The 230686-nt window shown below is 50.5% G+C and carries 207 protein-coding genes, 3 tRNA genes, 1 pseudogene and 2 CRISPR repeat arrays; of the genes and pseudogenes, 124 read left to right on the top strand and 87 right to left on the bottom strand.

The window, feature by feature from the left end; all coding sequences use genetic code 11:
- Positions 1–85: 85 nt before the first annotated feature.
- The 3 genes from D9597_RS09035 to D9597_RS09025 all read left to right on the top strand — a co-directional run bounded on the left by D9597_RS09035 (position 86) and on the right by D9597_RS09025 (position 3857).
- Positions 86–2140: a beta-galactosidase gene (locus tag D9597_RS09035; protein ID WP_130222157.1), complete on the top strand. Its 2055-nt coding sequence runs from the start codon at positions 86–88 to the stop codon at positions 2138–2140.
- A gap of 104 nt (positions 2141–2244) precedes the next feature.
- Entirely contained in the window at positions 2245–2628 is a 384-nt protein-coding gene (gene bssR / locus D9597_RS09030) for a biofilm formation regulator BssR (protein WP_130222156.1), read from the top strand.
- A gap of 110 nt (positions 2629–2738) precedes the next feature.
- Entirely contained in the window at positions 2739–3857 is a 1119-nt protein-coding gene (locus D9597_RS09025) for a PQQ-dependent sugar dehydrogenase (RefSeq protein WP_130222155.1), read from the top strand.
- Here the strand turns inward: D9597_RS09025 and gstB are convergent.
- Positions 3854–4480 (bottom strand): glutathione S-transferase GstB, encoded by a 627-nt coding sequence (gstB, locus tag D9597_RS09020; protein WP_130222154.1) that lies wholly within the window; start codon positions 4478–4480, stop codon positions 3854–3856. The genes D9597_RS09025 and gstB overlap by 4 nt on opposite strands.
- A 246-nt stretch (positions 4481–4726) precedes the next feature.
- On the opposite strand from gstB, the gene dacC reads away from it, so the two are divergent.
- Complete coding sequence (dacC, locus tag D9597_RS09015; RefSeq protein ID WP_130222153.1) at positions 4727–5929, top strand: serine-type D-Ala-D-Ala carboxypeptidase; 1203 nt, start codon at positions 4727–4729, stop codon at positions 5927–5929.
- 47 nt (positions 5930–5976) lie between these two features.
- On the opposite strand, the gene deoR is transcribed toward dacC, so the two are convergent.
- Together deoR and ybjG are read right to left on the bottom strand one after the other, a co-directional pair.
- Positions 5977–6735 carry a DNA-binding transcriptional repressor DeoR gene (deoR, locus tag D9597_RS09010; RefSeq protein WP_130222152.1) on the bottom strand — a complete coding sequence of 253 codons (759 nt, stop codon included), beginning with the start codon at positions 6733–6735 and terminating at the stop codon, positions 5977–5979.
- Between the two features lie 57 nt (positions 6736–6792).
- Complete coding sequence (gene ybjG / locus D9597_RS09005) at positions 6793–7389, bottom strand: undecaprenyl-diphosphate phosphatase (protein ID WP_130215049.1); 597 nt, start codon at positions 7387–7389, stop codon at positions 6793–6795.
- A gap of 273 nt (positions 7390–7662) precedes the next feature.
- On the opposite strand from ybjG, the gene mdfA reads away from it, so the two are divergent.
- Entirely contained in the window at positions 7663–8895 is a 1233-nt protein-coding gene (mdfA, locus tag D9597_RS09000; protein WP_130205191.1) for a multidrug efflux MFS transporter MdfA, read from the top strand.
- Positions 8896–8935: 40 nt separating this feature from the next.
- Here mdfA and ybjH read toward each other — a convergent pair whose 3' ends face one another.
- The 3 genes from ybjH to D9597_RS08985 all read right to left on the bottom strand — a co-directional run bounded on the left by ybjH (position 8936) and on the right by D9597_RS08985 (position 11328).
- Positions 8936–9220 carry a protein YbjH gene (gene ybjH, locus D9597_RS08995; RefSeq protein WP_074399644.1) on the bottom strand — a complete coding sequence of 95 codons (285 nt, stop codon included), beginning with the start codon at positions 9218–9220 and terminating at the stop codon, positions 8936–8938.
- An 84-nt stretch (positions 9221–9304) separates the two neighbouring features.
- Complete coding sequence (gene ybjI / locus D9597_RS08990; RefSeq protein WP_130222151.1) at positions 9305–10120, bottom strand: 5-amino-6-(5-phospho-D-ribitylamino)uracil phosphatase; 816 nt, start codon at positions 10118–10120, stop codon at positions 9305–9307.
- Positions 10120–11328, bottom strand: a complete 1209-nt coding sequence (locus tag D9597_RS08985; protein ID WP_130222150.1) for an MFS transporter — start codon at positions 11326–11328, stop codon at positions 10120–10122. Before D9597_RS08985 ends, ybjI begins: the two co-directional genes overlap by 1 nt.
- 83 nt (positions 11329–11411) lie before the next feature.
- Between D9597_RS08985 and rcdA the strand changes: the two genes are divergently transcribed.
- Entirely contained in the window at positions 11412–11987 is a 576-nt protein-coding gene (gene rcdA, locus D9597_RS08980) for a DNA-binding transcriptional regulator RcdA (RefSeq protein WP_130222149.1), read from the top strand.
- A gap of 135 nt (positions 11988–12122) precedes the next feature.
- Here rcdA and D9597_RS08975 read toward each other — a convergent pair whose 3' ends face one another.
- Entirely contained in the window at positions 12123–13808 is a 1686-nt protein-coding gene (locus D9597_RS08975) for an aspartate:alanine antiporter (RefSeq protein WP_130205201.1), read from the bottom strand.
- 267 nt (positions 13809–14075) lie between these two features.
- Here D9597_RS08975 and D9597_RS08970 point away from each other — a divergent pair, with 267 nt between their 5' ends.
- Positions 14076–14453 carry an inner membrane protein YbjM gene (locus D9597_RS08970; RefSeq protein WP_130205203.1) on the top strand — a complete coding sequence of 126 codons (378 nt, stop codon included), beginning with the start codon at positions 14076–14078 and terminating at the stop codon, positions 14451–14453.
- A gap of 31 nt (positions 14454–14484) precedes the next feature.
- Here the strand turns inward: D9597_RS08970 and D9597_RS08965 are convergent, their stop codons facing one another.
- Positions 14485–14742, bottom strand: coding sequence for a GrxA family glutaredoxin (locus D9597_RS08965; RefSeq protein WP_130205205.1), 258 nt, complete (start codon positions 14740–14742; stop codon positions 14485–14487).
- Positions 14743–14901: 159 nt separating this feature from the next.
- On the opposite strand from D9597_RS08965, the gene D9597_RS08960 reads away from it, so the two are divergent.
- The 10 genes from D9597_RS08960 to rlmC all read left to right on the top strand — a co-directional run bounded on the left by D9597_RS08960 (position 14902) and on the right by rlmC (position 23625).
- On the top strand, positions 14902–15189 hold the full coding sequence (locus tag D9597_RS08960; protein ID WP_130222148.1) for a YbjC family protein: 288 nt from the start codon (positions 14902–14904) through the stop codon (positions 15187–15189).
- The gene (nfsA, locus tag D9597_RS08955; protein ID WP_130222147.1) at positions 15173–15895 is read left to right on the top strand and encodes a nitroreductase NfsA; all 723 of its coding nucleotides are present in this window, start codon (positions 15173–15175) and stop codon (positions 15893–15895) included. Before D9597_RS08960 ends, nfsA begins: the two co-directional genes overlap by 17 nt.
- 60 nt (positions 15896–15955) lie before the next feature.
- Positions 15956–16858: a 30S ribosomal protein S6--L-glutamate ligase gene (gene rimK, locus D9597_RS08950; protein WP_130205211.1), complete on the top strand. Its 903-nt coding sequence runs from the start codon at positions 15956–15958 to the stop codon at positions 16856–16858.
- An 87-nt stretch (positions 16859–16945) separates the two neighbouring features.
- Entirely contained in the window at positions 16946–17422 is a 477-nt protein-coding gene (locus D9597_RS08945; RefSeq protein WP_000203025.1) for a YbjN domain-containing protein, read from the top strand.
- Between the two features lie 350 nt (positions 17423–17772).
- Positions 17773–18885, top strand: coding sequence for a spermidine/putrescine ABC transporter substrate-binding protein PotF (gene potF, locus D9597_RS08940; RefSeq protein WP_130205213.1), 1113 nt, complete (start codon positions 17773–17775; stop codon positions 18883–18885).
- A 94-nt stretch (positions 18886–18979) separates the two neighbouring features.
- Positions 18980–20113: a putrescine ABC transporter ATP-binding subunit PotG gene (potG, locus tag D9597_RS08935; RefSeq protein WP_130222146.1), complete on the top strand. Its 1134-nt coding sequence runs from the start codon at positions 18980–18982 to the stop codon at positions 20111–20113.
- A gap of 9 nt (positions 20114–20122) precedes the next feature.
- Complete coding sequence (gene potH, locus D9597_RS08930; RefSeq protein WP_130214732.1) at positions 20123–21067, top strand: putrescine ABC transporter permease PotH; 945 nt, start codon at positions 20123–20125, stop codon at positions 21065–21067.
- Positions 21064–21909, top strand: coding sequence for a putrescine ABC transporter permease PotI (gene potI / locus D9597_RS08925; protein WP_130222145.1), 846 nt, complete (start codon positions 21064–21066; stop codon positions 21907–21909). Before potH ends, potI begins: the two co-directional genes overlap by 4 nt.
- Before the next feature lie 59 nt (positions 21910–21968).
- Positions 21969–22457: a YbjO family protein gene (locus D9597_RS08920; RefSeq protein WP_130222144.1), complete on the top strand. Its 489-nt coding sequence runs from the start codon at positions 21969–21971 to the stop codon at positions 22455–22457.
- A 40-nt stretch (positions 22458–22497) separates the two neighbouring features.
- On the top strand, positions 22498–23625 hold the full coding sequence (gene rlmC / locus D9597_RS08915) for a 23S rRNA (uracil(747)-C(5))-methyltransferase RlmC (RefSeq protein WP_130222143.1): 1128 nt from the start codon (positions 22498–22500) through the stop codon (positions 23623–23625).
- Between the two features lie 174 nt (positions 23626–23799).
- On the opposite strand, the gene artJ is transcribed toward rlmC, so the two are convergent.
- The 6 genes from artJ to D9597_RS08885 form a co-directional block, all read right to left on the bottom strand.
- Positions 23800–24531 carry an arginine ABC transporter substrate-binding protein ArtJ gene (gene artJ / locus D9597_RS08910; RefSeq protein WP_130222142.1) on the bottom strand — a complete coding sequence of 244 codons (732 nt, stop codon included), beginning with the start codon at positions 24529–24531 and terminating at the stop codon, positions 23800–23802.
- A gap of 245 nt (positions 24532–24776) precedes the next feature.
- The gene (artM, locus tag D9597_RS08905) at positions 24777–25445 is read right to left on the bottom strand and encodes an arginine ABC transporter permease ArtM (RefSeq protein WP_000464489.1); all 669 of its coding nucleotides are present in this window, start codon (positions 25443–25445) and stop codon (positions 24777–24779) included.
- Positions 25445–26161, bottom strand: coding sequence for an arginine ABC transporter permease ArtQ (gene artQ, locus D9597_RS08900; protein ID WP_130205229.1), 717 nt, complete (start codon positions 26159–26161; stop codon positions 25445–25447). The genes artM and artQ overlap by 1 nt, the downstream gene beginning before the upstream one ends.
- Positions 26162–26167: 6 nt before the next feature.
- Complete coding sequence (gene artI, locus D9597_RS08895; RefSeq protein ID WP_130222141.1) at positions 26168–26899, bottom strand: arginine ABC transporter substrate-binding protein ArtI; 732 nt, start codon at positions 26897–26899, stop codon at positions 26168–26170.
- 17 nt (positions 26900–26916) lie between these two features.
- The gene (gene artP / locus D9597_RS08890; protein ID WP_130222140.1) at positions 26917–27645 is read right to left on the bottom strand and encodes an arginine ABC transporter ATP-binding protein ArtP; all 729 of its coding nucleotides are present in this window, start codon (positions 27643–27645) and stop codon (positions 26917–26919) included.
- Positions 27646–27862: 217 nt separating this feature from the next.
- A complete protein-coding gene (locus D9597_RS08885; RefSeq protein WP_130205231.1) occupies positions 27863–28378 on the bottom strand; it encodes a lipoprotein in 516 nt (171 codons plus the stop codon).
- A gap of 125 nt (positions 28379–28503) precedes the next feature.
- Here D9597_RS08885 and D9597_RS08880 point away from each other — a divergent pair, with 125 nt between their 5' ends.
- Positions 28504–28827: a heavy metal-binding domain-containing protein gene (locus tag D9597_RS08880; protein ID WP_001160732.1), complete on the top strand. Its 324-nt coding sequence runs from the start codon at positions 28504–28506 to the stop codon at positions 28825–28827.
- Entirely contained in the window at positions 28824–29654 is an 831-nt protein-coding gene (locus tag D9597_RS08875) for an N-acetylmuramoyl-L-alanine amidase (protein ID WP_130222139.1), read from the top strand. The genes D9597_RS08880 and D9597_RS08875 overlap by 4 nt, the downstream gene beginning before the upstream one ends.
- Here the strand turns inward: D9597_RS08875 and D9597_RS08870 are convergent.
- The 8 genes from D9597_RS08870 to aqpZ all read right to left on the bottom strand — a co-directional run bounded on the left by D9597_RS08870 (position 29651) and on the right by aqpZ (position 39961).
- The gene (locus D9597_RS08870) at positions 29651–30664 is read right to left on the bottom strand and encodes an NAD(P)-dependent oxidoreductase (protein ID WP_130205719.1); all 1014 of its coding nucleotides are present in this window, start codon (positions 30662–30664) and stop codon (positions 29651–29653) included. The two genes, D9597_RS08875 and D9597_RS08870, sit on opposite strands and share 4 nt — an antisense overlap.
- A gap of 99 nt (positions 30665–30763) precedes the next feature.
- The gene (locus D9597_RS08865) at positions 30764–32194 is read right to left on the bottom strand and encodes an SDR family oxidoreductase (protein ID WP_130222138.1); all 1431 of its coding nucleotides are present in this window, start codon (positions 32192–32194) and stop codon (positions 30764–30766) included.
- Between the two features lie 10 nt (positions 32195–32204).
- A complete protein-coding gene (ltaE, locus tag D9597_RS08860) occupies positions 32205–33206 on the bottom strand; it encodes a low-specificity L-threonine aldolase (protein WP_130222137.1) in 1002 nt (333 codons plus the stop codon).
- A gap of 36 nt (positions 33207–33242) precedes the next feature.
- Positions 33243–34961: a ubiquinone-dependent pyruvate dehydrogenase gene (gene poxB, locus D9597_RS08855; RefSeq protein WP_130205239.1), complete on the bottom strand. Its 1719-nt coding sequence runs from the start codon at positions 34959–34961 to the stop codon at positions 33243–33245.
- A gap of 132 nt (positions 34962–35093) precedes the next feature.
- Positions 35094–36062: an NADH oxidoreductase gene (hcr, locus tag D9597_RS08850; protein WP_130222136.1), complete on the bottom strand. Its 969-nt coding sequence runs from the start codon at positions 36060–36062 to the stop codon at positions 35094–35096.
- Between the two features lie 11 nt (positions 36063–36073).
- Complete coding sequence (gene hcp / locus D9597_RS08845) at positions 36074–37726, bottom strand: hydroxylamine reductase (RefSeq protein WP_000458817.1); 1653 nt, start codon at positions 37724–37726, stop codon at positions 36074–36076.
- A 143-nt stretch (positions 37727–37869) separates the two neighbouring features.
- Positions 37870–38769, bottom strand: a complete 900-nt coding sequence (lysO, locus tag D9597_RS08840) for an L-lysine exporter LysO (protein ID WP_130205245.1) — start codon at positions 38767–38769, stop codon at positions 37870–37872.
- Between the two features lie 496 nt (positions 38770–39265).
- A complete protein-coding gene (gene aqpZ, locus D9597_RS08835; RefSeq protein ID WP_130215654.1) occupies positions 39266–39961 on the bottom strand; it encodes an aquaporin Z in 696 nt (231 codons plus the stop codon).
- Positions 39962–40384: 423 nt separating this feature from the next.
- Between aqpZ and D9597_RS08830 the strand changes: the two genes are divergently transcribed.
- Positions 40385–42043, top strand: coding sequence for an ATP-dependent endonuclease (locus tag D9597_RS08830; RefSeq protein ID WP_130215656.1), 1659 nt, complete (start codon positions 40385–40387; stop codon positions 42041–42043).
- Here D9597_RS08830 and D9597_RS08825 read toward each other — a convergent pair.
- Positions 42040–42996, bottom strand: coding sequence for a VirK/YbjX family protein (locus D9597_RS08825; protein ID WP_130222259.1), 957 nt, complete (start codon positions 42994–42996; stop codon positions 42040–42042). The two genes, D9597_RS08830 and D9597_RS08825, sit on opposite strands and share 4 nt — an antisense overlap.
- A 151-nt stretch (positions 42997–43147) precedes the next feature.
- Here D9597_RS08825 and macA point away from each other — a divergent pair, with 151 nt between their 5' ends.
- Together macA and macB are read left to right on the top strand one after the other, a co-directional pair.
- Positions 43148–44263: a macrolide transporter subunit MacA gene (gene macA / locus D9597_RS08820; protein ID WP_130215658.1), complete on the top strand. Its 1116-nt coding sequence runs from the start codon at positions 43148–43150 to the stop codon at positions 44261–44263.
- Entirely contained in the window at positions 44260–46206 is a 1947-nt protein-coding gene (gene macB, locus D9597_RS08815; RefSeq protein ID WP_130222135.1) for a macrolide ABC transporter ATP-binding protein/permease MacB, read from the top strand. Before macA ends, macB begins: the two co-directional genes overlap by 4 nt.
- 72 nt (positions 46207–46278) lie before the next feature.
- Here macB and cspD read toward each other — a convergent pair whose 3' ends face one another.
- Complete coding sequence (gene cspD, locus D9597_RS08810; RefSeq protein ID WP_064530179.1) at positions 46279–46503, bottom strand: cold shock-like protein CspD; 225 nt, start codon at positions 46501–46503, stop codon at positions 46279–46281.
- 149 nt (positions 46504–46652) lie between these two features.
- Between cspD and D9597_RS23305 the strand changes: the two genes are divergently transcribed.
- From D9597_RS23305 to D9597_RS08750, 13 genes are all read left to right on the top strand, one after another.
- Positions 46653–46727: a hypothetical protein gene (locus D9597_RS23305; protein ID WP_214251107.1), complete on the top strand. Its 75-nt coding sequence runs from the start codon at positions 46653–46655 to the stop codon at positions 46725–46727.
- A gap of 98 nt (positions 46728–46825) precedes the next feature.
- Positions 46826–47146 (top strand): ATP-dependent Clp protease adapter ClpS, encoded by a 321-nt coding sequence (clpS, locus tag D9597_RS08805; RefSeq protein ID WP_000520781.1) that lies wholly within the window; start codon positions 46826–46828, stop codon positions 47144–47146.
- A 30-nt stretch (positions 47147–47176) separates the two neighbouring features.
- On the top strand, positions 47177–49453 hold the full coding sequence (clpA, locus tag D9597_RS08800) for an ATP-dependent Clp protease ATP-binding subunit ClpA (protein ID WP_130222134.1): 2277 nt from the start codon (positions 47177–47179) through the stop codon (positions 49451–49453).
- Positions 49454–49667: 214 nt separating this feature from the next.
- Positions 49668–49995: a CRISPR direct-repeat array (repeat unit 28 nt; unit sequence GTTCACTGCCGTACAGGCAGCTTAGAAA).
- Between the two features lie 171 nt (positions 49996–50166).
- Positions 50167–51147, top strand: a complete 981-nt coding sequence (gene cas1f, locus D9597_RS08795) for a type I-F CRISPR-associated endonuclease Cas1f (protein WP_130222133.1) — start codon at positions 50167–50169, stop codon at positions 51145–51147.
- Complete coding sequence (cas3f, locus tag D9597_RS08790; RefSeq protein ID WP_130222132.1) at positions 51147–54380, top strand: type I-F CRISPR-associated helicase Cas3f; 3234 nt, start codon at positions 51147–51149, stop codon at positions 54378–54380. Before cas1f ends, cas3f begins: the two co-directional genes overlap by 1 nt.
- Before the next feature lie 20 nt (positions 54381–54400).
- Entirely contained in the window at positions 54401–55705 is a 1305-nt protein-coding gene (gene csy1 / locus D9597_RS08785) for a type I-F CRISPR-associated protein Csy1 (protein ID WP_130222131.1), read from the top strand.
- Positions 55702–56625, top strand: coding sequence for a type I-F CRISPR-associated protein Csy2 (gene csy2, locus D9597_RS08780; protein ID WP_130222130.1), 924 nt, complete (start codon positions 55702–55704; stop codon positions 56623–56625). Before csy1 ends, csy2 begins: the two co-directional genes overlap by 4 nt.
- A gap of 10 nt (positions 56626–56635) precedes the next feature.
- Positions 56636–57637 carry a type I-F CRISPR-associated protein Csy3 gene (gene csy3 / locus D9597_RS08775; RefSeq protein WP_130222129.1) on the top strand — a complete coding sequence of 334 codons (1002 nt, stop codon included), beginning with the start codon at positions 56636–56638 and terminating at the stop codon, positions 57635–57637.
- 10 nt (positions 57638–57647) lie between these two features.
- Entirely contained in the window at positions 57648–58202 is a 555-nt protein-coding gene (gene cas6f, locus D9597_RS08770) for a type I-F CRISPR-associated endoribonuclease Cas6/Csy4 (RefSeq protein WP_130205267.1), read from the top strand.
- A 380-nt stretch (positions 58203–58582) separates the two neighbouring features.
- Positions 58583–59131, top strand: coding sequence for a fimbrial protein YehD (yehD, locus tag D9597_RS08765; protein WP_130222128.1), 549 nt, complete (start codon positions 58583–58585; stop codon positions 59129–59131).
- Positions 59132–59186: 55 nt separating this feature from the next.
- The gene (locus tag D9597_RS08760) at positions 59187–59867 is read left to right on the top strand and encodes a fimbrial assembly chaperone (RefSeq protein WP_130222127.1); all 681 of its coding nucleotides are present in this window, start codon (positions 59187–59189) and stop codon (positions 59865–59867) included.
- A 14-nt stretch (positions 59868–59881) separates the two neighbouring features.
- On the top strand, positions 59882–62368 hold the full coding sequence (locus D9597_RS08755; protein ID WP_130222126.1) for a fimbrial biogenesis outer membrane usher protein: 2487 nt from the start codon (positions 59882–59884) through the stop codon (positions 62366–62368).
- Between the two features lie 11 nt (positions 62369–62379).
- Positions 62380–63399 (top strand): fimbrial protein, encoded by a 1020-nt coding sequence (locus D9597_RS08750; RefSeq protein ID WP_130222125.1) that lies wholly within the window; start codon positions 62380–62382, stop codon positions 63397–63399.
- 121 nt (positions 63400–63520) lie between these two features.
- Here D9597_RS08750 and D9597_RS08745 read toward each other — a convergent pair.
- The 6 genes from D9597_RS08745 to trxB form a co-directional block, all read right to left on the bottom strand.
- Positions 63521–63608: transfer RNA gene (locus tag D9597_RS08745), tRNA-Ser, on the bottom strand.
- 342 nt (positions 63609–63950) lie between these two features.
- Positions 63951–64642: a CRISPR direct-repeat array (repeat unit 28 nt; unit sequence GTTCACTGCCGTACAGGCAGCTTAGAAA).
- Between the two features lie 111 nt (positions 64643–64753).
- On the bottom strand, positions 64754–64972 hold the full coding sequence (infA, locus tag D9597_RS08740; protein WP_001040187.1) for a translation initiation factor IF-1: 219 nt from the start codon (positions 64970–64972) through the stop codon (positions 64754–64756).
- A 284-nt stretch (positions 64973–65256) separates the two neighbouring features.
- Positions 65257–65961, bottom strand: coding sequence for a leucyl/phenylalanyl-tRNA--protein transferase (gene aat / locus D9597_RS08735; protein WP_130205277.1), 705 nt, complete (start codon positions 65959–65961; stop codon positions 65257–65259).
- A gap of 44 nt (positions 65962–66005) precedes the next feature.
- Positions 66006–67727: a cysteine/glutathione ABC transporter ATP-binding protein/permease CydC gene (gene cydC, locus D9597_RS08730; protein WP_130222124.1), complete on the bottom strand. Its 1722-nt coding sequence runs from the start codon at positions 67725–67727 to the stop codon at positions 66006–66008.
- Complete coding sequence (cydD, locus tag D9597_RS08725; protein ID WP_130222123.1) at positions 67728–69494, bottom strand: cysteine/glutathione ABC transporter permease/ATP-binding protein CydD; 1767 nt, start codon at positions 69492–69494, stop codon at positions 67728–67730.
- A 122-nt stretch (positions 69495–69616) separates the two neighbouring features.
- The gene (gene trxB, locus D9597_RS08720; protein ID WP_130205283.1) at positions 69617–70582 is read right to left on the bottom strand and encodes a thioredoxin-disulfide reductase; all 966 of its coding nucleotides are present in this window, start codon (positions 70580–70582) and stop codon (positions 69617–69619) included.
- Positions 70583–71126: 544 nt separating this feature from the next.
- Between trxB and lrp the strand changes: the two genes are divergently transcribed.
- The 8 genes from lrp (at position 71127) to dmsC (ending at position 83465) form a co-directional block, all read left to right on the top strand.
- On the top strand, positions 71127–71621 hold the full coding sequence (gene lrp, locus D9597_RS08715; RefSeq protein ID WP_000228473.1) for a leucine-responsive transcriptional regulator Lrp: 495 nt from the start codon (positions 71127–71129) through the stop codon (positions 71619–71621).
- A 134-nt stretch (positions 71622–71755) separates the two neighbouring features.
- Positions 71756–75781 (top strand): DNA translocase FtsK, encoded by a 4026-nt coding sequence (gene ftsK / locus D9597_RS08710; RefSeq protein WP_130222122.1) that lies wholly within the window; start codon positions 71756–71758, stop codon positions 75779–75781.
- A gap of 158 nt (positions 75782–75939) precedes the next feature.
- Positions 75940–76551 (top strand): outer membrane lipoprotein chaperone LolA, encoded by a 612-nt coding sequence (gene lolA, locus D9597_RS08705; protein ID WP_001295343.1) that lies wholly within the window; start codon positions 75940–75942, stop codon positions 76549–76551.
- Positions 76552–76561: 10 nt separating this feature from the next.
- The gene (gene rarA, locus D9597_RS08700) at positions 76562–77905 is read left to right on the top strand and encodes a replication-associated recombination protein RarA (protein ID WP_130205287.1); all 1344 of its coding nucleotides are present in this window, start codon (positions 76562–76564) and stop codon (positions 77903–77905) included.
- Between the two features lie 90 nt (positions 77906–77995).
- On the top strand, positions 77996–79288 hold the full coding sequence (gene serS, locus D9597_RS08695; protein WP_000886683.1) for a serine--tRNA ligase: 1293 nt from the start codon (positions 77996–77998) through the stop codon (positions 79286–79288).
- A 239-nt stretch (positions 79289–79527) separates the two neighbouring features.
- Positions 79528–81972 (top strand): dimethylsulfoxide reductase subunit A, encoded by a 2445-nt coding sequence (dmsA, locus tag D9597_RS08690; protein ID WP_130222121.1) that lies wholly within the window; start codon positions 79528–79530, stop codon positions 81970–81972.
- A 10-nt stretch (positions 81973–81982) separates the two neighbouring features.
- On the top strand, positions 81983–82600 hold the full coding sequence (gene dmsB / locus D9597_RS08685; RefSeq protein ID WP_000213094.1) for a dimethylsulfoxide reductase iron-sulfur subunit DmsB: 618 nt from the start codon (positions 81983–81985) through the stop codon (positions 82598–82600).
- Between the two features lies 1 nt (position 82601).
- On the top strand, positions 82602–83465 hold the full coding sequence (gene dmsC / locus D9597_RS08680) for a dimethyl sulfoxide reductase anchor subunit DmsC (RefSeq protein WP_130205291.1): 864 nt from the start codon (positions 82602–82604) through the stop codon (positions 83463–83465).
- Between the two features lie 35 nt (positions 83466–83500).
- Here the strand turns inward: dmsC and ycaC are convergent, their stop codons facing one another.
- Entirely contained in the window at positions 83501–84127 is a 627-nt protein-coding gene (gene ycaC, locus D9597_RS08675; RefSeq protein WP_012133028.1) for an isochorismate family cysteine hydrolase YcaC, read from the bottom strand.
- Positions 84128–84441: 314 nt separating this feature from the next.
- Here ycaC and D9597_RS08670 point away from each other — a divergent pair, with 314 nt between their 5' ends.
- Both D9597_RS08670 and D9597_RS08665 read left to right on the top strand, forming a co-directional pair.
- On the top strand, positions 84442–85590 hold the full coding sequence (locus D9597_RS08670; RefSeq protein WP_130215689.1) for an MFS transporter: 1149 nt from the start codon (positions 84442–84444) through the stop codon (positions 85588–85590).
- Positions 85591–85799: 209 nt separating this feature from the next.
- Positions 85800–87230 (top strand): amino acid permease, encoded by a 1431-nt coding sequence (locus D9597_RS08665; RefSeq protein ID WP_130215691.1) that lies wholly within the window; start codon positions 85800–85802, stop codon positions 87228–87230.
- A gap of 78 nt (positions 87231–87308) precedes the next feature.
- On the opposite strand, the gene pflA is transcribed toward D9597_RS08665, so the two are convergent.
- The 4 genes from pflA to ycaO form a co-directional block, all read right to left on the bottom strand.
- Positions 87309–88049 carry a pyruvate formate lyase 1-activating protein gene (gene pflA / locus D9597_RS08660; RefSeq protein ID WP_000111043.1) on the bottom strand — a complete coding sequence of 247 codons (741 nt, stop codon included), beginning with the start codon at positions 88047–88049 and terminating at the stop codon, positions 87309–87311.
- 191 nt (positions 88050–88240) lie between these two features.
- Positions 88241–90523 (bottom strand): formate C-acetyltransferase, encoded by a 2283-nt coding sequence (gene pflB, locus D9597_RS08655; protein WP_001292820.1) that lies wholly within the window; start codon positions 90521–90523, stop codon positions 88241–88243.
- A 54-nt stretch (positions 90524–90577) separates the two neighbouring features.
- Positions 90578–91435: a formate transporter FocA gene (gene focA, locus D9597_RS08650; protein ID WP_000642546.1), complete on the bottom strand. Its 858-nt coding sequence runs from the start codon at positions 91433–91435 to the stop codon at positions 90578–90580.
- A 405-nt stretch (positions 91436–91840) separates the two neighbouring features.
- Positions 91841–93601, bottom strand: coding sequence for a 30S ribosomal protein S12 methylthiotransferase accessory factor YcaO (ycaO, locus tag D9597_RS08645; protein WP_130222120.1), 1761 nt, complete (start codon positions 93599–93601; stop codon positions 91841–91843).
- A 129-nt stretch (positions 93602–93730) separates the two neighbouring features.
- On the opposite strand from ycaO, the gene D9597_RS08640 reads away from it, so the two are divergent.
- From D9597_RS08640 to D9597_RS08570, 14 genes are all read left to right on the top strand, one after another.
- Positions 93731–94423, top strand: coding sequence for a DUF421 domain-containing protein (locus D9597_RS08640; RefSeq protein ID WP_130205321.1), 693 nt, complete (start codon positions 93731–93733; stop codon positions 94421–94423).
- Between the two features lie 198 nt (positions 94424–94621).
- Positions 94622–95710: a 3-phosphoserine/phosphohydroxythreonine transaminase gene (gene serC / locus D9597_RS08635; RefSeq protein ID WP_000057132.1), complete on the top strand. Its 1089-nt coding sequence runs from the start codon at positions 94622–94624 to the stop codon at positions 95708–95710.
- Between the two features lie 70 nt (positions 95711–95780).
- A complete protein-coding gene (aroA, locus tag D9597_RS08630) occupies positions 95781–97064 on the top strand; it encodes a 3-phosphoshikimate 1-carboxyvinyltransferase (RefSeq protein ID WP_130222119.1) in 1284 nt (427 codons plus the stop codon).
- A gap of 164 nt (positions 97065–97228) precedes the next feature.
- Positions 97229–97993 carry a metallopeptidase YcaL gene (gene ycaL / locus D9597_RS08620; RefSeq protein WP_130205325.1) on the top strand — a complete coding sequence of 255 codons (765 nt, stop codon included), beginning with the start codon at positions 97229–97231 and terminating at the stop codon, positions 97991–97993.
- Positions 97994–98165: 172 nt separating this feature from the next.
- Entirely contained in the window at positions 98166–98849 is a 684-nt protein-coding gene (cmk, locus tag D9597_RS08615; protein WP_000125014.1) for a (d)CMP kinase, read from the top strand.
- Positions 98850–98959: 110 nt separating this feature from the next.
- On the top strand, positions 98960–100633 hold the full coding sequence (rpsA, locus tag D9597_RS08610; RefSeq protein WP_000140327.1) for a 30S ribosomal protein S1: 1674 nt from the start codon (positions 98960–98962) through the stop codon (positions 100631–100633).
- A gap of 159 nt (positions 100634–100792) precedes the next feature.
- Positions 100793–101077, top strand: coding sequence for an integration host factor subunit beta (ihfB, locus tag D9597_RS08605; RefSeq protein WP_000167336.1), 285 nt, complete (start codon positions 100793–100795; stop codon positions 101075–101077).
- Positions 101078–101282: 205 nt separating this feature from the next.
- On the top strand, positions 101283–103547 hold the full coding sequence (locus tag D9597_RS08600; protein ID WP_130222118.1) for a ComEC family protein: 2265 nt from the start codon (positions 101283–101285) through the stop codon (positions 103545–103547).
- Between the two features lie 36 nt (positions 103548–103583).
- On the top strand, positions 103584–105332 hold the full coding sequence (gene msbA / locus D9597_RS08595; protein ID WP_130205329.1) for a lipid A ABC transporter ATP-binding protein/permease MsbA: 1749 nt from the start codon (positions 103584–103586) through the stop codon (positions 105330–105332).
- Positions 105329–106315, top strand: a complete 987-nt coding sequence (gene lpxK, locus D9597_RS08590) for a tetraacyldisaccharide 4'-kinase (RefSeq protein WP_130222117.1) — start codon at positions 105329–105331, stop codon at positions 106313–106315. The genes msbA and lpxK overlap by 4 nt, the downstream gene beginning before the upstream one ends.
- Before the next feature lie 36 nt (positions 106316–106351).
- Positions 106352–107584, top strand: a complete 1233-nt coding sequence (gene ycaQ, locus D9597_RS08585; RefSeq protein ID WP_130222116.1) for a crosslink repair DNA glycosylase YcaQ — start codon at positions 106352–106354, stop codon at positions 107582–107584.
- Between the two features lie 51 nt (positions 107585–107635).
- Positions 107636–107818, top strand: coding sequence for a protein YcaR (gene ycaR / locus D9597_RS08580; RefSeq protein WP_000350058.1), 183 nt, complete (start codon positions 107636–107638; stop codon positions 107816–107818).
- Positions 107815–108561 (top strand): 3-deoxy-manno-octulosonate cytidylyltransferase, encoded by a 747-nt coding sequence (kdsB, locus tag D9597_RS08575; protein WP_064528339.1) that lies wholly within the window; start codon positions 107815–107817, stop codon positions 108559–108561. The genes ycaR and kdsB overlap by 4 nt, the downstream gene beginning before the upstream one ends.
- A gap of 154 nt (positions 108562–108715) precedes the next feature.
- Complete coding sequence (locus D9597_RS08570; protein ID WP_130205335.1) at positions 108716–109609, top strand: YcbJ family phosphotransferase; 894 nt, start codon at positions 108716–108718, stop codon at positions 109607–109609.
- On the opposite strand, the gene elyC is transcribed toward D9597_RS08570, so the two are convergent.
- Positions 109586–110365 carry an envelope biogenesis factor ElyC gene (elyC, locus tag D9597_RS08565; RefSeq protein ID WP_130222115.1) on the bottom strand — a complete coding sequence of 260 codons (780 nt, stop codon included), beginning with the start codon at positions 110363–110365 and terminating at the stop codon, positions 109586–109588. The genes D9597_RS08570 and elyC overlap by 24 nt on opposite strands.
- 135 nt (positions 110366–110500) lie before the next feature.
- Between elyC and cmoM the strand changes: the two genes are divergently transcribed.
- The 7 genes from cmoM to gloC all read left to right on the top strand — a co-directional run bounded on the left by cmoM (position 110501) and on the right by gloC (position 121258).
- Positions 110501–111286 (top strand): tRNA uridine 5-oxyacetic acid(34) methyltransferase CmoM, encoded by a 786-nt coding sequence (cmoM, locus tag D9597_RS08560; RefSeq protein ID WP_130222114.1) that lies wholly within the window; start codon positions 110501–110503, stop codon positions 111284–111286.
- Positions 111283–112605: a chromosome partition protein MukF gene (gene mukF, locus D9597_RS08555; RefSeq protein WP_130222113.1), complete on the top strand. Its 1323-nt coding sequence runs from the start codon at positions 111283–111285 to the stop codon at positions 112603–112605. The genes cmoM and mukF overlap by 4 nt, the downstream gene beginning before the upstream one ends.
- Complete coding sequence (mukE, locus tag D9597_RS08550) at positions 112586–113290, top strand: chromosome partition protein MukE (RefSeq protein ID WP_010344468.1); 705 nt, start codon at positions 112586–112588, stop codon at positions 113288–113290. Before mukF ends, mukE begins: the two co-directional genes overlap by 20 nt.
- Entirely contained in the window at positions 113290–117750 is a 4461-nt protein-coding gene (mukB, locus tag D9597_RS08545) for a chromosome partition protein MukB (protein ID WP_130222112.1), read from the top strand. The genes mukE and mukB overlap by 1 nt, the downstream gene beginning before the upstream one ends.
- A 257-nt stretch (positions 117751–118007) precedes the next feature.
- Positions 118008–119855 carry a L,D-transpeptidase gene (gene ldtD, locus D9597_RS08540; protein WP_130222111.1) on the top strand — a complete coding sequence of 616 codons (1848 nt, stop codon included), beginning with the start codon at positions 118008–118010 and terminating at the stop codon, positions 119853–119855.
- Between the two features lie 180 nt (positions 119856–120035).
- Positions 120036–120584, top strand: a complete 549-nt coding sequence (locus D9597_RS08535) for a YcbK family protein (protein ID WP_130205347.1) — start codon at positions 120036–120038, stop codon at positions 120582–120584.
- A 26-nt stretch (positions 120585–120610) separates the two neighbouring features.
- A complete protein-coding gene (gene gloC / locus D9597_RS08530) occupies positions 120611–121258 on the top strand; it encodes a hydroxyacylglutathione hydrolase GloC (RefSeq protein WP_130222110.1) in 648 nt (215 codons plus the stop codon).
- A gap of 221 nt (positions 121259–121479) precedes the next feature.
- Here gloC and aspC read toward each other — a convergent pair whose 3' ends face one another.
- The 4 genes from aspC to pncB all read right to left on the bottom strand — a co-directional run bounded on the left by aspC (position 121480) and on the right by pncB (position 127299).
- Entirely contained in the window at positions 121480–122670 is a 1191-nt protein-coding gene (gene aspC, locus D9597_RS08525) for an aspartate transaminase (RefSeq protein WP_130205351.1), read from the bottom strand.
- Positions 122671–122853: 183 nt separating this feature from the next.
- Entirely contained in the window at positions 122854–123924 is a 1071-nt protein-coding gene (gene ompF, locus D9597_RS08520; protein ID WP_130205353.1) for a porin OmpF, read from the bottom strand.
- 603 nt (positions 123925–124527) lie between these two features.
- Entirely contained in the window at positions 124528–125928 is a 1401-nt protein-coding gene (asnS, locus tag D9597_RS08515; protein WP_130215767.1) for an asparagine--tRNA ligase, read from the bottom strand.
- 168 nt (positions 125929–126096) lie between these two features.
- Positions 126097–127299, bottom strand: coding sequence for a nicotinate phosphoribosyltransferase (gene pncB / locus D9597_RS08510; protein ID WP_130205357.1), 1203 nt, complete (start codon positions 127297–127299; stop codon positions 126097–126099).
- Positions 127300–127564: 265 nt separating this feature from the next.
- Between pncB and pepN the strand changes: the two genes are divergently transcribed.
- Positions 127565–130177 (top strand): aminopeptidase N, encoded by a 2613-nt coding sequence (gene pepN / locus D9597_RS08505; protein WP_130222109.1) that lies wholly within the window; start codon positions 127565–127567, stop codon positions 130175–130177.
- A gap of 305 nt (positions 130178–130482) precedes the next feature.
- On the opposite strand, the gene ssuB is transcribed toward pepN, so the two are convergent.
- Genes ssuB through ssuE form a run of 5 tightly spaced genes read right to left on the bottom strand, consistent with a single transcriptional unit; the run spans position 130483 to position 134719 of the window.
- Positions 130483–131250, bottom strand: coding sequence for an aliphatic sulfonates ABC transporter ATP-binding protein (ssuB, locus tag D9597_RS08500; protein WP_130222108.1), 768 nt, complete (start codon positions 131248–131250; stop codon positions 130483–130485).
- Positions 131247–132038: an aliphatic sulfonate ABC transporter permease SsuC gene (gene ssuC / locus D9597_RS08495; protein ID WP_000235189.1), complete on the bottom strand. Its 792-nt coding sequence runs from the start codon at positions 132036–132038 to the stop codon at positions 131247–131249. Before ssuC ends, ssuB begins: the two co-directional genes overlap by 4 nt.
- Before the next feature lie 11 nt (positions 132039–132049).
- On the bottom strand, positions 132050–133195 hold the full coding sequence (ssuD, locus tag D9597_RS08490; RefSeq protein ID WP_130222107.1) for an FMNH2-dependent alkanesulfonate monooxygenase: 1146 nt from the start codon (positions 133193–133195) through the stop codon (positions 132050–132052).
- Complete coding sequence (ssuA, locus tag D9597_RS08485) at positions 133192–134151, bottom strand: aliphatic sulfonate ABC transporter substrate-binding protein SsuA (RefSeq protein WP_130222106.1); 960 nt, start codon at positions 134149–134151, stop codon at positions 133192–133194. The genes ssuD and ssuA overlap by 4 nt, the downstream gene beginning before the upstream one ends.
- Positions 134144–134719 (bottom strand): NADPH-dependent FMN reductase, encoded by a 576-nt coding sequence (gene ssuE / locus D9597_RS08480; protein WP_130222105.1) that lies wholly within the window; start codon positions 134717–134719, stop codon positions 134144–134146. Before ssuE ends, ssuA begins: the two co-directional genes overlap by 8 nt.
- A gap of 236 nt (positions 134720–134955) precedes the next feature.
- Between ssuE and pyrD the strand changes: the two genes are divergently transcribed.
- A complete protein-coding gene (gene pyrD, locus D9597_RS08470; protein WP_130205367.1) occupies positions 134956–135966 on the top strand; it encodes a quinone-dependent dihydroorotate dehydrogenase in 1011 nt (336 codons plus the stop codon).
- A 172-nt stretch (positions 135967–136138) separates the two neighbouring features.
- Positions 136139–136681, top strand: a complete 543-nt coding sequence (gene zapC / locus D9597_RS08465) for a cell division protein ZapC (protein WP_064528385.1) — start codon at positions 136139–136141, stop codon at positions 136679–136681.
- Here zapC and ycbX read toward each other — a convergent pair.
- Complete coding sequence (gene ycbX / locus D9597_RS08460) at positions 136678–137787, bottom strand: 6-N-hydroxylaminopurine resistance protein YcbX (protein WP_130215781.1); 1110 nt, start codon at positions 137785–137787, stop codon at positions 136678–136680. The two genes, zapC and ycbX, sit on opposite strands and share 4 nt — an antisense overlap.
- Positions 137788–138029: 242 nt before the next feature.
- Here ycbX and rlmKL point away from each other — a divergent pair, with 242 nt between their 5' ends.
- From rlmKL to rmf, 6 genes are all read left to right on the top strand, one after another.
- Complete coding sequence (gene rlmKL, locus D9597_RS08455) at positions 138030–140138, top strand: bifunctional 23S rRNA (guanine(2069)-N(7))-methyltransferase RlmK/23S rRNA (guanine(2445)-N(2))-methyltransferase RlmL (protein ID WP_130222103.1); 2109 nt, start codon at positions 138030–138032, stop codon at positions 140136–140138.
- Positions 140139–140149: 11 nt separating this feature from the next.
- The gene (locus D9597_RS08450; protein ID WP_130222102.1) at positions 140150–142057 is read left to right on the top strand and encodes an ABC transporter ATP-binding protein; all 1908 of its coding nucleotides are present in this window, start codon (positions 140150–140152) and stop codon (positions 142055–142057) included.
- 204 nt (positions 142058–142261) lie between these two features.
- A complete protein-coding gene (pqiA, locus tag D9597_RS08445) occupies positions 142262–143515 on the top strand; it encodes a membrane integrity-associated transporter subunit PqiA (RefSeq protein ID WP_130222101.1) in 1254 nt (417 codons plus the stop codon).
- A gap of 4 nt (positions 143516–143519) precedes the next feature.
- Positions 143520–145160 (top strand): intermembrane transport protein PqiB, encoded by a 1641-nt coding sequence (gene pqiB / locus D9597_RS08440; protein WP_130222100.1) that lies wholly within the window; start codon positions 143520–143522, stop codon positions 145158–145160.
- Positions 145157–145720: a membrane integrity-associated transporter subunit PqiC gene (pqiC, locus tag D9597_RS08435; RefSeq protein ID WP_130222099.1), complete on the top strand. Its 564-nt coding sequence runs from the start codon at positions 145157–145159 to the stop codon at positions 145718–145720. The genes pqiB and pqiC overlap by 4 nt, the downstream gene beginning before the upstream one ends.
- 255 nt (positions 145721–145975) lie before the next feature.
- On the top strand, positions 145976–146143 hold the full coding sequence (gene rmf / locus D9597_RS08430; protein WP_000828648.1) for a ribosome modulation factor: 168 nt from the start codon (positions 145976–145978) through the stop codon (positions 146141–146143).
- Between the two features lie 69 nt (positions 146144–146212).
- On the opposite strand, the gene fabA is transcribed toward rmf, so the two are convergent.
- On the bottom strand, positions 146213–146731 hold the full coding sequence (gene fabA, locus D9597_RS08425) for a bifunctional 3-hydroxydecanoyl-ACP dehydratase/trans-2-decenoyl-ACP isomerase (RefSeq protein WP_000227926.1): 519 nt from the start codon (positions 146729–146731) through the stop codon (positions 146213–146215).
- Positions 146732–146799: 68 nt separating this feature from the next.
- Positions 146800–148560 (bottom strand): Lon protease family protein, encoded by a 1761-nt coding sequence (locus tag D9597_RS08420; RefSeq protein WP_130215789.1) that lies wholly within the window; start codon positions 148558–148560, stop codon positions 146800–146802.
- 185 nt (positions 148561–148745) lie between these two features.
- Here D9597_RS08420 and matP point away from each other — a divergent pair, with 185 nt between their 5' ends.
- Positions 148746–149198: a macrodomain Ter protein MatP gene (gene matP, locus D9597_RS08415; RefSeq protein ID WP_130222098.1), complete on the top strand. Its 453-nt coding sequence runs from the start codon at positions 148746–148748 to the stop codon at positions 149196–149198.
- A gap of 74 nt (positions 149199–149272) precedes the next feature.
- Here matP and ompA read toward each other — a convergent pair whose 3' ends face one another.
- Positions 149273–150325: a porin OmpA gene (gene ompA / locus D9597_RS08410; protein WP_064528817.1), complete on the bottom strand. Its 1053-nt coding sequence runs from the start codon at positions 150323–150325 to the stop codon at positions 149273–149275.
- Between the two features lie 356 nt (positions 150326–150681).
- Entirely contained in the window at positions 150682–151191 is a 510-nt protein-coding gene (gene sulA / locus D9597_RS08405) for an SOS-induced cell division inhibitor SulA (RefSeq protein ID WP_064528402.1), read from the bottom strand.
- Between the two features lie 217 nt (positions 151192–151408).
- Here sulA and sxy point away from each other — a divergent pair, with 217 nt between their 5' ends.
- Positions 151409–152038 carry a CRP-S regulon transcriptional coactivator Sxy gene (gene sxy, locus D9597_RS08400; protein WP_130222097.1) on the top strand — a complete coding sequence of 210 codons (630 nt, stop codon included), beginning with the start codon at positions 151409–151411 and terminating at the stop codon, positions 152036–152038.
- Here sxy and yccS read toward each other — a convergent pair.
- Both yccS and D9597_RS08390 read right to left on the bottom strand, forming a co-directional pair.
- Positions 152001–154163, bottom strand: a complete 2163-nt coding sequence (yccS, locus tag D9597_RS08395) for a YccS family putative transporter (RefSeq protein ID WP_130222096.1) — start codon at positions 154161–154163, stop codon at positions 152001–152003. The genes sxy and yccS overlap by 38 nt on opposite strands.
- A gap of 9 nt (positions 154164–154172) precedes the next feature.
- Positions 154173–154619, bottom strand: coding sequence for a YccF domain-containing protein (locus tag D9597_RS08390; RefSeq protein WP_032161476.1), 447 nt, complete (start codon positions 154617–154619; stop codon positions 154173–154175).
- A 122-nt stretch (positions 154620–154741) separates the two neighbouring features.
- Here D9597_RS08390 and helD point away from each other — a divergent pair, with 122 nt between their 5' ends.
- On the top strand, positions 154742–156796 hold the full coding sequence (gene helD / locus D9597_RS08385) for a DNA helicase IV (RefSeq protein ID WP_130222258.1): 2055 nt from the start codon (positions 154742–154744) through the stop codon (positions 156794–156796).
- A gap of 31 nt (positions 156797–156827) precedes the next feature.
- Here helD and mgsA read toward each other — a convergent pair whose 3' ends face one another.
- On the bottom strand, positions 156828–157286 hold the full coding sequence (mgsA, locus tag D9597_RS08380; protein WP_064528411.1) for a methylglyoxal synthase: 459 nt from the start codon (positions 157284–157286) through the stop codon (positions 156828–156830).
- 95 nt (positions 157287–157381) lie between these two features.
- On the bottom strand, positions 157382–158044 hold the full coding sequence (locus D9597_RS08375) for a DUF2057 family protein (RefSeq protein WP_130205387.1): 663 nt from the start codon (positions 158042–158044) through the stop codon (positions 157382–157384).
- 172 nt (positions 158045–158216) lie between these two features.
- Here D9597_RS08375 and D9597_RS08370 point away from each other — a divergent pair, with 172 nt between their 5' ends.
- Complete coding sequence (locus D9597_RS08370) at positions 158217–158630, top strand: CoA-binding protein (protein ID WP_064528416.1); 414 nt, start codon at positions 158217–158219, stop codon at positions 158628–158630.
- Between the two features lie 45 nt (positions 158631–158675).
- Here D9597_RS08370 and hspQ read toward each other — a convergent pair whose 3' ends face one another.
- Positions 158676–158993 carry a heat shock protein HspQ gene (gene hspQ / locus D9597_RS08365; RefSeq protein ID WP_001295356.1) on the bottom strand — a complete coding sequence of 106 codons (318 nt, stop codon included), beginning with the start codon at positions 158991–158993 and terminating at the stop codon, positions 158676–158678.
- Positions 158994–159050: 57 nt separating this feature from the next.
- Positions 159051–160241 (bottom strand): 23S rRNA (cytosine(1962)-C(5))-methyltransferase RlmI, encoded by a 1191-nt coding sequence (rlmI, locus tag D9597_RS08360; RefSeq protein WP_064528417.1) that lies wholly within the window; start codon positions 160239–160241, stop codon positions 159051–159053.
- A 94-nt stretch (positions 160242–160335) separates the two neighbouring features.
- Here rlmI and yccX point away from each other — a divergent pair, with 94 nt between their 5' ends.
- Positions 160336–160614, top strand: a complete 279-nt coding sequence (gene yccX, locus D9597_RS08355; protein WP_000048252.1) for an acylphosphatase — start codon at positions 160336–160338, stop codon at positions 160612–160614.
- Here yccX and tusE read toward each other — a convergent pair.
- The 3 genes from tusE to D9597_RS08340 all read right to left on the bottom strand — a co-directional run bounded on the left by tusE (position 160611) and on the right by D9597_RS08340 (position 161977).
- The gene (gene tusE / locus D9597_RS08350; protein WP_000904443.1) at positions 160611–160940 is read right to left on the bottom strand and encodes a sulfurtransferase TusE; all 330 of its coding nucleotides are present in this window, start codon (positions 160938–160940) and stop codon (positions 160611–160613) included. The genes yccX and tusE overlap by 4 nt on opposite strands.
- Positions 160941–161031: 91 nt before the next feature.
- Positions 161032–161691 carry an FtsH protease modulator YccA gene (gene yccA / locus D9597_RS08345; RefSeq protein ID WP_000375136.1) on the bottom strand — a complete coding sequence of 220 codons (660 nt, stop codon included), beginning with the start codon at positions 161689–161691 and terminating at the stop codon, positions 161032–161034.
- 198 nt (positions 161692–161889) lie between these two features.
- Positions 161890–161977 (bottom strand) — tRNA-Ser (locus D9597_RS08340).
- A gap of 404 nt (positions 161978–162381) precedes the next feature.
- Between D9597_RS08340 and hyaA the strand changes: the two genes are divergently transcribed.
- From hyaA to D9597_RS08285, 10 genes are all read left to right on the top strand, one after another.
- Positions 162382–163500: a hydrogenase 1 small subunit gene (hyaA, locus tag D9597_RS08330; protein ID WP_010344442.1), complete on the top strand. Its 1119-nt coding sequence runs from the start codon at positions 162382–162384 to the stop codon at positions 163498–163500.
- Positions 163497–165290, top strand: coding sequence for a Ni/Fe-hydrogenase large subunit (gene hyaB / locus D9597_RS08325; protein ID WP_130222095.1), 1794 nt, complete (start codon positions 163497–163499; stop codon positions 165288–165290). The genes hyaA and hyaB overlap by 4 nt, the downstream gene beginning before the upstream one ends.
- Positions 165291–165308: 18 nt before the next feature.
- Positions 165309–166019, top strand: a complete 711-nt coding sequence (gene hyaC, locus D9597_RS08320; protein WP_001186409.1) for a Ni/Fe-hydrogenase b-type cytochrome subunit — start codon at positions 165309–165311, stop codon at positions 166017–166019.
- Complete coding sequence (gene hyaD, locus D9597_RS08315) at positions 166016–166603, top strand: hydrogenase 1 maturation protease (protein ID WP_130222094.1); 588 nt, start codon at positions 166016–166018, stop codon at positions 166601–166603. Before hyaC ends, hyaD begins: the two co-directional genes overlap by 4 nt.
- Positions 166600–166998 (top strand): hydrogenase-1 operon protein HyaE, encoded by a 399-nt coding sequence (hyaE, locus tag D9597_RS08310; protein ID WP_130222093.1) that lies wholly within the window; start codon positions 166600–166602, stop codon positions 166996–166998. Before hyaD ends, hyaE begins: the two co-directional genes overlap by 4 nt.
- Positions 166995–167852 (top strand): hydrogenase expression/formation protein, encoded by an 858-nt coding sequence (locus D9597_RS08305; RefSeq protein WP_130222092.1) that lies wholly within the window; start codon positions 166995–166997, stop codon positions 167850–167852. Before hyaE ends, D9597_RS08305 begins: the two co-directional genes overlap by 4 nt.
- A gap of 134 nt (positions 167853–167986) precedes the next feature.
- The gene (gene appC / locus D9597_RS08300; protein WP_130222091.1) at positions 167987–169531 is read left to right on the top strand and encodes a cytochrome bd-II oxidase subunit 1; all 1545 of its coding nucleotides are present in this window, start codon (positions 167987–167989) and stop codon (positions 169529–169531) included.
- Between the two features lie 11 nt (positions 169532–169542).
- On the top strand, positions 169543–170679 hold the full coding sequence (gene appB, locus D9597_RS08295) for a cytochrome d ubiquinol oxidase subunit II (RefSeq protein WP_130222090.1): 1137 nt from the start codon (positions 169543–169545) through the stop codon (positions 170677–170679).
- Positions 170680–170691: 12 nt separating this feature from the next.
- Entirely contained in the window at positions 170692–170784 is a 93-nt protein-coding gene (gene cbdX / locus D9597_RS08290; RefSeq protein WP_032161491.1) for a cytochrome bd-II oxidase subunit CbdX, read from the top strand.
- 80 nt (positions 170785–170864) lie between these two features.
- Positions 170865–172175, top strand: a complete 1311-nt coding sequence (locus D9597_RS08285; protein ID WP_130222089.1) for an AppA family phytase/histidine-type acid phosphatase — start codon at positions 170865–170867, stop codon at positions 172173–172175.
- Here D9597_RS08285 and cspH read toward each other — a convergent pair.
- A complete protein-coding gene (gene cspH / locus D9597_RS08280) occupies positions 172163–172375 on the bottom strand; it encodes a cold shock-like protein CspH (RefSeq protein ID WP_130205408.1) in 213 nt (70 codons plus the stop codon). The genes D9597_RS08285 and cspH overlap by 13 nt on opposite strands.
- A 286-nt stretch (positions 172376–172661) precedes the next feature.
- Between cspH and cspG the strand changes: the two genes are divergently transcribed.
- From cspG to D9597_RS08260, 4 genes and pseudogenes are all read left to right on the top strand, one after another.
- Positions 172662–172874: a cold shock protein CspG gene (gene cspG / locus D9597_RS08275; protein WP_000066493.1), complete on the top strand. Its 213-nt coding sequence runs from the start codon at positions 172662–172664 to the stop codon at positions 172872–172874.
- Positions 172875–172884: 10 nt separating this feature from the next.
- Positions 172885–173073, top strand: a complete 189-nt coding sequence (locus D9597_RS08270) for a cold-shock protein (RefSeq protein ID WP_130205730.1) — start codon at positions 172885–172887, stop codon at positions 173071–173073.
- A pseudogene (locus D9597_RS08265) lies at positions 173042–173277 on the top strand (cold-shock protein). Before D9597_RS08270 ends, D9597_RS08265 begins: the two are co-directional and overlap by 32 nt.
- Positions 173267–173440 carry an addiction module toxin, GnsA/GnsB family gene (locus D9597_RS08260; protein WP_130205410.1) on the top strand — a complete coding sequence of 58 codons (174 nt, stop codon included), beginning with the start codon at positions 173267–173269 and terminating at the stop codon, positions 173438–173440. Before D9597_RS08265 ends, D9597_RS08260 begins: the two are co-directional and overlap by 11 nt.
- Before the next feature lie 48 nt (positions 173441–173488).
- On the opposite strand, the gene D9597_RS08255 is transcribed toward D9597_RS08260, so the two are convergent.
- The 3 genes from D9597_RS08255 to torR form a co-directional block, all read right to left on the bottom strand.
- The gene (locus tag D9597_RS08255) at positions 173489–174562 is read right to left on the bottom strand and encodes a 4Fe-4S binding protein (protein ID WP_130222088.1); all 1074 of its coding nucleotides are present in this window, start codon (positions 174560–174562) and stop codon (positions 173489–173491) included.
- Between the two features lie 71 nt (positions 174563–174633).
- Positions 174634–177393: a TMAO reductase system sensor histidine kinase/response regulator TorS gene (gene torS / locus D9597_RS08250; protein ID WP_130222257.1), complete on the bottom strand. Its 2760-nt coding sequence runs from the start codon at positions 177391–177393 to the stop codon at positions 174634–174636.
- 16 nt (positions 177394–177409) lie between these two features.
- Positions 177410–178102, bottom strand: coding sequence for a two-component system response regulator TorR (gene torR, locus D9597_RS08245; protein WP_130205416.1), 693 nt, complete (start codon positions 178100–178102; stop codon positions 177410–177412).
- Between the two features lie 131 nt (positions 178103–178233).
- Between torR and torC the strand changes: the two genes are divergently transcribed.
- Genes torC through torD form a run of 3 tightly spaced genes read left to right on the top strand, consistent with a single transcriptional unit; the run spans position 178234 to position 182533 of the window.
- The gene (gene torC, locus D9597_RS08240; RefSeq protein ID WP_130222087.1) at positions 178234–179403 is read left to right on the top strand and encodes a pentaheme c-type cytochrome TorC; all 1170 of its coding nucleotides are present in this window, start codon (positions 178234–178236) and stop codon (positions 179401–179403) included.
- Positions 179403–181937 (top strand): trimethylamine-N-oxide reductase TorA, encoded by a 2535-nt coding sequence (torA, locus tag D9597_RS08235; protein WP_130222086.1) that lies wholly within the window; start codon positions 179403–179405, stop codon positions 181935–181937. The genes torC and torA overlap by 1 nt, the downstream gene beginning before the upstream one ends.
- On the top strand, positions 181934–182533 hold the full coding sequence (gene torD / locus D9597_RS08230; RefSeq protein WP_130222085.1) for a molecular chaperone TorD: 600 nt from the start codon (positions 181934–181936) through the stop codon (positions 182531–182533). The genes torA and torD overlap by 4 nt, the downstream gene beginning before the upstream one ends.
- Positions 182534–182775: 242 nt before the next feature.
- Here the strand turns inward: torD and cbpM are convergent, their stop codons facing one another.
- The 5 genes from cbpM to D9597_RS08205 all read right to left on the bottom strand — a co-directional run bounded on the left by cbpM (position 182776) and on the right by D9597_RS08205 (position 186786).
- Entirely contained in the window at positions 182776–183081 is a 306-nt protein-coding gene (gene cbpM / locus D9597_RS08225; protein ID WP_130205424.1) for a chaperone modulator CbpM, read from the bottom strand.
- Positions 183081–184001: a curved DNA-binding protein gene (gene cbpA / locus D9597_RS08220; RefSeq protein WP_130222084.1), complete on the bottom strand. Its 921-nt coding sequence runs from the start codon at positions 183999–184001 to the stop codon at positions 183081–183083. Before cbpA ends, cbpM begins: the two co-directional genes overlap by 1 nt.
- A gap of 213 nt (positions 184002–184214) precedes the next feature.
- Positions 184215–184571 (bottom strand): RidA family protein, encoded by a 357-nt coding sequence (locus D9597_RS08215; RefSeq protein WP_130222083.1) that lies wholly within the window; start codon positions 184569–184571, stop codon positions 184215–184217.
- A complete protein-coding gene (locus D9597_RS08210; protein ID WP_130222082.1) occupies positions 184568–185821 on the bottom strand; it encodes a D-amino acid dehydrogenase in 1254 nt (417 codons plus the stop codon). The genes D9597_RS08215 and D9597_RS08210 overlap by 4 nt, the downstream gene beginning before the upstream one ends.
- 50 nt (positions 185822–185871) lie before the next feature.
- Complete coding sequence (locus D9597_RS08205; RefSeq protein WP_130222081.1) at positions 185872–186786, bottom strand: LysR family transcriptional regulator; 915 nt, start codon at positions 186784–186786, stop codon at positions 185872–185874.
- Positions 186787–187058: 272 nt separating this feature from the next.
- Here D9597_RS08205 and D9597_RS08200 point away from each other — a divergent pair, with 272 nt between their 5' ends.
- Entirely contained in the window at positions 187059–188492 is a 1434-nt protein-coding gene (locus D9597_RS08200; RefSeq protein WP_130222080.1) for a gluconate:proton symporter, read from the top strand.
- Between the two features lie 149 nt (positions 188493–188641).
- A complete protein-coding gene (gene agp, locus D9597_RS08195; RefSeq protein ID WP_130215831.1) occupies positions 188642–189883 on the top strand; it encodes a bifunctional glucose-1-phosphatase/inositol phosphatase in 1242 nt (413 codons plus the stop codon).
- A gap of 37 nt (positions 189884–189920) precedes the next feature.
- Here agp and D9597_RS08190 read toward each other — a convergent pair whose 3' ends face one another.
- Together D9597_RS08190 and wrbA are read right to left on the bottom strand one after the other, a co-directional pair.
- Positions 189921–190148, bottom strand: a complete 228-nt coding sequence (locus D9597_RS08190; RefSeq protein ID WP_001143120.1) for a YccJ family protein — start codon at positions 190146–190148, stop codon at positions 189921–189923.
- Positions 190149–190168: 20 nt separating this feature from the next.
- Complete coding sequence (wrbA, locus tag D9597_RS08185) at positions 190169–190765, bottom strand: NAD(P)H:quinone oxidoreductase (protein ID WP_001151442.1); 597 nt, start codon at positions 190763–190765, stop codon at positions 190169–190171.
- Positions 190766–191141: 376 nt separating this feature from the next.
- Between wrbA and D9597_RS08180 the strand changes: the two genes are divergently transcribed.
- Positions 191142–191315, top strand: a complete 174-nt coding sequence (locus D9597_RS08180; protein WP_001273658.1) for a general stress protein — start codon at positions 191142–191144, stop codon at positions 191313–191315.
- An 83-nt stretch (positions 191316–191398) separates the two neighbouring features.
- Here D9597_RS08180 and rutG read toward each other — a convergent pair whose 3' ends face one another.
- From rutG to rutA, 7 genes are read right to left on the bottom strand one after another with little or no spacing between them, the layout of a single operon-like run.
- On the bottom strand, positions 191399–192727 hold the full coding sequence (rutG, locus tag D9597_RS08175) for a pyrimidine utilization transport protein G (RefSeq protein WP_130222079.1): 1329 nt from the start codon (positions 192725–192727) through the stop codon (positions 191399–191401).
- A 20-nt stretch (positions 192728–192747) separates the two neighbouring features.
- A complete protein-coding gene (rutF, locus tag D9597_RS08170) occupies positions 192748–193242 on the bottom strand; it encodes an NADH-dependent FMN reductase RutF (RefSeq protein WP_130222078.1) in 495 nt (164 codons plus the stop codon).
- 10 nt (positions 193243–193252) lie between these two features.
- Entirely contained in the window at positions 193253–193843 is a 591-nt protein-coding gene (locus tag D9597_RS08165) for a malonic semialdehyde reductase (protein WP_130222077.1), read from the bottom strand.
- Positions 193844–193852: 9 nt separating this feature from the next.
- Positions 193853–194653, bottom strand: coding sequence for a pyrimidine utilization protein D (gene rutD / locus D9597_RS08160; RefSeq protein WP_130222076.1), 801 nt, complete (start codon positions 194651–194653; stop codon positions 193853–193855).
- A gap of 7 nt (positions 194654–194660) precedes the next feature.
- Positions 194661–195047, bottom strand: coding sequence for a 3-aminoacrylate deaminase (rutC, locus tag D9597_RS08155; RefSeq protein ID WP_001126780.1), 387 nt, complete (start codon positions 195045–195047; stop codon positions 194661–194663).
- An 11-nt stretch (positions 195048–195058) separates the two neighbouring features.
- Positions 195059–195751 carry a peroxyureidoacrylate/ureidoacrylate amidohydrolase RutB gene (gene rutB / locus D9597_RS08150; RefSeq protein ID WP_032255822.1) on the bottom strand — a complete coding sequence of 231 codons (693 nt, stop codon included), beginning with the start codon at positions 195749–195751 and terminating at the stop codon, positions 195059–195061.
- Complete coding sequence (gene rutA, locus D9597_RS08145) at positions 195751–196842, bottom strand: pyrimidine utilization protein A (protein ID WP_130222256.1); 1092 nt, start codon at positions 196840–196842, stop codon at positions 195751–195753. The genes rutB and rutA overlap by 1 nt, the downstream gene beginning before the upstream one ends.
- 287 nt (positions 196843–197129) lie before the next feature.
- On the opposite strand from rutA, the gene rutR reads away from it, so the two are divergent.
- The gene (gene rutR, locus D9597_RS08135; RefSeq protein ID WP_000191701.1) at positions 197130–197768 is read left to right on the top strand and encodes an HTH-type transcriptional regulator RutR; all 639 of its coding nucleotides are present in this window, start codon (positions 197130–197132) and stop codon (positions 197766–197768) included.
- A 39-nt stretch (positions 197769–197807) separates the two neighbouring features.
- Here rutR and putA read toward each other — a convergent pair whose 3' ends face one another.
- The gene (putA, locus tag D9597_RS08130) at positions 197808–201770 is read right to left on the bottom strand and encodes a trifunctional transcriptional regulator/proline dehydrogenase/L-glutamate gamma-semialdehyde dehydrogenase (RefSeq protein ID WP_130222074.1); all 3963 of its coding nucleotides are present in this window, start codon (positions 201768–201770) and stop codon (positions 197808–197810) included.
- Between the two features lie 57 nt (positions 201771–201827).
- On the opposite strand from putA, the gene D9597_RS23100 reads away from it, so the two are divergent.
- The 6 genes from D9597_RS23100 (at position 201828) to phoH (ending at position 208637) form a co-directional block, all read left to right on the top strand.
- Positions 201828–202034 carry a hypothetical protein gene (locus D9597_RS23100; RefSeq protein WP_135381141.1) on the top strand — a complete coding sequence of 69 codons (207 nt, stop codon included), beginning with the start codon at positions 201828–201830 and terminating at the stop codon, positions 202032–202034.
- 157 nt (positions 202035–202191) lie between these two features.
- The gene (gene putP / locus D9597_RS08125; protein WP_001018482.1) at positions 202192–203700 is read left to right on the top strand and encodes a sodium/proline symporter PutP; all 1509 of its coding nucleotides are present in this window, start codon (positions 202192–202194) and stop codon (positions 203698–203700) included.
- Positions 203701–203918: 218 nt separating this feature from the next.
- Positions 203919–204749, top strand: a complete 831-nt coding sequence (gene efeU / locus D9597_RS08120; protein ID WP_000497942.1) for an iron uptake transporter permease EfeU — start codon at positions 203919–203921, stop codon at positions 204747–204749.
- Positions 204750–204806: 57 nt separating this feature from the next.
- Complete coding sequence (efeO, locus tag D9597_RS08115; protein WP_000154396.1) at positions 204807–205934, top strand: iron uptake system protein EfeO; 1128 nt, start codon at positions 204807–204809, stop codon at positions 205932–205934.
- Positions 205935–205939: 5 nt separating this feature from the next.
- Positions 205940–207211, top strand: coding sequence for an iron uptake transporter deferrochelatase/peroxidase subunit (gene efeB / locus D9597_RS08110; RefSeq protein ID WP_130222073.1), 1272 nt, complete (start codon positions 205940–205942; stop codon positions 207209–207211).
- A 637-nt stretch (positions 207212–207848) separates the two neighbouring features.
- Entirely contained in the window at positions 207849–208637 is a 789-nt protein-coding gene (gene phoH, locus D9597_RS08105) for a phosphate starvation-inducible protein PhoH (RefSeq protein WP_167850467.1), read from the top strand.
- Between the two features lie 114 nt (positions 208638–208751).
- Here the strand turns inward: phoH and D9597_RS08100 are convergent, their stop codons facing one another.
- The 3 genes from D9597_RS08100 to D9597_RS08090 all read right to left on the bottom strand — a co-directional run bounded on the left by D9597_RS08100 (position 208752) and on the right by D9597_RS08090 (position 211070).
- A complete protein-coding gene (locus D9597_RS08100; protein ID WP_130222072.1) occupies positions 208752–209612 on the bottom strand; it encodes a hypothetical protein in 861 nt (286 codons plus the stop codon).
- Positions 209613–209817: 205 nt separating this feature from the next.
- A complete protein-coding gene (locus D9597_RS08095) occupies positions 209818–210195 on the bottom strand; it encodes a DUF1878 family protein (protein WP_130215847.1) in 378 nt (125 codons plus the stop codon).
- Positions 210196–210982: 787 nt separating this feature from the next.
- Positions 210983–211070: transfer RNA gene (locus D9597_RS08090), tRNA-Ser, on the bottom strand.
- A gap of 233 nt (positions 211071–211303) precedes the next feature.
- On the opposite strand from D9597_RS08090, the gene ghrA reads away from it, so the two are divergent.
- From ghrA to D9597_RS08070, 4 genes are all read left to right on the top strand, one after another.
- Positions 211304–212242, top strand: coding sequence for a glyoxylate/hydroxypyruvate reductase GhrA (gene ghrA, locus D9597_RS08085; RefSeq protein WP_130222071.1), 939 nt, complete (start codon positions 211304–211306; stop codon positions 212240–212242).
- Positions 212243–212296: 54 nt separating this feature from the next.
- Positions 212297–213034, top strand: a complete 738-nt coding sequence (gene ycdX, locus D9597_RS08080; RefSeq protein ID WP_130205456.1) for a zinc-binding phosphatase — start codon at positions 212297–212299, stop codon at positions 213032–213034.
- 22 nt (positions 213035–213056) lie between these two features.
- Positions 213057–213611 (top strand): molecular chaperone YcdY, encoded by a 555-nt coding sequence (gene ycdY / locus D9597_RS08075; RefSeq protein ID WP_130205458.1) that lies wholly within the window; start codon positions 213057–213059, stop codon positions 213609–213611.
- A 101-nt stretch (positions 213612–213712) separates the two neighbouring features.
- Positions 213713–214204, top strand: coding sequence for a DUF1097 domain-containing protein (locus D9597_RS08070; RefSeq protein WP_130205460.1), 492 nt, complete (start codon positions 213713–213715; stop codon positions 214202–214204).
- 61 nt (positions 214205–214265) lie between these two features.
- Here D9597_RS08070 and csgG read toward each other — a convergent pair whose 3' ends face one another.
- The 4 genes from csgG to csgD are packed head-to-tail and all read right to left on the bottom strand — an operon-like array spanning position 214266 to position 216608.
- Entirely contained in the window at positions 214266–215099 is an 834-nt protein-coding gene (csgG, locus tag D9597_RS08065; RefSeq protein WP_130205462.1) for a curli production assembly/transport protein CsgG, read from the bottom strand.
- Between the two features lie 25 nt (positions 215100–215124).
- Positions 215125–215541 carry a curli production assembly/transport protein CsgF gene (gene csgF, locus D9597_RS08060; protein ID WP_064528489.1) on the bottom strand — a complete coding sequence of 139 codons (417 nt, stop codon included), beginning with the start codon at positions 215539–215541 and terminating at the stop codon, positions 215125–215127.
- 22 nt (positions 215542–215563) lie between these two features.
- Positions 215564–215953, bottom strand: coding sequence for a curli production assembly/transport protein CsgE (gene csgE, locus D9597_RS08055; RefSeq protein WP_130205465.1), 390 nt, complete (start codon positions 215951–215953; stop codon positions 215564–215566).
- A 4-nt stretch (positions 215954–215957) separates the two neighbouring features.
- On the bottom strand, positions 215958–216608 hold the full coding sequence (csgD, locus tag D9597_RS08050) for a biofilm master transcriptional regulator CsgD (protein WP_064528493.1): 651 nt from the start codon (positions 216606–216608) through the stop codon (positions 215958–215960).
- A gap of 757 nt (positions 216609–217365) precedes the next feature.
- On the opposite strand from csgD, the gene csgB reads away from it, so the two are divergent.
- From csgB to clsC, 6 genes are all read left to right on the top strand, one after another.
- Positions 217366–217821, top strand: a complete 456-nt coding sequence (csgB, locus tag D9597_RS08045) for a curli minor subunit CsgB (protein WP_130215852.1) — start codon at positions 217366–217368, stop codon at positions 217819–217821.
- 40 nt (positions 217822–217861) lie between these two features.
- Positions 217862–218320 carry a curli major subunit CsgA gene (csgA, locus tag D9597_RS08040; protein ID WP_000771421.1) on the top strand — a complete coding sequence of 153 codons (459 nt, stop codon included), beginning with the start codon at positions 217862–217864 and terminating at the stop codon, positions 218318–218320.
- A 58-nt stretch (positions 218321–218378) separates the two neighbouring features.
- Entirely contained in the window at positions 218379–218711 is a 333-nt protein-coding gene (csgC, locus tag D9597_RS08035) for a curli assembly chaperone CsgC (protein ID WP_000992819.1), read from the top strand.
- Positions 218712–218828: 117 nt separating this feature from the next.
- Positions 218829–219140, top strand: coding sequence for a type 1 fimbrial protein (locus tag D9597_RS08030; RefSeq protein WP_130205471.1), 312 nt, complete (start codon positions 218829–218831; stop codon positions 219138–219140).
- A gap of 94 nt (positions 219141–219234) precedes the next feature.
- Positions 219235–219768, top strand: a complete 534-nt coding sequence (ymdB, locus tag D9597_RS08025; RefSeq protein WP_064528503.1) for an O-acetyl-ADP-ribose deacetylase — start codon at positions 219235–219237, stop codon at positions 219766–219768.
- Entirely contained in the window at positions 219710–221191 is a 1482-nt protein-coding gene (clsC, locus tag D9597_RS08020; protein ID WP_130222070.1) for a cardiolipin synthase ClsC, read from the top strand. The genes ymdB and clsC overlap by 59 nt, the downstream gene beginning before the upstream one ends.
- A 7-nt stretch (positions 221192–221198) precedes the next feature.
- Here the strand turns inward: clsC and mdoC are convergent, their stop codons facing one another.
- The gene (mdoC, locus tag D9597_RS08015) at positions 221199–222356 is read right to left on the bottom strand and encodes a glucans biosynthesis protein MdoC (RefSeq protein ID WP_130222069.1); all 1158 of its coding nucleotides are present in this window, start codon (positions 222354–222356) and stop codon (positions 221199–221201) included.
- A gap of 393 nt (positions 222357–222749) precedes the next feature.
- Between mdoC and mdoG the strand changes: the two genes are divergently transcribed.
- The 3 genes from mdoG (at position 222750) to D9597_RS08000 (ending at position 227221) form a co-directional block, all read left to right on the top strand.
- The gene (gene mdoG / locus D9597_RS08010; protein WP_130222255.1) at positions 222750–224285 is read left to right on the top strand and encodes a glucans biosynthesis protein MdoG; all 1536 of its coding nucleotides are present in this window, start codon (positions 222750–222752) and stop codon (positions 224283–224285) included.
- Entirely contained in the window at positions 224278–226821 is a 2544-nt protein-coding gene (mdoH, locus tag D9597_RS08005; protein ID WP_130222068.1) for a glucans biosynthesis glucosyltransferase MdoH, read from the top strand. The genes mdoG and mdoH overlap by 8 nt, the downstream gene beginning before the upstream one ends.
- 172 nt (positions 226822–226993) lie before the next feature.
- Positions 226994–227221 carry a YceK/YidQ family lipoprotein gene (locus tag D9597_RS08000; RefSeq protein ID WP_130222067.1) on the top strand — a complete coding sequence of 76 codons (228 nt, stop codon included), beginning with the start codon at positions 226994–226996 and terminating at the stop codon, positions 227219–227221.
- Here the strand turns inward: D9597_RS08000 and D9597_RS07995 are convergent, their stop codons facing one another.
- On the bottom strand, positions 227222–227596 hold the full coding sequence (locus tag D9597_RS07995) for a MysB family protein (RefSeq protein WP_130222254.1): 375 nt from the start codon (positions 227594–227596) through the stop codon (positions 227222–227224).
- Positions 227597–227635: 39 nt separating this feature from the next.
- Here D9597_RS07995 and D9597_RS07990 point away from each other — a divergent pair, with 39 nt between their 5' ends.
- The 4 genes from D9597_RS07990 to D9597_RS07980 all read left to right on the top strand — a co-directional run bounded on the left by D9597_RS07990 (position 227636) and on the right by D9597_RS07980 (position 230670).
- Positions 227636–229405, top strand: a complete 1770-nt coding sequence (locus D9597_RS07990; protein WP_165383538.1) for a recombinase family protein — start codon at positions 227636–227638, stop codon at positions 229403–229405.
- Positions 229406–229701: 296 nt separating this feature from the next.
- A complete protein-coding gene (locus D9597_RS23095) occupies positions 229702–229851 on the top strand; it encodes a hypothetical protein (RefSeq protein ID WP_165383537.1) in 150 nt (49 codons plus the stop codon).
- Between the two features lie 91 nt (positions 229852–229942).
- A complete protein-coding gene (locus D9597_RS07985) occupies positions 229943–230308 on the top strand; it encodes an HNH endonuclease signature motif containing protein (RefSeq protein WP_165383536.1) in 366 nt (121 codons plus the stop codon).
- Positions 230309–230376: 68 nt separating this feature from the next.
- On the top strand, positions 230377–230670 hold the full coding sequence (locus D9597_RS07980) for a hypothetical protein (protein WP_130222064.1): 294 nt from the start codon (positions 230377–230379) through the stop codon (positions 230668–230670).
- The last annotated feature ends 16 nt before the right edge of the window (positions 230671–230686 follow it).

Here is a 230686-nt window from a genome sequence, read left to right as displayed (position 1 = left end):
TGCATAACGAAGCAATAAATTACTAGATGACAGTATTGTGAACGAATAACATTTTTTGTCTGTTTAAAACAATTCAGGAGTCAGCATGGACAAGTACCCACCGATCATCCCCAGAGCCCCATGGTTACTTCATGGAGCTGATTACAATCCGGAGCAATGGTTACATGTCCCTGGGATTCTGGAGAAAGATATCGCCATGATGCAACAGGCTGGTTGTAACACCATGTCGGTGGGCATTTTTAGCTGGTCAATACTGGAACCCACAGAGGGTGAGTATCGCTTTGACTGGCTGGATGAGGTGCTGGATAAACTTCATGCTGGTGGGATCTCTGTCTTCCTCGCAACACCAAGCGGAGCCAAACCCGCCTGGCTTGCTGCTCGTTATCCGGAGGTTCTGAGAGTTAGCGCCTCACGCGAGAAAATGCTTCACGGTGGTCGCCATAATCACTGCCTTTCTTCGCCAGTGTATAAAGATAAAGTGACGCAAATTAACCGTAATCTGGCGCAGCGATACGCCAATCATCCGGCGGTTCTGGGATGGCATATCAGTAATGAGTATGGCGGAGAGTGTCATTGTAATGGATGCCAGCAGGCGTTTCGCCGTTGGTTGCAGACGCGTTACGCCACTCTTGAGGCGCTTAATCAGGCATGGTGGACTGGCTTCTGGAGCCATACATACACTGACTGGTCACAAATTGAATCTCCTTCCCCAATAGGTGAAATGTCCAACCACGGTTTGAATCTTGACTGGCGGCGCTTTGTCACATCGCAGGTAAAAGAGTTCTATCAAATGGAAATCGCGCCGTTAAAAGCTGAACGCCCCGATTTACCTGCGACGACCAATTTTATGTGGTATTTCAATGACTACAACTACTGGACATTAGCCGAAGTGGTTGATTTTGTGAGTTGGGATAGCTACCCCATGTGGCACAAACAGGAAGATGAACGCGCCGTAGCCTGTAAAACAGCGATGTATCACGACCTGATGCGTACCTTGAAAAATAAACCGTTTATTCTGATGGAATCCACGCCCAGTCAGACAAGCTGGCAGCCAACCAGCAAATTGAAAAAGCCGGGAATGAATATTCTTTCTTCCTTACAGGCCGTCGCTCACGGCGCAGACGGCGTGCACTATTTTCAGTGGCGTAAGAGTCGTGGTGCCGTGGAGAAGTTTCATGGCGCGGTGGTTGATCACGTCGGCCATCTGGAGACGCGTACCGGGCGCGAAGTCATACAACTGGGGCAACGGCTGGCTCATCTTAAACAATTGGTTGGGACGAAAACGCAGGCAAAAGTTGCCATTATTTTCGACTGGGAGAACCGCTGGGCGGTCAATGATGCTGCCGGGCCGCGCAATTGCGGTATCCACTACGAACAAACGGTAGTGGAGCATTACCGACCTTTCTGGGAGCAGGGCGTGGCGGTCGATATTATCAATGCTGATTGTGATCTTACGGGTTATCAGTTAGTTATCGCCCCAATGCTCTATATGGTTCGCGATGGATTTGCTGCTCGTGCTCGTGCCTATGTCGAAGCTGGTGGCAATTTTGTCACCACTTACTGGTCCGGGATTGTCAATGAAACCGATTTATGTCACCTGGGTGGGTTCCCTGGCCCGTTGCGTGACCTGATGGGCGTATGGGCTGAAGAGATTGATAGTCTTAATGATTATCAGCATAACGACGTTATCTGCGAGCCGAATGCGTATGGACTGCAGGGGCAATGGCAGGCACGGGAATTATGTGCGGTTATTCACGCCGAAGGTGCTCAGGTTCTGGCGCGCTATGGTGAGGATTTTTATGCGGGTACACCTGCGTTAACGGTAAATCACGTCGGACAAGGTCGTGCTTTCTATGTGGCTTCGCGTAATGATGCGTCATTTCATCAAGCGTTTGCCGCGATGTTGATCAACACACTTCATCTCCCAAAAGCACTTGCTACTGAACTTCCTGCTGGCGTTATTGCAACGCGTCGGACAGACGGCGATCAGGAATGGGTTTTTGTACAAAATTACACTGCTCATGTACAAAATGTTGTGCTTCCTGGAGCGTGGCGAGTGGCGGAAACGGGCAAGGCTTGTTCACAACAATTAGAACTGGCACCGTGGGGATGTGAGGTACTGGAAAGAGAAATAATGTAAATTAATATTAATAAGATGTGAAGTATTGATCCTTGACAGCGTTTTGCTCAAAAAATAGCCATACTATTTAATTGCAACAAGGTTGAAAAGAGGAGGATCGAAGTATGTTCGTTGACAGACAGCGAAGCGACCTGCTGAACCGGTTGAAAGACGCACAAGTTGACCTCGCTGCGTACGTGCATCTGAGGAAGGCCAAAGGATACATGTCCGTCAGCGAAAGCAATCATCTACGAGATAACTTTTTTAAACTGCATCGCGAATTGCACGATAAATCGCTGCGGTTGAATCTTCATCTGGATCAGGAAGAGTGGGGTGCTCTTCATCACGCTGAAGAAGCATTAGCGACAGCCGCAGTATGTTTGATGAGCGGGCATCATGATTGCCCAAATTTTATTACCGTCAACGCCGATAAGCTTGAAAATTGTCTGATGAGCTTAACGCTGAGTATCCAGAGCCTTGAAAAGCACACCATGCTTGAGCAGGCCTGAAAACTAAGGGGGAGAAAGCATCTCCCCCTTCATGTTTAAGTTTTTGTAAAAATGAATTTGTCATCTCCTCCACTGACTACGCTTTAAGCCAGAGTCAATCCGGAGGCGTTATGCATCGACAATCTCTTTTCCTTGTGACCCTTTTCTGTGTTTCTTCCGCTCTCTGGGCGGCACCTGCAACGGTAAATGTCGAAGTATTGCAAGACAAACTCGACCATCCCTGGGCGCTGGCCTTTTTACCCGATAATCACGGTATGTTAATCACGCTGCGTGGTGGCGAGTTACGCCACTGGCAAGAAGGAAAAGGATTATCTGCGCCGCTGGCTGGTGTGCCGGAAGTCTGGGCGCACGGGCAGGGAGGCTTGTTGGATGTAGCTTTAGCGCCTGATTTTGCCCAGTCTCGCCGCATCTGGTTAAGTTATTCAGAACAGGGAGATGATGACAAAGCCGGTACTGCCGTAGGTTATGGCCGTTTGAGCGATGATCTGACAAAAATAACGGATTTCCGCACCGTTTTTCGTCAGATGCCTAAGCTTTCTACCGGTAACCATTTTGGTGGACGGTTGGTGTTTGACGGCAAAGGTTATTTGTTTATTGGTCTGGGGGAAAACAATCAGCGCCCGACGGCGCAGGATCTGGATAAATTACAGGGCAAACTGGTACGTCTGACCGACCAGGGCGAGATCCCGGATGATAATCCTTTTGCAAAGGAATCCGGTGCGCGCGCTGAGATCTGGTCTTACGGCATTCGTAATCCGCAAGGGATGGCTATGAATCCGTGGAGCAATGCGCTGTGGCTGAATGAGCATGGTCCGCGCGGTGGTGATGAAATTAATATCCCGGAAAAAGGCAAAAATTACGGCTGGCCGCTGGCATCCTGGGGCATCAATTACTCGGGACTTAAAATACCGGAAGCGAAAGGGGAAATCGTTGCCGGTACCGAACAACCGATTTTCTACTGGAAAGATTCGCCCGCCGTGAGCGGTATGGCCTTCAATAACAGCGACAAATTTCCCCAGTGGCAGCAAAAATTATTTATTGGCGCGTTAAAAGACAAAGATGTCATCGTGATGAGCGTCAAAGGCAATCAGGTAACGGAAGATGGCCGCATATTAACGGACAGAGGGCAGCGAATTCGTGATGTTCGCACTGGGCCCGACGGTTATTTGTACGTATTGACCGACGAGTCCAATGGCGAATTACTGAAAGTAAGTCCACGTAATAATTAGCTAACGGGGATCATCACCACTTTACGCACTGCGGGGCGTTCAGTGAGCTGTTGATACCAGCGCTCCAGATTTGGACGCGGTGTCCAGGTCAGACCGACGTTAAACAAATTGTAGATAAACGGTGCAATAGCGATATCACCCACGCCAAATTTATCACCAGAGAACCATTTCACTTTTGCCAGTTCCGCATCAAGAAGGGCAAACAGAGCGTCGCATTCCTTGCAACTGGCATCAATGGCGGCCTGGTCGCGCTCTTCAGGCGGTGTTCTGACCAATCCCATCAGGATCCCGCGATGGGCATTACTGAGCGTCTGGTTTGCCCAGTCCATCCATTTTTCCGCTTCTGCACGACGTGCTGGCGAGTCGATCCACAAGCGGTTTTGCCCGTACTGTGCTGCCAGGTAGCGGACAATGGCGTTCGATTCCCAGAGAATTAAATCACTTTCGTCGTCGCGCAACAGCGGCACCAGCCCGTTGGGATTCATCGCCAGAAAGTCGGCGTCATGGTTTACTCCAAACTCACGGCCCGCGAGAATTTGCTCATAAGGCAGATCCAGTTCTTCGAGCGTCAGCAACACTTTTTTTACGTTGGTTGAATTATTCCGACCCCACAGCGTAATCATACTCACCCCTTTTTACACAGGCAGCCACAGGCTGAACAGGACTCTGATGGTGGAGTAAAGTTAACTTTTAAGCAACAGTTGGTAAAAAAATGACGCCAGAAGCAGCGAAGCGGCAGGATATTGCATAAACTTTAAAAACTTTACCAACTTACGGTTTCTTTAAGTTTGTGTGTGCGTTATTAATCACCGAACTTATCATACGGCGATATAACGTATTTTTTTTGAATGGATACTCGGGTGGCATTTATGACGCAATACTCCTCTCTCCTTCGTGGTCTTGCAGCGGGTTCTGCATTTTTATTCCTTTTTGCCCCAATGGCATTCGCGGCGGAACAAACCGTTGACGCGCCGAGCGTGGATGCGCGTGCATGGATTTTAATGGATTACGCCAGCGGAAAAGTGCTGGCTGAAGGTAATGCGGATGAGAAACTGGACCCAGCCAGTCTGACCAAAATCATGACCAGCTATGTGGTTGGGCAGGCGCTCAAGGCCGATAAGATTAAACTCACCGATATGGTGACGGTCGGTAAAGATGCCTGGGCGACGGGGAATCCGGCGCTGCGCGGTTCATCGGTGATGTTCCTCAAACCGGGTGATCAGGTTTCGGTGGCCGATTTAAACAAAGGCGTGATTATTCAGTCCGGTAATGACGCCTGTATTGCGCTGGCAGATTACGTCGCGGGCAGTCAGGAGTCATTTATTGGCTTGATGAATGGTTATGCTAAAAAATTGGGCCTGACCAACACCACCTTCCAGACGGTGCACGGCCTCGACGCACCGGGGCAGTTTAGTACCGCACGCGATATGGCCTTGCTGGGCAAAGCGTTAATCCACGATGTACCGGAAGAGTACGCCATTCATAAAGAGAAGGAATTTACCTTCAACAAGATTCGCCAGCCTAACCGTAACCGTCTGCTGTGGAGTAGTAATGTCAATGTCGATGGCATGAAGACCGGTACTACGGCAGGAGCCGGTTACAACCTGGTGGCCTCCGCGACCCAGGGCGACATGCGTTTGATCTCTGTGGTACTGGGAGCGAAAACCGATCGTATCCGTTTTAATGAGTCCGAAAAGTTGCTCACCTGGGGCTTCCGTTTCTTTGAAACCGTGACACCAATTAAGCCTGATGCCACCTTTGTGACCCAGCGAGTCTGGTTTGGCGATAAGAGTGAAGTGAATCTCGGTGCTGGCGAAGGCGGATCGGTGACTATTCCGCGTGGACAACTGAAAAACCTGAAAGCCAGTTATACATTAACCGAACCGCAGCTCACCGCACCGCTGAAAAAAGGCCAGGTCGTCGGAACCATTGATTTCCAGCTTAATGGTAAATCTATTGAACAGCGTCCGCTGATCGTAATGGAGAATGTGGAAGAGGGTGGATTCTTTGGTCGGATGTGGGATTTTGTGATGATGAAATTCCATCAGTGGTTTGGTAGCTGGTTCTCTTAATCTTGAGATGACCGGATGACGCGTTGACGTCATCCGGCGATGCTTAATTAATACATTAACTTAATACGCTGCGTTTGCGCGTACTTCACATACTCATCTTCCGGACTACGATCGCTTACTACGATATCAAAGCGTTTCAGGTCGCCCATGCGCGCCGGACGTACTTTACCAAACTTACTGTGGTCGACAACCAGCACATGCTTTTGCGCCATCGACATAGCCCAGTGTTTTACCGGCAACTCTTCAAGATTAAAACAGGTTGCGCCTTTTTTGATATGTACACCCGCAGCGGAATAAAAAGCGATATCCGGACAAAAATTATTCAGCGTTTGTTGAAAATCGATAGGTTTGAAGATGGCGTTGCTGGCGTGAAATTCTCCACCACTAAGAAACGCCCGGCAATGTGGTTTCTCTTGCAGCGCCAGAAAGGTATTTAGTGAATAACAAACGGCGGTGAAAGGGATTTCATTATCAATCGCTTCAATAATCCAGGGCGTAGTGGTGCCGCAGTCAAAAAAGAGGGTCTGACCGGGTTCTACCAACGTCGCGGCTAGTTTCGCAGCGCGGCGTTTTTCTTCCACCAGACGGGATTTTTGGTCGCTTAGCAGGTAATGGCTGGCGCTGCGTGGTTCGAGAACGATATAGCCGCCGAGTAATACGACGGGGGCGCTATTGTTATTCAGGTCGCGACGAATCGTCATCTCTGAAACCCCAAGTAGGGCGGCGGCGTCCTTCAGATGTAACTTATCGCTGCGTTTTAATTCCTGGAGTAATTGCCCGATGCGCTCTTCGCGACGTGTTTCCATATTCCCTCTGAATAGTTATTGAAGCGAGCCGCCTGATATTACACGTTTTATCCGAAATCAGCCACGTACCCAGCCTTTACGGATCGGTAAGGCGAAACAGAAGCGATACCACGATTGCAGTCGCTGGTAGAGCATCGCCCCCGCAGCTTGCCAGATAATCTGCGCGCTAAGGCAACCAATCATTCCCGCCAACAATCCACCAAGCATATCCAGTGGCCAGTGGACGCCAAGGTAGACCCGCGACCAGGCAATAATTACGGCCAGCACCATGAGAAGCGATCCGGACCACAAACGATGCCAGATTAAAAATGCCAGAGCGAAGGTGAAGATCACTGTGCCGTGATCGCTTGGGAAAGAGTCATCCGCCGCATGGTGCAGGAAGTTATAGCCGATATTCTCGACAAACGGGCGGTCATGCGGAAATAAATGACCCATCCCCCAGGAAACAAACAGACTTACAGCCAGTGCGATCGCTATTTTTATCACTATCTGCCGTTGCGCCGTACGTCCCCACAGCCAAAGTACCCCGGCCAGTAGCGGCACCACAGTAATCAAATCTTTGGCAATAAAAATCGCCAACGAGATCATCCACGGAGAAGAATCTGGCGTGGCATTAATTAGAGAGAATAATGAGTAATTGAGATTTTCCAGCATAACTTCCAGACTCATAAGGTGTTTAATGGGGAGCCGTCAGGCAAGGCGGTGAGAATAAGGTGCATGTTAAACAGGGTAAAGCGGCATCGTCTTATTTCTCATAAGCGGCCCGTATTATGTGAAGTAATGGTAACGCGCGGTAGTTAAATAAAGCTTAAAAAAGAGAGTCTAATCGCCGATTAATGTAAGAATGTGCTTAAGGGGCAAAAATTGCTTTCTCGTTAGCCGCGCTTTTATTAAACTTTGCGCGATTATTATTGGCGAAGAAATTGCATGCAAAATAGATTAGCTAATGGTGCCAGACTTGGACGTCAGGCATTACTTTTCCCTCTCTGTCTGGTGCTCTACGAATTCTCAACCTATATCGGTAACGATATGATTCAGCCCGGTATGTTGGCCGTGGTGGAACAGTACCAGGCGGGCATTGATTGGGTTCCTACCTCGATGACCGCGTACCTTGCGGGTGGGATGTTTTTACAGTGGCTGCTGGGGCCATTGTCGGATCGTATTGGTCGCCGTCCGGTGATGCTGGCGGGCGTAGTGTGGTTTATCATCACTTGTCTGGCGATATTACTGGCGCAAAACATTGAACAATTCACGCTGTTGCGCTTCTTGCAGGGCATAAGCCTCTGTTTCATTGGCGCTGTAGGTTACGCCGCAATTCAGGAATCCTTCGAAGAGGCGGTTTGTATCAAGATCACCGCGCTGATGGCGAACGTGGCGCTGATTGCTCCGCTACTCGGCCCGTTGGTGGGCGCGGCGTGGATCCATGTGCTGCCCTGGGAAGGGATGTTTGTATTATTTGCCGCATTGGCAACGATCTCCTTCTTCGGCCTGCAACGTGCCATGCCAGAAACCGCCACGCGTATAGGCGAGAAACTGTCGCTGAAAGAGCTCGGGCGTGACTACAAGCTGGTGCTGAAGAATGGTCGCTTTGTTGCGGGGGCGCTGGCACTGGGGTTTGTTAGTCTGCCGTTGCTGGCGTGGATTGCCCAGTCGCCGATTATTATCATAACCGGCGAGCAGTTGAGCAGCTATGAATATGGTTTGCTGCAAGTTCCCATTTTCGGCGCATTAATTGCGGGGAACCTACTGCTGGCGCGACTGACCTCGCGTCGCACCGTACGTTCGCTGATCATTATGGGCGGTTGGCCGATTATGATTGGTCTGTTGGTCGCCGCTGCGGCAACGGTCATCTCATCGCATGCGTATTTGTGGATGACCGCAGGGTTAAGTATTTATGCTTTTGGTATTGGTCTGGCGAATGCGGGACTGGTGCGATTAACCCTGTTTGCCAGCGATATGAGTAAAGGTACTGTCTCGGCGGCGATGGGGATGTTGCAAATGCTGATTTTCACTGTCGGTATTGAGATCAGTAAACACGCGTACCTGAACGGCGGCAACGGTCTGTTTAATCTCTTCAACCTTGCCAACGGAATTTTGTGGCTGCTGCTGATGTTTATCTTTTTAAAAGATAAACAGGTAGGAAATTCACACGAAGGGTAAAAAAATGCCTGATTGCACAACGCAATCAGGCATTTTCGAATTAATGGTGATGGTCATCGATCTGATGTTCGATAACCATCCCTTCGCCAACGCTGGCAAGGTGACGAACATACGGATGTGGACGGTAAGCTGGAGCAGGAGTCGGAGCCACATAGACGGTTTGCGGCACAGTAGCGACACTGACTGCTTGTGGAACGCTGACAGAATCAGGGACCACTACCACTTTGTATCCACTCGGCACATCGACGGTAACGCTTTGCGCCATCGTTGCACCGGCAAAGCTCATGAGAAACGCGCCCAGCAAAACATAATTCTTCATAATCATTTCGCCTGAAATAATTCGGTGGGTTAATTTCTGCGAATTATGCAGCCTTCATTCAGGCGTTGTGTTGCCGGGCGTGCTGCCGTTTTATTGATTAAATGGCGCTTCGTGTTTAAGAACTTTATCAATCACGTCCAGTACGCCTTCACGGTTATTGGAACCTGCACGATATTTCGCCGCTGCAACAACCGCGCTGCCGGCATTTTCCATTGCGAAGCTGTACCCTGCCTGACGCAGCATCTCAATATCATTACCGCCATCACCAAAGACCACGACTTCGCTGTCGTCTATTCCCCATAATTTCTGGAGTTGACGCAGGCCATTGGCTTTATGCACGCCGGGGATGATTAAATCGATGCTGCCGTTGCCGGTATGCACTGGCACCATAATATCGCCGATGGCTTCATGTAATGCTTTCTGCACTTGTGGAATCAGTTCATCGGAAAGATTCAGGCCAAACTTGAAGAAGATATCTTCTAAGTTGTCAAAGTTATCGACGTATTCCAGACGGTGATAATACATTTCCGCCACAGTTTTCATGGCATCGTCATATTTTTTGAGGGTATAGGCGCTATTTTTGCCGCAGGCAATAATTTCCACTTCCGGGCGCGTCAGCAAATGCGCCACGACAGTGGCAAAAGCATCTTTCGATAGCTCACCATTAAAAATATCTTTGCCTTCGCTCACTACCCAGCCGCCATTTTCCGCCACAAAAGCAATTTCATCGGCAATTTCGGGGAAGAATGAGATCAACTGATAATATTGATTCCCGCTGGCAACCACAAAGCGAATACCTTGTGCTTTCATCTGCTGATATTGGGCCATAAACCGCTCGCGGTTATAGGTTTTTTGATCGCTTAAGAAAGTACCGTCCATGTCTACCGCAATTAATTTAATGCCCATCAACTATTCTCCATCGCAGTCTGCGTTTTTGTATCGGGTTTGGCGACGGCTTTTGCGACGATAGCCGCGAGAATAACCAGCGCCAGTACAACCAGCATTGCACTACGTAATCCATAATGTTCGCCGAGATAGCCCAGCAGCGGCGGCCCGACGAGGAAAGCCAGATAACCGGTCGTGGCCACTACGCTGACACGGGTTGGCGCATCGGGGCCGGTATCACTGGCGGCTGAAATGGTCAGCGGGAAGCCCAGCGAGGCACCCAGTCCCCAAAGTACAACAGACACTCCGGCGACCCAGGCGCTATCAACAAAAATAATTAGCCCGATACCCAACGCACCCATTAGTGCACTGGCACGTACCACGGCAACGCGGCTGTAGCGATCAATAAACCAGCCGCCGGTAAAACGTCCAACGGTCATCCCCAGGGTAAAACCGGCATAAATCAGCGAGCCGGAAGTAGGGCTAAAACCGTGACCATCAACCATTAATAAGGGTAACCAGTCGTTGGCAGAACCTTCTGCAAAAGCCATTGCCAGCACCACGACACCAATTAATAGCAACTGAATATCGCGATAAAAAGGAACCCCTTTTTCACTATGCTGCGTGCCATCGGCAGCATTTTTTCCCGTACCGTCAGGGATTGCCTGAATAGCGATATAAATAGGCGCGATGCCCACCAGCGCCGCCAGCAAAATGTGAACAGTTGCCGGAACTCCAAAGGCCGTCAGCGCCATCCCTACACCAGCCCCCGCCAGCGTACCGAGACTGTAGAAGCCATGCATCATCGGCAAAACCGTTTTATTCATTTCTCGCTCAACGGCAGCACCTTCAACGTTTATCGCCACTTCTGCGGAACCAAAACTGGCTCCAAAAACGCCAAGACCAACGGCAAAGAGCACAGGAGATGTCAGCCAGAGCGCCAGGCTTAATATCATCATCCCGATCAATGCGCAGGACATCGTGACCAGGATGACATTACGCGTCCCAAAGCGTTTTACTAACCACGCCGAGCAGAGAATACCGCTCATCGAACCGATCGACAGACCAAAGAGCACTCCGCCCATTTCGGCGATAGAGACAGAAAGAATGTCGCGGATAGCGGGCGTTCTGGTTGCCCAGGAAGCCATTAGAAGGCCCGGCAAAAAGAAGAACATAAACAGCGCCCAGGTACGGCGTTTCAATGCATTACGTGAAGAATTTACTGTCATAGATCACGTCAAAAAAAGAAGAGAGAAGACAACCTTAGCAAGGTTGTGTACATTTGTACACAATTGCAGAGAGAGGAAATGACATGCGTCGCGCTAACGATCCACAACGGCGAGAAAAAATCATCCAGGCCACTCTCGAGGCGGTGAAACTTTACGGAATACATGCCGTGACGCACCGTAAAATAGCTACCCTTGCTGGGGTACCGTTAGGGTCGATGACCTACTATTTTTCAGGAATTGATGAGCTATTACTGGAGGCGTTCAGTAGCTTTACGCAGACTATGTCACGGCAATATCAGGCATTTTTCCTCGATGTCAGCGATGCCCTCAGTGCCTGCCAGGCCATCACTGAAATGATCTACAGCTCGCAGGTTGCAACGCCGGACAACATGGAACTGATGTATCAACTCTACGCGCTGGCCAGTCGAAAACCGTTATTAAAAACAGTGATGCAAAACTGGATGCAGCGCAGTCAGCAAACACTCGAACAATGGTTTGAACCTGGAACGGCCCGGGCTCTGGATGCTTTTATTGAAGGGATGACGCTGCATTTTGTCACTGACCGTAAGCCGCTATCGCGCGAGGAGATTTTACGGATGGTGGCACGAGTGGCGGGGCAGGAGATAAATTTCAGGCAACAAAAAACCCATCAACCTTGAACCGAAATGGCGGGGTTGATGGGCTCCACAAAATGGGGACATCAAAGAAAAGCAGTGGCACTAATTAAGACTGATGCCCCAAAGAAAAGTTCGCCGATTGTACAAAAAAATTTCATTTTCAGGGCAACTTCAGTTTTATCCGAGTCCTGGCCATACCATGACAATGATTGTCCCGGCCAGCGTTAGCAGTACGTTAGCTATTGCATAAGTACCCGCATAACCTAAGGCTGGGATGTTACTGCGTGCGGTGTCGCTGATGATCTCCATTGCCGGAGCACAAGTACGCGCGCCCATCATCGCGCCGAACAGGAGTGCGCGGTTCATACGCAGTACATAAGCGCCGAACAGGAAGCAGATAACCACCGGCACCAGACTGACAATCAATCCGGCAATTAACATCTGACCACCGATCGCGCCCAGGCCGTTATTAATGCCGCTACCGGCGCTTAAACCAACGCCTGCCATAAACACCATCAAGCCGAACTCTTTCACCATGCTTAACGCCCCCTGCGGAATGTAACCGAAGGTCGGGTGGTTAGCGCGCATAAAGCCCAACATAATGCCGGCGAATAACAAGCCAGCAGCGTTACCCATGCCGAAGCTAAATGTACTGAACTGGAAGGTGATCATCCCGATCATCAGGCCAATAACAAAGAACGCGCAGAATGCCAGCAGGTCTGTGACCTGGCTGTGAATCGAGATAAAGCCGATGCGGTCAGCAATGGTTTTCACGCGACGGGCATCGCCGCTCACCTGTAAAACATCACCTTTATTAAGCACAACGTTGTCATCAATTGGCATCTCAATCTGGCTGCGGATGACGCGGTTAAGGAAGCAACCGTGATCGGTCAACTTCAGTTGTGCCAGACGTTTACCTACCGCGTTATGGTTTTTGACGACGACCTCTTCAGTGACGATACGCATGTCGAGAAGGTCACGATCAAAAACTTCTTTACCGTTACGGAAGCTGGGATCGAGGCGGGCGTGAGCGTCTGGATATCCCACTAACGCTATCTCATCGCCCATTTGCAGCACGGCGTCGCCATCCGGATTTGCCAGAATCCCGTTACGACGAATACGTTCAATGTAGCAACCAGTTTGACGATAAATACCCAATTCACGCAGATTTTTGCCGTCGGTCCAGGCCACCAGCTCCGGGCCGACACGGTAGGCGCGGATCACCGGCAAATAAACTTTTCGGCTGGCATCGGTGTCCAGGCCACGTTCGCGAGCGATTTGTTGGGCGCTGGTCTGTAAATCCTGGTGTTGCAACTTCGGTAAATAACGAGCACCGACAATTAAACTCACCAGGCCAATTAAATAAGTTAACGCATACCCAAGGCTTAGATTATCCAGTGCTGTGGAGAGCTGTCCGCTTTCCATACCGGAATGGCGTAATGTGTCGCCAGCACCGACCAGAACCGGTGTCGATGTCATGGAGCCAGCCAACATACCGGCCGTCAGACCGATATCCCAGCCAAACAGCTTACCCAACCCTAAGGCGATCGCCAGCGCACTGCTAACCATCACCAGAGCTAACATTAGGTAATTTTTCCCATCGCGGAAAAAAATGGAAAAAAAGTTGGGTCCGGCTTCGACCCCGACGCAGAAAATAAACAACATAAAGCCAAGATTAAGCGCGTCGGTGTTAATGCTGAAATGTTGTTGCCCTAATAGTAACGATACGACTAAAACGCCAATGGAATTACCCAGTTGGATTGAACCAAGTCGTAATTTTCCTAGACATAGTCCAAGCGCAAGGACTACAAATAATAACAGAATGTAATTCCCATTTAACAATTCGGCGACGTTTATATTCACGGAGACTAACTTCTTGTTTACGAGTAAGCTGTTGAAAGAAATGGTAATTTAAGATAATGTTTTTACCTGAAATCAGGGCGCGGATTCATTCAGCGCACATAAGCAATAGTAAAGAAACAATATATTTTACTAGTGTAATCACATTAAGTACCAACGGCTATAAAAATTGCGTTGGCCTATATTAGCATGGAATGCGAAGCGGCTTTATCTTACTGAACGCCATAGTGGCGAAAATGTGTTCGATAGAGGCAGTGTCAGGAGGAGCGAGTGAAACATAAACAACGTTGGGCGGGGGCAATCTGCTGTTTTGTCCTCTTCATTGTAGTGTGCCTGTTCCTGGCGACGCAAATGAAAGGCGCTTTTCGGGCTGCCGGGCATCCTGAAATCGGCTTGCTGTTTTTCATTCTTCCTGGAGCGGTTGCCAGCTTTTTTTCGCAGCGTAGAGAAGTCCTTAAACCGCTGTTTGGCGCAATGCTGGCGGCACCGTGTTCTATGTTAATTATGCGTCTGTTTTTTTCACCAACACGCTCATTCTGGCAAGAGCTGGCATGGTTATTGAGCGCCGTATTCTGGTGTGCGTTGGGGGCGTTGTGTTTCTTGTTTATTAGTAGTTTGTTCAAGTCACAGCACAGAAAAAATCAATAAAGCCCTCAAACAGAGAGGGCTTATCCGGCAATCAGGCTTCAAGATTCTCTTTCACCCAGGCAGCAAAATCGGTATAGCCGCCGATGTGTTGCTGATCGACAAAAATCTGCGGTACGGTTTCTACTGGTTTACCCGCTTTCTGTTGTAAATCTTCTTTGCTAATCCCTTCTGCACGAATATCAACATACTGATATTCAAAGTCATCGCGTTCATTACTCAGTTTGTCTGCCAACTCTTTAGCACGCACGCAGTAAGGGCAACCCGGACGACCAAAAATAACGGTTTGCATTGTTTCTCTCCTCATCTGTTTATGTCCGCCATGATTACGCCAAAATTTATTCGCTGAAAGTAGGTTTAACCTGTTGCATTGATTGCTTAAAGCTATAACTGTTAAGCACAACGCAACGAAAGGTTTTAAAATAGCAATTCACTTTGCAGAGGGAAGCTTATGCGCGCGATCGGTAAATTACCTAAAAGCGTGTTGATACTGGAATTCATCGGCATGATGTTACTGGTGACGGCGCTGCTGTCGTTAAACCATTACCTTTCGCTTCCGGTGCCGTTTTCGACGCCAGAGATACAAATTCTGATGATTTTTCTCGGTGTTTTGCTCATGCTTCCCGCTGCGGTGGTGGTTATTCTTCAGGTGGCAAAACGGCTTGCCCCACAATTGATGAACCGCCCACTGGAATCTTCACGTTCAGAAAGAGAAAAAGATAATGACGCCAACCATTGAACTTATTTGTGGCCATCGCTCCATTCGCCATTTCACTGATGACCCCATTTCTGAGGCGCAGCGTGAGGCGATTATCAACAGCGCCCGAGCGACTTCCAGTTCCAGTTTTTTGCAATGCAGTAGCATTATTCGCATTACCGATAGAACGCTGCGTGAAGAACTGGTAACGCTGACCGGGGGGCAAAAACATGTGGCGCAAGCGGCGGAGTTCTGGGTGTTCTGTGCCGACTTTAACCGTCATTTACAGATCTGTCCGGATGCACAACTTGGCCTGGCGGAACAACTGTTGCTCGGTGTCGTTGATACGGCGATGATGGCGCAAAATGCGTTAACTGCAGCGGAATCGTTGGGGTTGGGCGGAGTATATATTGGTGGACTGCGCAATAATATCGAAGCTGTGACAGAACTGCTGAAGTTACCAAAGCATGTTCTGCCGTTGTTTGGTCTGTGTCTTGGTTGGCCTGCGGATAACCCGGATCTCAAGCCGCGTTTACCCGCCTCTATTGTAGTGCATGAAAACAGCTATCAACCGCTGGATAAAGACGCTCTGGCGCAGTATGACGAGCAACTGGCGGAATATTATCTCACCCGTGGCAGCAATAATCGTCGGGATACCTGGAGCGACCATATTCGTCGGACAATCATTAAAGAAAGCCGTCCTTTTATTCTCGATTATTTGCATAAACAAGGTTGGGCGACGCGCTAAAACCGTAACGCCGATGTATTATACGCGGGCTTTTGACCAGGTCTGACAGAGAGGTGCAGGGTGAAAATTGCCATATTGTCCCGGGATGGAACGCTCTATTCGTGCAAGCGGCTGCGTGAAGCCGCTATACAGCGTGGTCACCTGGTTGAAATTCTCGATCCGCTTTCTTGCTATATGAACATTAATCCTGCGGCGTCTTCTATTCATTATAAAGGCCGCAAGCTACCCCATTTTGACGCGGTGATCCCACGCATTGGCACCGCCATTACCTTTTATGGGACGGCGGCGCTACGCCAGTTCGAAATGCTGGGGAGCTATCCGTTGAATGAATCGGTTGCGATTGCCCGTGCACGTGACAAATTGCGTTCCATGCAACTGTTAGCGCGACAGGGCATTGACCTGCCTGTAACAGGTATGGCGCATTCGCCGGATGATACCAGCGACTTAATCGAGATGGTCGGTGGTGCGCCGCTGGTGGTCAAGTTGGTCGAAGGCACGCAGGGGATTGGAGTGGTGCTTGCGGAGACGCGTCAGGCAGCAGAAAGCGTAATTGACGCTTTTCGCGGTCTTAATGCGCATATTCTGGTGCAGGAATATATAAAAGAAGCAAAAGGCCGTGATATCCGTTGTCTGGTCGTTGGCGATGAAGTGGTCGCGGCAATTGAACGGCAGGCGAAAGAGGGCGATTTTCGCTCCAATTTGCATCGCGGAGGTGCGGCAAGCATTGCCAGTATTACCCCGCAGGAGCGTGAAATTGCCATAAAAGCCGCGCGAACGATGGCTCTGGATGTTGCTGGTGTGGATATTCTGCGTGCAAATCGCGGACCGTTAGTGATGGAGGTGAATGCGTCGCCCGGTCTGGAAGGAATAGAGAAAACCACCGGTATCGACATCGCGGGTAAAATGATCCGTTGGATTGAGCGCCACGCCACGGCAGAATATTGCTTAAAAACCGGTGGTTAGTCGCAATAACGTGACTGATCATGGTTTTGCCTGCGCTTTTTGCGTAAGCTGTGCCAGTCTTTTTATCGGAAGAGGTTGTACAAAATTATGACATCGCTGGTCGTTCCTGGTCTGGATACGTTGCGTCAATGGCTCGATGACCTGGGGATGAGTTTTTTTGAATGTGATAACTGTCAGGCGCTACATCTGCCGCATATGCAGAATTTCGACGGTGTCTTTGATGCCAAAATCGACCTGATTGATAACACGATCCTGTTTTCTGCCATGGCGGAAGTCAGACCTTCAGCCGTGTTGCCGCTGGCGGCGGATTTGTCGGCCATCAATGCCAGTTCACTGACTGTGAAAGCATTTCTTGATATGCAGGATGATAATCTGCCAAAGCTGGTGGTTTGCCAGTCTTTATCCGTTATGCAGGGCGTAACCTATGAACAGTTTGCATGGTTCGTACGCCAGAGTGAAGAGCAGATTTCGATGGTCATCCTTGAAGCCAATGCCCATCAACTGCTGTTGCCGACTGACGATGAAGGGCAAAATAACGTTACCGAAAACTATTTCCTTCATTGATAACTCTTTTTGAGCACGCAGTCGCTGCCGCAGTGACTGCGCATTATAATATTTCCTGCTAAATTTAACCTTCCATTAAAGATTTTTTCACTTGTCTTGTGCCGAATTTGCTTTATCACATAGAGCAAATGCGCATAAAAATTTGTTAAATACTGTTTTTTAATTACAGCTATAGTTTCAAACCCTGGCTAAAGTTATTCTTGCAAGGCTTTTATATAGCGAGCAATGCTGGCCGGGAGAGAGTTCTCTTTTCTTGCGCCGCGCCGATAAAAAATATGCACATTTATTGCATATCTTTCAGTGTGACAACTTTTGTTCGTTTGTTAACGAACTTTCAGAAGGAAAGAGATATGACCGCCTTAAATAAAAAATGGCTATCGGGTCTGGTTGCAGGTGCTCTGATGGCCGTCTCTGTCGGCACGCTCGCGGCTGAACAAAAAACACTCCACATCTATAACTGGTCTGATTATATCGCTCCAGATACAGTGGCAAATTTTGAAAAAGAGACGGGTATAAAAGTCGTCTACGATGTTTTCGATTCCAACGAAGTATTGGAAGGCAAGTTAATGGCGGGGAGCACCGGCTTTGATCTTGTCGTTCCATCAGCCAGTTTTCTTGAACGCCAGCTGACTGCTGGTGTATTCCAACCGTTGGATAAAAGCAAATTGCCAGAATGGAAGAATCTCGATCCAGAACTGCTGAAGCTGGTGGCAAAACACGATCCCGACAATAAATTTGCCATGCCGTATATGTGGGCGACCACAGGAATTGGCTACAACGTCGATAAAGTCAAAGCGGTACTGGGCGAAAACGCGCCCGTCGATAGCTGGGACTTGATCCTCAAACCTGAAAATCTGGAAAAACTGAAAAGCTGCGGAGTCTCGTTCCTCGATGCGCCGGAAGAAGTGTTTGCCACCGTGCTGAATTATCTCGGCAAAGATCCCAACAGCACCAAAGCGGATGATTATACTGGCCCGGCAACCGATCTGCTGTTAAAGCTGCGTCCAAATATTCGTTATTTCCATTCATCTCAATACATTAACGATCTGGCAAACGGCGATATTTGCGTCGCTATTGGCTGGGCGGGCGATGTGTGGCAGGCGTCTAACCGCGCGAAAGAAGCGAAAAACGGTGTGAATGTTTCTTTCTCGATTCCGAAAGAAGGGGCGATGGCATTCTTTGATGTATTCGCCATGCCTGCGGATGCCAAAAATAAAGACGAAGCGTATCAGTTCCTGAATTACCTGCTGCGTCCGGATGTCGTAGCGCATATCTCCGACCATGTGTTCTATGCTAACGCCAATAAAGCAGCCACGCCGCTGGTGAGTGCGGAAGTCCGTGATAACCCAGGAATTTACCCGCCTGCGGACGTTCGCGCCAAAATGTTCACACTACAAGTGCAGGATCCAAAAATAGATCGAGTGCGCACTCGCGCCTGGACCAAAGTGAAGAGCGGAAAATAATCTGCTGTTGTAGATGCCGGACGGGTGCACCACACCCGCCGGCAATTCGCACCATCATGGTGCGCTTGCACACATTCAATGCCGGAGAGCAGCCGTGAATGACGCTATCCCTCGCCCGCAGGCGAAAAGTCGTAAGTCGCTGACACCACTATTAGAAATCCGTAATTTGACCAAATCCTACGATGGTCAACATGCGGTCGATGATGTCAGTCTGACCATTTATAAAGGCGAAATCTTTGCACTGCTGGGCGCATCCGGCTGTGGTAAATCCACGCTGCTACGTATGCTGGCAGGTTTTGAACAACCTTCTGCCGGGCAGATTATGCTTGATGGCGTCGACCTGTCACGGGTTCCTCCTTATCTGCGGCCCATCAATATGATGTTTCAGTCTTACGCGTTGTTTCCCCATATGACCGTGGAACAGAACATCGCCTTTGGCCTGAAGCAGGACAAATTGCCAAAAGCGGAAATTGCCAGCCGGGTCAACGAGATGCTCGGACTGGTACATATGCAGGAGTTCGCCAAACGCAAACTACACCAGCTTTCCGGTGGCCAACGCCAGCGTGTGGCCCTGGCCCGAAGCCTTGCCAAGCGCCCGAAACTATTACTGCTCGATGAGCCGATGGGCGCGCTGGATAAAAAATTGCGTGACCGGATGCAGCTTGAAGTGGTGGATATTCTGGAGCGTGTCGGCGTGACCTGCGTAATGGTTACTCACGATCAGGAAGAGGCGATGACTATGGCGGGGCGTATCGCCATTATGAATCGCGGGAAATTTGTTCAGATTGGCGAGCCGGAAGAGATTTACGAGCATCCGACTACCCGCTACAGCGCCGAGTTTATTGGTTCAGTCAACGTCTTTGAAGGGCTACTAAAAGAGCGTCAGGAAGACGGCCTGTTGCTCGATTCACCGGGGCTGGTCCATCCGCTGAAAGTCGATCCGCTGGCGTCAGTGGTCGATAACGTGCCGGTACATGTGGCGCTGCGACCGGAAAAAATCATGCTTTGCGAGGAGCCGCCCGCCAATGGTTGTAACTTCGCGGTGGGGGAGGTGATACACATTGCCTATCTCGGCGATCTTTCGGTGTATCACGTTCGTCTGAAAAGCGGGCAGATGATTAGCGCCCAGCTACAAAACGCGCATCGTCACCGCAAAGGGCTACCGACCTGGGGTGATGAAGTTCGTTTATGTTGGGAAGTGGACAGTTGTGTGGTGCTGACGGTTTAAGGAGCAAAGATGAGTACACTTGAACCTCCTGTCCAGCCGGGCGGGTTAAAACAGTGGCTTACGCAGTGGCAGATGAAGCACGGGCGCAAACTGGTGATTGCGCTGCCGTATATCTGGTTAATTTTGCTATTCCTGCTGCCATTTCTGATTGTCTTTAAAATAAGCCTGGCGGAGATGGCGCGCGCCATTCCACCTTATACCGAACTGATGGAGTGGGCTGACGGGCAACTGTCCATCACCCTTAATTTCGGTAATTTCCTGCAACTGACCGACGATCCGCTCTATTTCGATGCTTATCTCCAGTCGTTACAGGTGGCGGCGATTTCGACATTTTGCTGTTTACTGATCGGCTACCCGCTGGCGTGGGCGGTGGCGCACAGTAAACCCTCGACCCGCAATATCTTATTGCTGCTGGTGATCCTGCCGTCGTGGACCTCGTTTCTGATCCGCGTTTATGCCTGGATGGGAATATTAAAAAACAATGGTGTGCTGAATAATTTTCTGCTGTGGCTGGGCGTTATCGATCAACCGCTGACCATTCTGCATACCAACCTGGCGGTCTATATTGGCATTGTTTACGCCTATGTGCCGTTTATGGTGCTGCCGATCTACACCGCGTTGATTCGTATTGATTATTCGCTGGTGGAAGCGGCGCTGGATCTCGGTGCACGACCGCTGAAAACGTTCTTTACTGTGATCGTGCCGCTGACTAAAGGTGGGATTATTGCCGGGTCGATGCTGGTGTTTATCCCGGCCGTGGGCGAGTTTGTGATCCCGGAACTGCTCGGCGGTCCGGATAGCATCATGATCGGGCGCGTGCTGTGGCAGGAGTTCTTCAATAACCGTGACTGGCCAGTCGCCTCGGCAGTGGCGATTATCATGTTGTTGCTGCTAATCGTGCCTATTATGTGGTTCCACAAGTATCAGCAAAAAAGTGTGGGAGAACACGGATGAATAATTTACCGGTCGTTCGTTCGCCCTGGCGGATTGCGATTTTGCTGCTGGGCTTCACCTTTCTTTATGCGCCAATGCTGATGCTGGTTATCTATTCATTTAACAGCTCGAAGCTGGTGACGGTGTGGGCGGGCTGGTCAACGCGTTGGTACGGTGAGTTATTGCGCGATGACGCAATGATGAGTGCGGTTGGTTTAAGCCTGACAATTGCGGCCTGTGCGGCGACGGCGGCGGCGATCCTCGGGACGATTGCGGCGGTGGTGCTGGTGCGTTTTGGCAGGTTTCGCGGATCAAATGGTTTTGCCTTTATGATCACCGCGCCGCTGGTAATGCCAGATGTGATCACGGGCTTGTCGCTGTTGTTGTTATTCGTCGCGCTTGCTCATGCCATTGGCTGGCCTGCGGACCGCGGCATGCTTACCATCTGGCTGGCGCATGTCACTTTCTGTACGGCTTATGTGGCAGTCGTTATTTCGTCGCGCCTGCGGGAACTTGATCGCTCGATAGAAGAAGCGGCGATGGATCTCGGTGCGATGCCGCTGAAAGTGTTTTTCGTCATTACGCTACCGATGATCATGCCCGCGATCATTTCTGGCTGGTTACTGGCTTTTACTTTGTCGCTTGATGATCTGGTGATTGCCAGCTTTGTTTCCGGGCCGGGAGCTACCACGTTACCGATGCTGGTCTTCTCCAGCGTGCGGATGGGGGTGAATCCAGAAATTAACGCACTTGCAACGTTAATTCTCGGTGCGGTCGGAATTGTCGGATTTATCGCCTGGTATCTGATGGCTCGCGCAGAAAAGCAGCGGATACGCGATATCCAGCGTGCAAGACGTGGCTGAAGACACTAAAATTTGCCAACCTGGCTACATAATGCCGCGCATGTCGCGGCATTGTTTTCATGGAAGACGAACCGTTGGGATTTTTTAAGAAAACATCTTCATCACATGCTCGCCTGAATGTGCCTGCGCTGGTGCAGGTGGCGGCGCTCGCCATTATTATGATCCGTGGCCTCGACGTGTTGATGATTTTCAATACATTAGGTGTGCGCGGTATTGGCGAGTTCATTCATCGCAGCGTACAAACCTGGAGTTTAACGCTGGTCTTTTTAAGCAGTCTGGCGCTGGTTTTTATTGAGATCTGGTGTGCATTTTCGCTGGTGAAAGGGCGTCGCTGGGCGCGCTGGCTGTATTTGCTGACACAAATCATGGCCGCCAGTTATTTGTGGGCTGCTTCGCTGGGTTATGGTTATCCGGAGTTGTTCAGCATTCCCGGTGAATCAAAACGTGAAATCTTCCATAGCCTGATGCTGCAGAAGTTGCCGGATATGCTCATCCTGATGCTGCTGTTCGTTCCCTCGACCAGTCGGCGGTTCTTCCAGTTGCAATAATGTGTATAATCGTCGCCCCTGATGATGTGAAGGTCAATGTATGCAGTGCGCACTTTACGACGCGGGTCGCTGTCGTTCCTGTCAGTGGATAACGCAGCCGATTCCACAGCAACTCTCCGCTAAAACCGCCGATCTTAAGAATCTGCTGGCCGATTTTCCGGTTGAGGAATGGTGCGCGCCGGTGCCAGGCCCGGAACAAGGGTTTCGTAATAAAGCCAAAATGGTGGTGAGTGGCAGCGTTGAAAAACCACTGCTCGGAATGCTGCATCGTGACGGCACGCCGGAAGATCTTTGCGATTGCCCGCTTTATCCTGCCTCATTTGCGCCCGTTTTTGCGGCGCTAAAACCGTTTATCGCCCGTGCGGGGTTAACGCCTTACAACGTGGCGCGTAAACGTGGCGAACTGAAATACATTCTGCTGACTGAAAGTCAGAGTGATGGCGGCATGATGCTGCGCTTTGTACTGCGTTCTGATACCAAGCTGGCGCAACTGCGTAAGGCGCTGCCGTGGTTACAGGCACAATTGCCGCAGCTGAAAGTCATTACCGTCAATATTCAGCCGGTACATATGGCGATTATGGAAGGGGAGACGGAGATCTACCTGACGGAACAACAGTCGCTGGCAGAGCGTTTTAACGATGTGCCGCTGTGGATCCGCCCGCAAAGTTTCTTCCAGACGAATCCGGCGGTCGCCAGCCAGCTGTATGCCACCGCGCGCGACTGGGTACGGCAGCTGCCGGTCAAACATATGTGGGATCTGTTCTGTGGCGTGGGGGGCTTTGGTTTACACTGCGCGACGCCTGAAATGCAGTTAACCGGGATCGAAATTGCGCCAGAGGCCATTGCCTGTGCGAAGCAGTCAGCCGCTGAACTGGGCTTAACGCGTCTGCAATTTCAGGCGCTGGACTCCACTCAGTTTGCCACCACTCAGGGGGAGGTGCCGGAGCTGGTGCTGGTTAACCCGCCGCGCCGCGGCATTGGTAAACCGCTGTGTGATTATCTCGCAACGATGGCACCGCGTTTTATTATCTATTCCAGCTGTAACGCTCAAACGATGGCGAAAGATATCCGCGAACTGCCTGGTTATCGCATTGAACGGGTACAGCTTTTTGATATGTTCCCGCACACCGCGCACTATGAAGTGCTGACGCTGCTGGTGAAACAATAAAAAAGCCGCGGCTGCGGCTTCAGATTGCTGATCAGGTGCGCTTTGTTCATGCCGGATGCGGCGTGAACGCCTTATCCGGCCTACAAAATCATGCTAAATCAATACATTGCAGAGTTGATGTGGGCCGGATAAGCGCAGCGCATCAGGCAATCTTACTTTTGTCATCAGTCTCAATTACTGTGGGAACCACTGGTCATTGATTTTCTGATACGTGCCGTCAGCTTTAATTGCTGCCAGCGCGTTATTCAGTTTTTCCAGCAGAGCTTTGTTATCCGGACGTACAGCGATACCCAGGCCGGTGCCGAAGTATTGCGGATCGGTCACTTTTTCAGTAGCAACGCCCAGTTGCGGATTGGTTTTCAGCCATTCGTTTACCACTGCGGTGTCACCAAATACGCCATCAATACGGCCATTTTTCAGATCGATAAAGGCATTCTGATAACTGTCATAGGAGACAGTTTTCACTTCTGGGTGCTGATCCTGAATATATTTCTGGTGCGTGGTGCCGTTTTCCATCCCAATACGTTTGCCTTTCAGATCGGCAAACGTTTTGTAGGTATCTTTTTTGGCAATTACGACGGCTGAGTTTTCATAGTAGGGCGTGGTAAACGATACCTGCTTGCTACGCTCCGGCGTGATATCCATACCGGAGATAACGGCGTCATATTTTCTGAATTTCAGCGACGGGATCAGGCTGTCGAACGCGTGATTAGTAAAAGTACATTCTGCCTGCATTTGTTTGCACAAGGCTTTTGCCAGGTCGATATCAAAGCCGACAATCTGGTTATTGGCATCCATCGACTCGAACGGAGGATAGGTCGCTGATACGCCAAAATTGATTTTCTCCGCGGCAGAAGCGCCGAACGCACAGGATGCAAGTAAAGCGGCAAGAACTAACTTTTTCATGATGGAACTCCCGTCTGTCAATCTTATGATTTTTGGCCGTGTCTGCGGCATGGGATAACAATGCCATTAAGTGAATTTATATGCAATAAATATGATTAAATAATTTAATTGGAATAAAAAAGACGGACAACTTAGTGGGTTGTCCGTCTTTATTATAAGGATTTATGCAGTATGTGGGTTCTGTGCAGGTGTCTGATGCGACGCTGGCGCGTCTTATCAGACCTACAAAACCGTACGCAGCTACATTAATTCCGTCGCTCAAACGCCAGCGCTTTACGCTCGATCAGGCGCATCATCAGCGTCAGCAGGCCGTTAACGATCAGGTAAATAATCCCCGCCGCGCCAAATACCATCACATCGTAGGTGCGCCCGTACAACAACTGGCTGTAACCCATCACTTCCATCAGCGTAATGGTGTAAGCCAGAGAGGTACTTTTGAACACCAGCACCACTTCGTTGGAATAAGAAGAGAGCGAGCGTTTAAAGGCATACGGCAGCAGGATCGCCAGCGTGTCTTTTTTGCTCATTCCCAGAGCGCTACAGGATTGCCATTGACCTTCCGGGATCGCGCGAATGGCACCGTAAAACAGTTGCGTGGTATACGCCGCACTGTTCAGCGATAACGCAATCAGCGCACATAACCACGGTTCTGACAGTAAATGCCACAGTGCAGGATATTCCTGCAACGTCGGGAACTGGCCCGGCCCGTAATAAATCAGGAAGATCTGCACCAACAGCGGCGTACCGGTAAACAGCGTGATATAACCCCGCACCAGCCATACCAGCACTGGCGTTTTCAGCGTCAGAATGATGGTAAAAATTAACGCCAGAATCAGCGCTACAATCAGCGAGGCAACGGTTAGCGTCAGGCTGGTGTGCAGCCCTTTCATCAGTTCGGGTAAATACTCAAACATTAGCTGGGCCTCCGCTCAAAACGTGTCGCGCGCAGGTCAATGCGTTTGAGAATGTACTGACTCAATAGAGTAATCACCAGGTAAATCGCCGCCGCCACAATGTACCAGGTAAATGGTTCCTGGGTACGGGTAGCGATGCTTTTGGTTTGTAGCATTAAATCATTCACACTAATCAAACTGACCAGCGCGGTATCTTTCAGCAGCACCAGCCACTGGTTACCGAGGCCAGGCAACGCATGACGCCACATCTGCGGCATCACCAGACGGAAAAAGATAGCCGATTTCGACAGCCCCAGCGCCTGACCCGATTCCCACTGGCCAACTGGCACCGCTTTTAATGCACCGCGCAGCGTTTGCGAGGCATAGGCGGCATACAGCAGCGACAGAGCGATGACACCACAAAGGAACGGGCTCACGTCGAAGTTCTCGATGTCCATCTGCACCGGGATCTGTACGATCCCAAGATTGATGGTGAAGCCATCCGAAAGCGTCAGCAGCAGCTGTGAGGAGCCAAAATAGATAAACAGCACCACCAGAATTTCTGGCAGGCCGCGCAGAACCGTCACTAGCGCTGAACCTGCCCACGCGACAGGACGCCATTTTGCCGACTCCCACACCGCAAAGAACATCGCCAGCGCCAGCCCGACAATCAATGCACAAACGGCAAGGCCGACGGTCATCCCGGCGGCGCTTGCTAAAGGGAAAAATTCATTCATCAGGAATTACTTCTGGAACCATTTGTTGTAGATGGTTTCGTAAGTGCCATCTTTCTTCACTTTTTCCAGCGCAGTGTTGAGTTTCTGCTGCAGCTCAGTGTTGCCCTGACGTACCGCGATGCCGAGGCCAGTACCGAAGTAATCTTTGTCGGTCACTTTGTCGCCCACTGCCGCCAGTTTCGGGTTATCTTTCAGCCATTCGGTGACCACAGCGGTGTCACCGAATACGCCGTCGATACGACCGTTTTGCAGATCCAGTTTCGCATTCTGGTAGCTGTCATACGGCACGGTAGTGATTTCCGGATGCTTATCCATAATGAACTTCTGGTGCGTCGTCCCGTTCTGAACGCCGACTTTTTTGCCTTTCAGCTGATCAACGCTGGTGTATTTACCCTGCTGACCCACAAACAGTGCGGAGTTGTCATAGTACGGGGTGGTAAACAGCACCTGCTTTTCACGCTCCGGAGTGATATCCATGCCCGCCATCACTGCTTCTACGCGACGGAATTTCAGGCTTGGGATCAGGCTGTCAAACGCCTGGTTAGAGAAAGTGCAGGTTGCATCAATCTCTTTACACAGCGCCTGTGCCAGGTCGACGTCAAAACCGACAATCTGGTTATTCGCATCCATCGATTCAAACGGAGGATAAGAGGCTTCGGTAGCAAAACGAATGGTTTCAGCAGCTGTGGCGGAAAGACTAAAACCTGCAATTAGCGCGGCAATCAGAACTTTTTTCATTGTTGTTATCCCGAATCTTAGTGAGAGAGATAGTTTTTAAATGCTTCGGTTTGCGGCTCGGTAAAGCAGCTCGCGTCGCCTTGTTCTACGATGTGACCGTTTTCCATATACACCACACGGCTGGCAGTTTTACGCGCCACTTCAACTTCGTGGGTGACGATCACCTGGGTAATATTCGTTTCCGCCAGCTCACGAATAATGCTGACGATTTGTGCGGTAATTTCCGGATCCAGCGCGGCGGTCGGTTCATCAAACAGCAGTACCTGCGGTTCCATCATCAGCGCGCGGGCGATAGCGACACGTTGTTGCTGACCACCAGACAGGTGCAGCGGGTAACGATCGCTATAAGGTTTGAGACGCAGACGTTCCAGCAGTTTTTCTGCACGGGACAGCGCCTGATCTTTACTCAACCCCAGCACGCGGCAGGGCGCTTCAATCAGGTTTTGCTGTACCGTCAGATGCGGCCATAGGTTGTATTGCTGAAACACCATCCCGACGTTACGACGCAGCTCGCGGATCGCTTTGTCAGATGGTGTTTTAGTGAAATCGAAATGGTTGCCTGCGATGTTGAGCGTACCGGAGCGCGGCATCTCTAGCAGATTGAGTACACGCAGCAGCGAGCTTTTCCCCGCGCCGCTGGGGCCAAGTAACACCAGCGTTTCGCCTTGCGGGCAATCCAGCGTGATATCGAACAGCGCCTGATGCGCGCCGTAGAAGCAATTAATGCCGTTTAATTGAATACTCATTGACACTCGTATACTGGCAGTCGGATAGCTATTGAAGTCGAAGATAGTACCTTTGACAGAATAATTATGCAATATTTCTGCTTTAAAAGTTAAAAGCAAAGCGCATTATTCAATAAACATAGCACAAAATAACGGCGGCGAAGGGCGGCGAGCATAAATGTCGGCATTCTTCACAGAATGCCAGACAATTTATGGGGGTTATCGTTTGATCAAGGTTTTAGCGGTTCTCAACGGACTGGCGCAGAGTGCCGGCAGGTGCGTGTACGCTGCCACCTAAATAGCGCACATCGTCGATCACCCAACACTGTCCTTCCTGAATCATCAACACTTCATCCTGCCAGCTCTGGTCGCCTTGTTTCAGATTCACCCGCAGCGGAATATTGCGCGCATCGCGATTTGGGATGGTCGAGGCGCTGGCAACTTGTGCACTGTCAGGCAAAGTGGTGCGACTGGAGAACGGATCGCTGCTTAATAATTCGCGATGGCTGTTATCGCGGCTGGCATTGCTCAGTAGAGTTGCCAGTTTGTCACTTAAATATGGACGCAGAGCGGTAATGTCGTTACTGCGGTGCGAAATGCGGTAATCATAAAACTGCTGGGCCACGCTGTCAGGTCCGCCCTGAACGCAAGATCCCGTACGGGGGCCATTATCTTTATAGGCAGGCGTGACGGTGGTACAAGCACTGAGTAACAGTGCGCAAGGGATAAGCATAGTCAATTTGCTGTAGCGCATAATGATTTCCTTATAAGCGAACACCTTAAAAGCGTTCTACGATAATAATGATATCCTTTCAATAATAGCGTATCAGTCCGATAATGCTTTGAAGATCGAAGGCTTAGCAAACAAGGAGATCGATCATGCAATTTTCCACAACCCCAACACTTGAAGGCCAGACCATCGTTGAATATTGCGGCGTGGTGACCGGCGAAGCGATTTTAGGCGCTAACATTTTTCGCGATTTCTTTGCCGGTATCCGCGATATCGTTGGCGGACGTTCCGGTGCGTATGAAAAAGAACTGCGTAAAGCGCGGGAGATAGCCTTTGAGGAACTTGGTGAGCAGGCGCGAGCGCTGGGGGCTGACGCCGTGGTCGGCATTGATATCGACTACGAAACGGTCGGGCAAAACGGCAGTATGCTGATGGTTAGCGTCAGCGGAACGGCGGTGAAAACGCGTCGATGAGCAGAGTCTTCTGGCTGGTTGCCGCCGCTTTGTTCCTGGCTGGGTGTGCAGGTGAAAAAGGCATTGTCGAGAAAGAGGGATACCAGCTTGATACCCGACGCCAGGCGCAGGCGGCGTATCCGCGCATTAAAGTGCTGGTGATCCACTACACCGCAGAGGACTTTGATACGTCACTGGCGACACTGACCGATAAGCACGTAAGTTCGCATTATCTGGTTCCTGCCGAGCCACCACTTTACAATGGCAAGCCGCGTATCTGGCAACTGGTACCGGAACAGGAACTGGCCTGGCATGCGGGGATTAGCGCCTGGCGCGGGGCAACGCGCCTTAACGACACCTCTATTGGCATTGAGCTGGAAAATCGTGGCTGGAAAACATCAGCGGGAGTGAAATATTTTGCCCCGTTTGAACCGACACAAATTCAGGCGCTTATTCCACTGGCGAAGGATATTATCGCCCGCTATCACATCAAACCGGAAAATGTGGTGGCTCATGCAGATATTGCGCCGCAGCGCAAAGATGATCCCGGACCATTATTTCCGTGGCAGCAACTGGCACAAGAGGGGATTGGTGCCTGGCCTGATGCGCAGCGGGTGAACTTTTATCTTGCCGGGCGCGCGCCGCACACACCGGTAGATACCGCCTCATTGCTGGAACTGTTGGCCCGTTACGGCTATGACGTGAAACCAGAAATGACGCCTGGCGAACAGCAACGAGTGATTATGGCGTTCCAGATGCATTTCCGCCCGACGTTATATAACGGCGAAGCGGATGCAGAAACTCTGGCAATTGCACAAGCGTTGCTGGAGAAATACGGTCAGGATTAGCGCGGCAGTTTTCCGTGGTCGCGTAACCAGGCGGCAGTTTTCTCGATCCCTTCATCCAGCGTGATGACAGGCTGATAACCTAACTCTTCCTGTGCACGCGTAATATCCAGCGTAAAGTCAAAATTCAACTTAGAGACGCCGTAGTGGGTTAGCGGCGGCTCTTTCGCTGACTTGCGGCCTAAACGCTCCATGCTGCGGGCGATCATATCCAGCATCGGGTAGGGAATTGAACGAATACGGCAATCAATATTCAGTTCGTCGATGAGCTTCTGCACGATGCTGCGCAGTGTACGATGCTCACCATTGGTAATGTTGTATGCCCTGCCGGACGGCAGTTTGTCGCAGTTTTCCTGGCTCGCCAGCCACATGGCATGTACGGCATTTTCGTAGTAGGTCATATCGACCAGCGCACTGCCGCCGTGCGGTAACAGAATGCTGCCGTAGTGGTGCATCATATGCGCCAGGCGGGGGATGAACACTTTATCGTGCGGTCCGAACAGACTCTGTGGGCGCAGAATAGTAAAGCGCGTTTGTGGATTCGCCTGCGAAAGCATATTAATCACTTCTTCGCTGGCAGCTTTGCTGCGGGCAAACTCGTTAGCGAAGCGGTGAGGGCGAAAATCTTCTTTAATATCGCGATGATGGTGATAATCGAAGTACAGGGAGGGGGAAGAGATATGAATAAAGTTACGCACTCCCCAGGCAACAGCCCATTCGCCCAGGCGACGCGTAGCGCGAACGTTGGCCAGGTCGAAAGCCTGCTGCGTTCCCCACGGCGAAGTAAAGCTGGAGCAGTGCCACAGCGTATCAATGCCTGCGAGCATCACTTTAGCCTGCGATGAGACAAGTTCGGTCAGATCCGCCCGGACAAACTCTGCGCCCAGTTTTTCCAGCAATTTGCCCATCGCTTCGTTGCGACCGGTCGCTCTCACGCTGATGCCTTTCTGGCATAAAAATTCAACCGCGTTTCGACCTAAGCCGCTGGTAGCGCCGGTAACCAGTACCTTCATATCATTCCACTGTTGTTGATAAGTCGACGTGCGCATTCTTTCGTGATTTCCCCCTTGATGCAATGGGAAACATGAAAGAATCACGCAGGTTTTTTTCGATTAATCTGTGATTTGTTCTGCAAGTCTGGCGATTCGTTTTGCCATGCCGCGAAAAATAAACAGATGTGCAGGGATCATGAAAAGCCAGTAAAACAAGCCTGGCATGCCGTGCGGATGCCAGAAAGCGCGAACGTCTATGGTGCGGTAGTCGCCTTTATCTTCCAGCGTAAAACAAAGCCGCCCCAGTCCCGGTGCTTTCATACCAAATAACAACGTAAGTTGTTTTTCCGCTTCAACGACAATCACTTTCCAGCTATCTACCGCATCGCCCGTCTGCAAATATTCTCGCTCAGGGCGACCTTTCGCCAGTTTATGACCGATTGCGCGGTCCATCAGCGCACGGGTCTGCCACAAAATATTGCCAAAGAAATAACGTTCTTTACCGCCGATTTGATTGACTACCCGCCATAGCGCCTGAAGGCTGGCGGACGTTTTAACCGTAAAACCGGCTTGTTTAGCGAAGTAACCGTATTCTGGTCGCCAGCGAGCAAAAGCCTGCGCGTCATATCCCCAGTCGCTGGAGTTGACCAGTTTTTCTTCCTCTTTCAATGTGCGACGTACCGCATCATCGAAAGCGATCAGCGGTTGTGGAATGAGTGCACGTAACGCGGTGTCATCTGCCAGCAGATCGTGTTTCAGCCCCTGAATCAACGCTTTGGCGGTGGTGGGCGGTACGGAAGTAATCACATTGAGAAACCACACCGAAATCCAGCGGGTGGGAAAGGGGATGGGGATCAACCAGCGGCGCTTACCACTCACGGTCATAAAATGTTCAAATTGTTGTTGATAACTGAGCACCTCTGGCCCGGCGGCTTCGAAGACCCGATGTTCGCAGGCCGGATGATCTAACAGTGCCACCAGATAGTGCAGCAGGTTTTCCAGCGCAATAGGCGTGGTGCGTGAACGGACCCAGCGTGGCGGTGTTAACACTGGCAGGTTGTAAACCATATCGCGCATCACTTCAAACGCCGCAGAACCTGCACCAACAATAATTCCGGCCCGCAGTTCGGTCACCGGGACACCCGCTTCACGAAGAATGTCCGCCGTAGCCTGACGGGCGCGCAGATGGTCCGACTGCTCATGTGGCGGAGCCTGCAACGAACTGAGAAAGATTAATTGTTTAACTGGCACTTCGCGTAGCGCATCGCGGACGTTGAGAGCCACCTGGCGCTCCTGAGCGATAAAATCGCCGCCTTCGCCCATGCTATGCACCAGAAAATAGACCGTATCGATATCCTGCAACAGGGCCGGAAGATTATCCGGCCAGCTGAGATCGACTTTATGGCAACTGACGTTTGCCAGTTGCAGCTTTGCAAGCCTGTCGACATGACGCGCCGCCGCCAGGATCTGATGCCCTTGCTGGCTGAGTGTGCGCACCAGATGCTGACCAATGTAGCCACTGGCACCGAGAACTAAAATGCGTTGCGGCACGTCTCTCTCCTTAACGCGCCAGGAACGCACGCCAGTGAGCGGCAACTTCCGCCAGTTGTTCACGCGAGACGTCAAGATGGGTCACCAGGCGGACAATCGGCGAGGCGTTAATCAGCACGTTTCTCGCTTTCATGTATTCGCCTAACGCGGCAGCATTTTCTTCCCCGACGCGAACAAACAGCATATTGGTGTCCTGACGCATCACATCCGCGCCTGCTTCACGCAGCTGTTCCGCCATCCAGGCGGCGTTGTCGTGGTCTTCCTGCAAGCGTGCGACGTTATTTTTCAGCGCATACATCCCGGCGGCTGCCAGGATCCCGGACTGGCGCATCCCGCCGCCAGTCATTTTCCGCCAGCGGATGGCACGTTTAATGTAATCACGGTTACCGACCAGTAACGAACCGACTGGCGTACCAAGACCTTTCGACAGACAAATGGTGAACGAATCACAATATTGCGTGATCTCTTTTAGTTCGCAGCCATAAGCCACGATGGCGTTAAAGATGCGCGCACCGTCAACATGCAGCGCCAGATTGCGCTCACGGGTAAATTCCCATGCTTCTTTCAGGTATTCACGCGGCAGCACTTTGCCGTTGTGGGTGTTTTCGAGACTGAGCAATTTGGTGCGGGCGAAGTGAATATCGTCGGGTTTGATTTTCATCGCCACTTTATCCAGCGGTAACGTGCCGTTGGCGTCAGCATCGATGGGTTGCGGTTGAATACTGCCCAGCACTGCTGCGCCACCGGCTTCAAACAGATAGTTATGTGCGGCCTGACCGACAATATACTCTTCGCCGCGTTCGCAGTGACTGAGCAGAGCGACCAGGTTGGCCTGAGTGCCGGTAGGCAGAAAAATGGCGGCTTCTTTACCGGAAAGCTCTGCTGCATAGTCCTGCAGAGCATTAACGGTAGGGTCGTCTCCGTAAACGTCGTCCCCAACCGGGGCGGCCATCATCGCTTCGAGCATGGCGCGGCTCGGTCGGGTAACGGTATCACTGCGTAAATCAATCATGGCATGTCCTTATTATGACGGGAAATGCCACCCTTTTTACCTTAGCCAGTTCGTTTTCGCCAGTTCGATTACTTCATCGCCGCGTCCACTGATGATTGCGCGCAGCATATACAGACTAAAACCTTTTGCCTGTTCGAGTTTGATCTGCGGTGGAATGGCTAATTCTTCTTTGGCAACCACCACATCCACCAGCACCGGACCGTCGATGGAGAAAGCGCGTTGCAGGGCTTCATCGACTTCAGAGGCTTTTTCCACGCGAATACCCGTAATGCCGCACGCTTCGGCAATGCGGGCAAAGTTGGTGTCGTGTAGTTCGGTGCCGTCAGTCAAATAACCACCAGCTTTCATCTCCATCGCCACAAAGCCCAGTACGCTGTTGTTAAAGACGATAATTTTCACCGGCAGCTTCATCTGCACTACCGAGAGGAAATCGCCCATCAACATGCTAAAACCGCCATCGCCGCACATGGCGACCACCTGGCGTTCTGGCTCGCTTGCCTGCGCGCCCAGCGCCTGCGGCATGGCGTTAGCCATCGAACCGTGGTTAAACGAACCTAACAAGCGACGCTTGCCGTTCATTTTCAGATAACGTGCCGCCCATACCGTAGGTGTGCCAACGTCACAGGTAAAGATGGCGTCATCGGCGGCAAAGTGACTAATTTGCTGCGCCAGATATTGCGGGTGAATGGCTTTCTCGCTCGGTTTTGCTAAATCATCCAGCCCTTTGCGGGCGTCGCGGTAATCTTCCAGCGCTTTATCCAGAAACTTGCGATCGGTTTTTTCTTCCACCAGTGGCAGCAATGCGCGCAGGGTTGATTTGATATCGCCGACCAGCGCCATATCTACCTTGCTATGCGCGCCGATGCTGGCTGGGTTGATATCAATCTGAATAATTTTGGCATCGGTCGGGTAGAAGGCGCGGTAGGGGAACTGAGTGCCGAGCAGTACTAAGGTGTCGGCGTTCATCATAGTGTGAAAACCTGACGAGAAGCCGATTAACCCGGTCATTCCGACATCATACGGATTATCGTATTCGACATGTTCTTTACCGCGCAGGGCATGAATAATAGGTGCTTTAATTTTCCCGGCAAACTCAACTAACTCTTTATGCGCCCCCGCGCAGCCGCTACCACACATCAGGGCGATATTGCTGGAGTAACGCAGCAGTTGCGCCAGTTTGCGTAACTCTTCTTCTTCCGGTGTTATGACTGGCTGTGGTGCATGATACCAGTGCGTGGTTGCCCCTTCTGGCGCAGGTTTTAACGCCACGTCGCCCGGTAACACGACAACGGAAACGCCACGGTTTAGCACCGCTTTGCGCATGGCAATCGCCAGCACTTGTGGGATCTGCTCCGGGCTGGAAACCAGCTCGCAATAGTGGCTACATTCGCGGAATAACTCTTGCGGGTGGGTTTCCTGGAAATAGCCGCTGCCAATTTCGCTGGAAGGGATATGGGCGGCAATCGCCAGTACCGGAACGTGATTACGGTGGCAATCGAACAGGCCGTTGATTAAGTGCAGGTTGCCGGGGCCGCACGATCCGGCACAGACCGCCAGTTCTCCTGAAAGTTGTGCTTCAGCGCCAGCGGCAAAGGCAGCCACTTCTTCATGGCGGGTAGGCATCCACTCGATAGTGCCCATGCGATTAAGACTGTCACTAAGACCGTTCAGAGAGTCGCCCGTGACTCCCCAGATGCGTTTTACGCCTGCTGATTCGAGTGTTTTGGCGATATAAGCTGCAACCGTTTGTTTCATGGTTTTCCGTCTCCTGAATGTGATAACGGTAACAAGTTTAGTTCATCTGACGGAGGGGGAAGGGATGGGAGAAAAAGGAGGCACTAACGGTTAAACAGCCCGATGACAGGAATATCATCGGGCATAAGGTGATTACGCGAGAACCAAATCCCCCTGCGGATGGCAGGAGCAGGCCAGTACGTAACCTTCAGCGATTTCGGCGTCGGTCAGCGTCATTGTGCTGCTCACCGTATATTCACCGGAAACCACTTTTGTCTTACAGCAGCCGCAAACACCCGCGCGGCAGGCGGCGACAACCGGAACTTTATTGCTTTCCAGCGCCTCCAGCAGCGTGGCGCCAACCGGAGCGTAAAATTCTTGCGCCGGTTGCAGTTTGGTGAATTTCAGACCGCTGGTTGCCGCTTCCGCCACTGGCGTAAAGAATTTCTCTTTAAAGAAACGCGTCACGCCGAGCGCCTTCACTTCCTGTTCCACCCAATCCATATACGGTGCCGGACCACAAGTCATCACGGTACGTGAGGCTAAATCAGGAACGCTTGCCAGCAGTTCACGAGTCAGGCGTCCGGCAACGAACCCCTCGGTAACGTTATTTTCCGCCACCAGTGTTACCGGATAATGACGCCACTCATCGGCGAAAATAACATCCTGCGGCGTACGCATGTTGTAGATCACCTGCACATCGGCCTGCGGACGGTTCTTCGCCAGCCAGCGACGCATCGACATAATTGGCGTAACGCCGCAGCCTGCCGCCAGTAACAGGAATTTATCTTCTGCTTTATCGTCGCAGGTAAATTCCCCCATCGCGTCCGAAAGCCAGAGATAGTCACCGCGTTTTACATCGCGGGTCAGCCACTGGGAGCCGACACCGTCATCAATCCGCCGCACGGTCAGGGTGATATATTCACTCACGCCTGGCGTGGAGGAAATGGTGTAAGCACGCAGCGTTTCTGCTGAGTTACGCACGCTGACCAGCGCATATTGCCCGGCGCGATATGGGTAGTAATCGTGGCAAATCAGGGAAATCGTCCACACATCCGGCGTTTCTTGCGTAATGTGATGAACCTGCATCCGCCACGGGCATTGATTCGTTGGCATCGTCATCGACAAACTCCTTACGCGCTCAACAGTTGCTTCATGTCTTCTTCAACAGTGGTGATAGAACGCAGGCCGAATTTCTCGTTCAGCACCGCCAGCAGATCTGGTGTCAGGAAACCAGGTGCAGTCGGGCCGGTGACGATATTTTTCACACCCAGAGAAAGCAGCGTCAGCAGAATGACAATCGCTTTCTGTTCAAACCAGGAGAGCACCAGCGACAGCGGCAGATCGTTGACACCGCAGCCCAGTTTTTCTGCCAGAGTGACAGCCAGAATAATCGCTGAGTAAGCATCGTTACATTGACCTGCATCTACCAGACGCGGCAGACCTTCGATATCGCCAAACTCAAGTTTGTTAAAGCGATATTTACCACAGGCGAGGGTCAGGATCAGGCAGTCATCCGGCACGCTGGTGGCGAAATCGGTGAAGTAGTGGCGCTCGCCGCGTGCGCCGTCACAGCCACCAAGCAGGAAGATATGACGCAGTTTTTCACGGCTCACCAGATCAATCAGCGTATCCGCTGCGCCAAGCAGCGTCTGGCGGCCAAAGCCCACGGTGATCAGGTGCGGAATTTCGCTGTACGGGAAGCCCGCCATTTGTTGCGCCTGGGCGATGACCGCAGAAAAATCTTCGCCATCCAGATGACGCACACCCGGCCAGCCAACAATGCTGCGGGTCCAGATACGATCGTCATAAGCGCCTACGGTTGGGTCGATGATGCAGTTCGAGGTCATCACGATGGGGCCAGGGAAACGAGCGAACTCCACTTGCTGATTCTGCCAGCCGCTGCCGTAGTTACCGACTAGATGCTTGAATTTACGCAGCTCCGGGTAGCCGTGGGCAGGCAGCATTTCGCCGTGGGTGTAGACATTAACGCCCGTACCTTCGGTCTGTTCCAGCAGGTTGTAGAGATCTTTGAGATCGTGACCGGAAATCAGGATACATTTGCCCGCCGTCGCTTTGACGTTGACCTGGGTTGGCGTCGGGTGACCGTATTTACCGGTTTCGCCTGCATCCAGAATGCTCATCACTTTGAAGTTCATCTGGCCGATTTCCATTGAACACTCAAGAAGCGCGTTCATATCGGCAGGCCAGGTCCCCAGCCACGCCATGATTTTATGGTACTGGGCATAAATATCGTTGTCGTATTGACCGAGAACGTGGGCGTGTTCCATATAGGCCGCCGCACCTTTCAGGCCATACAGGCACAGCAGACGCAGGCCGAGAATGTTTTCGCCAATCGCCGCTTTATCTTTGTTAGGGGTAAATTCTGCTGCCTGACGTTGCAGTTCGCCGAGATCGTCGCTCACCAGTTGCAGGTCAGCCATCGGGTTATCGACGCGGGCGTTAGCATCTACTGCCAGGCATTGCGCTTTCAGCGCCTCGCGCAGGGCAATCGCTTCACGAGCGTAGCCGACAATACGCGGAGAATCGAAGTTAACGTTGGTCAGGGTTGAGAAAAATGCCCGAGGCGCGAAGCTGTCTACATCGTGGTTGATAATGCCGTATTCACGCGCTTTTACAGCCCAGGCAGAAAGCCCTTGCAGCGCCGCGATGAGTAAATCCTGAAGGTCAGAGGTTTCCGCCGTTTTACCACACATCCCCTGCGCGTATGAGCAGCCGTTTCCTGCCGGAGTACGGATAGTTTGTTCACATTGCACACAAAACATGATCACACCTTTTAAAGTTATATTTAATATACATGTTTAAGGTTAAGACGCTTAACGCGGGGATAAAAGGGATTTTTCATGCAACTTTAAGGGAGATTGATTTAGCGCAATTTTGGCGGCAGGGATCTACCGCCGGAGAGGTATTATGCGGAGAAAAAGGCGATGAGGATCGGCACTAACAGGCTGAGAATAAAACCGTGAACAATTGCTGCCGGGACCATATCCAGCCCACCTGTACGCTGAAGAACGGGCAGGGTGAAATCCATTGATGTGGCACCGCATAAGCCCAGTGCAGTAGAGCGGCTACGGCGAATCAGGCCAGGGATCAACATAATGGCGATCAACTCACGCGCTAAATCATTGAAGAAGGCCGCGCTCCCGATTACCGGACCAAAAGATTCGGTCAACAAAATACCGGAAAGAGAATACCAGCCGAAACCGGAGGCCATTGCCAGTGCGGTATTGATGGGGAGATCAAGAATAAAGGCGTTAATTAAACCGCCAATTAAAGAACTGGCAACCACCACCACGGCGACAATCATTCCCCGGCGATTAAGGACAATCTGCTTTAAGGTCATGCCATTATTGCGCAACTGAATACCGACGAGGAAAAGTAGCAGAATTAAGGTGTATTCGCTGGCTTCGGTCGCGTGCTGTAAAAAACCTAATCCGCTAAGGCCAATAGCAAAACCAATCACCACGACGCCACACAGTTTCAGCGATTCCAGTGCCATCGCAATACGCGACGGCAATTTCTCTTGCTGGTGGCTATTGCGCCACGGCAAACCGCGTTCCAGCCACAGCAAGGCGACAATATTGCACAGTAAAATAATGGTAATACTGACAGCAGAATAATGCAGAATCGCCAACAGGTTACTGGCGAGATTATCGAGAAACGCCAGACTGATACCCATAAAAAAGAGAATGAGATAAACCATCCAGCTTAATAGCTGATTAATGCGTTTTAACGCAGCTTTTTGGCGAAGCGGAATGAGGTAACCCACAATCAGGGGAACCAGAATGATTAACAGCCCAGAAAACATGAAAACCCAGTCCTTGCAAAGAAGAAGTCGAAATGCGCGATGACACACTACTGAAAGCGGAAGGACGAGTAAAGTTGCAATTAAAAGGAAATGTTATTCATAAGGATCGGTAGGGTATTCGTTTTCATTTAAAGATATTCTTTCTCTTTAATTACAAACCGCACCGGTGTTGGTGGCGTCAAAATCGCCGAGGCGTACCCTGAAGGCCGGGGCAGCCCACATGGATGTGGGCTGAGGGCGCGTTTTACAGGGATGTTACCTCGCGCCCGACCCGGTAGCCGTAAGGGATAAGTCGAGGGCACCGCGCAGCGGCGATTTTGTTCGCCAGAGCCCGGGGGTGCAGGGGGCGGCGGCGATTGGCCGCCCCCTGCGCGCTCCTTGCGTCAGTGGCAATATGTGGCTTAGCTCATGAAAGGAGCGCAACAAGATGATAAACCAACATATAACAACATCTTAAAAAAAAAGGCCTGACATTGCGCCAGGCCTTCTGCGTTAATTAATCACGCTTTTCCAGCAGGGTCCGGTAAATCAGACCACCGATAATACCGCCGACAATTGGCACTACCCAGAAGAACCACAGCTGTTCTAACGCCCAGCCGCCCTGGAAGATGGCAACTGCGGTGCTGCGCGCCGGGTTAACGGAAGTGTTAGTCACCGGAATACTGATTAAGTGAATCAAGGTTAACGCCAGACCAATCGCGATCGGCGCAAAGCCTGCCGGCGCGTATTTGTCGGTTGCACCGTGGATCACCAGCAAGAAACCGGCACTCAATACCAGTTCAACCACCAGTGCAGAAAGCATGGAATAGCCGCCCGGTGAATGCTCGCCATAACCGTTAGAAGCAAAGCCGCTGGCCGCTGCGTCAAACCCAGCTTTACCGCTGGCGATTAAATACAGCAGTGCCGCCGCAACAATACCACCGACAACCTGGGCTACCACGTAACCAACGACTTCTTTTGCCGGGAAACGGCCACCAGCCCATAAACCAATAGTGACCGCCGGGTTAAAGTGGCCACCGGAGATATGACCGACAGCGAAGGCCATCGTCAGTACAGTCAAACCAAACGCCAGCGCGACACCGGCAAAGCCAATGCCTAATTCCGGGAACGCTGCCGCCAGCACGGCGCTACCGCAGCCACCAAATACAAGCCAGAAAGTACCAAAACATTCAGCTGCTAATTTTCTGAACATATCCACCTCAATTAAAAATTGACCCTGTGAAAAATATGGTCGTTTTATAGGGTCGTCGTAAAAAATGACGACAGAAATAATGCATCGGTATTTTAAAAACGAAGTCGAGCCATTCGCCAGATAAATAAATCCAGTAATTTTGATTTAGGGCAACAGTAAGTTCCCCCATATAGTCATTTGCCTGATTGACAGTGTAGTGCAAACGGCTGAAATAAGCCTTTGGAGGTAATAAAAATAATTTACAAGGTTAATTATTTGATTTTATTGTTTTTTAATGAGAGACAACATGAAGACGTATAACACAATTATTCGCTCATTTTTCAGACATTTGCCATGCTTAATTGTGATGTCGTCACGTATTGTCTCGGCCTTTCCCGTTATACTGCCAGAGTAAAGGATGAGTAACATATTTCTGGAGGGGATATGATTCTTGAGCGCGTTGAAATTGTGGGCTTTCGCGGTATCAACCGATTGTCATTGATGCTGGAGCAAAACAACGTCCTGATTGGGGAGAACGCGTGGGGTAAATCCAGCTTGCTGGACGCCTTAACCCTGCTGTTATCACCAGAGTCAGATCTCTACCATTTTGAACGTGATGATTTCTGGTTTCCGCCAGGTGATATTAATGGTCGGGAACACCATCTGCATATCATTCTGACCTTTCGCGAATCGCTGCCTGGACGGCATCGTGTACGCCGTTATCGCCCGCTTGAAGCATGCTGGACGCCCTGTACTGATGGTTATCACCGCATTTTTTATCGCCTGGAAGGGGAAAGTGCGGAAGACGGTAGCGTGATGACGTTACGCAGCTTTCTTGATAAAGACGGTCATCCGATTGATGTCGAAGATATTAACGATCAGGCGCGTCATCTGGTGCGTTTAATGCCGGTTCTGCGTTTGCGCGACGCCCGTTTTATGCGCCGCATTCGCAATGGAACTGTACCAAATGTACCCAATGTGGAAGTCACCGCGCGCCAGTTGGATTTTCTCGCCCGCGAGTTATCCTCACACCCGCAAAATCTCTCCGATGGGCAGATTCGCCAGGGGCTTTCGGCAATGGTGCAACTGCTTGAGCATTATTTCTCGGAGCAAGGGGCCGGGCAGGCGAGATATCGCTTAATGCGTCGGCGAGCCAGCAATGAGCAACGGAGCTGGCGTTACCTCGATATCATCAACCGGATGATTGACAGACCAGGGGGGCGTTCGTATCGGGTCATTTTACTCGGCCTGTTTGCCACTTTATTGCAGGCAAAAGGGACATTGCGACTGGATAAAGACGCGCGTCCGTTATTGCTAATTGAAGATCCAGAAACCCGCCTGCATCCGATTATGCTTTCCGTTGCCTGGCATCTGTTGAATCTTTTGCCTTTACAACGTATTGCTACTACCAACTCTGGCGAGCTGCTTTCGTTAACTCCAGTGGAACATGTTTGCCGCCTGGTGCGTGAATCTTCTCGTGTTGCCGCCTGGCGTCTGGGGCCAAGTGGCTTGAGCACCGAAGACAGCCGCCGCATCTCTTTTCACATTCGTTTTAATCGTCCGTCATCGCTGTTTGCTCGCTGCTGGTTGCTGGTGGAAGGGGAAACAGAAACCTGGGTTATCAACGAACTGGCGCGCCAGTGTGGACACCATTTCGATGCCGAAGGGATTAAGGTCATTGAGTTTGCCCAGTCCGGGCTAAAACCACTGGTGAAATTTGCCCGGCGGATGGGGATTGAGTGGCATGTGCTGGTCGATGGCGATGAAGCCGGGAAGAAATATGCCGCAACGGTGCGCAGCCTGCTGAATAACGATCGCGAAGCTGAACGTGAACATTTGACAACGTTACCGGCGCTGGATATGGAACATTTTATGTATCGCCAGGGGTTTTCCGACGTGTTCCATCGCGTGGCGCAGATCCCGGAAAACGTGCCGATGAATTTGCGCAAAATTATTTCAAAAGCGATCCATCGCTCTTCCAAGCCCGACCTTGCCATTGAAGTGGCAATGGAGGCCGGACGTCGTGGTGTGGATTCCGTACCGACGCTGCTGAAAAAAATGTTCTCACGCGTGCTGTGGCTGGCGCGCGGTCGGGCTGATTAACCACAAAACATCCTTGCCATCTGCGGCTGAATAGCGTCAAGCATCTCGTAGCGTCGACGGTATTCAGCCCGCTTTTTGCTGGCGATATCCGCAATCTCTTTTCGCGCTATTCGATCGGGAAGCCGATAATGCCGCTCGGCATCGCATTCGCCACCAACCGATTCCCAGAACGTGTTATAGTCAGCATGGATTTTTCCTTCCTTATCGCGATAACGCAGGCTGCGGTAAATATGTGTTTCATTGCTGACAGCAATAATTTGTTCGACCTGTAAGCGTTGGGCGAAGAGGCAGACCGCCTCCATCACGAGTCGTTTGGGAAATAGCCCGTGGCAGGCTTTCGTCGCATTCTGGATCTGTTGGTGTGGAATTTCCCATTTCGCACCTTGCAGCCCGCCTATAAATAACGTCCTTTTCCCCTGATACTCACACAGTGTAAATGTGATCTCCGCCAGAGGAATACCTTCGCTGTTGCGGAACAGAATTGTGCTGTCACCTTCCTTATCCATTGAGATCATCATGGTCAGTTCAAGCGTGAACTGCTCGCCGTTTTTTCCTTCCAGCTTCGCAAGTTGCAGTCCCGGGGTGTTCAAATATAAGCTGAACTCTTCCGCCGACATGCACGCGCGCAGCAATGCATAATGGTAACGTAACGCCTCCAGCAATTGCTTACGGGTCATATTCACGGCAAGGTAAGGGCGATGCAGGCGAACCGGCAGGCGCGGCTGACGCGTTAACAGCGTTCTGAGATTAGGCCAGTGGGAGAGTTCGTTCATCCACTCAACGCTTAAACGCGGCATAATCAAAGAGCGCAGCAAAAATTTCTGGCGAAACCGACGGCGATGCCAGAATTTACCCGGCCGCCACTGACCCCCTGCCAGATTAAGGAAAAGAGACATGCTGCTAAGAGATTCAGATGGTGTAAATGCTCGTTCAGTGATCTGAGACATATTCATAAAATCAATGATTATACGTAACACCGATTTCACCATCGGGCATCTTAACCAAACATCAATCGTATAATTACTAACGTAAATTTTCGGTTTTTGTTGATGTTTCGTTGAAGTTGGCAGCCCCGTACGCGCATATGGAGCATTCAGAGTATTTATGAAAAAGCGAAAAAACCTTAAGAAGCGTTACGCTATTGCGCTGGTGATAGTCATCGCTGCGCTGATTGCGTTGTGGAGAACACTCAACGCGCCCGTGCCGACTTATCAGACATTGATTGTCCGCCCCGGTGATTTGCAGCAAAGCGTGCTGGCGACTGGAAAGCTGGACGCGCTGCGTAAGGTTGATGTGGGCGCGCAGGTCAGCGGTCAGTTGAAAACGCTGTCGGTGGCGATTGGCGATAAAGTAAAAAAAGACCAGCTTTTAGGGGTTATTGATCCTGAACAGGCTGAAAACCAGATCAAGGAAGTGGAAGCGACACTGATGGAGCTGCGTGCGCAAAGGCAACAGGCAGAAGCAGAACTGAAACTGGCACGGGTGACATACTCACGCCAGCAACGACTGGCGCAAACGCAGGCGGTTTCGCAACAGGATCTTGACACCGCAGCGACGGAGATGGCAGTTAAACAGGCGCAAATAGGGACTATCGACGCGCAAATCAAACGGAATCAGGCGTCACTCGACACGGCGAAAACGAATCTCGATTACACCCGCATCGTTGCCCCGATGGCTGGGGAAGTTACGCAAATCACCACTCTGCAAGGGCAGACGGTGATTGCCGCACAACAAGCGCCAAACATTCTGACGCTGGCAGATATGAGTACCATGCTGGTAAAAGCGCAAGTGTCGGAAGCGGATGTCATTCATCTGAAACCCGGTCAAAAAGCCTGGTTCACCGTGCTTGGCGATCCGCTGACGCGCTACGAGGGGCAGATTAAAGATGTGCTGCCGACGCCAGAAAAGGTCAACGACGCCATTTTCTACTACGCCCGTTTTGAAGTGCCAAACCCCAATGGTTTACTGCGCCTGGATATGACTGCGCAGGTCCACATTCAACTCACTGATGTGAAAAATGTACTCACCATTCCGTTGTCGGCACTGGGGGATTCGGTTGGCGATAACCGTTATAAAATCAAACTGCTGCGTAATGGCGAAATACGCGAGCGCGAAGTGACGATTGGCGCGCGCAACGACACCGATGTTGAGATTGTCAAAGGTCTGGAAGCGGGTGATGAAGTGGTGATTGGTGAGGCCAAACCAGGAGCTGCACAATGACGCCCTTGCTCGAACTAAAGGATATTCGCCGTAGCTATCCTGCTGGAGACGAGCAGGTTGAGGTGCTAAAGGGCATCAGCCTGGATATTTATGCAGGTGAGATGGTGGCAATTGTCGGTGCTTCGGGCTCTGGTAAATCGACCCTGATGAATATTCTCGGCTGTCTGGATAAAGCGACCAGTGGAACCTATCGCGTTGCCGGCCAGGATGTTGCCACGCTGGACGCCGATGCGCTGGCGCAGCTTCGTCGCGAGCATTTCGGCTTTATTTTCCAGCGTTACCATTTGCTTTCGCATTTAACCGCCGAGCAGAACGTTGAAGTACCCGCCGTCTATGCCGGACTTGAGCGTAAACAGCGATTGCTGCGCGCTCAGGAGTTGCTGCAACGACTGGGACTGGAAGAACGGCTAGATTATTACCCCGCCCAGCTTTCCGGTGGCCAGCAGCAGCGTGTCAGTATTGCTCGTGCGTTAATGAACGGTGGGCAGGTGATCCTCGCCGATGAACCTACCGGCGCACTGGACAGCCATTCTGGTGAAGAGGTGATGGCGATATTGCATCAGTTGCGCGATCGCGGGCACACGGTGATTATCGTTACCCACGATCCACAGGTTGCGGCTCAGGCGGAGCGGGTAATCGAAATTCGTGACGGCGAAATTGTGCGTAATCCTCCCGCCATTGAAAAGGTGAATGCTGCTGGCGGGACGGATCCTGTAGTCAAAACGGCGTCTGGCTGGCGGCAGTTTGTCAGTGGTTTTAATGAGGCGCTGACGATGGCGTGGCGGGCGCTGGCAGCGAATAAAATGCGCACCTTACTGACCATGCTGGGGATTATTATTGGTATTGCGTCGGTGGTTTCTATCGTCGTGGTGGGCGACGCCGCCAAACAAATGGTGCTGGCGGATATTCGTTCTATTGGTACGAATACTATTGATGTCTATCCCGGGAAAGATTTTGGCGATGACGATCCGCAATATCAACAGGCGCTAAAGTACGACGACTTAATCGCCATCCAAAAACAACCGTGGGTCGCCTCAGCCACACCCGCCGTCTCGCAAAACCTGCGCCTGCGTTATAACAATGTTGATGTTGCCGCCAGCGCCAACGGTGTGAGCGGCGATTATTTCAATGTCTACGGCATGACCTTCAGCGAAGGGAATACCTTTAATCAGGAGCAACTGAACGGCCGCGCACAGGTGGTGGTTCTCGACAGTAATACCCGCCGCCAGCTTTTCCCGCATAAGGCCGATGTGGTTGGTGAGGTCATTCTGGTTGGTAATATGCCTGCGAGAGTCATCGGCGTGGCGGAAGAAAAACAGTCGATGTTTGGTAGCAGTAAAGTGCTGCGCGTCTGGTTGCCTTACAGCACCATGTCCGGGCGGGTTATGGGCCAGTCGTGGCTGAACTCCATCACTGTAAGAGTAAAAGAAGGCTATGACAGCACCGAAGCGGAACAACAACTCACCCGTTTGTTGTCGCTGCGCCACGGCAAAAAAGACTTCTTTACCTGGAACATGGACGGCGTCTTGAAAACAGTCGAAAAAACCACACGTACTTTACAACTGTTTCTGACTCTGGTGGCGGTGATTTCGCTGGTGGTAGGCGGCATTGGCGTTATGAATATTATGCTGGTGTCAGTAACGGAGCGGACGCGGGAAATTGGTATTCGCATGGCTGTTGGCGCGCGTGCCAGCGATGTTCTGCAACAATTTCTGATTGAAGCCGTGCTGGTTTGCCTGGTGGGCGGCGCGATGGGGATAATGCTGTCGCTGTTAATTGCCTTCACCCTACAGATTTTTTTACCCGGCTGGGAGATAGGCTTTTCTCCACTGGCGTTGCTGCTGGCGTTTTTATGCTCAACCGTTACGGGCATTTTATTTGGCTGGCTACCTGCACGAAATGCGGCACGGCTGGATCCAGTGGATGCTTTGGCGAGAGAGTGATTTTTGAGATAAAAATGCCAGCCGATCGGGCTGGCATTTTGCCTTTAGGATGTACACAATGAGACAGAAGAGCTATGCGACTGCTACTTCTACTTCGACGGGCACAATAACACTGGCGTGATTGCCTTTTGGCCCTTGGTGGACATCAAACTGAACGGGTTGTCCAGCTTTTAGCGTTCTGTAACCATCCATCTGGATGGTGGAATAATGAGCGAAAATATCTTCGCCACCGCCTTCAGGGCAGATGAAACCGAACCCTTTGGCATTGTTGAACCACTTAACAGTACCCTTTTCCATGCTTCGACATCCTTCGCAAATCTTATACAAGTAAGATGGAATAAACCGGGGTCAGAGAGGGGGCAGTTCAAAACCTCGCCAACTCTTGAAATACAATTTAGAGAAATGGGGCGAGTCGTCAAGCGTTTGACAGGGGCCAGGGGGTAGGTATGCATCAAAAATTTGAAGCAGTTAACGCTATTGACAGTAATGTCACTGATGTCGCTTATACCAACGATAGATGATAATTATCTATCATGTGGAGTAGATTGGTCAGGCAAATATGCTCTTGTCAGCGGCAGAGCGTTCTGCCGGTAACCGTAACCGAAGATGATAACTGACAATGGGTAAAACGAACGACTGGCTGGACTTTGATCAACTGGCGGAAGAAAAAGTTCGCGACGCGCTAAAACCGCCATCTATGTATAAAGTGATATTAGTCAATGATGATTACACTCCAATGGAGTTTGTTATTGACGTGTTACAAAAATTCTTTTCTTATGATGTAGAACGTGCAACGCAATTGATGCTTGCTGTTCACTACCAGGGGAAGGCCATTTGCGGAGTCTTTACCGCTGAGGTTGCAGAAACCAAAGTGGCGATGGTGAACAAGTACGCAAGGGAGAACGAGCATCCATTGCTGTGTACGCTGGAAAAAGCCTGAATGCAGGTATAAAAATTGGGGGAGGTGCCTATGCTCAATCAAGAACTGGAACTCAGTTTAAACATGGCTTTCGCCAGAGCGCGCGAGCACCGTCATGAGTTTATGACCGTCGAGCACTTGTTACTGGCATTGCTCAGTAACCCATCGGCCCGGGAGGCGCTGGAAGCGTGTTCCGTGGACCTGGTTGCGCTCCGTCAGGAACTGGAAGCCTTTATTGAACAAACCACACCTGTTCTGCCCGCCAGTGAAGAGGAGCGCGACACGCAGCCGACCTTGAGTTTTCAGCGTGTATTGCAGCGTGCAGTCTTCCATGTTCAGTCCTCCGGTCGCAGTGAGGTTACCGGTGCGAATGTTCTGGTCGCTATCTTTAGCGAACAGGAGTCGCAGGCGGCGTATCTGTTGCGCAAACATGAAGTCAGCCGTCTTGATGTGGTGAACTTTATTTCTCATGGCACGCGTAAAGACGAGCCATCTCAGTCTTCTGAACCAGGAAACCAGCCGGGCAGTGAAGAACAAGCTGGTGGGGAGGACCGTATGGAGAATTTCACGACTAACCTGAACCAGCTTGCACGCGTGGGCGGAATTGACCCGCTGATTGGTCGTGAGAAGGAACTGGAGCGCGCCATTCAGGTTCTCTGCCGCCGCCGTAAAAACAACCCGCTGCTGGTTGGGGAGTCTGGCGTCGGTAAAACGGCGATTGCTGAAGGTCTTGCCTGGCGAATTGTTCAGGGCGATGTGCCGGAAATCATGGCTGACTGTACGATTTACTCTCTCGATATCGGCTCCCTGTTAGCAGGCACCAAATATCGCGGCGACTTTGAAAAACGTTTTAAAGCGTTGCTCAAGCAGCTGGAACAGGATACTAACAGCATCCTGTTTATCGATGAGATCCATACCATCATTGGCGCGGGCGCAGCGTCTGGCGGGCAGGTAGATGCAGCCAACCTGATCAAACCGTTGCTCTCCAGCGGTAAAATTCGCGTGATTGGATCGACGACCTATCAGGAGTTCAGCAACATTTTCGAGAAAGACCGTGCTCTGGCGCGTCGCTTCCAGAAAATCGATATTACTGAACCGTCGATCGAAGAAACTGTGCAAATCATCAATGGCCTGAAACCGAAGTACGAAGCGCACCACGATGTGCGTTATACCGCGAAAGCGGTGCGTGCGGCGGTGGAGCTGGCGGTGAAATACATTAACGATCGTCATCTGCCGGACAAAGCGATTGACGTTATCGACGAAGCGGGCGCTCGCGCACGTTTGATGCCGGTAAGCAAGCGCAAGAAAACGGTGAATGTGGCGGATATCGAGTCCGTGGTAGCCCGTATTGCACGTATCCCTGAGAAGAGCGTTTCTCAGAGTGACCGCGATACGCTGAAAAACCTTGGCGATCGCCTGAAAATGCTGGTCTTCGGTCAGGATAAAGCCATTGAAGCGCTTACCGAGGCCATCAAGATGGCGCGTGCGGGTTTAGGTCACGAACATAAACCAGTTGGTTCATTCCTGTTTGCTGGTCCAACCGGGGTCGGGAAAACCGAGGTGACGGTACAGCTTTCGAAAGCACTGGGTATTGAGCTTCTGCGCTTTGATATGTCCGAGTATATGGAACGCCATACCGTCAGCCGTCTGATTGGTGCGCCTCCAGGATACGTTGGTTTTGATCAGGGCGGTCTGCTGACCGATGCGGTCATCAAGCATCCGCATGCGGTGCTGCTGCTGGACGAAATCGAGAAAGCGCATCCGGACGTATTCAACATTCTGTTGCAGGTGATGGACAACGGCACGCTGACCGATAACAACGGGCGCAAGGCCGATTTCCGTAACGTGGTACTGGTGATGACCACCAACGCCGGGGTGCGTGAAACCGAGCGTAAATCCATTGGTCTTATCCAGCAGGATAACAGCACCGATGCGATGGAAGAGATCAAGAAGATCTTTACGCCGGAGTTCCGTAACCGTCTCGACAACATTATCTGGTTCGATCATCTCTCTACAGACGTGATCCACCAGGTGGTTGATAAGTTTATCGTCGAGTTGCAGGTTCAGTTGGATCAGAAAGGTGTTTCTCTGGAAGTGAGCCAGGAAGCGCGTAACTGGCTGGCCGAGAAAGGTTACGACCGGGCAATGGGCGCACGTCCGATGGCGCGTGTCATCCAGGACAACCTGAAAAAACCGCTCGCTAACGAACTGCTGTTTGGCTCGCTGGTAGATGGTGGCCAGGTGACTGTCGCGCTGGATAAAGAGAAAAATGAGCTGACCTACGGGTTCCAGAGTGCACAAAAGCATAAACCGGAAGCCGCGCATTAATCAGATTGTTAGGTAAGTTGATGAAGTCCGTAATCTCGTCAGGGGTTACGGACTTTTTGTTTATGGGGTGGAGGAAGTTCAGACCCTTTTTTTGATGATGATGGTAAGTTGTTGATAATTAGTGCTGCTGGAAGGTAAGGATAAAAAAAGGGTGGCAGCAGGAAAATGAGATGGTTTTGCTTTATTAACAACGGGCTAAACGTGTAGTATTTGAGTTCACTGCCGTACAGGCAGCTTAGAAAAGATGGCGTCCACGCGCACTTTTGCCAGCATTGTTCACTGCCGTACAGGCAGCTTAGAAAGCGCTGGCACTGTAACCCTGCTTCTGGAGTGAGTTCACTGCCGTACAGGCAGCTTAGAAAGCCTGGCTTGCTCTGCTTTACGCTGAATGAGCGTTCACTGCCGTACAGGCAGCTTAGAAATGGCCCATTGAGTTACACCCTCCTGAGATATTGTTCACTGCCGTACAGGCAGCTTAGAAATGTTGAGCAATGTAATCGGGGTCAGATGCATCGTTCACTGCCGTACAGGCAGTTTCACAAATACGATGATGGCAGAAATTTAGCTGCGTTATGGCGTTCTCAACTCCGAACCATTAGCTGCAACACGCAATAACAATTGTGATAATTGCGATAGAAATCAATTTATCACACAGAAATCAATGCTGTACTAATCCTAACTCCTTCAAATAAAAATAATCACAGGATGTGTTTATGTCTTCCAATTACCTTACTCCATCTGACCTCAAAACCATTCTCCACTCTAAACGCGCCAATATTTATTATCTGGAAAAATGCCGGGTGCAGGTGAATGGTGGGCGAGTGGAATATGTTACCAGTGAAGGTAAGGAGTCGTACTACTGGAATATCCCCATTGCGAATACCACGGCATTGATGTTGGGGATGGGAACATCCGTTACTCAGGCGGCGATGCGTGAATTTGCCCATGCCGGGGTGATGGTGGGCTTTTGTGGTACGAATGGCACGCCGCTGTATTCGGCAAATGAAGTTGATGTTGATGTCTCCTGGCTCAGTCCGCAAAGCGAATATCGTCCTACTGAATATCTTCAGCAGTGGGTTTCTTTTTGGTTTGCTGAAGATAAACGACTTGCCGCCGCGAAACGTTTTCAGTTAATCCGCCTGACACATATCGATAAGCACTGGACCAGCGCGAAAATGCAGCGTGAACACGCCTTTCAGCCTGATGCTAATGCACTGCAGACCCTACTAAATCGTACTCGTGAAGAAATAGACGCGGCAGAAAACCATACGCAGCTTATGCTCGTAGAGGCCAAATTGACCAAAGCACTCTACAAAATGGTGAGCCAAACCGTGGGCTATGGCGACTTTACTCGCGCAAAACGGGGCGGTGGGATTGATATGGCCAACCGCTTTCTCGATCAGGGTAATTATCTGGCTTATGGGCTGGCGGCAGTGGCGGCGTGGGTAACCGGGATCCCGCATGGTTTAGCAGTAATGCACGGTAAAACACGTCGCGGCGGCCTCGTTTTTGACCTTGCCGATCTGATTAAAGATGCCCTGGTTATGCCACAAGCATTTATTGCCGCAATGGCGGGAGAAGATGCTCAGGAGTTTCGTCAACGCTGCATCAATATCTTTCAACAAGCAGATGCGCTGGATGTCATGATCACCTCTTTGCAAGATACGGCCCAGGCACTGGCTAAGGCTGATTAATGAATGTTCTGATTATCTCGCGCTGTACAAAAAACGCCCGCGTGGAAAGCTGCCGTATTATTGATCAGTTTGCTGAACGCACCGGTGATGCCGCATGGCAAACGGTGATTACTCTGGAAGGCGTTAATACACTCCGCCGTTTACTGCGCAAAACTGCCAGGCGAAATACCGCAGTGGCATGTCACTGGCTGAAAAAGAACGGGCAAATGGAGTTGATGTGGATTGTGGGTAATATTCGTCGTTTTAATGCACAGGGACGCGTTCCCACGAATCGAACAACCCAAACCAGCCTGGTGAACAAGGAAGAAAATCGCTGGCAATGCGCAGAGAGCATTGCGCTGCTGGCGGCTATCGCCGGGTTGTTTCATGATTTTGGTAAAGCAGGGCGCAGCTTTCAGCAAAGCCTGACCCATAAGAGCGCACGAAGTTATCAACCTTACCGACATGAATGGATCTCATTGCGGCTTTTCCAGGCGTTTGTTGGTGAACAGCCGGACGATGTGTGGCTGGAGAAACTCGGGGAATTAACGGCAGATGATGAAGTTGCGATTCTTGAACGTCTGCAAAAAGACACGCCTCATTTTTCAAATAGTCCATTCAGTTCGCTGCAACCGCTAGCCAGGACGGTAGGTTGGCTGATCCTTTCCCATCATCGAATGCCGGAGAATCTTTCTCCACAGCCGGAACAATCATGCAAAGGTTGTGAAAGTTGGCTGGAGAAGCAACTGAATGCTGACTGGAATGCCGTTAACCACCGCAAGAATGACTGGACGCAACAGGATTTTGAGCACGTCTGGCAGTTTCCATCAGGAACGCCGCTTCAAAGCGCGAGCTGGCGGGAAAAAGCGCGTCAGATTTCTCGCCGGGCAAGCAACGCGCTCGGTTTAAAGACATACGGGCAGATGGAACAGTTGTTCCCCTTACATATGGCGCGTTTTTGCCTGATGCTTGCCGATCACTACTATTCATCTAATGACGCGCAGCAAAAATGGCAGGACCCGGAATATATCGTCTGGGCAAATAGCGATCGCCAAAGCGGCACGCTCAAACAACGGGTAGACGAGCACCTTGTGGGCGTCGCGCATCATGCGTATCTGCTTGGGCGGCAACTGATGCACACACGGGCATCGCTTCCGGCAATTGCCCGACATAAAGGTTTTAGCCAGCGGGTCACAGATGTGAAATATCGCTGGCAAGATAAAGCCTGGGATGTGGCGCGAGCGCTACGTGAACGAAGTCGGGAAGAGGGATTTTTCGGCGTCAATATGGCCTCGACGGGGTGTGGTAAAACCTTTGCGAACGCCCGCATTATGTATGCACTTGCCGACGAGCGAGAAGGGTGCCGATTTACCGTTGCGCTGGGATTGCGCACGCTGACTTTGCAAACCGGCGATGCTCTGCGCAGTCGGCTTGGACTGGGTGAGGATGAGCTGGCGGTACTGATTGGTTCGGCGGCAGTTAAGCAACTGTGGCAGCAGGAAAAAATAGACAATGATTACGGAAGTGCTTCGCAAGAGCCGCCAACAGAGGAGCAACAGTTCGTTAAGTACGAAGGCAGCCTGCATACCGGGGCGCTGGAAAAATGGTTGAAGGATGACAGCAAACTTAAGGAGTTAGTTAGCGCACCGATTCTGGTCGCGACGATTGATCATCTTATTTCCGCGACCGAGGGTGTGCGTGGCGGGAAACAGCTTCCGTCGATGTTGCGCCTGTTAACCAGCGATTTAGTGCTCGACGAACCTGATGACTTTGATATTGCCGATCTTCATGCGGTATGTCGTTTGATGAACTGGGCCGGGATGCTGGGAACACGGGTATTACTTTCCTCGGCGACGCTACCTCCAGGGCTGATTCAGGCGTTGTTCGCGGCTTATCTCGCCGGGCGTAAAATGTGGCAGACGTCTTGTGGTACCAACGGCAGGCCCGTCAATATCTGCTGTGCCTGGTTTGATGAAAAAGATGCTGATGCAACGCAAATTTGCGACGGGCCTGGGTTTCGTGATGCACATGCAAAATTTGTTGCGCGGCGAGCGGTAATGCTGGCTGAAAAAGAGCGACTGCATTTCGGGCGTGTTGCTTCAATTTCATCTGCATCAAGCGCGATACAAGACGTTACCGAAAGTGTGGCCCAGACGGTGCATACGCAAATGCTGAAGTTGCATCAGGCGCATCGCCAGCTACACGAAAGCGGTAAAACCGTTTCGCTGGGCCTGGTGCGCTTCGCGAATATCAATCCACTGGTTGCGGTGACCAAAGCCCTGATTGCCATTCCTTCACCAGAAGATGTCTGCATTCATTACTGTGTTTACCACTCCCGACATCCGCTGGCGGTGCGTTCAGATATTGAGAAGCGACTGGATCGCGCGTTTACTCGTCATAACGAACTCGATTTCTGGAACAACGAAGATATCGCAGATGCCTTACATAACCGTCCGGAATCGCACCATCTGTTTGTGGTGTTGGGGATATCGGTTATAGAAGTGGGGCGTGACTGGGATGCGGACTGGGGAATTATTGAACCAAGCTCCATGCGTTCGATTATTCAATTTGCCGGACGTATTCAGCGCCACCGTAGAAATGTGCCGACCAGTGAGAATCTGGTTATTTTGCGTAGCAATATCAAATCATTGCAGAAAAAAGCCCCCGCATTTTGTAAACCAGGTTTCGAAACAAAAGAACACTTGCTGAATAGTCACGATATTTGCGAGCTGATTCCGATCGCGGACTACCGGACGATTAACGCCTTGCCGCGGATCCTGTCTGCCAATAATGACAACAAACTGGCGGAGCTTGAACATAGTCGTTTATCCGCCGAATTGATGAGCAGTAAAAGCAAACATGTGGTGGCGGCGCAATGGTGGCGTGCACCGCTAAGCTGGAACGGCTGGATGCAGCGCCAGACGCCATTTCGTTATTCCCCTTTGCCGGAGGCGGTGTTTTTTCTGCATATGGATGATGAAGAAAGCGAAGCGCGTTTCTATTCCCGTACGGGCGACAACGAGCGTAAAGCGCAAGGAAATTTCAGGCGAGAAGAGGTGAGATGCGCCAGCGGCGTCGCTTGCTGGGGCGTGATGGATTACCAACACGTTTTGTTGAATTTAGCTGATAAGCAAAGTTGTGAGATAGCAAACGTTGGGGAAAAGTTTGCGGAAGTGAGAGTGCCGGCCAGTGAAGAAGATGCGGTCAATGACTGGCGTTATCACCCCTGGTTAGGTGTGTTTCGCAACCTGTGAAAAAATAAGGAGGGAATCTTTTGAACAATAATTTAGTGGATTTTATAACTGACTACATCGCTTCGCGAAGGCAACCCAAAATCGAAGCCTTTGAAAAAGAAGTAGCAAAGCGGTTGGAACAGGGCGAGGACGCCAGCGTTATCGCTCTGGAGCGACAGGAACTTGAAGCACGCTACTTGCCACGTAACTGGTTAACGGATGCGGCGAAACGTGCCGGGCAAATCAAATTAGTCACTCATGGCGCTAAATTCAGTCATGGTGATTCTAAAGCCAGTAGCTTTTATCTGGAAACCTCCGCTAACGAAAGCTATTTAAACACGGCATCGTTGGCAAATATCGCTACTGACGCGATTGGTAACGCCGCCGCACTTGACGTCGCAAAGTTGCTACAAACCGATGTGAACGGAGATTCACTGCTTGCCAGCCTGAAGCGTGGTGATTATCAGGCATTAAGTACGTTTGCAGAGGATAAAGCGCAACTGGAGCAGTGGGTAGCTGGGTTTAGCCAGGCATGGACAACTGGACGGCCTGCCAGCCATAAACTGGCAAAACAAATCTATTTCCCTGTCGATGATGGCTATCATCTGCTCTGCCCGCTGTTTTCCAGTTCGCTGGCGCAGGTGATGTATGAAAAGCTAACCGCCGTGCGCTTTAGTGAGGAATCGAAAGCCATTCGCGATGCCCGCAAAGCAGGAAAATGGCACTCCCAGCCAGATATCTGGTTTCCTAATCTTGCCGAAATGCATTTTGGCGGCACAAAACCACAGAATATTTCTTTGCTCAATAGTGTGCGGGGTGGCCGAGTCTGGCTGTTGCCATCAATGCCGCCAACCTGGGCGACGCTGGATCGCGCGCCACAAAACATGCGCAGTATTTTTTCCCTACGCGGCGATTTCAATCGGGCGGCTTCAGGCATCATCGCCCGAATGACTTACCTGCTGAAGGTTGACATAAATAATGTTCATATCCGAACTGCGCGGGCGAAATATATTGATGAGTTGATTGATCTGCTGTTCATGCAGGTGTCTTCATTTCAGCAAGAAAAATGGCAGGGATGGTCCGCGCAATCACCAGACTTACCTCGCCACCAACAACTTTGGCTGGACCCGTGGCGAAGCCTCTCAGATGAGACTTTCAAACAGGAGCGTGAGAAAAACGACTGGCAAGAGACGGTAGCCGATGATTTCGCGCGCTGGCTGAACTATCGCCTGAAAAAAGCCCGTTTCGATGTCGGTGCTGTCGAGCAAAGGGAGTGGCGCAGTCAGTCCCTGTTTACTCAACGGATGCGTGAAATGGAAGCCGTTTTGCAGGAGGCGCTGAAATGAGTTATCTGCTCTTGTTACCCCATGTACGCATCGAAAACGCTAACGCCGTCTCCGGGTTGACCTGGGGATTCCCGTCGATGACCCATTTTCTCGGTTATGTTCATGCGCTTTCTCGAAAAGTCGTGGATGAATTTGGCGTAAGTTTTGACGGTTGTGCGGTAGTAAGCCATGAACAGCATATTCAGGCGTACAGCTCCGGGCGCGATTTTCAATTCGCTCTCACCCGTAACCCATTAACCAGAGAAGGTAAAACCGCCTCGTTCAATGAAGAGGGCCGTATGCACCTGACGGTTTCTCTGCTGGTTGAATGTAATGGCGAAATTACCAATGGTGAATATGGCAGAAAAGCCCTTTGCGACCATCTGAAAATGCTCTGCCAGAGCCACAAACTGGCGGGCGGCAGCATTGTTGACATGCGCGAACCACAGCTTTTTCATGCGCCTGAAGATGAAAAGCAACTGCGTAAAATCATCTGGCGTTTAATGCCTGGCTATGCGCTTTACGATCGCAGTGAATGGCTGGCTGAACATCACCAACAACATCCCGATATATCGTTGCTTGATGCCTGGCTTGATTTTGTTGCCGTTAAATATCAGGCCGAATCTCCGGCAGAAGACAACAGCGCACAATGGGTATACCAGCCGAAGCCAATGCCTGGTTTCCTGGTACCGTTAATGTGTGGCTACCAACGCATTTCTCCTGTTTACGCACCCGGTGAAGTTGAAAATGCGCGCGATACCTCAACGCCATTTGCCTTTGCCGAAGCGGTATATGGCATCGGCGAATGGCGCGGATTACATCGCATTACTGACTTGCAACCGCTGATGTGGCGTTACCGTACAACGGACACTGGCTACTATTGCTCGGCAATACCAGTCGTTGACGACCCTACGATTAATGAAGATGACGATACAGAATAAGGACATAATTATGGCAAAGGCCCCTGTAGCAGTAAAAACGGTGTCAGTACTGGCATTTGAGCGCAAACTGGCAACCTCTGACGCGGTGATGTACGCAGGTAACTGGCAAGGAAATGAATGGCAACCTATTGAGATTCAGGAGAAAGCCGTTCGCGGAACCATCTCCAATCGCCTGAAAGATGCAATTTCCAGTAATGAGTTAAAGCTGAATGCAGAAATCCAAAAAGCCAACTTGCAGCGGGTAGACGTGGCAGCGCTTCCGGTTGATGCGGATACGTTAAAAGTGATGTTTACACTGCGCGTGCTGGGTAATTTATCCACACCGTCAGTATGTAATGATATGGCCTATCAGGAGGCGCTTTCCGACGTTATTGAAGGTTATATCAGCGAACATGGCTTTAAAGAGCTGGCTCTTCGCTATGCCCTGAATCTGGCAAATGGTCGTTTTCTGTGGCGTAACCGTATCGGTGCCGAGCAAATTCAGGTGAAAGTCACCGCTAACGACAAATCATGGACTTTTAACAGCCATGACTTCTCTTTACGTCAATTTGAACAGGGCCAGAGTAGCGTCACGAAACTGGCGGCAACGATTGAACAAGGATTAAGCGGAAAAGAGTGGGTAATGCTTACCGTTGAAGCGCAGGTTCGTCTTGGTGCCGGGCAAGAAGTTTTCCCGTCGCAGGAGCTGGTACTCGACAGCAACAGTAGCAAAAGTCGCGTGTTATACCAGGTGGCTGGCATTGCCGGTATCCACTCTCAGAAGATTGGCAATGCTTTACGCACCATTGATACCTGGCATCCGAAGGTTGATGAGTTGGGGGCTATCGCCGTGGAGCCTTATGGTTCAGTAACCAGCCGCGGTGTTGCTTGCCGCCAACCGAAAGAAAAACTCGATTTTTACACCTTGCTAGACAACTGGGTGACGAAAGGAGTCAAACCAGACGTTGATCAGCAGCACTACGTGATGGCTGTGCTGATTCGTGGCGGTGTCTTTGGTGAGAAATCGGAATAAGGAGCTGCCAATGGATCACTACCTTGAGATCCGCGTTCTGCCAGATCCTGAATTTTCGAGCGAAATGTTGATGGCGGCGTTATTTGCCAAACTGCATCGGGCATTAGGTGCAAGAGGGCAAGGCGATATCGGCGTGAGTTTCCCGGACGTAAATGTTATGCCAGGAGCGCGTTTACGCTTGCATGGTAGCGCCCAGACATTACAGGCGCTTGAAGCCTCAGCGTGGCGTAAAGGACTTACGGACTATTGCCAATGTTCACCTGTCACTCCCGTTCCAGAAATAAAGGGCTGGCGAGTAGTAAGCCGTGTGCAGGTTAAAAGTAACCCCCAGCGTCTGTTAAGGCGTTCAGTGAAAAAAGGCTGGCTTACTGAAGAACAGGCGATTGAGCGACTGGCGACGCAAGCTGAACAGCGGACCGACTTACCTTTTCTTAATATGAAGAGTTTGTCGAGTCAGCAACAGTTCAAGTTGTTTATCCGACACGGGGATTTGCGTACAGAACCGGTTAAAGGGGTATTCAGTAGTTATGGATTAAGCGCAACCGCTACTATTCCCTGGTTTTGATTGGTTAGTTGTAATGTATAAAAGACCTGGCCTTACCGTCAGGTCTTTTTGTCTATTGAAAAGCCGATTTCTGGCTGGAAATAGAATAAGGAATTCAATGCCCTACACTTCCATCAGTATATGGATATTTATTTAAAACAAGCAATCCTCAATTAATAATACGTATTAATCTACCTTGTAATGACATCAAATAATGACGAATAGTAAACAATGAAAATATTTTTATTGGTATTTTTTGCTGGTTATGTATTTTTTATAATTTGATTTAAATCACGAAAACAACTTGTTTACATTGCGATAGCAAATGTAATTTGCGAAATTCATTTCCGAGAGGACAAAGACTCTTAATCACCTGGAATAAATTAGTTAAGGAATAGACTATGAAACGTTCAATTATTGCAGTTGCAGTATTATCTTCTCTTTTTATGAGTGCAGGGGCTTTTGCAGAGGAGGGGAGTGAACAGGGTGAGTTAGTTATTACCGGTAATATAGTTGGAACTACATGCCAATTTATCGGAAATAGCCAGGCTACTATTGCTATGAACGATATTGGTGAAGATCAATTTAAAGATCAAAGTGCCGGATTTATTTATGAAGGTTATTCAAATAAAACAACTGTACCGCTGACGGTCAAATGTTCACCAGGCAAGACTCCCAGAATTACGTTTTCCAGAAGTCAGTTTGATGCAAGTCTTAAAGATATCACCATTAATACTGCGGCAAACCCAAATGGTGCTGGTTTTGCTGTCTACTATGAGAGTGCAGATGGGCAATCTCAAAAGATTGAAGGTGATAAAAGTATTGAGTTAGTACTAGATAAATCTAATGAATATACATTAAATTTCAGTGCGAAATACGCGCAATCAGGTGATACGGTGACTTCTGGCCCGGTTAACTCTGCACTGACAATGACTGTCGTGACAGATTGATACCGTGTTTATCGGCGGCTTCGGTCGCCGATTTTCAATAACAAGGATTGTTATCATGAAAAAATTTATAGCCTTCTTGCTGGCCGGCATGGTCACGCCTGCGTGGGGGGGTGTCTATATCTACGGCACTCGTGTTATTTATCCAGAACAGAAAAAAGAGATTACTGTTCAGTTAATGAATGAAGGTAATCGTAGCGCCCTGGTTCAGTCATGGATTGATGATGGCGATACAAGCCAGCCTCCAGAAAAAATTCACGTCCCGTTCGTGTTGACGCCACCGGTAACTCACATAAAAGGTGGCGAGGGACAACAACTCAAGATCAAAAAATTGGCGAATGCCCTACCTAAAGATCGCGAAAGCTTGTTCTTTCTCAATGTCCTGGACATTCCACCTAATAGTGAGAAAAATGAAGGTAAAAACCAGATTAAATTCGCGATGCAAAACCGCATCAAATTTATTTATCGTCCGGAAGGTATAGCTGGTGTCGATAAAGGAAGTTTTTCTCGACTGAATATCAGAACTGTCAGTAATGGTATTAATGTAAAAAATAATTCAGCGAACTGGATAACTATTCCTGAACTGAAAGGCAATACCAAATTAAATAAAGAAACGCTGGTGCTCGCACCCTGGTCAGAACAGACCGTCACCACATCTTCCGTTGTTAGCCAGTACAATGTTACGCTGATTGATGATCATGGAAACTATTTGAGTGAAAAAGTAAAAACCGTCAAATAGATCAGGGATTGATTATGTCTAAACTTAACTCTATTACGCTGGCTATCCTGTCGGTGTTGGCTACTTCGCCTGCATGGGCGGAAGATGAAACATTTGACACCCATTTTATGATTGGCGGATTAAATGGGGAAAAAATTTCTGACTATCATATTGATAGTGATAAGCCGATGCCAGGTATCTATGATATGGATGTTTACCTGAATAATCAGTGGCGCGGACATTATAATGTCGATATTAAAGACGATCCAGATGCAACATGTTTATCCTGGGAGCAGTTAAAGCAAATAGGTATCCTCACTGAAGGAATTAATATCGATAAAAGCGTAGAATGTGTACCACTTCGGGAAGCGGTACAGGGCGGCAGCGTTGACTATGATATTGGGCATTTTAACCTGAAGTTAAGTGTACCCCAAGCCTATGTCGTTGAGTATGAACGCGGATATGTCCCGCCTGAGGCATGGGATCGCGGGATTAACGCATTGTATACTTCTTATTATGCCAGTCAGTATTACAGTAATTATAAGCACGGAGGAGATAATAAAAGTAGCTATTTAAATCTGAATAGTGGTTTGAATCTTCTGGGCTGGCAGTTGCATTCAAATGCCAATTATACGAAAAGTGACGAGAACAGCGGTAAATGGAAGAGTAACACGTTATATCTGGAGCGCGGAATTCCACAAATTCTTGGCACATTGCGCGCTGGTGAAATGTATACCGGTTCTGATGTTTTTGACTCCGTGCGTTTTCGCGGCGTACGCCTTTGGCGCGATATGCAGATGTTGCCGAACTCAAAACAGAATTTTACTCCTGTGGTGCGTGGTGTTGCCCAAAGTAACGCACTTGTCACTATTGAACAAAATGGCTTTGTGGTTTACCAGAAAGAGGTTCCGCCAGGTCCATTCGCCATTGATGATTTGCAACTTGCTGGTGGTGGTGCAGATCTGGAAGTAACCGTTAAAGAAGCTGACGGTTCGGTATCGCGTTATCGTGTACCTTATTCATCTGTACCAAATATGTTGCAACCGGGCGTTTCGAAATATGAATTTGCTGCCGGACGTAGTCGTATCGAGGGAGCCAGCGATCAGTCAGATTTTATTCAGGGAAGCTATCAGTATGGCCTTAATAATTTGCTGACTCTCTATGCTGGCACGCAGTTGTCTGATAATTACTCATCGTTTGTTCTCGGCACGGGATGGAATACACCGATTGGTGCTGTATCGGTTGATTTTACCCATTCCCACAGTGAACAAGATAACGGTGATGTGTTTAATGGTCAAAGTTATCAGATTGCCTGGAACAAATATCTCTCTCAAAGTGGAACGCAATTTTCGCTGGCGGCCTGGCGTTATTCTTCTCGGGATTATCGTACTTTTAACGATCACGTCTGGGCAAATAACAGGAAAAGCTATAATCGAGAAGATGACTCAGTTTATGATATCGCCGACTATTATCAGTACGATTTTGGTCGTAAGAACAGCTTTTCTGTAAATATAAACCAGTCATTACCAGAAAATTGGGGATATCTGTCGGTCAGCGGTCAATGGCGGGATTATTGGGAACGCAGCGGGACAGGGAAAGATTATCAACTCAGCTACTCGAACTCCTGGGAACGCCTTAGTTATACCTTGTCTGTTAGCCAAACCTACGATGAAGATAACCGCGAAAATAGACGCATTAACTTATATTTCTCAATTCCCTTCTCGTGGGGCGATGGAATCACTGAAAAACGACGAGATTTATTTGTTTCTAACTCGACCACTTTTGATAAAGACGGCTATCGGTCGAATAATACCAGCCTCAGCGGTGTAGCGGGGAGTCGCGATCAGTTCAGCTACGGGGCTAACTTAAGCCATCAACACCAGGGCAGCGAAACAACAGCAGGTGCAAACCTGACCTGGCGTGCGCCATTGGCGACTATTGGTGGCAGCTATAGCCAGTCGAAAAGATATCAACAAGTTAGCGGTAATATTCAAGGCGGTTTAGTCGCGTGGTCGGACGGGGTGGCACTGGCTCCCAGACTTTCCGATACGTTCGCCATCGTCAAAGCGCCGGGACTGGAGGGAGCGGCGGTGCAGGGATATCGTTACCTGACCACGGATAGCAGAGGCTACGCTATTTATGACAACCTGACGCCGTATCGTGAAAATACGTTGATGTTGGATATTGCCGACAGTAAAAGCGACGTGGCGCTACTGGGTAACCGTAAAAACACCGTTCCTTATCGTGGTGCGGTAGTGATGACGCAGTTTGAGACTGATAAACGCAAGCCCTGGTATTTCATCTCCCAACGCCCTGATGGCTCTCCGTTGCCGTTTGGTTATGAGGTTGAAGATGAAAGCGGCAATAATGTGGGCTTAGTAGGACAGGGAAGCCGGATATTTATTCGCACCAATGATGTTCCCGCGTCGATTCGCGTCTCGGTTAATAAACAGCAGGAACAATTCTGCACTATTACCTTTGATAACGTTATTGATGAGAATAAAGTTTATATTTGTCGTTAAAGGATTTGTTTATGAAGAAATATTGGTTTTTGTTTCTACTGGTTTTGCCATTTTGGGGGCAGGCTAAATGTACTATCAACGGAAATTCTACTGCCATACAGGGCGTAAATTTAGACCTAACAACGGGAAATGGGACGGTTACATTTTCTCCTAATCTGACGGGGGAATTCACATGTGATTCGACTCAAGATAAGGTAAATGTGCTTAAGACATTGGATAATTATGTTGTAGAGATAAAAGAAAATCAAAACAACAATCAATCAATTTATATTAAGTTTAATCTTGATGTCGGAGATGGATTTCCTGTTGATACGGGAGGCAGGAAGACTTATTCAGTTAACGATACTATTAATAATAAAAGCATAGCATTAACAGCTTCATATATAAAATCGCCTGAAGGTAATGCGAATGTTCAAACAGTATATTCAAATTCATTCATCTTGAATGCTCCTGCGGTTGTCTTTCCATTTGAAAATAACTTCTTTGATAAACTTTGCTATAGTAATGCCTTCATTTATTTACTTTGTTGGTGGGGCAACAAGTTACCAACTGATGCTGATTATCAACAGAATTTAAATGTTAATATAACAAAACACAAACCTACAACCTGTAGTTTCTCGCAACCGACTTACGAAATAAGAATGCCAGAAACAACGATAAGTGAGATGCAATCTGCCAATAACACAAAATCAGGTTCTATAGATCTGGTTTTAAATTGCGACAGTGTTTATAACGTCACGACTAATCCAGTGACTTTTAAAGTTGCGCGCGGTGAATGGGATGATAGTGGAACCATTCTGAAAAACACATCGCTTAATGGTGCTAAGGGGGTTGGGTTCCAGATTTATAATGGTAACGCAACGACACCGTTAAAACTGGGCGATACTCTGATGAACAAACTAACTAAAATGGCGGCCATTGAGAATCAGTACACCTTCCCGATTACCGCGAAATATGTCCGCGTGAAGGAGGAAGCACTACAGCCTGGAGAAGTCCAAAGCAAAGCCATATTTGCCGTATCCTACGACTAGTGGGTATAGTAATCAGCCACTGATTTTCACGTACTTTCGAAGAGGAAGTACGTGTTTTTTATTTAAGGCGCATTAATGCGAAAAAAAAGCCCGTACTTTCGTACGAGCTCTTCTTAGAAGATGGCGGTGAGGCGGGGATTCGAACCCCGGATACGTTGCCGTATACACACTTTCCAGGCGTGCTCCTTCAGCCACTCGGACACCTCACCAAATTGTTTTGCTGCTGACCTCATGGGTGGCAACGGGGCGCTACTATAGGGAGTTGGAGTAAAACGGTCAAGAAGAATTTATAGAGATTGATTCGTTTGGTTACGCAATGAACACGCTGTTTGCGTGACGGAGATTATGACCGTATGTGTTCTGTTCAATTGTTTATCAAAAGCTATGCATAAAATATGAGATTGAAGAAGTACCAAATCGACCCTTTTTTTAGGTTGAAATGTAACTCATTGATTTTGTTTATTGCTATTTTGAAGTCTGGAAAAAGGGTTTGAATCTGCGATTTTGTAAGTTTTAACAGTAAATCAATCGGATAGTCTGCTATTATTCCAGTTCACTGCCGTACAGGCAGCTTAGAAACGCAAACGCACGCGGAACAACGCGGCATCCTTGTTCACTGCCGTACAGGCAGCTTAGAAATACCGAAGCAGGGGCCAGAAGGAGGAAAGGGTCGTTCACTGCCGTACAGGCAGCTTAGAAAGGAGCTGGTCGCACGAGCCGTTAGCACTAAATGTTCACTGCCGTACAGGCAGCTTAGAAAGATGTCCGGATCGGGCCATCATTTCAACGTGAGTTCACTGCCGTACAGGCAGCTTAGAAAGTTACGGCGGGTGCTTGTGGGTATTGTTTAGTGTTCACTGCCGTACAGGCAGCTTAGAAAACGACGTTAAACTGGTTACGGATACGCGGGCGAGTTCACTGCCGTACAGGCAGCTTAGAAACACAGTAGTTAAAGAGCCTCGGCGAACAATCCAGTTCACTGCCGTACAGGCAGCTTAGAAAGTCGAAGAACTGGCAACAATACGCGCGGAAGCGTTCACTGCCGTACAGGCAGCTTAGAAACGATAAACAAGCCGGATAGTAACGTAGTGGTAGTTCACTGCCGTGTAGGCAGCTTAGAAATTCCGTTGATTACCAAAACGTTGACGGCTTTATGTTCACTGCCATGCAGGCAGCTTAGAAATTTCTCGCTCGCCATAAGCGCGGGTAGTGGTGGTTCACTGCCGTACAGGCAGTTTTCAAACTTAACACACCATCCTCCAGTATTTATTCCCCTTGACCCCAAACGCAAAAAAGGCCGGTTAAACCGACCTTTTACTCGTTCTTTCTCTTCGCCCATCAGGCGGTAAAACAATCAGCGACTACGGAAGACAATGCGGCCTTTGCTCAGGTCGTACGGGGTCAGTTCAACAGTCACTTTGTCGCCCGTCAGGATGCGGATGTAGTTTTTGCGCATTTTACCGGAGATGTGTGCAGTAACCACGTGACCGTTTTCTAACTCTACGCGGAACATGGTATTAGGCAACGTTTCAAGAACGGTACCTTGCATTTCAATATTGTCTTCTTTGGCCATCTAATCCTCTGGGGTATCACTACCGTAATTTGAACCGGCAAGATAATGCCGAAGTTCTGTAAATAAGTAAAGATTTGTGCGCTAATTCGCAACAAACAGGTTTGGCACATAACTCCGAAAACACACGGCTAAGCCGCACTATAAGCGCAACGTATAAGGGAGCGGTGAGATAAACGGTGGGCGTTACCTGACGCGAAAAATTCCTTATCGGCAGCGGAGTAATGAGCATAACCAACTCTGCGACCGCAATTATAACACTCTGGGGAGAAATGTGCCGAAAACATTCATTCTTGTGGTGAAAACAATCGCCGTGGTACCCAGAAATTATTTGGTAACCGTTCGGGGCGCAGTTGATTGAGATAATTGAGGTAATCCCGGCGAGGGATTTCGCAGGCACCAAGCGAGGCCGTATGGTCATTTAATACCTGGCAGTCGATAAGCTTGCCGCCGTGGCGGATAAATTCGTCACAAAAAACCAGGAGCGCCGTTTTCGAGGCATTCTCCATGCGGCTGAACATCGACTCGCCACAAAACAGTGTTCCCTGCGCCACGCCGTACATGCCGCCGACAATTTCGCCTTCACGCCACACTTCTATGGAATGGGCATGGCCCAACTCGTGAAGACGATGGTAGGCTTCGACGACGTCACGCGTAATCCAGGTCCCTTCTTCGCGATCGCTGGCGCAGCCTTCAATGACCTGACCAAAAGCGTAATTCAGCGTGACGCGATAGGGAGAGCGCTTATGAAAACGTTTCATGCTGCGGCTGATATGCAGTGATTCTGGCCATAAAACCGCACGTGGATCAGGCGACCACCAGAGAATAGGATCGCCAGGAGAAAACCACGGGAAAATACCGCGCTGATAAGCCATGAGTAGCCGAGCAGGGCTAAGATCGCCTCCCAGCGCCAGCAGACCGTTAGGCTCACGTAATGCGCCTTCCGGGGAAGGGAAGGCTATTGAATGGCGAGAAAGCTGAACCAGGCGCATGACTGCAAAACTCCACTACGCAAGTCGGATCGTTCAATAATAGCTTACAAACCCTGCTTAAACTGGTAATAACGCCCCTGTCTGGCAAGCAGTTCTGCATGGGTACCTTGTTCAATAATTTGCCCGTTGTCCATCACTATTATTTGCTGAAAATGTGAAAGTCCACGCAGCCGATGTGTAACCATCAATAGCGTTTTCTCACGCATCATTTCAGCCAGTAATTCGAGGATCTGACTTTCAGTCGTGGCATCTAAGCCTTCGGTTGGTTCATCCAGCAATACTAACGGCGCATCGTGCAATAGCGCACGGGCGATAGCCAGACGACGCAGTTCGCCGCCGGAAAGCTGACGTCCGCCTTCTCCCAACCAACTGTTGAGCCCTGTGTCTTCGAGTAGTTTCTCCAGACCGACGCGACGGAGAATTTCAGCAAGAGTCTCATCAGTAGCGCCAGGTGCGGCGAGTAACAGATTATCACGCAGTGTGGCGCTAAACAGATGCACTCGCTGTGGCACAACGCTGATGGTCTGGCGCAATGTCGATTCATTCAGGTCAGAGATCGGGCTGCCGTTAAGCAAAATCTCACCCTGTTGTGGGTCCCATGCGCGGGTTAGCAGTTGTAACAACGTTGATTTGCCGCATCCGGTTCGCCCGAGAATCGCAATATGTTCTCCGGCGTTTGCCTGAAGAGAAATCCCTTTGAGCGCTTGTTGGGATTGTTCCGGATAAGTGAACGCAACATCCCGTAATGTCAGGGAAACCTGCTCAGGAACGGCAGACTGAGTATCCGGGAAGGTCACTTCTGGTTTTTGGTCCGTTAAGTCAGTGATACGCACGGCAGAAGCAATAACTTGCCCCAGATGCTGAAATGCACCTGTCACCGGGGCCAGGGCTTCGAATGCAGCCAATGCACAGAAGACAAACAGCGCAATTAACGCGCCTGGCTGGCTATTACCGCCAACGCCGCCGGAGGCCATCCATAGCATCAGAATCACCGCCAGCGCGCCAATCAACAGCATAATTGCCTGCGAGAGCGCAGTCAGTTCGGACTGACGACGTTGCGCTTCCAGCCACTGAATTTCGGTGTTCTCTAACTGCGTACGATAACGATCGCTGGCACCAAAAATGGTCAGTTCAGCTTGCCCTTGCAGCCAGGCGGTTAACTGTTGGCGATACTGACCGCGAAGATGGGTAAGGTTTTGCCCGGTGCTTTTCCCCGCACGATAAAACAGCGGTGGCATCAGGAAAAGCGTCAGTAACATAATGCCGCCCAGCGTAAAGGCGAGGGTGAAATCAAGGAAACTTAACCCGATTGTCACCACCATAATCACCACAAAAGCGCCCACCAGCGGCGAGATAACGCGCAGGTAAAGATGATCGAGCGTATCAACATCGGCGACGACGCGGTTGAGCAATTCGCCCTGGCGATAGCGGGCCAGCCCGGCAGGGGAGAGAGGCAACAGCTTGCTGAAGGTGTAAATGCGCAAATGCTGCAACACGCGGAAAGTCGCGTCGTGACTCACCAGACGTTCAAAATAACGCCCGGCAGTGCGGGTGATTGCCGCGCCACGTACACCTGCGGCAGGCAGCATGTAGTTAAAGCTGTACAGTCCTGCAACTCCCGCCACTGCCGAAGCGGAGAGGAACCAACCAGAAAGCGTCAACAAGCCGATACTGGCGAGCAGTGTGACAATTGCCAGCACAATACCAAGGCTTAACATCCACTTATGACGCTTATATAGAGCCAGATAAGGAAGTAACTCGCGCATTTAAATCTCCTCCTGACGGTGGGCCAGCAACGTGGCGAATGGACCGTTAGCCACGCTTAAATCAGCGTAACAACCTTGCTCGATAATTTGGCCATCCTGCATCACCCAAATGACATCCCAGTCGGCGAGATCTTCTAACTGGTGGGTGACCATCAGCGTTGTCTGGCGCTGCGAGGCAGCGTTTAGCGCCTGCATCACACGCTGCTCGCTATGTGCATCGAGGCTGGCTGCAGGTTCATCCAGTAATAACAGTGAGCAGGGATGAAGTAATGCACGCGCTACGGCCACACGTTGTGCCTGACCTACGGAAAGGCGGGCTGCCTGATCGCCCACGGGAGTATCGATGCCTTGCGGCAGGAGCGGCAGAAACTCACTGACCCAGGCGTTATCCAGGGCCATTTGTAACTCTTGCTCGCTGGCATCCGGTCGTGCCAGCAGCACATTGTCTCGTACTGTTGCCGCGGGTAATTGTGGGTTTTGCCCAACCCAGGAGAGATGTTTACGCCATGATTCCGGTGATAAATCCCGCAATTCAATGCCGTTGATCTGCAGCGAGCCTTGATAAGAGAGAAAACCGGAAAGCGCATTTAATAGTGAACTTTTCCCGGATCCGCTTCGTCCCACCAGTACCGCACGTTTGCCTGCAGGTAGTGTAAAGTTCAGCGGGCCAGCCAGTGTTTTACCTTCAGGCGATGTGATAAACAGATCTTTGGCTTCAATGGTCACTGGTTCGGTAGACGTTAACTCAACGTCACCACGCTGTGGATGGGCGAGCGGTGTTTCCATAAATGTTTTCAGGCTGTCAGCCGCGCCAACAGCCTGGGCTTTGGCATGATAAAACGTGCCGAGATCACGTAACGGCTGGAAAAACTCGGGGGCGAGGATCAACGCAAGGAAGCCCGCAGCCAACGTCACGCCCGTGCTGTAGTGACCGAAATCCAGCTCACCAAGATAAGAGAAACCAAAGTACACCGCGACCAGGGCAATCGACAGCGAGGTAAAGAATTCAAGAATACCGGAGGATAAAAACGCCAGGCGTAATACTTCCATGGTCCGTTGGCGAAAATCTTCCGAAGCCGAACGGATACTTTCAATTTCAGCCTCGCCACGACCAAAAATACGCAGGGTTTCCATGCCGCGCAGACGATCGAGAAAATGCCCACTTAAGCGAGCAAGCGCGAGAAAGTTGCGTCGGTTAGCATCGGCAGCACCCATCCCAACTAAAGCCATAAACAACGGAATTAACGGTGCAGTGCCGAGTAAAATAAGTGCCGCGGCCCAGTTAGAAGGAAAAATTGCGACGACAATCAGTAGTGGCACTGAGACTGCCAGCGCCATTTGCGGTAGGTAGCGAGCGTAGTAATCATGCATATCGTCAATTTGCTCGAGCACCAGCGTCGCCCAGCTCCCCGCAGGTTTGCCCTGAATCCAGGCCGGCCCAGCCTGCTGCAAACGGTCAAGAACCTGGCGGCGGATGGCAAAACGAATATGTTGCCCGGCGTGATAGCCCACCCGTTCGCGTAACCAGACCACCCATGCACGCAGCACAAAGGTCATCACCAGCAAGGTAAAGGGAAGCAGCAAGGCTTCTCGGGGGATGTTCTCCATGATCATATGTTGCAGAATTCGCGCCATAAACCAGGCCTGGGCAATTATTAATATGCCGCTCACAAAGCCCAGCAGACGAGAAATATTCAGCCAACGTTGGGAGATGACGCTTTGCTGTTTTAACCAGTGGGTTAACTCTTTTTGACGGGATTTATTCATTGCACGCTTAGCAGGTGAGTTATCAGAATTATTTGCAGAGCAATGTTACAACGGGGAAAAAATAAAGGCGACCCATAGTCGCATGGTGTCGCCTTCTTTACTTTTGTTACTGATTTGTAAAATTATTTTGCGTCAGCTAAACCGTCGAGGTAGCGTTCCGCATCAAGTGCTGCCATGCAGCCTGTACCGGCAGAAGTAATGGCCTGGCGATAAATATGATCCATCACGTCACCTGCGGCAAAGACGCCCGGAATGCTGGTCTGGGTGGCATTACCATGAATACCCGACTGCACTTTGATGTAGCCGTTTTCCAGTTCCAGTTGTCCTTCAAAAATAGCCGTGTTCGGACTGTGACCGATAGCAACAAACAGACCAGCAACGTCGAGAGACTCGATATTATCGCTGTTTTGCGTATCGCGCAGACGAACGCCAGTGACGCCCATCTGATCGCCGATCACTTCTTCCAGCGTACGGTTGGTGTGCAGAATGATGTTGCCGTTCTCCACTTTGTCCATAAGACGCTTAATGAGGATTTTTTCCGCACGGAAACCATCGCGGCGGTGGATCAAATGTACTTCGGAAGCGATGTTAGACAGATACAGCGCCTCTTCAACCGCAGTATTGCCGCCGCCGATAACCGCCACTTTTTGGTTGCGATAGAAAAATCCATCGCAGGTTGCACAGGCAGAAACCCCACGGCCTTTAAAGGCTTCTTCAGAGGGCAGGCCGAGATAGCGTGCAGAAGCCCCGGTGGCAATAATCAGCGCATCGCAGGTATATTCGCCATTATCGCCAGTCAGGCGGAACGGACGATTCTGCAAATCCACTTTATTAATGTGGTCAAAAATAATTTCAGTTTCAAACTTGGTAGCATGTTCATGCATGCGTTCCATGAGTAACGGGCCGGTCAGATCATTTGGATCTCCTGGCCAGTTTTCTACTTCAGTGGTCGTCGTCAGCTGGCCGCCTTTTTCCATGCCGGTAATCAGCACCGGTTGCAGGTTGGCGCGTGCCGCGTAGACAGCAGCGGTATATCCCGCCGGGCCTGAGCCCAGGATAAGCAGTTTACTGTGTTTGGTCGTGCCCATGAGATCCCCATAGTTGTTGGCAGACAATGGGCAGGATTGTAGGGAATTTACAGACGTAAAAAAAGAGTATGACGATTTTGTTAACGATTTGTGCAATCGTCAAAAGCGATAATCGTGTCAAATTCTCCCGTCATTATCACGTCTGCTACTTAATTTTTCCGGTTTATAAGCCGATTAAATGATGATTAAACGTCACTGTTAATGAATAACTGGCATGTTGTACTAAAAAACGATGTTTTGCTTTGACAATCACCTGGTGTTTTGCGAAAACATTCGAGGAAGAAAAAAACAGTATTGTTATGTGCGCATAATCATGCATGTAAATACCATGTTTACCGTGCTAGTGAAATCTACGCATGGCGTGGACAGACGCCATTCGTGATGTCGATAGCTGCCTCAAGGCAACGGTCTTCTCACCGTAGACCCAGGCATTGCGAGCCGTGAATCTTAATGATTTCGGTCTATCGTGACAGGTAGCGACTCTGAACAGTGATGTCTTCAGGGTCAGACAGGAGTAGGGAAGGAATACAGAGAGACAATAATAATGGTAGATAGCAAGAAGCGCCCTGGCAAAGATCTCGACCGTATCGATCGTAACATTCTTAATGAGTTGCAAAAGGATGGGCGTATTTCTAACGTCGAGCTTTCTAAACGTGTGGGACTTTCCCCAACGCCGTGCCTTGAGCGTGTGCGTCGGCTGGAAAGACAAGGGTTTATTCAGGGCTATACGGCGCTGTTGAACCCGCATTATCTGGATGCATCACTTCTGGTATTCGTTGAGATTACTCTGAATCGTGGCGCTCCGGATGTGTTTGAACAATTCAATACTGCTGTGCAAAAACTTGAAGAAATTCAGGAGTGTCATTTAGTATCCGGTGATTTCGACTACCTGTTGAAAACACGCGTGCCGGATATGTCAGCTTATCGTAAGCTGCTAGGGGAAACCCTGCTGCGTCTGCCTGGCGTCAATGACACACGGACATATGTTGTTATGGAAGAAGTCAAGCAGAGTAATCGTCTGGTTATTAAGACGCGCTAACACGGAACAGGTGCAAAATAAGCGTATTTTGATTACACTCCTGTTAATCCATACAGCAACAGTACTGGGGTAACCTGGTGCTGTTGTCCGTTTTAGCATCGGGCAGGAAAAGCCTGTAACCTGGAGAGCCTTTCTTGAGCCAGGAATACACTGAAGACAAAGAAGTCACATTGACAAAGTTAAGCAGCGGGCGCCGACTTCTGGAGGCGTTGCTGATTCTTATTGTCCTGTTTGCCGTCTGGTTGATGGCAGCCTTATTAAGCTTTAACCCTTCGGACCCCAGCTGGTCGCAAACGGCCTGGCATGAGCCTATCCATAATTTAGGCGGGACGCCTGGCGCGTGGCTGGCAGATACGCTGTTCTTCATTTTTGGCGTGATGGCTTACACCATCCCGGTCATTATTGTTGGCGGCTGTTGGTTTGCCTGGCGTCATCAGTCCAGCGATGAGTACGTTGACTATTTCGCCGTTTCACTACGAATTATTGGCGTGCTGGCGCTTATCCTTACGTCCTGTGGCCTTGCGGCAATCAACGCGGACGACATCTGGTATTTTGCCTCCGGTGGTGTAATCGGTAGTTTATTAAGCACTACGCTGCAGCCGCTGTTGCACAGCAGTGGTGGGACCATTGCGCTGCTCTGTGTTTGGGCGGCTGGCCTGACGCTGTTTACCGGCTGGTCCTGGGTGACCATTGCCGAAAAACTGGGGGGCTGGATTTTAAACATCCTCACTTTCGCCAGTAACCGCACTCGTCGCGATGATACCTGGGTTGATGAAGAAGAGTATGAAGACGACGAAGAGTATGAAGACGAGAAAAACGGCAAACAGCATGAATCGCGCCGTGCTCGTATTCTTCGTGGCGCGTTAGCGCGTCGTAAACGTCTGGCGGAAAAATTCATCAATCCGATGGGGCGGCAAACAGACGCTGCATTGTTCTCGGGTAAGCGGATGGATGATGAAGACGACATTACCTACACTGCGCGCGGCGTAGCCGCTGATCCTGATGATGTCCTCTTTTCGGGCAACCGTGCAACGCAGCCAGAATATGACGAATACGATCCATTATTAAACGGTGCACCAATTACCGAACCTGTTGCTGCAGTTGCTGCTGCTACCACGGCGACGCAAAGCTGGGCTGCTCCGGTTGGGCCTGTTACTCAGACGCCGCCTGTTGCGTCGGTTGATGTTCCACCTGCTCAACCTGCTGTTGCCTGGCAGCCTGCGCCAGGGCCGCAAACGGGCGAGCCGGTCATTGCTCCAGCGCCGGAAGGTTATCCGCAACAACCTGTGCAGTCACAGCAGCCATATTATGCGCCAGCTGCGGAACAACCTGTTCAACAACCATATTATGCGCCAGTGCCTGAACAGTCGGTTCAGCAGCCATATTATGCGCCTGCTGCAGAACAACCTGTTCAACAACCATATTATGCACCAGTGCCTGAACAACCAGTGGCTGATAACGGGTGGCAAGCCGAGGGGACACAATCCACTTTTGCGGCGCAGTCTACATACCAGCCTGAGCAAACCTACCAGCAGCCAGCCGTTCAGGAGACGTTGCGTCAACAGCCGCAACCGGTTGAACAGCCGCCTGTTGTAGAACCTGAACCGGTTGTTGAAGAAACAAAACCTGCGCGTCCGCCGCTTTACTACTTTGAAGAAGTTGAAGAGAAGCGTGCGCGCGAACGTGAGCAGCTCGCCGCCTGGTATCAGCCTATTCCTGAACCAGTTAAAGAACCTGAGCCTGTTAGACCTGTTCAGTCAGCTAAATCTGTTCAGTCATCGCCGACTGCTGCCGCAGTCCCTCCGGTAGAAGCCGTGGCTGGTGTTTCGCCGCTGGCATCGGGCGTGAAGAAAGCGACTCTGGCGACGGGGGCCGCAGCAACGGTTGCTGCACCTGTTTTTAGCCTGGCAAATAGCGGTGGACCTCGACCACAAGTGAAAGAGGGGATAGGCCCGCAGTTGCCACGACCAAAGCGTATTCGTGTTCCGACTCGTCGTGAACTGGCATCGTATGGCATTAAACTACCTTCACAACGAGCCGCCGAAGAGAAAGCTCGCGAAGCGCAGCGCAATCAATACGATTCTGGCGATCAGTATAACGATGATGAAATCGATGCGATGCAGCAAGATGAGTTGGCACGTCAGTTTGCCCAGGCACAGCAGCAACGCTATGGTGAACAGTATCAGCATGATGCGCCAGTTAACCCTGAAGATGAAGATGCAGCGGCAGAGGCTGAACTGGCTCGTCAGTTTGCCCAGACTCAGCAGCAACGTTATTCAGGTGAACAACCTGCGGGAGCAAATCCATTCTCGCTGAATGATTTTGAATTTTCACCGATGAAAGCGTTGGTGGATGATGGACCACACGAGCCACTGTTTACGCCCATTGTTGAACCGCAGCAATCGGTAGCGCCGCAGCAGCAGTATCAGCAGCCGCAACAACCGGTGGCGCCGCAGCAGCAATATCAGCAGCCGCAACAACCGGTGGCGCCGCAGCCGCAGTATCAACAGCCGCAGCAGCCAGTAGCGCCGCAGCCGCAGTATCAACAGCCGCAGCAGCCAGTAGCGCCGCAGCCGCAATATCAGCAGCCGCAGCAACCGGTAGCGCCACAGCCGCAGGATACCCTGCTTCATCCGTTGTTAATGCGCAACGGTGATAGCCGTCCGTTGCATAAACCAACGACGCCACTACCCTCGCTGGATTTGCTGACACCACCGCCAAGCGAAGTTGAGCCAGTAGATACCTTTGCGCTTGAGCAAATGGCGCGTCTGGTAGAAGCACGGCTGGCCGATTTCCGCATTAAAGCTGATGTGGTCAATTATTCACCAGGACCTGTAATCACCCGTTTTGAGTTGAACCTGGCGCCGGGCGTAAAAGCAGCACGTATTTCTAACCTGTCACGTGACCTTGCCCGTTCATTGTCGACCGTGGCGGTGCGCGTGGTTGAAGTCATTCCTGGCAAACCTTACGTAGGTCTGGAGTTGCCGAACAAAAAACGACAAACCGTTTATCTGCGCGAAGTGCTGGATAACGCGAAGTTCCGTGATAACCCATCGCCGCTGACGATTGTTTTGGGTAAAGATATCGCAGGCGATCCGGTCGTAGCCGATCTGGCTAAAATGCCTCACCTGCTGGTTGCGGGGACCACTGGTTCCGGTAAGTCGGTGGGAGTAAACGCCATGATCCTGAGCATGCTCTATAAAGCGCAGCCGGAAGATGTTCGTTTCATTATGATCGACCCGAAAATGCTGGAGCTTTCGGTTTATGAAGGCATCCCGCATCTGTTAACGGAAGTCGTTACCGACATGAAAGATGCTGCCAACGCTCTGCGCTGGTGCGTAAATGAAATGGAACGCCGTTATAAGCTGATGTCGGCCCTGGGAGTGCGTAATCTTGCGGGGTATAACGAAAAAATTGCTGAAGCGGACCGAATGATGCGTCCGATTCCAGACCCGTACTGGAAGCCAGGTGACAGTATGGATGCCCAGCATCCAGTGCTGAAAAAAGAGCCGTACATTGTAGTGCTGGTGGATGAATTTGCCGACCTGATGATGACGGTAGGTAAAAAAGTGGAAGAGTTGATTGCGCGTCTGGCGCAAAAAGCCCGTGCTGCAGGTATTCACCTCGTGCTGGCAACGCAGCGCCCTTCGGTGGATGTTATTACGGGGCTGATTAAAGCGAACATTCCAACCCGTATCGCCTTTACTGTATCCAGCAAGATCGACTCACGTACCATTCTTGATCAGGCTGGCGCGGAATCACTGCTTGGTATGGGGGATATGCTTTACTCCGGGCCGAACTCAACCATGCCGGTACGTGTCCATGGTGCTTTTGTTCGCGATCAGGAAGTTCATGCCGTGGTGCAGGACTGGAAAGCGCGTGGTCGTCCGCAGTATGTAGATGGCATCACCTCCGACAGCGAAAGCGAAGGCGGAGCTGGTGGTTTCGACGGTGCTGAAGAACTGGATCCGCTGTTCGATCAGGCGGTGGCGTTTGTCACTGAAAAACGCAAAGCGTCTATTTCTGGTGTTCAGCGTCAGTTCCGCATCGGTTACAACCGTGCAGCACGCATTGTTGAACAGATGGAAGCGCAAGGGATCGTCAGCGAGCAGGGACACAACGGTAATCGTGAAGTGCTGGCCCCGCCACCGTTTGACTAATTAGTGCATCGTAGGCCGGATAAGACGCGATAGTGTCGCATCCGGCACTCTATCAACTGAAAATTCAGTATTTTCTTCTTTCCTCAAGCTGATTATTAGCCTGGAATAGAGAGTAGAGGGAACTCCCGATCGGGAGTGACGTAATTTGAGGAACAATGATGAAAAAAATTGCCATCACCTGTGCATTACTCTCAAGTTTAGTGGCGTCCAGTGTTTGGGCTGATGCCGCAAGCGATCTGAAAAGCCGCCTGGATAAAGTCAGCAGCTTCCATGCCAGCTTCACCCAAAAAGTAACTGACGGCAGCGGTGCTGCGGTACAGGAAGGCCAAGGTGATTTGTGGGTCAAACGCCCTAATTTGTTCAACTGGCATATGACCCAACCTGATGAAAGCATTCTGGTTTCCGACGGTAAAACACTGTGGTTCTATAACCCGTTCGTTGAGCAAGCTACGGCGACCTGGCTGAAAGATGCCACCGGAAATACGCCATTTATGCTGATCGCACGTAACCAGTCCAGCGACTGGCAGCAGTACAACATCAAACAGAACGGCGATGACTTTGTCCTCACGCCGAAAGCCAGCAATGGCAATCTGAAGCAGTTCACTATTAACGTGGGCCGTGATGGCACCATCCATCAATTCAGCGCGGTGGAACAGGACGATCAACGCAGCAGTTATCAGCTGAAATCCCAGCAAAACGGTGCTGTGGATGCAGCGAAATTTACCTTTACCCCGCCGCAAGGCGTAACGGTAGATGATCAACGTAAGTAGAGGCACCTGAGTGAGCAATCTGTCGCTCGATTTTTCGGATAATACTTTTCAACCTCTGGCCGCACGTATGCGGCCAGAAAATTTAGCACAGTATATTGGCCAGCAACATTTGCTGGCTGCGGGGAAGCCGTTGCCGCGCGCTATCGAAGCCGGACATCTGCATTCCATGATCCTCTGGGGGCCGCCAGGTACTGGTAAAACTACCCTTGCCGAAGTGATCGCCCGCTATGCAAATGCTGATGTGGAACGTATTTCTGCTGTCACTTCTGGCGTGAAAGAAATTCGCGAAGCGATAGAGCGCGCGCGGCAAAACCGCAATGCCGGTCGCCGTACCATTTTGTTTGTCGATGAAGTGCATCGCTTTAATAAAAGCCAACAGGATGCGTTTCTGCCGCACATTGAAGATGGCACCATCACGTTTATTGGCGCAACCACTGAAAACCCGTCGTTTGAGCTTAATTCGGCGCTGCTTTCCCGTGCTCGTGTCTATTTGCTCAAATCCCTGACCACCGAGGATATAGAGCAAGTACTGACTCAGGCGATGGAAGACAAAACCCGCGGCTACGGTGGGCAGGATATTGTTCTGCCAGATGAAACACGCCGCGCGATTGCTGAACTGGTGAATGGCGACGCGCGCCGGGCGTTAAATACGCTGGAAATGATGGCGGATATGGCCGAAGTCGATGACAGCGGCAAACGTGTCCTGAAGCCTGAGTTACTCACCGAAATTGCTGGTGAGCGTAGCGCTCGTTTTGATAACAAAGGTGATCGCTTTTACGATCTGATTTCCGCGCTGCATAAATCGGTACGCGGTAGCGCACCCGATGCAGCGCTTTACTGGTATGCGCGGATTATTACTGCGGGCGGTGATCCGTTATATGTCGCACGTCGCTGCCTGGCGATTGCTTCAGAAGATATCGGTAATGCCGATCCGCGGGCAATGCAGGTGGCGATTGCGGCCTGGGATTGCTTTACCCGCGTAGGTCCGGCAGAAGGTGAACGCGCCATTGCCCAGGCGATTGTTTATCTCGCTTGTGCGCCAAAAAGTAACGCTGTCTACACCGCGTTTAAAGCCGCGTTAGCTGATGCCCGTGAACGTCCGGATTATGACGTGCCGGTACACCTGCGTAATGCGCCAACCAAACTGATGAAGGAAATGGGCTACGGGCAGGAATATCGTTACGCCCACGATGAAGCAAACGCTTATGCTGCCGGTGAGGTTTACTTCCCGCCGGAAATAGCACAAACGCGCTATTATTTCCCGACAAACAGAGGCCTTGAAGGCAAGATTGGCGAAAAGCTCGCCTGGCTGGCTGAACAGGATCAAAATAGCCCCATAAAACGCTACCGTTAATGTTATCGTTGCGGTAATGTTGTTACTGTATCCCTGTGGTCGCAGGCTGTGGCCACATCTCCCATTTAATTCGATAAGCACAGGATAAGCATGCTCGATCCCAATCTGCTGCGTAATGAGCCAGACGCAGTCGCTGAAAAACTGGCACGCCGGGGCTTTAAGCTGGATGTAGATAAGCTGGGCGCTCTTGAAGAGCGTCGTAAAGTATTGCAGGTCAAAACGGAAAACCTGCAAGCAGAGCGTAACTCTCGATCGAAATCCATCGGCCAGGCGAAAGCGCGCGGGGAAGATATCGAGCCTTTACGTCTGGAAGTGAACAAACTGGGCGAAGAGCTGGATGCAGCAAAAGCCGAGCTGGATGCTTTACAGGCTGAAATTCGCGATATCGCGCTGACAATCCCTAACCTGCCTGCAGATGAAGTGCCGGTTGGTAAAGATGAAAATGACAACGTTGAAGTCAGCCGCTGGGGTACCCCGCGTGAATTTGACTTCGAAGTTCGTGACCACGTGACGCTGGGTGAAATGCACTCCGGCCTCGACTTTGCGGCAGCGGTTAAGCTGACAGGTTCGCGCTTTGTGGTGATGAAAGGGCAGATCGCTCGCATGCACCGCGCACTGTCGCAGTTTATGCTGGACCTGCACACCGAGCAGCATGGCTATAGCGAAAACTATGTCCCGTACCTGGTTAACCAGGATACGCTGTACGGTACGGGTCAGTTGCCGAAGTTTGCTGGTGATCTGTTCCATACTCGTCCGCTGGAAGAAGAAGCTGATACCAGTAACTACGCGCTGATCCCAACTGCAGAAGTTCCGCTGACCAACCTGGTTCGCGGTGAAATCATCGATGAAGATGATCTGCCGATCAAAATGACCGCTCATACCCCATGCTTCCGTTCTGAAGCCGGTTCTTATGGTCGTGATACCCGTGGTCTGATTCGTATGCACCAGTTCGACAAAGTTGAAATGGTTCAGATCGTGCGTCCGGAAGATTCAATGGCGGCACTTGAAGAGATGACTGGTCATGCGGAGAAAGTCCTGCAACTGCTGGGCCTGCCGTACCGCAAAATCATCCTTTGCACTGGCGACATGGGCTTTGGCGCTTGCAAAACTTACGACCTGGAAGTATGGATCCCGGCACAGAACACCTACCGCGAGATCTCTTCCTGCTCCAACGTCTGGGATTTCCAGGCGCGTCGTATGCAGGCACGTTGCCGCAGTAAGTCTGACAAGAAAACCCGTCTGGTTCATACCCTGAACGGTTCTGGTCTGGCTGTTGGTCGTACGCTGGTTGCGGTAATGGAAAACTATCAGCAGGCTGATGGTCGTATTGAAGTACCAGAAGTTCTGCGCCCGTATATGAACGGACTGGAATATATCGGCTAATATCCAACTATTCTGAATCTAAAAAAGCGCCTGCGGGCGCTTTTTTTATCTCCCTTTGATACCAAACAATAATTACTCGTCACTTAAGCGCAATACTACTTTCGAGTGAAAATCTACCTATCCCGTTGATTTTCAAATTATTCGATGTATACAAACCTATATAGCGTGCCGCTATGAAAATAATTACATAAGACGGTTTGTTACTGGAATCAATCGTAAGCAAGCTTGAGTGAGCCATTATGAAAACGAAAATTCCTGATGCGGTATTGGCTGCTGAGGTGAGTCGCCGTGGTTTGGTAAAAACGACAGCGATCGGCGGCCTGGCGATGGCCAGCAGCGCGTTAACATTACCCTTTAGCCGGATTGCGCACGCTGCTAATAGTGTCGCTCCGGCAAATTCAGACGAAAAGGTGATATGGAGCGCCTGTACTGTTAACTGTGGCAGCCGCTGTCCACTGCGTATGCATGTAGTGGACGGCGAAATTAAATATGTCGAAACGGATAATACCGGGGATGACAATTACGAAGGACTGCACCAGGTGCGCGCGTGCCTGCGTGGGCGTTCTATGCGTCGCCGCGTTTACAATCCCGACCGCCTGAAATATCCGATGAAACGAGTAGGTGCTCGTGGTGAAGGTAAGTTTGAGCGTATTAGTTGGGAAGAAGCCTACGATATCATCGCCACGAATATGCAGCGCCTGATAAAAGAGTACGGTAACGAATCCATCTATCTGAACTATGGTACCGGTACGCTGGGCGGCACCATGACCCGTTCCTGGCCGCCGGGAAATACTCTGGTAGCGCGTTTGATGAACTGCTGCGGCGGTTATCTGAACCATTATGGTGACTACTCCTCGGCGCAAATAGCCGAAGGTTTGAACTATACCTATGGCGGCTGGGCCGATGGCAACAGTCCGTCAGATATCGAAAACAGTAAACTGGTGGTGCTGTTTGGTAACAACCCTGGCGAGACGCGTATGAGCGGCGGCGGGGTGACCTATTACCTGGAGCAGGCGCGGCAAAAATCAAATGCACGTATGATCATTATCGATCCGCGCTATACCGATACGGGCGCCGGACGCGAAGATGAATGGATCCCGATTCGTCCGGGAACAGATGCGGCACTGGTTAACGGTCTGGCGTATGTCATGATCACCGAAAACCTGGTTGATCAAGAATTCCTCGACAAATATTGTGTCGGCTACGACGAAAAAACGTTGCCTGCCAGCGCGCCGAAAAATGGTCACTACAAAGCGTATATTCTGGGTGACGGGCCAGACGGTGTTGCCAAAACACCGGAATGGGCCTCGCAAATTACCGGTATCCCGGCAGATAAAATCATCAAACTTGCTCGTGAAATCGGTAGCACCAAACCGGCATTTATCAGCCAAGGGTGGGGGCCGCAGCGCCATGCCAATGGCGAAATGGCCACGCGTGCCATTTCGATGCTGGCAATCCTCACCGGGAATGTCGGTATTAACGGTGGTAACAGCGGTGCGCGAGAAGGTTCATACAGCTTACCGTTTGTGCGGATGCCTACTCTGGAAAACCCGATTCAGACCAGCATTTCCATGTTTATGTGGACCGATGCCATTGAACGTGGCCCGGAAATGACGGCACTGCGTGATGGTGTGCGCGGGAAAGATAAGCTGGATGTTCCGATCAAGATGATCTGGAACTATGCCGGTAACTGCCTGATTAACCAGCATTCGGAAATCAACCGTACCCATGAAATCCTCCAGGATGATAAGAAGTGTGAGCTGATTGTGGTTATCGACTGCCACATGACCTCATCGGCGAAATATGCTGACATCCTGCTGCCGGACTGCACTGCCTCCGAACAGATGGACTTTGCGCTGGATGCCTCCTGCGGGAATATGTCTTACGTCATTTTCAACGACCAGGTCATTAAACCGCGCTTTGAATGTAAGACTATCTATGAGATGACCAGCGAACTGGCAAAACGTCTTGGCGTCGAGCAACAGTTTACAGAAGGTCGTACCCAGGAAGAGTGGATGCGTCACCTGTATGCCCAGTCGCGCGAAGCGATTCCGGAACTGCCAACCTTTGAAGAGTTCCGCAAACAGGGGATCTTTAAAAAGCGCGATCCGCAAGGGCATCACGTTGCTTACAAAGCCTTCCGTGAAGATCCGCAGGCTAATCCATTGACCACGCCATCGGGAAAAATTGAGATCTATTCACAGGCGTTGGCTGACATTGCTGCCACCTGGGAATTGCCGGAAGGCGATGTGATCGATCCGCTACCGATCTATACACCGGGCTTTGAAAGTTATCAGGATCCGCTCAACAAACAGTATCCGCTGCAGCTTACGGGGTTCCATTACAAATCTCGTGTTCACTCGACTTACGGTAACGTAGACGTGCTGAAAGCAGCTTGCCGTCAGGAAATGTGGATCAACCCACTTGATGCGCAAAAACGTGGTATCAGCAACGGCGATAAGGTGCGGATCTTTAACGATCGTGGTGAAGTCCATATTGAGGCGAAAGTGACGCCACGAATGATGCCGGGCGTGGTCGCATTGGGCGAAGGTGCCTGGTATGACCCGGATGCGAAACGTGTCGATAAGGGCGGTTGTATTAACGTACTGACCACTCAACGTCCGTCTCCTCTTGCCAAGGGGAATCCATCACATACGAACCTTGTTCAGGTTGAAAAGGTGTAAGGAGTAACCGATGACAACTCAGTATGGATTTTTTATTGATTCCAGCCGTTGCACCGGTTGCAAAACCTGCGAGCTGGCCTGTAAAGACTACAAAGATCTGACGCCGGAAGTTAGTTTCCGCCGCATTTATGAATATGCTGGTGGAGACTGGCAGGAAGATAACGGCGTCTGGCATCAAAACGTATTTGCCTACTATTTGTCGATTTCATGCAACCACTGCGAAGATCCGGCTTGTACCAAAGTCTGCCCAAGCGGTGCGATGCATAAACGTGAAGATGGTTTTGTCGTTGTCGATGAAGATGTGTGTATTGGCTGTCGTTACTGCCATATGGCCTGCCCGTATGGCGCACCGCAGTACAACGCAACCAAAGGTCATATGACCAAATGTGATGGTTGCTATGACCGCGTCGCAGAAGGTAAAAAACCGATCTGCGTCGAATCTTGCCCGCTACGGGCGCTGGATTTCGGACCTATCGACGAGCTGCGTAAAAAACACGGCGATCTGGCGGCTGTTGCGCCGTTGCCGCGTGCGCACTTCACCAAACCGAATATTGTGATCAAACCTAACGCCAATAGCCGCCCAACCGGGGATACCACTGGCTATCTGGCAAACCCGAAGGAGGTGTGAGATGGGAAGTGGATGGCATGAATGGCCGCTGATGATCTTCACGGTCTTCGGGCAATGTGTGGCGGGCGGTTTTATCGTTCTGGCTTTGGCACTGCTCAAAGGTGACCTGCGAGCAGAAGCCCAGCAGCGTGTTATCGCCTGCATGTTTGGTTTATGGGTTCTGATGGGCATTGGGTTTATCGCCTCTATGCTCCATCTTGGCTCACCAATGCGCGCCTTTAACTCGCTTAACCGGGTAGGGGCTTCAGCACTGAGTAACGAAATCGCCAGCGGTTCGATCTTTTTTGCCGTAGGTGGCATCGGCTGGTTGTTGGCGATGCTGAAAAAATTGTCACCGGCATTACGCACGCTTTGGCTGGTGGTGACGATGGTTCTCGGCGTGGTCTTTGTCTGGATGATGGTGCGTGTCTATAACAGCATCGATACCGTACCGACCTGGTACAGTATCTGGACGCCGATGGGCTTCTTCCTGACCATGTTTATGGGCGGCCCGTTGCTGGGTTACCTGTTGCTGAGCCTGGCTGGTGTCGATGGATGGGCTATGCGTCTGCTGCCTGCAATTTCCGTGTTGGCACTGGTGGTGAGTGGCGTGATGTCAGTAATGCAGGGCGCAGAACTGGCGACCATTCATAGTTCAGTGCAACAGGCTGCCGCACTGGTGCCTGACTACGGTGCGCTGATGTCCTGGCGGATTGTGCTTTTGGCCGTGGCACTGTGCTTGTGGATTGCACCGCAGGTGAAAGGCTTTCAGCCTGCGGTGCCTCTGCTTTCCGTATCATTCATCCTGCTTCTCGCAGGGGAATTAATCGGCCGCGGGGTATTCTACGGTTTGCATATGACCGTTGGCATGGCTGTTGCCAGTTAAGGTGTAATAACCGGGGTTTCGGCCCCGGTTATCTCTTATTTCTGTTTCGTTAACGTGTCATAACTGGTCATCAAATTACGATAATCAGGAATGTGATTAGAGAACAACGTTGCCAGTCCCTCAATATCGTTACGCCAGTCGCGGTGCAGTTCACAAGCCACGCCGAACCATGTCATCAATTGAGCGCCAGCTTGTGACATACGATCCCACGCTGAATGCCGGGTAATCTCGTTAAAGGTTCCAGAAGCGTCGGTTACCACAAAGACATCAAACCCTTCTTCAATAGCCGAAAGCGCCGGGAATGCTACGCAAACCTCGGTTACCACCCCTGCAATAATCAGTTGTTTTTTACCTGTCGCTTTAACTGCTTTGACAAAATCTTCGTTATCCCAGGCGTTAATATTTCCAGGACGCGCAATATAAGGCGCATCTGGAAACTGTGCTTTCAGCTCGGGGACTAATGGGCCGTTAGGGCCGGTTTCAAAACTGGTGGTGAGAATGGTGGGGAGATTGAAATATTTTGCTAAGTCACCCAGCGCCAGCACGTTATTTTTGAATTTGTCGGGGTCAATATCCCGCACAAGGGAAAGCAAACCAGCCTGGTGATCAACTAACAAAACAGCAGCATCATTTTTATCGAGACGAACATACGGTTTGGTCATTCTCTTCTCCTTTTGAGAGTCAGTGGTACGCCTGAAAGCGTTCAGACGCGATGCGTTGCCCAGAAAGCATAGACGGGAAATTCAGGTTTGCTGTGACCATGAAATTTTTCGACTGAACTAACCATATGAACTTTATGTTAGATCAATAAAAACAATTAGATGAGACTGATTATCTTTTCGTTATTAGTGTTATGAATGAGTAATATAAATCGATAATACAGCCGCTGCGTTATGTACGTATTTTCCCCCATTGACAATGTTTTGGTTGGTGGCATGATGCGCATGAAATTTGAACTTCCTCACGGTTTTAATTCATGTCCACGTATACCCGGCCTGTCATGCTCTTGCTGTCTGGCCTGCTTTTGTTGACTTTGGCGATTGCGGTGCTGAATACGCTCGTGCCTCTATGGCTCGCTCAGGAACACTTGCCCACATGGCAGGTCGGCGTTGTCAGCTCGTCATATTTTACAGGTAACCTCGTTGGTACCCTGCTAACAGGGTATGTCATTAAACGATTTGGGTTTAATCGTAGTTACTATCTGGCGTCGTTTATTTTTGCGGCTGGATGTGCCGGGCTTGGCCTTATGATTGGCTTCTGGAGCTGGCTTGCCTGGCGTTTCGTTGCAGGCGTTGGTTGCGCAATGATTTGGGTCGTGGTTGAAAGCGCGCTGATGTGCAGTGGGACGTCCCGTAACCGTGGGCGGCTGCTTGCTGCGTATATGATGGTTTATTACGTGGGGACGTTTTTAGGCCAGTTACTGGTCAGCAAAGTGTCGACTGAGCTGATGGCCGTGTTACCGTGGGCAACGGGTTTGATACTGGCAGGCATCTTACCGTTGTTGTTTACTCGTATTCTGAATCAGCAAACGGAAAAACATCCGGCTACGCCGATTACATCAATGCTTAAACTCCGTCAGGCACGGCTTGGGGTCAATGGCTGTATTATCTCCGGGATTGTCCTGGGTTCTCTGTATGGTCTGATGCCATTGTATCTTAACCATCAGGGGATCAATAACGCCAGCATCGGTTTCTGGATGGCTGTACTGGTCAGCGCAGGAATCCTTGGGCAGTGGCCTATTGGGCGTCTGGCGGATAAATTTGGTCGTCTACTGGTACTGCGCGTTCAGGTTTTTGTTGTCATTCTTGGTAGTATTGCAATGTTAAGCCAGGCCGCGATGGCGCCTTCATTGTTTATTCTTGGTGCTGCGGGGTTCACGCTGTATCCAGTAGCGATGGCCTGGGCTTGTGAGAAGGTTGAACATCATCAACTGGTGGCGATGAATCAGGCTTTACTGTTGAGTTATACAGTCGGTAGTCTGCTTGGTCCGTCTTTTACCGCCATACTGATGCAGAATTTTTCCGATAAACTGTTATTTATTATGATTGCCAGTGTGTCATTTATCTACTTGTTGATGCTGCTGCGTAACGCCGGTCATACACCCAAACCTGTCGCTCATGTGTAAATGAATTAGTGCAGAGTGTGAACATGCTGTATCGCACTCTGTTTTTTTGTTTCCTCTATACAACTTGCTTTTACCAAATTTCATTTATGGAAAAATAAAGTGTGCAGCAGGTTATAATTTTTCGTTCCGCTATTTTCGTACTTCTTATTAGCCGCGCATAATCCCTCGTTTTACAGATATCTATTAAAAAAATAGCGAAGGATCGGTCTATGGCTGGGAACGTTCAGGAAAAACAGTTGCGCTGGTACAACATTGCACTGATGTCTTTTATTACGGTTTGGGGATTTGGCAATGTTGTTAATAATTATGCCAACCAGGGGTTGGTCGTTGTTTTTTCATGGCTGTTTATATTTGCGCTCTATTTTACACCATATGCATTGATTGTCGGTCAGTTGGGGTCGACTTTTAAAGATGGGAAAGGCGGAGTCAGTACTTGGATTAAACACACAATGGGCCCCGGATTGGCTTATCTTGCCGCGTGGACCTATTGGGTGGTGCATATACCCTATCTGGCACAAAAACCACAGGCCATTCTGATTGCGCTCGGCTGGGCGATGAAAGGTGACGGTTCGTTAATCAAAGAATATTCAGTCGTAGCGTTACAGGGGTTAACGCTGGTGCTGTTTGTCTTCTTTATGTGGATCGCTTCACGTGGTATGAAATCGCTGAAAATCGTCGGTTCTGTGGCAGGGATTGCGATGTTTATCATGTCGCTCCTGTATGTGGCGATGGCAGTAACCGCGCCTGCGATTACTGAAGTGCATATTGCGACCACGAACATTACCTGGGAAACGTTCATTCCCCATATCGATTTTACCTACATTACCACTATTTCAATGCTGGTTTTCGCGGTTGGCGGTGCAGAGAAGATTTCTCCCTACGTTAATCAAACGCGCAACCCAGGAAAAGAATTTCCAAAAGGGATGCTATGCCTGGCGGTGATGGTTGCGGTTTGTGCCATTCTGGGCTCTCTCGCAATGGGGATGATGTTTGACTCGCGTAATATTCCTGATGACTTAATGACTAACGGTCAGTATTACGCTTTTCAGAAGCTGGGCGAGTATTACAACATGGGGAATACCCTAATGGTGATTTACGCCATTGCAAATACCCTGGGACAAGTCGCCGCTCTGGTGTTCTCCATCGATGCTCCTCTGAAAGTGTTATTAGGTGATGCGGATAGTAAATATATTCCTGCCAGATTGTGCCGGACCAATGATTCAGGTACACCGGTTAATGGTTATCTACTGACCCTGGTACTGGTGGCGATTCTGATTATGCTGCCAACACTGGGTATTGGTGACATGAATAATCTCTACAAATGGCTGCTCAATTTGAACTCAGTCGTGATGCCACTGCGTTATTTGTGGGTGTTCGTGGCGTTTATTGCAGTAGTTCGCCTGGCGCAGAAATATAAACCGGAATATGTCTTTATTCGTAATAAGTCTCTGGCGATGACTGTCGGGATTTGGTGTTTTGCCTTTACTGCTTTTGCCTGTTTGACGGGGATCTTCCCGAAAATGGAAGCCTTCACTGCAGAGTGGACCTTCCAGCTAGCGCTGAATATCGCTACACCATTTGTGCTGGTGGGGTTGGGGTTGATATTCCCGCTATTGGCTCGTAAAGCGAATACGGACTAATCATTGTGGTTAGTTCTGCAGAATGAAGCGCGGAATAACAAAGCGGCAACTCAATAAAGTTGCCGCTTTACGGGGAAATTAGAACATTACTTTATGACCATATTGCTCAAGAATACCTTTCACGCGTTCCATGGTCTCTTTTTTCGGTGGTTTAACACCGTCGAGTTTATACTCTTCACCCATCGCCACCCATTTGTGTTTGCCCAGCTCGTGGTAGGGGAGAAGCTCGATTTTCTCAACGTTGCCCATATCACGGGTAAATTCACCGAGACGATGCGCTGAATCGTCATCGTCAGACCAGCCTGGGACAACAACGTAGCGGATCCAGACCTTCACATTTTTGTTCGCCAGATATTTGGCGAACTCCAGCGTACGATGATTGGAAACGCCGACCAGATTCTGGTGGATCTCGTCGTTCATCTGTTTGAGATCGAGCATTACCAGATCGGTCACTTCCAGCAGTTCATCAATCACTGGATCGTAACGACGAACAAAACCGTTGGTGTCCAGGCAGGTATGAATGCCTTCTTTTTTGCAGGCGCGGAACCAGTCACGAACAAATTCAGCTTGCAGGATTGCTTCACCGCCGGATGCGGTAACGCCACCGCCTGAAGCATTCATAAAGTGGCGATAGGTCACCACCTCTTTCATTAAATCTTCAACGGTAACTTCTTTACCACCATGCGTGTCCCAGGTGTCGCGGTTATGACAATACAGGCAGCGCATCAGGCAGCCCTGGAAAAAAGTAATAAAGCGAATACCTGGGCCGTCTACGGTTCCACAGGATTCAAAGGAGTGAATGCGACCAATAACTGACATTGCGGTGTTTCTCCAGATGTGGCCCATCTGAGGCCGTGTTGGTGCGCAGCTCGAAGGCTACGTCGAGTCTGTTTTGGCAGTTACCCTAAAGTATAGATAGCTGACAAAAAAGGCTCTCTTGCTAAAAAAGGCCCCACTTTCGTGGAGCCTTTATTGTACGCTTTTTACTGTAAGATTTCAGTCAAATCTAATTACATAGATTGAGTGAAGGTACGAGTAATAACGTCCTGCTGCTGTTCTTTAGTCAGCGAGTTGAAACGTACTGCGTAGCCAGATACACGGATGGTCAGCTGCGGATATTTTTCCGGGTTTTCCATCGCGTCGAGCAGCATTTCACGGTTCATCACGTTAACGTTCAGGTGCTGACCACCTTCGATGGACGCTTCGTGGTGGAAGTAACCATCCATCAGACCAGCCAAGTTGGTCTTACGAACTTCGTCGTCTTTACCCAGTGCGTTCGGAACGATAGAGAAGGTGTAAGAGATACCATCTTTAGCGTAAGCGAACGGCAGTTTAGCAACGGAAGTCAGAGACGCTACTGCACCTTTCTGGTCACGGCCGTGCATCGGGTTAGCACCCGGTCCGAACGGCGCGCCAGCACGACGACCGTCTGGGGTGTTACCGGTTTTCTTACCATACACAACGTTAGAAGTGATGGTCAGAACAGACTGAGTCGGGATAGCGTCACGGTAGGTGTGCAGTTTCTGAATTTTCTTCATGAAACGTTCTACCAGGTCAACAGCCAGGTCATCTACACGCGGATCGTTGTTACCAAACTGCGGGTATTCGCCTTCGATTTCGAAGTCGATAGCCAGACCGTCTTCGTCACGAATCGGTTTAACTTTCGCATATTTGATTGCAGACAGGGAGTCAGCAGCAACGGACAGACCAGCGATACCACACGCCATGGTGCGGATAACGTCACGGTCGTGCAGCGCCATCAGAGAGGCTTCGTAGCTGTACTTGTCGTGCATGTAGTGGATGATGTTCAGTGCAGTGATGTACTGTTTAGCCAGCCAGTCCATGAAGTGATCCATGCGCTCCATCACTTCATCGTAGTTCAGGAGGTCGCCTTTGATCGGTTCAGACTTCGGACCAACCTGCATTTTCAGTTTTTCGTCAACGCCGCCGTTGATTGCGTACAGCATGGTTTTCGCCAGGTTTGCACGCGCACCGAAGAACTGCATTTGTTTACCAACGATCATCGGGCTTACGCAGCAAGCGATAGCGTAGTCATCGTTGTTGAAGTCCGGACGCATCAGGTCATCGTTCTCATACTGCAGAGAAGAGGTGTCGATGGACACTTTAGCGGCGAATTTCTTGAAGTTCAGCGGCAGTTTTTCAGACCACAGAATGGTCATGTTCGGTTCCGGAGACGGACCCATGGTGTACAGGGTGTTCAGGAAACGGAAGCTGTTTTTGGTAACCAGGGTACGACCGTCGAGGCCCATACCACCGATAGATTCGGTTGCCCAGATCGGGTCGCCAGAGAACAGTTCATCGTACTCAGGAGTACGCAGGAAGCGAACCATACGCAGTTTCATGACCAGGTGGTCAACCATTTCCTGCGCTTCTTGTTCGGTGATCTTGCCAGCTTTCAGGTCACGTTCGATGTACACATCCAGGAAGGTGGATGTACGACCGAAGGACATTGCAGCACCGTTCTGAGACTTAACAGCAGCCAGGTAGCCGAAGTAAGTCCACTGGATAGCTTCCTGAGCGTTGGTAGCCGGACCAGAGATGTCGTAGCCGTATTTCGCAGCCATTTCTTTCATCTGACCCAGAGCGCGGTGCTGTTCAGCGATTTCTTCGCGCAGACGGATAGTCTGTTCCAGGTTTACGCCGTTTTCCAGATCAGCCTGCAGAGAGGTGAACTGTGCCAGTTTGTCTTTCATCAGGTAGTCGATACCGTACAGCGCAACGCGACGGTAGTCACCGATGATACGACCACGGCCATATGCATCTGGCAGACCGGTCAGAACACCAGATTTACGGCAACGCAGGATGTCCGGAGTGTAAACGTCGAACACGCCCTGGTTGTGAGTTTTACGGTATTCAGTGAAGATTTTTTTGATCATCGGATCCAGTTCGCGGTTGTACGCTTTGCAGGAACCTTCGATCATTTTGATACCACCGAACGGGATAAGAGCACGTTTCAGCGGAGCTTCAGTCTGCAGACCAACGATTTTCTCAAGCTGCTTGTTGATGTAGCCAGCGTCGTGAGAGGTGATGGTGGAAGCAACAGCGGTGTCAAAGTCAACTGGCGCGTGAGTGCGGTTTTCCAGTTTAACGCCTTCCATTACTTTGTCCCACAGGGTGGTGGTCGCTTCAGTAGCGCCAGCCAGGAAGGACTCGTCACCCTCGTACGGAGTGTAGTTTTTCTGAATGAAGTCACGGACGTTTACTTCATTCTGCCAGTCACCTTTGGTAAAACCTTCCCAGGCTGTGGCTAACTTTTCATTAAGCTCGGACATGTAACACCTACCTTCTTAAGTGGATTTTTTATTTACTGCGTACTTCGACAACCATTAATGGTGATCGTTTTCACGCAGGTAAATGACCCAGTATGTCAACCCAACCAACAAACCACCGCCGATAATATTACCGATCGTAACCGGAATCAGGTTATCAGTGATGAAGTTCATCACGGTCAGGTGAGAAAAATTTTCCGGTGCAGAACCGACAGCGGTCCAGAATTCCGGAGATGCGAAGTCGCGGATTACAATACCCATCGGGATCATAAACATGTTTGCGATACTGTGCTCAAAACCGCTGGCAACAAACATCGCGACCGGCAGCACCATGATAAACGCTTTGTCCATCAGGCTGCGGCCAGAATAACTCATCCATACTGCCAGACATACCATCAGGTTTGCCAGGATACCAAGACAGACGGCCTCAATAAAAGTATGGTGCACTTTGTGGTCGGCGGTTTGTAGGACGTTTAGTCCCCATTGACCATTTGCGGTCATATATTCGCCAGAAAGCCACATTAAAAGTACAAACAGCAGTGCGCCGACCAGGTTGCCAAAATAGACATTTAGCCAGTTTTTCGCCAACTGGCCCCAGGTGATGCGCCCACTCGCCTTGGCAACAACAATCAACACTGTGGAAGTAAAGAGATCGGCTCCGCAGACAACACAAAGAATCAGCCCCAGAGAGAAGCAAATGCCGCCAACCAGTTTTGCCATGCCGAAGGGCATTGTGCCTGTGCCAGTGGTTGCTGTGATATAGAAGACGAATGCGATTGAGATGAAAACACCGGCGGTAATCGCCAGATAGAAAGTCTTAAGCGGATGTTTCGTTGCTTTATAGACACCTGCCTCTTCGGCCACTTTGGCCATTGCAGCAGGAAGTAAAAGATCAAAAGGGTTGTCAGCTTTCACACTAACTCTCTCTTTATTAAGTCGGCGACGAGATACTAACAAAGCATTATAGATGAGAAATTGATATAGATCATATCTCGCCTGGCTTATAGGCCCGTAACTCGCATGGTTTTTATGCAAATACGGAGTAAATATTTGATTATCCAAATAAAAATAAATTTTAAAAATTAACAAATGAGTTGAATTTTTTCCGCATCCTCCGCTAAAACAGTTAATTAAAAGGGAGCACCAGGCGAATAAAGTAACAATATCGATCGTATTTATTAAATACAAATTACCGATATTTAACCTTATAATTACAATTATTTTATTAATGCAAATATATGTAAAGCGGGGCATTAAAAAAACGCCCCGTAATATAACTCAGACGAATCATTAAGCCTACATTGCGTAGGCTATTTGATTTTATTTTGCCCAGAATGCTGCTTTGGCGCGCTGCAACTTTTCGTAGGCCTTCAACAACGACTGATGTGCAGTAAACGCGTGCAGATCGCTATCTACTGGTTGCAACCCATAAAACGCCGCTTCGCCGCTCATTGCCGCACTGGCGGCTTCTACGGCATCTGCGCCGTACATGCGAACAAACGCATTCAGATATTGCAGCGGCTGGCGATCTTCTTCCTGTGCCAGTAATAACAACGTTTGCAGGCAACGATAATAGTTGGCGCGTTCCGGACTAAATACTGATGAGTTAAACTCCATCGTCCATTCGGTCCAGACCAGAGCCTGTTCCAGATCGCCACCAGCCAGCGCCAGCATGGCTTTTAATTCACCGATACGCAGAGTGTACCAGCCGTTATCCGGTCCGGTCGCCAGACCCAGCAGCTCACGCACGCGGGTAAAGTCATCAAAACCTTCTTCATCCAGTTGCTCGATGAGGTTCAGGTAATCTTCCTTTTCCCACTCGCTACCGGGCAGTGACAGAATTGTTTCCCGTAAATGGCTGCCCATACCGTTATTTGCCAGCCATAAATCTTCAGCCGGATAAATATCGGACATGCCAGGCACGATAATGCGGCAAGCGTAGACACCCAGATGCTCGTAATCGGCAATATAAACTTCTTTATCTTCCTTTTTGAAGATAGCCATCAGCGTGGCGAACTCTTCTTCCGTGGTGCCGGAGAAGCTCCAGTCCACAAACGGATAATCGGCATCCTGCTTGAACAGGTCCCAGGAGATCAAACCGCTGGAGTCGATAAAGTGCGTTTCGAGGTTAGTATGTTCAGCGACTTCTTCATCATCGAAGGTTGGCGGAGTAAACACATCCAGGTCTTTCAAACCGCGGCCTTGCAGCAGTTCGGTCACGGTACGTTCTAGTGCAACGCCAAAATCAGGATGCGCACCGAAAGAGGCAAAGCAGGTGCCGTTAGCTGGATTGAACAGTACCACGCAGATCACCGGATATTGACCGCCAAGCGAACCATCATAAGCCAAGATTGGGAAACCTTCTGCTTCCAGTGTTTCGATGGCTTCAACCACCGCTGGGTAACGCGCCAGCACGTCTGCCGGGATCTCTGGCAGGCTGATGCTTTCAGCAATAATGCGGTTTTTCACGTAGCGTTCGAAAACTTCAGACAATCCCTGAACGCGTGCTTCGTTGCGGGTATTACCTGCGGACATACCGTTGGAGACGTACAGGTTACCAATGATATTCATCGGAATATAAACGGTCTGATTGTCGGACTGACGCGTAAACGGCAGGCCGCAAATACCACGATCTTCGTTACCGGATTGCAGGTCAATCAGCATGCTACCGGTCAGTTCATTTTCCGGATCGTAAAATGCGCGCAGACGGTCATCGAGCAGCCCTTCTGGCACATCGTCATTTTCGGTCAGTGGGAACCATTTTTCGTTGGGATAATGCACGAACGGACCGTTGGCGATGGTTTCGCCCAGCCAGAAGTCCGCAAAAAAGTAGTTGGTAGACAGACGCTCGAAATATTCACCGAGGGCAGAAGCCAGCGCCGCTTTTTTGGTTGCGCCTTTGCCGTTGGTAAAACACAGGGCGCACTCTTTGTCGCGAATGTGCACAGACCAGACGTTAGGCACCGGATTCAGCCAGGAGGCCTCTTCAATCTGAAAACCGAGGTCGGAGAGTTTTTGCTGGAAGCGAGCGATGGAATCTTCCAGTGCGGCATCTTTGCCGGGGATAAATGTTTGCGTCATGAAAATCACTTTAGTCGTACGGAAAGCGCGCAATAATACGGGTTTTATCTCAAAGGCGCTATCACCGCCGCCATGCCGATGAACTGTTGACTATGCTTTTAGCGGATAAACCACGATAAGAGCATAAAAATGAAGGCGTTCGATCTCCACCGTATGGCATTCGATAAAGTGCCTTTTGATTTTCTTGGCGAAGTTGCACTACGTAGTCTCTATACCTTTGTACTGGTCTTTTTGTTCCTCAAAATGACCGGACGACGCGGTGTGCGGCAAATGTCGCTATTTGAAGTATTAATCATTCTGACGCTGGGGTCGGCGGCGGGGGATGTGGCGTTTTATGACGATGTGCCAATGGTCCCGGTGCTTATCGTCTTTATTACTCTGGCGTTGTTATACCGCCTGGTGATGTGGTTGATGGCGCACAGTGAAAAACTGGAAGATTTGCTGGAAGGTAAACCGGTTGTCATTATTGAAGATGGCGAGCTGGCCTGGTCGAAACTCAATAACTCCAACATGACGGAATTTGAGTTCTTTATGGAACTACGGTTGCGTGGCGTGGAACAACTGGGGCAGGTACGTTTGGCTATTCTCGAAACCAACGGGCAAATTAGCGTCTATTTCTTTGAAAATGACAAAGTAAAACCAGGCTTACTTATTTTACCCAGTGACTGTACTCAGCGTTACAAAGTGGTGCCGGAGTCGGCGGACTATGCATGCATCCGTTGCAGTGAAATCATTCATATGAACGCGGGGGAAAAACAATTATGTCCGCGCTGTGCAAATCCAGAATGGACGAAGGCAAGTCGGGCAAAACGGGTGACCTGACAGTAAAAACATCGGCTTTTTGCTAATAATCCGAGAGATTCTTTTGTGTGATGCAAGCCACATTTTTGCCCTCAACGGTTTTACTCATTGCGATGTGTGTCACTGAATGATAAAACCGATAGCCACAGGAATAATGTATTACCTGTGGTCGCAATCGATTGACCGCGGGTTAATAGCAACGCAACGTGGTGAGGGGAAATGGCTCAAATCTTCAATTTTAGTTCTGGTCCGGCAATGCTACCGGCAGAGGTGCTTAAACAGGCTCAACAGGAACTGCGTGACTGGAACGGTCTTGGTACGTCGGTGATGGAAGTGAGTCACCGTGGCAAAGAGTTCATTCAGGTTGCAGAGGAAGCCGAGAAGGATTTTCGTGATCTTCTTAATATCCCCTCCAACTACAAAGTATTGTTCTGCCACGGCGGCGGTCGCGGTCAGTTTGCTGCTGTACCGCTGAATATTCTTGGTGATAAAACCACCGCAGATTATGTTGATGCCGGTTACTGGGCGGCAAGTGCCATTAAAGAAGCGAAAAAATACTGCACGCCTAATGTCTTTGACGCCAAAGTGACTGTTGATGGTCTGCGCGCGGTTAAGCCAATGCGTGAATGGCAGCTCTCTGATAATGCTGCTTATATGCATTACTGCCCGAATGAAACCATTGATGGTATCGCCATCGACGAAACGCCAGACTTCGGCAAAGATGTGGTGGTCGCTGCCGACTTCTCTTCAACCATTCTTTCCCGTCCGATTGATGTCAGCCGTTATGGCGTAATTTACGCTGGCGCACAGAAAAATATCGGCCCGGCTGGCCTGACAATCGTCATCGTTCGTGAAGATTTGCTGGGCAAAGCGAATATCGCTTGTCCGTCGATTCTGGATTATTCCATCCTCAACGATAACGACTCCATGTTTAACACGCCGCCAACGTTTGCCTGGTATCTGTCTGGTCTGGTCTTCAAATGGCTGAAAGCGAACGGCGGTGTGGCTGCAATGGATAAGATCAATCAGCAAAAAGCAGAACTGCTGTATGGTGTGATTGATAACAGCGATTTCTACCGCAATGATGTGGCGAAAGCTAACCGTTCGCGGATGAACGTGCCGTTCCAGTTGGCGGATAGCGCGCTTGATAAATTGTTCCTCGAAGAGTCTTTCGCTGCGGGCTTACATGCGCTGAAAGGTCACCGTGTGGTCGGCGGAATGCGTGCTTCTATTTATAACGCCATGCCGCTGGAAGGCGTTAAAGCACTGACAGACTTCATGGTTGAGTTCGAACGTCGTCACGGCTAATGCCGACATTTTGCGTAATCCCCACAGCCAGACTGTGGGGTTTTTATTTCTGTTGTAGAGAGTTGAGTTCATGGAATCCCTGACGTTGCACCCCATCGCCCGTGTCGATGGCACTATTAATCTGCCCGGTTCCAAGAGCGTTTCTAACCGCGCTTTATTGCTGGCGGCATTAGCACACGGCAAAACAGTATTAACTAATCTGCTGGATAGCGATGACGTGCGCCATATGCTGAATGCATTAACGGCGTTAGGGGTAAGTTACACGCTTTCAGCCGATCGTACGCGTTGCGAAATCATCGGTAACGGCGGTCCATTACACGCAGAAAGCGCGCTGGAGTTGTTTCTTGGAAACGCCGGAACGGCTATGCGTCCGCTGGCGGCGGCACTTTGTCTGGGTAACAATGATATTGTCCTGACTGGTGAGCCGCGTATGAAAGAACGCCCGATTGGTCATCTGGTGGATGCGTTGCGCCAGGGCGGAGCGAAAATCACTTACCTGGAACAAGATAATTATCCGCCGTTGCGTTTACAGGGCGGTTTTACTGGCGGCAACGTTGACGTTGATGGCTCCGTTTCCAGCCAGTTCCTCACCGCACTGTTAATGACTGCGCCTCTTGCGCCGAAAGATACAGTTATTCGTATTAAAGGTGATCTGGTTTCTAAACCTTATATCGATATCACGCTCAACCTGATGAAAACGTTTGGTGTTGAGATTGAAAATCAGCACTATCAACAATTTGTCGTAAAAGGGGGGCAGTCTTATCAGTCTCCGGGTACTTATTTGGTCGAAGGAGATGCATCTTCAGCTTCTTACTTCCTGGCAGCAGCAGCAATCAAAGGCGGCACGGTAAAAGTGACCGGCATTGGACGCAACAGTATGCAGGGCGATATTCGATTTGCTGATGTACTGGAAAAAATGGGGGCGACCATTAGCTGGGGCGATGATTATATTGCCTGCACGTGTGGCGAACTGAACGCCATCGATATGGATATGAACCATATTCCCGATGCGGCGATGACCATTGCCACGACGGCGTTATTTGCAAAAGGCACAACCACGCTGCGCAATATTTATAACTGGCGCGTAAAAGAAACGGATCGCCTGTTCGCGATGGCAACAGAGCTACGTAAAGTCGGTGCAGAAGTTGAAGAGGGGCACGATTTCATTCGCATAACTCCACCGGTAAAACTGAACTTTGCCGAGATCGCGACATACAATGATCACCGGATGGCGATGTGTTTCTCGCTGGTGGCATTGTCAGATACGCCAGTGACGATTCTTGACCCCAAATGTACGGCTAAAACCTTCCCGGATTACTTCGAACAACTGGCGCGGATAAGCCAACCAGCTTGAATAACGGGCGATAAATAGACAAATATTTCTTTCTAAAAACGTCGGCACATTGCCGGCGTTTTTTTTCGGACCTTGTGAGTCATTTTGAACAGTGGTAACGTCGATTATCAATGTAAGTTATTGATACATAATATTTATATATGATTAATCAACGGATGATTCACATGAAGAATACTAAATTACTGCTGGCGATTGCGACTTCTGCAGCACTACTGACAGGGTGTCAAAATACGCACGGTATTGATACCAATATGGCTATCAGCTCCGGTTTAAATGCCTATAAAGCTGCAACGTTAAGCGACGCCGATGCAAAAGCCATTGCCAATCAGGGCTGTACCGAAATGGACAGCGGCAATCAAGTTGCAAGCAAATCCAGCAAGTACGGTAAACGTCTGGCAAAAATCGCCAAAGCATTGGGTAACAACATTAACGGTACGCCGGTTAACTATAAGGTTTATATGACCAGCGACGTTAACGCATGGGCGATGGCAAACGGCTGTGTCCGTGTCTACAGTGGCCTGATGGACATGATGAACGACAACGAAATTGAAGGCGTTCTGGGTCATGAACTGGGACACGTTGCATTGGGTCACTCTCTGGCTGAAATGAAAGCATCTTATGCGATTGTTGCCGCACGCGATGCAATTTCCGCCACCAGCGGTGTTGCTTCCCAGCTTTCTCGCTCGCAACTGGGTGATATCGCAGAAGGCGCTATCAATGCTAAGTACTCCCGCGATAAAGAGTCTGAAGCAGATGATTTCTCCTTTGATCTGCTGAAGAAACGTGGCATTAACACCCAGGGACTGGTCGGTAGCTTTGAAAAACTGGCCAGCCTGGATGGTGGTCGTACTCAATCTATGTTTGACTCTCATCCACCATCAGCAGAGCGTGCACAGCACATCCGCGATCGTATCGCCTCCGGTAAGTAAATCATTGTCATCTTTCGGGCTGGTCTTTCGCCAGCCCGCTATAATTGCGCAATAAATCCCCATCTGAATACAGACAAAACTGGTTTTTGCACACAACGTTAACGATTTGTGGCGCCGACGCGTATAATGCGCGCGGTTATGTTAACGGTACGCCTGTTTTAAGGAGATAAAGATGACGGCAATTGCCCCGGTTATTACCATTGATGGCCCAAGCGGTGCAGGGAAAGGCACCTTGTGTAAGGCTATGGCGGAAGCGTTGCAATGGCATCTGCTGGACTCGGGTGCAATTTATCGCGTACTGGCACTGGCGGCATTACATCACCATGTTGATGTTGCGTCGGAAGATGCGCTGGTGCCGCTGGCATCCCATCTGGATGTACGTTTTGTGTCGACCAATGGCAATCTGGAAGTGATCCTCGAAGGGGAAGATGTCAGCGGCGAAATTCGTACTCAGGAAGTGGCGAATGCTGCTTCACAAGTCGCTGCATTCCCACGCGTTCGTGAAGCATTATTGCGTCGCCAACGCGCATTCCGGGAGTTACCCGGTTTGATCGCCGATGGTCGCGATATGGGGACAGTGGTATTCCCTGATGCGCCAGTAAAAATTTTCCTTGACGCCTCCTCGGAAGAACGTGCGCATCGCCGCATGCTACAGTTGCAGGAGAAGGGCTTTAGTGTTAACTTTGAGCGCCTTTTGGCCGAGATCAAAGAACGCGACGACCGCGATCGTAATCGCGCGGTAGCGCCCTTGGTTCCGGCAGCCGATGCTTTAGTTTTGGATTCCACCACCTTAAGCATTGAGCAAGTGATTGAAAAAGCGTTACACTACGCGCGCCAAAAATTGGCTCTCGCATAAGCGACCGAATTTGCAGTACCCCCGTTGCAATGGAATGACAGCGGGTATGTTAAACAACCCCATCCGGCACGGAGCCAGGTGGACGTTAAATATAAACCTGAAGATTAAACATGACTGAATCTTTTGCTCAACTCTTTGAAGAGTCCTTAAAAGAAATCGAAACCCGCCCGGGTTCTATCGTTCGTGGCGTTGTTGTTGCTATCGACAAAGATGTAGTACTGGTTGACGCTGGTCTGAAATCTGAGTCTGCCATCCCGGCTGAGCAGTTCAAAAACGCCCAGGGCGAACTGGAAATCCAGGTAGGTGACGAAGTTGACGTTGCTCTGGACGCAGTAGAAGACGGCTTCGGTGAAACTCTGCTGTCCCGTGAGAAAGCTAAACGTCACGAAGCCTGGATCACGCTGGAAAAAGCTTACGAAGATGCTGAAACTGTTACCGGTGTTATCAACGGCAAAGTTAAGGGCGGCTTCACTGTTGAGCTGAACGGTATTCGTGCGTTCCTGCCAGGTTCTCTGGTAGACGTTCGTCCGGTGCGTGACACTCTGCACCTGGAAGGCAAAGAGCTTGAATTCAAAGTAATCAAGCTGGATCAGAAGCGCAACAACGTTGTTGTTTCTCGTCGTGCCGTTATCGAATCCGAAAACAGCGCAGAGCGCGATCAGCTGCTGGAAAACCTGCAGGAAGGCATGGAAGTTAAAGGTATCGTTAAGAACCTCACTGACTACGGTGCATTCGTTGATCTGGGCGGCGTTGACGGCCTGCTGCACATCACTGACATGGCCTGGAAACGCGTTAAGCATCCGAGCGAAATCGTCAACGTGGGCGACGAAATCACTGTTAAAGTGCTGAAGTTCGACCGCGAACGTACCCGTGTATCCCTGGGCCTGAAACAGCTGGGCGAAGATCCGTGGGTAGCTATCGCTAAACGTTATCCGGAAGGTACCAAACTGACTGGTCGCGTGACCAACCTGACCGACTACGGCTGCTTCGTTGAAATCGAAGAAGGCGTTGAAGGCCTGGTACACGTTTCCGAAATGGATTGGACCAACAAAAACATCCACCCGTCCAAAGTTGTTAACGTTGGCGATGTAGTGGAAGTTATGGTTCTGGATATCGACGAAGAACGTCGTCGTATCTCCCTGGGTCTGAAACAGTGCAAAGCTAACCCGTGGCAGCAGTTCGCGGAAACCCACAACAAGGGCGACCGTGTTGAAGGTAAAATCAAGTCTATCACTGACTTCGGTATCTTCATCGGCCTGGACGGCGGCATCGACGGCCTGGTTCACCTGTCTGACATCTCCTGGAACGTTGCAGGCGAAGAAGCAGTTCGTGAATACAAAAAAGGCGACGAAATCGCTGCAGTTGTTCTGCAGGTTGACGCAGAACGTGAACGTATCTCCCTGGGCGTTAAACAGCTCGCAGAAGATCCGTTCAACAACTGGGTTGCTCTGAACAAGAAAGGCGCTATCGTAACCGGTAAAGTAACTGCAGTTGACGCTAAAGGCGCAACCGTAGAACTGGCTGACGGCGTTGAAGGTTACCTGCGTGCTTCTGAAGCATCCCGTGACCGCGTTGAAGACGCTACCCTGGTTCTGAGCGTTGGCGACGAAGTTGAAGCTAAATTCACTGGCGTTGATCGTAAAAACCGCGCAATCAGCCTGTCTGTTCGTGCGAAAGACGAAGCTGACGAGAAAGATGCAATCGCAACTGTTAACAAACAGGAAGATGCAAACTTCTCCAACAACGCAATGGCTGAAGCTTTCAAAGCAGCTAAAGGCGAGTAATTCTCTGACTCTTCGGGATTTTTATTCCGAAGTTTGCTGAGTTTACTTGACAGATTGCAGGTTTCGTCCTGTAATCAAGCACTAAGGGCGGCTACGGCCGCCCTTAATCAATGCAGCAACAGCAGCCGTTAAATTTGCCTTTAAGGAACCGGAGGAATCATGACCAAGTCAGAATTGATAGAAAGACTTGCCACCCAGCAATCGCACATTCCCGCCAAGACGGTTGAAGATGCAGTAAAAGAGATGCTGGAGCATATGGCCTCGACTCTTGCGCAGGGCGAGCGTATTGAAATCCGCGGTTTCGGCAGTTTCTCTTTGCACTACCGCGCACCGCGTACCGGACGTAATCCGAAGACTGGCGATAAAGTAGAGCTGGAAGGAAAATACGTTCCTCACTTTAAACCAGGTAAAGAACTGCGCGATCGCGCCAATATTTACGGTTAAGTTTTAGTAAAACTTGAACGCGGAAAAAGCACCTGTCGGGTGCTTTTTTCATTTCTGCAATATGGTTCTGGAAGCTGTCTCGCAGAGTTGTGTACAGTTTTCATCATCCTGCTAAATTCTTCTGAACGTGCCTCGGGCAACGCAAAACTCCCGCCAGACAACCACTCAACAAAGTTGCACACTTTCCAAAAACAGGGAGGAGTGCATGAAAATAACGACAGTTAGCCTGTGCATAATTTGCGGGATTTTTCCGCTGCTGATTTTGCCGCAGTTGCCTGGGACATTAACTCTTGCGAGTCTGACTGTATTCGTCTGCGTACTGGCATTTATTCCTGTTAAAGTCGTCCGTTATTTCACGCTGACATTGCTGTTTTTTCTTTGGGGCGTGTTGGCGGCGAAGCAAATTCTGTGGGCAGGAGAAAACTTAACTGGCGCGACGCAGGATGCAGTCGTCGAGATTACCGCCACTGACGGCATGACCACGCATTACGGGAAAATTACTCATCTACAAGGGCGGCGGTTATTCCCCGCGCCAGGCATCGCGCTATATGGCGAATATTTGCCACAATCGGTATGCGCCGGGCAACGATGGTCGATGAAACTCAAAGTGCGTGCTGTTCATGGTCAACTTAATGATGGCGGCTTTGACAGCCAGCGTTATGCCATTGCCCAGCATCAGCCACTTACCGGACGTTTTCTGCAAGCAAGCGTCATTGAACCAGGTTGTAGCCTGCGTGCGCAATATCTGGCATCCCTGCAAACGACGCTGCAGCCGTATTCATGGCAGACGGTGATGCTCGGCTTAGGAATGGGTGAACGGTTATCGGTATCCAAAGAAATTAAAAATATAATGCGCGATACCGGTACGGCACATTTAATGGCGATATCGGGTTTACACATTGCTTTTGCAGCATTACTGGCTGCGGGGCTAATTCGTGGCGGGCAAATTTTCCTCCCCGGGCGTTGGATTTACTGGCAGATGCCATTAATCGGTGGAGTTTGCTGCGCTGCTTTTTATGCCTGGCTTACCGGTATGCAGCCGCCTGCATTGCGTACCGTGGTGGCGCTTGCGACCTGGGGAGCGCTCAAATTGAGCGGCCGGCAATGGAGTGGTTGGGATGTGTGGATATGCTGCCTGGCAGCAATTCTGCTGATGGATCCTGTCGCTATCCTCTCGCAAAGTTTGTGGCTCTCTGCCGCAGCGGTGGCAGCGCTGATATTTTGGTATCAGTGGTTTCCCTGCCCAGTCTGGCCATTGCCGCCTGTATTGCAATCTATTGTTTCACTTATCCATCTGCAACTTGGTATCACACTCCTGCTAATGCCGGTGCAAATAGTCATATTTCATGGCATTAGTCTGACTTCATTTATGGCAAATTTGTTCGCTATTCCCTTAGTGACATTTATTTCGGTTCCGTTGATCCTCGCCGCGATGGTTGTGCATTTAAGCGGGCCATTAATCCTGGAACAAGGTATATGGTTTCTTGCCGATCGGTCCTTAGCTTTACTTTTTTGGGGGTTAAAGAGTTTGCCTGAAGGGTGGATAAGCATTGCTGAACGTTGGCAATGGCTATCATTTTCGCCCTGGTTATTACTGGTGATATGGCGACTAAACGCATGGCAAACGTTGCCTGCGGTGTGTATGGCTGGAGGAATTATAATGTGTTGGCCACTGTGGCAAAAACCACGGTCTGATGAGTGGCAGGTTTATATGCTTGATGTCGGGCAAGGGCTGGCAATGGTGATCGCTCGAAACGGTAAAGCGGTTCTCTATGATACAGGGCTCGCCTGGCCGGAGGGGGACAGTGGGCAACAACTGATTATTCCCTGGCTCCGCTGGCATGACCTTGAACCGGTAGGCGTTATTCTTAGTCATGAACATCTTGATCATCGGGGTGGGCTGGACTCGATATTACATGCCTGGCCGACGTTATGGGTAAGAAGCCCCTTAAACTGGGTGCATCATCAGCCCTGCGTGCGTGGCGAAGCGTGGCAGTGGCAAGGATTGCAGTTTAGCGTGCACTGGCCTTTGCAAGGGAGTAACGAAAAGGGAAATAACCATTCCTGTGTGATTAAGGTTGATGATGGAACACATAGCATTCTTTTGACTGGCGATATTGAAGCCCCCGCTGAACAAAAAATGCTAAGTCATTACTGGCAACAGGTTCAGGCAACTTTGATTCAGGTACCCCATCACGGTAGTAATACCTCGTCATCAGTGCCATTGATTCAGCGGGTAAATGGAAAAATGGCACTGGCATCGGCATCGCGCTATAACGCATGGCGATTGCCCTCCAGTAAAGTCAAACTTCGCTATCAACTACAAGGATATCAATGGGTTGACACCCCACATCAGGGGCAAATAACGGTCTATTTTTCAGCGCAAGGTTGGCGGGTGAGCAGCCTAAGGGAGCAAATTTTACCTCGTTGGTATCATCAGTGGTTTGGCGTGCCAGTGGATAACGGGTAGAATATGCGGCTATTTCAACAAATGCTGGTTTTTTGAATGCATAACGACAAAGATCTCTCTACGTGGCAGACATTCCGCCGACTGTGGCCAACCATTGCGCCTTTTAAAGCGGGTCTGATCGTGGCGGGCATAGCGTTAATTCTCAACGCAGCCAGCGATACCTTCATGTTATCGCTCCTTAAGCCGCTTCTCGATGATGGCTTTGGTAAAACAGATCGCTCCGTGCTGATGTGGATGCCGCTGGTGGTTATCGGCCTGATGATTTTACGTGGTATCACCAGTTATATCTCCAGCTACTGTATCTCCTGGGTATCAGGAAAAGTGGTCATGACCATGCGTCGACGTCTGTTCGGCCACATGATGGGAATGCCAGTGTCATTTTTTGACAAACAGTCAACCGGGACACTGCTTTCACGTATTACTTACGATTCTGAACAGGTTGCTTCGTCGTCTTCTGGCGCGCTGATTACGGTGGTGCGTGAAGGTGCTTCCATTATCGGTCTGTTCGCCATGATGTTCTATTACAGCTGGCAGCTGTCGATCATTTTGATTGTGTTGGCGCCGATTGTCTCGATTGCGATTCGTATCGTGTCGAAGCGTTTTCGCAGCATCAGTAAAAACATGCAGAACACCATGGGGCAGGTGACCACCAGTGCTGAACAGATGCTGAAAGGCCACAAAGAAGTATTGATTTTTGGCGGCCAGGAAGTAGAAACAAAGCGTTTTGATAAGGTCAGCAACAAGATGCGTTTGCAGGGCATGAAAATGGTTTCTGCTTCTTCCATCTCTGACCCGATCATTCAGCTGATCGCCTCTCTGGCACTGGCATTTGTTCTCTACGCTGCGAGCTTCCCAAGCGTGATGGATAGCCTGACCGCCGGTACGATTACTGTCGTCTTCTCTTCGATGATTGCACTGATGCGTCCGTTGAAATCGCTGACAAACGTTAACGCCCAGTTCCAACGCGGGATGGCAGCATGTCAGACGCTGTTTACCATTCTGGATAGTGAACAGGAGAAAGACGAAGGTAAACGCGAGATTGAGCGTGCTACTGGTGACGTTGAATTCCGCAATGTCACTTTTACCTATCCGGGGCGTGAAGTCCCTGCGCTGCGTAATATCAACCTGAAGATCCCGGCAGGGAAAACAGTGGCTCTGGTAGGGCGTTCTGGGTCGGGTAAATCGACCATCGCCAGCCTGATCACCCGTTTTTATGATATCGATGAAGGCGAGATCCTGATGGATGGTCACGATCTGCGCGAGTATACCCTGGCGTCTTTACGTAACCAGGTTGCTCTGGTGTCGCAGAATGTCCATCTGTTTAATGACACGGTTGCCAACAACATTGCTTACGCTCGTACTGAACAGTACAGCCGTGAGCAAATTGAAGAAGCGGCACGTATGGCCTATGCCATGGACTTTATCAATAAGATGGATAACGGTCTTGATACGGTGATTGGTGAAAACGGCGTGTTGCTTTCTGGTGGGCAGCGCCAGCGTATTGCCATTGCCCGTGCCTTGCTGCGTGATAGCCCAATTCTGATTCTGGATGAAGCCACCTCGGCGCTGGACACCGAATCCGAACGCGCGATTCAGGCGGCGCTGGACGAGTTGCAGAAAAACCGTACCTCACTGGTGATTGCCCACCGCTTGTCTACCATTGAAAAGGCTGACGAAATTGTGGTCGTCGAGGACGGGATCATTGTGGAACGCGGTACGCATAACGATTTGCTTGAGCACCGTGGAGTCTACGCGCAACTTCATAAAATGCAGTTTGGCCAATGATCGAAAAAATCTGGTCTGGTGAATCCCCTTTGTGGCGGTTATTGCTGCCACTCTCCTGGTTGTATGGCCTGGTGAGTGGCGCTATCCGTCTTTGCTATAAACTAAAACTGAAGCGCGCCTGGCGAGCCCCCGTACCGGTTGTCGTGGTTGGTAATCTCACCGCAGGCGGCAACGGAAAAACTCCGGTGGTTGTCTGGCTGGTGGAACAACTACAAAAACGCGGTATTCGTGTTGGCGTAGTGTCCCGGGGCTATGGCGGTAAAGCTGAGTCGTATCCGCTGTTATTGTCGGCAGATACCACCACCGCACAGGCGGGCGATGAACCGGTGCTGATTTATCAGCGTACGGGTGCACCTGTTGCAGTTTCTCCTGTCCGTTCAGATGCGGTAAAAGCCATTCTGGCGCAATATCCCGATGTGCAGATTATCGTGACTGATGACGGTTTACAGCATTATCGTCTGGCGCGTGATGTGGAAATCGTCGTCATCGATGGCGTACGTCGCTTTGGCAATGGCTGGTGGTTGCCGGCGGGGCCAATGCGCGAGCGCGCGGGGCGCTTAAAATCGGTTGATGCGGTAATCGTCAACGGCGGTGTCCCCCGCAGCGGTGAAATCCCCATGCATCTGCTGCCGGGTCAGGCGGTGAATTTACGTACCGGTACGCGTTGTGACGTTGCTCAGCTTGAACATGTGGTGGCGATGGCGGGGATTGGGCATCCGCCGCGCTTTTTTGCCACGCTGAAGATGTGCGGCGTACAACCGGAAAAATGTGTACCGCTGGCCGATCATCAGTCTTTGAATCATGCGGATGTTAGCGCGTTGGTAAGCGCCGGGCAAATGCTGGTAATGACTGAAAAAGATGCGGTGAAATGCCTGGCTTTTGCTGAAGAAAATTGGTGGTATTTGCCCGTTGACGCACAGCTTTCAGGTGATGAACCAGCAAAACTGCTTGCGCAACTAACTTCGCTGGCTTCTGGCAACTAGTTACGCCGCGGCAGCGTTCGATTGATGGAGTCATGAATGTCGCTGCCGCACCTCTCCCTTGCTGATGCGCGTAATCTTCACCTTGCCGCGCAAGGCCTGTTAAACAAGCCCCGTCGTCGCGCGTCGCCGGAAGATATTCTGGCTACCATTTCTCGCATGTCCTTGCTGCAAATTGACACCATTAATATCGTTGCCCGTAGTCCATATCTGGTGCTTTTCAGTCGTCTGGGAAATTATCCTGCGCAGTGGCTGGATGAGTCTCTGGCGTGTGGCGAATTAATGGAATACTGGGCGCATGAAGCCTGCTTTATGCCGCGTAGCGATTTTCGTCTTATTCGCCACCGCATGCTGGCACCTGAAAAAATGGGCTGGAAATACAAAGATGCCTGGATGCAGGAACATGCGGCGGAAATTGCACAGTTAATTCAGCATATTCATGATAAGGGGCCGGTACGTTCAGCCGATTTTGAGCATCCTCGTAAAGGGGCGAGCGGCTGGTGGGAATGGAAGCCGCATAAACGGCATCTGGAAGGGCTCTTTACCGCCGGAAAGGTGATGGTGATTGAACGGCGCAACTTCCAGCGCGTTTATGATTTAACCCACCGAGTCATGCCTGACTGGGATGATGAGCGCGACCTCGTTTCGCAAACAGAAGCAGAAATCATCATGCTGGATAACAGTGCGCGCAGCCTGGGAATATTTCGCGAGCAGTGGCTGGCGGATTACTACCGGCTGAAACGTCCGGCGCTGGCGGCGTGGCGCGAAGCGAGGGCTGAACAGCAGCAAATCATTGCTGTGCATGTTGAAAAATTGGGTAATCTTTGGCTGCATGCTGATTTGCTGCCGCTACTCGAACGTGCGCTCGCCGGAAAGCTCACTGCAACGCACAGCGCGGTACTTTCGCCTTTTGATCCTGTTGTCTGGGATCGTAAACGGGCAGAGCAACTTTTTGATTTTAGCTACCGGCTGGAGTGCTACACGCCAGCGCCCAAACGCCAGTATGGTTATTTCGTTCTACCGTTATTGCATCGTGGGCAATTAGTTGGGCGAATGGATTCTAAGATGCATCGCCAGACTGGCATCTTTGAAGTGCTCTCTCTCTGGTTACAGGATGGGGTAAAACCAACAGTGACCCTTCAAAAAGGGCTGCGCCAGGCGATTACTGATTTTGCTCACTGGCAGCAGGCAACACGAGTAACAATAGGGCGCTGCCCGCACGGTTTCTTTACCGATTGCCGCACCGGCTGGGAAATAGACCCCGACGCATAAATGATTATGATAAGATTTATGCATTCATAACCCGATCCATCTGGAGGAACTATGGATCATCGTCTGCTTGAAATCATTGCCTGCCCGGTTTGCAACGGCAAACTTTGGTATAACCAGGAAAAACAAGAACTTATTTGCAAACTGGACAACTTGGCTTTTCCGCTGCGCGATGGCATTCCAGTGCTGCTGGAAACGGAAGCCCGCGTGCTGACTGCTGATGAGAGTAAATCATGAGTTTTGTGGTCATTATTCCCGCGCGCTACGCTTCCACGCGTCTGCCAGGTAAGCCGCTGGTCGATATTAACGGCAAACCCATGATTGTTCATGTACTCGAACGCGCACGCGAATCAGGTGCCGAGCGCATCATCGTCGCAACCGATCATGAGGATGTCGCCCGCGCTGTTGAAGCTGCTGGCGGTGAAGTATGCATGACGCGTGCTGATCACCAGTCAGGTACAGAACGCCTGGCGGAAGTTGTCGAAAAATGCGCGTTCAGCGACGACACGGTGATTGTGAATGTGCAGGGTGATGAACCGATGATCCCCGCGACAATCATTCGTCAGGTTGCCGATAACCTTGCCCAGCGTCAGGTTGGAATGGCGACCTTGGCTGTGCCTATCCACAGTGCGGAAGAAGCCTTTAATCCGAATGCAGTTAAAGTTGTTCTCGACGCCGAAGGTTATGCGCTCTACTTCTCGCGCGCCACTATTCCGTGGGATCGTGACCGTTTTGCGAAAGGTCTGGAAACCGTAGGAGATAACTTCCTGCGCCATCTCGGCATTTATGGCTATCGTGCAGGTTTTATCCGCCGCTATGTTAACTGGCAGCCAAGCCCGTTAGAACATATCGAAATGTTAGAACAGCTTCGTGTGCTGTGGTATGGAGAAAAAATCCATGTTGCTGTCGCCCAGGAGGTTCCAGGCACCGGTGTAGATACTCCCGAAGATCTTGAGCGTGTTCGCGCTGAAATGGCTTAATTTTTCCCCACGACACTCCATCTCAATTTTGGGAGGAGTGTCGTAGCGTTACGATTCTCTTCATTTTTTCCCTTCAACAATTGATCTCATTCAGGTGACATCTTTTACATTGGCGCTCATTATGAAAGCAGTAGCTTTTATGAGGGTAATCTGAATGGAACAGCTGCGTGCCGAACTAAGCCATTTACTGGGCGAAAGATTGAGTCGTATAGAGTGTGTGAATGAAAAAGCAGACACAACTCTGTGGGCGTTGTATGACAGCCAGGGAAACCCGATGCCGCTCATGGCGCGAAGTTTTTCTACCCCGGGGCAGGCCAGACAGCTGGCATGGAAAACCACCATGCTGGCTCGGAGCGGGACTGTTCGCATGCCAACTATCTATGGCGTGATGACGCATGAAGAACATCCCGGTCCCGATGTCTTGTTGCTGGAGCGGATGCGCGGTGTTTCTGTGGAAGCTCCCGCAAGAACGCCAGAGCGCTGGGAACATCTGAAAGATCAAATTGTTGAAGCGTTGCTGGCCTGGCACCGTCAGGACAGCCGCGGATGTGTTGGCGCGGTTGACAATACTCAGGAAAATTTCTGGCCTTCCTGGTATCGTCAGCACGTTGAAATGCTGTGGGCGACGCTCAATCAGTTCAATAACACAGGTTTAACCATGCAGGATAAGCGGATCCTGTTTCGCACTCGTGAATGTCTGCCGGTGTTGTTTGAAGGTTTTAACGATAATTGTGTGTTGATTCACGGCAATTTCTGTTTGCGTAGCATGCTGAAAGATTCCCGTAGCGATCAGCTCCTGGCGATGGTCGGACCGGGGTTAATGCTCTGGGCGCCGCGTGAGTATGAATTATTCCGGTTGATGGATAACACCCTGGCGGAAGATTTGCTCTGGAGTTACCTTCAACGCGCGCCAGTGGCGGAGTCTTTCATCTGGCGGCGTTGGCTGTATGTGTTATGGGATGAAGTTGCGCAACTGGTCAATACCGGACGGTTTAACCGTAGCAACTTTGATCTGGCGACTAAATCACTCCTGCCGTGGCTCGCCTGACGAACCTTTTAACCACTGCCAGATGCGGCCAAGCGTTTCATAGCCAACGCGGTCGCTATGCATCAACCAGACCGGAGAGGGGATTGCCCGTTCCCACGGATTAAGCGGCGAGTCGATTGCCAACTGGTTCGCCGGGGCTGGCAGCGGATTTAGCCCTTCCTGCTGAAAAAAGAGCATCGCGCGTGGCAAATGAGACGCAGATGTCACCAGCAGGAAAGGGGCGTCGCCAATCGCCTGTTTCACTGCGGCAGCTTCTTCTTCGGTATCTTTTGGTAAATCCAGCGTGATAATTTGCTCGCGTGGGACACCCAGCGATTGCGCCACTCTGGCACCTACTTCCGCTGTACTCACCGTATTGGTTTTTGCTACGCCTCCCGTGAAGATCAGCTTTGATCCCGGATTTTCGCGCCATAAGCGAATACCTTCATTCAGGCGCGGCAGACTGTTATTGATTAAATTAGAGCTCGGTGCCCACTGCGGGTTCCAGGTATAACCGCCGCCCAGCACCACAATATAGTCCACTTTTTGCGCATTATTCCATGTCGGATAGGTGCTTTCGATGGGACGCAGCAGGCGGTCGGCTACCGGTTGCAAACTCAATAACAAGAGCGACAGCCATCCAATGCTAATAAAAATCTTCCCGGTTTTTTGAAAACGGCTAAACCACAGCAGCGCCAGGCCAGCACCAATAATCAACAACATCAGCGGAAGTGGCAGCAGCATGCCGCCAATCACTTTTTTCAGTGTAAAAAGCATCCTTTCTGGTTCCTTTTTTGACCATATAGCAAGGGATCGCCAGCGATATTACACCAGACGGGTTCATTCTCGCCGTGGCTGTGACAAAATAGCGTCTTTATCAGAAAACGTCTTAGCCAACCGGTGGAGAAAGCAATGCAGGATCGCAATTTTGATGATATTGCGGAAAAGTTTTCCCGTAACATTTACGGCACCACCAAAGGGCAGCTTCGACAGGCTATTCTGTGGCAGGATCTCGATCGCGTGCTGGCGGAAATGGGCCCGCAAAAACTGCGTGTACTGGATGCTGGCGGTGGAGAAGGGCAGACCGCAATCAAAATGGCCGAGCGCGGGCATCAGGTCATTTTATGCGATCTTTCTGCGCAGATGATCGACCGCGCAAAACAGGCGGCAGAAGCAAAAGGTGTGAGCGACAACATGCAATTTATACATTGCGCCGCTCAGGATGTTGCTTCACATTTGGAAACGCCCGTTGATCTGATATTGTTCCATGCGGTGCTGGAGTGGTTGGCCGATCCCCGCAGCGTATTGCAGACCCTGTGGTCAGTGTTGCGTCCAGGCGGCGTGTTGTCATTAATGTTCTACAATGCGCACGGTTTGCTGATGCATAACATGGTCGCCGGGAATTTTGATTACGTGCAGGCGGGAATGCCGAAAAAGAAAAAGCGGACGCTTTCGCCAGATTATCCACGCGACCCGGCGCAGGTTTATCTGTGGCTGGAAGAAGCTGGTTGGCAAATTATGGGTAAGACAGGCGTTCGCGTGTTTCATGATTATCTGCGTGAAAAGCACCAACAGCGCGACAGCTATGAAGCATTACTTGAATTAGAAACGCGTTATTGCCGTCAGGAACCGTATATTAACCTGGGGCGTTATATTCATGTCACCGCGCACAAACCGCAGAGCAAGGATAAAGTATGAGTGAATTATCCCAGACAGTCCCCGAACTGGTTGCCTGGGCCAGAAAAAATGACTTCTCCATCTCGCTGCCGGTAGACCGACTCTCTTTTCTGCTGGCGGTTGCCACGCTGAATGGCGAGCGTCTTGATGGTGAGATGAGTGAAGGCGAGCTGGTGGATGCGTTCCGCCATGTGAGTGATGCGTTTGAGCAAACCAGCGAAACCATCGGCGTGCGCGCCAACAACGCGATCAACGATATGGTACGTCAACGTCTGCTGAACCGCTTTACCAGCGAGCAGGCGGAAGGGAATGCTATTTATCGCCTGACGCCGCTCGGCATCGGCATTACTGACTACTACATCCGTCAGCGCGAGTTTTCTACGTTGCGCCTTTCTATGCAGTTGTCGATTGTGGCGGGTGAGTTAAAACGTGCCGCCGATGCCGCCGAAGAGGGCGGTGATGAATTTCACTGGCACCGCAACGTCTATGCGCCGCTGAAATATTCGGTAGCGGAAATTTTCGACAGTATCGACCTGACGCAACGTCTGATGGACGAACAGCAGCAGCAGGTGAAGGACGATATCGCTCAGTTGCTGAATAAAGACTGGCGGGCGGCGATCTCCAGCTGTGAATTGTTGCTTTCGGAAACTTCCGGAACGCTGCGTGAATTGCAGGATACGCTGGAAGCAGCAGGCGACAAGTTGCAGGCCAACCTGTTGCGCATTCAGGATGCGACGATGACCCATGACGACCTGCATTTTGTCGATCGTCTGGTGTTCGATCTGCAAAGTAAGCTCGATCGTATTATCAGCTGGGGCCAGCAATCCATCGACTTGTGGATTGGCTACGATCGCCACGTACACAAATTTATTCGTACCGCTATCGATATGGATAAAAACCGCGTCTTTGCCCAGCGTTTACGTCAGTCGGTACAAACCTATTTTGATGAGCCATGGGCGCTGACTTACGCCAATGCCGATCGTCTGCTGGATATGCGTGACGAAGAGATGGCACTGCGCGATGAAGAAGTGACCGGGGAACTTCCGCCAGATTTAGAGTACGAAGAGTTTAACGAGATCCGCGAACAACTCGCCGCGATTATCGAAGAGCAGCTCGCCGTCTATAAAACCAGACAAGTACCGCTGGATCTTGGTCTGGTGGTACGCGAATATCTGGTGCAGTATCCGCGTGCGCGTCACTTTGACGTCGCGCGTATTGTTATTGATCAGGCGGTACGCCTCGGCGTAGCGCAAGCAGACTTCACCGGACTGCCAGCGAAATGGCAGCCGATTAATGATTACGGAGCCAAGGTACAGGCGCATGTCATCGACAAATATTGAACAAGTGATGCCGGTTAAGCTGGCGCAGGCGCTGGCGAATCCGTTATTTCCGGCGCTGGATAGCGCCTTACGTTCAGGCCGCCATATTGGCCTCGACGAACTGGATAATCATGCTTTCCTGATGGATTTTCAGGAATATCTGGAAGAGTTTTACGCGCGTTATAACGTGGAGTTAATCCGCGCGCCGGAAGGTTTCTTCTATTTACGTCCACGTTCCACCACCATCATCCCACGTTCCGTATTGTCTGAACTGGACATGATGGTCGGTAAAATCCTCTGTTATCTCTATCTCAGCCCGGAACGGCTGGCCAACGAGGGGATCTTTACCCAGCAGGAACTGTATGACGAACTGCTCACTCTGGCCGATGAAGCAAAATTGCTGAAACTGGTGAACAATCGTTCTACCGGTTCAGACGTTGACCGCCAGAAGTTGCAGGAAAAAGTACGCTCTTCGCTCAACCGTCTGCGTCGCTTAGGCATGGTGTGGTTTATGGGCCACGACAGCAGCAAGTTCCGCATTACCGAATCGGTGTTCCGCTTTGGTGCCGATGTGCGTGCGGGCGACGATCCGCGTGAAGCACAACGTCGTCTGATTCGCGATGGTGAAGCAATGTCGCTGGAAAATCACCTGCAACTCAATGACGAAACTGAAGAGAATCAGCCAGATAGCGGAGAGGAAGAATAATGATTGAACGCGGTAAATTTCGCTCACTGACGCTGATTAACTGGAACGGCTTTTTTGCTCGCACCTTTGACCTGGATGAGTTGGTCACGACGCTTTCCGGCGGTAACGGTGCGGGTAAATCCACCACGATGGCGGCGTTTGTTACGGCGCTCATTCCCGACTTGACCCTGCTGCATTTCCGTAACACCACGGAAGCCGGGGCCACCAGCGGTTCGCGCGATAAAGGTCTGCACGGTAAGCTGAAAGCGGGTGTCTGTTATTCGATGCTCGATACCATTAACTCGCGCCACCAGCGCGTGGTGGTCGGTGTGCGTCTGCAACAGGTTGCCGGACGCGATCGTAAAGTGGATATCAAGCCGTTTGCCATTCAGGGACTGCCGATGTCGGTGCAGCCGACACAGCTGGTGACCGAATCCCTGAACGAACGTCAGGCGCGCGTGCTGCCGCTTAACGAGCTGAAAGACAAGCTCGAGGCGATGGAAGGCGTGCAGTTTAAACAGTTCAACTCCATTACCGATTACCACTCGCTGATGTTCGATCTGGGCATCATCGCGCGTCGTCTGCGCTCAGCGTCTGATCGTAGTAAATTCTATCGTCTGATCGAAGCCTCGCTGTATGGCGGGATCTCCAGCGCCATTACCCGTTCTCTGCGCGACTACCTGCTGCCGGAAAACAGCGGTGTGCGTAAAGCGTTCCAGGACATGGAAGCGGCGCTGCGTGAAAACCGCATGACGCTGGAAGCGATTCGCGTCACCCAGTCGGACCGTGACCTGTTTAAGCATCTGATCAGCGAAGCCACCAACTACGTGGCGGCGGACTACATGCGTCACGCCAACGAGCGCCGTGTTCATCTCGATAAGGCGCTGGAGTTTCGTCGCGAGCTACACACTTCGCGTCAGCAACTGGCGGCGGAGCAGTACAAACACGTCGATATGGCGCGTGAACTGGCAGAGCACAACGGTGCCGAGGGCGATCTGGAAGCGGATTATCAGGCGGCCAGCGATCACCTGAACCTGGTGCAAACCGCACTGCGTCAGCAGGAGAAGATCGAACGCTACGAAGCGGATCTCGATGAGCTGCAGATCCGTCTGGAAGAGCAAAATGAAGTGGTGGCAGAAGCCATCGAGCGTCAGGAAGATAACGAAGCGCGCGCGGAAGCCGCCGAACTGGAAGTGGACGAGCTGAAAAGCCAGCTTGCCGACTACCAGCAGGCGCTGGACGTCCAGCAAACGCGCGCGATCCAGTACAACCAGGCGATTGCTGCGCTTAATCGTGCCAAAGAACTGTGCCATCTGCCAGACTTAACCGCCGACAGCGCCGCCGAATGGCTGGAAACCTTCCAGGCGAAAGAGCTGGAAGCGACTGAAAAAATGCTCTCTCTTGAGCAGAAAATGAGCATGACGCAAACCGCGCACAGCCAGTTTGAGCAGGCTTATCAGCTGGTGGTTGCAATCAACGGCCCGCTGGCGCGTAACGAGGCGTGGGATGTCGCCCGCGAACTGCTGCGCGAAGGGGTCGATCAGCGTCACCTGGCAGAGCAGGTTCAGCCACTGCGGATGCGTTTAAGCGAACTGGAACAGCGTCTGCGCGAGCAGCAAGAAGCTGAGCGTCTGCTGGCAGATTTCTGCAAACGGCAGGGCAAGAATTTTGATATCGACGAACTGGAAGCCCTGCATCAGGAACTGGAAGCGCGTATTGCCTCTCTTTCTGACAGCGTTTCCAACGCCCGTGAAGAGCGTATGGCACTGCGTCAGGAACAGGAACAGCTGCAGTCTCGCATTCAGAGTTTGATGCAGCGTGCGCCGGTTTGGCTGGCAGCGCAAAACAGCCTCAATCAGTTGAGCGAGCAGTGCGGTGAAGAGTTCACCTGCAGCCAGGATGTCACCGAATATCTGCAACAACTGCTGGAGCGTGAGCGCGAAGCGATTGTTGAACGTGATGAAGTGGGCGCGCGCAAAAACGCTGTCGATGAAGAGATCGAACGTTTAAGCCAGCCAGGCGGCTCCGAAGACCAGCGTCTGAATGCGCTGGCGGAACGCTTTGGCGGCGTGCTGCTGTCAGAAATTTATGACGACGTTAGCCTGGACGATGCGCCGTACTTCTCGGCGTTGTATGGCCCGTCTCGCCACGCCATTGTGGTGCCGGATCTGTCACAGGTGGCCGAACAGCTGGAAGGCTTAACCGATTGCCCGGAAGATCTCTACTTGATCGAGGGAGATCCGCAGTCGTTCGATGATAGCGTGTTCAACGTCGATGAGCTGGAAAAAGCGGTGGTGGTGAAAACCGCCGAGCGTCAGTGGCGTTATTCACGTTTCCCGGAAGTGCCGCTGTTTGGTCGCGCGGCGCGTGAAAGCCGGATCGAAAGCCTGCACGCCGAGCGCGAATTGCTCTCTGAACGCTTTGCTACGCTCTCCTTTGATGTTCAGAAAACCCAGCGACTGCATCAGGCATTCAGCCGCTTTATTGGCAGCCATCTGGCAGTGGCGTTTGAGTCCGATCCGGAAGCCGAAATTCGCCAACTGAACAGCCGTCGTGTCGAACTGGAGCGGGCGTTGAGTAATCATGAAAATGATAACCAGCAGCAGCGAATTCAGTTTGAGCAGGCGAAAGAGGGCGTTGCGGCACTGAACCGTATCCTGCCGCGTCTCAACCTGTTGGCGGATGACTCACTGGCGGATCGTGTCGATGAAATCCGCGAACGTCTTGATGAAGCTCAGGAAGCTGCGCGTTTTGTTCAGCAGTTTGGCAACCAACTGGCGAAACTGGAGCCGATCGTTTCTGTGTTGCAGAGCGACCCGGAACAGTTCGAACAGTTAAAAGAAGATTACGCGTATTCTCAGCAGATGCAGCGCGATGCCCGTCAACAGGCATTTGCCCTGACTGAAGTGGTGCAGCGTCGTGCGCACTTTAGCTACTCTGACTCGGCAGAAATGCTTAGTGGGAACAGCGATCTCAACGAAAAACTGCGCGAACGTCTGGAGCAGGCGGAAGCGGAACGTACTCGTGCTCGTGAAGCGTTGCGCGGCCACGCTGCGCAGTTGAGTCAGTACAACCAGGTACTGGCTTCGCTGAAAAGTTCTTACGACACCAAAAAAGAGCTGCTCAACGATCTGCAACGTGAACTGCAGGATATCGGCGTGCGCGCCGATAGCGGGGCAGAAGAGCGGGCGCGTATTCGTCGTGACGAATTGCATGCGCAACTGAGCAATAACCGTTCACGCCGCAATCAACTGGAAAAAGCGCTGACCTTCTGCGAGGCGGAGATGGACAACCTGACCCGCAAACTGCGCAAGCTGGAACGTGATTACTTTGAGATGCGCGAGCAGGTAGTGACCGCCAAAGCGGGCTGGTGTGCGGTAATGCGCATGGTGAAAGATAATGGCGTTGAACGCCGCTTACACCGTCGTGAGTTGGCTTATCTCTCTGCCGATGATTTACGTTCCATGTCGGATAAGGCGTTAGGTGCGCTGCGTCTGGCGGTGGCGGATAACGAACATCTGCGCGACGTGCTGCGCATGTCGGAAGATCCAAAACGACCTGAGCGCAAAATCCAGTTCTTCGTGGCGGTTTATCAGCATCTGCGCGAACGTATTCGCCAGGATATTATTCGTACCGATGATCCGGTGGAAGCTATTGAGCAGATGGAAATCGAACTCAGCCGTCTGACCGAAGAGTTAACTTCTCGCGAACAGAAACTGGCGATCAGCTCCCGCAGTGTGGCGAACATCATTCGCAAAACCATTCAGCGCGAACAGAACCGTATCCGCATGCTCAACCAGGGCTTGCAGAGCGTATCGTTCGGTCAGGTGAACAGTGTGCGTCTGAACGTGAACGTGCGTGAAACCCACGCCATGCTGCTTGACGTGCTTTCAGAACAGCATGAGCAACATCAGGATCTGTTCAAGAGCAACCGCCTGACCTTCTCGGAAGCTCTGGCAAAACTGTATCAGCGACTTAACCCACAAATTGATATGGGCCAGCGCACGCCGCAGACCATTGGTGAAGAACTTCTGGATTACCGTAACTACCTGGAGATGGAAGTTGAGGTTAACCGTGGTTCCGATGGCTGGCTGCGCGCGGAGTCTGGCGCACTGTCGACCGGTGAGGCTATCGGTACGGGTATGTCGATTCTGGTGATGGTAGTACAGAGCTGGGAAGATGAATCTCGCCGCCTGCGCGGTAAAGATATCTCTCCTTGCCGTCTGCTATTCCTCGATGAAGCTGCGCGACTGGATGCCCGTTCCATCGCCACGCTGTTTGAATTGTGTGAGCGTTTGCAAATGCAGCTCATCATCGCGGCACCTGAAAATATCAGCCCGGAGAAAGGCACCACCTATAAACTGGTGCGTAAAGTCTTCCAGAATACCGAACACGTTCACGTAGTCGGCCTGCGAGGATTTGCGCCGCAACTCCCTGAAACGCTTCCAGGAACAGATGAAGCGCCTTCTCAGGCAAGTTAAGTTCAAGGCGGCAGCGATGCCGCCTTTTTTTTCGAAAAACTCCGTTTCTGCACTAAAAAAATGCCGCATTATGGCGCGCTTTTCTTTAAACTTCTTTACATTAGGTTGTGTAAAAACGTACCGACGTTTATATACTGAAGGTAAGCTTGATAAGTAACAGGCTTGCTCGTCATACTTTCATGAGTATTGGCGTTGTAAAGGCAGTTAAGATAAAACAGCCTGGCTATTCAGAGTATGATAAAAACAGGGGGCAAGGGATGTTGCTTAACATGATGTGTGGTCGTCGGCTTTCGGCAATCAGTTTGTGCCTGGCCGTAACATTCGCTCCACTGTTCAGTGTGCAGGCTGATGAGCCTGAGGTTATCCCTGGTGACAGCCCGGTGGCTGTAAGTGAACAGGGAGATGTACTGCCGCAGGCGCAAGCCACGGCAATAATGGCGGGGATCCAACCGCTACCTGAAGGTGCGGCAGAAAAGGCCCGCACGCAAATTGAATCACAATTACCTGCAGGTTATAAGCCGGTTTATCTTAACCAGCTTCAACTCTTGTATGCAGCACGCGATATGCAGCCGATGTGGGAAAATCGTGATGCAGTTAAAGCTTTCCAGCAGCAGTTGGCGGAAGTGGCGATTGCCGGTTTTCAACCGCAGTTTAACAAATGGGTGGAGTTACTGACTGACCCTGGCGTTAACGGTATGGCGCGCGATGTGGTGCTATCGGATGCAATGATGGGGTATCTCCATTTCGTCGCAAACATTCCGGTCAAAGGTACCCGCTGGCTGTACAGCAGTAAACCTTATGCGCTCTCAACACCGCCGCTCTCGGTCATTAACCATTGGCAGGTGGCGCTGGATAACGGTCAATTGACCACGTTTGTCTCAGGGTTGGCACCACAGCATCCGCAATATTCAGCAATGCATGAATCTTTGCTGACCTTATTGAGTGATTCCAAACCGTGGCCGCAACTGACCGGTAAAGCAACGCTACGCCCTGGTCAATGGAGTAACGACGTCCCGGCGCTGCGCGAGATTTTGCAGCGTACAGGTATGCTCGAAGGTGGGCCGAAAATAGCACTGCCGGGCGATGAAACATCGACAGGCGCGGTAGTTAGTCCGTCTGCCGCTGCAATCGAAACAGCCGAAACTAAGCCGATGGATAAGCAAACTACAGCTCGCAGTAAACCTGCGCCAGCCGTCCGAGCTGCTTATGATAATGAGCTGGTGGAAGCCGTGAAACGTTTTCAGGCATGGCAAGGCTTAGGAGCAGATGGCTCTATTGGCCCGGCAACGCGAGACTGGTTAAACGTCACGCCTGCACAGCGAGCGGGCGTGCTGGCGCTCAATATCCAGCGATTGCGCTTGCTGCCATCCGAGCTTTCTACTGGCATCATGGTTAACATTCCGGCCTATTCGCTGGTCTATTATCAGAACGGCAATCAAGTGCTGGATTCACGGGTCATTGTCGGTCGTCCCGATCGCAAAACGCCGATGATGAGTAGTGCCTTAAACAATGTGGTGGTAAACCCGCCGTGGAACGTACCACCGACGCTGGCACGCAAAGATATTCTGCCAAAGGTGCGTAACGATCCTGGTTATCTGGAAAGTCATGGCTATACGGTGATGCGCGGCTGGAACAGCAAAGATGCGCTTGACCCGTGGCAGATTGACTGGTCGACGATAACCGCATCGAATTTGCCGTTCCGCTTCCAGCAAGCTCCTGGTCCGCGAAATTCGCTAGGACGGTATAAATTTAATATGCCGAGTTCAGACGCTATCTATTTGCATGACACGCCGAATCACAATCTTTTCAAACGTGAAACGCGCGCGTTGAGTTCTGGCTGTGTGCGGGTGAACAAGGCGTCGGATCTGGCAAACATGCTGCTGCAGGATGCTGGCTGGAATGACAAGCGTATCTCCGATGCTCTGAAGCGGGGTGATACCCGTTACGTTAATATTCGTCAATCGATACCGGTTAATCTTTACTATCTGACCGCCTTTGTTGGTGCAGATGGTCGTACCCAATATCGTACAGATATTTACAATTATGATCTGCCTGCACGATCCAGCTCGCAAATTGTCTCAAAAGCGGAACAATTAATCAGATAAATGAAGTAGTTCGGGAAAATCTGTTGTCGTAATAATTGGCATGTTCGGGGGCTATTCTCTGTAGCCCCCGTCGCTGCTGGGGGTGAGTCATCTTGACGTCAGCTTTATGGGCGGTTAAGGTGCCTCTTGTGCGCCAGAAGTGCATATAAACGATAACATTGACCTGTAGACTTGATTATCATGGACAAATTCGACGCTAATCGCCGCAAATTACTGGCGCTTGGTGGCGTTGCACTTGGTGCCGCCATCCTGCCGACGCCTTCATTTGCGACACTCTCTACCCCACGTCCGCGCATTTTGACACTTAACAATCTCCATACCGGAGAGTCAATTAAGGCGGAGTTTTTCGATGGCAGAGGCTATATTCAGGAAGAATTGGCAAAACTAAACCATTTTTTCCGCGATTTCCGCGCGAACAAAATAAGGTCCATCGACCCAGGATTATTCGACCAGTTATATCGCCTGCAAGGGTTGTTAGGCACTCGCAAGCCAGTACAGCTGATTTCTGGCTACCGTTCTATTGACACCAATAATGAATTACGCGCCCACAGCCGTGGAGTAGCAAAGAAAAGCTATCACACTAAAGGGCAGGCGATGGACTTCCATATTGAAGGTATTGCGTTAAGCAATATACGCAAAGCAGCGTTATCTATGCGCGCAGGTGGTGTAGGATATTACCCACGCAGTAACTTTGTGCATATTGATACCGGGCCAGCGCGGCACTGGTAACAATCGCTTAACGAAACAGGGGCAGTATGAACTATCGTATTATTCCGGTCACCGCATTTTCCCAGAACTGTTCATTGATCTGGTGTGAGCAAACTCGCCTGGCGGCACTGGTCGATCCGGGCGGCGATGTGGAAAAAATCAAACAGGAAGTTGACGCCAGCGGCCTGACGCTAATGCAGATCCTGCTGACGCATGGTCATCTGGACCACGTTGGCGCAGCGGCGGAACTGGCACAACACTACGGCGTGCCAGTGCTTGGCCCGGAAAAAGAAGATGAGTTCTGGCTGCAAGGCTTGCCTGCGCAGAGTCGCATGTTTGGCCTGGAAGAGTGTAAGCCATTAACGCCAGATCGCTGGCTGAATGAAGGCGACACTATCAGCATAGGGAATGTGACTTTACAGGTGTTACATTGCCCAGGGCATACGCCAGGCCATGTGGTTTTCTTTGATAATCAGGCAAAACTGTTGATTTCTGGCGACGTCCTTTTCAAAGGCGGAGTAGGGCGCAGTGACTTCCCACGAGGCGATCACAATCAACTGATTTCTTCAATCAAAGATAAATTGCTGCCATTGGGGGATGACGTGACATTTATTCCAGGTCACGGACCATTATCCACTCTTGGTTATGAGCGCCTGCATAATCCCTTCCTGCAAGACGAAATGCCCGTCTGGTAAAAGCGCATAAAAAAGCCCGCTTTTAATGCGGGCCTGGATTTCTGGCAAAGTGCGCTTTGTTTATGCCGGATGCGGCACGAGCGCCTTATCCGGCCTACAAAATCGTGCAAATTCAAAATATTGCAGGGGACGCGTAGGCCTGATAAGCGTAGCGCATCAGGCAATGTTGCGCTTGTCATCAGTCTCAGCCCGCTTTCAGCGGGCTGCATTGGTTTTAACGCTTACAGCACAGCCACAATCGCTTCGCACAGCGGCGCCATGTTATCTGGCGTCATTCCGGCCACGTTTACGCGACCAGAAGCAACAGCATACACGCCAAACTCTTCACGCAGACGCAGTACCTGTTCTTTTGTCAGGCCACTGAAAGAGAACATACCATTCTGTTTGATGATAAAGCTAAAGTCGCGGTTTGCGCCTTTCTCCTGCAGTGTATTAACAAATAACTGACGCATACGCTGAATGCGCTGGCGCATATCGGTCAGCTCTTGTTCCCAGATCGCACGCAAAGCCTCGTTGCTCAGGATCGTGGCAACAACCGAAGCCCCGTGAGCCGGTGGGTTAGAATAGTTTGCGCGAATTACTGCTTTCATCTGGCTGAATGCACGATCGACAGTTTCACTGTCTGCGGCAACCAGAGTACAAGCGCCAACACGCTCGTTGTACAGGCCAAAGTTCTTAGAGTAGGAACTGGCGACGATCAGCTCTTTATGCAGAGCCGCGAAAGCGCGCAGACCTTCAGCATCCTCTTCCAGACCACGGGCGAAACCCTGGTAAGCAAAGTCAAATAGCGGCAGCCAGCCTTTCTCAACAGAAAGCTGTGCCAGTGTTTGCCATTGCTCCAGTGTAGGATCGATGCCGGTAGGGTTATGGCAGCAGCCGTGGAACAGGACAACGTCACCAGCCTGAGCTTCGTTCAGACTGTTAACTAAAGCGTCGAAGTCCAGAGTGTGATTTTCCGCATCGTAATAAGCGTATTCACGAACTTCCAGACCCGCAGAGTTAAATACGCTCTTATGGTTTGGCCAGCTTGGGTTGCTCACCCACACACGCTTAACGCTGGTATTTTTTGCCAGGAAATCGGCAGCTACACGTAATGCACCGGTACCACCTGGGGTCTGGGCTGTACGTGCGCGTTTGTCATTGATTAAGGCGCTACCTTTACCAAAAAGCAGTTCCTGAGTACAACGACCAAATTCAGGAATACCGTCAATGCCGAGGTAGTTTTTGGTGGTTTCATTTTCGAGCAGATACTGTTCAGCCTTTTTAACGCTGGTCAATACCGGGGTTTTGCCCGTCTCATCTTTATAGACACCAATCCCGAGGTTAATTTTGCCGGGACGTTCATCGGCACGAAACAGATCGGCCAGGCCCAGAATCGGGTCGGCAGGAGCGGCGGTAATGTTCTCAAACATGACGAGGTTCCATTATGGTTACAGAAGGGAAGTCCGCTATCAGGGTAACGGGAGATTTACAAAATTCCAACTATTACTGATGAAAACGCAGGCTGTTTTTTCAAGACGTGAGATTGCTCTGGAAGGCATAAAAAAACAGGACCAAAGTCCTGTTTTTTCGGCATTTAACAAAGAGGTCTGCTATTAGAACTGGTAAACGATACCTACAGCAACGGTATCATCAGAACCTACGCCCAGTTTGTTGTCAGAATCGATCTGGTTGATGATGTAGTCAACATAGGTGGACATGTTTTTGTTGAAGTAGTAGGTTGCGCCCACTTCAACGTAGTTCACCAGATCAACATCACCGATGCCTTCTACGTCTTTCGCTTTAGATTTGGTGTAAGCGATGGACGGACGCAGACCAAAGTCAAACTGGTATTGCGCAACTAACAGAACGTCTTGCGTTTTGTTGGCAAAGCCACCAGTGATCGGGGTAGCGTTACGGGTTTCACCGTAGTTTGCTGCCAGGTAGATGTTATTTGCATCATACTTCAGGCCAGTTGCCCACTGTTCAGCTTTTTTACCCTGGCCGAGAGGCTGAGCTTCTTGCAGGTCGGTGCGGTCAGCTGCACCATAAGCACCAACGATACCAAAGCCTTCGAATTCGTAGCTGATGGAACCGCCAACACCGTCGCCGTTAGAACGTCGTGCAGTATCACGCTCGTTTTTACCCAGGTACTGAACAGCGAAGTTCAGGCCGTCAACCAGACCAAAGAAGTTGGAGTTACGGTAAGTTGCAACGCCGCCAACACGACCAACGAAGAAGTCATCGCTGTATGCAGTATCACCACCGAACTCTGGCAGCATATCGGTGTAGCCCAGTGCGTCATAAACAACACCGTAATTACGACCGTAATCGAAAGAACCTACGTCAGCGTATTTCAGACCAGCGAATGCTAGACGGGTTTTGTTGCCAGTTTGAGCGTCAGCACCTTCAGAGTTGTTACCCTGGAAGTTGTATTCCCACTGACCGTAACCGGTCAGATCGGAATTGATTTGAGTTTCCCCTTTAAAACCAAGACGGGCATAGGTCATGTCACCATTGCCACCGTAACTGTTTTCACCGTTATCCTTGGAAAAATAATGCAGACCGACAGCTTTACCGTACAGATCTACTTTGTTGCCATCTTTGTTATAGATTTCTGCAGCGTTTGCAGTACCTGCTACTAACAGAGCAGGGACAATCACTGCCAGAATATTGCGCTTCATCATTATTTATTACCCTCATGGTTTTTTTTATAACACCTGCCACTGCCGCCAATAAGTTCTGTCAATGAATCTTTACGGAACTATTGATGAGAGTTTGGTGTTTTATGTATCTGCAGGCATCTTTCCATTCAAACTAACGTTTCGCTACCGTGAAAGTGCTACAAAGATAAAGATATAGTTACAAAAAGCAAAAATGTGTAACCAATAGTAAAATTTAAGGAACTTTGTGAACGCCGTCATATTTCCATTGGACTTTAATGATATTTGCAGTGGATTTTATCTATTTATATGATTTCCTTATATTTAAATTAACTAAACGAAAATTTTCTTTCTGATCATTTATCCCCGCAGTCACACTGAATCACGCTTTCAGGCGTCCAGAAAGCCAAAAATAAGTATAAAAATTGTGCTATCAGCTAAGAAATTGCTAATCCGCAATAAGACTGTGGGTTAATTTTTTGTTCGCAAATATTTCAGAGAAATATTCCGTAACAGGAAGAGGGGCCTTGAGGGGTTGCAAATAGATTGATTGACTTAACAAACAGATAACTTGACAGAAGGGGATAAAAAAAGAGCCAGCGCACGCTGGCTCTTTCAGGAAGTGAATTAGAAGCTGGCGTTACGCGGGGTACGTGGGAAAGGAATCACGTCACGCACGTTCTGTACGCCGGTCACGTAGGCAATGAGGCGTTCAAAGCCAAGACCGAAACCGGAATGTGGAACGGTACCGTAGCGACGCAGATCGCGATACCACCAGTAATCTTCTTTGTTCAGGCCCATCTCCAGCATGCGCTCGTCCAGCACGTCCAGACGCTCTTCACGCTGCGAACCACCAATGATCTCACCGATACCCGGCGCCAGAACGTCCATTGCGGCAACGGTTTTACCGTCTTCGTTAAGACGCATATAGAACGCTTTAATGTCTTTCGGATAGTTTTTAACCACTACCGGTGCTTTAAAGTGTTCTTCCGCCAGATAACGCTCGTGCTCAGAAGAGAGATCGACGCCCCAGTAAACCGGGTTTTCAAACTTCCTGCCGCAGTTTTCGAGAATGGTCACTGCGTCGGTGTAATCAACCTGCGCAAAGTCGGCTTCAATGAAGCGTTCCAGACGGCTGACAGCATCTTTGTCCACGCGTTCAGCGAAGAATTTCATGTCGTCAGCGCGTTCTTCGAGAACTGCTTTGAAGACATATTTCAGCATGGCTTCAGCCAGACCGGCGATATCGTTCAGGTTAGCAAACGCGACTTCTGGCTCCAGCATCCAGAATTCCGCCAAGTGACGGCTGGTGTTGGAGTTTTCAGCACGGAAGGTCGGGCCGAAGGTATAAATTTTCGACAGCGCACAGGCATAAGTTTCGCCGTTCAACTGGCCGGATACGGTCAGGAAAGACTCTTTACCGAAGAAGTCTTTGTCGAAATCCACTTTGCCCTGATCGTTACGCGGCAGGTTTTCCAGATCCAGCGTTGAAACGCGGAACATTTCGCCAGCGCCTTCGGTATCGGACGCGGTAATCAGCGGCGTAGAAACCCAGAAGAAGCCCTGCTCGTTAAAGAAGCGATGCAGTGCCTGTGCCAGCGTGTGGCGAACGCGTGCTACTGCGCCAATCAGGTTGGTACGCGGACGCAGGTGAGCGACTTCACGCAGATATTCGATGCTGTGGCGTTTTGCGGCCATCGGGTAAGTGTCTGGATCTTCAACCCAACCGGCAACTTCAACGTTGCTGGCCTGAATTTCAAATTGTTGCCCCTGGCCCGGCGATGCCACGACTTTACCCGTCACAATGACCGAGCAACCGGTGGTCAGACGCAGTACGTCTTCATTGTAATTGGGCAGAGAATTATTGATGACAGCCTGTACAGGATCAAAGCAGGAACCGTCATAAACGGCGAGGAAGGAGATGCCAGCTTTTGAATCTCGGCGGGTACGTACCCATCCGCGCACGGTGACTTCGCTGTCAACGGCTATGCGGCCCTGGAGTACGTCGGCTACAGGCACAACGCTCATAATATTCTCTCTGTTAATAGTCGGAAAAAATAAACACTTGTCCACCCGTCAATGGGGGGATACCTATGTTACCTGGCATCTGCAATCAGACAAGCAGAATTCGCAGATGGGACAAAAGATTTCGGAATAAAAGGCAAAAAAGGGAGCCGTTATGGCTCCCTGATGATATTAACTGGCTTTTTTAATGTGCGGAAGGTCGAATGCTTTACGTAGCGCGCGGACAAACGCTTTGTCATGGCAGATAGTTTTGCCAGGGCTGTCAGAAAGTTTCGCCACCGGTTTACCGTTACACTCCACCAGTTTAATCACGATATTCAAGGGTTTTACCTGAGGAATATCACAAGTCAGGCGTGTGCCAATGCCAAAACTTAATTGCACGCGAGAAGAGAAGTGGCGATAAAGCTCAACCGCTTTAGGTAAATCCAGATTGTCGGAGAAAACCAGTATTTTGCTTTGCGGATCAATCCCCAGTTTCTCATAATGTGCAATCGCTTTTTCGCCCCATTCTACCGGGTCGCCAGAGTCATGACGCAAGCCCTGATAGCGGCTGGCAAACTCCACGCCGAAATCACGTAAGAATGCATCCATCGTAATACAGTCGGTTAACGCAATCCCCAGTTGATCGGGATACTCTTCCAGCCAGGCAGCAAGTGCAGCTCGCTGGCTGTTGGCAAGGTCCGGGCTGATTTGCTGATGTGCCTGGAACCATTCGTGTGCCTGGGTTCCCATCGGCGTGAGGGAAAGTCGACGCGCCAGATCGTAATTACTGGTGCCAACGAACCACTTTTCCTGTTGTAGGCGTTTAACGATGGTTTCTTGTACTTCGCGAGAAAAACGGCGGCGAGTGCCAAAATCCATCAGATGGAAGCGCGACATATCAAGGTCGGCGGTTAACGCCGAGAAGTTGACTAATTTGCTTTCCAGTGTGTCGAGGGCTTGCGCAACGTCGGCCTGCGGTGAGCGATAGCGATGTACCAGTTCACTAATGACCGCCAGCAAAGGAACTTCCCATAGGATGACTTCACGCCACGGACCGCTTAAACGAATATCCAGCTTACCGTTATCGTTGCTAACAGTGACCTGTTCCGGATTAAAGCGAAATTCACGCAGCCAGTCGAGATAGTCGGCTTTAAAGAAAGGCAGGGCAGAGAGCCACTGATATTCATCATCCCGCAGGCACAAGTTTTCCATCGCCTGAACCTGTTCACGAATAGCATCGGCATAAATACCCAGCAGATCGTCACCACGGCAACGAAACTCCGCCGCGACATGCACATCATAGTAGTGATGAAACACGGCTTGCTGCATATGCAACTTATAAGCATCTGTATCCAGCAACGAGTGCAGAACAGGAGAAGCGAATTGTGTCATAGGTGCGCAGTAGCGTCCTCTTACGGGAGCGTTTAGTACAATAAACATCTTAGGAAACTGCTGGAGTATACCTTGTTTCGCAATTTATTGAACCCCGATCACACCATATGCCACCTTTATGGTCGATAGCGTTGCGCTGTGTATGTTATACAAATGTAGCAATAAAAGCGTTTGTACCTGAAAAGATGAAGATTCTGCGTAGCGAGATTTACGCAACAGGAATAGACTGAACACCAGACTCTATAAAAGATGCTAAAGGTTATTTATGACTCAACAGCCACAAGCCAAATACCGTCACGATTATCGTGCGCCGGATTACCAGATTACTGATATTGACTTGACCTTTGACCTGGACGCGCAAAAGACGGTAGTTACCGCAGTCAGCCAGGCTGTCCGTCACGGTGCATCAGATGCACCGCTTCGTCTTGATGGCGAAGATCTTAAACTGGTTTCTATTCATATTAATGATGAGCCATGGACCGCCTGGAAAGAAGAAGAGGGCGCACTGGTCATCAGTAATTTACCGGAGTGTTTTACGCTCAAGATTGTTAATGAAATTAGTCCGGCAGCGAATACCGCGCTGGAAGGACTTTATCAGTCAGGCGATGCGCTTTGCACCCAGTGTGAAGCCGAAGGTTTCCGCCATATTACGTATTATCTTGACCGCCCGGACGTGCTGGCGCGTTTTACCACCAAAATTATTGCCGATAAAACCAAATATCCATTCCTGCTTTCCAACGGTAACCGCGTTGCGCAAGGCGAGCTGGAAGATGGACGTCACTGGGTGCAGTGGCAGGATCCGTTCCCGAAACCGTGCTACCTGTTTGCGCTGGTGGCAGGCGACTTTGATGTACTGCGCGACACCTTCACCATGCGTTCTGGTCGCGAAGTAGCGCTGGAACTGTATGTCGATCGCGGCAACCTTGATCGCGCTCCGTGGGCGATGACCTCGCTGAAAAACTCCATGAAGTGGGATGAAGAACGCTTCGGCCTGGAGTATGACCTCGACATCTATATGATTGTTGCGGTGGATTTCTTCAATATGGGCGCAATGGAGAATAAAGGTCTGAATATCTTTAACTCCAAATATGTGCTGGCGCGCACCGACACCGCCACCGATAAAGATTACCTTGATATTGAGCGCGTTATTGGTCACGAGTATTTCCACAACTGGACCGGTAACCGTGTGACCTGCCGCGACTGGTTCCAGCTCAGCCTGAAAGAAGGTTTAACCGTCTTCCGCGATCAGGAATTCAGCTCTGACCTTGGTTCCCGCGCGGTAAACCGTATCAATAATGTGCGCACCATGCGCGGATTGCAGTTTGCGGAAGATGCCAGCCCGATGGCGCACCCAATCCGCCCGGACATGGTTATTGAGATGAACAACTTCTACACCCTGACCGTTTACGAGAAGGGCGCGGAAGTGATTCGTATGATCCACACCCTGCTGGGCGAAGAAAACTTCCAGAAAGGGATGCAGCTCTATTTCGAGCGCCATGATGGCAGTGCAGCGACCTGTGACGACTTTGTTCAGGCAATGGAAGATGCGTCGAATGTCGATCTCTCCCATTTCCGCCGTTGGTACAGCCAGTCCGGCACGCCAGTTGTGACCGTCAAAGACGACTACAATCCGGAAACTGAGCAGTACACCCTGACCATCAGCCAGCGCACGCCAGCCACACCGGATCAGGCAGAAAAACAGCCGCTGCATATTCCGTTTGCCATCGAACTGTATGATAACGAAGGCAAAGTGATCCCGTTGCAGAAAGGCGGTCATCCGGTCAATTCCGTGCTGAACGTCACCCAGGCGGAACAGACCTTTGTCTTTGATAATGTCTACTTCCAGCCGGTGCCTGCGTTGCTGTGCGAATTCTCTGCGCCAGTGAAACTGGAATATAAGTGGAGCGATCAGCAACTGACCTTCCTGATGCGTCATGCGCGTAATGATTTCTCCCGTTGGGATGCGGCGCAAAGCCTGCTGGCAACCTACATCAAGCTAAACGTCGCCCGTCATCAGCAAGGGCAGCTGCTGTCTCTGCCGGTGCATGTGGCTGACGCTTTCCGCGCGGTGCTACTCGATGAGAAGATTGACCCGGCACTGGCGGCAGAAATCCTCACGCTGCCTTCCGTCAATGAAATGGCGGAACTGTTCGATATCATTGATCCGATTGCCATTGCCGAAGTGCGCGAAGCACTCACCCGTACTCTGGCGACTGAACTGGCGGATGAGCTGCTGGCAATCTATAACGCGAATTACCAGAGCGAGTATCGCGTTGAGCATGAAGATATTGCGAAACGCACTCTGCGTAATGCCTGCCTGCGCTTCCTCGCTTTTGGTGAAACGCATCTGGCTGATGTGCTGGTGAGCAAGCAGTTCCACGAAGCGAACAATATGACCGATGCGCTGGCGGCGCTCTCTGCGGCGGTTGCTGCGCAGTTGCCATGCCGTGACAAGTTGATGCAGGAATATGACGATAAGTGGCATCAGGACGGTCTGGTGATGGATAAATGGTTTATCCTGCAAGCTACCAGCCCGGCGGCGAATGTGCTGGAGACGGTGCGAGGCCTGTTGCAGCATCGCTCATTTACCATGAGTAACCCGAACCGTATTCGTTCGTTGATTGGCGCGTTTGCGGGCAGCAACCCGGCAGCGTTCCATGCCGAAGATGGCAGCGGTTACCAGTTCCTGGTGGAAATGCTTACCGACCTGAACAGCCGTAACCCGCAGGTGGCTTCACGTCTGATTGAGCCGTTGATTCGCCTGAAACGTTACGATGCCAAACGTCAGGAGAAAATGCGCGCGGCGCTGGAACAGTTGAAAGGGCTGGAAAATCTCTCTGGCGATCTGTACGAGAAGATCACCAAAGCTCTGACTTGATACAAACATGCCTGATGCGACGCTGACGCGTCTTATCAGGCCTGCAAGTCCGTTGAAATTGCTGGTTTTGTAGGCCGGAAAAGGCGTTCACGCCGCATCCGGCAACCGTGTCCAACTGCCTGATGCGACGCTGACGCGTCTTATCAGGCCTGCAAGCCCGTTGAAATTGCTGGTTTTGTAGGCCGGAAAAGGCGTTCACGCCGCATCCGGCAACCGTGTCCAACTGCCTGATGCGACGCTTGACGCGTCTTATCAGGCCTACAAACCCGTTGAAACTGCTGGTTTTGTGCGCCGCATCCGGCATATTAACCTTGACGCCGAATCGGTTGTTCAGAATTCCCACGATGCATCACCCGTTGCAACACTTCCGCTTCCAGCTCCGCTAATCGCACTGATCCTAACCGGCGCGGACGGGGGATATCCACCGTCAAATCCAGACCAATTTTTCCTTCTTCAATTAACAGCACCCGGTCAGCCATCGCCACCGCTTCGCTCACATCATGCGTCACCAACAGTACGGTAAAGCCGTGCTCCTGCCAAAGTGACACAATCAAATCCTGCATCTCCAGTCGCGTTAAAGCGTCCAGCGCACCGAGTGGTTCATCAAGCAACAATAAACCCGGTCGATGAATCAGCGCCCTTGCCAGCGCCACTCGCTGTTTCTGCCCGCCTGAAAGTGCGGCAGGCCATTCCCCGGCGCGATTCTCCAGTCCTACCGCAGCCAACGCCCGACGCGCGGCATCGCGCCACTGACCTTTAAGGCCTAACCCAACGTTATCAATCACCGATTTCCACGGCAGCAGACGCGCATCCTGAAACATCATTCGCGTGTCTTCCTGAATTTCAGCCAGCGGTGTGGTGCCTGCCAACACATCGCCTGCGGTTGGCGTTTCCAGCCCGGCCAGCAGGCGCAGCAGGGTACTTTTGCCACCACCGCTGCGGCCCACCACCGCCACAAACTGACCTGCCGGAATATGTAAATCCAGTTGGTTCAGGACGATATTTTCCGCGTAATGTTTGCTTACTGCATTGAGCAACAATGGTGTGCCCTGGTTCAGACGAGCAGTATTCATACCGTGGCCTCCTTCAAATGATAAGCCGGGTTCCAGCGCAACCAGAGGCGCTCTAACAGCTGCGCGCTGACGTCAGCAAGTTTGCCGAGCAGGGCGTAAAGAATAATAGCGACTACCACCACGTCCGTTTGCAAAAACTCCCGCGCATTCATCGCCAGATAACCAATGCCTGAATTGGCAGAAATGGTTTCGGCAACAATCAGCGTCAGCCACATCAGGCCCAACGCAAAACGCACGCCGACCATAATTGAGGGCAGGGCACCAGGCAGGATCACATGGATAAACAGCGGTATGCCGGATAATCCATAGCTACGCGCCATTTCCACCAACCCGCGATCGATATTACGGATGCCATGCCAGGTGTTGATATAAATGGGGAATAGCGTACCGAGCGCCACCAGAAAGATTTTTGCGGATTCATCAATGCCAAACCACAAAATCACCAGCGGGATCAGCGCCAGATGTGGCACGTTGCGCAACATCTGAATTGAGGTATCCAGCAGCCGTTCTCCCCAGCGTGACAGCCCGCTAATCAGTCCCAGAATCAAGCCCAGCGATCCGCCAATTGAAAAGCCAATCAGCGCCCGCCAGGAACTGATCGCCAGATGCTGCCACAATTCGCCGCTGGCGGAGAGCGTCCAGAACGCCATCACCACCCCTTCCGGTGAGGGCAAAATACGCGTCGACAGCCAACCAACTGACGAGGCCAGTTGCCACACCGCCACGATGCCCACCGGTAAAAACCAGGGGGCAACGCGCAATAACCACTTTTTCACTGGCGTTGCCATTATTTTGTTCCTTAGCTTTGCGCGACTTTACGGGGGATAAAATCATTTGCCACCGCTTCGCCTTGCGGATTCAGCGGTTGTGGCTGGGGAATTTCCGGGACGGCGACATCCAGATGCGGGAACAACAACTCGCCAACCCGATACGATTCTTCCAGATGCGGGTAGCCCGAAAGCACAAAGCTGTCGATGCCAAGCGCGGCGTATTCGTTGATTCGCGCGGCGACCGTCGGGCCATCGCCCACCAGCGCCGTCCCGGCACCACCGCGGACTAAGCCAACGCCCGCCCATAAATTGGGGCTGATCTCCAGATTGTCGCGCTTGCCGTTATGTAACGCCGCCATTCGCTGTTGTCCTACGGAATCCGTCCGAGCGAATGCGGCCTGTGCTTTGGCGATAGTTTCATCATCAAGATGCGAGATTAGCCGCTCGGCGGCCTGCCACGCTTCGTCGTTGGTTTCGCGAACAATCACATGCAGACGAATACCGAAACGAACTTTGCGTCCATGCGCGGCAGCTTTCGCCCGCACTTGTTCGATTTTCTCTTTAACCAGTTCCGGCGGTTCACCCCAGGTGAGGTAGAGATCAACCTGTTCTGCCGCCAGCTCTTGGGCAACATCTGACGAGCCGCCAAAGTAAAGGGGAGGATGCGGATGTTGAATCGGCGGGAAGAGCAGTTTGGCTCCGTGTACATGAATATGTTTGCCGTTGAAATCCACCGTTTCGCCCAGCAATAAACGTCGCCAGACCTGGGTAAATTCCGCCGAAGCTTCGTAACGCTCGCTATGGTCGAGGAATACGCCGTCGCCTGCCAACTCTTGTGGATCGCTGCCTGTGACCAGGTTAAACAACGCGCGTCCGTTAGAGAGACGATCAAGCGTGGCGGCCTGGCGGGCGGCAACGGTAGGTGAGGTTACGCTGGGGCGCAGGGCGACAAGAAACTTCAGCCGCTGCGTCACCGGGATCATCGACGCCGCCACCAGCCACGCATCTTCACACGATCGCCCCGTTGGAATTAGCACACCGGTATAGCCCAGACGATCCGCCGCTTGCGCAATTTGTTGCAGATAACCGTGATCAACCGGGCGTGAACCTTCTTCCGTTCCCAGATAATGCCCGTCACCGTGGGTCGGTAAAAACCAGAACATATTCAGACTCATAATTGTTTTCCTTGCAGTTGCGTGGGCTGCCAGATGCGCTGGCGAATATCGACTTTTTTCGGCACCAGACGGTTTTCATAAAACAGATCTGCCGTTTGCTGCTGTAAGGCGGCAACCTCGGCGTTAACCGGTTTGATGGTGGTGGGAGGACGATGATCCAGATACGAGGCAATTACCGGAGCCGGTAAGCCCATTGTTTTTGCCAGTAAAGCGATGCTTTGCTCGCGCTGGCTGCGGGTTAACGCATCGGCCTCACTAAAGGTTGTGAGCACACCCTGAATAAAGGTGCCGTTTTTTTCTGCATAGGGACGAGCGGCCAGATAAAACGATCCGGTTTGATTGAGATCGGTGCCGTCTTTCAACACCCGCACGCCGCCCTGTAATAACGCGGCGGAGTAGTAGGGATCCCAGATAGCCCAGGCGTCGACGTTACCTTGCTGGAACGCGGCGCGGGCATCGGCGGGCGTCAGGTAAGTGGGCTGGATATCGGTGAATTTAAGCCCGGCCTGTTGCAGGGCGCGCAGTAAAAGGTTGTGCGAACTGGAACCTTTCTGAAAGGCAACTTTGTGACCTTTAAGATCGGCTACGGTTTTGATCGGACTGTTTTCTGCCACCAGAATCACTTCGGCTTTAGGCTTTGGCGGCTCGACGCCCACGTACACCAAATCAGCCCCGGCGGCCTGAGCAAAGATGGGTGGAATATCCCCCGTACTGCCGAGATCAATACTGCCAACGTTTAACGCCTCCAGCATTTGCGGACCTGCGGGAAACTCCACCCACGAGATTTTTGTTTGCGGATAGCGTTTTTCCAGCATTTGGTAATTTTTCGCCAGTACCGAACTGATATTGCTTTTCTGATAGCCAATCCTTAACGCCTCTGGCGAAGACTCTGCGGCAACTGCAAGTGTTGAGACGCTAAGTAATCCCGCCAGCGCCAGTTTAATGATGTTACGCATGGGCATTACCTCGCAGAGAATGAAGGTCAGGAACCTGAATATCCCGACGGTGCAGCGCCTGCCAGAAAGTTTCCAGGGCGGTATCAAGACGGGTTTGCAGATTTGGCGTGAATAGCGGCTTGTGCTGGTAATCAATCACCTGAGAGTCATCGGCAAACACGCCGTGCAGGATCTCCTGGGCTTTCAGCGCGCTTAAAACCGGTTTAAGGGCGTAATCGACCGCCAGCAGATGAGCCACCGTTCCGCCCGTCGCCAGCGGCAGCACCACTTTGCCTTGCAACGCACGTTCTGGCAGCAGGTCGAGCAGGGTTTTCAGCGCGCCAGAATAGGCGGCTTTATACACAGGTGTAGCGACTATCAGTCCATCGGCCTGTTGCAGCTGTTCGGTGAAGGTCTTGAGTGCCGGACTATCGAAACGGGCATAGAGCAGATCTTCCGGGGCGAAGTTTTGCAGATTCCAGTGATAAACCTCAACATCCAGGCCATTCAGTTTTTCCCGCGCAAATTCCAGTAAGGAACTGGAGCGGGAAGGAAAGCGAGGACTACCCGCCAGGGTGATGACACGCATACTCTCTCCTTATAACCAATTGTTCTTGTTTTGTTAACATTGATAACAATTCGGTCAGTCTGACAGAGGGCGTTCGTGAGTCGAAATGATTTATCTGAAGAAGGAAAGCCAAAAAAAGCATAAAAAAGGCGCAACAAGAAAACGTTTGCTATTTATTGCCGCAGGTCAATTCCCTTTTGCTGCGAACTCGCACATAATACGCCCCCGGTTTGCACACCGGGAATCCAGGAGAGTTCATGTACTACCCCTTCGTTCGTAAAGCCCTTTTCCAGCTCGATCCAGAGCGCGCACACGAGTTTACTTTTCAGCAATTACGCCGCATCACCGGAACACCCTTTGAAGCGCTTGTTCGGCAAAATGTTCCAGCGAAGCCGGTTAACTGTATGGGACTGACCTTTAAAAACCCGCTTGGCCTGGCTGCCGGTCTTGATAAAGACGGGGAGTGTATTGATGCCCTTGGTGCAATGGGATTTGGATCGATCGAGATCGGTACTGTTACCCCGCGTCCACAACCAGGAAACGACAAACCGCGTCTTTTTCGCCTGGTCGATGCTGAAGGTTTAATAAACCGTATGGGCTTTAATAACCTCGGCGTTGATAACCTCGTAGAGAACGTTAAAAAAGCCCACTACGACGGTGTTCTGGGAATCAATATCGGCAAAAATAAAGATACGCCGGTTGAGCAAGGCAAAGATGACTATCTGATTTGTATGGAAAAAATCTACGCCTATGCAGGATATATTGCCATCAATATTTCATCACCAAATACCCCGGGATTACGCACTCTGCAATATGGCGAAGCTCTGGATGATTTATTAACGGCAATTAAAAATAAACAAAATGATCTGCAAGCGCACCACCATAAATATGTACCAATAGCAGTGAAGATCGCGCCGGATCTTTCTGAAGAAGAGTTGATCCAGGTTGCCGATAGTTTAGTTCGCCATAATATTGATGGCGTCATTGCAACTAATACGACACTCGATCGTTCTTTGGTTCAGGGCATGAAAAATTGTGATCAAACCGGTGGCTTAAGTGGTCGTCCTTTACAATTAAAAAGTACGGAAATTATTCGTCGCTTGTCGCAGGAATTAAACGGTCGCTTACCGATTATTGGTGTTGGTGGTATTGACTCGGTAATTGCTGCTCGCGAGAAGATAGCTGCAGGGGCTTCTTTGGTGCAAATTTATTCCGGTTTTATTTTTAAAGGTCCGCCGCTGATTAAAGAAATCGTTAACCATATCTAATTATTTCTTTCATTTTCTCTTTATAAGATAATCAGGGCTTTATTTTCAGCCCTGGTTGTTTTATATTCATTGCTGTTACTTATTTAGACATTTTGTACTTTTTTGTTGAGGTTATTAAGCGAAGCGACAATGGAATATGTTGCAGTGGATTTATAGGGTAGAGGAGAAGCATATGCGAATTAAACCAGACGATAACTGGCGTTGGTATTATGATGAAGAGCATGATCGAATGATGCTTGATTTAGCCAATGGCATGCTATTTCGCTCACGTTTTGCGCGCAAAATGTTGACACCAGATGCCTTTTCTCCAGCGGGATTCTGCGTTGATGACGCCGCGCTCTATTTCTCGTTTGAAGAAAAATGCCGCGACCTTAACTTATCAAAAGAACAAAAAGCTGAACTGGTGCTTAATGCGCTGGTGGCAGTTCGTTATCTCAAACCGCAAATGCCGAAAAGCTGGCATTTTGTTTCTCATGGTGAAATGTGGTCGCCAGTGCCGGGTGATGCAGCCTGTGTCTGGTTAAGCGATACCAATGAACAAGTCAGCCTGCTGGTTGTTGAATCTGGCGAAAATGCCGCGCTGTGTCTCCTTGCGCAGCCTTGTGTTGTCATCGCTGGTCGCGCCATGCAACTGGGTGACGCCATCAAAATTATGAATGACAGACTGAAACCTCATATGAGTTATGACAGCTTCAGCCTTGAACAGGCCGTTTAACCTTTCAGTTTCAATGCAGTCTTCGGTACACAACTACAGCAAAGAATTGTCCCGTCGTCGCTCATAGCTGATTTTTTCAGCGGGGTGACTTCGCCTTCCAGAAGCTGAACCCGACAACTTCCGCATATGCCCGCGCGGCAAGAATAGGGGATCCGAATCCCTTGATTTTCTAATTGCTCCAACAAAACCTGTTGATTATTACCGCGAAATGCCAGTCCTTGCCAGTCGATATCTACATTTGCATCCATTTGCTGCGTTGTCGGGAGAGTATCGTCTGCGGCTGCCGCGCCGTAGATTTTCGCCGGTGCAGTTGCAAGAATTTCCACTGCATCACCAACACGAACAACGCCACTATTGCGGGCAATTAAATTCTGACCAAAATCGACATCGCCATTATCCTGGGCAGTGCGGAATGATTGCAGCGTTTTTAACGGTTCGCCTGCCGGATGCTTTTGTCCTTTTTCCGGGCTGACAGTGGTGAAAATACAGCGGCTGCAGGGCTTTACCACGTCAAACACCACATCGCCAATGCGAATCACTTTCCAGGTATCTTCTTCCCAGGCTGCCGCGCCGGAAACCACCAGATTGGGGCGAAATTGCTCCATTTTTACACTTGCCGGGCAGCGTTGCTGCACATCACGCAGTGAGGCTTCATTAGCGAGCAGATACGGATAGCCATCAGCAAACGACAAGGGTACAGTGTTATGGCGTTTTACGCGCCGTGTCATCTGCGGTCCTACCCAGCGCAGTTGCACTTCACGGGAGAAAAAGCCGCTTAACCATTTGTTGATCTCATCTGGCGCAATGCGTGCAGTAAAATGGTTACCCCACACTTCGGTTGGCGCGTCCTGCATAGCGAAATCAGCAAAACGGATGTATGCGCTGCTGCCATCTGGCGCGGTGAGATGTAAGCCGTCATGCACGGGCGAAGGGGTAAACCGCACCATTTGCGGAAACTGGCGGGCAGTAATAAACGTACCGTCAGGTTCTGTGACCATGAAGATGCGATCGAAGGCCAGACCGCTGACATCAGCCAGAGCATGTGTCAGACCGATGCCGCGCATCGATTTAACAGGATGAATAAAAAGCCGGGTTAATGTCGTCACGGTGCGGTCCTCAAATGAAAATAAGCCCTCAACTTTATGACATGACGCGCTTATTAGCTATAATGCGCAACAATTTTCTTAGTGCCTATCCCGTTAGGCTATTTTATTTGTCAGTTTAGCCCTGGGCAGTGCTCGAAATCCTCACGTACTGGTGTACGTTCCGGTTTCTCCGTGCTGTCCATGTCCAAACTGACTGCAACAATTACGCCTACTGCGGTAGGCCTTAGAGTAAAAGTGACGATATGAATTCTCTGTTTGCCAGTACGGCCCGTGGGCTGGAAGAGCTGTTAAAAACTGAACTCGAAAACCTGGGGGCCGTTGAATGCCAGGTGGTTCAGGGTGGGGTCCATTTCAAGGGCGACACGCGGCTTGTTTACCAGAGCCTGATGTGGAGTCGCCTGGCCTCGCGTATTATGTTGCCGCTGGGCGAGTGTAAGGTTTACAGCGACTTAGACCTTTATCTCGGCGTTCAGGCGATCAACTGGACAGAGATGTTTAATCCTGGCGCGACCTTTGCTGTCCACTTCAGCGGTCTGAATGACACCATCCGCAACAGCCAGTACGGCGCGATGAAAGTCAAAGATGCGATCGTTGATGCTTTCACCCGTAAGAATCTGCCGCGCCCGAATGTCGATCGCGATGCGCCGGATATCCGCGTGAACGTCTGGCTAAATAAAGAAACCGCCAGCATCGCTCTCGATTTAAGTGGAGATGGTTTGCATCTGCGCGGCTATCGTGATCGTGCGGGTATTGCGCCGATCAAAGAAACTCTGGCGGCGGCAATTGTGATGCGTTCCGGTTGGCAGCCAGGAACACCGCTGCTCGATCCAATGTGTGGTTCTGGTACGTTGCTGATCGAAGCGGCGATGCTGGCGACCGACCGCGCACCGGGCTTGCACCGCGGGCGTTGGGGCTTTAGTGGCTGGGCGCAACATGATGAAGCTATCTGGCAAGAAGTAAAAGCGGAAGCGCAAACCCGCGCCCGTAAAGGTCTGGCTGAGTACAACTCTCATTTCTACGGTTCCGACAGCGATGCGCGGGTGATTCAACGTGCGCGCACTAACGCCCGTCTTGCGGGGATTGGCGAACTGATCACTTTTGAAGTGAAAGATGTCGCGCAACTGACCAATCCTCTGCCGAAAGGGCCGTACGGTACAGTGTTGAGCAACCCGCCATACGGCGAACGTCTGGACAGCGAACCGGCGCTGATTGCGCTGCATAGCCTGCTGGGCCGAATCATGAAAAATCAGTTCGGCGGCTGGAATCTCTCTTTATTCAGTGCCTCGCCGGATCTGTTAAGTTGCCTGCAGTTGCGTGCAGACAAACAGTACAAGGCGAAAAACGGCCCGCTGGACTGCGTACAGAAAAACTACCACGTTGCCGAAAGCACACCAGACAGCAAACCGGCAATGGCAGCGGAGGACTACGCCAACCGTCTGCGTAAGAACCTCAAAAAATTCGAGAAGTGGGCTCGCCAGGAAGGAATTGAATGTTACCGCCTGTATGACGCCGATCTGCCGGAATATAACGTTGCTGTTGACCGTTATGCCGACTGGGTGGTGGTGCAGGAGTATGCGCCACCAAAAACCATTGATGCGCACAAAGCGCGTCAGCGTCTGTTCGATATTATCGCTGCAACTATTTCGGTACTGGGGATTGCGCCAAACAAACTGGTACTGAAAACCCGTGAACGCCAGAAGGGCAAAAACCAGTACCAGAAACTGGGCGAGAAGGGCGAGTTTCTGGAAGTTACCGAATATAACGCTCACTTGTGGGTGAACCTGACGGATTACCTCGATACCGGTCTGTTCCTCGATCACCGTATCGCCCGTCGTATGCTCGGTCAGATGAGCAAAGGCAAAGATTTCCTCAACCTGTTCTCCTATACCGGTAGCGCCACCGTGCATGCGGGATTAGGCGGCGCACGCAGCACCACCACCGTGGATATGTCGCGTACTTATCTGGAGTGGGCAGAACGCAACCTGCGTCTGAATGGCCTAACCGGGCGTGCGCATCGCCTGATTCAGGCCGATTGCCTGGCGTGGCTGCGTGAGGCAAATGAACAGTTCGATCTGATCTTTATCGATCCGCCAACCTTCTCTAACTCAAAACGAATGGAAGATGCGTTTGATGTTCAGCGCGATCATCTGGCGCTGATGAAAGATTTGAAACGTCTGCTGCGTGCAGGTGGGACGATCATGTTCTCGAACAACAAACGCGGCTTCCGTATGGATCTCGACGGCCTGGCGAAACTGGGACTGAAATCACAAGAAATTACGCAAAAAACGCTCTCCCAGGATTTCGCCCGTAACCGCCAGATCCACAACTGCTGGCTGATTACCGCAGCCTGAAAGGAATAGTAATGTCATTAATCAGTATGCATGGCGCATGGCTGTCGTTCAGCGACGCGCCGCTTCTCGATAACGCAGAACTGCATATCGAAGATAACGAACGTGTTTGTCTGGTGGGCCGTAACGGTGCAGGCAAATCGACGTTAATGAAAATCCTCAACCGTGAACAGGGGCTGGATGACGGTCGCATTATTTACGAGCAGGATCTGATTGTTGCGCGTTTGCAGCAGGATCCACCGCGTAACGTTGAGGGTAGCGTTTATGATTTCGTTGCCGAAGGCATTGAAGAACAAGCGGAATACCTGAAACGCTATCACGATATTTCGCGCCTGGTGATGAACGACCCGAGCGAGAAAAATCTCAACGAACTGGCGAAGGTTCAGGAACAGCTGGATCACCACAACCTGTGGCAGCTGGAAAACCGCATCAACGAAGTGCTGGCACAGCTGGGATTAGATCCTAATGTTGCGCTGTCGTCGCTTTCCGGCGGCTGGTTGCGTAAAGCCGCATTAGGGCGAGCGCTGGTGAGTAATCCGCGCGTGTTGCTGCTCGATGAACCGACTAACCACCTGGATATTGAAACCATCGACTGGCTGGAAGGTTTCCTGAAAACGTTCAACGGTACGATTATTTTCATCTCCCACGACCGTTCATTTATTCGCAATATGGCGACGCGTATTGTCGATCTCGATCGCGGCAAGCTGGTGACCTATCCGGGTAATTACGACCAGTATTTGTTGGAAAAAGAAGAAGCCCTGCGCGTGGAAGAACTACAAAATGCCGAGTTCGATCGCAAACTGGCACAGGAAGAAGTGTGGATCCGTCAGGGGATCAAAGCGCGTCGTACCCGTAATGAAGGCCGCGTGCGTGCGCTGAAAGCAATGCGTCGCGAACGCGGTGAACGTCGCGAAGTTATGGGTACCGCAAAGATGCAGGTAGAAGAGGCCAGTCGCTCCGGTAAGATCGTTTTCGAAATGGAAGACGTTTGCTACCAGGTTGACGGTAAGCAACTGGTGAAAGATTTTTCTGCCCAGGTACTACGTGGCGATAAAATTGCCCTGATTGGCCCGAATGGCTGTGGCAAAACCACGCTGCTGAAACTGATGCTTGGTCAACTTCAGCCGGACAGCGGACGCATTCACGTCGGCACTAAACTGGAAGTCGCCTATTTTGACCAGCACCGTGCGGAACTCGATCCCGACAAAACGGTGATGGATAACCTTGCTGAAGGTAAGCAAGAGGTGATGGTTAATGGTAAACCGCGCCATGTACTGGGTTATTTACAGGACTTCCTGTTCCATCCGAAACGGGCGATGACGCCGGTGCGCGCGCTCTCTGGCGGGGAACGTAACCGTCTGCTTTTGGCGCGTCTGTTCCTGAAACCCAGTAACTTACTGATCCTCGACGAACCGACCAACGATCTCGATGTTGAAACGCTGGAACTGCTTGAAGAGCTGATCGACAGCTACCAGGGTACAGTATTGTTGGTTAGTCACGATCGTCAGTTTGTTGATAATACCGTAACAGAGTGCTGGATCTTCGAAGGTGGCGGCAAAATTGGCCGTTATGTCGGCGGTTATCACGACGCGCGCGGACAGCAAGAACAGTATGTGGCGTTAAAACAGCCTGCGGTGAAAAAAAACGAAGAAGTAGCTGCGCCGAAAGCAGAAACTGTAAAACGCAGCAGTAGCAAACTAAGCTATAAATTGCAGCGCGAATTAGAACAGCTACCGCAACTGCTTGAAGATTTGGAAGCAAAACTGGAAGCCTTACAGGCGCAGGTGGCAGATGCCTCTTTCTTCAGCCAGCCCCATGAGCATACGCAAAAAGTGCTCGCTGATCTGACTGCCGCTGAACAGGAACTGGAGCAGGCTTTTGAACGTTGGGAGTATCTTGAAGCGTTAAAAAATGGTGGCTGATCGCTAATCAGTTAAGTGAAAAGAGAGACTGCTGACAACGGCCAAATTGTCTGATGCGCTACGCTTGTCTGGCCTGGGTGGAAACGTCAATTTATTGCGTTTCCACGAGCTCCCTGAGCGGATAATGCGGTAGTTCAGCATCCGGCATTGAAAGCGAGTGCTATGTCAGCATTCTGTAGAATAGCGCATCATTAAGGAGTACCAATGTGCGAACATCATCATGCCGCGAAGCACATCCTGTGCTCGCAGTGTGACATGCTGGTGGTTTTACCCCACCTTGAGCATGGTCAGAAGGCGGCATGTCCTCGGTGTGGCACAACGTTAACCGTTGCGTGGGATGCCCCTCGACAGCGTCCTACCGCTTATGCGTTGGCTGCACTGTTCATGCTGCTGCTGTCCAACCTGTTCCCTTTTGTCAATATGAACGTTGCGGGGGTAACCAGTGAGATTACGTTGCTGGAAATCCCGGGCGTACTGTTTTCCGAGGACTATGCCAGCCTCGGTACTTTTTTCCTGTTGTTTGTGCAACTGGTCCCCGCGTTTTGCCTGATCACTATTTTACTGTTGGTTAATCGCGCGGAAATACCAGTTCGTTTAAAAGAACAACTGGGGCGGGTACTTTTTCAGCTTAAAACCTGGGGAATGGCGGAGATTTTCCTTGCCGGTGTGTTGGTCAGTTTTGTCAAACTGATGGCTTACGGCAGCATTGGCGTGGGCAGTAGTTTCATTCCCTGGTGTTTATTTTGTGTGCTGCAATTACGCGCCTTTCAGTGCGTTGATCGCCGCTGGTTATGGGATGATATTGCCCCGATGCCAGAGCTTCACCAGACGCTGAAACCGGGCATAACGGGAATACGCCAGGGGCTGCGCTCTTGCTCATGCTGTACGGCAATTCTTCCTGCCGATGATCCAGTGTGTCCGCGCTGTGGCACCAAAGGATATGTTCGACGCAAAAACAGTCTGCAATGGACGCTGGCACTGCTTTTTACGTCGATCATGTTATATCTCCCGGCGAACATCTTACCCATTATGGTGACCGATTTTTTAGGCTCTAAGATGCCGTCGACCATTCTCGCCGGGGTTATCTTATTATGGAGCGAAGGCTCTTATCCGGTTGCCGCCGTCATCTTTTTAGCCAGTATCATGGTGCCAACTTTAAAGATGATCGCCATAGCCTGGCTGTGCTGGGATGCGAAAGGGCACGGCAAGCGTGATAGTGAAAGAATGCATTTGATTTACGAAGTTGTTGAGTTTGTAGGCCGCTGGTCAATGATTGACGTTTTCGTGATAGCGGTGCTCTCGGCGCTGGTGCGTATGGGAGGCTTAATGAGTATTTATCCGGCAATGGGTGCATTAATGTTTGCTTTAGTCGTCATTATGACAATGTTTTCTGCGATGACGTTTGATCCACGTTTGTCGTGGGATCGTCAACCTGAACCAGAGCATGAGGAGTCCTGACAGTATGGAATCTAATAGTGGGGAAGCCAAAATCCAGAAAGTGAAGAACTGGTCCCCTGTGTGGATATTTCCCATCGTTACGGCACTCATCGGGGCCTGGGTACTTTTTTATCATTACAGTCATCAAGGGCCGGAAGTTACCCTGATCACTGCTAATGCGGAAGGAATAGAAGGCGGCAAGACTACCATTAAAAGTCGTAGCGTGGACGTCGGTGTGGTCGAAAGTGCCACGCTGGCTGATGATTTAACGCATGTTGAAATCAAAGCGCGTCTCAACGCCGGTATGGAAAAACTGCTGCACAAAGATACTGTTTTTTGGGTAGTGAAACCACAAATTGGTCGTGAAGGCATTAGTGGCCTTGGTACGTTGCTTTCCGGTGTGTATATCGAGTTGCAACCGGGGGCTGCAGGCAGCAAGCAAACAAAATATGATTTGCTTGATTCTCCACCGTTGGCCCCACCAGATGCCAAAGGGATCCGTGTCATTCTTGACAGCAACAAAGCTGGGCAACTCACGGCGGGAGATCCCGTGCTGTTTCGTGGTTATCGCGTAGGGTCGGTTGAAACCAGCACCTTCGATACCCAGAAGCGTAATATCAGCTATCAACTGTTCATCAATGCGCCTTATGACCGCCTGGTAACGAGCAACGTTCGCTTCTGGAAAGATAGCGGCATAGCGGTGGATCTGACCTCGGCGGGGATGCGCGTAGAGATGGGGTCATTGACGACGTTGCTAAGTGGTGGTGTCAGCTTTGACGTGCCTGAAGGGTTGGATTTGGGACAGCCGGTTGCGCCAAAAACGTCATTCGTTTTGTATGATGATCAGAAGAGTATCCAGGATTCACTGTACACAGATCACATTGATTATCTGATGTTCTTTAAAGATTCGGTACGTGGTCTGCAACCTGGCGCGCCAGTGGAATTCCGCGGTATTCGTCTCGGTACGGTAAGCAAAGTGCCATTCTTTGCGCCGAATATGCGTCAGGTCTTTAACGATGATTATCGCATTCCAGTCATGGTGCGTATTGAACCAGAACGACTGAAAATGCAGTTAGGTGAAAATGCTGATGTGGTAGAACACCTGGCCGAATTGCTGAAGCGCGGTTTACGCGGTTCACTGAAAACCGGGAATCTGGTCACGGGAGCGCTGTACGTCGATCTGGACTTCTATCCAAATGCTCCGGCAATTACCGGTGTGCGTGAGTTTAATGGCTATCAAATAATCCCGACCGTTAGCGGTGGTCTGGCGCAAATCCAGCAACGTCTGATGGAAGCGTTGGATAAGATTAACAAACTGCCGTTGAATCCGATGATTGAACAGGCGACCAGTACGTTGTCGGAAAGTCAGCGCACGATGAAAAACCTGCAGACTACGCTGGATAGTATGAACAAGATCCTTGCCAGCCAGTCGATGCAACAGTTGCCGACGGATATGCAGTCGACACTGCGCGAATTGAATCGCAGCATGCAGGGCTTCCAGCCGGGTTCCGCAGCTTATAACAAGATGGTGGCGGATATGCAGCGTCTTGATCAGGTATTGCGTGAACTGCAGCCGGTTCTGAAAACGCTCAACGAGAAGAGCAACGCGCTGGTATTTGAAGCGAAGGATAAAAAAGATCCAGAGCCGAAGGGGACGAAACAATGAAAAAGTGGCTAGTGACGATAGCAGCACTGTGGCTGGCCGGATGCAGCTCCGGTGAAATTAACAAAAACTATTACCAGTTACCTGTGGTGCAGAGCGGTACGCAAAGTACCGCCAGCCAGGGTAACCGCCTGCTATGGGTCGAGCAGGTCGTTGTTCCTGATTACCTGGCGGGGAATGGTGTGGTTTATCAAACCAGTGATGTGAAGTATGTGATTGCCAATAACAACCTGTGGGCCAGCCCGCTGGATCAACAGTTGCGCAATACCCTGGTCGCTAACCTGAGTGCGCAACTGCCTGGTTGGGTCGTAGCCTCCCAGCCTTTGGGAAGTACCCAGGACACGCTTAATGTGACTGTGACGGAGTTTAACGGCCGTTACGATGGTAAGGTGATTGTGAGTGGCGAATGGCTACTAAACCATCAGGGACAACTGATAAAACGTCCGTTCCGTGTGGAAGGGGTGCAGAATCAGGATGGCTACGATGAAATGGTCAAAGTGCTGGCCAGTGTCTGGAGTCAGGAAGCCGCTACTATTGCGCAAGAGATAAAGCGTCTACCTTAATTATAAAGATTTGTAAATATAACCGTCTCCGGCATGTAGCCTGAGGCGGTTTTTTTGTTTATAAGCCATGGGAAAACTTGTTCCGCTTCACATTTTTTGTACAACCGACATGCCCGTGTAGCTCACAAATATGGCAGTGGCGTGAATTTTGCGCATTGACGGCAGTTATGATTCGCGGTATTGCTTAACTGTGATTGCACATTTAGTAATCACTGTTTTCTTTTCCACCAGAAACCAGTATGAGGGAAACGAGGCATGAAGAGACAAAAACGAGATCGCCTGGAACGGGCACATCAACGTGGTTATCAGGCCGGCATCGCCGGACGCTCAAAAGAAATGTGTCCCTATCAGACGCTGAATCAAAGGTCACAATGGCTGGGAGGCTGGCGAGAAGCCATGGCGGACAGGGTAGTAATGGCCTGATTCTGTCTCTTTAAAAAGAAACCTCCGCATTGCGGAGGTTTCGCCTTTATATACTTTGTCTGATTAAAATCAGAATGCAGACGTATCCTGGAACAGACCCACTTTCAGGTCGTTGGCGGTATAGATCAAACGACCATCAACCAGCACTTCGCCATCCGCCAGGCCCATAATCAGACGACGGTTAACAATGCGTTTAAAGTGAATACGATAGGTCACTTTTTTCGCCGTCGGCAGCACCTGGCCTGTGAATTTCACTTCGCCAACGCCCAGGGCGCGGCCTTTACCTTCGCCGCCCAGCCAGCCGAGGTAGAACCCTACCAGCTGCCACATCGCGTCCAGGCCCAGGCAGCCCGGCATTACCGGATCGCCGATGAAGTGGCAACCGAAGAACCACAGATCCGGATTAATATCCAGCTCTGCTTCTACATACCCTTTGTCGAAGTTACCGCCCGTTTCAGTCATTTTGACCACACGGTCCATCATCAGCATGTTCGGTGCTGGCAATTGTGGGCCTTTAGCACCAAACAGTTCACCGCGACCAGAGGCAAGAAGGTCTTCTTTTGTATAGGATTCGCGTTTATCTACCATGTTCTCTGTAAGCCTTATTTTATTGAAGCACGCAGGATAGCTAACACGTGTACGCTGAACAAGTCCGATCAGTTCGGAATAAACCAGTTCAGCCAACGTAGTGGCCACGGAAAACGGTGACGCCCTTCCTGTTGCGATGCTTGCGCGATACGTTCCTGGATAGTTTGCATCAGCGTCGTCTGGCCTTCGCCATCCCACACCAGATTTAATAATAACGGCAGTGCATCAGTCACATCGTCCACTGCCCAAATGGTGAATTTGCCTTCCTCTACCGCCTTCACCAGTTCACTGTGAAGACTTAAATGGCGAACGTTAGCGCTGGGGATAATCACACCTTGCTTCCCACTTAACTCACGCTGCTGGCAGATAGCAAAGAAGCCCTCGATTTTCTCATTCAGACCGCCCACAGGCTGGGCGCGACCAAACTGATCCACTGAACCTGTAATGGCGATACTCTGATTCACCGGGACATCAGCAAGGGCGCTGATCAGAGCGCAGAGCTCGGCCATTGATGCGCTGTCACCATCCACTTCACTGTAAGATTGTTCAAAGGTCAGTGACGCCGAGAAAGGGATCTGTTGCTCAAGCTGAAGTTCCGACATCAAAAACGCCTGCATGATCATCATCCCTTTAGCGTGAATGTTGCCGCCAAGCTCCGCTTTGCGTTCGATGTCGGTGAATTCACCATCGCCAATATGCACAACGCAGCTAATGCGAGAAGGTTCGCCAAATGCGCGTGGATGGCCTGGAAATTCAATGACCGAAAGGGCGTTAATTTGCCCGATGCGTTCACCTTCGGTTTCAATCAGGATCTGCTCCTGAAGGATTTCATCCTGCATACGCTCGGCGAGGAAACCTTCGCGCCATTCCCGCTGCTGTAGCATTAAGTTTAGCTGCTCGCCAGAGAAGGTATCACCTTCGCACAATGAAGCGACCTCTTTACACTGGCGGAGGATCCACTGCGGACTAAGGGGCAGCGTTTCTTGCTCACCGGTATAGCGTACTGCTTCGCGGATAAGCACCGGCCAGGCGTCGGCATCTGGCGCTGGCAAGTGGTTAAGTCTGGCGATAAAAGTCACCCAGCGACACCACTGGCGTACGGATTCGGCATCGACTATCTGCAGAGTATCTTCAAATTCGCTATAGATCGCTTGTTCAGACAGTTCTGGCTCCATCTCCTGGAAATCGGCCAATGAATCACGTTCGCCTACCAGAATGACTTTCAGCTTCAATGGCATCGAAGGTACAGAGACGGGGAGAGGGCGCGACTCATCAAATGCTACCCAATCGAAGCGTTCGCGGTTGACGATGTTCTTCAGACGCATCCACAGCAATGGCTGGGCCAGCAGTGTGCGCAAGGAGATAATCAAAATGCCGCCATTGGCCTGATGTACCAGTCCTGGCTGCAAGGTAATGTCGCCATTAAACTGGCGCAAACAGCCAAAAAGCTGTTCGGCTTCAGCCCAGTCAGCACTAACAACCTGGGTTAAGGTCGCAAAATTATCGTCAGTGCTAACTGCGTTCCGTAAGCGTATGGTGTGGCCGGAAATCTCATAGTGAGCGCCCATCAGTTGGCCTGCATCGCTTTGTAGCGTGCGTGCAGCATCGGCTATAAGATTCAGATAATCGGATTCTTCCGGCGCTTTTGCCAGTATAAAAGAGGATGATGCCCGCGCGTGCAGCAACTGCTCAAGCGCAAATTGCAGTCGCGGTTGAGTGTCACTGAATAAAGGATCGTTTTCGTCAATCAAATGTGGCTGTGCGAATACTTCCTGATAGCTTTCGGTATCAGGAATCAGGTCACGCCATGCAAGTTTCGTAATGGTCAAAGTCGATGTTTTTTAGTCTGTTGTCAAAGGCGCGATTATACCGTAACCGGCACTGCAGCACACGTAGAAAGCACCGACAAAAGTCCCGGCATGCGCGTTAAAGCTCACAGGACAGAGATTCTTTTCATCACACAGGTAAAAAGCTGATATTCTGTAAAGAGTTACACGGTAACATTGAGATCGCTATGAAATATCAACAACTTGAAAATCTTGAAAGTGGTTGGAAATGGAAATATCTGGTGAAGAAGCACCGTGAAGGTGAGTTGATCACCCGTTACATAGAGGCCAGTGCCGCCCAGGAAGCCGTCGATGTGTTGCTATCGCTGGAGAACGAACCTGTACTCGTAAATGGCTGGATTGAAAAACATATGAATCCAGAGCTGCTTAATCGCATGAAACAGACGATTCGGGCCAGACGAAAACGGCACTTTAATGCGGAGCATCAGCATACGCGCAAGAAATCTATCGATCTGGAATTTATTGTCTGGCAAAGGTTAGCAGGGCTTGCGCAACGTCGTGGTAAAACGCTATCCGAAACGATTGTCCAGCTGATTGAAGATGCGGAAAACAAAGAGAGGTATGCGAATAAAATGTCTTCTTTGAAGCAGGATTTGCAGGCATTACTTGGTAAGGAATAACTGGCGAAGGTCATTTACTTTACTACAGATGAAAAAAAACCCCGCAGTAGCGGGGTTTTTTATTAGACGAGAACTTAAGCCTGCGGCTGAGTTACAACGTCTTTGATGCCTTTAACTTCGATCTCTACGCGACGATCCGGAGCCAGGCAGTCGATCAGAGCAGCACGCTGTTTCACGTTGTCACAGGTGTTGCCAGTAACCGGGTTGGATTCGCCCATACCACGTGCGGAGATCTTGTCAGACGGGATACCTTTGGAGATCAGATAATCAACGACGGACTGAGCACGACGCTCGGACAGACCCTGGTTGTAAGCGTCAGAACCGATGCGGTCAGTGTAACCCAGAACAACTACGGAACCGTCTTTCGGATCCAGGTTGCTCAGCTGGCTGTACAGCTGATCCAGAGCAGCCTGACCTTCCGGTTTCAGGGTTGCTTTGTTGAAGTTGAACAGAACGTCAGACTTCAGAGTGAAGTGCTTGGTCTGTACTTCTGGAGCCGGAGCCGGAGCCGGAGCAACTACTGGAGCTGCTTCGCCCTGACCGAAACGGTAGGAAACACCCAGGCTCAGCAGACCGTTGTCCGGACGAGTACCGATGGTGTTAGCGTCACCGATGTTGTTGGTCCACTGATATTCCAGACGGGTAGCGATTTCTGGAGTGATCGCGTACTCAACACCACCTGCGAATACCGGAGAAACGCCGGTGTCGTGGTCTTTAAAGGATGGGCCACCAGGTACGTTAGCCTTGGTGTCTGCGCGCCATACCATACCACCCAGACGAGTGTAGATGTCCAGATCGTCAGTGATTGGGTAACCCAGTTTAGCGGTCAGCTGAACGCCCTGAGCTTTGTATGCGCCGTTGATGTTGTCGCCTTTGTACGGCATACGACCTAACCAGTCGTAACCCATTTCAAAGCCAACATACGGGTTAACCTGGTAACCACCAAAAGCACCTGCACCCAGTTGGTTTTCGTGGGTCGGACCATTGTTAGGAATGAAACCAGTGTCATGGTACTGGGACCAGCCCAGTTTAGCACCAGTGTACCAGGTGTTATCTTTCGGAGCGGCCTGCGCTACGGTAGCGAAACCAGCCAGTGCCACTGCAATCGCGATAGCTGTCTTTTTCATTTTTTGCGCCTCGTTATCATCCAAAATACGCCATGAATATCTCCAACGAGATAACACGGTTAAATCCTTCACCGGGGGATCTGCTCAATTGTAACTCTGCCGATAAATTCGGCTTATGCCGAGCACCCCTGGCGATGTAAAGTCTACAACGTAGTTGAAAACTTACAAGTGTGAACTCCGTCAGGCATATGAAAAAAAAGACTTGTATAAGGTACGTTTAACCGTTTTTGTTAACGATACTTTACAGGATAAAATCGCGGAAACCGCTTCAGACAAGCCTCCACAAGTAAAATTAGTGACAAGTGAAAGCGTCTACGGGTTAACAAAAAAAGTTCCAGGATTAATCCTAAATTTACTTAATGATACAAATTTGAGTGAATTTTTAGCCCAGAAAGTTGTCTCGTGGCGTGAGAGTGTGTGCTTACTGGACGCATAATAAACCCCATTGCGTTACCTTCATTGGCGGCATCGACAAGATCAGCATGCTCTTCTTCTGTCAGATCGTCTGCCAACCAACCGATCACTACGCTGTAATTTCCCGTACGCAAAGCACGAACCATTGATTCCACGGTGTGACAAGGGGAAAGCTGGCTTATCTGCATCACCTTAGTTAAGGGTAGTCCCGCTGCCTGCACCCATTCACGACTTAGTTTTTGTTGCGGCGTTAACCAAAGTTGCCAACGCGATTGTTGGCCGAGTTGCTGTAATAATGGCAAAAGCAGGAGTTGCGTCATCATGGGCTGATCTTCGCGATAGACAACTTCACTAATTAGCCCGGCTGTAGTGTTTTCCGTAGAGACACGCGCAATTTTGCTTGCTGTGGAGGAGAACATCGAAGAACGATTTGCGTAGCCTGAAGTGTACATAATCAATCCAGCCCTGTGAGTTACTGTATGAATATACAGTACATCCAGTGACAACAAAGATCAACACAAATTTCGGAAAGAGCCTCGCAATTTTTGTCGTTGGTGACCTGAAAACTTAAATTAATCTTGCCCCTTGAGAATAAGTTGCCTATTTTCGTATTTAACGGATCCGTTAATGTGAATTATTCTTTTATATTATGATTTTAAAAGGAATTTTATGAAAAGCCTCTCCTACAAGCGGATCTATAAGTCACAAGAATATCTATCGATGTTAGGCACTATTGAATATCGATCGTTGTTTGGCAGTTACAGTCTGACCGTTGACGATACAGTGTTTGCGATGGTTTCTGATGGTGAGTTGTATCTTCGGGCTTGTGAGCAAAGCGCACAGTACTGTGTAAAACATCCACCAGTCTGGCTGACATACAAAAAGTGTGGCCGTCCCGTTACTCTCAATTACTACCGGGTTGATGAAAGCTTATGGCGGAATCAACAGAAGTTGGTGCGGCTGTCGAAATATTCGCTGGACGCTGCGCTTAAAGAGAAAAGTACGCGCGACACCCAGCAACGGCTGAAAGATTTGCCCAATATGTCTTATCACCTGGAAGCGATTCTCGGGGAAGTGGGGATTAAGGATGTTCGGGCGCTACGTATACTTGGGGCGAAAATGTGCTGGTTGCGACTACGGCAGCATAACAGTCTGGTGACAGAAAAGATTCTGTTCATGCTTGAAGGCGCAATTATCGGTATTCATGAAGCTGCGCTCCCGGTGGCACGCCGCCAGGAGCTTGCAGAATGGGCAGATTCTATTACACCGAAACAGGAGTTTCCTGAGGAACTTGAGTAATCCGACGTTGCAGACGGCCAATTTCTGGCAGTAATGCAATCAGTAACCCGATTTGCTGTACGACCAGAGGTTCTTTGCTGTCTGCCCGCGGTTCAAGTTGTTGCATCCGCTGTTTCAGGCCAGCTAATGCCTGATTGACGCGTTCTTCATCGGCAGGTTGATGATGTAGCGCGTCATCAACATAGCAAACTGCGTCATCAAGAAACGCCAGAATTTCAGGGTTGGTTAACTGCTCGCGGTGTGCGCCGAGGGCAGAAATATAGCTGGTAAACGTATGGTTAAGGCACAGTAAACGGAATGCGTCATCGCGAATTTGCGGTGTGACGTTCGGCTCACTGGACATATTCGACACCACCGACGCCAGTTCAGCATCACGGTTGTGAGCATCGCGACGGGCAATACGATACGCCAGACGGTTGTCACGCCCCTGATGATATTGCTCAAGAATGGCATCGAGATAACGGCAGTTAGCATCCGTCGCGCGTTCAAGCATTCGCGGCAGATTGCGAAACCGCCAGTCGGGCCAGATGTAGCTCACCGCCGCCCATGCTATTGCACAGCCGATCAGTGTATCGATTACGCGAGGCAGCGCGACTTCAAAACCTTCACCCAGCAAGTTGAAGCACAGTAACACCAGAAGTGTAATGAACATCGTTGCATGAGCGTATTGCACGTTACGGAAAGCAAAAAAGAGCACGCCGGTAATCACCAGCAGCACCAGTTGTCCTTCCAGTGACGGAACAAACCACAGCACAGGAATACCAATCGCAATACCCACTAACGTACCAATAATCCTTAACTTCAGTCGGTGGCGCGTGGCGTTATAGTTTGGCTGGCAGACAAACAGACTTGTCAGCAAGATCCAATACCCGTGATGCATTCCGGTAATCTGAATGATGGCGTAACCAACACACAATACCAGCGACATTCTCACTGCATGGCGAAAGAGTGCAGACTCCGGCGTTAAGTTACGTTTAAGACGCAGCCAGATATCGCTAAACCCGCGAGGGCTGTCGTCGGCGAGTTCATTTTCGTCTGCATTGTGGGGCAGCGCCTGGGCTTGTTCTGATTCAATCGTCGCCAGTTGGGCATCTATGGCACGTAAATTGTTCAGCAGGAATCCCAGTATTTTTAGCAGATCGGCGGGCGCACCGTTTTCGCGCATTCGCTCAAGTGCGGCGTCAATATGCGTAAAAGCGCGTTCAAAATGTGGATCGTGCTGATAAGGCTGGCGCAGTAAAATACAGCGTGACAATTGTTGGCAGGCTTGTCCCTGCATCGACATCAGGCGCTGGAAGCGGAACAGCACGTCGCTGTGGCGAAAATGTTCTCGCAGCGTTTGATACTGAATATGTGAAGAGCTCGCTCGCTCGTGGATATCCTGCGCTACAAAATAGTAATGTAGTGTACGACGCGTTCCCCGCTGACCGCGGTCGCCGCGTAAACGGGTCAGCAACGAGATTTTCGTCTGGTTCAGCGTCACCATAAGTTGCCCGTTGGCGAGCGCCAAATCATACAGTGGTGCCTGGCTTTCATCCTCAATATCAGGATCAAACATACGTGACTTGAGTTCCAGATACCGCGCCAGTTGTTCATAACAACGTGCCAGGTTGTCCTGCAACGGGCGGACAGGGAACAGCAAATGACCAATAAGCGTCAGGATGTTGTACCAAACCGCACCAGCAAGCAGATAGATAGGCTGCTGATACCAGTGCTCATACAGGGAGGTTCCCAGCATCGTGTAAATGGCAATCAGCAATGCACCGAAAGCGATGGTCGCATAGCGTTGACCCAGACCACCGAGCAAAATGAAGCCGCTGGTGGAGAGCGTTAAACCAATAGCGAACAGCCAGGGCCACGGAAATAACAGCTCTACTGAAGCCGAGGCAATAAAAAAACAGAACAGCGTAATAATGAGATTACGCAGACGTCCCGCCAGTCGGTCGTCGAGATCGGTCAGTGCTGCCGCCACCATTCCGAGAGTCAGCGGAATCGTAAGTTTTATATCACCCAGCCACCACGGAAACGCAGTAGTGCCGCAAAGTGCGATAAAAATGCGCGCGTAATACAGCCAGGTGCTGTTCCAGGTATAGCGTTTGAGCAAAGGACTTAGCATAAAGGCCATAATGTTGGATTATTGGAAACGGCGACGTGCATTGGCTTCACGCGCAGCTTGAGCTGTTTCTACCGATACCACGCGGCGTCCGACCGGCCACAGTGCAATAGCGGCAATTTTAAAGTTCGCAATACCAACCGGAATACCAATGATGGAAATGCATTGAGCGATACCTGTTGCGATATGCATCAGGCATAGCCACCAGCCGAAAAAAACCAGCCAGAAAATATTCAGCACCGTACCGCCAGTGTTAAGCAGCACATTTTTGCCTGCCGGGTTTAGTTCATCGACATGAATGGCTTCATTGCCATAAGGCAGCAGAGACAGTTTGGTTATCTCCCAGCAGGACCGTGTCAGCGGTAAGGTAAAAATCAGCACAATACTGACCAGGGTCGCTAACAGCCAGCCAAGAGTGGTGGCGAATCCGCCAAGCACAAAGTTCAGAATGTTCAAAACGGTACGCATAAAACCTCGCTTTACTGTGGTTTTCAGTAATGGGCGGCAATTGTAACGTTTTTTTGGGCTGGAGCACGTTTTCTCTGGCGGTTACACTGATAAGAAATGACATCGTGTGGATCTACAGAGACATGGAACTGAAAGCGACAACTCTTGGCAAACGTCTGGCACAGCACCCTTACGATCGGGCGGTGATCCTCAATGCCGGGATAAAAGTTTCCGGCGATCGCCACGAATACCTTATTCCTTTCAATCAATTACTGGCTATTCACTGCAAACGTGGTTTGGTATGGGGTGAGCTGGAATTTGTATTGCCTGATGAAAAAGTCGTGCGTCTGCATGGCACTGAATGGGCAGAGACGCAGCGTTTTCACCATCATCTTGATGCTCACTGGCGGCGCTGGAGCGAGGAAATGAGCGAAATTGCCGCTGGCGTATTGCAGCAACAACTGGATCTTATTGCTGCCCGCACTGGAGAAAATAAATGGCTGACGCGGGAGCAAACCACTGGGGTACAGCAACAAATTCGTCAGGCTTTGTCAGCGTTGCCATTACCGGTTAATCGCCTGGAGGAATTTGATAACTGTCGTGAGGCGTGGCGCAAATGTCAGGCCTGGCTGAAAGATATTGAAGGCAGTCGGTTGCAGCATAATCAGGCGTATACCGAAACCATGCTTAACGAATATGCGGATTTTTTCCGTCAGGTTGAGTCTTCACCGCTTAATCCGGCGCAGGCCCGGGCGGTGGTTAATGGTGAGCATTCCCTGTTAGTGCTGGCTGGCGCAGGAAGCGGAAAAACGTCTGTGCTGGTGGCGCGCGCAGGCTGGTTACTGGCGCGTGGTGAAGCATCTCCCGAGCAAATTTTATTGCTGGCGTTTGGCCGAAAAGCGGCGGAAGAGATGGACGAGCGGATCCGCGAACGGCTGCATACCGAAGAGATTACCGCGCGCACGTTTCATTCTCTGGCCCTGCATATTATTCAGCAAGGCAGCAAAAAAGTACCGACAGTCAGCAACCTGGAAAATGACACCGCAGCCCGCCATGAACTCTTTATTGCTGAGTGGCGCAAGCAGTGTAGTGAAAAGAAAGCACAGGCGAAGGGCTGGCGACAATGGTTGATGGAAGAACTGCAGTGGTCAGTGCCAGAAGGCAACTTCTGGGATGATGAAAAATTGCAGCGTCGTCTCGCATCTCGCCTCGATCGCTGGGTCAGTCTGATGCGGATGCACGGCGGCGCGCAGGCTGAAATGATTGCCAGTGCGCCAGAAGAGATTCGGGATCTGTTCAGTAAACGAATCAAATTGATGGCACCGTTGCTGAAAGCCTGGAAAGGTGCGCTGAAAGCGGAAAATGCCGTCGATTTTTCAGGTCTGATTCATCAGGCGATTGCTATCCTTGAGAAAGGGCGGTTTATCAGCCCGTGGAAACATATTCTGGTTGATGAATTCCAGGACATCTCCCCACCGCGAGCGGCTTTGCTGGCAGCATTGCGTAAACAAAATAGTCAGACAACGTTGTTTGCCGTTGGCGATGACTGGCAGGCTATTTACCGCTTCAGCGGCGCGCAAATGTCGCTCACCACGGCCTTCCATGAAAACTTTGGTGAAGGCGATCGCTGTGATTTAGACACGACTTACCGTTTCAATAGCCGTATCGGAGAGGTGGCAAACCGTTTTATTCAGCAGAACCCTAATCAGTTGAAAAAACCGCTGAATAGCTTAACGAATGGTGACAAAAAAGCCGTCACCTTGTTGGATGAGAGTCAGCTTGACGCTTTACTGGACAAGCTATCTGGTTATGTCAAACCCGATGAGCGCATTCTGGTACTGGCGCGTTACCACCATCTGAAGCCCGTTACTCTGGATAAAGCCACGACGCGCTGGCCGAAGCTGCAAATCGACTTTATGACCATTCATGCCAGCAAAGGGCAACAGGCCGACTACGTCATCATCGTTGGTTTGCAGAAGGGGAGTGATGGCTTCCCGGCTGTGGCGCGTGAGTCCATTATGGAAGAGGCGCTACTGCCACCGGTAGAGGACTACCCGGACGCCGAAGAACGGCGATTGATGTACGTTGCGCTCACTCGCGCACGGCATCGGGTTTGGGTACTGTTCAGCAAAGAGAATCCTTCTCCCTTTGTGGACGACCTGAAAAAACTGGATGTACCGGTAGCAAGGAAACCGTAAGAAGCAGGCGGCGAGTGCCGCCTGTGCGAACTTACTTCAGGCGTTCTGCGAGATAACGCTGATAATCCGGGATCAGAATATCTACAGCGTCGTTGAAATGTGGTGACTGGATGATGAAATCAGCCGTTGCCACGTTGGTGGCGACCGGAATGTTCCACACCGTCGCCAGACGCAGCAACGCTTTCACGTCGGGGTCGTGTGGTACAGCATTCAGCGGGTCCCAGAAGAAAATCAGCACATCAATTTTCCCTTCTGAGATCAATGCGCCAACCTGCTGATCGCCGCCCATCGGGCCGCTCAGCATCGCGTTGACGTTCATTCCTGTCGCGCGGGAAATTAAGTTACCCGTGGTTCCCGTTGCATAAAGTTCGTGCTGCTCCAGAAGCGGCTGATGCCGTTCCACCCAGCTCATGAGCATTTGCTTGCAGTGATCATGTGCCACCAGCGCAATATGTTTACGCGCCGCCATTGTGCGAGTTGTCAGTTCCATAATTTACATCCGTAGTTAACTTTCCTACAGACTACTGTAAGCACTTATCGCTGCAAGATAAAGACTGAAAAAGCCTGCGCACAGGCACAAAAATCTCAGGAAGAAGGTTGTTTTTCCGCCCATTGCAGAAAGTTATTACGCGTTTGTGGGTCAGCCAGTTTAAACCAATACTTCAGCCGTTGTTCAGTGAGCACCTGTGACTGCGGAGGAATCGCATCCAGTTCCGAAACGCCGGAGAGCAGTGTACTGTCGTCCGCCATCATAGTGGCAAATTGCGGTAGCGAAGCGCGTTTTGCGGATTTGTTATAGCGTTCGACTTCCAGCTCATAATCGATTGTTTTCCCGGCCGAGGTAATGGCGAGAATATCCAGCTTCACCGGAATCGGCGTCGCATCGCCATCTAACAATTCAAGGTTCGGCGCTGCGTCAAAATGGTTCGCTTCTCGTTCATTCTCCAGGCGAGGGAGACGAAAATTCACCTGACTAATGAGCTGGGTATTAAAGCTAACGACCAGCGGCGGGGAGATATAAAGTCGTTCTTCGTTACTGGAAAGATGGATTGTCTTTTCAACGCGAAACACTAACTGATGTGGCCCATTATCCAGTTCGATGCTATCAGCACCGCGAAGCAGAGAACTGGAAACCTTTTTACCGTCGAGTATCAGGAGATCAACATCGCTGGATAGCCGCAGTGTGGTGGCAAAAACGGATACCGGCAAACACAGTGCAATCAAGGTGGTCATAATGCCGGTTTTCATAGGTAGCTCCTGTCCAAAGACCGCCCGACTAATAATGTATCAAAATTTTTCTTTAATCATACTTACTAACATATAGACATGTTTTCTGCTTTTGCTCTCATACATTCGTAGTAGCTACATGGTTGGCATGTCGGGATTGTCGTACACTTTGGTAAATAGTCTGGAGGAAATGATGAAAGAAACCGATATTGCAGGCATTTTAACGTCCACTCGCACCATTGCGCTGGTGGGAGCAAGTGACAAACCCGATCGTCCAAGTTATCGCGTAATGAAGTATCTGCTCGATCAGGGCTATCACGTTATTCCCGTCTCCCCAAAGGTCGCCGGTAAAACGCTGTTAGGCCAGCAAGGTTACGGCACGTTGGCGGAGGTTCCGGAAAAAGTGGATATGGTCGATGTTTTCCGTAATTCAGAAGCAGCATGGGGCGTGGCGCAGGAGGCGATCGCTATTGGGGCGAAAACCTTATGGATGCAGCTGGGTGTTATAAATGAACAGGCGGCAGTGCTGGCGCGTGATGCAGGGCTAAACGTGGTGATGGATCGCTGCCCGGCGATTGAGATCCCTCGTTTGGGCCTGGCGAAATAAAAAAATACCCGGAAGGCGAAAACCTTCCGGGCATGTTTATGAGGATTAGTTACGCAGACGCGGCGCCTGGAGTTGTTTGCGGATAGTCTGCGCTAGCTCATCCATTGACGGTTGCTCTGGATGTTCATCCTGCAATTCGCTACTTAGCTGGGCTTCAGCCAGGTAGGTATGAACCGGTAGGCCGTTGTCATCCTCCATCACCACGTGATACCACGGAGCGGCGCGAAGCTCGTCATTCACCGCCAGCTCATCAGGCGACGGTTCAGAGAGCGAGTAAACCGGGTCGATATCCACGACCACTCCGAGATAACCTAACAGGGAATGGCGGACCTGCTGGCCGATACCGAATTTGCTGGCAATCATAGTCACCTCCCGGGAAATCTTTACCTTTGATATATGGGCAAAATTTCACTTTTCAAGTTACATGACGCGACAGGCAAACCCTTTCAGATATAGCCCTTCCGGGTAGGTAGCGATCACCGGGTGATCGGCGGCCTGACGGAACTGCTCTATAAATTGTACATCACGACCGGCATCAATTGCGGCGTCAGCGATGATTTTCTGAAATAAATCGCTGGTCATCAGGCCAGAACATGAGAAAGTCAGGAGAACTCCGCCTTCATTCAGCAGCTGAATGGCCAGCATGTTGATGTCTTTATAGCCACGGCATGCGCCCATCAACTGGCTTTTATTCTCAACAAACTTCGGCGGGTCCATCACGATAACGTCAAATTTTTCACCGCGATCGCGATAGGTACGCAGCAATTTAAAAACGTCATCACGGACAAACTCAGCCTTGCTCAGATCCAGCTTGTTCAGCTCAACGTTCTGCCGCGCGATATCCAGGGCTTCCTGCGAAGTATCGACACTGACTACCTGGCTGCATCCACCCATTAATGCCGAGACGGCGAAACCACCGGTATAGGAGAAACAGTTGAGTACGCGTTTATTTTCAACGTAGCGGCGGGTAGCCAGGCGGCTGTCACGCTGGTCAAGGTAGTAGCCCGTTTTGTGACCGTGTTGAATGTCCACCAGCAACTTCATACCGTGTTCTTCAATCGGCAGCAGGGCAGGCGGCAGCTCGCCGGTAACGGGACCCTGGGTCAGCTCCATACCTTCTTTTTTACGTACAGCGACGTCGCTGCGGTCGTAAATTGCGCACTCCGGATAGAGCGTTTGCAGGGCGCTAATTAATGCCGCGCGCTGATACTCTGCGCCAGCACTCAGCAGTTGCAGCACCAGAAAATTGCCGAAGCGGTCGATAGTAATGCCAGGCAGGCCATCAGATTCGCCAGCGATTAAACGATAGCTGTCGAGGCCATCTTTTTTCGCCAGCCAGTCGCGCCACTTTTGCGCCTGTTGTAAACGGCGAGTAAAAAAGGCAATGTCGATGGATTCTGACGGGTCAAACGTCCAGACGCGCGCACGGATTTGCGATGCTGGCGAATAAGCGCCGCGTGCTAACCATTTTCCCTGATGATCAACAATATCGATGGTTTCTCCGAGGCTGGCTTTACCTTCCATTCGGGCAACGGCGCCGGAAAAGACCCACGGATGGCGACGAAGTAATGATTTTTCGCGCCCTTTGGCTAACACTAAACGTACACTCATAATTAACTATTCTGTCGATGCAAAGAAATGGGCGCCATTGTCCGGAGTTTTCCATGGATTTGCAACGCGTCCATTAAGGATAAGGAGAGCAGTCATGTCGAAAGTCTGCATAATTGCCTGGGTATACGGCCGGGTTCAGGGCGTAGGGTTTCGCTATACCACCCAGTACGAAGCGAAAAGATTGGGATTAACTGGTTACGCCAAAAATCTTGACGATGGCAGCGTGGAAGTCGTTGCCTGCGGTGAAGAAGGGCAGGTGGAAAAATTAATGCAGTGGTTAAAAAGCGGCGGCCCGCGTTCAGCGCGTGTGGAACGGGTGCTTAGCGAGCCGCATCATCCCTCCGGGGAGTTAACGGATTTTCGTATTCGTTAAATGCATTTCACCGGTTTAGGCAGGCCAGCAATTTTGGTGGCTTGCTTTGCCGGGCCTTTCGGGAACAGTCGGTACAGATAGCGGCTATTGCCTTTCTCTTCACCAAATTTATTCGCCATCGCTTTAACCAGCATACGAATTGCCGGAGAGGTATTAAATTCCAGGTAGAAGTCACGCACAAAACGCACCACCTCCCAGTGTTCTGGCGACAGTGTAATACCTTCGTTCTCTGCAATGACCACCGCCAGTGGTTCGCTCCACTGGCTACTCTCTTTGAGATAGCCTTCGGTATCGGTTTCTATCTCTTTACCTTCGAAGATCAGCATAATTATTTACTACCTTAGTCAGACTGGCGGCAGTGTAACAAAAAACAAAGCCCCGCATAAAGCGAGGCTCAGAAAGAGATAGCGGGCGAGATTAATCGCGGCTGGCGAAGCCCAGAATGCTCAACAGGCTAACGAAGATGTTATACAGCGACACATACAGGCTCACAGTGGCACGAATGTAGTTCGTTTCACCGCCGTGGATGATGTTGCTGGTTTCAAACAGAATTGCGCCAGAGGAGATCAGAATGAACACCGCGCTGATCGCCAGATGCAGAGCAGGCAGTTGCAGGAAGATATTCGCTACCATCCCGATCAGGACAACAACAATACCCGCCATCAGCATACCGCCGAGGAACGACATATCTTTGCGAGTGGTCAGCACATACGCAGAGCAGCAGAAGAACACTAATGCCGTACCGCCCAACGCCATGGCAATTACGTCACCCATTCCGGCTGACAGATAGGTGTTCAGAATTGGCCCGAGGATATAACCCAGAAAACCGGTAAACGCGAATGCGGAGATAATCCCGGTTGGCTTATTCGCCGTTTTATAGGTCAGGAACATCAAACCATACATACCCACCAGCGTCAGAATCAGCCCCGGAGATGGCAGCATCAGAACCGTACTGGCCGTCGCGGTAATCGCCGAAAAGGCCAGTGTCAGGCTCAGGAGAAAATAGGTATTACGCAGCACCTTATGGGTGCTAAGCAGCGATGTACGGTCATGTGAAGAACTAACAATACGATCCATTGAGTCACTCTCTATGACAGATGTAATTAATGAAGCAGCATAATGATAATGCCGAAAGCTACACAGAGGTTTTACCCATCTTTACGCATTTGATCTGGAACAGGTTTAGCAGAGGATGGTTAAGCCACTGAGTGTGGTATAGCATTTTGACAGGTAAAAGAAAAAGGGGTTAGCATTTAGCTAACCCCTTATCTTATTTGGCGGAAGCGCAGAGATTCGAACTCTGGAACCCTTTCGGGTCGCCGGTTTTCAAGACCGGTGCCTTCAACCGCTCGGCCACACTTCCGGAATGACGCGAACTATAAACATCCCGATGCGTCGTGTAAACCCCCAATTTGTTTGTTTGCTTGAAAAACAGACAAATGCGTGTCGATAGCTTGAAATAACAGCAATTTGGACATTCTGTCGCCATAAAAATGGGCTCGTAATTCTTCTGCGCCAAACCTTAAGGAAAATAAGGTCCATTTTTATCGCTAAAAGACAAATCCACACAGTTTGTATTGTTTTGTGCAAAAGTTTCACTACGCTTTATTAACAATACTTTCTGGCGACGTGCGCCAGTGCAGAAGGATGAGCTTTCGTTTTCAGCCTCTCACGTAAAACGATGGTTTGCCTTGCTACAGGGACGTCGCTTGCCGACCATAAGCGCCCGGCGTCCTGCTGGTGTCGCAAGGAGAAGAGACGTGCGATATGAATAACGAGGAGACATTTTACCAGGCCATGCGGCGTCAGGGGGTCACCCGGCGCAGCTTTCTCAAATATTGCAGTCTGGCTGCAACCTCGCTGGGATTAGGCGCGGGAATGGCACCAAAGATTGCCTGGGCGCTGGAAAATAAACCGCGCATTCCGGTGGTGTGGATCCACGGTCTGGAATGCACCTGCTGTACCGAATCTTTTATCCGCTCCGCTCACCCACTGGCGAAGGATGTCATTCTTTCCCTTATTTCTCTCGACTACGACGATACTCTGATGGCTGCCGCCGGAACTCAGGCGGAAGAAGTCTTTGAAGACATCATCACGCAATACAATGGCAAATATATCCTCGCGGTAGAAGGTAATCCGCCACTGGGCGAGCAGGGGATGTTCTGTATCAGCAGCGGTCGACCGTTTATTGAAAAACTCAAACGTGCCGCTGCCGGAGCCAGTGCGATTATCGCCTGGGGAACCTGCGCGTCCTGGGGCTGCGTGCAGGCCGCGCGACCTAATCCGACGCAGGCAACGCCTATCGACAAAGTCATCACCGACAAACCCATTATCAAAGTGCCTGGCTGCCCGCCGATCCCGGATGTGATGAGCGCCATCATTACTTACATGGTGACGTTCGATCGCCTGCCGGATGTCGACAGAATGGGGCGTCCGCTGATGTTCTATGGCCAGCGAATCCACGATAAATGCTATCGCCGCGCCCACTTCGACGCCGGAGAGTTTGTGCAGAGTTGGGATGATGACGCGGCGCGTAAAGGTTACTGCCTGTACAAAATGGGCTGCAAAGGGCCAACTACGTATAACGCCTGTTCCTCTACCCGCTGGAACGATGGCGTTTCCTTCCCGATCCAGTCTGGTCACGGTTGTCTTGGCTGTTCTGAAAATGGCTTCTGGGATCGCGGCTCGTTCTACAGCCGCGTGGTCGATATTCCGCAAATGGGGACTCACTCCACCGCCGATACCGTCGGCTTAACCGCGCTTGGCGTGGTGGCTGCGGCGGTTGGCGTACATGCAGTCGCCAGCGCCGTTGACCAGCGCAGACGTCATAACCAGCAACTTGCAGAAGCAGAACAACAGCCGGGCAACGAGGATAAACAGGCATGAGCACTCAGTACGAAACTCAGGGATACACCATCAACAATGCCGGGCGCCGCCTGGTGGTCGACCCGATCACGCGCATCGAAGGCCATATGCGCTGCGAAGTAAATATCAACGATCAGAATGTGATAACCAATGCCGTCTCTTGCGGCACGATGTTTCGCGGGCTGGAGATCATCCTGCAAGGGCGCGATCCGCGCGATGCGTGGGCGTTCGTTGAACGTATTTGCGGCGTTTGCACCGGCGTACACGCCCTGGCTTCGGTTTACGCCATCGAAGATGCCATCGGTATTAAAGTGCCGGACAACGCCAATATCATTCGTAACATTATGCTGGCAACGCTCTGGTGCCACGATCACCTGGTGCATTTCTATCAGCTCGCCGGGATGGACTGGATCGACGTGCTAAACGCGCTGAAAGCCGATCCGCGGAAAACGTCCGAACTGGCGCAAAGCCTCTCTTCGTGGCCGAAATCGTCTCCTGGCTATTTCTTCGATGTGCAAAACCGACTGAAGAAATTTGTTGAAGGCGGGCAGTTGGGGAGCTTCCGCAACGGCTACTGGGGCCATCCGCAATATAAACTGCCGCCAGAAGCCAACCTGATGGGCTTTGCTCACTATCTTGAAGCCCTCGACTTCCAGCGCGAAATTGTCAAAATCCACGCGGTCTTTGGCGGTAAAAACCCACATCCGAACTGGATTGTCGGCGGGATGCCATGTGCAATTAACATTGACGAAAGCGGCGCGGTCGGGGCGGTCAATATGGAACGCCTGAACCTGGTGCAGTCGATCATTACCCGTACGGCGGACTTCATTAATAACGTGATGATCCCCGACGCTTTAGCCATCGGCCAGTTCAACAAACCGTGGAGCGAAATCGGCACGGGCCTTTCGGATCAATGCGTCCTCAGCTACGGTGCGTTCCCCGATATCGCCAACGACTTTGGCGAAAAAAGTCTGCTGATGCCTGGCGGCGCAGTAATTAACGGCGACTTCAAAAACGTGTTGCCAGTAGATTTAGTGGATCCGCAGCAGGTGCAGGAGTTTGTCGATCACGCCTGGTATCGTTATCCCGACGATCGGGTTGGACGTCATCCCTTCGATGGTATTACCGATCCGTGGTACAACCCCGGCGATGTCAAAGGCAGTAACACCAACATTCAGCAGCTGAATGAACAGGAACGCTACTCGTGGATCAAAGCGCCACGCTGGCGCGGTCATGCGATGGAAGTGGGGCCGCTGGCGCGCACGTTGATCGCTTACCACAAAGGCGATGCGGCAACCGTTGAGTCTGTCGATCGCATGATGTCGGCACTGAACCTGCCGCTTTATGGCATCCAGTCAACGTTGGGCCGCATTTTGTGCCGCGCGCACGAAGCGCAGTGGGCCGCAGGTAAGTTGCAGTACTTCTTCGACAAGCTGATGACCAACCTGAAAAACGGCAATCTCGCCACTGCCTCTACCGAAAAATGGGAGCCTGCGACCTGGCCGAAAGAGTGCCGGGGCGTCGGTTTTACCGAAGCGCCGCGCGGGGCGTTAGGCCACTGGGCTGCCATTCGTGATGGCAAGATTGATCTCTATCAGTGCGTGGTGCCGACCACCTGGAACGCCAGCCCGCGCGATCCCAAAGGGCAAATTGGTGCGTATGAAGCGGCGCTGATGAACACCAAAATGGCTATTCCTGAACAGCCGCTGGAAATCCTGCGTACTTTGCACAGCTTCGACCCGTGCCTCGCCTGTTCAACTCATGTGCTGGGCGACGACGGTAGCGAGCTTATCTCCGTGCAGGTGCGTTAACAGCGAAGGAGAATCATCATGCAACAGAAAAGCGACAACGTTGTCAGCCACTATGTCTTTGAAGCGCCCGTGCGGATCTGGCACTGGCTGACGGTGCTGTGCATGGCAGTGTTGATGGTTACTGGCTACTTTATTGGCAAACCGCTGCCTTCGGTCAGCGGCGAGGCGACTTATCTGTTCTACATGGGGTACATCCGGTTAATTCACTTCAGTGCCGGGATGATTTTTACCGTGATATTACTGATGCGGATCTACTGGGCATTTGTCGGTAATCGCTACTCACGCGAGCTGTTCATCGTGCCAGTGTGGCGTAAAAGCTGGTGGCTGGGCGTGTGGTATGAAATTCGCTGGTATCTGTTTTTGGCAAAACGCCCGAGTGCTGATATTGGTCATAATCCCATCGCCCAGGCCGCGATGTTCGGCTATTTCCTGATGTCCGTTTTTATGATCGTCACCGGTTTTGCGCTGTTCAGCGAACACAGTCAGTACGCTATCTTCACACCGTTCCGTTACGTGGTGGAATTTTTCTACTGGACGGGCGGCAACTCAATGGACATTCACAGCTGGCATCGGCTGGGGATGTGGCTGATTGGCGCGTTTGTGATCGGTCATGTGTACATGGCGCTGCGTGAAGACATTATGTCTGACGACACGGTGATCTCCACGATGGTGAACGGCTACCGCAGCCACAAATTTTTTAAAGTCAAAAGCAACAAGGAGCGTTCATGAGTGAGCAACGCGTGGTGGTGATGGGGCTGGGAAATCTGTTGTGGGCCGATGAAGGCTTCGGCGTGCGGGTGGCAGAACGGCTGTATGCCCATTATCACTGGCCCGAGGAAGTGGAGATTGTCGATGGCGGTACCCAAGGGCTGAACCTGTTGGGCTATGTCGAAAGCGCCAGCCACTTGTTGATTCTCGATGCCATTGATTATGGGCTGGAGCCAGGAACGCTACGAACCTATGCCGGAGATCGTATTCCGGCCTATCTCAGCGCGAAGAAAATGAGCCTGCACCAGAACAGTTTCTCCGAAGTGCTGGCGCTGGCAGATATCCGCGGACATCTGCCAGCACATATTGCCCTCGTCGGCCTGCAACCCGCGATGCTCGACGACTACGGCGGTAGCCTGAGCGAACTGGCGCGAGAGCAACTGCCCGCTGCGGAACAGGCGGCGCTGGTACAGCTGGCTGAGTGGGGAGTTGTACCGCAACCGACTGAGGAGTCTCGTTGTCTCAATTATGACTGTCTGTCGATGGAAAATTACGAAGGCGTTCGCTTGCGCCAGTACCGGATGACGCTGGAGGAGCAGGGATGAGCAACGACATGCCATTTGATGCGTTGTGGCAACGAATGCTGGCGCGCGGCTGGACGCCGGTCAGTGAATCCCATCTTGATGACTGGCTTACGCAAACGCCAGACAGTGTGGTGTTGTTAAGCTGTGACCCAAAACGGACGCCTGAAGTCAGCGACAATCCGGTAATGATCGGCGAGCTACTGCGCGAGTTTCCAGACTATGCGTGGAAGGTGGCGATTGCCGATCTTGCGCAAAGCGAAGCCATTGGCGATCGCTTTGGTGTTTTTCGCTTTCCCGCCACCCTGGTGTTTACCGGCGGTCGCTATCGCGGCGTGTTGAACGGCATTCACCCGTGGGCGGAGCTGATAAACCTGATGCGTGGGCTTGTCGAACCGCAACAGGAGCGAGCCTCATGAGCGAAACTTTTTTCCATCTGCTGGGGCCAGGAACGCAACCGAACGATGACAGTTTCAGTATGAATCCATTGCCGATCACCTGTCAGGTGAATGATGAACCAAGTATGGCGGCACTGGAGCAATGTGCTCACAGCCCGCAGGTGATGGAGCTGTTAAACGAGTTGCAACATCAACTAAGCGAACGTCAGCTACCGCTGGGCGAGGTGCTGGCAGTCGATCTGTTAAATCTCAACGCCGACGATCGTCATTTCATCAATACGCTGCTTGGGGAAGGGGAAGTATCAGTGCGCATCCAGCACGCTGACGGCAGTGAAAGTGAAATTCAGGAGGCGATCTTCTGTGGATTATGGCGTGTACGCAGACGTCGCGGCGAACAGTTGCTGGAGGACAAACTGGAGGCTGGCTGCGCGCCGCTGGCGTTGTGGCAGGCGGCAACGCAAAACGCACTGCCGACAGATTCGCTATTACCGCCCCCCATCGATGGCCTGATGAATGGCTTACCGCTGGCCCATGAGTTGCTGGCGCATGTGCGAAACCCCGACGCGCAGCCGCACAGTATTAACCTGACGCAGTTACCCATCAGCGAAGCTGACCGGCTTTTTCTGTCGCGTCTTTGCGGGCCGGGCAATATTCAGATTCGCACCATTGGCTACGGCGAGAGCTATATCAACGCTACGGGATTACGCCATGTCTGGCATTTACGCTGTATGGACACCTTAAAAGGCCCGCTGCTTGAGAGTTATGAAATCTGCCCGATACCCGAAGTTGTGCTGGCTGCGTCGGAAGATCTGGCGGACTCTGCGCAGCGTCTCGGCGAGGTTTGTCAGTGGCTGGCGGAAAGCGCACAACAGTAAAAATGGTGGCAAATATCGCTTTCGGTCCTGTGAATATCGCAATTAGCGAATACAACTACCTACAAACTGTAAGGATAAAAAGAGGGATCTACTATTAAAGGGTTATTACCCTCTCTTCGCCTACAGGAGTTAGCATGTGGGATGTTATTGACTTATCGCGCTGGCAGTTTGCGCTGACCGCGCTGTATCACTTTTTATTTGTGCCCCTTACCCTGGGGCTGATTTTTTTGCTGGCCATCATGGAAACTATTTACGTGGTTACCGGCAAAACAATCTACCGCGATATGACGCGTTTCTGGGGTAAGCTCTTCGGTATCAACTTTGCTCTCGGCGTGGCCACTGGCCTGACGATGGAGTTTCAGTTTGGTACTAACTGGTCATTCTATTCCAACTATGTAGGCGACATTTTCGGCGCACCGCTGGCGATGGAAGCATTAATGGCCTTCTTCCTCGAATCCACTTTTGTTGGTCTGTTCTTCTTCGGCTGGCAACGCCTGAACAAATATCAACACCTGTTGGTCACCTGGCTGGTGGCATTCGGTTCAAATATCTCCGCATTGTGGATCTTGAATGCCAATGGCTGGATGCAGTTCCCGACCGGGGCGCATTTCGATATCGATACCCTGCGTATGGAGATGACCAGCTTCAGCGATCTGGTCTTTAACCCTGTCAGCCAGGTGAAATTTGTGCACACGGTGATGGCAGGTTATGTGACCGGGGCGATGTTCATTATGGCGATCAGCGCGTGGTATTTGCTGCGTGGGCGGGAGCGCGACGTTGCACTCCGCTCGTTTGCCATCGGTTCTGTCTTCGGGACCCTGGCGATAATCGGCGCGCTGCAACTCGGAGACAGCTCTGCATATGAAGTCGCACGAGTACAGCCGGTAAAACTGGCGGCGATGGAAGGGGAGTGGCAAACCGAACCGGCACCCGCGCCGTTCCATCTCGTTGCCTGGCCGGAACAAGATCAAGAACGCAACGCTTTTGCCATTAAAATCCCGGCCCTGTTAGGGATCCTCGCGACTCATTCATTGGATAAACCTGTTCCCGGGCTGAAAAATTTGATGGCCGAAACCTACCCACGGCTGCAACGCGGGCGCATAGCCTGGCTGTTAATGCAGGGGATATCGCAGGGCAACCGCGAGCCGCATGTATTACAGGCGTTTCGCGAGTTAGAAGGCGATCTCGGTTACGGCATGCTGCTCTCCCGCTATGCACCGGATATGAATCATGTCACTGCTGCGCAGTACCAGGCGGCGATGCGTGGCGCAATCCCGCAAGTGGCGCCGGTATTCTGGAGTTTCCGCATCATGGTTGGCTGCGGTTCGCTGCTGTTACTGGTGATGCTGATTGCGCTCGTCCAGACGCTGCGCGGCAAAATCGATCAACATCGCTGGGTGCTGAAAATGGCGCTCTGGAGTTTGCCACTGCCGTGGATTGCCATTGAAGCCGGGTGGTTTATGACCGAGTTTGGTCGTCAGCCGTGGGCGATTCAGGACATCTTACCGACATACTCCGCGCACTCTGCATTAACCACGGGCCAACTGGCCTTCTCTCTGATTATGATCGTAGGACTTTACACCCTGTTCTTAATCGCCGAAGTCTACCTGATGCAGAAATATGCCCGCCTGGGGCCGAGTGCGATGCAGAGTGAACAACCAGCGCAGCAACAGGGGTAAAGGAGAGAGTCATGTTTGATTATGAAACATTACGGTTCATCTGGTGGCTGCTGATGGGCGTCATCCTGGTGGTCTTTATGGTCACCGACGGATTTGACATGGGGATCGGTTGTCTGCTGCCACTGGTGGCGCGTGACGATGATGAACGCCGGATAGTGATCAACAGCGTTGGCGCTCACTGGGAGGGTAACCAGGTCTGGCTGATCCTCGCAGGTGGGGCATTATTTGCCGCCTGGCCCAGAGTCTATGCAGCGGCGTTTTCTGGCTTTTATGTGGCGATGATCCTGGTGCTGTGCTCGCTGTTCTTCCGCCCGTTGGCTTTTGATTATCGCGGCAAAATAGCGGATGCCCGCTGGCGCAAAATGTGGGATGCCGGTCTGGTCATTGGTAGTCTGGTCCCGCCAGTGGTCTTTGGTATCGCCTTCGGCAACTTGTTGCTCGGCGTGCCGTTTGCCTTCACTCCGCAATTACGCGTGGATTATCTCGGTAGCTTCTGGCAGTTGCTGACGCCATTCCCTTTGCTGTGCGGCTTGCTCAGTCTGGGGATGGTGATTTTGCAAGGGGGCGTCTGGTTGCAGCTGAAAACCGTTGGCGCTATTCATCTGCGTTCACAACTGGCGACCAAACGCGCCGCGCTGCTGGTGATGCTCTGCTTCCTGCTGGCGGGTTACTGGCTGTGGGTCGGTATTGATGGCTTTGTGTTACTCGCTCAGGATGTCAACGGTCCGTCCAATCCACTGATGAAAATGGTGACGGTACTGCCAGGCGCCTGGATGAATAACTTCGTCGAATCGCCCGTCTTGTGGATCTTCCCACTGCTCGGTTTCTTCTGCCCGTTACTGACGGCGATGGCAATTTACCGTGGTCGCCCCGGTTGGGGATTTCTGATGGCGTCATTGATGCAATTTGGTGTGATTTTCACCGCTGGCGTTACGTTATTTCCCTTTGTTATGCCTTCGAGTATCAGTCCGATATCCAGCCTGACCGTGTGGGATAGTACCTCCAGCCAACTGACACTTAGCATTATGTTAGTAATTGTACTGATATTTTTGCCAATAGTGTTGCTCTACACTCTATGGAGTTACTACAAAATGTGGGGTCGTATGACGACTGAAACTCTGCGCCGTCACGATCATGAGCTGTACTAAGGAGCATGAACAATGTGGTATCTATTGTGGTTCGTCGGCATTTTGTTGATGTGTTCGCTTTCTACCGTCGTGTTGGTATGGCTGGATCCGCGTCTGAAGGGATGACTGGCGTACAACGAACTTAGGCCTGATACGACGCGTCGCATCAGGCAGTCATGTCGGATATGAAAAACGGAAACATATCGATGAAAGCGATTTTGATCCCATTTTTATCTCTTCTGATTCCGTTAACCTCGTCACCTGCATTCGCTCAGAGTGAGCCGGAACTGAAGCTGGAGCGGGTGGTGATTGTCAGCCGTCATGGCGTGCGTGCGCCCACCAAAGCCACGCCACTCATGCAGGATGTCACTCCAGACACATGGCCTGAGTGGCCGGTGAAATTGGGCTGGTTGACCCCGCGTGGCGGCGAACTGGTCACTTATCTTGGGCATTATCAACGCCAACGCCTGGTCGCTGACGGTTTACTGGCAAAAAATGGCTGCCCGAAACCTGATCAGGTTGCGATTATTGCGGATGTCGATGAACGTACGCGTAAAACAGGTGAAGCCTTTGCTGCCGGGCTGGCACCCAACTGTACGATTACAGTACATACCCAGCCAGATACTTCCCGGCCCGATCCCCTGTTTAATCCCCTTAAAACTGGCGTTTGCCAACTGGATAAGCCGAACGTTACCGCGACTATTCTCAGTAGAGCAGGGGGATCGATAGCGGAGTTTACCGAGCATCGGCAAACCGCATTTCGCGAACTGGAGCAGGTTCTCAATTTCCAGCAATCAAATCTGTGCCTTAAACGAGACAATCAGGACGAAAGTTGTACGTTGACTCAGGCATTGCCGTCCGAACTCAAAGTGAGTGATGACAATGTATCCCTGACCGGTGCGGCAAGCCTGGCTTCAATGCTGACGGAGATATTTCTCCTGCAACAGGCACAGGGAATGCCGGAGCCTGGCTGGGGGCGAATTACTGATTCACACCAGTGGAACACCTTGCTAAGTCTGCATAACGCGCAGTTTTATTTGCTGCAACGGACACCAGAGGTTGCCCGTAGTCGCGCCACGCCGTTGCTGGATTTAGTGCTGACGGCGCTGACGCCAAATAACACGCAACAACAGGTTTATGGCGTGACATTACCCACTTCACTGCTATTTATTGCCGGACACGACACTAATCTGGCGAATCTGGGGGGCGCGTTAGAGCTTAACTGGACGCTACCAGGCCAGCCGGATAATACCCCACCGGGGGGCGAACTGGTTTTTGAACGCTGGCGGCGACTTAGTGATAACAGCCAGTGGATTCAGGTATCGCTGGTATTCCAGACCCTACAGCAGATGCGTGACAAAACTCCGTTGTCGCTAAAAACGCCGCCAGGCAAAGTGGCGTTAACGTTGGCTGAGTGTGGCGAAAGAAACGCGCAGGGCATGTGTTCGTTGGCTGGTTTTACGCAAATCGTGAATGAAGCACGCATTCCGGCATGCACTCTCCATCAGGACAAATAGACGTTTGCCGCTGAGGGGCCACGCAGGCCATTGACGCGGCAAAATTCCACGCGTAACCCTGGGGTGAGCACTTCTGCGTCGCGGGGGGTGAATGCGGAAATATGGACCTGGACTTCTTTACGACCGTCGGAGGGGATGATGAATCCTTTGCCGCTTTTGCGATCAAAGGTTTTGACAATTCCTGTCATTTTACGGGACAAACAAATTCCTTACTGATAAATCTGCGCTGCACTATACGGTCTAAATAAAATAAAGCCAGTTTTATTTAAGACCGCTGGACGGCCAAAATAAAGTTTGCTTAATCTTATTTATCATGCGTTAATAGCTGCGTCGGTTTGAAAGACAGACATCATACAAAGTAGTTTACTAAAGCAGTTCTCATTATCAGGCATTATCCCCTTCTTTTGAGTCTCTCTCCTGAACACTAAGTAGTTTCTGTATTAAAGCCCTGTTTGCCGAAAGGCCCAAAATGAAGGAAGTAAAAATATGTCTAATAAAATGACTGGTTTAGTAAAATGGTTTAACGCAGATAAAGGTTTCGGCTTTATCACTCCTGATGATGGCAGCAAGGACGTTTTCGTCCATTTCACCGCCATCCAGAGCAATGAATTCCGCACGCTGAACGAAAATCAGAAAGTCGAATTTTCTATTGAGCAGGGGCAACGTGGTCCCTCGGCAGCGAACGTTGTTACGCTCTAAGGTTGCCGCTATTACTCAGCATCTCCATTTCCGCTGTCCATGTTGTCATGGTTCACAGTACCGCACATCGGCATTCGATGTGACGGAGCGAAACCCTTTAGGTGCAAAGTGTATTTTCTGCAAGTCGATGATGATCACCTTTGATAACATCGCATTGCAAATACGCACTGACCAGACACCACTGGATTTCACCAAATAATATCAGGCTCCCTCGTGGAGCCTTTTTTATATCTGGCTTATTTTTCCTCAACTCTGTATGTATAATAAGCGATAACCTGTTGATTATTGAATCTTTCAGGGAGATAGCTTATAACATTTCTTACCTGACCAGGTACCGGGAACCAACACCTTACTGGCGTGTTGCTGTCTTTTAAGACCAGAAGAGGTTAACAGTGAATATTGAAGAGCTAAAAAAACAAGCCGAAACGGAAATCTCAGATTTTATCGCGCAAAAAATCGCCGAATTTAACAAGAACACAGGGAAAGAAGTCTCTGAAATTCGCTTCACCGCGCGGGAGAAAATGACCGGGCTTGAAAGTTATGATGTCAAAATCAAAATAATGTGATTTTGTGAACATCACCCCGTGCGAGGTGATGTTCCGCTTGTTGCTAATTTAGTGACCAATCATTGGCGCTTGTGGAATTAAGCGTCGGTACAACTCCTCCGGCACCGGGCTTTGCCATACTCCCGCATACATCGCATAAGCAATCACCGCGAATATAATTCCTGATACCAGTAGTGCCATGAGCCAGCCAGACAAGGCAAAGACCTTTTTATTTGCCGCAGGTTTTTGCAGCGAAAAGGTCAATGTTGAGGCCACCGGGCATGACTCCACGCAGGTCATACAACCGGTACATTCCACCGTTCTGACCTGAATTAATTTATCGACCGGGATCCGTGATGGGCAATTTTTCGCACATTTACCGCAGTCGATACAGCTTTCGGCATTGCGACGAATCTTAAACGGCGATAATAGCGAAACCAGTCCCATCAGCGCGCCATATGGGCAAAGATAACGACACCAGGCATGGCGAATAAACAGGCTGGCAATCAGCAAAACCGTCACGCTGATTAATGTCGCTTTCCCCATATGGCGAAAGAAATCGAGCATTTTAACGTCCATCACCACGCTATAAGGCGATAGCATAAAATAGTGAATCGCCTGGGCGGGCATGAATAACGCGATATAAAGAAAAAAGCTTAATAGCAAATATTTCACCGCGCGTAGAGGAATATCCAGCCAGCGGGGAGGGGCGAATTGTCGACCAAACACTTTTTTTCCGAGATCGCCAATTAATTCAGAGAGCGTACCAACAGGGCATAGCCACGAACAAAAGGCTTTTTTCAGCAGTAAGCTGATAATGATAAAAGCGACCAATAACAGCATCGCGGCGGCGTGCACGGAAGGTAACTGACCTGTTGCAAGGCTGTATTTCAGATTCATCAGACCAGCAATCGGCAGCCAACCTTCAATGCCACCCGGTCTGGCGACAAATGCCGTATTACCTGCCGTTTCGTAATAGCGCACCCAGTACCAAAAGGTGACGGCAATATAAATATTGATTGCCAACAGTAATAATTGCGTCGCTTTACGCCAGGTCGTGGCATTGCGCCAGTCATTCCACGGTAATTTACCGCCCGTCGTGCCTGGCCGTCTCTGCCAGCGGATTCTTTTTTTCTCTGCCATGATTTTGCCCGCCCGTTAAGTTGCATACCAAATGCCACTATTCTAAGTTTTCTCAACGGGATGATATTGATTCACATCGGGTTCGGGGCTTTCTTATTCAGCCACTGTTCCAGGGCCGCGATGCTACGCGTAATTTCTTCACGCGGCAGGGCCGCGGTTAATGGTTCCAGCTCAAGTTGTCCGCACAACTGACTGGCACTGCGCATGCCCAGACTGGCACAGCTGCTTTTCAACTGGTGCGCGGCACGTTTGATTTTGTCGCTGTCGTGTCTGGCGCGGGCAGTGTCCATTTCATCGAGAAGGGGCAGGGCATGTTGTTTAAATAATGTCAGCCATTCGTGGATTTTCTCCACCCCCATTAACTGCGCATCTTCATTGAGCTGCGATACATCCAGTGGTTGATGGTTATGTGTTTGCAGGTGCAGATAGTGCGCCAGTAACTGACCAAGCACTTCACGCGACACCGGTTTAGGGATAATTCCGCGAAATAGCGAACTGGTACGCTGGCGCAGCGTTTCGTCGATGACATGGGCGCTAAAGCCAATCAAAACCAGCGACGGATATTGCAGCGAAAGTTGCCGGGCAAGTGTAATGCCGTCGATATCCGGCAGATCAAAATCCACCAGTGCGGCAGCAAACGGTTCACTATTTTGCAGCGTCTTTAAAGCCTGCGCGGCATTTCCTACGGCTGCGACCTGAGCGCCACTGGTGTTAAGTATCTCGATGGTAATACGCTGCGTTAGCGGGTTATCTTCAATCAACAGTAATCGTAAAGCGTCCAGACGCACCGCCTGATTGACTGTTTTTGGTGCAGGCGCAGTGGCAACACGTAACGGTAACCGTAAGCCAAAACAGCTTCCTACTCCCGGCCTGCTGGTGGCGGTCAGTTCGCCGCCCATCGCCTGAGCCAGACTGCTACTGATAGTCAGCCCCAGTCCACTGCCGCCGCGCTTGCCGCTCACCTGAACAAACGGCTGAAAGATATCAGCCAGTTTCGCGGGATCAATACCACAGCCGCTGTCTTCCACTTCGACAAGCCATTGCTCGCCATCAATGCGGCTGCGCAGGATAATCTGCCCCTCATCGGTGAAACGCAGGGCATTACTCAACAAATTGGTAATAACCTGGCGAATACGGCGCGGATCGCCCATTAATGCGGTTGGGACATCGTCGGCAATTTCTGTTACCAGTCGAATCGGACGACCTTTAACCCGTCCGCTCATTAATTGCAGGGTACTTTCCAGCAGTGGGCGCGGTTCAAAGGGCTCATCGCTGACCGAAACATTCTTGCCACCTGCTTCGATAGCCGAATAATCGAGAATATCGTTGAGGATGGTCAGCAATGATTCGCCAGAGTCGGTAATTGCCCGCAAATCATCACGCTGGGCGTTAAGCGCCGGGTTATCTGCCAGCAACTGCGCGGTGCCGAGAATTCCGTACAGCGGAGTGCGGATCTCATGGCTCATTGCTGCCAGAAACGCCGATTTTGCCTGACTGGCTTTTTCTGCTTCCGCCCGTGCCAGGCGGTGTTCTACCACCAGTTCCTGCAATTCGGCAGTGCGCGCTTTGACCTGCGCCGCCAGTTGTTCGCGGTGGCGATTAAGCGCATGAACACTGCTGCGAAAAGCATCCATCAGCCGCCCAATGGTATCCAGTTCCCGCACGCCAGCGGTTTCCGGGAAAGGGGAGTCGATATCACCATCCAGCAAGCGTTGCAGCGCCTGCGTTTGTTCGGCAAGAGGGCGCGTAACTGAGCGATAAACCACGCGCCAGAGGATCAGAATCAATGAGCAAAGTGAAACGACGCCCAGCAGTAACAGGTTAAACCGTACATGTTCACTGGCGCTTTCCAGATGTGTAAGTCCGGCCCGATTACGCTGCTCAATGGTTGCGACCAACTGATTAACTTCGTTGCTGAACTGTGCAAACTGCACAATATTATTTTGCGTCAGCGTCTGCAGGTGAGTATTGAGTGCTTTTTCTCGTTGGTAGAGCGCCAGTAACTCGACATATCGTTGTACTGTCTCCAGTGCCTTTTCAGCCTGCGCGCGAACCGGCGGAGCTTTAATGCGTCTTTGTTGAAGTTGCACCCTGTTAAGCGCGTTTTTCAGTTGAACAGGCAGCCTGTTCTTATTTTTTTCACTCTCCTCCAGCTCCAGTTTCATAACGAAATGCTGTATTTGCAGAGCGCTAAAGCGCATTTCGTGCATCTGCCTGACGTACTCACGATCGCCAGCAACCCACTGTTCGACGGCGCTCTCCGCCGACCTGTTATGATTGTGGCCAAACACACTTTGCGGGCCAGACTGCGGTGATGCAGTGGCGATTGCAATGTAATGGGTCTGGGATTGCGCGATGTTGGCGATTTCTCCGGCCGCGGCGACGATTTGCTGGCTGAGTTGTTGCTGTTGATCGTGGAGTTTCAGCCGCTGGCCGACCAGATCACCTTGCTGGCGTAGCGAGTGGTCAATCTCATAGGCTTGCCGTTCAATGGCTATCGTCTCAAACCCTTTCTCGCGCAGACCCTGCAACAGGGTGTCAATTTTCAGCTTCTGCGCCGATAACGTCCTCCCCTGGGATTGCCACATCTCTACGCTATCCGTATTGTTCAGATTTTGGGCGGTAAAGAGTTCCCACGCACTGGCCTCACTCAACTGACGGGCCATATTCATGGTTGGGATCAGGGCCAGAGTGTTGGTCTGAGCGCTTTGGGTTAAAACGCGCAGGTTATACCAACCTACAAAGATACTCACCAGCGTCAGCAATGCCATCAGGGCAAACGCCATCCACAATCTTTTGGCCAGAGTGAAATCATCCTTGGTGCACCACATTACCTGAATCGGTGGATTAATAGACATCAGCGGCTAAGAAATACCCTTCGCCATGCTGCGTAACTAACAGGTTGGCGCTGAGTTTATGACGCAAACGGCGGATCAGTACGTCCACGGTGCGCAAATCGGGGTTTTCTACCCGCCGGGCGGAGAGCATACGCAGCAGTCGTTCACGGCTGAGGATCTCGCCAGGATTAGTGACAAAGGCCACCAGCATTTCGTATTCCGCGCGGGTGAGTTTGATAGGTCGGTCGTCCTGATCCAACGTGTGGCGTGAGATATTCAGACAATATCCGGCAAAACGATAGCAGTTATCCTGAGAGAGAGCGTTGGCCTGACGGGCCAGATCGATACGCCAGAGCAGATTTTTTACCCGAACCACGAGTTCACGCAGCTCCAGCGGTTTGATGACATAATCATCGGCGCCCATCTCCAGCCCGACAATTCGATCAATAGGATCGCTGCGCCCGGTTACCAGAATAATCCCCACCGTTGAGCGTTCGCGCAGGGCTCGGGTAAGCATTAAACCGTTTTCATCGGGCAGGTTAATATCCAGCAAAATGAGATCAACAGGCTGGTTTTCCATAATTTCCCGTAGTCCGTCGCCGCTTGCCGTGACCGACACGAGATACCCTTCCTGGATGAAGTAGCTTTGCAAACGTGCCTGCGTTACAGGCTCATCTTCAACAATGACAATATGGTGTGACATCCCTGCCTTCCCGATCTTCCTGTTCATATCCATTCATATGCTGTCATAAGCCATTCATCCTGACGAGTGCCGCTATTCATATTTGCTTATTAAGATCACAGTTGCCAAATTATATTTTTACAGGAGTTATTATGAGACGACTATGGAGTGCGCTGCGTCGGCCAAGTGCGCGTTGGTCGGTGTTAGCGCTGGTGCTGATGGGGATTGTGATCGGTATTGCCTTGATTGTGTTACCTCACTTCGGGATCAAGGCCACCAGCAGCACTGAGTTTTGCGTCAGTTGCCACAGTATGACGCCGGTGTATGAAGAATATAAAAAGTCGGCGCATTTCCAGAATGCTTCTGGCGTGCGAGCTGAATGCCATGACTGCCATGTCCCGTCAGATTTACCGGGAATGTTGAAGCGGAAACTGGAAGCGAGTAATGAGGTGTATCAGACCGTTATTGGTCACTCCATCGATACCCCTGAGAAATTCAACGCTAAACGCGCAGAACTTGCCGAGCGCGAATGGGCGCGGATGAAAGAGAACAATTCAGCGACCTGCCGTTCCTGCCATAACTACGACGCGATGGATCATGCGAAGCAGCATCCGGAAGCCGCACGTCAAATGGCCGCCGCAGCGAAAGATAATCAGGCCTGTATCGACTGCCATAAAGGCATTGCCCACCAGCTGCCGGATATGAGCAGCGGCTCGCGTAAACAGTTCGAAGAACTACGTGCCAGCGCCAGAGATGATAAAGACATCCTTTATTCTATAGATATAAAGCCGCTTTATGCAGCAAAGGATGATAAAGAAGCGACGGGTTCACTACTGCCAGCCTCTGAAGTGAAAGTGCTTAAACGTGACGGCGACTGGTTGCAGGTGGCTATCATCGGCTGGACGGAAAGCGCTGGAACTCAACGGGTTCTGACCGAGTTGCCCGGCAAACGGATTTTTGTCGCATCCATTCGCGGCGATATCCAGCAGCAGGCGAAAATGCTGGAGAAAACCACCGTTGCTGACACCAAAACCGAGTGGAGTAAGATGCAGGCCACCGCATGGTTGAAGAAGGGCGATATGGTCGACGACATCAAACCAATCTGGGCCTATGGCGATACGCTGTACAGCAGCGCCTGTAAACAGTGCCACGGCGCGTCGGCAACCACCCATTACGACGCCAACGGTTGGATCGGCCAAATCAACGGCATGATTGGTTTTACCAGCCTGGATAAACGGGAAGAACGCACCATGCTGAAATATCTGCAAATGCATGCGTCGGATACCGCAGGGAAGTCTCACAGCGATAAGGAAGGAAAATAATGAAAAATAAAGACATTTTTCAGGCATCACGTCGACGTTTTCTTACCCAGCTTGGTGGCTTAACGCTGGCCGGGATGCTGGGGCCATCGCTGTTAACTCCACGCCGTGTTAACGCAGCGCAGGCTGTTACGTCGAAAGAAGGTATCCTGACCGGTTCGCGGTTTGGCGCCATTCGCGCGACGGTGAAAGACGGGCGCTTTGTGGCGGTGAAACCGTTCGAACTGGATAAGTACCCGACGAAAATTATCGCCGGGCTGCCGGATCACGTCCACAATCCGGCGCGTATTCGCTACCCAATGGTACGAGTCGACTGGCTGCGTAAGCGCCATCTGAGTGACACCACTCAGCGCGGCGATAACCGTTTTGTCCGCGTCACTTGGGATGAAGCCCTGGACATGTTCTATGAAGAACTGGAACGGGTGCAAAAAACCTATGGCCCCAGTGCGTTACTGACCGCCAGCGGCGGGCAATCATCCGGTAAATTTCATAGCGCCGGGGGAATGCTGTCGAAAGCCATCGCACTACATGGCAATAAAGTGAGTACCGGCGGTGACTATTCCACCGGAGCAGCGCAGGTGATCCTGCCGCGGGTGGTGGGATCAATGGAAGTTTACGAACAGCAAACATCCTGGCCGTTAGTGTTGCAAAACAGTAAAATCATCGTCATGTGGGGCACCGATTTGGTGAAGAATCAGCAGGTTAATTTCCGCTGCCCGTCTCACGATGTTTATGAATATTACGAGCAACTGAAAGAAAAGGTGGCGGCGGGCGAAATCGAAGTTATCAGCATCGACCCGGTGGTCAGTTCAACGCATGAATATCTGGGGCGTGAGCACGTTAAACATATTGTTGTTAACCCGCAAACCGATGTCCCGCTACAACTGGCGATGGCCCATACCCTGTACAGCGAAAATCTGTACGACAAACAATTCATTGCTGATTATTGCGTCGGTTTCGAGCAATTTCTGCCGTATTTGCTGGGTGAGAAAGATGGCCAGCCGAAGGATGCCGTCTGGGCAGAAAAACTGTGTGGCATTGACGCCGAAACGATCCGCATGCTGGCGCGGAAAATGGCGGGCACAAGAACGCAAATTATGGCCGGCTGGTGCGCCCAACGTATGCAGCACGGCGAGCAGTGGTCATGGATGATTGTGGTGCTGGCGGCAATGCTCGGGCAGATTGGCCTGCCAGGTGGCGGTTTTGGTTTTAGTTGGCACAGCAGCGGCTCAGGCGTGCCAGGCCGTAAAGGGATTATCCTGAGCGGTTTTCCCGGTGCCACGAAAATTCCGCCAGTTCATAACAACAACGATTACAAAGGTTACAGCAGTACCATCCCAACGGCCCGTTATATCGACGCCATTCTGGAACCGGGGAAAGAGATCAACTGGGACGGCAAAACAGTTAAGTTGCCGCCGCTGAAAATGTGTGTTTTCGCCGGGACCAATCCGTTCCACCGCCATCAGCAGATCAACCGCATTATCGAAGGCTGGCGCAAGCTGGAGACGGTGATTTCCATTGATAACCAGTGGACCTCCAGTTGCCGCTTTTCCGACATTGTATTACCCGCAACTACCCAGTTTGAGCGTAACGATCTCGACCAGTTTGGTGACTATGCCAGCCATGGGCTTATCACCACTAAACAGGTGGTGCAGCCGCAATTTGAGGCGCGCAACGACTTTGATATTTTCCGCGAGTTATGCCGCCGCTTTGACCGTGAGGAAGCCTTTACTGAGGGGCTGGATGAGATGGGCTGGCTCAAGCGCATCTGGCAGGACGCGCTCCAGCAGGCCAAAGGACTCGGCATCCATTTACCGACCTTTAATGAGTTGTGGAACAGTAAAGAATACGTGGTCTATGACCATCCGCAGATGTTCGTGCGTCATCAGGCGTTCCGCGAAGATCCCGACCTCGAACCGCTGGGGACGCCGAGCGGGTTGATTGAGATCTACTCGCAAACTATCGCCGACATGCACTATGACGATTGTCAGGGGCATCCAATGTGGTTTGAGAAAATTGAACGTTCCCACGGTGGACCAGGTTCGCAGAAGTATCCACTGCATCTGCAATCGGTGCATCCCGATTATCGCGTCCACTCGCAACTGTGTGAATCTGAAACACTGCGTCAGCATTACAGCGTAGCGGGTAAAGAGCCGGTATATATCAGCCCGCAGGATGCCCGTGCGCGCGGGATTGCTAACGGTGATGTGGTGCGCGTCTTTAACGATCGGGGGCAGGTTCTGGTGGGCGCGGTGGTTTCTGATCTCTATGCACCTGGCGTGATCCGGATCCATGAAGGCGCCTGGTATGATCCGGAGAAAGGCGGAGAGCTCAATGCGCTGTGTAAATACGGTAACCCTAATGTGCTAACGCCCGACATCGGGACATCGCAACTTGCGCAGGCCACCAGCTCACATACGACCATCGTGGAAATTGAAAAATTCACCGGTCCGATAGAAAAGGTAACGGCGTTTAATGGTCCGATTGAGATGGTGGCGCAGTGCGAATATGTTCCGGCACCGCAGGTGAAATCATGACTTCACTAACGGTGGAACAGAATGCTTGTGTCTATGCCTGGCTGGCGCAGTTGTTCTCCCGTGAACTGGACGATGAACAACTGACGCAAATCGCCAGTGCGCAGATGGCTGAATGGTTTTCTTTGCTGAAACGCGAGCCGCCGCTGACTGCGGCGGTGAATGAACTGGAGAAAAGTATTGCTGCATTGACAGTACGTGACGACGCCCGTCTGGAACTGGCCGCCGACTTTTGCGGCCTGTTTTTGATGACTGACAGGCAGGCGGCACTGCCGTATGCATCGGCGTATCAGCAGGACCCACAGGTGATCAAAGGCTTACTGGCTGAGGCAGGGATGGACACCAGTGGCAATTTCAACGAACCGGCAGATCATCTGGCGATTTTTCTTGAGTTGTTAAGCCATCTGCATTTTGCCCGGGGAGAGGGGATTGTACCTGCACAGGAAGTTGACAATCTGCGGCAAAAAACACTGACGTCGCTGCGGCAATGGTTACCAGAGTTTGCTGTGCGTTGCCATCAGTATGACAGTTTTGGTTTTTACGCGGCACTAAGCCAGTTATTGCTTGCGATAACCAATAGAGATAATGCCGATTGGTAGGCCTGATAAGACGCGTTAAGCGTCGCATCAGGCATTATGGCAGCGCTGCCGGATGCGGCGTGAACGCCTTATCCGGCCTACGGGAACGGTGATCTTTGTAGGCCTGATAAGACGCGTTAAGCGTCGCATCAGGCATTATGGCAGCGCCGCCGGATGCAGCGTTAACGCCTTATCCGGCCTACGGGAACGGTGATCTTTGTAGGCTTGATAAGACGCGTCAGCATCGCATCCGGCAGCCACACTCACGGGTGAGCCACAAACCGGGAAAGCCGCTGGCGTAACAGACGGTTTTCCTGTTTCAGATGTGCAATATCATCCATTAACGTTAGCGCCACCGCGATCCCCGGCCAGTCCAGCGCCAGTTCCTGACGCAGACGTACCGCGCGTTGCACCACAATGGCGGCATGGTCATCAAATACCCAGGTTGTTTCCTGGATCTCTCTCGGTTCAACCACCCCCAAACCGACAATTTCATTCAACTCCTCTTCAGAAATGCCGGTATGCAGGCAAAATTCGGTAATGGTAAAAGTCACCGTAACATGAGCCATTATGCTTTCCCCCAATCTTTACGTGGTTCAAAAGACGACTGGGCGTCTGCCAGTTGTTGCCACAGCGCAGCAGTATTTTCATCCGGTTTCGGCGGCATGACGATTTTCAGTACCGCATACAAGTCACCAGTCTGTTTTTTGCTTACCAGACCTTTGCCTTTAATGCGCAATCGTTGCCCGGCCTGACTGCCTGGCGGAATGGTCAACAAAATGCTTTCTTTCAGGGTTGGTACAGTGACTTTGCTACCCAGAGCCGCTTCCCACGGGCTAACCGGCACCACAATTTCCAGATCCTGACCGACAATATCAAACAACGGATGCGGGGCTATATGAATCACCAGCCACAGGTCGCCATTTGGACCACCGTTTTCGCCTGGCGTCCCCTGGCCTTTCAGGCGGATACGTTGGCCATTGCCGACGCCCGCCGGGATCTTCACATTCAGCGTTTTCGGGATTTCCTGTTCGATCATGCCAAAGGCGTTATAAACCGGCAGGTTATAGCTGATGGTACGTTTGTGCTCAGTAAGCGTTTCTTCCAGGAATACCGCAACTTCAATTTCAATATCGTGGCCACGTGTGGCGGGGCGTTGACGGCTCTGGCGGGCATGTTGACCGAAAATTGACGAGAAGATATCGTCAAAATCTTCGGCATTGAAACTCTGACCGTCGCCATGCTGGAACTGGCGGTTGAATTGCGGATCGTTGCGATGCTGCCACATCTGATCATATTCAGCGCGACGCTGTTCATCACTTAACACTTCCCAGGCTTCAGCGACCTCTTTGAAGCGGGCTTCGGCATCGGGCTCTTTGCTGACATCAGGATGGTATTTGCGGGCCAGTCGACGATAGGCGGTCTTGATTGTCTTGAGATCGTCCGTCGGTTTCACGCCCATGATGGCGTAATAATCCTTTAATTCCATAGCGTTATCTCGCGTAAATCAATACAGACAAAGGGAAACCCCTGACAAGGTATCAGTGTTAAGTGTAGGGGAAATCAGAAAAAATCGTAGGCCAGTGATAAAAACATAACTAAAAATGATATTTTCAGCCTGAATTTTGGCAGGTAAAAGAGGGGACGTTTAACCTTCATAGATGCCCCATGACGACGTTGTCAGGGGGCTGAAAATGGTGAATTATCCGGCTTTTACCGCAGTGACCATCACTTCAACCAGAATCTCCGGGCGGGCCATCTCAGCCTGCACGGCAGCACGTGCCGGGCTATATCCTTCTGGCAGCCAGTTAACCCATACGTCGTTGAAATCGGCAAAATCGCGGCTGATATCTTTCAGCCATACCTGAGCGGACAAGAGATGAAATTTATCACTGCCAGCTTCAGCAAGTAATGCGTCGATTTTCTCCAGCACTTCGCGCGTTTGTTGCGCGATGTCAGGCGTATTGCTCTTCGGTGTCTGACCGGAGAGAAATACAAGATTGCCATATTCCACACTGGCGGCAAGACGAGGTTGTGGGTTATTACGTTTGATATTCAAGCTGATTGGCTCCATGTCAGTCCATCAAGGGAAATTGTAGGATCTTCGCCCGACAGCAGCGCGCCTAACACCACGGCACTACCCGCCGCCAGCGTAAAGCCCAGACTGCCCTGACCAAGATTCATCCACAGATTTTGATACTTCGCCCGTCCTAATAGTGGCGGACCCGCAGGGGTGGATGGACGCATACCTGTCCATAATTCAGCATCATCGATGCCTTGCAGTTGCGGAAAACTGTTAGCTACGATCTGCTTTAAGGCATTGATTCGTTCAGGGCGCAATTCATTTCCGTCATAGCCAATATCGACCATGGCGGCGATACGCAACCGCTCACCGAGGCGGGCATAGACAATTTTATGACCATAGTCGGTGACACTGATTTGCGGTGCGATCCCCATTTCTTGTGGGAAGGGGAGCGTCAGACTGTAACCTTTCAGACCGCAGAGCGGTACGTGAGTCCCGGTTTCGGCAAGTAAATGCTTACTGCCATTACCCGCGGCAACGACATAATCATCCGCAACCAGTGTTCCTGTGTTGGTGGTGATGGAATCAATGCGCTCGCCTTTTTTATTCAACTGCAAAACTTCACAATTGGTTTGTAGCGAAAAATTTGCGCTGGCATTAAGTTTGGCAAGTAATGCCTGGCAGAACTTATAGCAGTCCGCCGTTTCATCGCCGGGAGAGTAAATACCGCCACACAATGAATGACCAATATGTTTTAGTGCTGGTTCAAGATGAACGCACTCTTCGCGTGATAAAGCCTGTTGAAATTGCGGATTAATACCTTTTGCTGCTTTGGCTAAATCTTGCGGGCGGCGATGAATAATCAGTTTGCCAGAACGGCGCCAGTGAAAATCATCAAGATTATCTTCCAGCAGCCACTCTTCCATGACCTGACGGCTTAACAGTGATAAGCGTAAAATATGGTCGCCATTGAGTTTATTTGTCCGGCTATTGCAGGCCAGTAAAAATTCCAGCAACCAGCGCCACTGGCTAAATGACATGCGCAAACGCATATTGAGGGGGGAGTCGCTTTTCCCCATCCATTTAATTCCCTGCATCGGTACGCCTTTATCCGCCAGAGGAGCAACGTAGCGATAACTGAGTTGCCCCCCATTAGCGAAACTGGTGGCGATACCTGCCTGATTGTTGCGTTCTAACAATTGCACCTGATGGCCCTGTTTTACCAGCACCCATGCTGTTGCCAGACCAATTACCCCGCCGCCAATAACTACAATGCGTTTTTTCATCACCTGAGATATCCACCGCTAATAAATGCGTTGGGGTTATGTCAAAACATTTAGGCCTGAGGAGCAATTGACTTTTTATTTTCAGGGTATAACTCAAGGTTAATGGCTCGCAGCTGGAGACGTAATTGCTGACAGAGGAAATCGACAAATTTTTGTGTAATGGGGCTAAGTGAAACGTCGGCACGCCGTAGCAAACAAAGATCAATTTTCATTGGCGGGGCGATGGGGTGAATCGTCTCTGCCGGGAGGTTATGACGGGCAGAGAAAATATCGGTAATACTGCATCCCATTCCGCGTTTTACAAATTCCGTGGCCATGTAATAGGTCTGGACATTCAGGCGCGTCGTCAAAAAATCACGTCGTTTAGCTATTGCATCGGAAAGGGAATGAGGGCCGGGAGAAATCCAGCGTTGTTGGTCAATCTTGTCTATTTCTACTGCGCCCTGGCGATAGTCCCGGTCGATATAAACCAGCGGAACTTCGGCTATCAGCGTCGTCATAATTTCCCCTTGTTGAATCGGTTGTAGCGTCAGGGCCAGATCAATCTCACGCAGATCAAGTTTTTTAACCAGCGTTTCAGTGTGCTCTGTCGTCAGTGTCATGACCAGATTCGCATTCTGCTGGTAAAACGCCGTGACTATTTCCGGCACCAGACTTAATCCCAGGCTTGGCAGGCATCCCAGGGCTATTCTGGCTCGCGGATCTCGCGTCAGGTTATCGGCCAGCAGTCGCAGGTTGTCGAGTTCGTGATAAATCGACTGCGCTTTTTCAAAAAGTGTGATCGCTTCGCTGGTTGGAAGAAGCTTGCCACGAACTCGCTGAAAGAGCTGAAAACCGAGTTTTTGCTCAGCGTTTTTTAACGCTTTACTGGCGGCCGGCTGGGAAATATTCAGCGATTCCGCTGCCCGTGAAAGTGTCCCGCATGTCATCACAGCATAGAAGATTTCCAGGTGGCGCAGTTTCATTAAGAGTTAACCCAGAGTTATAGACGATAGATAAAAAGTCATTTCATGGTAACACTAAGTTAACATAAATTTAATGCGTAACGCCTGTTCTGGTAACAATGCGTTATTTGCCCACCTAAAGGGGTTAATTACGAACTCAGAATAATACCTGTAGTACCCGGACAAACCCTCAGTGCATTTTGCTAACAATAATAACGAGGGGGGATATTTTCTGAGCTGTCCAAATATATCGGCTGATATTGAAAGTCGATTCGATGGGGTTAAGGAGTTATATGAGTGACTCAATGCTCGCTGGTGGTTCACTAACCAGACAAAATATCACCAAAAAGAATGTCATTATTGGCTTGTTATTGATTGCATTTTTACTGATAGCGTTCTGGTGCCAGGGGCGTCCAGGTAATGAACTCGGACTGCTTGGTTTTACACCACTGGTGGCGTTAGCGGTGCTCTCGTTGATAGGCGTCGATATTGTTCTGGCGGTTATTTCATCGATTATTATTGCGATGATAATGACTTCCACCGGCTTACCTGAAATGGGCGCCATGCTGGCAAAATCGACGGGATCGTTTATCGCCACTGTTGGTTTGATCATTATGCTTGGCGCAGGCGTAGGTGAAGTGGCAACACGTACCGGAGCTGCCGTTGAACTGGTCAAATTTGTGGTGCATCGTATCGGGCTTTCCAGCCAGACACGGGTCAAATTTGGTATCGTCGTCTCATCCATTCTCATCTGTGGCGCGCTGGGTACTATGGCGGGCGGCAACGCCATTATTGTTGCGGTGATTATTCCCGTGGCGGCGGCAGTACGGCTGACACCGCCTACAGTGGCTGCACTGATGATGACGGCGGGGTCAGTGGGATTGTTTACCGGGCCATTTACTCCCAGTACCGTGACGATTTTACAACTCGGCGGCCTGACTTATCCGCAATACCTGATGTACGTCGGGCTGCCAATGAGCGCCGTGACGTTATTTGCTGGCTGGATAATGGCCGGGCGAATTCAGAAGATGACGGAAGGAAAATTACACTACGAAGTGGATCTCTCTGAGAAAACTCAGGAAGACGAGGATCCTGCCCGCGATCGTCGTCGCAAACTCAGCGCCCTGGCATTTGCTGCAACCATTATTGTGATGGCGGTTATTGGCGTAGTGATAAAAGCAGGTTTTAGTTTTGCCATTATCGTTATGCTGTTGGTGGCGTTGATCACCGGGCTGGTGGGCGGATTAAGCCCAACCGGGATCCTGCAAGCGCTGTATAAAGGCTGTGGCAGACTGGTGTGGATGTTTCTGCTCTACTGGCTGTATAACCCGATTCTGGAACTTATGGATAGCCTGCAGGCGTATCAGGGATTGCTCGAATACACACAACCACTGTTAACCGGGATATCTCCGGCATGGCTTTGCTTCTGTATTTTTGCCTTTAACATTATCGGTCATGTGCCAGGTGCTGCTGTTGCTCAGATGACCTTCACGCATAAAATATTTGGTCCGATGTTGATGGCTGCGGGAGTGCCGCCACAGGGAACAACGGCAGTATTATTAGCCTCATCGCAAGTGGACTGGTTTGGACCTTTCCCGTCATCGGATATGTTTGGTCAAATGGGGCTGGCACAATCTACTCACCTGAAATATATGCTTTATAACGGTTGGGCCATTGTCATTGCCAATATCATTCTTTTTGCCGTGCTGTTTCAGGTATTAGTTTAACGATACAAACCAGGCGATAGCGCGACTACTGTCCGTTATCGCCTGACGGTTTCCCGCCTCGTCATCTGCTAAATTGCGAACCTGTTCCCGGAAAAATGCCATATTTCTGTCACACTCTTAATTGATTGATAACTAAAGAGGTGATGGGAATGAAAAAAACGCTAATCGCTGCGGCCGTGGCTGGGATGGTTTTACTCTCTTCGAATGCTCAGGCACAGACCGTGCCGGAAGGCTATCAGCTACAGCAAGTGCTACTCATGAGCCGTCATAACTTACGTGCGCCTCTGGCAAATAATGGCAGTGTGCTTGAGCAGTCGACGCCGAATAAATGGCCGGAGTGGGATGTTCCCGGTGGACAACTCACGACCAAAGGCGGCGTGCTGGAAGTGTATATGGGCCATTACATGCGTGAGTGGCTGGCAGAGCAGGGAATAGTGAAAACAGGTGAATGCCCGCCGCCGGACACCGTTTATGCCTATGCCAATAGTTTGCAACGCACCGTTGCGACCGCACAGTTCTTTATTACCGGCGCATTCCCAGGGTGTGATATTCCTGTGCATCACCAGGAAAAAATGGGCACTATGGACCCAACCTTTAACCCGGTGATCACCGATGATTCCGCCGCATTCAGTGAGCAGGCGGTAGCGGCAATGGAAAAAGAGCTCGGCAAACTTCAGCTTACCGACAGCTACCAGTTACTGGAAAAAATCGTTAACTATAAAGATTCACCAGCCTGCAAAGAGAAACAGCAGTGTTCGCTGGTGGACGGTAAAAATACCTTTAGCGCGAAGTATCAGGAAGAACCAGGCGTATCCGGGCCGCTAAAAGTGGGCAACTCGCTGGTGGACGCGTTCACCCTGCAATACTACGAAGGTTTCCCGATGGATCAGGTGGCCTGGGGGGAAATCAAATCAGATCAACAATGGAAAGTGTTGTCGAAACTGAAAAACGGTTACCAGGATAGCCTGTTTACTTCACCGGAAGTGGCGCGTAATGTCGCGAAACCGCTGGTCAGTTATATCGACAAAGCCTTGGTTACCGATCGTGCCAGTGCGCCGAAAATCACAGTGCTGGTTGGGCACGACTCCAACATTGCCTCTCTGTTAACGGCGCTGGATTTCAAACCGTATCAGTTGCATGACCAGAACGAACGCACGCCGATTGGCGGCAAAATCGTTTTCCAGCGTTGGCATGACAGCAAAGCTAATCGCGATTTGATGAAAATTGAATATGTGTACCAGAGTTCGGAACAGTTGCGTAATGCCGATGCGTTAACGTTGCAGGCCCCTGCGCAGCGTGTGACGCTGGAATTAACCGGCTGCCCGATAGATGCCAACGGTTTTTGCCCGATGGATAAGTTTGATAACGTGTTGAATGAAGCGGTGAAATAACAGAAAGCTCCCCCGCGAGAAGCGGGGGAGTCGCTGATTAAACGTTTTTACGTTCGATGGTCTGTTCGCCCCAAAAAAGCGAATCTTTATCGGTTTTAGCAAAGGCTTTGACTAACACTTCATCGCTACCTTCTTCCCAAATCTTTTCCGCCATTTTTTCGTCGTACCCGGCGACTTCGAAAATGGCCTCGGCTATTTCCGGCGACGTATTGCGCAGAGATGCCCATTCACCCACGTGATGAGCTTTCGCTTCTTGAGTTGGCATGCGTATCCTCCTGTTGAAGATTAGCCGTTGAGTTTAACTGCCAGACCAGCGACATATTCCCCCTGATAACGTGCGATAGACAACTCTTCCTGGCTGGGTTGGCGTGAACCGTCACCGCCTGCAATGGTGGTTGCGCCGTACGGCGTTCCGCCGCGAACCTGCGAGACGTCAAAAAGTTCCTGCGCTGCGTAGCCAATAGGGACAATCACCATGCCGTGGTGCGCAAGTGTCGTCCAGGTGGATGTGATGGTTTGTTCCTGACCGCCGCCAGTGCCGGTAGAGCTAAAGACGCTCGCCAGTTTTCCGTACAATGCGCCAGAAGCCCACAGGCCGCCCGTCTGGTCGAGGAAGGTACGCATTTGCCCGGACATATTGCCGAAGCGAGTTGGCGTACCAAAAATAATGGCGTCGTAATCGGCCAGTTCTTGCGGAGTTGCAACGGGTGCAGTTTGCGTTTTACCGCCTGCTTTTTCGAATAATTGCGGCTGCATGGTTTCCGGTACACGCTTAACAACAACTTCTGCGCCATCGACTTTGCTTGCGCCTTCAGCGACTGCGCGCGCCATCGTTTCGATATGTCCGTACATGGAATAATAAAGCACCAGAACTTTAGCCATTTCTAACCACTCCTCGTGTTATCTCTATTCCGTAGCGATTCGCTACCACTCTTTTAAAGATAAGACGTCCTTTTCAGAGTGCAAATTTCACAACCACTTATTTGATTTATAACAACTTTCACAAGCGCGTAAATTTGTCGCAAAATGATACATTTTTATCCCATAGCGTTTTTTTAATCATAAGAGAGGCTTATGGATAATTATTGGAAATGATATCTATTCTCGCTCAGAACCTGTTGCAGGATATTACCAAACGCGGGTCCACCCGCGTCAGTTCACTAAGCTTAGTCCCACGTAGCGAAAATATGGCACCGCCATACGCCGCGTTAATCCTATGCAATGCAATATGATGTCTACATCAAGACGGAGGTCAGTAATGGCAAACCATCGAGGCGGTTCAGGTAATTTTGCAGAAGACCGCGAAAGAGCATCAGAAGCAGGTAAAAAAGGTGGACAGCACAGCGGGGGTAATTTCAAGAATGACCCGCAGCGCGCATCTGAAGCAGGTAAAAAAGGTGGCAAGAGCAGTCACGGCAAAAGCGACAACTAGCCGGGCTAATCAATGACGAATGCATTTTTTTCTTAAGCTCGTCAAAAAGTCATCACCGCCGGGTAATCCCGGCGGTTTTCTGTTCATGGCTTCTGATGAACAACTTCTGGCGGTGGAACGTCAACCAACTTTCTGCTTAACAACGCATTGAGTAAAATCGCGCCAAAAGTTGCCGTGCCGATCCCTCCCAACGTAAAACCGCCCAGCGTGAGAGCAAAATCACCCGCGCCCAGCACTAACGTTACCGCGACCATAATCAAATTACCGTTCTGGCTTAAATCCACACGGTTTTGTACCCAGATCCGCGCGCCTGCGACGGCAATTAGCCCGAACACAACAATTGATGCACCACCAATCACCGCTGCAGGAATGGTATGAATCAGCGCGCCAAATTTCGGTGAAAAGCCCAACAGCATGGCGATGACGGCAGCAGCAACAAACACCAGCGTTGAGTAGACTTTTGTCACGGCCATCACACCGATATTTTCAGCATAGGTGGTCACGCCGCTACCGCCGACAGAGCCGGAAAGCATCGTTGCCAGCCCATCACCGACGAATGCCCGCCCCATATACGGGTCCATATTGCGTCCGGTCATCCCGGCGACCGCCTTGAGATGACCTAAGTTTTCTGCCACCAGAATCACCGCCACGGGCGCAATCAGCATCATCGCCTGACCATTAAAACCAGGAGTGGAAAAATGCGGCAGACCGAACCAGGCAGCATGGCTGACGAGAGTAAAATCGACGGCTTTTCCCAGCCCTAAAACGTTGGTCATCACGCCATACAGCAGACAGGCGACAATTAATCCTACGAGAATCAGCAACCGCTGGATCATGCCACGGGTAAACACCGCCACCAGCCCAATACACAGCACCGTCATTACCGCCATCCAGCTATCAAAGGCCGAAGCCGATACACTTTTCACTGCGATAGGTGCTAAGTTCAGGCCAATCGCCATCACCACCGCGCCCGTCACTACGGGCGGCATCAGGCGTTCAATCCAGCGCGTACCGATCTTCATCACCACCAGGCCAATGACGGTATAAACCAGCCCACAGGCGATAATCCCGCCCAGCGCGATGCTGATATTCGGGTTAATCCCCTGGCCGTTAAAGCCCGTTGCAGCAATCACCACACCAACAAAAGCCGCGCTGGAACCGAGATAACTGGGAACGCGTCCTCCGGTAATAAAGAAAAACAGTAACGTGCCGATCCCCGACATTAAAATGGAAAGATTGGGATCCAGCCCCATCAGAATCGGCATTAACACCGTCGCGCCAAACATCGCCACCGCGTGTTGAACGCCCATTACTGCCGTCTGAGCAAACGGCAATCGTTCATCCGGCGCGACCACGCCGTTCTCTGTAGAGGTCGATTTCAACTGCCAGTGAGGAAAACCGAACATTGCCATCAGCTGTCTCCTTAAGGAGGTTAACAAACAGGGCGCATCAGCGCGTGATAACTGCGATCGAACCACACCAGCCCGTAGGGGGTGGCGTGACGATGAATCGCCTCGATGGCGCAAAACAGAATGTCGTGGGTGCCGACGCTTACCACCTGGCTGATACGGCAGTCAAACGAAACCAGCGCCTCTTCCAGTTGCGGGCATCCGGTCACACCCGTCTGCCAGCGGGCGGCGGCAAAGCGGTGTTCCATTGGCGTTTTGCCGCCAAAAAGGTTTGAAAGCGGTTCCTGCCCGGCGCTAAGTGTATTTACACACAGCGTTCGATTTTCATTGAATATCGGCCAAACGGACGCCCCGCGATTCAGGCACACCAGTAATGTAGGCGGCGTGTCGGTCACGCTGCAGACGGCGCTGGCGGTGAACCCGGCGCGCCCGGCAGGACCGTCCGTGGTGATGATATTGACCGCCGCGCCCATACAGGACATCGCATCGCGAAAGGTTTGTTGATCAACTATGTTCATGGTTTGCTCCTTATAACAGCCCGCAGGCTTCTTCAAAGGACAGACGCGGCAGGCGCGGATAAAGTTTGCTGCTATCGCCATAGCCGATGTTAATCAGCAGGTTGCTTTTCAGCGTGCTACCCGCAAAAAAGGCGTCGTCCACGTGTTGACGGTCGAAACCCGACATCGGGCCGGTATCCAGTCCCAGCGCACGGCAGGCGACGATCAGATAGGCCGCCTGCATGGAGCTGTTGCGAAACGCTGTTTCTTCGGCAAGTTGTGGGCTGGAGGTAAACCAACTGCGGGCATCGCCGTGGGGAAACAGTTGTGGTAACCGTTCATAAAATTCACTGTCCCAGGCGACGATAGCGGTGACGGGCGCGGTCAGGGTTTTTTGCAGATTGCCGCTGGAAAGCGCAGGGCGCAGACGTTCTTTTCTTTCTGCGGTGCGGATAAACACGATCCGTGCCGGAGAACAGTTAGCTGATGTCGGCCCCCATTTCATCAGGGCATAAATCTCCCGTAGCGTCTCATCGCTGACGGGTGTCTCCCGCCAGCCGTTGTGAGTGCGGGCATCGGTGAATAGGGTGCTAAGCGCACCTGGGCTAACGGCTTCATTCATAGCAATTCCTTACAGGGCGGCTTCACGGTGATGTAACAGGCTGGCAAGCCCGTTGAGTAACAGAGCATTAAACGTTTCGGGATCGGTCACGTTGCAGGCGTGTCCGCCATAGCGCATCACCATTTTCTGGCTATCGGGCAGGGCGGCATGAAGTTCACTGGAACATGCTGATGGCACCAGCAGATCATCACTGGCGCAGATGATTTGCACCGGGCAGCGGATGCGATCCGCATGGTGACTAAAGTCAGCGCGTTTGAGGGCGTTAAGTCGACGCAGTAAATTATTTTTGCCCTGAAAATGCGCCAGTGCCAGCGCGCCTTCTGCCTCCAGGCGAGGTGCGCGGGCCGCCATCCAGTCGGTGGGATAGAGGAACAACGGCTGCGCTTCCACCCATGCCTGCGCACCGCCGCTATACAGTAATCGTTCGCGAACCTGAAAACAGCGGCGCGTATGGGCGTTTATTCGTAGCCAGCCGTTAACGCTGACCAGCACAGTTACCGACGCGGGATAATCCAGCGCCAGCTGCATTCCCACCAGTGCACCGAGAGCATGCCCGACCACCGCGTAACGCTCAATCCCTGCGGCTACCAGCGCCTGATGCAGTTCCGCTGCCATCTGGGCGATACTGTAATCTTCTGCCAGCGTGTCGGGATTATTGCCGGTGCCGCGCTGGTCGTAACAGACAACCTGATACTCCTGCTCCAGCACCGCCAGTTGCGGTAACCAGTAACTGCCGCTACCGCCAAGACCTGAAATCAACACCACTACGGGCGCATCAGCATAAGGGGGAGGTGAGAGTGAAAGTTTCATCGCGGCCTCACTTGGCGATATGCGCAATTGTGGCGATTTCCACCAGCGCGTCAGGTTTTACCAGTCCGCACTGAATGCAGAATCGCGCCGGTTTATCACCCGGAAAAAACTCGGCGTAGATTTCGTTAATCGCGGCGTAATTTTTCCAGTCGGTAATAAAGATGCTGTTGAAGGTCACGTCCGCCATCGTGCCGCCCGCAGTTTCGATAACCTTGCGGATGGTTTCCAGAACGTGGCGGGTTTGCGCCTTTGGGTCATCGGCAAACAGCACGTTATTATGTTGATCAAAAGCCAGCGTACCGGAGACGTACACCACGCCATCAGCCAGCGTGCCGGGAACGAAGGGGGCCAGCGGTGCGCTGCTGCCAGCGGGAATAATTACAGATTTCGGCATAAGTAAGTTCCTCAGGCAATACGGGCAAGAGACGTGGGCGAAAGCGCGTCGCAGAACGTTTCGACGTCGCTGACCCAGCCAAAAAAGGTTTCGATATTGAACAACGCAGCTTTCTGCGCAAATTCCGGCCCCGCCTGGTGTGTTGCGTCTTCCAGCACCACGCCGAAATACTCCAGAAAAAAGCCGTCGCGTAGCGTCGATTCGACGCAGACGTTGGTAGCGATACCGGTGAAAACCAGATGACGTATTCCACGGCTGCGCAAAATGCTGTCCAGCGGCGTATTGAAGAAACCGCTGTAGCGCGGCTTCGGCAGCACAATATCGCCAGGCTGCGGCACCAGTTCATCCACCAGTTGATAATCCCAGGAGCCTTTCGCCAGCAATTTCCCTTGCAGCTGCGGCTGCTTACGCATGGTTTTCAGGGCGTTCGATTTATGAAAATTCGGTGAGCCGGGGCCGCCAGCCTCGACATACTGTTCATCCCAGCCATTTTGAAACCAGATGATCAACATCCCTGCCGCTCGCGCAGCGGTCACGGCGGTTTGAATGTTGGCAATGACCGGGCGAGTGGTTGAGACATCAAACCCGGCGAGATCTAAGTAGCCGCCTGGCGTGGCATAAGCGTTTTGCATATCCACCACGATCAGTGCACTTTGCTGCGGATCGAAGGTAATGGCTTCCGGTCGAGCGGTTAAGGTTGTCATCATGCCACCTCCCGAGTCAGCGCAGGGAGATGGGCGCGGCACTGCATCAGTGGTTGAATGCGCTCGCCGAAGGTTTCGATTCCCGACAGAAAATCATCGAAGGTCAACAGCACGCCTTCGGCACCAGGCACGCTTGCGACTTCATCTAACATGCGCGCGACACTGGCGTAAGAACCGACTAACGTCCCCATATTGATGTTTACCGCCGAAGTGGGATCGGCCATCTGACGGACGTTGGTGTCAGTACCGGAGCGGGTATCTTTCTGACTTTGTTCGGTTAGCCAGCTTAACGCCTCTTCATCCGCGCCCGCTTTGTAGTGTTCCCATTTGGCGCGAGCGGCATCGTCGGTTTCATCGGCAATCACCATAAACAACACATAAGAGCCAACGTCGCGCCCGGTTTGCTCTGCGGCCTGTTTCATCCGCGCAGCGGTCGGGGCGAAAGCCGTAGGCGTATTTACGCCTTTGCCGAAACAGAAGTTGAAATCGGCATACTGGGCGGAGAACGCCATGCCAGCGTCGCTTTGCCCGGCGCAGATCACTTTCATGGGTACACTCGGTTGCGGACTGACGCGACAATCATTCATGGTGAAAAAATCGCCTTTAAAATCGCTTTTCCCCGTGCCCCACAGGTCGCGCAGCACCTGAACATATTCGGTGAGATAGTCGTAACGACGGGAGAAATAGTCATCGCCAGGCCAGATACCCATCTGCTCATACTCGGGCTTTTGCCAGCCAGTCACGAGGTTGACGCCAAAACGCCCGCCAGAGATGGAGTCAATGGTTGTGGCCATACGGGCGACGATTGCCGGAGGCAACGTTAAGGTGGCGGCAGTGGCGTAAATCTGAATGCGCGAGGTCACGGCCGCCAGCCCCGCCATCAAAGTGAACGACTCAAGGTTGTGATCCCAGAACTCAGTTTTGCCGCCAAAGCCACGCAGTTTGATCATCGACAGGGCGAAATCGAAATGGTAGTGCTCCGCTTTTTGCACAATGGCTTTATTCAGTTCAAAGGTCGGCATGTACTGCGGCGCGTGTGTCGAAATGAGCCAGCCGTTGTTGCCAATAGGTACAAATACGCCAATTTTCATCATCAACCTCTCTTCGTCTCGTAAAGTGAAAGTCAGACGGGGCGCTGCATCCTGCATATCCTTTTCAGCCGCGTATTGGCTTGTTTGCAAAGCGGATGCCAGTTTTTAAAAAGTGAATGTTATTAATGTGTTAACATTGCGTTATCTAAAATATCTGGTAAAAAGTGGACTAAACGGTCAAAACAGTTGCACATAAAACATGCATCTGTGCGCGATGAGAGTGCAGAAGGTCGAGGCCGGGCGGGGGTTTTGCTATCCTGTTGCCAATCTACAAGAGGGGAGAGCGCATGACGCAAGGCGCAGTGAAAACAACGGGTAAACGTTCGCGCGCAGTAAGCGCGAAGAAAAAAGCGATTCTTAGCGCAGCACTGGACACTTTTTCACAATTCGGTTTTCACGGCACACGGCTGGAGCAGATCGCGGAGTTGGCAGGCGTTTCAAAAACCAATCTGCTGTATTACTTCCCGTCAAAAGAGGCGCTGTATATAGCCGTGCTGCGGCAAATTCTCGATATCTGGTTGGCGCCGTTAAAGGCGTTTCGTGAAGATTTCGCCCCGCTGGCGGCGATCAAAGAGTACATTCGTCTGAAGCTGGAAGTCTCCCGCGATTATCCGCAGGCTTCGCGCCTGTTCTGTATGGAGATGCTGGCAGGTGCGCCGCTGTTAATGGATGAACTGACGGGCGATTTGAAGGCATTAATTGATGAGAAATCGGCGCTGATTGCCGGTTGGGTTAAAAGCGGCAAACTCGCGCCGATTGACCCGCAGCATCTGATTTTTATGATTTGGGCTTCCACTCAACATTACGCCGATTTCGCCCCTCAGGTGGAGGCGGTGACAGGCGCGACGTTGCGCGATGAGGTATTTTTCAATCAAACGGTTGAAAACGTGCAGCGGATTATTATTGAAGGGATTCGACCACGTTAAAGATGCCGGAGGAGGTAGTAACATCCTCCGGCTACTTGTTTAACCGATCGTCATTAAACTGGCGTTACCGCCAGCGGCAGCGGTATTCACACTCAGCGAACGTTCGATATACAGCCGTTCCAGCAGGATATTGCTTTCGCCACGGGCAAAACCCTGAACCGAAACAATTGCGCCATCCCGTGCGGCAACCGCTTCACACAATGCGCGAAGCTGATCCGAATCACCGTGGAAGATCACCGCATCAAACGGTTGAGCGGTTATATTTTCCGCTTTCGCCAGTTGAATACGTTCGCTGACTGCCGATGGCAATGCCTTCACTAACTGACGATGCAGCGCGTCGTCCGGCCACAGTACCTGGCTGCCCACCGCCAGCACGGCGGCGAGTTGAGTCAGCGCATCCTGTTCATCATCCGCGATACACAACACGCGCTCACGCGGCAGCAGCGTCCAGGTGTTGCGTTCACCCGTCGGCCCTGGCAGCAATCGTTGTGTTCCTGCCTGCGCCAGCTCGCCATATTGCGTACATAACGCCTGCAATTCTGGACGATTTGCTGCCCATTCCCGCAGTGCATTCAGCGGCTGAGTCAATGCGGCTTTCAACTGCGCATCGACCGGATACTCTGCATCCTGACGCGCGAGCGTCACCGCCAGCGCACTTTCCGGGCGATTCGCCAGCAGACGGTAGAGATAGAGCGGACCGCCTGCTTTCGGCCCGGTACCGGACAACCCTTCGCCGCCGAACGGCTGCACACCAACCACTGCACCCACCATATTACGGTTAACGTACAGGTTACCGACATGCGCCGAGCCAGTGACCTGGGCGATGGTTTCATCAATACGCGTATGAACGCCAAGCGTCAGACCATAGCCGGAAGCGTTAATCTGCTCGATCAGCTCTGGCAGCTGGTTACGGTTGTAACGCACCACATGCAGCACCGGACCAAAGACCTCTTTTTGCAATTCGGCAAAGTCATCCAGTTCGATCAGCGTCGGGGCGACAAAGGTGCCGCTTTGCCATTCACGGGCATCTTCACTGTTTTCCCGCACCGCCTGGAACACCGGACGGCCTTTGCTACGCATGGTCTGAATATGGCGCTCAATATTGGCTTTCGCTTCGCTATCAATCACCGGACCGATATCGGTGGTCAGGCGACCCGGATTACCCATCCGGCATTCGGCCATTGCGCCGCGCAGCATTTTCAACGTGTGGTCGGCAATCTCATCTTGCAGGCACAGCACGCGCAGTGCCGAACAACGCTGACCCGCACTGTCGAACGCCGAGGCCAGTACATCTATTACGACTTGTTCGGTCAGTGCGGAGGAATCGACAATCATCGCGTTCATGCCGCCGGTTTCAGCGATGAGCGGAATAGGGCGACCCTGAGCGTCCAGGCGGCTGGCGATATTGCGTTGCAGTAACGTAGCGACTTCGGTTGAACCGGTAAACATCACCCCGCGCACGCGATCATCACCCGTCAGTTGCGCGCCCACGGTTTCACCCTGACCTGGCAGCAACTGCACCACGCCTGGCGGTACACCCGCTTCCAGCAAAATGGCGATCCCTTGCGCGGCTATCAGTGGCGTTTGTTCTGCCGGTTTTGCCAGCACGCTGTTACCTGCCGCCAGTGCGGCAGCGATCTGCCCGGTGAAAATAGCCAGCGGGAAGTTCCACGGACTGATACACACCACAGGCCCTAATGGACGGTGGGTTTCGTTAGCGAAATCATCCCGCACCTGTCCGGCGTAGTAGTGGAGAAAATCGACCGCTTCGCGCACTTCGGCGATGGCGTTACTGAAGGTTTTTCCGGCTTCACGCACCAGAATACCAATCAGTTGCTGCATCTGGCTTTCCATCAGCACGGCAGCGCGGTGCAAAATCGCTGCGCGTTCAGCCGGAGGAGTGGCAAACCAGATTGGCGCGTTATTAACCGCACTTTCCAGCGCCTGTTCTACTTCACGCGGCGTGGCTTCACGCACAAAGCCCACAATATCTTTCGGTTCCGCAGGGTTAATAACGGGCGACATCTCACCTGCCGCTACCGGTTGTCCCAGCATTGGCAAGGCCTGCCATTTTTGCAGTGCACTATTGAGCAGGGCAGAAGAGAGCGAGGCCAGACGGTGTTCATTGGCGAGATCCAGCCCTGCCGAGTTGTCGCGCCCGTGACCGTAAAGATCGCGCGGCAGGGGAATTTTCGGATGCGGTAATCCCGTTTGTCCTTCCTGTTGCGCCAGTTTTTCTACAGCAGAGACCGGATCGGCGACCAGTTCATCCAGTGGCAAAGAGGTGTCGGCAATACGGTTAACAAACGAGGTGTTAGCGCCGTTTTCCAGCAGACGACGCACCAGATACGCCAACAGCGTTTCATGTGTGCCAACCGGAGCATAAATACGACACGGACGGTTAAGTTTGCCGTCGGCAACTTTCCCGGTGACCTGCTCATACAGTGGCTCGCCCATACCATGCAGGCACTGGAACTCGTACTGACCCGGATAGTAGTTTTGACCTGCCAGTTGATAAATCGCTGCCAGCGTATGGGCGTTGTGCGTCGCGAACTGCGGGTAGATTAGATTCGGCACCGCCAGCAGTTTTTTCGCACAGGCGAGATATGAAACGTCGGTATACACCTTGCGGGTATAAACCGGATAGCCTTCAAGGCCGTCCATCTGCGCACGCTTGATTTCACTATCCCAGTACGCGCCTTTCACCAGGCGAATCATCAGACGGCGACGGCTGCGGGTGGCGAGATCAACCAGGTAATCAATCACCAGTGGGCAGCGTTTTTGATAAGCCTGAATAACAAAACCGATGCCGTTCCAGCCTGCCAGTTCCGGCTCGAAACAGAGTTTTTCCAGCAGATCGAGGGAAATCTCCAGACGATCGGCCTCTTCGGCATCAATGTTAATACCAATATCGTACTGACGCGCCAGCAGGGTGAGTGATTTCAGACGCGGGTAAAGCTCTTCCATTACCCGGTCATACTGGGCGCGGCTGTAACGCGGATGCAGCGCCGACAGCTTGATTGAAATGCCCGGACCTTCATAGATACCACGACCGTTAGACGCTTTACCAATGGCGTGAATCGCCTGCTGATAGGAAACCATATACGCCTGTGCGTCTGCGGCAGTCAGCGCGGCTTCGCCCAGCATATCGTAAGAGTAACGGAAACCTTTCTCTTCCAGCTTGCGGGCATTGGCTAACGCTTCCGCGATGGTTTCGCCCGTGACGAACTGCTCGCCCATCAGGCGCATCGCCATATCCACACCTTTGCGGATCAGCGGTTCACCGCTTTTACCGATAATGCGATTCAGCGAGCGGGAGAGGCTGGCTTCGTTATGGGTAGAAACCAGTTTGCCGGTAAACAGCAGCCCCCAGGTGGCGGCATTAACAAACAAAGACGGGCTACGACCAATGTGTGACTGCCAGTTACCGTTGCTGATTTTGTCGCGAATTAACGCATCACGGGTGGCTTTGTCGGGAATACGCAACAACGCTTCCGCCAGACACATCAGCGCCACGCCTTCCTGCGATGACAGCGAAAACTCCTGCAATAATCCCTGAACCATACCTGCGCGACCACTGGCGTTTTTTTGATTACGCAGTTTATCGGCCAGTTGATACGCCAGTTTGTGCGCCTGTTCGGCAATCGGCTGCGGCAGGCGAGCTTGTTCCAGCAGCATAGAAACCGCTTCAGTTTCCGGGCGGCGATACGCGGCGGTGATAGCGGCGCGGGAAACCGACTGGGGCAAAATTTGCTCGGCAAAGTCGAGGAATGGCTGGTGTGGTTCCTCTGCCGGAGTCGGTGCTTCATCGCTCTCATTGGCCGCGCCAGAAAGCAGCGCAGGTAGCTCCGGCAAGGTATCGCTATTTTCCAGTTGTTCAAGATAAGAAAAAATCGCCTGCTTAATTAACCAGTGCGGTGTGCGATCGATACGTGTCGCGGCTGACTTAATACGCTCACGCGTCGCGTCGTCCAGCTTAACCCCCATGGTGGTGGTTCCCATGCCATTACTCCTGTTGTTCTGAAAAGTGCAACTTAACGTTATCGTGAAATATCTATTATGTTGCAACTTTGTGCAACCGCGTTAAATGTGACTTACGTAGCAAGCTTAAAAATGAATGAAATGTTAATAAAAGAAATCGATATGACAGGGATTAAAAAAGTAACGCAGACTTTTTCTCTGCGGCAGTTAACATTTTTGAAAGGTGCAACCGTAAAAAATGTGAGGAAGTGCAACCTGATGAAAAATAGTATCGCTGGGCAATAAAATTTGATGTAAATGATGTGTTAAATCGATTGTGAATAACCAGCACTTCCGGCAGGATACGGTCGCCCTGGTAAAACATAAACTCTGTTACCCCGTTCCGGTGGCAGATATAACGGCAAGTTTCGACATTGCCGATAATAATTTTTGGAGACTTTAGATGGCTATTAGCACACCGATGTTGGTGACATTTTGTGTCTATATCTTTGGCATGATATTGATTGGGTTTATCGCCTGGCGATCAACGAAAAACTTTGACGATTATATTCTGGGCGGTCGTAGCCTTGGGCCATTCGTGACGGCATTATCGGCGGGTGCGTCGGATATGAGCGGCTGGCTGTTAATGGGGTTGCCAGGCGCGGTTTTTCTTTCTGGGATTTCCGAAAGCTGGATCGCCATTGGCCTGACATTAGGCGCGTGGATTAACTGGAAACTGGTGGCCGGGCGGTTGCGTGTGCATACCGAATACAATAATAACGCCTTAACTCTGCCGGATTATTTCACCGGGCGCTTTGAAGATAAAAGCCGCATTTTGCGCATTATCTCCGCGCTGGTTATTTTGCTGTTCTTCACCATTTATTGCGCTTCGGGCATTGTGGCAGGCGCGCGTCTGTTTGAAAGCACCTTCGGCATGAGCTACGAAACGGCTCTGTGGGCGGGAGCTGCGGCGACGATCCTTTACACCTTTATTGGCGGTTTCCTGGCGGTGAGCTGGACTGACACTGTACAGGCCAGCCTGATGATTTTTGCCCTGATCCTGACGCCGGTTATCGTCATTATCAGTGTCGGTGGCTTTGGTGACTCGCTGGAAGTGATCAAACAAAAGAGCATCGAAAACGTGGATATGCTCAAAGGGCTGAACTTTGTTGCCATTATCTCACTGATGGGTTGGGGGCTGGGTTACTTCGGGCAGCCGCACATTCTGGCGCGTTTTATGGCGGCGGATTCTCACCACAGCATTGTCCATGCGCGTCGTATCAGTATGACCTGGATGATCCTCTGCCTGGCAGGGGCGGTGGCTGTTGGCTTCTTTGGGATTGCTTACTTTAACGATCATCCGGCGGTAGCGGGTGCGGTAAATCAGAACGCCGAGCGTGTGTTTATCGAACTGGCGCAAATTCTGTTTAACCCGTGGATTGCCGGGATTCTGCTGTCGGCGATTCTGGCGGCGGTGATGTCAACCTTAAGTTGCCAGTTGCTGGTGTGCTCCAGTGCGATTACCGAAGATTTATACAAAGCGTTTCTGCGTAAACATGCCAGCCAGAAAGAACTGGTGTGGGTAGGGCGTGTGATGGTGCTGGTGGTGGCGCTGGTGGCGATTGCGCTGGCGGCAAACCCGGAAAACCGCGTGCTGGGCTTAGTGAGCTACGCGTGGGCAGGCTTTGGCGCGGCGTTTGGTCCGGTGGTGCTGTTCTCGGTGATGTGGTCACGCATGACGCGCAACGGTGCGCTGGCGGGGATGATTATCGGTGCGCTGACGGTTATCGTCTGGAAGCAGTTCGGTTGGCTGGGTCTGTACGAAATTATTCCGGGCTTCATCTTCGGCAGTATCGGGATTGTGGTGTTCAGTTTGCTGGGTAAAGCGCCGTCAGCGGCGATGCAAAAACGCTTTGCTGAAGCAGATGCGCACTATCATTCAGCGCCGCCGTCACGGTTGCAGGAAAGCTAAGGGAAGGCGTTTTAACGAAAATCCCACGTTATAATGGGAAGCAAGCAGAGGGCAATCGGTGATTGCCCTCTGTGTTTTCTCTCAAAAAAATTTTACATTTTCTCATCACTATTACTACATTCTGCTTGTGTTTTTCCTCGCCGTAATGATAATCGCTATCACTGCGATTTACTTTTCTTTGCATAGATTGACTCAGAAAAACGTTTAAGGGTGGTGGCATGTTTGTTCCGTTTCTCATTATGTTGCGCGAAGGACTTGAAGCCGCGCTGATTGTCAGTTTGATTGCCAGCTATCTTAAGCGTACCCAGCGAGGCCGGTGGATTGGTGTGATGTGGATTGGCGTATTGCTTGCCGCTGCGTTGTGCCTGGGCTTGGGTATCTTCATTAATGAAACTACCGGCGAATTTCCGCAAAAAGAACAGGAACTGTTTGAAGGTATCGTGGCGGTGATCGCCGTGGTGATCCTCACCTGGATGGTTTTCTGGATGCGCAAAGTGTCGCGCAACGTCAAAGTGCAACTGGAGCAGGCAGTCGATAGCGCATTGCAGCGTGGAAATCATCATGGCTGGGCGCTGGTGATGATGGTCTTTTTTGCCGTTGCAAGGGAAGGGCTGGAGTCGGTCTTTTTCCTGCTGGCGGCATTTCAACAAGATGTCGGGATTTGGCCGCCGCTGGGTGCAATGCTCGGTCTTGCTACTGCCGTGGTGCTCGGCTTCCTGCTCTACTGGGGCGGTATTCGTCTCAATCTTGGTGCATTTTTTAAATGGACCAGCCTGTTTATTCTCTTCGTCGCCGCAGGGCTGGCGGCAGGTGCCATTCGCGCATTTCATGAAGCCGGATTGTGGAACCACTTTCAGGAAATCGCCTTCGATATGAGCGCGGTGCTCTCAACTCACTCGCTGTTTGGCACGCTGATGGAAGGGATTTTTGGCTATCAGGAAGCGCCGAGCGTCAGCGAAGTCGCCGTCTGGTTTATTTATCTCATCCCGGCGCTGGTGGCATTTGCGCTGCCACCACGCGCAGGGGCGACAGCGTCTCGCTCTGCGTAGCAAATACGACGCAAACTCTTGCTTAGTTACAACATACTTTAAAGGGATAGTCTCGTCATGACCATTAACTTCCGCCGTAACGCATTGCAGTTGAGCGTGGCTGCGCTGTTTTCTTCTGCTTTTATGGCTAACGCCGCTGATGTACCGCAGGTCAAAGTGACCGTGACGGATAAGCAGTGCGAACCGATGACCATTACGGTTAACGCCGGGAAAACACAATTTATCATTCAGAACCACAGCCAGAAGGCGCTGGAGTGGGAGATCCTTAAAGGCGTGATGGTAGTGGAAGAGCGGGAAAATATCGCCCCTGGCTTCAGCCAGAAAATGACGGCGAATTTACAGCCTGGCGAATACGATATGACCTGCGGCCTGCTGACTAACCCGAAAGGGAAGTTGATCGTCAAAGGCGAGGCAACGGCGGATGCGGCGCAAAGTGATGCGCTGTTAAGTCTTGGTGGTGCAATTACTGCATATAAAGCGTATGTCATGGCGGAAACCACGCAGCTGGTGACCGACACTAAAGCCTTTACCGACGCTATTAAAGCAGGCGATATCGAAAAAGCGAAAGCACTGTATGCGCCAACGCGCCAGCACTATGAGCGCATCGAACCGATTGCTGAACTGTTCTCCGATCTGGATGGCAGCATTGACGCCCGTGAAGATGATTACGAGCAAAAAGCCGCCGATCCGAAATTCACTGGTTTCCACCGTCTGGAAAAAGCATTGTTTGGCGACAACACCACCAAAGGAATGGATCAGTACGCTGACCAGCTTTATACCGATGTGGTCGATTTGCAAAAACGCATCAGTGAACTGGCTTTCCCACCTTCAAAAGTGGTCGGCGGCGCAGCCGGACTGATTGAGGAAGTGGCAGCCAGCAAAATCAGCGGTGAAGAAGATCGCTATAGCCACACCGATCTGTGGGATTTCCAGGCTAACGTTGAAGGCTCGCAGAAAATTGTCGATCTGCTGCGTCCACAACTACAAAAAGCCAACCCGGAGCTGCTGGCAAAAGTCGATGCTAACTTCAAAAAGGTCGATACCATTCTGGCGAAATACCGTACCAAAGACGGTTTTGAAACCTACGACAAACTGACCGATGCCGACCGGAATGCACTGAAAGGGCCGATTACTGCGCTGGCGGAAGATCTGGCGCAACTTCGCGGTGTGCTGGGGCTGGACTAAGCGTTATGCAGTATGAAGATGAAAACGGTGTGAATGAACCGTCACGCCGACGTTTACTGAAAGGGATTGGTGCACTGGCGCTGGCGGGAAGTTGTCCGGTCGCTCATGCACAAAAAACGCAAAGTGCGCCGGGTACGCTTTCACCGGATGCACGTAATGAGAAACAGCCGTTTTATGGTGAGCATCAGGCAGGGATCCTGACGCCACAACAGGCCGCAATGATGCTGGTGGCGTTTGATGTGCTTGCCAGTGATAAAGCCGATCTTGAACGGCTGTTTCGCTTGTTGACTCAGCGTTTTGCGTTTCTGACTCAGGGCGGAGCGGCACCAGAAACGCCAAATCCGCGCCTGCCACCACTCGATTCCGGCATTCTTGGCGACTACATTGCGCCCGATAATCTCACCATCACGTTATCGGTGGGCCACTCATTGTTTGACGAACGGTTTGGGCTTGCGCCGCAGATGCCGAAAAAGTTGCAGAAGATGACGCGTTTCCCCAACGACTCGCTGGATGCGGCGTTATGTCATGGTGATGTGTTGCTACAAATTTGCGCCAACACCCAGGACACGGTGATCCATGCGCTGCGCGATATCATCAAACACACGCCGGATTTGCTCAGCGTGCGCTGGAAGCGGGAAGGGTTTATTTCCGATCACGCAGCGCGTAGTAAAGGTAAAGAGACGCCGATAAATTTGCTGGGCTTTAAAGACGGCACCGCCAATCCCGATAGCCAGAATGATAAGTTGATGCAAAAAGTGGTGTGGGTCACGGCAGATCAGCAGGAACCTGCGTGGGCTATCGGCGGCAGCTACCAGGCGGTGCGCTTGATTCAGTTTCGAGTGGAGTTTTGGGACAGAACGCCGCTGAAAGAACAGCAGACGATTTTTGGTCGTGATAAGCAAACCGGTGCGCCGCTGGGGATGAAGCATGAGCACGATGTGCCGGATTACGCCAGCGATCCGGAAGGGAAGGTGATTGCGCTGGACAGCCATATTCGTCTGGCGAATCCCCGCACGGCGGAGAGCGAATCCAGCCTGATGCTGCGTCGTGGCTACAGTTATTCACTGGGCGTCACCAACTCCGGGCAACTGGATATGGGGTTATTGTTTGTCTGCTACCAACACGATCTGGAAAAGGGCTTCCTGACAGTACAAAAAAGGCTCAATGGCGAAGCGCTGGAGGAATACGTTAAACCTATCGGCGGCGGTTATTTTTTTGCGCTGCCGGGAGTGAAGGACGCGAACGATTATCTGGGAAGGGCGCTATTGCAGGTTTAATGTTTTTAGGCGGATAAGGCGTTTACGCCGCATCCGGCAATCGGCGCACCATGCCTGATGCGATGCTGGCGCATCTTATCAGGCCTACAATCGGTGCTGGCTCGGTAGGTCGGATAAGGCGTTTACGCCGCATCCGGCGTTCGTGCGCAGATGCCTGAAGCGAATCCTGCTGAAAGCACACAGCTTTTTTCATCACTGTCATCACTCTGTCATCTTTCCAGTAGAAACTAATGTCACTGAAATGGTGCTTTATAGTTAAATATAAGTAAATATATTGTTGCAATGAATGCGAAAACTGTTGTACTTATTATGTAACAGCGGTAGTTCCCGGCAGTGATAGTCAGTCACTATGGAGATCGCGGATGGTAACGTCCTGCACTGGACATGTGTTTGACAATCAACGCTCGACCAAACGCGGAGATTTCTCCTCCGGTAGCAACTTCGTCACTCTGTATTTTTACTCACTTCCTCCCTTTTCTCGTGTTACCGACGCCGTAAATGGTGTGCGTAGCCGTTTTCGGTGTTATTTCCAAAAGCAAACTATGGCTTACAAGGAAGCCAACCCTCTGATGTTCGTGCGCATAATCGCGCTGCCAACGGCGCGTGTGATGAATACAAACAACTCAAGGTGCTCTCCATGGGAAGACAAAAAGCAGTGATCAAAGCTCGTCGCGAAGCAAAACGTGTGCTGAGACGGGATTCACGCAGCCATAAACAGCGTGAAGAAGAATCGGTCACCTCGCTTGTGCAGATGAGCGGCGTAGAAGCCATTGGTATGGCCCGCGACAGTCGCGATACTTCGCCAATCGTGGCGCGAAATGAAGCGCAATTGCACTATCTGAAGGCTATTGAGAGTAAGCAGCTGATATTCGCTACGGGCGAAGCCGGGTGCGGTAAAACCTGGATCAGTGCGGCAAAAGCGGCAGAGGCCCTGATACATAAGGATGTCGACAGGATCATCGTCACCCGTCCAGTTTTGCAAGCCGATGAAGATCTTGGCTTCTTACCTGGGGATATCGCAGAAAAGTTTGCTCCCTATTTTCGTCCGGTCTATGACGTGCTGGTCCGGCGCCTGGGGGCTTCCTTTATGCAGTATTGCCTGCGACCGGAAATAGGGAAGGTGGAAATCGCGCCGTTCGCCTATATGCGTGGACGTACCTTTGAAAATGCAGTTGTCATTCTTGACGAGGCGCAGAATGTGACTGCCGCGCAAATGAAAATGTTTTTAACCCGCCTCGGGGAAAACGTAACGGTTATCGTCAATGGTGATATCACGCAATGCGATCTGCCTCGCGGCGTGCGCTCCGGATTAAGTGACGCGCTGGAACGTTTCGAAGAAGATGAAATGGTCGGGATCGTCCGGTTCGGCAAAAATGATTGCGTACGTTCGGCACTTTGCCAACGTACGCTACATGCCTATAGTTAAGCGTATTACAAGCACAGAGCCCGGGCTAACCGGGCTTTGTTTTTGATGTGTATGGCCCGGAGTGCAAATTTATCTAAAACTACCTACAGCCGGTTTAGTTGCAATGCAGGATAGCTATTTTAAATTATAAAGTCTGTTCTCAATATATTCATTCAGTTTTGTCAGCTCTTCTGCGATTTTTTCCTTGTTTAATTCATTGTTGTCGGTCATGGTTAATAAAATCAATTCCTTTGTTTTTTTTGATAAAATTCCCGGGTGGAAATTTCTGCTGTTATACATTTCATGAAGAATGTTGAGCAGTTCGCTATTAAAAAAATCAATATTATCCATGTTGTCGATTTGAGGGTTGCTGTCTTGAAAATTTTTAATAATTTTATTTATTTTGATAAGGAAATAAAACTCAATATTTCTCTGGGTTTGTTCTTCTGGTGTGAAAATTGGAAAGTCATAATGTTCACATATTGTATCGTAATCAGCAAACTTTTCGTTTTCAATTGACAATAACTTTTTCTTTTCTATTTTATCCTTCGTTGATTTTATCTCTGAAAACATTCTTTTTATTATCAATAAAATGATGGCCGTGACAAATAAAATAATTACGCCAATATGTGTGGAGTAATAAAAAAGTAACATGATAAATGAAATTACTGGTAGTGCTAATGAGGTAATAATCAATAAGTTACCGACTTTACTATATGAGTGTAGTTCAAAAATGAATTCCCTTTCGCCACTTGCGAATATGTAAAATAATGAGAAGCCTGTGTTCAGTAATGTTGATATTGCGAAACCTAACGTAGCCCACCACAGCGGAAAACTATTGGAGATATTAACAGGGGGGACACTAAAAAGCCCAATAAAAAAGGTAAAGCAGGCTCCAGTAAGAATTGAGTGAAAATATGAAAACCATTTTATACTCTCCCCTGTATGATACCCTTTTTTATATGCACGCCAGGCAATCCGCTTTGTATTATACATGGTTCTATCCTTAAATTGATTTACTATGGGAACTATACTAATTGATATTAATGCATAAGATTATTATTAATATCGTATATAATTTACTACCTCATCGCCCGAATCAATTCCATATCAGTTTGTGCATTAGATTAGTTGATAAATAAATGATTATGAACAAATGCATTTATCTGGTAATAGATTTAGCCTACTACCAGATAAACAATCAGTTATTGTGGCGAATAATTTGGTAAAACTCGGCAGGTATGTTAGGGCCAAAACTCAGCGCATATTGATAACAAACATCTGTCCACTGATGGTTTTTGTAAAAAGCAAGAATAACTTGTTTTACCATTTGGTATTCAATATCGAGTTCATCTTTTAAGTCGTTTTCAAATTCATACCATTTTAATTTTTCATTGTTGCTTAATTTTTCATCGTATTTTTCAAATATATCATGTGTACGATTAATGTTTCTTTCATTCCAATCCATTGAAATAGTTAATGACTCCACGGGATGATTATGATAATCGATTATGTCACCAAGGATACTTATATGGTATTTTAATTTTTCAATTTCTTTTGAAATTTCAGTTAAGTTCATGCTTTATCCTCCATTTTAGAATATGTAGAATTCATCGCAGATATGACATCTTGAGTCTTTGTTTGTAGATCATGAACATATGCGAGTCTGGAGTGCCTGAATGCCAACCTGTTTCGTAAGAGTTAAGATTTATTTTGCTTCAACAAGAAGCAGGTGAGTATCAGCATCAGGATCTTTTGTATCAAGAGTTCCTAAAGCAATATCGGAAACTCTTTTGTCTTGTGCTCGCTTCAGAAGAGCATAGTCATGCTGTCTGTTATTAAAGGATACTCCCATCCATTTACCCGCAATAGTTAGAATTGAATCACTTTGTACATTTATATTCAGCTTTTGCCTTGGTAAATAATAAATAATATTTCGGTATTATCTAATGCAAAAATGATTTTACAAAACAAGGTATCACTTACCTCATCCTTTCTGAACGCAACAGGAGACTATGTTGGGAAATTCCTCGTCGCCCTGCGGGCAGCCCGTTCACTGCGTTCACGGTCTGTCCAACTGGCTTTCGCCAGTTGTCGAACCCGGGTCCCGGCTTCTCATCCCCGCCAGGCTGTGCAACATGCGAAAAAAAAGCCCGTACTTTCGTACGAGCTCTTCTTAAGATATGGCGGTGAGGCGGGGATTGACTCGCTTCGCTCGCCCTGCGGGCAGCCCGTTCACTGCGTTCACGGTCTGTCCAACTGGCTGTCGCCAGTTGTCGAACCCGGGTCCGGGCTTCTCATCCCCGCCGGGCTGTGCAACATGCGAAAAAAAAGCCCGTACTTTCGTACGAGCTCTTCTTAAAATATGGCGGTGAGGCGGGGATTCGAACCCCGGATACGTTGCCGTATACACACTTTCCAGGCGTGCTCCTTCAGCCACTCGGACACCTCACCAAATTGTTGTTCCTGTCTTGCTGGAACGGGCGCTAATTTAGGGAAATAGTCGCCTCGGGTCAACAAACTTTTTTAAAAAAAAGTGCGTTTATTCAAACTTCAATCAGTTTGCGGCTTTAATAAGCAAGTTTTGCTTTTTTTGCCACCGACAGCAGATTTGCTATTCTGATGTTCCTTGCAGATCATAACAATAAGCGCGAATAAATTCCGCTCAACTCTTTTCGGGAGCCAATATGGATATCATCTTTTATCACCCAACCTTTGACTCAAAATGGTGGATTGAGGCGCTGAGTAAAGCGATACCTCATGCCAGGGTCAGAGCCTGGAAAAACGGAGATAACCAGGGCGCGGATTATGCGTTAGTCTGGCATCCTCCAGTTGAAATGCTGGCAGGACGCGATCTTAAAGCTGTGTTTGCACTAGGCGCCGGTGTGGATTCTATATTGAGTAAACTACAGGCACACCCTGAAATGCTTAAACCCTCCATTCCGCTTGTCCGCCTGGAAGATACCGGTATGGGCGAGCAAATGCAGGAATATGCTGTCAGCCAGGTGCTACATTGGTTCCGACGTTTTGACGATTATCGAATCCAGCAAAATGCTTCACACTGGCAACCGCTGCCTGAATATCATCGGGAAGATTTTACAATTGGCATCCTGGGCGCTGGCGTGTTGGGCAGTAAAGTCGCACAGAGTCTACAAACATGGCGCTTTCCGCTGCGTTGCTGGAGTCGCAGTCGTAAATCCTGGCCAGATGTACAAAGCTTTGCTGGAGGCGAAGAGCTGAAGGCATTTCTGAGTCAATGCCGGGTACTGATTAATCTGTTACCGAATACGCCCGAAACGGTCGGCATTATTAATCAACAATTATTCAATCAATTACCGGATGGCGCGTATCTTCTCAATCTGGCGCGTGGCGTCCATGTGGTGGAAGATGATCTGCTCGCGGCGCTGGAAAGTGGCAAGATTAAAGGAGCCATGCTGGATGTTTTTAATCGTGAACCTTTACCGCCGGAAAGCCCGCTCTGGCAACATCCACGCGTCACGATAACGCCACATGTGGCAGCTATTACTCGCCCCGTCGAAGCAGTGGAGTATATTTCGCGCACCATTTCCCAGCTAGAAAGAGGTGAGGCCGTCAGCGGGCAAGTCGACCGAGTTCGAGGCTACTAATAAAGCGCCAGGATTCCTGCTATCCTTGGCAAGAATTGAATACAGGAGAGAGTTATGTATCCCGTCGACCTACATATGCATACCGTTGCCAGCACGCATGCATACAGCACATTAAGTGACTACATTGCCCAGGCTAAACAGAAGGGAATCAAGCTTTTTGCAATTACCGATCACGGCCCGGATATGGAAGATGCGCCGCATCACTGGCATTTCATTAATATGCGTATTTGGCCACGAGTGGTTGATGGGGTAGGGATCCTGCGCGGCATTGAAGCCAACATTAAAAATGTTGACGGTGAAATTGACTGTAGCGGCAAAATGTTTGAGTCGCTGGATTTAATCATTGCTGGTTTTCATGAACCGGTTTTTGCACCACATGATGAAGCGACCAATACGCAAGCGATGATCGCGACTATCGCCAGCGGCAATGTGCACATAATAAGCCATCCGGGCAATCCGAAATATTCCATTGATTTCAAAGCAGTTGCGGAAGCAGCCGCGAAACACCAGGTAGCGCTGGAAATCAATAATTCGTCCTTCCTACACTCGCGCAAAGGCAGTGAAGATAACTGCCGTGCAGTTGCCGCTGCGGTGCGCGATGCTGGCGGTTGGGTGGCATTAGGCTCGGATTCTCATACCGCGTTTACTATGGGTGATTTTGAAGAGTGTCGTAAAATTCTTGACGCGGTTGATTTTCCAGAAGAACGCATTTTGAATGTTTCACCGCGCCGTTTACTCAACTTCCTGGAATCCCGCGGTATGGCGCCGATTGCGGAATTTGCTGAACTTTAATTGCTTTTATGGAAATAAATAAATGAACGAGTTTTCTATCCTGTGTCGTGTACTGGGGTCACTTTATTACCGCCAACCGCAGGACCCTTTACTGGTTCCGCTGTTTACCCTGATTCGTGAGGGAAAATTGGCGGCGAGCTGGCCTCTGGAGCAGGATGAGTTGCTGGCACGCTTGCAGAAAAGTTGTGATATGGCGCAAGTATCTGCTGATTACAATGCGCTGTTTATCGGCGATGAATGTGCAGTACCGCCTTACCGCAGTGCCTGGGTTGAGGGCGCGACGGAAGCGGAAGTGCGTGCTTTTCTTTCAGAACGCGGGATGCCGTTAGCAGATACGCCAGCCGATCACATCGGCACGTTACTGCTTGCGGCTTCCTGGCTGGAAGATCAGTCAACGGAAGATGAAAGCGAAGCACTGGAAACGTTGTTCAGCGAGTATCTGTTGCCGTGGTGTGGCGCATTTCTCGGTAAAATTGAGGCCCATGCAACCACGCCGTTCTGGCGCACTATGGCACCACTGACCCGCGATGCTATCGGCGCAATGTGGGATGAACTTGAGGAAGAAAAAGAAGAATAAGTGTGATTGTGATCACTAGTGAATGCAACATCAAACTCTACGTTGCATAAAATGTGTGCTCGATCTCATTCATGGCCGCGTTTTCTGCTATCATTCGCGGCATGAACATACTTCTCTCTATTGCAATCACAACGGGCATTCTCTCCGGTATCTGGGGATGGGTGGCCGTTTCCCTTGGTTTACTCAGCTGGGCGGGTTTCCTTGGCTGCACGGCCTACTTTGCCTGTCCGCAAGGCGGCCTGAAAGGGTTGGCGATCTCAGCTGCAACGCTGCTTAGCGGTGTGGTGTGGGCAATGGTCATTATTTACGGTAGTGCGCTGGCACCCCATCTGGAAATAGTTGGCTATGTCATGACTGGCATTGTCGCTTTCCTGATGTGTATTCAGGCCAAACAGCTATTGCTGTCATTTGTTCCGGGTACATTTATCGGTGCGTGTGCGACGTTTGCCGCGCAGGGAAACTGGAAACTGGTATTGCCATCTCTGGCGCTTGGGCTGGTGTTTGGTTACGCGATGAAAAACAGTGGGCTTTGGTTGGCGGCGCGCAGTGCCAAGACCGCTAACCATGAGCAACAAGTAAAAAATAAAGCGTGAGAGAATCACGCTTTATATTGAATACGTAAAGGCCGGATTAATACTCCGGCTTTTTTATGGATCAGGATTCCGGCGGTACTGACAGATGGCGGTATTTCACCAGAATGTCATTCTGCAGATCTGCTTTATTCTGCAAATCCCACAGACCGCGGTCGATACCATCATTAATCAGGAAGATAACACCGGTTTCAATCGCCGACATCAGGCATAGCATAACGGGTTCGTTCGAGGTATATCCTACTTCCCCTTCCAGTAACCGCTGGTAGTCGATAAAGCGGAAGACGCCGGCCTGGACTTCATAGGAAAGAATGGTCTTACTGGTGTTCACTGATGACAGGATTTCACCGGTGCTGACATTAACGACACGCAAGTTCACCGCGATTTGGTCAAGTTGGTACTGCGTATCGGCGCCAATACCGAAGTATCTCGCCCCGGCACCGCCCGATTTCACATTACTTTCATAACCAATAATCGACCCTTCAACCATGATATTGGCTGCCGTCAGCGACTGTAGCGGGATCCGGTTATTGAGCGCAACAGTGCCGTTTTCTTGTGCCGCACGAATAATCTTACGTTCGTTCAGTAAGTTTTGTAGGCCCTGACGCTCCAGTGGTACAAACCAACGCGAATCTTTCAATGCGGTGACCAACATGGCGGTCGCGCTTTGCGGAACTGCGGTGGAGAAGTTACTCGCCGGATAGGGTTTAAATTGTCCAGTTTCATCCTGGATGTTGTATACCGAGACAAAGATTTTGCCCGTTGGCGAAGGCAAATGGGTTAAATCTTTGTAGCTTTGAGCTCGAGGCATTAATGTCGGCTTGGCGGCTTCTTTTGGTGGTGCTGTTAAGCATCCACTCAGCAACATGACTGCAACCAAAACAAATAAGCGCTGCATATTATTTTCCTTACAAAGCTGGGGCTTAAAAATCGGTTGAGTTATTTTGTAATCCCGAAACCTGAATCGTGGACGTTTGACCCGTTTTACGATCGGTTACGTTCAGTTGCAGCTGACCATCCCGGTTGGCAATATCGACGATATATTCGTTAGTCACCATTCGTCCTGGCTGACCCGTATTAATATTTGTCAGCAGCCCACCTAATATTTGTGACTGAATGGCCTGGGTGAAGTTATCTAACGCCGAGGGCGTTTCAATACCAAAGTCATCATCATAGCTTGGATCTTTATACGAGTTCTGTGCCTGGGCGCTGTTTAGTAAAAAAGCGCCATTATTGGGGTTGCCACCAAAATTAGGATTGCGGAACTGGAAGGTCATATTCCCGGCCCAACTTATTGGCGAAATTAGCATGAGTAGAATTACTGCATGTTTGACACGCATTGCAGCCTCCGGACAATTTAATTTAAAATTCATCAGGCGCTAAATCGCCCGTACTCAGTAAAGCCTGACTAATCTGTCGACGGTTCAGTGCTTCTTCAGTTTGTGCCAGTGCAAAGACAACAGTTTTCTCGAAGTCTCTTTTCAATGGGAATAAAAAAGTCTGGAAAATAACGTCCTGATTTACCGTTATGGTGATCCAGCTTCCCCATCGTGCACTGGGCCTTTCATTAATCGTCAAGTTCCCGGTATAGCTACTTTCCCATTTATCACTAAAGGCACGATAAAAATCATGTCCAATGGATGAAACAGTATGGTCAGTTAACAATCCCGGTACTTCTACCTCTACGGCGTGAACATTCCCCGCAGCGAAGAAAATATTCGCTGCTACAATCCAGCATAAATAACGTTTCATGGCTTTATCGCCTGAGGTTATCGTTTGCCCATGAGACTGCTTGAGTCCGGTTTTTGACTGCTATCTTCTTGAAAAGATTATAAAGATGCGTTTTAACCGTATTTTCGCTGATGAACAGCGAACGAGCAATCTCGTTATTGGAGGCGCCGATACGCAGTTTATTAAGGATCTCTTTTTCCCTATGAGTAAGGAGGGCAGATTCCGTGCTGTTATAACGATAGTTACCTGAATGTGTAATCAGATAGCTGGCAAGTTTTTGCGTAAAGTAGCATTCCCCGCGTAAGACGCCTTGCAACCCATTGATGACGCGTTCTTGATCCTCCAGGGCGTAAAAAACACCGTTGATATGAGGCCAGTTTTCAATGTCGCGGTACGGGTAATCGTCTGGAGTATTTAACAACAGTGTTTTGATGTTGTTGTGTTTTCTGCTTAATGTATCCTGCCAGTAATGGATGAGTTTTTTATCTGCTTCCATCATATCCAACAGAATAATGCAGCCAGAAGATATATCGTCCAGAGAACGTTGAATGTTATGTAGTTTTCCTGTGATTGCCAGCGATTGTTTTAAATGCTGCAATAACGCAGTCGCTTGCAAGGAAGGTTTAGTGATTAACAGTAATGTATGACCATGAATACTATGGACTTCATTAAACATGATGAAACCCCGCTCTTTTTATTAATCGCACACCTGACAGCTGCCTTTATTCAATAAAGGCACCAGAAGTACTGACAGATGTTGCACTGCTGTGTGTAGTAATAAATCAACCCTAAATGGGTAAAAAATAAAACTAATGGATTACATCTGATTTCAATCTAGCCATTACAAATCTTAAATCAAGTGTTAAACATGTAACAAAATGTAATCTGGTAATTAAATTTGTTAACATTAAGGGGTTGTTAAGTTTGGTAATGATAGAAAAGTTGTACATATGGCTTTTATTGCACAATTTTGAAAAGTCATACAAATACGCGTAACTACATGATTGTTTTTATAAAATTTATTTATCTCTGGTCCTTTTGTTGCGCTAAAATTGTCTGCATTTTCAGATTCTCTTCATGGACAATTTTTGGCTGCAAAAAAACGATGTTTGTGACGGCTTGTCAGGCAAACATATCGACAGAATCTTCGTGAATCATGAGGAGAGATAGTTTGTCGAATTTTCGTGGTCAAAAAACGACGGTTTAAAAGTAAACAAAATAATTTTTGCGTAAATAACAGCGTATTTACGCGAGTTTTAATACTTTGGCATGAGTAAAAAAAGAAAAATACAACGCGCGGGTGAGTTATTAAAAATATTTCCGCAGACATACTTTCCATCGTAACGCAGCGTTAACAAAAAACGGTTTGCGTTAACAACCAAGTTGAAATGATTTAAATTTCTTAAATGTACGACCAGGTCCAGGGTGACAACATGAAAAACAGATTGTTATTTATGATGTTAACAGTACTGGGTGCGCCTGGGATTGCAGCCGCGGCAGGTTATGATTTAGCTAATTCAGAGTATAACTTTGCGGTAAATGAATTGAGTAAGTCTTCATTTAATCAGGCAGCCATAATTGGTCAAGCTGGTGCTAATAATAGTGCACAGTTACGGCAGGGAGGCTCTAAACTTTTGTCGGTTGTTTCGCAAGATGGTAATAACAACCGGGCAAAGATTGACCAGACAGGAGATTATAACCTTGCGTATATTGATCAGGCGGGCAATGCCAACGATGCCAGTATTTCGCAGGGCGCATATGGTAATACTGCAATGATTATCCAGAAAGGTTCTGGTAATAAAGCAAATATTACGCAGCATGGTACTCAAAAAACGGCAATTGTAGTGCAGAGACAGTCGCAAATGGCTATTCGCGTAACACAGCGTTAATTTCCATTCGACTTTTAAATCAATCCGATGGGGGTTTTACATGAAACTTTTAAAAGTAGCAGCAATTGCAGCAATCGTATTCTCCGGTAGCGCTCTGGCAGGTTCTATTCCTCAGTACGGCGGTGGCGGCGGCAACCACGGTGGTGGCGGTAATAACAGCGGCCCGAATTCAGAACTGAATATTTACCAATACGGTGGCGGTAACTCTGCTGTTGCATTGCAGGCTGATGCCCGCAACTCTGATCTGACAATTACCCAGCACGGCGGCGGTAACGGCGCAGATGTGGGACAAGGTTCTGATGACAGCTCAATTGAACTGACCCAACGTGGCTTTGGTAACAGCGCGACACTGGATCAGTGGAACGGTAAAAACTCTGAAATGACTGTTAAACAGTTCGGTGGCGGCAACGGTGCAGCAGTTGACCAGACTGCATCTAACTCCAGTGTCAACGTAACTCAGGTTGGCTTTGGTAACAACGCGACCGCTCATCAGTACTAATACAGAATTTGTATTACAGAAACAGGGCGCAAGCCCTGTTTTTTTTCGGGAGAATAGTATGAACGCGTTATTACTTCTCGCGGCGCTTTCCAGCCAGATAACCTTTAATACAACCCAACAAGGTGACATGTACACCATTATTCCTGAGGTTACTCTGACGCAATCATGCTTGTGCCGGGTGCAAATATTATCTCTGCGTGAAGGCAGTTCGGGACAAAGTCAGACGAAGCAAGAAAAGACCCTTTCATTACCCGCTAATCAACCCATTGCCTTGACGAAGTTGAGTTTAAATATTTCCCCGGACGATCGGGTGAAAATAGTTGTTACTGTTTCTGATGGACAGTCACTTCATTTATCACAACAATGGCCGCCCTCTTCAGGAAAGTCTTAATGTATTGATAGTTGAGCATAAAATGAGCCGGAAGAGAATGGTCTGATACGAATCGACCACCTGAAAGCATGGATAACACACCCTCAAGGATGATTAATCATTGAGGAAATAGAAGAGATGTTCAGACCGTTATTAAACTCCCTTATGCTTGGCAGCCTGGTTTTTCCTTTCTTTGCAACAGCGGAAAGTAATGCGCAAGGTGGCGTGATTCATTTTTATGGTCAAATCGTGGAACCGGCGTGTGACGTGAGCTCCCTACAAGCGCCAGTTGAAATGACCTGTATGCAAAATGGTCCTGTACAGAGCAAAACGTATTCCAGCAAAGAGCTAATGAGCGGCAAAGTCAAAAATGCGCAAATTGCCTCAGTAAAAGTGCAGTATCTTGATGAGCAGAAAAAGCTGGCTGTGATGAATATCGAATATAACTAAGTTTCTGAACCACTCACGTCGCCGACAAGAAAAATGCGATTTCTCTAAAAACCCTGCTGTACACTTAAGAAACAAGATGGTGTAAGGAGGCGTTATGAAATCGCGTATTCATGTTGTACAGGGCGATATTACCAAACTGGCCGTTGATGTGATTGTTAATGCGGCAAATCCATCGTTGATGGGGGGAGGCGGCGTCGATGGCGCTATACATCGCGCTGCCGGTCCGGCGCTGCTGGATGCCTGTTTAAAAGTCAGACAACAACAGGGCGACTGCCCTACGGGACACGCAGTAATTACCCTCGCAGGCGATCTCCCCGCCAAAGCTGTTGTACATACTGTTGGACCAGTGTGGCGCGGCGGAGAACAAAATGAAGATCAGCTATTACAGGATGCCTATCTCAATAGTCTGCGACTGGTGGCGGCGAACAGTTATACATCGGTAGCTTTCCCTGCCATTAGTACTGGTGTTTATGGATACCCACGCGCTGCAGCGGCTGAAATAGCAGTAAAAACCGTTTCGGAATTTATTACCCGTCACGCTTTACCCGAGCAGGTATACTTTGTCTGTTATGATGAAGAAAACGCCCATCTCTACGAAAGACTCCTTACCCAACAAGGAGATGAATGATTTGCCCCGGCTGGCGAGCGCGGTGTTGCCCTTGTGTTCGCAACATCCAGGACTGTGCGGCATTTTCCCCCTTGATAAAGGTCTGGATGCGTTTGCCGCACGTTATCGCCTGGCAGAAATGGCGGAACATACGCTGGATGTTCAGTATTACATCTGGCAGGACGATATGTCGGGGCGGTTACTGTTTTCCGCTCTGTTAGCCGCCGCGAAGCGTGGCGTTCGCGTTCGTTTGTTGCTTGATGACAACAATACACCCGGACTTGATGACATTTTACGCTTGCTCGATAGTCATCCGCGGATTGAAGTTCGACTTTTCAATCCTTTCTCATTTCGCTTATTGCGTCCGCTTGGCTATATCACCGATTTTTCCCGTCTCAATCGACGTATGCACAATAAGAGTTTTACCGTCGATGGCGTGGTGACGCTGGTGGGGGGGAGAAACATCGGCGATGCATATTTTGGAGCAGGAGAAGAACCGCTTTTTTCAGATTTAGATGTGATGGCAATGGGGCCGGTTGTTGAGGACGTCGCTGATGATTTCGCCCGCTACTGGTATTGCAAATCAGTTTCACCCTTGCAGCATGTTCTGGATGTGCCAGAAGGTGAAATGGCTGATCGTATTGAGCTACCCGCATCCTGGCATAATGACAGCATCACGCATCGCTATTTGCATAAACTGGAATCAAGCCCTTTTATGAATCAACTCGTTGAGGGGGCGTTACCGCTTATTTGGGCAAAAACGCGTTTATTAAGTGATGATCCTGCGAAAGGGGAGGGCAAAGCAAAACGCCATTCCCTTCTGCCGCAGCGTCTGTTCGATATCATGGGGTCACCCGGCGAGCGGATTGATATTATCTCTTCCTATTTTGTGCCGACGCGTGCAGGTGTAGCGCAACTGTTACGAATGGTAAGAAAAGGGGTAAAGATAGCAATCTTAACCAACTCACTTGCCGCCAATGATGTCGCTGTGGTGCATGCTGGCTACGCACGCTGGCGCAAAAAATTGCTCCGTTATGGCGTGGAACTCTATGAGCTGAAGCCGACGCAGGAACAACCCGGTACACTGCACGACCGCGGAATAACCGGGAATTCCGGTGCCAGTCTGCATGCCAAGACCTTCAGTGTCGATGGCAAAACTGTATTTATTGGTTCATTCAATTTCGACCCGCGCTCAACATTGCTCAACACTGAAATGGGCCTGGTAATAGAGAGCAAAACGCTGGCGCAACTGATCGATAAACGCTTTATTCAGAGTCAGTATGATGCGGCCTGGCAGTTGCGTTTGGATCGGTGGGGGCGGATTAACTGGGTCGATCGCCACGGGAAGGAAGAAATTATTCTCAAAAAAGAACCCGCAACCAGTTTCTGGAAGCGGGTTTTGGTCAGACTGGCGTCAATATTACCCGTTGAATGGTTATTGTAAGCGTGGCTCAGCGGGCTGGTGCTTTATCATTCTCGCGCTTAATGGCCGGTTTTCCGGAGAACAAAAACTTCAACAACGGAATGCGTAAATGAATTTCATACAGAATTATCGCAATCCCTATCACAAATATCAGACCGCAGAGAAAACCAAGCCAATTTGAGGTGATATGCGGGGTGATGTATGCGCCGAAAAACAGCGTTAACGGGTGGTGAACCAGGTAGATAAACAGCGATGCGTTTACAAAATAGGTCACCCGCGCCGACTGAAAATTGAGCAAACGGTGACCAAAGGAGAAAACCACATTCACCATCCACAAGCCGAGTACCATCGTGATCACCGACTCGGTTTCATACATCCAGGCATCGCCGCTACCGTAACGTTGATTGAGCAAATATGCGACAAATGCCATTGCTGCAGCGAGTGTGCAACCACGAGAAGGTGTGGTAAACAAGGCTTTAAGATTAGGGAAAATAAAAGCTAATGCGCCAAGGATAAAAAACGGCATATAAAACAGCGTCTGCATGAAAATAAAATTGAACATGCCATCGCTTAAAATAGGCGGATAAACGATAAAGAGCGTTCTTCTTATTGCCGCATAGCCGATGCCGAGGCATAAGAAGATCACCGATAGTTTAGCCATTGAGAATTTTTTATTTTTGTTATCGGAATTATCTAAATTATCTTTGATGCGCTTAAATATCCATATGCAAAGTGTCGTCATGACCACCAATACCAGTAAAAACCACAGGTGCGAAATTAATTCCCAGGCCAGTGTATTATATTTGTCATATAATGACAGGCCAGGCCAGCTTTCTGCTTTGCCTTTGACATACTGCAGCATAATGAATTGCGGCAAGGTCAGCAGAGGAATGGCCGTTAACATCGGGATCCCCACACGTTCGACGCGAACTTTCCACCATTTTTTCAATGGGTAGCGCAAAAAAAGCATGTAGGAAAAATAACCAGAAATAACGAAAAATACCTGCATGCGGAACGAGTGGATGAAATCGTTAAAAAGTGTCAGCCACCAGGATGGTTCTGCGCTATTCACATGCCAGGTGTGGCTTGAATAGATTAAAGAAATATGAAAAGGGATCCCTAACAACATCAACCAGGCGCGGATGGAGTCGAGGAAATATTCACGCTGCGCGGGTACTGGATTCATATATGATTAACTAATCTCGGATTTTTCGTCTTATCCCTGCCGGGTAATGCCTTTAGGCTTTTGCCATAACAACATCGACCTGACCGCATCTGGCACAGGCTTCACGGGTGTTTTTGCGCGGCATAGTCACTACCACTAACCAAAATGGAAGCGTCTGTAAGACTGTTGATAAATAAATTTGCTGGCAAACCCTACACGAACTCGCTGCTTCTGTCTTTAGGAGAAGCACGGAAAGTGAAAACGGCCGCAATCAAGTGCTTAATCCATGAGCCAGCATGCTGAATAACACCGGGATTCTGTTGTCGTAATGGCTGGTTATCCATTAAAATAGATCGGATCGATATAAGCACACAAAGGGGGAAGTGCTTACTTATTATGAAACATAAACTACAAATGATGAAAATGCGTTGGTTGAGTGCTGCAGTAATGTTAACCCTGTATACCTCTTCAAGCTGGGCGTTCAGCATTGACGATGTTGCAAAGCAAGCTCAATCCTTAGCCGGAAAAGGCTATGAGACGCCTAAAAGCAACTTGCCCTCCGTTTTCCGCGACATGAAATACGCGGACTATCAGCAGATCCAGTTTAATCATGACAAAGCTTACTGGAACAATCTGAAGACCCCATTCAAGCTCGAGTTCTACCATCAGGGTATGTACTTCGACACACCGGTCAAAATCAATGAAGTTACTGCAACGGCAGTAAAAAGAATCAAATACAGTCCGGATTATTTTACATTCGGCGATGTTCAGCATGACAAAGACACGGTAAAAGACCTTGGTTTTGCCGGTTTTAAAGTGCTTTACCCGATCAACAGCAAAGATAAAAACGATGAAATCGTCAGCATGCTCGGGGCCAGCTATTTCCGCGTGATTGGTGCAGGTCAGGTTTATGGCCTTTCTGCCCGCGGCCTGGCAATTGATACCGCGTTGCCATCCGGTGAAGAATTTCCGCGCTTTAAAGAGTTTTGGATCGAGCGTCCAAAACCGACTGATAAACGTTTAACCATTTATGCATTGCTTGACTCACCGCGAGCGACAGGCGCTTACAAGTTTGTGGTTATGCCAGGACGTGACACGGTTGTTGATGTGCAGTCTAAAATTTATCTGCGCGACAAAGTCGGCAAACTGGGTGTTGCGCCGCTAACCAGTATGTTCCTGTTCGGACCGAACCAGCCGTCTCCGGCGAATAACTATCGTCCGGAATTGCACGACTCAAACGGCTTGTCTATCCATGCCGGTAACGGCGAGTGGATCTGGCGTCCGCTGAATAACCCGAAACATCTGGCGGTTAGCAGCTTCTCTATGGAGAATCCACAAGGGTTTGGTCTGTTACAGCGTGGCCGCAACTTCTCTCGTTTTGAAGATCTCGACGACCGTTACGATCTGCGTCCAAGCGCCTGGGTAACACCGAAAGGGGAGTGGGGCAAAGGTAGCGTTGAGTTGGTAGAAATCCCGACCAACGATGAAACTAACGATAACATCGTCGCTTACTGGACGCCGGACCAGCTGCCGGAACCGGGTAAAGAGATGAACTTTAAATACACCATCACCTTCAGCCGGGACGAAGACAAATTGCATGCGCCAGATAACGCCTGGGTACAGCAGACGCGTCGTTCAACGGGGGATGTGAAACAATCAAACCTGATTCGTCAACCTGACGGTACTATCGCCTTTGTGGTCGATTTTACTGGTGCAGAAATGAAAAAACTGCCAGCGGATACGCCAGTCACCGCACAAACCAGTATTGGCGATAATGGTGAGATTGTAGAGAGTACAGTGCGTTATAACCCGGTCACCAAAGGCTGGCGTCTGGTAATGCGCGTGAAAGTGAAAGATGCCAAGAAAACCACTGAAATGCGTGCTGCGCTGGTGAATGCCGATCAGACGTTGAGTGAAACCTGGAGCTACCAGTTACCTGCCAATGAATAAAACAACTGAGTACATTGACGCAATGCCCATCTCCGCCAGTGAGAAAGCGGCATTGCCGAAGACCGATATCCGCGCCGTTCATCAGGCGCTGGATGCCGAACACCGCACCTGGGCGCGGGAGGATGACTCCCCGCAAGGGTCGGTGAAGGCGCGTCTTGAACAAGCCTGGCCGGATTCGCTGGCTGATGGGCAGTTAATTAAAGACGACGAAGGACGCGATCAGCTGCAGGCCATGCCGAAAGCAAAACGTTCCTCTATGTTTCCCGACCCGTGGCGAACTAACCCGGTAGGGCGATTCTGGGATCGTCTGCGCGGGCGCGATGTGACACCGCGCTATCTGGCTCGGTTGACCAAAGAAGAACAGGAAAGCGAGCAAAAATGGCGTACCGTCGGGACAATCCGTCGTTATATCCTGCTTATCCTGACACTGGCGCAAACCGTTGTCGCCACCTGGTACATGAAGACGATTCTTCCGTACCAGGGGTGGGCGTTTATTAATCCGGTTGATATGGTCGATCAGGATCTGTGGGTTTCCTTTATGCAGCTCCTGCCTTATATGCTGCAAACCGGCATTCTGATCCTCTTTGCTGTTCTTTTCTGCTGGGTGTCTGCCGGTTTCTGGACCGCGTTGATGGGGTTCCTGCAACTGCTCATTGGTCGCGATAAATACAGTATTTCTGCGTCGACCGTTGGCGATGAACCGCTAAACCCGGAGCATCGTACGGCATTGATCATGCCCATCTGTAATGAAGACGTGAATCGCGTCTTTGCAGGCTTGCGCGCAACGTGGGAATCGGTAAAAGCCACCGGCAATGCTAAACACTTTGATGTCTACATTCTGAGTGATAGTTACAACCCGGATATCTGCGTCGCAGAGCAAAAAGCCTGGATGGAGCTTATCGCTGAAGTCGGCGGCGAAGGGCAGATTTTCTATCGCCGCCGCCGCCGTCGTGTAAAGCGTAAAAGCGGTAATATCGATGACTTCTGCCGTCGCTGGGGCAGTCAGTACAGCTACATGGTGGTGCTGGATGCCGATTCAGTGATGACCGGTGATTGCTTGTGCGGCCTGGTGCGCCTGATGGAAGCCAACCCGAACGCCGGGATTATCCAGTCTTCGCCGAAAGCATCTGGTATGGATACGCTGTACGCGCGCTGCCAGCAGTTTGCGACCCGTGTTTATGGGCCATTGTTCACTGCCGGTCTGCACTTCTGGCAACTTGGCGAGTCGCACTATTGGGGGCATAACGCGATTATCCGCGTGAAACCCTTTATCGAGCACTGCGCGCTGGCGCCGTTGCCGGGTGAAGGCTCTTTTGCCGGTTCAATCCTGTCGCACGACTTTGTAGAAGCGGCACTGATGCGCCGTGCAGGTTGGGGAGTATGGATTGCGTACGATCTCCCGGGCTCTTATGAAGAGTTGCCACCAAACTTGCTGGACGAGCTAAAGCGTGACCGTCGCTGGTGTCACGGCAACCTGATGAACTTCCGCCTGTTCCTGGTCAAAGGGATGCACCCGGTACACCGTGCGGTGTTCCTGACGGGGGTAATGTCTTATCTCTCTGCGCCGCTGTGGTTTATGTTCCTCGCGCTCTCGACCGCATTACAGGTAGTGCATGCGTTGACCGAACCGCAATACTTCCTGCAACCACGGCAGTTGTTTCCTGTGTGGCCGCAATGGCGTCCTGAACTTGCGATTGCACTGTTTGCCTCAACAATGGTGCTGCTGTTCCTGCCAAAATTATTGAGTATTTTGCTCATCTGGTGCAAAGGGACTAAAGAGTATGGTGGCTTCTGGCGCGTCACCTTGTCGCTGCTGCTGGAAGTGCTGTTCTCCGTACTGCTGGCGCCGGTGCGCATGCTGTTTCATACGGTATTCGTGGTCAGTGCCTTCCTCGGCTGGGAGGTGGTGTGGAATTCACCGCAACGTGATGATGACTCCACTTCCTGGGGAGAAGCGTTTAAACGTCACGGTTCGCAACTGTTACTGGGTCTTGTGTGGGCGGTTGGCATGGCATGGCTGGACCTGAGATTCCTGTTCTGGCTGGCGCCGATTGTCTTCTCACTGATCCTGTCACCGTTTGTTTCGGTGATCTCCAGTCGTGCGACCGTGGGGCTGCGTGCGAAACGCTGGAAACTGTTCCTGATCCCGGAAGAGTATTCACCGCCGCAGGTGCTGGTAGATACCGATCGTTTCCTTGAGATGAACCGTCAACGTTCTCTCGACGATGGCTTTATGCACGCGGTATTTAACCCGTCGTTTAACGCCCTGGCAACGGCAATGGCGACCGCGCGTCACCGCGCCAGTAAGGTGCTGGAAATCGCCCGTGACCGCCACGTTGAACAGGCGCTGAACGAGACGCCAGAGAAGCTGAACCGCGATCGTCGTCTGGTGCTTTTGAGCGATCCGGTAACGATGGCACGTTTGCATTTCCGCGTATGGAACTCTCCGGAGAAATATTCTTCATGGGTGAGTTACTATGAAGGGATAAAGCTGAATCCACAGGCATTGCGTAACCCGGATGCGGCTTCGCAATAAAAACGTAGTTGCCTGATGCGCTACGCTTATCAGGCCTACATCGTTCCTGCAATATATTGAATTTGCAAGATTTTGTAGGTCGGATAAGGCGTTCACGCTGCATCCGGCAAAAACAACGAGCCAATAAAAATACCGGCGTAATGCCGGTATTTTTTTAGGAAAGAGGTATCAAATGCGTTTCATTGTGGTAGGCATCATGGTTACCTTACTGAGTGGCTGTGGCAGCATCATTAGCCGCACTTTACCGGGGCAGGGGCATGGCAACCAATATTATCCCGGAGTGCAATGGGATGTTCGTGACTCCGCATGGCGCTATGTTGCGATCCTCGATCTGCCGTTCTCCCTCGTCTTTGATACCTTACTGCTGCCTATTGATATTCAACATGGGCCATATGAGTAATTAACGCTCATCCCATTCATCGGCGGCAGCGCGTCCTTCTTCAGTATCCAGAGGCGGCTCAAGCTGAAATTCGCCTTCGTCCCATTCATGCAGCGTATTTTCATCTTGCCATTCCTGGCGGATTTCAATTTCATCATAATCGCCGTCAAAGACGCTTTGTGCAGCTTCACCGCTGAACATTGGCAGACATTCACCTTCTTCGCCTTCATCAGCAAAAAACTCAACCTGCCACATAATGTCGCCATCTTGCAGAATGTATTTCTGGACATTGAACTGTTGCACATTTGCTTCATCTGCATCGATTCCGGGGTTGTCAGCAAGAAATTCTTCCCGTGCGGCATCAATGGCTTCTTCCAGCGTGGCATAAAAATACATGTTATTCTGAGGCATGATTTTACTCCAGAGATGAAAAAAATGGCTGTGATTCAATCTATAGACGGCGATTTAAAAGGCGTCAAACCACATGTGAAAGCGTGGCTGTACTGTCGAGTTTCTACACTAATACAGATTGATGGTTACGGCCTCCAACGCCAACAAGATACAGTTAAGGCATTCATCACGAGTTACAAAGTACCTGATGAGCTTGGATACGACATTGACCGCGAAAACTACGAAGTAATCGAAGACGTGGGAAGATCTGCCTACCACGGCAACAACTTCACGAAAGGTGAGTTAGGAAAATTTCGTCAGAAGGTTCTAGATCGAGAAATTATAAGTGGTCTATTACTAATAGAGAATGTCGATCGTTTTACTAGGATGCCTGAATATCTATCAATGCAAGAGTTCAACAATCTCATACTGCGAGGTATTGATATTCTAGAAGTTGAAACAGGAACAATTTTTAGTAAGAAAATAGATGGTTCTCTTACAAAGCTATCTGTATCAATCTCTCGTGCATATTCAGAGTCAAAACGTAAAAGCAACATCAGTAAACGCTCTTGGGCGAACAGAAAACGTAAATCCCTAGAGCAGGGGATAGCCATCAACAACAACACACCAGAATGGCTAATTCTTCATGATGACAAGCAAAGCTACATCCTTGATGAGCAGAAAATCAAAATTATAAACGATGCCTTTAAACTATATGTTGAAGGACATGGGGCAACCTCAATAATCAACAAACTTAACAAACAAAAAATATTCATCAACTCAACAGGCTGGAGTACAAACAAGTTTTATCATCTATTACGAAATAAACGACTAATTGGATTTCTTGGTGATGAGCGTCACTATCCTGAAGTTGTTGATCCAGTTTTGTTTAACCAGGTACAAACTTTACTTAATGGCAGAGCAAGACAGCGTAAAAAATCAGGAACAATGATGCGTTCGCTTTTCAATGGCATAGCAAAATGTAAATTCTGTGGAAATGGAATGGTTTGTCAGACCATGACCTCTTCACAATCTTACTTACGATGCATAGCAGAACGTTCCAAAACTACAAAATGTGACACAGCAAAACTGATTAGATATAAAGAAGCTGAAAAGGTATTACTCGAACACATACGGAATGTTGATTGGGCATCATTACAGAAAGAAAGTAGTCGTGATGCACATGAATTAAACGAATTAAAAATACAGGCAGCAATCATTAATGGAAAAATTGAGGATGCACAAAAAGAATTAGTTAAAGCTGACGATGACCTTATTGTGTTACTTTCGCGTGTGATCACTAATCGTCGAAATGAACTGCGTACATTAGAAGAGAAAATCATAAACTTAGAGGGGAATGTTGAAGAGCCTGACGTATCAATAATAAAAGATTTAGAAGCAATTCAAGACCAAGGTAATATAGAGTTGCGACAGAAAATATATACTTTATTAAATAAAACTGTCAGCACTATAACGTGTGCTCGCTATGATATTCCTGAGACAATTTATGTGTTTGAACTGAATTATATAGGAACTGAACAAAAGCATGTGGTGTACTGTACTAAGGCACTAGAAAATGTGATAACAATCTATATTAAGAAGAAAGATGATGTAGATATGTATGTAACGTCATCTTTTTCTATTGAGGCAACAGATAAAGAAATAACACTTGAGATACCAAGTGCAATTAGAATGGAAGACTACGCTATACTTAAAAATTATCTAGAACTAACAGATGCTAGTAGCAATATATCTAAGTGGATGCAAGCACACTACGATGAGGTATTGAGCCAAGCTTACTATAGAAGTACATAAGTACTTTTATAAAAGAAATAGAGATGATTATGGAGTGGTTAGTAATTACAGTAGTACTATTATTAGGAACTACGATAATGGTATCTGGGATAATTGAAAGGCTATTTCCTAATCTACTCATTTTGGGCATGTTTTGAATTTAAAATGATAAATAAAAGTATATAAAGCACAGATTTTTGGGATAGACGTTTTAGATCGGATATAATAAGAAGTATAGCCCAACAACAAAATATCTCCAGAGAAAAGCCCCTCGTGACATTGGGGCGATTCTTTGCACTTAAAAAAGGAAAAAATGTATGACAGAAAAGAAAGATGCTCGTATTAGTCTTAGACTAAGTGAAAGCCAAATTGAATTACTTGAAAAATTAATAAAAGATGGAAAAGCAAAGAATCAAAGTTCAGCAGTACATTACTTGATTAACCAGTACGGAATACTAGGGAAATAAAGTAAGTTATAGGTTTAGTACTTCACTTTAGCAAAAGTACGCTCACCGTACTAACACGGATTGTTAGTACATTTTTGAAATGGAATATTCGATGAGACTAAATCAATACCAATTAGAAGCTAAATGTAATGAACTATCAGTAATCACAGGCTATGAGTGGGAAGTCTTCCCAAAAGATAACCGCTATCTTGTTTCCGAATATGGGGATGTATATAGCACTATCGGAAAAGGTAGAATCTTAAAACCTAATAGTTTAAAGATAGGTTATCAAAGATATAACTTAGCATATGGTTCTATATATGTTCATCGCATTGTAGCTTTTACATTCCTAGGAGATCGAACTACTGAAGGTTTAGAAGTAGATCACAGAGATAGAGATAAAGGCAATAATCACTATTCAAATCTAAGATGGTATACCCATCAAGAAAATTGCAATAACAGAAGTAAACGCAAGTAATAAAAAGGGCATACATTGTGAGTGTATGCCCCTTCAAATTATAATCATCATCTATAAGGATATTTATCATGGCAAATAAAGCACGAGATTACGACAATACACCATTCCTACGCATTGCTGGGAAGTTTGGAGACTATGACAACGATCTTACACCAGAAGCAAAACAGATAATTGATGAAGCAATAGCATCAGTCCCAATGGGTAACGGTAAACCATATAGTGGATTTAAGATCTATTACATCGTTTTCAATTTGATCACATTCAGTACTGAGAAAGTTTTAGCCAGGTTACATCTTTACCAAGACTATCATATAAAAGAAGTTCAGGAACGTGTAAGTGAATCTACCGCAGTAAAGGTGTAAATAGACCCGTTTTAGT

This window comes from Escherichia sp. E13S3 (genome assembly GCF_004212325.1).
Taxonomy (GTDB): Bacteria; Pseudomonadota; Gammaproteobacteria; order Enterobacterales; family Enterobacteriaceae; genus Escherichia.
The sequence above is the reverse complement of the archived record's forward strand: the minus strand, read 5'-3'. Positions and strand labels throughout refer to the sequence as shown.

Coding starts and splice junctions, on each gene's coding strand:
- D9597_RS09035 (WP_130222157.1), top strand. CDS start 86: ATGGACAAGTACCCACCGATCATCCCCAGAGCCCCATGGTTACTTCAT.
- bssR (WP_130222156.1), top strand. CDS start 2,245: ATGTTCGTTGACAGACAGCGAAGCGACCTGCTGAACCGGTTGAAAGAC.
- D9597_RS09025 (WP_130222155.1), top strand. CDS start 2,739: ATGCATCGACAATCTCTTTTCCTTGTGACCCTTTTCTGTGTTTCTTCC.
- gstB (WP_130222154.1), bottom strand. CDS start 4,480: ATGATTACGCTGTGGGGTCGGAATAATTCAACCAACGTAAAAAAAGTG.
- dacC (WP_130222153.1), top strand. CDS start 4,727: ATGACGCAATACTCCTCTCTCCTTCGTGGTCTTGCAGCGGGTTCTGCA.
- deoR (WP_130222152.1), bottom strand. CDS start 6,735: ATGGAAACACGTCGCGAAGAGCGCATCGGGCAATTACTCCAGGAATTA.
- ybjG (WP_130215049.1), bottom strand. CDS start 7,389: ATGCTGGAAAATCTCAATTACTCATTATTCTCTCTAATTAATGCCACG.
- mdfA (WP_130205191.1), top strand. CDS start 7,663: ATGCAAAATAGATTAGCTAATGGTGCCAGACTTGGACGTCAGGCATTA.
- ybjH (WP_074399644.1), bottom strand. CDS start 9,220: ATGATTATGAAGAATTATGTTTTGCTGGGCGCGTTTCTCATGAGCTTT.
- ybjI (WP_130222151.1), bottom strand. CDS start 10,120: ATGGGCATTAAATTAATTGCGGTAGACATGGACGGTACTTTCTTAAGC.
- D9597_RS08985 (WP_130222150.1), bottom strand. CDS start 11,328: ATGACAGTAAATTCTTCACGTAATGCATTGAAACGCCGTACCTGGGCG.
- rcdA (WP_130222149.1), top strand. CDS start 11,412: ATGCGTCGCGCTAACGATCCACAACGGCGAGAAAAAATCATCCAGGCC.
- D9597_RS08965 (WP_130205205.1), bottom strand. CDS start 14,742: ATGCAAACCGTTATTTTTGGTCGTCCGGGTTGCCCTTACTGCGTGCGT.
- D9597_RS08960 (WP_130222148.1), top strand. CDS start 14,902: ATGCGCGCGATCGGTAAATTACCTAAAAGCGTGTTGATACTGGAATTC.
- nfsA (WP_130222147.1), top strand. CDS start 15,173: ATGACGCCAACCATTGAACTTATTTGTGGCCATCGCTCCATTCGCCAT.
- D9597_RS08945 (WP_000203025.1), top strand. CDS start 16,946: ATGACATCGCTGGTCGTTCCTGGTCTGGATACGTTGCGTCAATGGCTC.
- potF (WP_130205213.1), top strand. CDS start 17,773: ATGACCGCCTTAAATAAAAAATGGCTATCGGGTCTGGTTGCAGGTGCT.
- potH (WP_130214732.1), top strand. CDS start 20,123: ATGAGTACACTTGAACCTCCTGTCCAGCCGGGCGGGTTAAAACAGTGG.
- potI (WP_130222145.1), top strand. CDS start 21,064: ATGAATAATTTACCGGTCGTTCGTTCGCCCTGGCGGATTGCGATTTTG.
- D9597_RS08920 (WP_130222144.1), top strand. CDS start 21,969: ATGGAAGACGAACCGTTGGGATTTTTTAAGAAAACATCTTCATCACAT.
- rlmC (WP_130222143.1), top strand. CDS start 22,498: ATGCAGTGCGCACTTTACGACGCGGGTCGCTGTCGTTCCTGTCAGTGG.
- artJ (WP_130222142.1), bottom strand. CDS start 24,531: ATGAAAAAGTTAGTTCTTGCCGCTTTACTTGCATCCTGTGCGTTCGGC.
- artM (WP_000464489.1), bottom strand. CDS start 25,445: ATGTTTGAGTATTTACCCGAACTGATGAAAGGGCTGCACACCAGCCTG.
- artQ (WP_130205229.1), bottom strand. CDS start 26,161: ATGAATGAATTTTTCCCTTTAGCAAGCGCCGCCGGGATGACCGTCGGC.
- artI (WP_130222141.1), bottom strand. CDS start 26,899: ATGAAAAAAGTTCTGATTGCCGCGCTAATTGCAGGTTTTAGTCTTTCC.
- artP (WP_130222140.1), bottom strand. CDS start 27,645: ATGAGTATTCAATTAAACGGCATTAATTGCTTCTACGGCGCGCATCAG.
- D9597_RS08885 (WP_130205231.1), bottom strand. CDS start 28,378: ATGCGCTACAGCAAATTGACTATGCTTATCCCTTGCGCACTGTTACTC.
- D9597_RS08880 (WP_001160732.1), top strand. CDS start 28,504: ATGCAATTTTCCACAACCCCAACACTTGAAGGCCAGACCATCGTTGAA.
- D9597_RS08875 (WP_130222139.1), top strand. CDS start 28,824: ATGAGCAGAGTCTTCTGGCTGGTTGCCGCCGCTTTGTTCCTGGCTGGG.
- D9597_RS08870 (WP_130205719.1), bottom strand. CDS start 30,664: ATGAAGGTACTGGTTACCGGCGCTACCAGCGGCTTAGGTCGAAACGCG.
- ltaE (WP_130222137.1), bottom strand. CDS start 33,206: ATGATTGATTTACGCAGTGATACCGTTACCCGACCGAGCCGCGCCATG.
- poxB (WP_130205239.1), bottom strand. CDS start 34,961: ATGAAACAAACGGTTGCAGCTTATATCGCCAAAACACTCGAATCAGCA.
- hcr (WP_130222136.1), bottom strand. CDS start 36,062: ATGACGATGCCAACGAATCAATGCCCGTGGCGGATGCAGGTTCATCAC.
- hcp (WP_000458817.1), bottom strand. CDS start 37,726: ATGTTTTGTGTGCAATGTGAACAAACTATCCGTACTCCGGCAGGAAAC.
- lysO (WP_130205245.1), bottom strand. CDS start 38,769: ATGTTTTCTGGGCTGTTAATCATTCTGGTTCCCCTGATTGTGGGTTAC.
- aqpZ (WP_130215654.1), bottom strand. CDS start 39,961: ATGTTCAGAAAATTAGCAGCTGAATGTTTTGGTACTTTCTGGCTTGTA.
- D9597_RS08830 (WP_130215656.1), top strand. CDS start 40,385: ATGATTCTTGAGCGCGTTGAAATTGTGGGCTTTCGCGGTATCAACCGA.
- D9597_RS08825 (WP_130222259.1), bottom strand. CDS start 42,996: ATGAATATGTCTCAGATCACTGAACGAGCATTTACACCATCTGAATCT.
- macA (WP_130215658.1), top strand. CDS start 43,148: ATGAAAAAGCGAAAAAACCTTAAGAAGCGTTACGCTATTGCGCTGGTG.
- macB (WP_130222135.1), top strand. CDS start 44,260: ATGACGCCCTTGCTCGAACTAAAGGATATTCGCCGTAGCTATCCTGCT.
- cspD (WP_064530179.1), bottom strand. CDS start 46,503: ATGGAAAAGGGTACTGTTAAGTGGTTCAACAATGCCAAAGGGTTCGGT.
- clpS (WP_000520781.1), top strand. CDS start 46,826: ATGGGTAAAACGAACGACTGGCTGGACTTTGATCAACTGGCGGAAGAA.
- clpA (WP_130222134.1), top strand. CDS start 47,177: ATGCTCAATCAAGAACTGGAACTCAGTTTAAACATGGCTTTCGCCAGA.
- cas1f (WP_130222133.1), top strand. CDS start 50,167: ATGTCTTCCAATTACCTTACTCCATCTGACCTCAAAACCATTCTCCAC.
- cas3f (WP_130222132.1), top strand. CDS start 51,147: ATGAATGTTCTGATTATCTCGCGCTGTACAAAAAACGCCCGCGTGGAA.
- csy2 (WP_130222130.1), top strand. CDS start 55,702: ATGAGTTATCTGCTCTTGTTACCCCATGTACGCATCGAAAACGCTAAC.
- csy3 (WP_130222129.1), top strand. CDS start 56,636: ATGGCAAAGGCCCCTGTAGCAGTAAAAACGGTGTCAGTACTGGCATTT.
- cas6f (WP_130205267.1), top strand. CDS start 57,648: ATGGATCACTACCTTGAGATCCGCGTTCTGCCAGATCCTGAATTTTCG.
- yehD (WP_130222128.1), top strand. CDS start 58,583: ATGAAACGTTCAATTATTGCAGTTGCAGTATTATCTTCTCTTTTTATG.
- D9597_RS08760 (WP_130222127.1), top strand. CDS start 59,187: ATGAAAAAATTTATAGCCTTCTTGCTGGCCGGCATGGTCACGCCTGCG.
- D9597_RS08755 (WP_130222126.1), top strand. CDS start 59,882: ATGTCTAAACTTAACTCTATTACGCTGGCTATCCTGTCGGTGTTGGCT.
- D9597_RS08750 (WP_130222125.1), top strand. CDS start 62,380: ATGAAGAAATATTGGTTTTTGTTTCTACTGGTTTTGCCATTTTGGGGG.
- infA (WP_001040187.1), bottom strand. CDS start 64,972: ATGGCCAAAGAAGACAATATTGAAATGCAAGGTACCGTTCTTGAAACG.
- aat (WP_130205277.1), bottom strand. CDS start 65,961: ATGCGCCTGGTTCAGCTTTCTCGCCATTCAATAGCCTTCCCTTCCCCG.
- cydC (WP_130222124.1), bottom strand. CDS start 67,727: ATGCGCGAGTTACTTCCTTATCTGGCTCTATATAAGCGTCATAAGTGG.
- cydD (WP_130222123.1), bottom strand. CDS start 69,494: ATGAATAAATCCCGTCAAAAAGAGTTAACCCACTGGTTAAAACAGCAA.
- trxB (WP_130205283.1), bottom strand. CDS start 70,582: ATGGGCACGACCAAACACAGTAAACTGCTTATCCTGGGCTCAGGCCCG.
- lrp (WP_000228473.1), top strand. CDS start 71,127: ATGGTAGATAGCAAGAAGCGCCCTGGCAAAGATCTCGACCGTATCGAT.
- lolA (WP_001295343.1), top strand. CDS start 75,940: ATGAAAAAAATTGCCATCACCTGTGCATTACTCTCAAGTTTAGTGGCG.
- serS (WP_000886683.1), top strand. CDS start 77,996: ATGCTCGATCCCAATCTGCTGCGTAATGAGCCAGACGCAGTCGCTGAA.
- dmsA (WP_130222121.1), top strand. CDS start 79,528: ATGAAAACGAAAATTCCTGATGCGGTATTGGCTGCTGAGGTGAGTCGC.
- dmsB (WP_000213094.1), top strand. CDS start 81,983: ATGACAACTCAGTATGGATTTTTTATTGATTCCAGCCGTTGCACCGGT.
- dmsC (WP_130205291.1), top strand. CDS start 82,602: ATGGGAAGTGGATGGCATGAATGGCCGCTGATGATCTTCACGGTCTTC.
- ycaC (WP_012133028.1), bottom strand. CDS start 84,127: ATGACCAAACCGTATGTTCGTCTCGATAAAAATGATGCTGCTGTTTTG.
- D9597_RS08670 (WP_130215689.1), top strand. CDS start 84,442: ATGTCCACGTATACCCGGCCTGTCATGCTCTTGCTGTCTGGCCTGCTT.
- D9597_RS08665 (WP_130215691.1), top strand. CDS start 85,800: ATGGCTGGGAACGTTCAGGAAAAACAGTTGCGCTGGTACAACATTGCA.
- pflA (WP_000111043.1), bottom strand. CDS start 88,049: ATGTCAGTTATTGGTCGCATTCACTCCTTTGAATCCTGTGGAACCGTA.
- pflB (WP_001292820.1), bottom strand. CDS start 90,523: ATGTCCGAGCTTAATGAAAAGTTAGCCACAGCCTGGGAAGGTTTTACC.
- ycaO (WP_130222120.1), bottom strand. CDS start 93,601: ATGACGCAAACATTTATCCCCGGCAAAGATGCCGCACTGGAAGATTCC.
- D9597_RS08640 (WP_130205321.1), top strand. CDS start 93,731: ATGAAGGCGTTCGATCTCCACCGTATGGCATTCGATAAAGTGCCTTTT.
- serC (WP_000057132.1), top strand. CDS start 94,622: ATGGCTCAAATCTTCAATTTTAGTTCTGGTCCGGCAATGCTACCGGCA.
- aroA (WP_130222119.1), top strand. CDS start 95,781: ATGGAATCCCTGACGTTGCACCCCATCGCCCGTGTCGATGGCACTATT.
- ycaL (WP_130205325.1), top strand. CDS start 97,229: ATGAAGAATACTAAATTACTGCTGGCGATTGCGACTTCTGCAGCACTA.
- cmk (WP_000125014.1), top strand. CDS start 98,166: ATGACGGCAATTGCCCCGGTTATTACCATTGATGGCCCAAGCGGTGCA.
- rpsA (WP_000140327.1), top strand. CDS start 98,960: ATGACTGAATCTTTTGCTCAACTCTTTGAAGAGTCCTTAAAAGAAATC.
- ihfB (WP_000167336.1), top strand. CDS start 100,793: ATGACCAAGTCAGAATTGATAGAAAGACTTGCCACCCAGCAATCGCAC.
- D9597_RS08600 (WP_130222118.1), top strand. CDS start 101,283: ATGAAAATAACGACAGTTAGCCTGTGCATAATTTGCGGGATTTTTCCG.
- msbA (WP_130205329.1), top strand. CDS start 103,584: ATGCATAACGACAAAGATCTCTCTACGTGGCAGACATTCCGCCGACTG.
- lpxK (WP_130222117.1), top strand. CDS start 105,329: ATGATCGAAAAAATCTGGTCTGGTGAATCCCCTTTGTGGCGGTTATTG.
- ycaQ (WP_130222116.1), top strand. CDS start 106,352: ATGTCGCTGCCGCACCTCTCCCTTGCTGATGCGCGTAATCTTCACCTT.
- ycaR (WP_000350058.1), top strand. CDS start 107,636: ATGGATCATCGTCTGCTTGAAATCATTGCCTGCCCGGTTTGCAACGGC.
- kdsB (WP_064528339.1), top strand. CDS start 107,815: ATGAGTTTTGTGGTCATTATTCCCGCGCGCTACGCTTCCACGCGTCTG.
- D9597_RS08570 (WP_130205335.1), top strand. CDS start 108,716: ATGGAACAGCTGCGTGCCGAACTAAGCCATTTACTGGGCGAAAGATTG.
- elyC (WP_130222115.1), bottom strand. CDS start 110,365: ATGCTTTTTACACTGAAAAAAGTGATTGGCGGCATGCTGCTGCCACTT.
- cmoM (WP_130222114.1), top strand. CDS start 110,501: ATGCAGGATCGCAATTTTGATGATATTGCGGAAAAGTTTTCCCGTAAC.
- mukF (WP_130222113.1), top strand. CDS start 111,283: ATGAGTGAATTATCCCAGACAGTCCCCGAACTGGTTGCCTGGGCCAGA.
- mukE (WP_010344468.1), top strand. CDS start 112,586: ATGTCATCGACAAATATTGAACAAGTGATGCCGGTTAAGCTGGCGCAG.
- mukB (WP_130222112.1), top strand. CDS start 113,290: ATGATTGAACGCGGTAAATTTCGCTCACTGACGCTGATTAACTGGAAC.
- ldtD (WP_130222111.1), top strand. CDS start 118,008: ATGTTGCTTAACATGATGTGTGGTCGTCGGCTTTCGGCAATCAGTTTG.
- D9597_RS08535 (WP_130205347.1), top strand. CDS start 120,036: ATGGACAAATTCGACGCTAATCGCCGCAAATTACTGGCGCTTGGTGGC.
- gloC (WP_130222110.1), top strand. CDS start 120,611: ATGAACTATCGTATTATTCCGGTCACCGCATTTTCCCAGAACTGTTCA.
- aspC (WP_130205351.1), bottom strand. CDS start 122,670: ATGTTTGAGAACATTACCGCCGCTCCTGCCGACCCGATTCTGGGCCTG.
- ompF (WP_130205353.1), bottom strand. CDS start 123,924: ATGATGAAGCGCAATATTCTGGCAGTGATTGTCCCTGCTCTGTTAGTA.
- asnS (WP_130215767.1), bottom strand. CDS start 125,928: ATGAGCGTTGTGCCTGTAGCCGACGTACTCCAGGGCCGCATAGCCGTT.
- pncB (WP_130205357.1), bottom strand. CDS start 127,299: ATGACACAATTCGCTTCTCCTGTTCTGCACTCGTTGCTGGATACAGAT.
- pepN (WP_130222109.1), top strand. CDS start 127,565: ATGACTCAACAGCCACAAGCCAAATACCGTCACGATTATCGTGCGCCG.
- ssuB (WP_130222108.1), bottom strand. CDS start 131,250: ATGAATACTGCTCGTCTGAACCAGGGCACACCATTGTTGCTCAATGCA.
- ssuC (WP_000235189.1), bottom strand. CDS start 132,038: ATGGCAACGCCAGTGAAAAAGTGGTTATTGCGCGTTGCCCCCTGGTTT.
- ssuD (WP_130222107.1), bottom strand. CDS start 133,195: ATGAGTCTGAATATGTTCTGGTTTTTACCGACCCACGGTGACGGGCAT.
- ssuA (WP_130222106.1), bottom strand. CDS start 134,151: ATGCGTAACATCATTAAACTGGCGCTGGCGGGATTACTTAGCGTCTCA.
- ssuE (WP_130222105.1), bottom strand. CDS start 134,719: ATGCGTGTCATCACCCTGGCGGGTAGTCCTCGCTTTCCTTCCCGCTCC.
- pyrD (WP_130205367.1), top strand. CDS start 134,956: ATGTACTACCCCTTCGTTCGTAAAGCCCTTTTCCAGCTCGATCCAGAG.
- zapC (WP_064528385.1), top strand. CDS start 136,139: ATGCGAATTAAACCAGACGATAACTGGCGTTGGTATTATGATGAAGAG.
- rlmKL (WP_130222103.1), top strand. CDS start 138,030: ATGAATTCTCTGTTTGCCAGTACGGCCCGTGGGCTGGAAGAGCTGTTA.
- D9597_RS08450 (WP_130222102.1), top strand. CDS start 140,150: ATGTCATTAATCAGTATGCATGGCGCATGGCTGTCGTTCAGCGACGCG.
- pqiA (WP_130222101.1), top strand. CDS start 142,262: ATGTGCGAACATCATCATGCCGCGAAGCACATCCTGTGCTCGCAGTGT.
- pqiB (WP_130222100.1), top strand. CDS start 143,520: ATGGAATCTAATAGTGGGGAAGCCAAAATCCAGAAAGTGAAGAACTGG.
- pqiC (WP_130222099.1), top strand. CDS start 145,157: ATGAAAAAGTGGCTAGTGACGATAGCAGCACTGTGGCTGGCCGGATGC.
- rmf (WP_000828648.1), top strand. CDS start 145,976: ATGAAGAGACAAAAACGAGATCGCCTGGAACGGGCACATCAACGTGGT.
- fabA (WP_000227926.1), bottom strand. CDS start 146,731: ATGGTAGATAAACGCGAATCCTATACAAAAGAAGACCTTCTTGCCTCT.
- matP (WP_130222098.1), top strand. CDS start 148,746: ATGAAATATCAACAACTTGAAAATCTTGAAAGTGGTTGGAAATGGAAA.
- ompA (WP_064528817.1), bottom strand. CDS start 150,325: ATGAAAAAGACAGCTATCGCGATTGCAGTGGCACTGGCTGGTTTCGCT.
- sulA (WP_064528402.1), bottom strand. CDS start 151,191: ATGTACACTTCAGGCTACGCAAATCGTTCTTCGATGTTCTCCTCCACA.
- sxy (WP_130222097.1), top strand. CDS start 151,409: ATGAAAAGCCTCTCCTACAAGCGGATCTATAAGTCACAAGAATATCTA.
- yccS (WP_130222096.1), bottom strand. CDS start 154,163: ATGGCCTTTATGCTAAGTCCTTTGCTCAAACGCTATACCTGGAACAGC.
- D9597_RS08390 (WP_032161476.1), bottom strand. CDS start 154,619: ATGCGTACCGTTTTGAACATTCTGAACTTTGTGCTTGGCGGATTCGCC.
- helD (WP_130222258.1), top strand. CDS start 154,742: ATGGAACTGAAAGCGACAACTCTTGGCAAACGTCTGGCACAGCACCCT.
- mgsA (WP_064528411.1), bottom strand. CDS start 157,286: ATGGAACTGACAACTCGCACAATGGCGGCGCGTAAACATATTGCGCTG.
- D9597_RS08375 (WP_130205387.1), bottom strand. CDS start 158,044: ATGAAAACCGGCATTATGACCACCTTGATTGCACTGTGTTTGCCGGTA.
- D9597_RS08370 (WP_064528416.1), top strand. CDS start 158,217: ATGAAAGAAACCGATATTGCAGGCATTTTAACGTCCACTCGCACCATT.
- hspQ (WP_001295356.1), bottom strand. CDS start 158,993: ATGATTGCCAGCAAATTCGGTATCGGCCAGCAGGTCCGCCATTCCCTG.
- rlmI (WP_064528417.1), bottom strand. CDS start 160,241: ATGAGTGTACGTTTAGTGTTAGCCAAAGGGCGCGAAAAATCATTACTT.
- yccX (WP_000048252.1), top strand. CDS start 160,336: ATGTCGAAAGTCTGCATAATTGCCTGGGTATACGGCCGGGTTCAGGGC.
- tusE (WP_000904443.1), bottom strand. CDS start 160,940: ATGCTGATCTTCGAAGGTAAAGAGATAGAAACCGATACCGAAGGCTAT.
- yccA (WP_000375136.1), bottom strand. CDS start 161,691: ATGGATCGTATTGTTAGTTCTTCACATGACCGTACATCGCTGCTTAGC.
- hyaA (WP_010344442.1), top strand. CDS start 162,382: ATGAATAACGAGGAGACATTTTACCAGGCCATGCGGCGTCAGGGGGTC.
- hyaB (WP_130222095.1), top strand. CDS start 163,497: ATGAGCACTCAGTACGAAACTCAGGGATACACCATCAACAATGCCGGG.
- hyaC (WP_001186409.1), top strand. CDS start 165,309: ATGCAACAGAAAAGCGACAACGTTGTCAGCCACTATGTCTTTGAAGCG.
- hyaD (WP_130222094.1), top strand. CDS start 166,016: ATGAGTGAGCAACGCGTGGTGGTGATGGGGCTGGGAAATCTGTTGTGG.
- hyaE (WP_130222093.1), top strand. CDS start 166,600: ATGAGCAACGACATGCCATTTGATGCGTTGTGGCAACGAATGCTGGCG.
- D9597_RS08305 (WP_130222092.1), top strand. CDS start 166,995: ATGAGCGAAACTTTTTTCCATCTGCTGGGGCCAGGAACGCAACCGAAC.
- appC (WP_130222091.1), top strand. CDS start 167,987: ATGTGGGATGTTATTGACTTATCGCGCTGGCAGTTTGCGCTGACCGCG.
- appB (WP_130222090.1), top strand. CDS start 169,543: ATGTTTGATTATGAAACATTACGGTTCATCTGGTGGCTGCTGATGGGC.
- cbdX (WP_032161491.1), top strand. CDS start 170,692: ATGTGGTATCTATTGTGGTTCGTCGGCATTTTGTTGATGTGTTCGCTT.
- D9597_RS08285 (WP_130222089.1), top strand. CDS start 170,865: ATGAAAGCGATTTTGATCCCATTTTTATCTCTTCTGATTCCGTTAACC.
- cspG (WP_000066493.1), top strand. CDS start 172,662: ATGTCTAATAAAATGACTGGTTTAGTAAAATGGTTTAACGCAGATAAA.
- D9597_RS08255 (WP_130222088.1), bottom strand. CDS start 174,562: ATGGCAGAGAAAAAAAGAATCCGCTGGCAGAGACGGCCAGGCACGACG.
- torS (WP_130222257.1), bottom strand. CDS start 177,393: ATGTGGTGCACCAAGGATGATTTCACTCTGGCCAAAAGATTGTGGATG.
- torR (WP_130205416.1), bottom strand. CDS start 178,102: ATGTCACACCATATTGTCATTGTTGAAGATGAGCCTGTAACGCAGGCA.
- torC (WP_130222087.1), top strand. CDS start 178,234: ATGAGACGACTATGGAGTGCGCTGCGTCGGCCAAGTGCGCGTTGGTCG.
- torA (WP_130222086.1), top strand. CDS start 179,403: ATGAAAAATAAAGACATTTTTCAGGCATCACGTCGACGTTTTCTTACC.
- torD (WP_130222085.1), top strand. CDS start 181,934: ATGACTTCACTAACGGTGGAACAGAATGCTTGTGTCTATGCCTGGCTG.
- cbpM (WP_130205424.1), bottom strand. CDS start 183,081: ATGGCTCATGTTACGGTGACTTTTACCATTACCGAATTTTGCCTGCAT.
- cbpA (WP_130222084.1), bottom strand. CDS start 184,001: ATGGAATTAAAGGATTATTACGCCATCATGGGCGTGAAACCGACGGAC.
- D9597_RS08210 (WP_130222082.1), bottom strand. CDS start 185,821: ATGAAAAAACGCATTGTAGTTATTGGCGGCGGGGTAATTGGTCTGGCA.
- D9597_RS08205 (WP_130222081.1), bottom strand. CDS start 186,786: ATGAAACTGCGCCACCTGGAAATCTTCTATGCTGTGATGACATGCGGG.
- D9597_RS08200 (WP_130222080.1), top strand. CDS start 187,059: ATGAGTGACTCAATGCTCGCTGGTGGTTCACTAACCAGACAAAATATC.
- agp (WP_130215831.1), top strand. CDS start 188,642: ATGAAAAAAACGCTAATCGCTGCGGCCGTGGCTGGGATGGTTTTACTC.
- D9597_RS08190 (WP_001143120.1), bottom strand. CDS start 190,148: ATGCCAACTCAAGAAGCGAAAGCTCATCACGTGGGTGAATGGGCATCT.
- wrbA (WP_001151442.1), bottom strand. CDS start 190,765: ATGGCTAAAGTTCTGGTGCTTTATTATTCCATGTACGGACATATCGAA.
- D9597_RS08180 (WP_001273658.1), top strand. CDS start 191,142: ATGGCAAACCATCGAGGCGGTTCAGGTAATTTTGCAGAAGACCGCGAA.
- rutG (WP_130222079.1), bottom strand. CDS start 192,727: ATGGCAATGTTCGGTTTTCCTCACTGGCAGTTGAAATCGACCTCTACA.
- rutF (WP_130222078.1), bottom strand. CDS start 193,242: ATGAACATAGTTGATCAACAAACCTTTCGCGATGCGATGTCCTGTATG.
- D9597_RS08165 (WP_130222077.1), bottom strand. CDS start 193,843: ATGAATGAAGCCGTTAGCCCAGGTGCGCTTAGCACCCTATTCACCGAT.
- rutD (WP_130222076.1), bottom strand. CDS start 194,653: ATGAAACTTTCACTCTCACCTCCCCCTTATGCTGATGCGCCCGTAGTG.
- rutC (WP_001126780.1), bottom strand. CDS start 195,047: ATGCCGAAATCTGTAATTATTCCCGCTGGCAGCAGCGCACCGCTGGCC.
- rutB (WP_032255822.1), bottom strand. CDS start 195,751: ATGACAACCTTAACCGCTCGACCGGAAGCCATTACCTTCGATCCGCAG.
- rutA (WP_130222256.1), bottom strand. CDS start 196,842: ATGAAAATTGGCGTATTTGTACCTATTGGCAACAACGGCTGGCTCATT.
- rutR (WP_000191701.1), top strand. CDS start 197,130: ATGACGCAAGGCGCAGTGAAAACAACGGGTAAACGTTCGCGCGCAGTA.
- putA (WP_130222074.1), bottom strand. CDS start 201,770: ATGGGAACCACCACCATGGGGGTTAAGCTGGACGACGCGACGCGTGAG.
- D9597_RS23100 (WP_135381141.1), top strand. CDS start 201,828: ATGTTGCAACTTTGTGCAACCGCGTTAAATGTGACTTACGTAGCAAGC.
- putP (WP_001018482.1), top strand. CDS start 202,192: ATGGCTATTAGCACACCGATGTTGGTGACATTTTGTGTCTATATCTTT.
- efeU (WP_000497942.1), top strand. CDS start 203,919: ATGTTTGTTCCGTTTCTCATTATGTTGCGCGAAGGACTTGAAGCCGCG.
- efeO (WP_000154396.1), top strand. CDS start 204,807: ATGACCATTAACTTCCGCCGTAACGCATTGCAGTTGAGCGTGGCTGCG.
- efeB (WP_130222073.1), top strand. CDS start 205,940: ATGCAGTATGAAGATGAAAACGGTGTGAATGAACCGTCACGCCGACGT.
- phoH (WP_167850467.1), top strand. CDS start 207,849: ATGGGAAGACAAAAAGCAGTGATCAAAGCTCGTCGCGAAGCAAAACGT.
- D9597_RS08100 (WP_130222072.1), bottom strand. CDS start 209,612: ATGTATAATACAAAGCGGATTGCCTGGCGTGCATATAAAAAAGGGTAT.
- D9597_RS08095 (WP_130215847.1), bottom strand. CDS start 210,195: ATGAACTTAACTGAAATTTCAAAAGAAATTGAAAAATTAAAATACCAT.
- ghrA (WP_130222071.1), top strand. CDS start 211,304: ATGGATATCATCTTTTATCACCCAACCTTTGACTCAAAATGGTGGATT.
- ycdX (WP_130205456.1), top strand. CDS start 212,297: ATGTATCCCGTCGACCTACATATGCATACCGTTGCCAGCACGCATGCA.
- ycdY (WP_130205458.1), top strand. CDS start 213,057: ATGAACGAGTTTTCTATCCTGTGTCGTGTACTGGGGTCACTTTATTAC.
- D9597_RS08070 (WP_130205460.1), top strand. CDS start 213,713: ATGAACATACTTCTCTCTATTGCAATCACAACGGGCATTCTCTCCGGT.
- csgG (WP_130205462.1), bottom strand. CDS start 215,099: ATGCAGCGCTTATTTGTTTTGGTTGCAGTCATGTTGCTGAGTGGATGC.
- csgF (WP_064528489.1), bottom strand. CDS start 215,541: ATGCGTGTCAAACATGCAGTAATTCTACTCATGCTAATTTCGCCAATA.
- csgE (WP_130205465.1), bottom strand. CDS start 215,953: ATGAAACGTTATTTATGCTGGATTGTAGCAGCGAATATTTTCTTCGCT.
- csgD (WP_064528493.1), bottom strand. CDS start 216,608: ATGTTTAATGAAGTCCATAGTATTCATGGTCATACATTACTGTTAATC.
- csgB (WP_130215852.1), top strand. CDS start 217,366: ATGAAAAACAGATTGTTATTTATGATGTTAACAGTACTGGGTGCGCCT.
- csgA (WP_000771421.1), top strand. CDS start 217,862: ATGAAACTTTTAAAAGTAGCAGCAATTGCAGCAATCGTATTCTCCGGT.
- csgC (WP_000992819.1), top strand. CDS start 218,379: ATGAACGCGTTATTACTTCTCGCGGCGCTTTCCAGCCAGATAACCTTT.
- D9597_RS08030 (WP_130205471.1), top strand. CDS start 218,829: ATGTTCAGACCGTTATTAAACTCCCTTATGCTTGGCAGCCTGGTTTTT.
- ymdB (WP_064528503.1), top strand. CDS start 219,235: ATGAAATCGCGTATTCATGTTGTACAGGGCGATATTACCAAACTGGCC.
- clsC (WP_130222070.1), top strand. CDS start 219,710: ATGATGAAGAAAACGCCCATCTCTACGAAAGACTCCTTACCCAACAAG.
- mdoC (WP_130222069.1), bottom strand. CDS start 222,356: ATGAATCCAGTACCCGCGCAGCGTGAATATTTCCTCGACTCCATCCGC.
- mdoG (WP_130222255.1), top strand. CDS start 222,750: ATGATGAAAATGCGTTGGTTGAGTGCTGCAGTAATGTTAACCCTGTAT.
- mdoH (WP_130222068.1), top strand. CDS start 224,278: ATGAATAAAACAACTGAGTACATTGACGCAATGCCCATCTCCGCCAGT.
- D9597_RS08000 (WP_130222067.1), top strand. CDS start 226,994: ATGCGTTTCATTGTGGTAGGCATCATGGTTACCTTACTGAGTGGCTGT.
- D9597_RS07995 (WP_130222254.1), bottom strand. CDS start 227,596: ATGTATTTTTATGCCACGCTGGAAGAAGCCATTGATGCCGCACGGGAA.
- D9597_RS07990 (WP_165383538.1), top strand. CDS start 227,636: ATGGCTGTGATTCAATCTATAGACGGCGATTTAAAAGGCGTCAAACCA.
- D9597_RS23095 (WP_165383537.1), top strand. CDS start 229,702: ATGACAGAAAAGAAAGATGCTCGTATTAGTCTTAGACTAAGTGAAAGC.
- D9597_RS07985 (WP_165383536.1), top strand. CDS start 229,943: ATGAGACTAAATCAATACCAATTAGAAGCTAAATGTAATGAACTATCA.
- D9597_RS07980 (WP_130222064.1), top strand. CDS start 230,377: ATGGCAAATAAAGCACGAGATTACGACAATACACCATTCCTACGCATT.